We start from the raw sequence: 229104 nt of genomic DNA, 5'->3' as shown, positions 1-229104 counted from the left end.
GAACTCGACATCCTGCGGTACGAATTCCGGTTTCACCTTGAACGGCTTCTTGGCGTCCCTCTTGGCGAGAGCCTGGTCGAGAGCCCGCGTCTCGGGCAGATAGCTGATCGACGAGCCGGACGAGGTGCCGCCGAACAGGCCGGCGAATAGGCCGCCGCTTGGCTGATTCTGGCCGACGACCTCGCTGCGCAGTTCGCTATTGTTGCCGGTCAAGGCGACATTCATCGCCTCGGCCGGAAGCGGCTCGGCCGACTGGATCGGCGTCAGCGGTTCAATGATCTTGGTGGTCTTCTTGGCTGGCTTGGCCTCGGCCACTTCGGTTGCTGGAGCAGGCTTGCCCTTCTTGGCCAGGAAGGCCTGCCGTTCCGCGTCGGCCTTGGCCTTGGCCGCTTCACGCATCGCCAGCTTCCTGGCTTCGAGCGCCTTGGCCTTGGCGTCTTCCTTGTCGGCGACGATCTTGGCCTCGATCTTCTTGATCTGGGCGAGATCGTCCGGTGTCGGGTTTTTCTTCTTCTTGAGAAGCTTCAGTTGCGCCGCATCGCTTTTGACCGCTGCGACGGGGATGGCGTCGGTTTTGTCGACCGACTGATTGGCGGCCAGATTGGCCGGCACGCCGGCGAAAGCCGGGGAACTCAGGCCGAGTACGGCGCAAAGTCCCAAGAAAATGAAGCTGCGAAGCTGCATGGCGAAGATCCGATCGTTCAATGCTTGTTGCCCACGGCGTCGCCCGGCGTCCCCCAAGGACACCGAAAATGCCGCGTGCAATCTATAGTCGAATAAGCGCGGGCGCCTCAAGCGCGAGACCCCGCCGCTGCCCGTCGAATCTTCGTGAACGCGCAGCATTTGCCGCGACTGTGTTCAAACGATCACAGGTCGCGGTTTGGACCAGATGGAGCTTACTGGTTCGGGACCTGCGGTGCCGCTGGCGCCGTGTTGGTGGTGCCGTTGCTTGCCGGCGGCGTCGAACCAGAGGCCGGCGCGGTCGCCGGAGCTGCCGGCGCGGGCGTCGTCGCAGCGCCATTGCCCGACGGCGGTGTCGGGGTGGTGCTGCCGGCGGGCGCCGGGGTCGTCGTGCCAGGCAACTGGTTGAGCACGCCCTTGCCGTCCGAGGTCGCGGGCACGCGGTCGAGAATGTCGATCGGCTTCTCGCCATAGCGGGCAATGATCGACAAGGTCAGCGACGTGACAAAGAAAGCCGCCGCCAGGATCGCCGTCGCTCGCGTCAACGCATTGGCGGCGCCACGCGCCGTCATGAAGCCCGATCCGCCACCAATGCCAAGGCCGCCGCCTTCTGAGCGTTGCAGCAGCACCACGCCGACGAGGGCGAGCACGACCATGAGATGGATGACGATCAGTACGGTTTGCATAGTTTATCCTGGCAAGGCCTTGCCCGGCCGCGGACACGACCGGTGAATTGGAGGCGGCTCAATACAATGCTTTCACGGCATTTCCAAGCCCGTGGCCGGAATATGGGAAGCAACGCGCCCTTTGCAACGAATTTGGACGGGATGCGACCCGCCCATCGTCGTGATTATCAGCCTGAAATGCTGCGATAGGCTTCGGCGATACCCAGGAAATCAGCCGCTTTCAGGCTGGCGCCGCCCACCAGCGCGCCATCGACATTCCTGACGCCCAGCAGCTCCACCGCATTGGACGGCTTGACCGAGCCGCCATAGAGGATGCGCATCCTGGCGGCGGCGGCGCCGAGCTTCTCCGACAGTTTTTCGCGGATATGCGCATGCGCTTCGGCCACATCGGCGGCGGTTGGGGTCAGGCCGGTGCCGATCGCCCATACCGGCTCATAGGCAATGACGGTATTGGATGGCGTAGCACTCGGCGGCACCGAGCCGTCGACCTGGCGCGCCAGCACGTCGAGCGTGGCGCCGGCCTCGCGCTGCTGCTGCGTCTCGCCGATGCAGACGATGGCCACGAGCCCGGCGCGCCAGGCGGCGGAGGCCTTGGCCTGGACCGTCGCATCGTCCTCGCCGCGTTGTTCGCGGCATTCGGAATGGCCGACAATGACATGGCTCGCGCCGGCGTCCTTCAGCATCTCGGCCGAGATGCAGCCGGTGTAGGCGCCGCTTTCCTTGGTGTGGCAATCCTCGCCGCCGGCATGGACCGGCGTGCGCGACAGAATCTCCGCGGCATGCGAAAGCAGCGTCGCGGGAACGCAGACCAGGGCCTCGGTCTCCGCGTCGAGCCCGCTCATGAACCCATTGCCGATCATCCTGAGCTCGTTCAGCGAGGCGCTGGTGCCGTTCATTTTCCAGTTGCCGGCGACAAGCGGGCGAATTCCTGGCGTCATGGTCTGCTTCTCCGGGCGATATCAAGCTCTGGCCCTCACTACCAAAATCAGGCCACAAAGCAATCGACAGTGGGCCGGAAGGGCGCTATTGCGCTTGTTTCAAACTCGGCGCATGCGAAAATGCGCATAAATCGGAAGTAACGATGCTTGGTATATTGAGAAGCGCGGCGGGTACCTGGGTCGCGAAGACATTGCTTTCGCTGCTGGTGGTCAGTTTTGCCGCCTGGGGCATCTCCGGGAAGCTGATGGGCGGCTTTGCCGGCCACGATTCGGTGATTACGGCGGGTGGCACCAAGGTGTCGATCAACGAATACCGTCTCGCCTATGATCGCCAGCTTGCCGTCATGTCGCAGCAGTTCGGTCAGCGCCTCACCCATGAACAGGCAAAGGCGCTCGGCATCGACAATCAGGTGCTGGCGCAGCTCGTTTCCGGCGCCGTGCTTGACGAACAGGCCCGCAAGCTTGGCCTCGGCCTGTCCAAGGACCGGCTGGCCGAACTGACGCGCGAGGATCCGGCGTTCAAGGGCCCAGGCGGCCAGTTCGACAAGAGAACATTCGAGTACATGCTGCGCCAGGTCGGCATGCGGCCCGAAGACTACCTCAAGAACCGCGCCCAGGTGGCGGTGCGCCAGCAGATCGTCGAAGCGGTCTCGGACGGCCTCAAGGCGCCGGACACTTTCTTCAAGGCGCTGGCGCTCTATCGCGGTGAGGACCGCACCATCGACTATCTGGCCTTGCCAAAGACGCTCGTCGAGCCGATCGAGGCACCGAGCGACAGCGTGCTTCAGGCCTATTTCGAGACCAACAAGAAAACCTACGCTGCCCCCGAATACCGCAAATTCTCCTATGTCCGCCTCGAGCCGGTGGACATCATGGATCCGACCGCCGTCACCGACCAGCAGGTCAGCGACGATTACAACAAGAACAAGGCGCGCTACACCACGCCCGAAATGCGCACCATAGAGCAGCTTGTGTTCAAGACGCCGGATGCGGCCAAGGCAGCGTTCGATTCGCTCAAGGCCGGAGCCACCTTCGAAAAGCTGGTGACCGCCGAAGGCAAGACCCCGGCCGACACGCTGCTTGGCACATTGGCCAAGGACAAGATCGCCGACAAGGCGGTTGCCGATGCCGCTTTCGCGCTCAACGCCAATGAAGTCAGCCAGGTCGTTCAGGGCACCTTCGGTCCGGTGCTGCTGCGCGTCACCGAGATCAAGCCCGAGGTGGTGAAGCCGCTCGCCGAAGTCTCCGACCAGATCCGCAAGGACCTGGCGCTTGGCGAGGCAAGCCGCATCCTGCTGGACGTGCACGACAATTACGAAGACACCCGGGCTTCCGGCAGTTCGCTGGCCGAGGCGGCCGCCAAGCTGAAGCTGAAGGATATTACCATCGACGCAATCGACCGCAGTGGCCTCCGGCCGGATGGCTCCATCGTCAAGGACCTGCCGGAATCGCCGGAGCTGATCAAGGCGGTCTTCGACGCGGAACCCAACACCGAAAACGAAGCGCTGACCACGGCCGACAACGGCTTCGTCTTCTATGAGGTTGCTTCGATCACGCCGGCTCGCGACCGGACGCTGGACGAGGTCCGCAAGAAAGTTGTCGCCGACTGGACGGCGGCGGAGACCACCAAGCGGCTCGCCGCCAAGGCGGGCGAGCTCGACAAGCGGCTCAAGGCCGGCGCCACGCTCGACGTCATCGCCAGTGAGCTCAAGCTGGAGAAGCAGACCAAGCGCGGCCTGAAGCGCGAAGCCGACGATGCCGATTTCGGCAAGGAGGGCGCTGCCGTGATGTTCGGCGTCGGCGAAGGCGGCACTGGGTTGATCCCCTCGCCCACCGGTGACGGACAGATCCTGTTCAAGGTCGCCGAAGTGTTCGAGCCCGCCGGGGCCGATGCCAGCTCGGTGCCGGAGGACGCACAGAAATCCTTCACCTCCGGCATGTCGGACGATCTGCTCGACCAATTGGTGGCGCAGTTGCAGACGCAGTACGACGTCCGCATCGACCAGACCGCCGTTGCCCAAGCCGCGACAAGATGAGCGCGCTGAAAACCCATATCGCCAAGGTGGCGGCTGGCACCGCGCTTTCCTTCGAGGAAGCGCGCGAGGCCTTCGACATCATCATGTCGGGCGACGCGACCCCAGGCCAAATCGGCGGCTTCCTGATGGCGCTGCGCGTGCGCGGTGAGACGGTCAGCGAGATTTCAGGCGCTGTTGCCACCATGCGGGCCAAGATGCTCCGCGTCGAGGCGCCCGCGGGTGCCATCGATATCGTCGGCACCGGCGGCGACAATTCCCACAGCGTCAACATTTCGACGGGGTCGGCCTTCGTCATCGCCGCCGCCGGTGTTCCGGTCGCCAAGCACGGCAATCGCGGCCTGTCCTCGCTGACCGGTGCGGCCGATGTGCTGATCGCGCTCGGGGTCAAGATCGATCTCTCGCCCGAGTTCATCGGCCGTTGCATCCATGAGGCGGGCGTCGGCTTCATGTTCGCGCCGGCGCATCACCCGGCGATGAAACATGTCGGCCCGACCCGCGTCGAGCTCGGCACCCGCACCATCTTCAACCTGCTCGGCCCCCTCTCCAATCCGGCTGGGGTAAAGCGGCAGATGGTCGGCGTGTTCCTGCCGGAATGGATCATGCCGGTGGCCGAGACGTTGAAGGCGCTGGGCACAGAGCATGCCTGGGTCGCCCATGGCGATGGCTATGACGAGATCACCACCACAGGCGAGACCCATGTCGCCGAACTGGTTGGCGGCGAGATCCGCAGTTTCACGCTCACTCCGGAAGAATTTGGGCTGAAGCGCCACACCAAGGACGAGCTGCGTGGCGGCGACGCCGCCTACAATGCCAAGGCCTTGCGCGACATGCTGGGCGGCGCTGCCGGTGCCTATCGCGACACCGTGCTGATGAATGCCGGCGCTGGACTGGTGATCGCGGGCAAGGCGACGACGCTCGGCGACGGCATCGCGCTCGCCGCGCAAGCCATCGACAGCGGCCGGGCGCTGCAAGTGCTCGACCGGCTGGTCGAAATTTCAAACGGGTGAACCGTGTCTGACATTCTGCGCAAGATCGAGGCTTACAAGCGCGACGAGATCGCCGCGGCCAAGGCACGCGTGCCGCTGGCCGAGATCAAGGCGCGGGCAAAAGACGCCGACGCACCGCGCGGCTTTCTCGCCGCACTCGAGGCGAAGCGCAGATCGGGCAACTTCGCCCTGATCGCCGAAATCAAGAAGGCCAGCCCCTCCAAAGGGCTGATCCGGGCCGACTTCGATCCGCCGGCACTGGCGCAGGCCTATGAGAAGGGCGGCGCCGCCTGCCTTTCTGTCTTGACGGATGCGCCGTCCTTCCAGGGCGCTCCGGAATTTCTCACCAAGGCACGGGCAGCCGTCGCCCTGCCCGCGCTGCGCAAGGATTTCCTGTTCGATCCCTACCAGGTCTATGAGGCGCGCGCTTGGGGTGCCGACGCCATCCTGATCATCATGGCCAGCGTCGATGACGCCCTGGCGAGCGAATTGGAAGCGACCGCATTCGAACTCGGCATGGATGCGCTGATCGAGGTGCATGACGAGGCAGAAACGTTGCGCGCTGTAAAACTGTCGTCGCGGCTGATCGGCATCAACAACCGCAATCTGAGAACGTTCGAAACCAGCCTCAAAACCTCGGAGCGGCTGGCGCCGATGGTGCCGAGCGGCCGCCTGCTGGTTAGCGAGAGCGGCATTTTCACCCATGACGACTGCCTCAGGATGCAGAAGACCGGCATCGGCACCTTCCTCGTCGGCGAAAGCCTGATGCGGCAACAGGATGTCACCGCGGCAACGCGCCTGCTTTTGACGGGCAAGGCGCTGGCCGAGGCCGTCTGACGATGACAGCTGCCCTCACCCATCTCGGCGCGCAGGGCGAGGCCAACATGGTCGATGTCGGCGACAAGCAAGAAACGACGCGCACGGCGATCGCCGAAGGTTTCGTGTCGATGCAGCCCGAGACGCTGAAGACCATCCTCGCCGGCAACGCCAAGAAGGGCGACGTGCTCGGCACCGCGCGCATCGCCGGCATCATGGCGGCGAAGAAGACGCATGAGCTGATCCCGCTCTGTCATCCGCTGCTCCTCACCAAGGTTTCCATCGACATCGAGCCCGACCACGCGCTGCCCGGCCTGAAAGTCACCGCGCTGGCGCGCGTCACCGGCATGACGGGCGTCGAGATGGAGGCGCTGACCGCAGCATCGGTCGCCTGCCTGACCATTTACGACATGGCCAAGGCCGTGGACCGCGCCATGGTCATCTCCGGCATCCGCCTGGTGGAAAAGACCGGTGGCAAGTCCGGCGACTACAAGGCTGGCGCCTGATGGCGCTGGTTCCGGTCGCGGAGGCGCTCGAACGCCTGCTGGATGGCGCAGCGCCACTAGCCGGCGAAAGCGTTGCTCTCCTCGACGCGGTCGATCGTGTGCTGGCGGAGCCTGTCACAGCCCTGCGCACCCAGCCGCCCTTCAATGCCTCGGCCATGGATGGTTATGCCACTCGCGCAGTCGATGTCGCGTCGGCGCCGGCGCGACTTTCGGTGATCGGCATGGCGCCGGCCGGGCGTGGCTTTGGCGGCTCCGTTGGCGAGCGCCAGGCCGTGCGCATCTTCACCGGTGCCCCGCTGCCTGAGGGCGCCGACACCATCGTCATCCAGGAAAACGTCCGGGATCTCGGCGACGGCCATATCGAAGTGACCGAGCCGACGGCGGAGTGGCGCAACATCCGCCGCATCGGCCTCGACTTTTCCAAAGGCGACGTGCTGCTGGAAATAGGCCGCGTGCTCGACCCGGCGGCGCTGTCGCTGGCTGCATCGGCCAACCATCCCACAGTCACTGTCGTCAGGCGCCCGCTGGTCGCCATCATCGCCACCGGCGACGAGCTTTTGCCGCCCGGCAGCGAACTCGGGCCCGACCAGATCATCTCGTCCAATGCCTATGGCGTTGCTGCGGCGGCGCAATCGGTCGGCGCTCGCGCGCTCGATCTCGGCATTGCCGCCGACCGCAGGGACGCCATCGCAGCGCTGGTGCAAAAAGCGGTCGCGGCCGGTGCGGATGTTATCGTCACGCTTGGCGGCGCCTCGGTCGGCGACCACGATCTGATCCATGACGTGCTGACCGGCGAAGGCATGGAACTCGGCTTCTGGAAGATTGCCATGCGCCCCGGCAAGCCGCTGATGTTCGGCCGCCTCGGCGCCATCAAGTGCATCGGCCTGCCCGGCAACCCGGTGGCAAGCCTGGTCTGCTCGCAACTGTTCCTGAAGCCGCTGCTGGCAAGGCTCGGCGGCCGCAATCATCACCAGGACATCCGTCCGGTGCGGCTTGGCGCCGCAATGCCGGCCAATGATCTGCGCCAGGATTATGTGCGGGCGGTAGTCAGGGAAGACAAGGACGGGCTGGTGGCGACGCCGTTCAGCATCCAGGATTCCTCGATGCTGAGGATGCTGGCCGACGCCAACGGGCTGATCGTGCGGGCACCGTATGCCCCCGCATCCGCTGCCGGCGACACTTGTAGCGTGCTGATGCTGCGCTGAAGAACCGCCACATAAACCGCTGATAACGTGGAAAAATGATCTCGGTTATTCCGAGATCAAGGTTCGCGTCAGTGCGTGCGCCGGATCGGCGAGGCCGTCGACAATGTCGTAATGATGCCGGTCGGGCTCGACCACGGCACTGGTGGTGGCGCCAAGGCCGGTCCAGATGTTGGCCAGCAACGCAGTCTGGCGCAGGAACTCCGAGCGCTCGCCACCGCCGACCCAGCAAGTGATGCGAACGCCGTCCATCGGCCGCAGCAGCGCCGGGCTTTCGGCCAGTGCCTCCGGTTCATCGATCGCCAGTGTCGCATTGTGCCCGGTGAACATAAGCGGACGCAGATCATGCAGGCCTGAAATCGAGACGACGTGGCGAATGCGCTTCGCCACATCGGTGGCCAAGGGCGTTGACGTGGTCACCATGCGGCTGGCGAGATGTCCGCCGGCCGAATGCCCGGTCAGCATCAGCGGTCCCTCGACCATTGCCGCCGCCTTGTCGATCGCCGCGCCGATTTCGCGGACGATGCTGGCGATGCGTATGTCCGGGCACAGCGTGTAGGACGGCATCGCCACGGCAAAGCCGTTGCCGACCGCGCCCTTGGCCAGGTGCGACCAGTCGTTCTTGTCGGACTCCAGCCAATAACCACCATGGATGAACACGACGAGCCCCTTGGGCGAAACCTCGGGAAGGAAAAGATCGAACCGATTGCGCGGTCGCTCGCCATAGGCAATGTCAATGCGAGCCCGGCCCTCAGCCAATAGCCCGTCCCGAAACGCTTGCGCCGGTTCGGTCCATGCGGCCGGCCAACGGTCGCTGCCGGCGATATTCGCACCATTGGCGTAGGCATTGTCCCAATCGGCAATGCGGTGTTCGAGCATCGGCACCCTCCCCAAAGCGCATCCCTTTGGCGCTAGCAATGGCCGTCACCATGCCATGCGTCAATGCCTCGTGGCAAAAACATTTTAGGCTTGAAACAAATTTCGACTGGTGCGATCCTGCCCGAAGAACAGCCGACAATGGGAGGTCTGCTGTGCTGTCCAAACCTGCGGATGTTCACCCTTCAAGGTGGCATCGTCGAACAGGTGTAGCCAGCCGCACGAAGCCTCTCGCGAAAAGACGGGAACTTCATATCCACCACCTCGGACAGGTGCTTCGCGCATCTGACCAGGCAGCAGATGGGATGGCGGCGAGATGCTTGGGCCTTCAGCGCATATCGACACGTTCACGCGCGATCATCTGCCCCCGCCGGATCAATGGCCGGATTTCCTGCTCGACGGCTTCGACTATCCAGAACATCTCAACGCCGGCGTCGAATTGACCGACAGGCTGGTCGAGAAGGGGCTTGGCGATCATACCGCCCTGATCGGCAATGGCCGCCGCCGCACCTACAAGGAACTGTCCGACTGGACGAACAGGCTGGCGCACGCGCTGGTCGAGAATTACGGCGTCAAGCCGGGCAATCGGGTGCTGATCCGCTCAGCCAACAACCCGGCAATGGTCGCCTGCTGGCTGGCAGCCACCAAGGTCGGCGCCGTGGTCGTCAACACCATGCCGATGCTGCGCGCCGGCGAGCTCACCAAGATCGTCGACAAGGCGGAAATAACCACCGCGCTTTGCGACACCAGGCTGATGGACGAGATGACCGCCTGTGCCAAGGACAGCGCGTTCCTCAAGCAGGTGATCGGCTTCGACGGCACTGCCAACCATGACGCCGAACTCGACCGCATCGCACTCGACAAGCCGGTCACCTTCAGCGCCGTCAACACCGGCCGCGACGATGTCGCGCTGCTCGGCTTCACCTCGGGCACGACGGGCGTGCCGAAGGCAACGATGCATTTCCACCGTGACCTGCTGATCATCGCCGACGCCTATGCCCGTGAAATCCTCCAGGTCACACCGGACGATATCTTCGTCGGCTCGCCGCCGCTCGCCTTCACCTTCGGCCTTGGCGGGCTCGCCATCTTCCCCCTGCGCTTCGGAGCTGCGGCGACACTGCTGGAACAGGCGACGCCGCCCAACATGATCCACATCATCGAAACCTACAAAGCGACGATTTCCTTCACCGCGCCGACGGCCTACCGCGCCATGCTGAAGGCCATGGATGAAGGTGCCGATTTGTCGTCGCTGCGCGTCGCGGTTTCGGCCGGCGAGACCTTGCCGGCTCCGGTCTTCGAAGAGTGGACGCAGAAGACCGGCAAGCCGATCCTCGACGGCATCGGCGCCACGGAAATGCTGCACATCTTCATCTCCAACCGTTTTGACGACAGGAAGCCGGCATCGACCGGCAAGCCCGTCGGCGGCTACGAAGCGCGCATCGTCGACGACGCGATGCGTGAGGTGCCGCGCGGCGAGACCGGGCGGCTGGCGGTGCGTGGCCCAACCGGCTGCCGCTACATGGCCGATGAAAGGCAGAAAGAGTATGTGCGCGACGGCTGGAACCTCACCGGCGACACTTTTACCCAGGACGAGGACGGTTTCTTCCATTTTGCCGCGCGTTCCGACGACATGATCGTCAGCGCCGGCTACAACATTGCCGGGCCAGAGGTCGAGGCGGCCCTCCTGTCGCATCCCGATGTCGCCGAATGCGCTGTCATCGGCGCCGAGGATGGCGAACGCGGCCAGATCGTCGAGGCGCATGTCGTGCTGGTGCAAGGCGTGGCGCCCGATGCGTTGACCGTCAAGCGCCTGCAGGACCACGTCAAGGCAACGATCGCGCCATACAAATATCCGCGATCGGTCAAATTCATCGCCGCCTTGCCCAAGACCCAGACCGGCAAGATCCAGCGATTCCGGCTGCGCACGGAGAAAATCCATTGAGCGAACCCTACGATCCGGCGTCTGAAGGCGCGCAGATGTCGTTCAAGGAACGCATGTCCTACAGCGACTATCTGCACCTGGAGAAAGTGCTGGAGGCACAGACGCCACTGTCGTCGGCGCATGACGAAATGCTGTTCATCATCCAGCACCAGACCTCGGAACTCTGGATGAAACTCGCTCTGCACGAGATCGGCGCCGCGATCCGCTCGATTCGCGCCGACCGGCTCGAGCCGAGCTTCAAGATGCTGTCGCGCGTCGCCCGCATTTTCGAGCAGCTCAACAATGCCTGGGACGTGCTACGCACGATGACGCCGAGCGAATACACCGAGTTCCGCGACGCGCTCGGCCAGTCCTCCGGCTTCCAGTCCTGGCAATACCGCGCCATCGAATTCATGGCCGGCAACCGCAACCTTGCCATGCTCGGACCTCACAAGCACCGGCCGAACCTCATCGGCAAGCTGGAGGCGATCCTGGCCCAGCCGTCCCTCTACGATGAAGCGCTGCTGCTTCTGGCGCGCAACGGGTTCGACATCGGCGCCGATGCCAGGCGCACGGACTGGCGGGAGACGCGAACCGAGAATGAAGAAGTCCTGGTCGCCTGGCAGACCGTCTACCGCGATCCGCAGCGCTACTGGATGTTCTATGAACTGGCGGAGAAGCTGGTCGATTTCGAGGACTATTTCCGCCGCTGGCGCTTCAACCACGTCACCACGGTCGAGCGCATCATCGGCCTGAAGCGCGGCACCGGTGGCACCTCGGGGGCGTCCTATCTGAAGAAGATGCTCGAGGTCGTGCTGTTTCCCGAACTGTGGACGGTCCGCACCCGGCTTTGACTTTTTGCTTTGGCGCAATTCCGGACGGAAAACCGCTTCACACTTTTCCTGAAATTGCGCCGACGTCTCAAGTAACCGCGGTCTTGACCGCGAAGCGCGCCTCCTGCCAGGCGCCGGTGCGCAGGATGTCTTCAAGCACCTCAACCGCCTGCCAGACGTCCTTGTAGCCGACATAGAGCGGCGTGAAGCCGAAGCGGATGGTCGACGGCGCGCGGAAATCGCCAATCACGCCGCGCTCGATCAGGGCCCGCATCACCTGGTAGCCATGCGGGTGGAGGAACGACACCTGGCTGCCGCGCGCATTGCCGTCGCGCGGACCTTCGAGTTCGAGGCCGTAGGCGCCGCATCTGGCTTCGACGAGCTGGATGAACAGGTCGGTGAGTGCGATGCTCTTCTTGCGCACCGCCGCCATGTCGACATCGTCCCAGATATCCAGAGCCCCTTTCAGCGCCCGCATCGACAGCACAGGCTGCGTGCCGCACAGGAACCGGCGGATGCCGCTGCCGGCCGTGTAGCTTTGCTCGAAAGCGAAGGGTCGCGCATGGCCCCACCATCCGCTCAGCGGCTGGTGGACGTCGTCGTGATGGCGTTTCGCGGCATAGATGAAGGCCGGCGCACCCGGACCGCCATTGAGATATTTGTAGGTGCAGCCGATGGCGAAATCGGCATTCGCGGCATCGAGCTCGACCGGCAGCGCGCCGGCCGTATGGCAGAGGTCCCAGACGATCAGCGCGCCGACCTGATGGGCCTTGCATGTCAGGGCGGCCATGTCGCGCAATTGTCCGGTTTTGTAATTGACGTGGTTGACCAGGATGACCGCGACGCGCTCGTCGATCAGTTCCTCAATGGTTGGCGCGTCGACGCCTTCGAGCCGCAGCACCGTGCCCGGCCGCGTCGAGGCCACGCCTTCGGCCATGTAGAGATCGGTCGGGAAACTGTCGCCCTCGGCGACGATGACCGAGCGGTTCGGCCGCATGCCGAGGGCGGCATGCAGCACCTTGTAGATGTTGATCGAGGTCGTGTCGCAGACCACCGTCTGGCCGGAAGCGGCGCCGATCAGACGTCCCAGCTGATCGCCGAGCGCGACCGGCATATCGAACCAGCCGGCGGTGTTCCAGGCACGGATGAGGTCCTGCGCCCATTCCTGCGTCGCGGCCTTCTGCAGTTCGTTGAAGACGGCGGGCGCCGCGGCGCCCAGCGAATTGCCGTCGAGGTAGATCACACCTTCCGGCAGAATAAAGCGGTCGCGCATGGCACGCAGCGGGTCCGCCGCATCCATGGCTTCGACGGCGGCGAGATCGATCGTTGCACGCATGATTTGTGACATTCCCTGGTTATTCACGGATCGCTTCGCGCGCGGGCGCGGGTCCCCGGCTGCGCTTGAGGCTGGGCAGAGCAAGCATGGCCAGCACGAACAGGCCCGTGGCAAGCTTCAGGTCAGGCGGCGGCATGCCGGCGGCGAGGCAGAACGACACCAGCTGGTAGTAGATGATCGCGCCGGCAAAGGGCGCCAGCAGTTGACGCCAGACCGTCTGCTTGCCGACGACCGCCTCGCCGATCATCAGCGCGGCCAGGCCGTTGATGAGGATACCTAGCCCCATATTGACGTCGGCAAATCCCTGCGACTGCACCATCAGCGCGCCGCTCGAGGCTGAAAACGCGCTCGCCAGCCCGACGCCGCCAATGGTCGCTGCCCAGACATTGATTCCTTGCGCCTCGGCCATGTCGGGATTGGCGCCGACGGCGCGCACGGCGGTCCCCTTCTCGGTTCTGAAGAACATGTAGAGCGCGCCGAAGACGACGAGCGCGAGAAGGCCGGCGACAACGATCTTGCTGGCGGGGAAACCTGGCCGCGCGAATGGCACCCAGTCAAACACCATTGGCGAGCCGAAAACGGAGAGGTTGGACTTGCCCATGATGCGAAGGTTGATGCTGTAGAGCATCGTCATCATCAGGATGCCCGCGAGCAGCGTGTGGATGCGAAAGCGCAGATGGATGAAGGCGGTGCAGCAGCCCGCCGCGAAGCCCGCCACGAATGCGACCACGATGCAGGTCAGCGGCGATACGCCGGCAGCCAGCAGCACGCCGCAGACGCAGCCGCCCAGTGGAAAGGCGCCTTCGCTGGTGAGATCGGGAAAATTCAGCATGCGAAACGGGATCATGATGCCGAGCACGACAAAGGCCAGGATCAAGCTTTGCGCCAGGGTGACCGGCATGATCGCGACGAAGCTGGTGAGAACCTCCTGAATAAAACCCATGATGATCAGCTCGCCAGCAACATGCGGTCGGTCTTGACGGAAAAATGGCCAATCAGGTCGATCACCGTGACCCTGGCCTTCTCCTCGCCGGTAACTTCCAGCAGGACCCGACCTGCGTCGAGCATGATCACCCGGCTGCCATAGTCGACGGCGTGCTGCATGTTGTGGGTCACCATCAGCGTGGTCAGCTTCAGCGCGTTGACGGCGCGCACCGTCGCCTGCATGACGATCTCGGCCGTGCGCGGATCGAGCGCTGCGGTATGCTCGTCGAGCAGCAGCAGGTCCGGCGATCCGCCGACCGCCATGATCAGTGACAGCGACTGACGCTGCCCGCCCGAAAGCAGGTCGACGCGGGTGTCGAGACGATTTTCAAGGCCAAGGCCCAATATCGACAGGCGCTCCTTGTAGGACGCAAGCCGCGTGGCGTTCAGCCCTTGTCGCAGCGTGCGTTTCTGGCTGCGCAGATCGGCCAGCAGCATGTTCTCCGCCACGGTCATGCTGGCGGCGGTGCCGCGCATCGGATCCTGGAAGACACGCGCCAGTCTTGTGGCGCGCTTGTACACCGGCATAGCTGTCACATCGGCGCCGTTGATCAGGATCTTGCCGGTATCCAGGACAAGGGCTCCGGAAATGGCGTTGAGCATGCTGCTCTTGCCGGCGCCGTTGGAGCCGATGACGATGCCGAACTCACCTGTGGCCAGTGACAGGCTGAGGCCGTCCAGCGCGACCTTCTCGTCGCCCTGGCCCTTGTAGAATACTTTGCGCGCGGATCGGATATCGAGCATCGTTCCTCCCTGGCATGAACGGTGACGGCGCCAACGCCGTCACCGCCGCAGCCCGATATCAGTCGACGATGCAGCCGCAATCGGCCAACGAAGCCGGTATCTCGATGCCGAACGCGGCCATCGCCTTGCGGGAAATCGTTGCCATGTGGTCCTTGTAGGCCGGGCGCGACGGCGCGATCGTCTTGGGATCCTTGCCCTTGAGGATCTCGGCGGCGATGTTGCCGGCGTTCATGCCGACCTGCGTGTAATTGACCGCGAAGCTCGCCGGTACGGTGCCGTTGCGGACCGCGCTGTCATCGGAGTTAACGACCGGGATGCCGGCCTGGCGGGCAGCCGCGGAAACTGCGGCGATCGCCGGCTGGATCAGGTTCGAAGCCGGGCCGTAGATTACGTCGACCTTGCCGGCGAGCGAGGCGATACGTTGCTGGATGTCATTGACGTTGTCGACACCGACTTCCACTACTTCGAAGCCGGCCGCCGGTGCCGCCGCCTTGATCTTTTCGATCAGCGCAACGTCATTGGCCTCGCCTGGATTGTAAGGCACGCCGAAGCGCTTGGCGTTCGGCAGCAGCTTCTTGGTGAAGGCCATCACCGCGGCGACATCCTGCAGATCGCTGGCGCCGGTCATGCCGTCGTCGCCGGCGTCCCACGACGGCACCAGCTTGGCCGCGACCGGGTCGGTGACCGCGGCAAAGACGATCGGAATGCCGGAGCCCGCGAGCGCCTTCTTGGCGATCTGCGAGACCGGCGTGGTGATGGTGTAGATCAGCTTGGGCTGTTCCGCCTGCAGCTTGGCGATCATCTGCGGCACCAGCGATGCGTCGAAATTGGTATGGCTTTCCGTGTAGACGACGTCCTTGCCCTCGACAAAGCCATTGTCCGTCAGTGCCTTCTTGAAGCCGGCTATGGCAGCGTTGAGCTGCGGATGCTCGCCGAAATTGGCGATGCCGATGCGGATCTGATCGGCTGCGGCGCTCCCGGCGCTGAGCATCAATGCGCCCGCCAGGGCCAATCCCGACAGCCAAGCGGATTTCGACTTCAACATCATTTCCTCCCAGATTTGATCAGCGCCGCTCATAGGGCGGCAACTGCGGCGATCATGGTCAGTCCCTCGCCGCGTGTCAAACATTATATATAATTCTTGCCATGCCTCCACATCATATATAATTTTCGCAAGCCCGATGATGGACGGATCGCGATGCAGGATCAGAACAGCTCCACTAAGACCGAAGCGGCCTATCAGCTGCTGCGGCGCGATATCTTGACCACCCGCCTGATGCCGGGCGCGCCGCTCAAGCTGAGCGCGCTGCGCGCCACATACGGCGTCGGCTGGACGCCGCTGAGGGAAGCCTTGTCCCGACTTGAAGCCGAGCGCCTGGTCACCGCCATCAGCAATCGCGGCTTTGCCGTCGCTCCCGTGTCGCGCGCCGAGCTCGAGGATCTGGCGCGCGCAAGGATGGTTGTCGAAATGCCGCTGTTCCTGGAATCGATCGCGAATGGCGGCAGAGAATGGGAGGACGCGGTCGTCACCGCCCATTACCGGCTCTCGCGCTGCAAGACCGCGGTCGACGACCCTTCCGATGCGGCCGTCGACAAATGGGACGAGAGCCATGAGGCCTTCCATGCGGCGCTGCTGAGCGCGGCAACATCCAACTGGCTTTTGCGCTTCCGCTCGACGATCGCCGATCAGTTGCGGCGGCATCATCGTTTTCTCGGTCTGGCGCCGACATTGCGGGCGGCGGCCGGCCTCAAGGATGGCTATGGCGAGGCCATGGACGCCTTGCGCGAGGCGATCGCCATCGAGCATCACACCGAGATCATGGAAGCGGCGCTCGATCGCGATGTGGAGCGGGCAAAAGCGCTGATGACGGCGCATATCGGCTACACGCTGCACGTCTATGTGCACAGCGAAGACAATTGTGCCAATCCCTACACCGTACGCGCCGGCAGTCTGAAAGCGGTTTCCGGATGACCTTGCCGCGGCGCGTTATCTCCGGCGGCAATATCGATGCGGGCGCCTACGCCCAGGTTCTGGTCGGAGCGATGCCGGGAGCCTGAACGCGTTCTATCTCCGCATAGCCAGCGATTGTTGACGTTTTGATTTCGTTTCGTTCCGCCGAAAATGGATCCGTTCGCCATACAATCCACCCTGAGAATGCCTTTCAAACGCCTGATGCCAAACAGGATAAGAGGATAGGCCACAGGCTATTAACCATAATGATTTCAATGCACGTGCCGACGGTGGAGGTGGTCGGTTGACGCCTGCCACCTGGAGCGAAAATTTCTGAGGCTTTAACAAATTCACTAAACTTTAAACAGTTGCAGAACACAACTGGAACAGATAGTGTTTGTTCTGGGTTTGTTTTTCGATTCTGGTTCACACCCTTCGTTCAATGCCTTGGGGGCCGCCATGCTGACACGCAAGCAACATGAACTGCTGATGTTCATTCATGAACGGCTCAAGGAAAGCGGCATTCCGCCTTCCTTCGACGAGATGAAGGAAGCGCTCGATCTTGCCTCCAAGTCGGGGATCCATCGACTGATCACGGCACTGGAGGAACGTGGCTTCATTCGCCGGCTGCCGAACCGGGCACGCGCGCTGGAAGTGCTGCGGTTGCCGGATTCGATCGCGCCTGGCCTCAACGCGGCAAAGAAATTCTCGCCGAGCGTCATCCAGGGCAGTCTCGGTCAGGGCGGCCTTGGCCGCCAGATCAAGCCGGCACCATCGCGCCTGCCCTCAGCCGGCAATGATGACGACGCGGTCTCCGCCGTGTCGATCCCGGTGATGGGCCGTATCGCCGCCGGTGTGCCGATCGATGCCATCCAGCATCAGACGCATTCGATCTCGGTGCCCCCGGACATGATCATGGGTGGCGAGCACTATGCGCTGGAGGTCAAGGGCGACTCGATGATCGAGGCCGGCATCTTCGATGGCGACACGGTCATTATCCGCAACGCCGATACGGCAAGCCCGGGAGAGATCGTCGTCGCCCTGGTCGACGAGGAGGAAGCGACGCTGAAACGGTTCCGCCGCAAGGGCGCCTCGATTGCGCTCGAAGCCGCCAACCCGGCCTACGAGACGCGCATTTTCGGGCCCGACAGGGTCAAGGTGCAAGGCAAGCTGGTCGGGTTGATCCGGCGCTACTGAGCAGGAACGGCCGTCTTTTCAGGTTTTTGATAGGGCGCCAGCCCCCTCGCCTCGCGTGAAAATTTTCGCTGCGCATGCCAGGGCCGATACGGTCCATCCACCGCGAAACTGACGATTGGCGGACCGGTCGCCGATTGGCGGTCGAAGAAGACGGCGGCACTGCCCTTTCGGGCCAGTTGCCGTTTGGTAACGACAAGAACCAGCGGATTGTGGCAGGCATCATAGCCTGTCGCGTCATTGACGACGATCAGATCGGCAAAACCGCAGGCCTTCCAGGTGGCCTTGCGGTCTTCGACATGTGCGATGATCGCACCCGATGGGTGCCGGGCAAGACAGACACCATCCGTGCAATAGAATGGCGCTCCAGGCGGGAGGTTGACGGCATCGGCAATGCCGAATTGCCCGTCCGCCTTGTCGAACATCTCCGGCGCGACGATGGTTTCGGACACCAGCGCGCGTTTCCAATTGTCGACGGTGAACTCGTTCGGGCGAGCCCGGCTGACCGCGAGTTCGCCGCCGCCGATCGGTAGCGCGACCAGCCGCGCATCTTCCGAGATAAGCACATCTGGCGTGCGCGTATCCGACACCGTCAACAGTCCGGCAAGCGCGAAGGGCAGTGCCGCGAGCCGCAGCCATGTCGTCGCCATCGTCGCGATGACCAGGGCAATCGTCACTAGCAGGACGGAGTGCTGCGAAATCAGCCCGACCGCATCGACGGGAGAGCGTTCCGATATCCACGCCGATATGGCGATCATCGCCGTCAGGCCTTTGCCCATCAAGTGGAGAAAGGGCCCGTCCAAACCAAAGGGCATTGTCAAAGCACTGACAACCGCCAGAAACATGACGACTGAGACAATTGGCATGATAGCCAGATTTGCGAACAGGCTGAGCGGCGACACACGCTGGAAGTGCCATATTGCAAACAGCGCCGTGGCACTGCCGGCAATGATGGACGTCATCGCCACCCCTCCTGTGAGCGCGAGGAATTTTCGAGCGAGAAAGCCCGGTAGCGATCGCTTCGGCGGTGGCGGCCTTGCCTTTCCCGCGCGGTGATCAGCCCAGCCTGCATAGGCACCGACCAAAGCCGCAGTCGCAGCGAACGACATCTGGAAGCTTGGGCCGACGACTTCATGCGGCGACACCACGATGACGGCGATCGCTGAGATCGCCAAATTGCGCATCGTCAGCGCCGCGCGATCAAACAGCACGGCAATCAGCATCACCCCCAGCATGATGAAGCTGCGTTCGGCGGCGACGACAACACCGGAAATGACGAGATAGGCGGCGATCGAGAACAGGGCTGCAGCAGCGGCGTATTTCTTCACCGGCCGGCGCGCGGAAAAGTCCGGAAACAGCGCGAAAGCCCCGCGCAGCAGACCCATGATGGTGCCGGCGACCAGCGCCATATGCAGTCCGGAAATGGAGATGATGTGGTAGATGCCGGTGCGCCGCATCGCTTCGTTGATTTCATCGGGAATGCCGGCCCGCACGCCGACGATCAGCGCCGCCGCGATCTCGCCTTCGGCACCGCCGACCGTGGCCCGGATATGATCGGCAATGGCTTCACGGGCGTTTTCTATGCCGGAGAAAAGGCGGGCCGTGAGCGGCATCTCACCATCATCGGCTGCGACAAGCTTTGGATTGCCGAGAAAGAAGCCGCTGCCGCCAATGCCGGCGAAATAGCTGTCGAAGGAGAAATCGTAGCTGTCCGGCCGCACGGGACCGGTTGGCGGCAACAGTTTGGCATAGCCGGTGACCAGGGAGCCGGCAGTCATGTCCGCCGGGATATTGCGCGCTGAAAGCCGGACCCTTTCCGGCGCATAGCGCAGTGTCGGCCGCGCGGTCGACGTCACGTCGATGGTCAGCCGGATGCGGCCGGTCTCCATCCGGTCGAGCGAAACGACGCGGCCGGTCACTTGCGTAGAGATTTCCGAACCCAGCATCTGGGTGCCCGCCCGCCATGTCTCGACCTTGGCGGCAAGCAGGCCAAGCGCGCACAACAATGCCGCCATGAAGCCCAGGTGGGTTTTCGGCCAGGAGCGCGAGACAAGCGCGCAGATCGCCATCAGCACGACGAGCGCGACAGGTCTTGCGAAGTCGGGCTCCGCCGACAGCGAATAATAGCCGATCGCTCCAGCAGCCAGACAGACCGGCACCAGCAGGAAGGCGATGCCCCGGTCAAGCTCCAGTTCCGCTGCCATCGCCACGCTATGGCGCAGGCGAGGCAGGGAGACCTGGCCGAGTTGCCGCCGGACACGCACAATCCGGCCCAAGACAGGGGACGGAAGTGGCGCCGGAACATCCGCCTGCAGCGGTTGGCTGCCTGGCGCAGGCACAACGGGTGATGGCGGCAGTGAGGTTGGCGACGGGATCGCAAACAGGGATCGCTCGCTGACGCCAACACTAGCGTCCTCGCCCCGATCCAAGCCCCGCCCTCGTCCAGCCATCGGGTCTGCCCCTTGCACCCCTGACGCCCTATGCTACATGAACGCCGGGCGCGCGAAAGTCCGCGCAGCCGCACCCCGCTTCAGATGGTTTCCGAGAGTTTCATGTCCGACAAGGTCGTCACCCGTTTTGCCCCCTCGCCCACCGGCTATCTGCATATCGGTGGGGCGCGCACGGCGCTGTTCAACTGGCTGTACGCCAAGCACACCGGCGGCACGATGGTGCTGCGCATCGAGGATACCGACCGCGAACGCTTTAACGAGGCGGCTACCCAGGCCATTCTGGATGGACTGACCTGGCTTGGGCTTTCCTGGGACGGCGAGGCCATATCGCAGTTCGAGCGTGCGCCGCGCCATCGCGAGGTGGCTGAGGAACTCGTGCGTCTGGGTAAGGCCTATTACAGCTACGAGACACCGGCCGAGCTGGAGGCCATGCGCGAGGCAGCACGCGCCAAGGGCCTGCCGCCGCGCTACAACGGCCAGTGGCGCGATCGCGACCCCTCCGAGGCGCCTGCGGGCGTCAAGGGCGCCATCCGCATCAAGGCGCCAACCGAGGGCGAGACGGTCGTGCACGACCGCGTCCAGGGCGAGGTGCACTTCCCCAACAAGGATCTCGACGACTTCATCATCCTGCGCTCGGACGGCAACCCGACCTACATGCATGCCGTCGTCGTCGACGATCACGACATGGGTGTCACGCATATCATCCGCGGTGATGACCACCTGACCAATGCCGCCCGCCAGACCGTGATCTACAACGCCATGGGCTGGGACGTGCCGTCGATGTCGCACATCCCGCTGATCCATGGCGCCGACGGCGCCAAGCTGTCGAAGCGCCACGGCGCACTCGGCGTCGAGGCCTATCGCGCCATGGGCTACCTGCCGGAGGCGCTGCTCAACTATCTCGCGCGCCTGGGCTGGAGCCATGGCGACGACGAGATCATGTCGATCAAGGACATGATCTCCTGGTTCGACATCGGCGACGTCAACAAGGGCGCGGCCCGCTTCGACTTCGCCAAGCTGGAAGCGATCAACGGCGCGCATATGCGCCGCATGGCCGACGCGGAGCTGTTCGATATCTTGATCGCCACTTTGCCCTATCTCGAGGGTGGCCCGGCGATGGCCGCACGTCTCAACGACAAGAACAAAGCGCAGTTGCTGGCAGCCCTTCCAGGCCTGAAGGAGCGCGCCAAGACGCTGGTCGAGCTCGTCGATGGCGCGGCCTTTCTGTTTGCCACGCGCCCGCTGGCGCTCGACGAGAAAGCAGCGCTTCTGCTCAATGACGATGCCCGCAAGATCCTGCGTGGCGCTCACGAAGCTTTGAACGTGCTTTCCAGCGACTGGACGGCTGCCGCGGCGGAAGCCGCGATCCGCGACTATGCGCTGGCCGGTGGCCACAAGCTTGGCGCCGTGGCCCAACCGCTGCGGGCCGCGCTGACCGGCAAAAGCACCTCGCCGGGCGTGTTCGACGTGCTTGCCGTGCTTGGGCGCGAGGAGAGCCTTGCGCGCATAGCGGATCAAATCGATTAGGAGCAAACGGCCCAAGAAGATTGGCATTGAAAGGCGCGTTTCGCAGTGCAACATTAGGCCTTGGCCCAATCTGGCACGCACCTCCTAAAATGCGGTGGCGAATACGCGCATTGCGGTGATTTCGACGTGTCGCTCTGCAGAATTTGCCTTTGCCGGCATGAGGAAACAACAAGGAGTTTGCAATGACCGAAGCTGCGAAAAAACTGGATGTGGGCGGCGCGAACCAAGAGGCTACGGCAACGCTTCAATTCGCCGGCAAGACCCATGAATTCAAGGTGCGAAGCGGCTCCGTCGGACCCGACGTCATCGACATCGCCTCGCTCTACAGCACGACCGGCGCCTTCACCTATGACCCCGGCTTCACCTCGACGGCAAGCTGCGAGTCCGAGATAACCTTCATCGACGGCGATGCCGGTATTCTTCTCCACCGCGGCTATCCGATCGACCAGCTGGCCGAACACGGCGACTTCCTCGAAGTCTGCTATCTCCTGCTCTACGGCGAACTGCCGACCAAGGCGCAGAAGGACGATTTCGATTACCGCGTGACGCGCCACACAATGGTGCACGAGCAGATGTCGCGCTTCTTTACCGGCTTCCGCCGCGATGCGCATCCGATGGCGGTGATGTGCGGCGTGGTCGGCGCGCTCTCGGCCTTCTATCACGACTCCACTGACATCTCCGACCCGTACCAGCGCATGGTCGCTTCCATGCGGCTGATCGCCAAGATGCCGACGATCGCGGCCATGGCCTACAAGTACCACATCGGCCAACCCTTCATTTACCCGAAGAACGATCTCGGTTTCGCGGCAAACTTCCTGCACATGTGCTTTGCCGTGCCGTGCGAGGAGTACAAGATCAACCCGGTTCTGGCCCGCGCCATGGAGCGCATCTTCATCCTGCACGCCGATCACGAGCAGAATGCCTCGACCTCGACGGTTCGCCTCGCCGGCTCGTCGGGCGCCAACCCGTTCGCCTGCATCGCCGCCGGCATCGCTTGCCTGTGGGGCCCGGCGCATGGCGGCGCCAATGAAGCCGCGCTCAACATGCTGGGCGAGATCGGCCATGTCGATCACATCCCGGAGTTCATCGCCCGCGCCAAGGACAAGAACGACCCGTTCCGGCTGATGGGCTTTGGCCACCGCGTCTACAAGAACTATGATCCTCGTGCGAAAATCATGCAGAAGACGGCGCACGAGGTTCTGGGCGAACTCGGCATCAAGGACGATCCGCTGCTCGACATCGCCATGGAACTGGAAAAGATCGCGCTGACCGATCCTTATTTCATCGAGAAGAAGCTCTACCCGAATGTCGACTTCTATTCCGGCATCACGCTGAAGGCGCTGGGCTTCCCCACCACCATGTTCACCGTGCTGTTCGCGGTCGCCCGCACCGTCGGCTGGATCGCGCAGTGGAAGGAGATGATCGAGGATCCGCGCCAGAAGATCGGCCGGCCGCGCCAGCTCTATACCGGCGCGCCGGAGCGCGATTACGTGCCGATCGCCAAGCGCTGACCGAGTCTGCTTGAATCGAAAAAGGCGCCTCTCAGGGCGCCTTTTTCATATGACGAAGCACAACGCTCGCCGCGAGTTCGCCGGATGGCTTGTCGGTCGCCATGCGCCTGGCGATCTCGGCAAAGCCGTCCTTCTGCCAGGCGCGCATGCCGCTGTCGGCGAACAACGCTTCCAGTTGGCGAGCCAGATTGTTCGCCTTGACGTACTCGTTGTAGAACTCCGGGATAAGCGCACGATCCGCGATCAGATTGGGCAGCAGCGCCGACCAGACGGAAACGAAATAGGGTGCTACGGCACGGGCGATAGGATCGAGCCTGTAGCACGAGACCATCGGCACACCGGCCAACGCCAGTTCCAGCGACACGGTTCCCGATGCGATCAGCGCGGCATCGGCCTTGCCGAAAGCCTGCCATTTGCGTTGCGGATCCACGATGATTTCAGGTTTTTCATCCCAACGATTGACCGAGGCTTTGACGAGGTCGGCGACATGCGGAACCGTCGGCAGCAGCAGCCGCAGACGATGTCCGCGTCCGCGCAGCATCGATACGGTCTCACCGAACGTGTCGACCAGCCGCCGCACCTCGCCGCGCCGCGAGCCGGGCAGGACCAGCAATGTCTTGATGCGGTCCTGGGCAAGATCGCGCGGCAAGGCCTGCGCCTTCTGGGCGGCGAGCACACCCGCATCATGCGTGAGGCGATGCCCGACATAGGTTCCGGGCGGGCCGCCCAGCCGCTCGAGTTCCTTCACCTCGAACGGCAGGATGCAGAGGATATGGTCGACATAAGGCTTCATCGCCACCGCCCTGCCCGGCCGCCAGGCCCAGACGCTCGGACAGACGTAGTGGATGATCGGTATCGACGGATTGGCCGCGCGCACCTTCCTGGCGACGCGCAAGGAAAAGTCGGGGCTGTCGATGGTGACCAGGCAATCCGGCTTTTCCTCAGCGATGGTTTTGGCCAGTTGGCCGATCCGCCTGAAAAGGCGCGGCAGATCGCGCAGGACGGCACTGAAACCCATCAGCGCGATCTCGCCGGCGTCGAAGGGCGACACCAGGCCCAATTCCCCGAGATGGCGGCCGCCGAGGCCGACGAGTTGCACCTGGCGGCCTGTTGCCTGGCGAAGCGAACGCACAATATCGGCGCCAAGCAGATCGCCCGATTCTTCACCCGCAACGATCGCGATCTTCAGCGCCTTGTCAGCCATGCGCCGGCTCCGCTGCGGCCAGGCCAACGATGAACAGGCCGAGCTCATTGGCGCGCGACAGGGTTGCGGGACCTTCGAGGATCAGCGAGCGCCCTGCCTCGACGGCAATGCCGGCGAGCCTGGCCGCATGCGCTGCTTCGACCGTCTGTGGTCCTATGGACGGAAGATCAGCGCGCAGTTCCTGACCTGGCTTGGCGCATTTGACCAGCACACCGCGCGTCTTGCCGGCGATGCGGCCGTGGCCTCGCAAGAGTTTTGCGCGGTCGAGCAATCCGGCCGTGCCCTCGATACCCTCGAGCGCGATGGTCCGGCCGCCGACCGCGACCGCCGCCTGGCCGATATCCAGCGCGCCGATGGCCTTTGCCGCGGCAAAGCCCGCCTCAATGTCGCGCCAGTCGGACTTCTGAGGCTCCACCTTGGTCAAGGTCCCTTCGGCTGCGACAAGGTTCGGCACGATTTCGTGGGCACCCACGACCTTTATCCCCCGTGCTTCGAGGCCTCGCGCTACCACTTTCAACAGCCCATCGTCGCCGCGCGCCAGTGCCATCACGACAACCGGTATCACTGCCAGTAGGCTGAGGCTTGGGCGCAGGTGCGTCAGCCTTGGTCGGCGCTTGATCTCGCCGGCAAGCACAAGATGGGTGATCCGATGTCGTTTGAGCAAGGGAACAAGCGAGCCGATCGCCTCCAGGGCAAGGGTTTCATGCTCATACTGGCGCAATTCCGGCAGACGATCGGCCTCGCCTTCCATGAGGACGATGAAGGGTGGATAGCCCTGCCCGGCCGAGCCGGCCGCGACTTCGACCGGAAGACTGCCGCCGCCGGCGATGATGCCGACCCTGGCATCTGGCGGGAGACCAAGACCAGCAGCCGCCGTCTCAGTCTTCATCATCGGCATCGTCGCCATCGCTGCCCTTGAGCGACGGCACCGCATAATGGCGCTTGCCGCGACTGGTGATGAAATTGATGATCTTCATGGCGGTCGGCGAAGAGGCGAACTCGGCCTTGGCGAATTCGATGTTCTCGCCGACGGTGCGGGAGCGGTCGAAAATCGTCCTGTAGGCTTTGCGCAACAGATAGATTTCCGAACGCGGCAGACCGGCGCGCTTGAGCCCGATGATGTTCAAGCCGCGTAAGCTGGCGCGGTTGCCGACGGCAATGGCATAGGGAATGACATCGCCAACAAAAGCCGAGCATCCGCCAAGAAAGGCGTTGTCGCCGACACGCACGAATTGATGAACGGCGCTGAGGCCGCCGATATACACGTTGTCGCCGATCTCGCAGTGTCCGCCCAGCGTCGCGCCATTGGCGAAGGTGGCGTTCTTGCCAACAACGCAATCATGGGCGATGTGGGCATAGGCAAGGAAATTGCCGTTGCAACCCACTGTCGTCTCGCCGCGGCTGGTGTCGGTGCCGACATGCATGGTGACACCTTCGCGGATGGTGCAGTTGGCGCCGATGACCAGCGTCGTGCGACCGCCTTTGTGCTTGGTGTTCTGCGGCGGTGCGCCCAATGTCGCCATCGGATAGACCTTGGTCGAGGCGCCTATGGTGGTCGCGCCCATGACGGAGACATGGCTGACCAGTTCGACACCATCGCCGATCACGGCATCGCCGCTGATATGGCAGAACGGCCCTATACGCACACCCTGGCCGATTTGAGCGCCCTCTTCCACGACGGAGGAAGGATGGATTGAAGTCTCGATTTTCATAAGCACTCGATCGTCAGTCGCCGGTGACCATCATGGCTGAAATCTCGGCCTCGGCCGCCTTGGTGCCATCGACCAGGGCTTCGCAGGCGAATTTGAGCAGGTTGCCGCGCTTCTTGATTTTCTTGACGTGAATCTTCAACTGGTCGCCGGGAACGACCGGCTTGCGGAATTTGGCGTTGTCGATGGTCAGGAAATAGACCAGCGACGGCTTCGACGCCCCAAGGCTGCGGATGCAGATGGCGCCTGCCGTCTGCGCCATGGCCTCGACGATCAGCACGCCCGGCATCACCGGCTGCTCCGGGAAATGCCCCTGAAAATGCGGTTCATTGATGGTGACGTTCTTGATGCCGACGGCGGAATCATCACCATCGATATCGACGATGCGGTCGATCATCAGGAAGGGATAGCGATGCGGCAGGAGCTTCATCAGCCCCATTATGTCAACCGCTTCCAGCGTCGCCGCCGCCACCATATCAGCCATTGTCCTTGCCCTGCTTGCGTGCCCTGGCCATCGTGCGCAACATGGCTATCTCTCGCATGGCTTCCGCCATCGGCTGTGCCGGATAACCGCCCCAGATCTCGCCGGCGGGAACATTGCTCATAAACCCACTTCTGGCGGCAAGCTTGGCTCCTGAGCCGATGGTCAAATGATCGGCAAGCCCGACACCGCCGCCCATGGTGACATTGTCACCCACGACCACGGAACCGGAAATACCCGAAAGCCCGGCTACTATGCAATTGCGACCGATGCGGACGTTATGGGCGATCTGCACGAGATTGTCGATCTTGGTGCCCTGACCGATGATCGTATCCGACATGGCGCCGCGATCGACGGTGGAATTCGAGCCGATCTCGACATCGTCCTGGATGACAACCCGTCCGATCTGGGGAACGCGTTCCGGCCCCTTGGCACCGCCCACAAAGCCGAAACCGTCCTGGCCGATCCTGGCGCCGCCATGGATGATGACCCGGTTACCGATCAACGCATACTGGATACTGACACCCGGGCCGACATAGCCGTCACGGCCGATCTGGCAGGACTGTCCAATGACCGCGTTGGGCGCGATGACGGTGCCGCTGCCAATCGAAACGCCTGGTCCGATGACCACGCCGGCCTCGATGACCGCGCCGGCTTCGACACGCGCGGTCGGATGGATATGGGCATGCGGCGAAACACCGGTTTCACCCGTCATTGGTCCCGGGGTGGCGGCTGTGGGGAACAGCAGTCGACCGACCAGCGCGAATGCCTGTTGCGGACGCGGATGGATCAAAACGGCGATGTCGGCCGGCGCCTTGTTGGCAAATTCCGCCGGGCACAGGACAGCGGCCGCCCGCAGTGACGGCATCAAGGCGGAATTGCGCCGGCCGTCGACGAAGACGAGCGCATTGGCACCGCCTTCGCTGGCCGGTGCCAGCGCCTCGATAGAAACGTCGGATTGGCCGGAATCGACTAGCACCGAGCCGGTCAGATTCGCGACTTCGGCCGCCGTATACCGGCGTGATGGCGCGAAGAACACCGGATCGGTCATTCCAGAAGCTATATCCAGCTAAGTCGGAACATTTTCTCCCGGACCCAATAAATCCGGGAGCATCGTTGGCCTCCGCTCAGAAGCGGGTCGAAATGCCGAAGTTGAATTCCTGCACGTCGTCGCTCGCTTCCTTCTTGACCGGGATCGCATAGTCGATACGGATCGGACCGAACGGCGAAGCCCACATCAGGCCAAGACCGACGGAAGCGCGCAACTTCATGCCGGTCGACGACTGATCGACCAGTGTCTGATCAGCAATCTTGCTACCGTAGAGCGTCGCCGCGTCGGCGAACACCGCGCCACGTAAGCCGAAGCTCTCGGGAACGACCGGCAGCGGGAACTGGGCTTCGGCCGAAGCGTTGAAATAGGTCGTGCCACCCAGGTGATCGCCGCTGGTTCCAGAAGCAACCGGACCGATACCACCATAAGCAAAGCCGCGGATCATGCGATCGGTGCTCTGGAACTGGTCAAAAATGCGCAGATTGCCGTCATTGCCGTAACCCTCGACATGACCGGCGCCACCCGAAATGAGGCCGACAAGGTCAAGCTGCTCTGACAGCGTCTGATAGACGCTGCCGCGTCCAGTGATCTTCACGAACTTGGCATCGCCACCGAGACCGGCAACTTCCACCGTCGTGTTGGCAAAGATACCCTCATGCGGGTTCTTCATGTCGTCGATGGTGTTGTAGACCAGCCCCAGGCTGACCGACGACTTGATCCACGGGCTTTCCGCGATGCCATCCAGAACAGCCTGTGAAATGTTGCAGGTGCCTTGCGGAAGCACATCGGTGGGATTGCAACTGTTGTCGACCTTATACTTCTCCTGGGAGATATTATAAGCCAACTGCGTCGAGATGTTGTTGGTGATCGGCAGGCCGAAGCGCACCGTCGCACCCGTGGTGTCGCTGTCGTAATTGTTGTTGTATTGCCTCGTCGACTTGTAGATGTCGAAGCCGGCAGCGATGCGCCGCCCGAGGAAATAGGGCTCGGTGAAGGACAGGCTGTAGTCGCGCGAATTCTTGCCGCCGCCGGCCGACAGCTTGATGTACTGGCCACGACCGAGGAAGTTGCGCTCGGTGATCGACCCTTCGACGGACGGACCCGCAGTGTCCCCACCGGTCGAATAGCCGGCGCCAATCGAAAATTCACCCGTCGACTTCTCGACCACGTCGACCACCAGCACGACCTGGTCTGGCTGCGATCCTGGCACCGTCGAGATGTCGACTTTATCAAAATAATTCAGGGCTTCCAGGCGCTTCTTCGCGCGCTGGATCAGCACCTGGTTGAACGCATCGCCTTCGCTGACATCGAATTCGCGGCGGATGACATAGTCACGCGTACGATCGTTGCCGCGAATCTCGATGCGCTCAATATAGGCCTTGGTGCCCTGGTCGACGGTATAGACCACCGAAATCGTATGGTTCTCGAAGTTGCGGTCGCCGCGCGGCGTCACCTGCGCGAAGGCATAGCCGGAACCGGCCACCTTCTCGGTCAGGGCGATGATGGAGTCCTCGACATCCTTGGCGTTGTAGACGTCGCCCTTGCGGGTCTCGACCACCGATTCCAGCGATTTGGAGTCAACTTCCGGGATCGTGCTTTCGACGCTGATGTCGCCGAAATTGTAACGCTCACCTTCCTGGACGGTGATGGTGACCGTGTACTTGTTCGTCGCATTGTCGAGTTCGCCGACGGCCGACACCACCTGGAAATCAGCATAGCCGTGATTGTAGTAGAAGCGGCGCAGCAACTCCTGGTCGGCACGCAGCTTGTCCTCGTCATAGACGTCATCGCGCAGGATGAACGACACCCAGGACGAGCGCTTGGTGTTGATCACATCCGACAGACGACGGCTCGAATAAGCGCTGTTGCCGACGAAATTGATCGCCGCGATCTGCGTGCGGTCGCCTTCGGTGATCTTGAAAACCACATTCACGCGGTTGTCACCGAGATCCATGATCTGCGTGGTCACGCCGGCATCATCGCGGCCGATGCGCCTGTAGGCAGCCTTGACCGCCTCGACGTCGGAATCAAGCGTGGCCTGGGAGAACGTGCCGCGCGGCTTCAGCTGAACCGCTGCCTGAAGCGCATTGTCCTTGAGCTTCTTGTTGCCCTGGAACAGCACCTGGTTGACGACCTTGTACTCGGCAACCTTCACCACCAGTGTCGAGCCGACCTGATTGATCTGAACGTCCGAGAACAAACCGGTACCGAACAACGCCTTGACGGCCGCGTCGATATCGGAACTGGAGAAAGCCTTACCCGGCTTGATGGTGATGTAGTTGCGGATGGTTTCGGCGTCGACACGCTGGTTGCCGCTCACCTCCACCCTGCTGACGACAGCGGCTTCGGCCGCCGATGTGGCAACGAACTGCACTGCGAGCGCACCTGGCACGACCAGGGCGGCGGACAGTGCCGCCGCGGACGCGGCGCTCAGAAACTTGGATGCTGCCTTCATCGGGCTTAATAACCTTTTCTCGTAGTCCCCACGGCGAGAAAACCGGACGTGCGGTAATTTCCCCTACCGTATTAACCGGATTTTCCCTACACGCAAGGCTTCTGGTTAATTTGTATTTACTTAACCCTGGTGCGTGGCTTTCGCGTCACTCATATCCCCGCGCATGGTAAACGGCGTCTCAACATCGACCATGCCAAAGCCAAATTTCTTCATGATTTCAGCACCCAAACAGATCGTTCCAGAATACGAAACCCATGAAGCACAAGACCAGAAGCAGACCGGCCCGATAGGCCATTTCCATCATCCGTTCCGACACCGGCCGGCGAATGACGGCCTCCACCCCGTAGAACAAGAGATGGCCGCCGTCGAGGGGGGGAATCGGCAAAAGGTTTAGAATACCTATGCCGACGGACAGCAGCGCAACGAGCTGCACCAGCCATTCGAAACCGAGTTTGGCCGCCTTGCCGGCCATGTCGGCGATCTTGACGGGGCCGCCCAGCTGGCACTTGTCCTCGCGTCCGACGGCGAAACGCTGCAAGAACTGGCCGGTTCGCTCGATGACGTGGCCTGTTTCCTCAACTGCCGCCGCGACCGCCCCTATCGGGGTGTAGCTGATGAGACGGGGCTGGCCGAGTTCCTTGTTGTTGACGACACCGATGACGGCGACCTTGACCTTGTTGCCGAGCGCGTCTTCCTGCTCCATCAGCTGCGGAGTCGCGGTCACCGTGACTTCCTTGCCGTCGCGCAGCATGACGAAGGTAATGGTATCGCCGGCGCGGCCCGAGACCAGCCGCTGCACATCGCCAAAGGTTTCGACCTTGCTGCCGTCGACGCTGACGAATCGGTCACCTGGCTGGATGCCCGCCTTCGCCGCCGGACTGTCCGCCGTAACTTCCGCCACCATGGGCTCTGCGACATAACGCCCGTAGGAGGCAAACAGCACGGAAAAGACGACGATCGTCAGCAGGAAATTGAACAGAGGCCCGGCCGCCACCGTCGCCGCGCGCTTCCAGATCGCCTGAGTGTGGAAAGCGACCTTGCGTTCCGCGTCGGTCAGCGTTTCCAGCTCCTCCAAAGTTGGCTGGCTGGAGGTGGCGTTCATATCGCCGACAAATTTGACATAGCCGCCAAGCGGTATGGCGCAAAGCTTCCAGCGCGTGCCATGCCTGTCGTTGAAGCCGATGAGTTCGGGACCGAAGCCGATCGAGAAGGCCTTGACCCCGATGCCGCACCAGCGGCCGACGAGGTAGTGGCCCATTTCGTGGACAAACACCACCACGGTCAGCACAAAGAGAAACGGCACGAGCGTGCCGAGAAACAAGCCTTCGGTGCTGAAAATCGCGTGAAGAATCCCGTTCAACTCATGCCCTCAAATTCTTCCGCCGTTGCGCCGTGACTGTGACATCAATCCAGGCAAATCCAAGGCGCGCCCGCGCCAGATCGTGGAACGACATCCTTCAAATCGGAAACAGCCCCTGCGCCGGATGATCGGCGCCCGCCGAAATCCAGCCAATGACGTATAGGGCAAGAGCCGCCGCGACAAGCCCGTCGACACGGTCCATCACACCGCCATGGCCTGGAATGAGCACGCCCGAATCCTTGCGGCCATGCCGTCGCTTGACCCAGGATTCGAACAGGTCGCCGGCCTGGGCGACAACCGAAAGCGCAAGTGCCACAAGGCCGAGCAAGGCCAGGTTGCCGGCACCGGCCGCGGCGGCCAGCAGAACCCCGGCGACAACACCACCGACAGCGCCGCCGAGCGCACCGCTGCGCGTCTTGCCGGGCGAAATCGACGGCGCCAGTTTGGGACCGCCGACGGCGCGCCCGACGAAATAGGCAAAAATGTCGGTCGCCCAGACGACGGCGAACAGGAACAGGATGGCGATAAGGCCGGAATGGTCGCCGTCGCGCAGCAGGGCAAGCGACAGGCCGGACACGGTGGCATAGGCAAGACCGCTCGCCTCCCACTGCCCGGTCTTGCGAACCAAGGCGGCAATCGCGGTTGCGGCAATCAGAATCACCACAAGCAGCAGCAGCCAGGATGCGGCAAGCCCGGCAATCAAGGCGCCGATGAAAACGATGACCAGCGCCTCGGGCAGGAAGCTCAGCCCATTGGTGGCGGTTGGCCGCGACATGCGTGTCCACTCGTAAAAGATCATCGCCGACATGGCTGCGCACAGCAGCCGGAACGGCAGGCCGCCAAGCCAGGTCAGGCCAAGGGCGATGACGGCAAGCACGACCGCTGAAATGACGCGGAGTTGAAGGTTGCTCATCCCGCGGCCGGTCGCGAAGCGACGTCTTGCGGGCCCAATCCGCCGAAACGACGCTCGCGGCTGGCAAATTCGCGCAACGCCTCGGCCAGGTGCTCGCGGCTGAAGTCGGGCCAGTAGCAAGGCAGGAAGACGAGCTCGCTGTAGGCGGCCTGCCACAACAGGAAGTTGGACAGCCGAAGCTCGCCGCTGGTGCGTATGACCAGCTCGGGATCTGGAATGCCCTGCGTGTCGAGGGCGCCGGCAAAGCTTTCAGCTGATATCGCTTCGGCGTCGATTTCGCCGCGCGCCACGGCCGCGGCAAGCTTGCGCGCCGTGCGAACGATCTCGTCGCGCCCGCCATAGTTGAATGCGATCACCAGCGTCAACGCTTCGTTGCCGGCGGTCAGCGATTCGGCCTCGTCGAGCAGCCCTCTGATGTCGGGCTGCAGCCCTGCCCTGTCGCCGATGATCCTGACCCGCACGCCGCTCTGGTGCAGTTCGGCGAGGTCCCGGCGGATGAACAGCTTCAACAGCCCCATCAGGTCGCTGACTTCGGACTTCGGCCGCGACCAGTTCTCCGACGAGAAAGCGTAGACGGTCAGGAAGGAGATGCCGAGATCAGGCGCCGCGCGCACCGCCTTGCGCAGTGCCTCGACGCCGGCGCGATGGCCGGCGAGCCTCGGCATGCCGCGCGCCTTGGCCCAGCGTCCATTTCCATCCATGATGATCGCGACATGCGCGGGCGTAGTCATGATCTCGCTTTCGGGTCAGCCGGCGGCCAACCCTAAACCTGCATGATTTCAGCTTCCTTGTCGGAAAGCAGATGATCGATGGTGCTGATCGTTTCGTCGGTAAGCTTCTGAACCTGGTCGGAACGCTTGCGCTGGTCGTCTTCGCTGATCGCGCCGTCCTTCTCCGCCTTCTTCAGGAAGTCCATGCCGTCGCGGCGCACATGGCGCGCGGCGACGCGGGCGTTCTCGGCATAGCCATGCGAGATCTTGACCAGTTCCTTGCGGCGCTGTTCGTTGAGCTCCGGCAGCGGGATCCTGAGATTGGTGCCGTCGACGATCGGGTTGAAGCCCAGATTGGATTCGCGGATGGCGCGGTCGACGGCACCGACCATCGACTTGTCCCAGATCGACACCGAGATCATGCGCGGCTCCGGCACCGTGACGTTGGCAACCTGATTGATCGGCATGGTGGTGCCATAGGCCTGCACCTGGATGGCATCGAGCAGATTGCTGGAGGCGCGACCGGTCCGCAGCGAGGCCAGGTCATGCTTGAACGCGGCGATTGCCCCATCCATGCGCCGCTTGAGATCGTCGTACTCACCACTCATCTTAGTCTCCTCGACCCGTCTGCCGCGGGTTCACTGCTTCGGGGCAAGGCCCCGTTCGAGCCTGATTTTCGAAAGCCGGTTTCCCTTTCGAGGGATCAGGCCCCGGATCATTCGTCCGCAACGACCGTGCAGCGGCCGCCGCCCCTCAGAATATCGCCGAAACCACCTTTTTCGTGGATCGAATAGACGATTATCGGAATGTTGTTTTCGCGCGCAAGTGCAATCGCAGCCGTATCCATGATGGAAAGGCCACGATTTATGACTTCGGCATGGCTGATGCGCTCGAAACGGGTCGCGTTCGGGTCCTTCTTCGGGTCGGCCGAGTAGACACCGTCGACCTGCGTGCCCTTGAACAGCGCATCCGCGCCGATTTCAGCCGCGCGAAGCGCTGCGGCCGAATCAGTGGTGAAGAACGGATTGCCGGTGCCGCCGGCAAAGATCACCACCCTGCCCTGGTTCATGTAAGCATCTGCCTGGCGCTGCGAAAAACTCTCGCAGAGTTCGGGCATGGCGATCGCTGACAGCACCACGGCATCGACGCCGATTTTGTGCAGTGAGGTGCGCAGCGCCAGTGAGTTGATGACCGTGGCAAGCATGCCCATGTGGTCGCCGGTGACGCGGTCTCCGCCCTTGGAGGCGACGGCCACGCCGCGGAAGATATTGCCGCCGCCGATGACGACGCCGACCTCGATGCCCAGCGCGCGGGCCTCGGCGATGTCGGCGGCGATGCGATCTACGACTGAGACGTCGATGCCGAAATGCTGTTCGCCCATCAACGCTTCGCCCGACGCTTTCAGCAAGACACGTCGGTAGAGGGGCTTCACCGTCATCTGGTCCTCTTCATTTTGCATGTGGTCGCGCCCTGGGCTGGCCGCCCTCGCGCAGGCGCCGCGCCCCGAACGTTGGCACGATGCCGAGTTCCGATACACGAAGGGCGCCGCGATGTCACGTGGCGCCCGATCGGCAAATTTGTGGTAATCCCGCCCGATCGATCAGTTGGTGGACACGCTGGCCGGTAGGCCCTCGATAAGCACCGGCGACGCATAGCCGGAAGGCTTGTCGCCGGTCGCAGCACCGCCGGTGACGCGCGCCTGTATCAGCGGCCCGAAATAGGAATAGGGGAACGGCGCAGGGGTTCCGCTGACCAAATCCAGCCGGTCGCGAAGCCCTGCCGGAATCTCGAAGTCCAGCGCACCGAGATTGTCCTTGATCTGGCTGAGCGTCGTCGCACCGAGGATCACCGCGGCAATCCCCGGCTGCGTCGCCACCCAGTTGATCGCGACCTGCGGCATGCTGCGGCCGAGCTCGGACGCGACCTTCTCGAGTTCGGCCACGATGGCCCAGTTGCGCTCGGTGAATTTCTGGAAGCCCGGATGGGTCGAGTTGCGGAATCCGTCGAGCCGGCCCGCATTTCCGGCCTGAGCCGGCCGGTATTTGCCGCTGAGTAGCCCACTGGCCAGCGGGCTCCAGACCATGATGCCGGCGCCATGGCGCGTGCCGAACGGCACGAACTCGTTCTCGATCGCGCGTTCGGCCAGGGAATATTCGAGTTGCAAGGCCGAGACCGGCTCATATCCACGCAGCTCGGCGATTGCCTGTGCCCGCCCCGCATACCAGGCCGGCACATCGGACAGGCCGACATGGCGCACCTTGCCCATCCGCACCAGGTCGTCCAGCGTACGCATGACCTCTTCGGCCGGCGTCAGCCTGTCCCATATGTGCATGAGATAGAGGTCGATATAGTCGGTGCCCAACCGCTTCAGCGAGGCATCGACAGCCCGCATGATGTTCTTGCGGCCGTTGCCGCCGGCATTCGGATTGCCGGGCTGCATGTTCATGGCGAATTTGGTGGCGATCACCGCGCTATCGCGTAAGCCTCGCTCGGCGATGAATTCGCCAAGCCAGGCTTCAGCGGTGCCACCGGTGTAGAGGTCGGCCGTGTCGAAGAAATTACCGCCTGCCTCGACATAGGCGTCGAACATAGCGCGGGCCGTATCCCTATCGGCTCCCCAGCCCCATTCCTTGCCAAAGGTCATCGTGCCCAGCGTCAGCCGGCTCACCCTGAGGCCGCTGTTGCCGAGAGTGTAATAGGTCATGGTCATGATCGTCTTCCAATGCCTTGTTGATCAATGCCGTGGCGTCACTGGCCCAGAACATCACTGGCCAGGCGTCGTCTTGACCCAAAAATTGCCGCGCTCATGCGTCATGCGGAACGCGAAGCCGTCGACCTTCCAGCCGGCAGGGGACCGGGTCAGGTGGTGCTCATAGGTGCCCCATACTTCCCAGAGCGGGTCGCCATTGCCCTCCATCCGGTTCCAGGCATAGCCGTTCGAACGGACGGTCGCCGTGTCCGCCTCGAGAACGACCTGATGATTTGTGCGCAGATGCAGGCTCGTCTTGCTGCCCTTGAGGTTGCCGGCCCAGGCGCCAATCAGATCGTCGGAAGCAATGTTGGCCGCAGGTTGCCCGGACAGGCTGCTGAAATCGGCGGTCACTCGATCCGCGAAATAGCTGCGCGCCAGTTTCCAGTCCTGCGCGTCGACGGCGCGGTCGATGGCGTCGGCAATACGGACGACCGCGCGTTCGTCAGCAAGCGCCTGCCAGCCGGATGGCTCCGCTCCGCCGGCATCGATCGGCGCCAGCGCCATGCCTGCGGCGAATGTCACATGTCTCAATGCGTTCATTTTGGTTCTCCTTGTGTGGTGAAGTCCTCAAACGGAGGGATGATTGGTCGGTTTGGAAGCGTTGCCTTCAGACCTTCGACAGCGCGTCGACCACCACCTGGAACCGACGCGGATCGAAATAGTCGTGGTAGGCGCAGATCAAGCCGTCCTCGAACCGGAAGACGGCGATATTGCTGTTGGTGTATTCGGTGCCGCCCACAATGACGGCGCGATTTTTGTACTCGACGACCACGGCGTCTGAATCCGTCGCCGGATAGACAGCCGTGATTTCGGACTCAAAGGATTCAAAATTGCCGAAAAGTCCATTGAAGGCAGACAGGATCGCGGCCTTACCGTCGATGCTGTTTCCAAAGCCTGCCGGTGGATAGAAGACCAGGATGCGGCCATTCGCGGACCAAAGTTCGCCCCAGCGGTCAATGTCCTTGCGGTGCATCAGGTCGAAGAAACTCTGCACAGCCTCGAGATTGCGCGCTTGCCTGGAATGAAAGTCGGTCATCGGAAGGCCTCTCCTGCTGGCTGATGTCAGCCGTTTGGTGCCCCTTAGATGCGCCTTCTCTGCCACCCCGATAAGATTGCATGATCTGCATGGACTATGCGATATCATGCATGAATGGACCGGGATCTGCTTGCCCATCTGCCTGTTGTCATAGCCGTTGCCAAGCGCGGCGGCTTCGCGCTTGCCGCGGCTGAACTCGGTATGAGCCCATCCGCCGTCAGCCACGCGGTGCGCCTTGTCGAAGAGCGCATTGGTCAGCCGCTGTTTGCGCGCACGACGCGCAGCGTTTCGCTGACGGAAGCCGGCAAGGCGCTGGTAGAGACGGCGGCTCCTGCTCTGCAGGACATCGGCGAGCGGATGGATCGCATCCGCGCCATCAAAGGCCGGCCGTCGGGCCTGCTCAGGCTCAACGTTCCCAACATCGCCATTCCTCTCAGCGTGACGGCCGTGGTTGCGGCGATGGCCGAGCGTTATCCGGATGTGACCGTTGAATTGCTCACGGACCAGGGGCTGGTCGACATTGTCGGCGAGGGATTCGACGCCGGCATCAGGTTGGGCGAGATGATCGCTCAGGACATGATCACGGTCCGGCTGACGCCGCCCTTCCGAGCCGTGATCGTCGCCTCCCCCGCCTATATCGGACGGCATGGCCGTCCGCGCAGCGTGACCGATCTCGCCAACCACAATTGCATCGGTTACCGGCTGGTTCGCTCCGGTGCGCTCTATCGCTGGGATCTGACCGAAGACGGCAAGGATGTCGTTGTGGAGACCAAGGGCACGGTCATCGTCACGGATTCGCTGGCCGCGATTGACCTGGCGCTTGCGGGCGTCGGTCTTGCCTATGTCTTCGAACCGCTGGTGCGCGCGGATCTTGCCGCCGGCCGCCTGGTGCAGGTCCTGCCGCAATCGGCAATCGAGGAACCTGGCCTTTTCCTCTACTTCCCGCGCCGGGCGGCGATGGCGCCGAAACTGCGGGCCTTTATCGACACCGCGCAAGAAATCGGCCGGACATCCCTGCGGACGCCCGGCCGAAAAACGCTTTCGGAATAAAGCGGTAGGAAGTTTACTTCTTGACCGCCGCCGCGACTTCCGCCGCGAAATCGGTCTCTTCCTTCTCGATGCCTTCGCCCAGCGCGAAGCGCAGGTAGGCGGTGATCTTGGCCGGTGCGCCGATGTCCTTCTCGGCATCCTTCAGCGCCTTCTCGACAGTGATGTCGGGATTGAGCACGAAGGCCTGCTTCAAGAGCACGACTTCCTCGTAGAACTTGCGCAGGCGGCCTTCGACCATCTTTTCGATGATGGCTTCCGGCTTGCCGGTCTGACGAGCCTGGTCGGCGAAGATTGCCTTTTCACGCTCGACCGCGGCCGGATCGATCTGCTCCACCGTCAGCGCCAGCGGGTTGGTGGCGGCGACATGCATGGCGACCTGGCGGCCAAAAGCGTTGGCGGCATGTTCATTGCCCGTGGTTTCGATCGCAACCAGCACGCCGAGCTTGCCAAGGCCGTCGGCAACCGCGTTGTGGACATAGGTCGCAACTGCGCCGTGCGGAACGGTCAGCTTGGCCGACCGACGGAAGCCCAGATTCTCGCCGATGGTGCCGACAGCATCCTTGATGGTGTCGGTAACCGACTTGTCCGAACCCGGATACTTAGCAGCAGCCACGGCTTCCGTCGTGCCATAGGCGAGCGCCACCTTGGCAACGTTGGCGACGATTTCCTGGAACGCTGCGTTGCGGGCAACGAAGTCGGTCTCGGAATTGACCTCGACGACGGCAGCCTCGCGCACGCCGGCATCGACGCCGATCAGGCCTTCAGCCGCGGTGCGGCCGGCCTTCTTGTCCGCCTTGGAGATGCCCTTCTTGCGCAGCCAGTCGACGGCCTCTTCCATGTTGCCGTTGGTCTCGTTCAACGCCGCCTTGCAGTCCATCATGCCCGCGCCGGTCAAGTCGCGGAGTTCTTTGACCTGTGCAGCCGAAATGCTCATTGTCGCCTCTTTGTTTTAAATGCACCGACGCACCATCGGTATTCGATGGTGCGTCTGTTTAGCGTGCCAAAATATGAGAAAGATGAAGGCTGCGGACCGGCCTTCGATTATCAAGCCTCGGGGGCTTCCGAAGCCGGAGCCGGATCGAGCGCCGGTTCGACCGGGGCTTCAATCGAAGCGCCGATGTCGACGCCGAGTGCGCCCTGCTGACGGGCGATGCCGTCGATCGCAGCCTTGGCGATCAGGTCGCAATAGAGCTGGATGGCGCGGGCCGCGTCGTCATTGCCGGGGATCGGGAAGTCGATCTTGTCCGGGTCGCAGTTCGAATCGATGATGGCGACGACCGGGATGCCGAGGCGCTTGGCCTCGAGGATCGCGATCGCTTCCTTGTTGGTGTCGATCACGAACATCAGGTCGGGCGTCGAGCCCATGTCCTTGATGCCGCCCAGAGCCTTGTCGAGCTTCTCGCGTTCGCGGTCGAGGTTCAGGCGCTCCTTCTTGGTGAGGCCCTGGGCCTCGCCGGCCAGCATCTCGTCGAGCTTGCGCAGGCGCTGGATCGAATTCGAGATCGTCTTCCAGTTGGTCAGCATGCCGCCGAGCCAACGCGAATTGACGTAGTACTGAGCCGAACGCTGCGCCGCATCGGCGACGATGTCAGACGCCTGGCGCTTGGTGCCGACGAACAGCACGCGGCCGCCCTTGGCGACAGTGTCGGAAACCTGCTTCAGCGCCTGGTGCAGCAAAGGCACCGTCTGTGAGAGGTCGATGATGTGGATGTTGTTACGAGCGCCATAGATGTAGGGCGCCATCTTGGGGTTCCAGCGGTGGGTCTGGTGGCCGAAGTGAATGCCAGCTTCCAAAAGCTGGCGCATGCTGAAATCAGGCAGAGCCATTCTTATTTTCCTTTCCGGTTAGCCTCCACGGACACAGGCATTTTTGGACGAAGTCCTCGAACGCCACCGGAGGTTTCAGCCGGATTTCTCCCGGGCAGACACCAAAGTCCGTGTGTGGAATGAGCGCGCATATAGAGGGGAAGTGCGACAAACGCAAGCGGCGCAGCGTTTTACCGCTCAGCGTGCGGCAATCAGCGCCCCGGTGCCGATCATGGCGCTGCCGGCAAACCTGTTCATCAGCCGCATGCGCTTCGGTGTCCTGAACCAGCCCGAAGCCCGGCCGGCAAGCGCTGCATAGACACCCATTGTGATGATATTGACGCTGATGACGGCGGCCACCACCAGCAGGCCATCGACAAATGTCAGCGTATCGAGATTGAGAATCAGCGGCATGATCGAGGCGTGGAACAGGATCGCCTTCGGGTTCCCCAGCGCAATCGACGCGCCAAGGAAGAAGGAGTGGGACAACCTCGCCTCAACCGTCCGCGACTCATTCGATTGCGCGGTCGAGGCGCGCCACATCCTGATGCCGAGAAAGATCAGATAGGCGGCGCCGGCATATTTCAGCAGGAGAAAAATCCATTCGAACGTCTGGGCCAAGGCCACCAGCCCGAGCAGCGCCAGCGTGACCAGCACGGCATCGCCGGCGGCGACCCCGACGCCGGCCATGAAGGCACGAAGGAAACCGCGCGACACGCCATTGGTGATGACCGCGAACATCGCTGGCCCCGGTGTGGCGGCAGCAAGCGTGACGGCGGCGCAATAGGCGAGAAATGCCGTTGGTGTCATCGTTTGGCCTTTCCATTGGGCACCCGCACCCGCCGGAAGATCGTGACGATCTCCTCGCGGCTGCATTCGATGGCGCCGAGCCGCACCGCGCGGTCGCGCTCGAAACCGGTTATGTCATAATGCGGAGCGGATGTCTTGGGCGGGCCCTGGTAGGATGAACGCTTGACGCCAAGTGCTGCGGCGAAACGATGCAACTCGTCGGTGTCGTCGGCCATCAGGTGGCACCAGCGATGGCCGGCCCACTTCCAGATCGCCGCGTCGACGTAGACCGCCATCAAGCCCGCCGCGGCCAGCTCAATTGCGCAACCCTGCTACTTCGATACCGGGCACGGCTTTGTCTGGTCGAACAGCGACAGGTTGACCAGCTTGCCTCTCATCGAGAAGTCGCCATAGTCCATGATGAGGTCGCGGGTGATGCCGTTCTCATGCAGCTTGAAGCTGATCCGGTATTCCGGCACTTCTTCACCGTTCTGGGCACTGTCGTCGAAATAGGCGATGTCGACCGGCCAATACTTGTCTGTGGCGAGCTTGGCCAGCGCCGGAGCCTCCGGATCGGCCTTGTCGGCTTCGGTCTTCTTGCCGACGACGACCGTGGTCGTCATCACCTTGTTGGCATCCTCCGAGCCGTCGAACAGGTTTGTCTGGTAGAAATTCTCGCCTTTTTCGGCCTTGCCGATCATCTCGACCAGATGCTGGGTCGGAAACTGGGTGGCGGCGAGTTCCAGGCTGCTCTTCTCGGGCTTGTCGATATCGACCTTGAGCCCTTTTGGGTCTTTCGTGGCGATACCCCTGACCTCCTTGTCAAGGTTCTGGTCGACAAAGGATTTGGTCACGAACGAAAATGTCTTGCCTTCGGCGTCTTCGAAAGTTGTCGTCTGCTGGTCGGTCAGTCGCGTATTGTCGTTGGTGACGATCTGGGTCACGAAACGGAATTTCGCCGTATAGCCTTCGCAGGCCGAGCCGTTGAATTCATAGACCATGCGACCGGATATGCCTGTTATGCCGGAGCGGTCGGAGGCCTTGTTGAGGGTGACGTCATACACGGCGCGATGCGCCTGCAGTGCCGGCGCGGCGAAAGCGGGGACTATCGGGAAGACTGCCGACAACAGAACGGCGTGGAATGCAAGGCGCGCTGCGCGCATGAGGTACTCCGATCGTCGCGGCTGATGGCAGGCCGCAGGGAAAGATGGTCCAGCTTAAAAAAAGTCGTGGCGGAAGCGAGGCAAAAATAGCAATTTCGGCCCCGCCAGCGCGGCGCCTTCCAGCAATAGGGAAAAGCAATGAGTGAAACAATCGAAAAGCGGCTAAGTGATCTCGGCGTGACGCTTCCCGTCGCCGCCGCACCCGCCGCCAATTACGTGCCCTATTGCAGGACCGGCAATTTGCTGTTCACCGCCGGACAATTGCCGCTCAAGGACGGCAAACTGCAGGCGAGCGGCCTGCTTGGCCGCGACGTCGACACGGCAAGCGGCAAGGAGGCGGCAAAATACTGCGCGATCAACATTCTGGCGCAGGCCAAGGCGGCACTGGGCGACCTCGAGAAGATTAGCAGGCTTGTGAAGATCACCGTTTTCGTCGCCTCTGCAGCCGACTTTGTCGAGCAGCATCTCGTTGCCAACGGCGCCTCCGATTTCCTGGTCGCCGCCCTTGGCGAGCGCGGCAAGCACGCCCGCTCCGCCGTTGGCACCGCCTCCCTGCCGCTTAATGCCGCAGTGGAAATCGAAGCGATCTTCGAAGTCGAATAAGCGAAGGCCTGACATGACCGACCTCTCCTGGCTGACCGCCCGGCCCGTTGCCCATCGCGGCTTCCACGACATGAACAAGACGCGCTGGGAAAACACACTGTCCGCCTTCACTGCGGCCGCCGAACGGGGCTACGCCATCGAATGCGACGTGCATCTGTCATCGGACGGCGTTCCCATCATCATCCATGATGATGACCTGAAAAGGCTGACCGGACAGGACGGTTTCGTCTGGCAGCGCAGCGCGGCCGAACTGACCGCACTCAAGGTTGGCGGCACATCAGATCATGTCCCGACGCTGCAGGAAGCGCTCGACCTGGTCGACGGCCGCGTGCCCATGGTCGTCGAGCTGAAAGGGATTCCCGGCCGTGACGAAGGCCTGGTGGCGCGCGTCGGCAAGATGCTCAAGCGCTACAAGGGCAAGGCGGCGATCATGTCGTTCGATCACTGGCTGATCCGCGATTTCCCGAAACATGCGCCCGGTATTCCCGCTGGCTTGACCGCCTACGGCAAGGACCTCAAGCTGATCGAAGCGCATTTTTCCATGCTGGCGCACGAACTCTCCTTCACCTCCTACGCCGCCGGCGACCTGCCGAACCCGTTCGTCAGCTTCGTGCGTGAAAAGCTCAAAATGCCTGTCATCACCTGGACGGTGCATGATCAGCCCGCGATTGACCTGACCCTCAAATATGCCGATCAGATGACATTCGAAGGGTTCGAACCCGACCTCGTCAAAGTCGCCTGAGCGGAGTGTCTGAAACGTGACTTGTAGCGGCCCGGATGGAGCTTAAATAAGCCTCATGGATCAGGGTGATGATGGCGACGGGCAAACAGCAAATGCGGACTATTCGATCCGCATCGCCGCGGGCATCGGCGCATTCACCTGCGATGAATGGAACGGCTTTGCCGGCACCACGCGCGGCGATGCGGAAAATGGCTATAACCCGCTCGTTTCATTCGCTTTTTTGAGTGCCTTGGAAGATTCCGGCTGCGCCGCGCGGCGCACTGGCTGGCAGGGACATCATTTGCGGCTGGAGACCGCGCAAGGCAGGCTTCTGGGCGCCGTCCCCTGCTATCTCAAATCGCACAGCCAGGGCGAATATGTGTTCGATCATGGCTGGTCGGATGCCTTCGAGCGCGCCGGCGGCCGCTATTACCCGAAACTGCAATGTGCAGTGCCGTTCACGCCGGTCACCGGCCCTCGCCTGCTGGTCGGCAAGGGCGAGGATCCGGATGCGGTGAAGGCCGGGCTTGCCGCCGGCCTCAAGATGGTGACCGACAAGCTCGGCGTGTCCTCCGCGCACGTCACCTTCGCGCAGGAGAGCGATGTCGCGACGCTCGAGGCCGCCGGTTTCCTGCACCGCACCGACCAGCAGTTCCACTTCTTCAACGAAGGCTTTTCGACCTATGACGACTTCCTCGCCACGCTCGCCTCGCGCAAGCGCAAGGCGATGAAGAAGGAACGGCGCGAGGCGCTTGCCGACGGCATCACCATCGACTGGCTGACCGGCAAGGACCTGACGGAAAAAGCCTGGGACGACTTCTTCGCCTTCTACATGGATACGGGCAGCCGCAAATGGGGTCGCCCCTATCTGAACCGCCAGTTCTTCTCGCTGATCGGCGAGCGCATGGCGGACGATATCCTGCTGGTGATGGCCAGGCGCGACGGGCGCTACATTGCCGGCGCCATTAATTTCATTGGCTCCGACGCGCTCTATGGCCGCAACTGGGGCTGCATCGAGGATCACCCCTTCCTGCATTTCGAGGTCTGCTACCACCAGGCCATCGACTTCGCCATCGAACGCAAGCTGAAGGTGGTCGAGGCCGGTGCGCAGGGAGAGCACAAGCTGGCGCGCGGCTACCGGCCGGTGACCATGCATTCCGCCCACTACATTTCGCATCCTGGCCTGCGCAATGCCGTGGCCGACTATCTCAAGCGCGAGCGGCGCGAGGTGGAGCGGATGGGCGAATATCTGGAAGAGCATACCCCGTTCCGCAAGGATCTCGAGGAATAGCAGGCTTTTGGCACGGTCGATCTCGCCTGATCGCCCGCCGCATCGTCTTGCCGCTCCAGAAGAGCTTCGCTACACGGGACGCGAGGCACAATCCGGAGCGTTCGCCATGACTGCCGCCTATGACACCGACAACATCTTCGCCAAGATCCTGCGTGGAGAAATTCCCTCGCACCGCGTTTACGAAGACGACGCCGTCGTGGCCTTCATGGACGTGATGCCGCAAGGGCCGGGCCATACGCTGGTGGTGCCCAAAGCCCCGTCGCGCAATCTGCTCGACGCCAACCCGTCGACCTTCGGCCCGCTTTTCACCGTCGTCCAGAAAGTGGCGCTGGCCGCGAAGAAGGCGCTTAATGCCGACGGCGTCACCGTCCTGCAGTTCAACGAGCCGGCCTCCGGGCAGACCGTCTATCACCTGCATGTCCATGTCATCCCGCGCTTCGACGGCATTCCGTTGAAGCCGCACACGGGCGCGATGGAAAAGCCTGAAGTCTTGGCCGAGAACGCCGGGAAAATTCGCGCGGCGCTCGGAAGCTGACCCGCACCCGTTTCGCGGTAAAGTCTTAGTTGGCGGCTTGAGCCAGCCCTTCGATCGCACTCGGCTGGGCGCCATCTCGCAGCCGCTGGCGGATCGCTTGCGCGCACTGTTCGGGGCTGAGGACCGAGGTGTCGACCTCGAGATCGTATAGGCCCGGCCGGTGCACCGCGTCCTGCCACAGGCGTACCGGCAGAGGCACAGGATCGTCTGAAGAGCCGGTGACATAGCCCCTGCCCGCCTCGCTGGCGGCTCGCCTTGCCATGATGATTTCAATCGGACAGCGAACACCGACAAGCAGCGCCGGCAGGCCGGCGAGACGGCGCGCGCAATCGGCCAGGCAGCCGAGGGGCTTCGAATAGGCATCGTGATGGCCGACATCCGTCACGACGTTCAGCCCCAGCCGGCTGTGGGCCGCGATCGATTCGTAAAGAGCGGCGTACAGGCGCGGCACGAAGACTTCGAGATCGGGGCGCTCGCCGCCAGGGCGCAACCCTATTCCCGGGCGAAGTCGCGGCGGCGTGATCTGCTCATAGCTGTCGACGCCCAGGTTTATCCATGGACCATCGAAGCTTCCTTGAATGGCTCGGGCGATGCTCGATTTTCCAGACCGCGGCGCGCCGTTGAGGATGATGATCTGGCCTGGCATAGCCACCCCTGCTCAAAATGAAAAAGCCCCGTTTCCGGGGCTTTTTCGAGTGAGTGCCGATCAGCCCTTGCGGGGCAGTTGCGGGACCAGGCTGCGCTTGCCGCCGTCCTTGCCCTTGGGCTCCGGCTTCTGCGCCACGATCTTCTTCGCGGCAGGCTTCTTCGCCACAGCCTTGGGCGGCTTCGGCGCGTCTTCCGGCTCTTCCTTTTTCGGCTTCACCGGCGCCTCGTCGGCCAGCGATTCGAGCTTCAGGCCGGTCTCGCCGGTTTCCTTCTTCTCGACGGTGACCCGCACCGTGCCGCCCTTCTTGAGCTTGCCGAACAGCACCTCATCAGCCAGCGGCTTCTTGATGTGCTCCTGGATCACACGGCCGAGCGGCCGCGCGCCCATGCGCTCGTCATAGCCCTTGTCGGCCAGCCAGGCGATCGCATCCGGCGACAGGTCGAAGGTGACACCACGCTCGGAGAGCTGAGCCTCGAGCTGCATGACGAACTTCTGCACCACCTGATGGATGACCGGCACCGGCAGCGAGCCGAACGGGATGATCGCATCGAGACGGTTGCGGAACTCCGGCGTGAACAGCCGGTTGATCGCCTCGACATCGTCGCCTTCGCGCTTGGTCGAACCGAAGCCAATCGCCGCGCGCTGCGCGTCGGATGCGCCCGCATTGGTGGTCATGATCAGGATCACATTGCGGAAGTCGATCTGCTTGCCGTTGTGGTCGGTCAGCTTGCCGTGGTCCATGACCTGCAACAGGATGTTGAACAGATCCGGATGTGCCTTTTCGACCTCGTCCAGCAACAGCACGCAGTGCGGATGCTGGTCGACACCGTCGGTCAACAGGCCGCCCTGGTCGAAGCCGACATAGCCGGGAGGAGCGCCGATCAGCCGCGAAACGGTGTGGCGTTCCATGTATTCCGACATGTCGAAGCGGATCAACTCGACACCGAGCGAGGCGGCGAGTTGCTTGGCGACTTCGGTCTTGCCGACGCCGGTCGGACCCGAGAACAGATACGAGCCGATCGGCTTTTCCGGTTCGCGCAGGCCGGCACGTGCCAGCTTGATCGCCGAGGTCAGCGCGGTGATCGCGGTGTCCTGGCCGTAGACGACCCGCTTCAGCTCGATGTCAAGGCCTTGCAGCACCTTCTCGTCATCGGCCGAAACCGTCTTCGGCGGAATGCGCGCCATGGTGGCGATCGTTGCTTCGATCTCCTTGATGCCAATGGTCTTCTTGCGCTTGCCTTCCGGCACCAGCATCTGCGAGGCGCCGGTTTCGTCGATCACGTCGATCGCCTTGTCTGGCAGCTTGCGGTCGTTGATGTAGCGGGCCGACAGTTCCACCGATGCCTTGATCGCCTCGTTGGTGAACTTCACCTTGTGGAATTCCTCATAGTAGGGCTTGAGGCCCTTCATGATCTCGATGGCGTCCTCGATGGTCGGCTCGTTGACGTCGATCTTCTGGAAGCGCCGCACCAGAGCGCGGTCCTTCTCGAAGAACTGGCGGAATTCCTTGTAGGTGGTCGAGCCGATGCAGCGGATTGCACCCGACGACAACGCCGGCTTCAACAGGTTCGACGCGTCCATGGCGCCACCTGACGTGGCACCCGCACCAATCACGGTGTGGATCTCGTCGATGAACAGAACCGCGCCCGGATAGTCCTCGAGTTCCTTGACGACCTGCTTCAACCGTTCCTCGAAATCGCCGCGATAGCGCGTGCCGGCGAGCAGCGTGCCCATGTCGAGCGCGAAGATGGTGGCATTGTGCAGCACTTCGGGAACGTCGCCTTCGACGATGCGCTTGGCCAAGCCTTCGGCGATCGCCGTCTTGCCGACGCCGGGGTCACCGACATAGAGCGGGTTGTTCTTGGAGCGGCGGCACAGCACCTGGATGGTGCGGTTGATTTCCGACTCGCGGCCGATCAGCGGGTCGATCTTGCCGGCCTTGGCCTTGTTGTTGAGGTTGACGCAATAAGCCGTCAGCGCATCCTGCTGCTGCTTCTTCTTGCCGCCTTCCTCCTGCGGCTCGGCGCCGTTCTGGCCGCCCTGCTCGTCATCGGCGCCGCGCGGCGAGCGCGTCTCCGATGCACCGGGGCGCTTGGCGATGCCGTGCGAGATGTAGTTGACCGCATCGTAGCGGGTCATCTGCTGTTCCTGCAGGAAATAGGCTGCGTGGCTCTCGCGCTCGGCGAAGATGGCGACGAGCACGTTGGCGCCCGACACTTCCTCGCGGCCAGACGACTGCACATGGATCACCGCGCGCTGGATGACGCGCTGGAAGCCGGCGGTCGGCTTGGAATCCTCGTCGTAGCCGGTGACCAGATTGTCGAGTTCGGTGTCGATATAAGTGAGAACCGTGTGCTTCAGCTCATCAAGATCGACGTTGCAGGCGCGCATGACGGCGGCCGCCTCGGTGTCGTCGATCAACGCCAGCAGCAGATGTTCTAGGGTTGCGTATTCGTGGTGCCGCTCATTGGCGAGCGTCAGCGCCTGGTGAAGCGCCTTTTCCAGGCCTTGGGAGAAAGCCGGCATGTTACCTCACTTCTTCTCCATCACGCATTGCAGCGGATGCTGATTCTGTCGGGCGAAATCCATGACCTGAGACACTTTGGTCTCGGCCACCTCGAATGTATAGACCCCGCACTCGCCCACTCCATGATTGTGAACATGAAGCATGATGCGTGTGGCGGCTTCGCGGTCCTTCTGGAAAAAACGCTCCAGCACGTGAACCACGAACTCCATCGGAGTGTAGTCGTCGTTGAGGATGAGGACCCGGTAAAGGCTGGGCTTCTTGGTCTTGGTTTTGGTGCGCGTGATGACGGCCGTCCCGCGGCCGGCCTCATTGCCGTCGCCGCTGCCGTTTTGCATCCGCGCCACTTGTCTCGTGGCAGTCAAACCGATCGTCACGTAATCCTGCCTCTTTCGAATCCTCATGCGAGTTCGACATGTAGGTGTTCGATGGACGATTTTAAGCCCTTCTGGTTAGCTGACAATATGGCTAGGTGACCAAACTTGGCGGATTTTCGCAATCGTGAAGCGCTACGCGGCTCCAGATGGGAAATTGGCATGAAAAAACCCGGCCGCGTTTCCGCGACCGGGTTCTGTCCCGGGCCCAAAGGGCCGGATCTGAAACTGTCGGGCGAAATTACTTCGCCTTGGCAACGATCGATTCGAACGGCTTGTAGGCCTCCTTGGCGAGTTCGGCATAGAGGTCGCCGATCTTGGTGGCCTCGGCGACGAACGCCTCGTAGGACTGCTTGGCATAGTCTGTCTGGATCTCGATAGCCTTGTCCAGCGACTTGGCCGAAAACAGCTTCTCGACGGCGGCGCTGCCGGCTTCAAAGCTCTTCTTGGTGTACTCGCCGGCCTCGGTGGCGATCGCCTGGGCGCCCTTGGACAGCGAAGCGAAGCTCTTCAATCCGGTGTCGGCGAATTCCTTGCCGTATTTGCTGAAGTCCTCATAGGTCTGGGTCATTTCACGATTTCCCTTGACGGTTGAGGCGTCCTTCTTCGGGGCGCCCTTGTGCAATGCACTAGAATATATTGTGCGCCGCACAAAAGTCAACATTTCGCCGGTGTGCGGAGCACGCCTGCGCAGGCAATGGCTAAAAATCAAATAAAGTGCGTTTCAAGCCCGAAGAAAATGGTGAACGCGGCGGTTACCATAAACGGATTGGTAACGCTGCCCCGCTAGTTTGGCTGGAAGCGAGGCAGGACCCTTTGCCGCCTCCAACGCAACGAAGAATTCAAGGGAAATATCAGTGCGTAAGGCGTTGTTGGGCATCGTTTCCAAATCCATCTCCCCTCTCAAAGCGATCATGGTCTTCGCCCTGGCGATGACGTTCGTTTGCGTCGACGTTGCCTCCTCACTGGCAGCGCGGCAGGCGGCCATTGTCGTGGACGCCAAGACGGGCAAGGTGCTGTACTCCGCGGATGCCAACGGCAGGCGCTATCCGGCGTCGCTGACCAAGATGATGACGCTCTACCTGACCTTCGAAGCCATGGCGAAGGGCAGGATCAGCAAGAACACGCCAGTGGTGTTTTCCGCCAAGGCCTCGGGCGAGGCACCGACGAAACTCGGCGTGAAGGCGGGCGGTTCAGTCACCGTCGAGACCGCGATCCTGTCGATCGTCACCAAGTCCGCGAACGACTCGGCCACCGCACTCGGTGAAATGCTTGGCGGCGATGAAAGCACTTTTGCCCGCATGATGACCGCCAAGGCGCGGCAGCTCGGCATGAACGGCACCGTCTTCCGCAACGCCAACGGCCTGCCCGACCCCGGCCAGTTCACCACCGCGCGCGACATGGCGACGCTCGGCATCGCGCTCAGGGAGCATTTCCCGCAATATTACGGCTATTTCTCGCAGCGCTCCTTTCTCTACGGCCGCCAGCGCATCAACGGTCACAACCGCTTGCTTGGCCGCATCAAGGGCGTCGACGGCATCAAGACCGGTTACACCCGCGCCTCCGGCTTCAACCTCGTCTCATCGGTTAATGACGGCAACCGCCGTCTCGTCGCCGTTGTCATGGGCGGCACGTCGGGCGGCAGCCGCGACAACCAGATGGCATCCCTGATCAACACCTACATGCCCAGGGCCTCGACCCGCGGTGGCGGCGATCTGGTTGCCAAGGCTGACAGCGGCAACCCGATCAAGGCGCTTGCCAAGGTTCTCCTGCCCAAGCACGACGCGCCGACCCCGGACGACAAGCCGGTGGCTGTGGCCAGCGCCGACGACACATCCGTTGCCGAAGACGCGACTGTTGCGCAAGGTGATGACGAAGAGAGCGCCGAAGCCGAAGCACCCAAACTGGTTGTCCCGGCAAAGAAGGTGAAGACGGTCATCGTCGCGGCGCCCAAGGTCGCCACTGCTCAGGTCGTGGCTGCCTATGCCGAGCCGGCACCGGCTGCCGAGCCGACGCCGACCGTCGATCCGGTCAACACCGCTTCGGTGCCGTCGGGCTGGGCAATCCAGGTCGCTTCGTCACCGAAGCAGTCGGAAGCCCAGGCCTTCCTCGACAAGACCTCCAAGCAGGCGCCGAAGGTGCTGGCGGATGCCGCCGGCTTCACCGTCGCTTTCGACAAGGACGGCGTCACCTATTACCGCGCCCGTTTCGGCGGCTTTGGTTCGAAGGACGCCGCCTGGAAGGCCTGCACCGCTTTGAAGAAGAAGAAAATCGAGTGCTTCGCCGTCCAGCAGTAGGACGGCGTGGAAGCGATCTCCCGGAAAAATTCTGCGTCGAAGGAGACTAGTTGTGATTGGAGAGCAAGACGTCCTTGGCTTCATTGATTCGCGCCGCCAGGAAAGACGTGCCGCCGATATCGGGGTGCAGGCGCTGCATCAGGCGGCGGTGCGCCTTGCGGACATCCGCCGCGGCGGCCCCCGCTTCAAGACCAAGGACCTTGTAGGCCTCCTCCTTAGTCATGGCGCCCGGACCTGGCGTAACACCCAGCCCTTCGCCACCGTTCGTCTCAGTGTTTTTGCGCCAGACGGGAAATCTGCCGTCAAGATACGTCTCTAGCAACTGGCGGCTCTCCGCATCGCCGGAGAGTTCGCGGTAGAGATGCTGCAACTCGCCGAGGCCCATCGCGCCAAGCATCTTGCCGTCATGGCGGCCGGCCAGGACCAGCCCTTCGAGGCCGCCCGTATTGTGATCCAGCTCCATTTCGAGCGCTGCCGTCCGCACCGTCGAGCGTTTTCCCGGCGCCGGCCTGACATCGGGCCGGTTTGCGCGTGTGGCGGCATACCAGCCAATCGCCACGAACAGGATGATGCCGCCGATTCCGCTTCGGCCGACCAGAAGCACGGCGCCGCCCACCAGCGCCAGCAGGATAGGCCCCAGTGTTCTCATCCCGCTTGCCAGTTGGGCCGGATCAGCTCGCAGAAAGGCCGAGGCGACGCCCAGGAGCACCAGCAGCAATGCGACCAGACCGATAATTGCGCCTAACATTTCCCACCGCCCCGCAGATACCCTGTCCGTTTGGACAGCCGCGTGATGTCATCAAACATTTTTTCTGCGCCGGAATGATGGCCTTCACCCGGACAGGAAGAGGATCGCCATGCGGGATGGCTTTCCAACCCCACCGTCCTTGTCGGTTTCGACAGCTTTTCATTGCGCATGGATTTCAAGATGTGGCGTTGTCGAGCCGCTTGCAAGTCCAGCGCGGAGCAAGATGGAGGGCCAGAAAGCCCGCGTCAAAGCAGGCAACGCGTCCGCGCGATGGCCTACAGCAAGCCGAGATCGGCAAGCTCGCGCCTGAGTTTCGGCGGCATCTCGACCAGTCCGGCCTTGCCCTTGCCGAGGTCGAGTGGCGCATCCGACGGTTTCAGATAGCGCCAGCCCTGGAAAGCCCGGCGCGGCTGCCAGTCGGTGCGCACGACTTTCGGGTCGAGCATCAGATGGCAGCGGCCGATGCCCTCGTCGTCGGTGAACGGCCGGATCTCGGTGATCAGCTGGCGGCATTGCACATTGCCTTTGATCACCCAGTAGAGCGACCCGCCATCGGTGATCTCGGCGCCACGCGTCGGCACCATGCGGGTGGTGTGCCAGTGTTCGGCTGGTTCACCGGCCCGGTGCCGTTCGTCGAGACGGAACTCGATCCATTCCTCGAGATCCTCGACGCTGTCGCAGCCGACGCACAGTTTTAGGAGATTGAGAGCCATTCGCTAAGGTTAGTCCGGAGCGCCGGGACGTCAACGGCCTGACGAACTTCTCCACAGTGCCAAGCGTTGCTCAGCACTCCACGACATTGACCGCGAGACCGCCAAGGCTGGTTTCCTTGTACTTCTCGTTCATGTCGAGGCCGGTCTGGCGCATGGTCTCGATCGCCGCGTCGAGCGGGACGAAGTGGACGCCGTCGCCTTTGATCGCCAGGGAGGCGGCCGTCACCGCCTTGACCGCGCCGAGCGCATTGCGCTCGATGCACGGCACTTGCACCAGACCGCCGACCGGATCGCAGGTCATGCCGAGATGGTGTTCGAGGGCGATCTCGGCGGCATTCTCGACCTGCATGGGCGTGCCGCCCATGACGGCGCAGAGGCCGGCCGCGGCCATCGCCGAGGCGGAGCCGACCTCGCCCTGGCAGCCGACCTCGGCGCCCGAGATCGAGGCATTGGTCTTGATGATGCCGCCGACGGCCGCCGCCGTCAGCAGGAAGTCGCGGATGCTCGGCTGATCAGCCTCGGGGTGAAAATGCAGCCAGTAGCGCAGCACCGCCGGCAGTGTGCCGGCCGCGCCATTGGTCGGCGCGGTGACGACGCGACCGCCTGCGGCATTCTCCTCATTGACCGCCATGGCATAGATCGACAGCCAGTCATTGGCGAGCAGCGGATTCGGCCGGTTCTGCTGCCACTGTTCCTGCAGCTTGTCGTGGAGCTGCCGTGCCCGGCGCCGCACCTTCAAACCGCCCGGCATGATGCCGTCCTGCGACAGGCCACGGTCGATGCAACTCTTCATCGCACCCCAGATGGCGTCGAGGCCGGTGTCGAGCTCCTCGCGCGACATCTGCGTTTCCTCGTTGACGCGCTTCATCTCGGCAATGGAAAGGCCGCTCTTGTCCGCCATCTTCAGCATCTCAACGGCGTTCTTGAAGGGATACGGCACCTTCTTGCCTTCGGTCGTGACCGAGCCCTTGGCCTTCATCCGCTGCAGCTCTTCTTCCGAAACCACGAAGCCGCCGCCAATCGAATAGTAGATGCGCTTGAGCAACAGACGACCGCCGGCATCGTAGGCATGGAACGCCATGCCGTTGGCGTGACCGGTAAGCGGCGTCTTGCGGTCGAGTACGAGATCGGTAGCCGGGTCGAAATGGTAGGAGGTGTGACCGGGCGGTGAAATCATCTTGTCGCCGGTGATGCGGCTGATGATGCCGTCGGCCTGGTCGGGGTCGACCGTCTGCGGCGTCTGGCCGGCAAGACCGAGAATGACGGCGCGGTCGCTGCCATGGCCGATGCCGGTATACGCAAGCGAGCCATGCAGGCTGGCGCCGATGCGGGCGACCTTGGCGCCGGTGGGCCGCGGCCAGTCATCGCCCGCGACTTCGTCGAGAAACCGCCGCGCCGCCGTCATCGGCCCCATCGTGTGCGAGCTCGAGGGACCGATACCGATCTTGAACAGGTCGAAAACCGAAAGGAACACGCTGTCTCCTGAAGTCACGTCGAGGACTACATATAGGAATTCCCCAGATGTTTCCGCTCTTTTGACAATCGCGGCGCAGCACCTGCCGACCTTGTTTGCTCCGGCAGCGACATTGATTGCCGGACCGTCGGGGCGCGGCTATTCTTTGCGTGACGCACCAGCGCGGTTTGCGGTTGCCGAGGGGGACATGATGCTCGTGTTGAATGCCAGGCCGAAACCAGTGCATATCGCCCCTAAGAAGACCGCCGTGGTCGTCGTCGACATGCAGAACGCCTTTGTCTCGGCGGGTGGGATGTTCGACCTTGCAGGCATCGACATTTCCGGTGCCACCCCGGCCATTGAAGCCAACAGGCGCCTGCTTGGCGTGGCCCGCGAAAACGGCGTGCCGGTCGTCTACCTCCAGATGTCCTACCGGCCCGACCTCAGCGACGCGGGAGACCCCTCCTCGCCGAACTACCAAAAGGAATTGGGCATGGTGCTGATGCGCGAGCGCCCGGAGCTGCGCGGCAGGCTGCTGATCGACGACAGCTGGGATTGGCGGATCGTCGATGCATTGAAGCCCGAACCGGGCGACCAGGTCATCCGCAAGTCGCGCTACAGCGGCTTTTGCAACACCGGCCTGGAAGCCTATCTGCGCGCCCGGGAAATCCGCTATCTCCTGTTCACCGGGGTCGCCACCAACATCTGCGTCGACGCGACCGCGCGCGACGCCTACATGCTGGAATTCTGGCCCATCCTGGTCGAGGACGCGATCAACCATTCGGGTCCGGACTTCAATCGCCAGTCGACATTGTGGAATTTCGAGAACGCCCTGGGCTGGGTCACCAGGACAGACATGGTGGTCGAAGCCTTGCAAATGCAAGCCGCCGAACCCTTGCTGACGTAAGAAGCCAGGGTAAGAACAGAACATGGGCAATTCCTCCTATCTATCGACGGCCGATCTTGCGGCACTGGGCCTTTTCCTCCTCGCCTGGGTGCTGCACACGCTTGCTTCCGACGGCAGGCTGGTCAGCCGCGTGTCGTTGACGACGGCGATGAATGCGCAGCGCGAAGCCTGGATGCGCACCATGGCCGAGCGCGAAATCCGTATCGTCGACACCGCCATCATGAGCGGCCTGCAGCAGGGAACCGCCTTCTTCGCCTCGAGTTCGCTGATCGCGCTCGGCGGCTGCTTTGCTTTGCTCGGCGCGTCCGACCGTGTGCTTGAAGTGCTGAGCAACCTCCCCTTGGGTGGCGCGCCGTCGCGCCCGGCCTTTCAGATCAAGGTGCTGGGACTGGTGCTGATCCTGGCCTTTTCCTTCTTCAAATTCGGCTGGGCCTACCGGCTGTTCAACTATTGCTCGATCCTGATCGGCGCCGTGCCGATCCCGCATGGCGAAGCCTCGCGCAATCCGGTCACGCAAACGGCGGTGTGGCGCGCGACGCAAATGAACATGCTGGCCGGCAAGCATTTCAACTCCGGCCTGCGCGGCGTGTTCTTCTCGATCGGCTATCTCGGCTGGTTCGTCGATCCGATGGTGTTCGTGCTGTCGACGCTTCTACTGCTGGCCGTGCTGGTGCGGCGCCAGTTTTTCTCGGCGGCGCGGCGCGCCGTCATCGGTCAGCCGCCAGGTGCCGGAAAAGGTTGATCGATGCGGCCGGAAAGCCAATAGGCGAAAAGCCCGATCCATTCGCGAACCGCGATGGTCGTGTTCTGCACGGAATCAATCGCATTGTCGCGAAACAAGCCGACACCTTCCTTGCCCGAGGTTCGATAGTCGACCGGCCATGGAACGGTTGGAAAACCAGCCTTGTCGAACAGCGCCTTGGCCCGTGGCATGTGGAAGGCGGAGGTCACCAGCAGCCAGGTCTCGCCCGGCTTCGGTTCGACAAGTTTGCGGCTGAAGACTGCATTTTCATAGGTGTTGCGGGACTTGTCCTCGAGGACAAGACGATCGGCCGATACACCGAGCGGAACGAGCAGGCGGGACGCGGTGTCTGCGTCCCCCTCGGCGTCGATGAAAAAAGCGCCGTGTCCGCCTGATACAACCACCTTGGCCTGTGGGAAGCGCCGGGCGAGGATTGCGGTCTCGACCATGCGGTCACCGCTGCTGCTCAATTCATAGCCGCCACGCGCTAAGTTGATGGCGCCCTCGAAGCCGCCGCCCAGCACGATGATGCCGTCGACCTTTTGCGGCAGCGGCGGGCGCGGGAAACGCTCCTCGAGCGGGTTGAGCATCATCGCGCCAAGCGACGTCCAGGTCGAGAGCGCGAGGATCAGAAACGCCAGCACGCTGCCGCTGACAGCCAGCCGCCGCCGGCCGATCAGCCCGGCAATCAACCCTGCCAGAAGCAGGAAGATCGTCAGGTTGAGCGGCTGGATGAAGAACCAAAAGATCTTGGACACGTAGAAGAACATCGCTCACCCCTTCAGACGAGCGATACCCTTACCACCACTTCTCCGGCTGAAATGTGCCGGCGGCCTGCTCGATGACGGCGGCGGTCTGGAACAGCGTCTCTTCCTCGAACGGCCGGCCGATCAGCTGCAGGCCAAGCGGCAGGCCCTTGGGGTCGAGGCCGGCAGGCACGGCGATGCCCGGCAGGCCGGCCATGTTCACGGTGACCGTGAAAATGTCGTTGAGGTACATCTTGACCGGATCGGCGGCCATGTCCTCGTCGGCGATGCCGAAGGCGGCCGAGGGCGTTGCCGGGGTCAGGATGACGTCGACGCCGGCGGCGAAAACATTCTCGAAGTCGCGCTTGATCAGGTTGCGCACCTTCTGCGCCTGCAGATAGTAGGCGTCGTAATAGCCGGCCGACAGCACATAGGTGCCGATCATGATGCGGCGCTTGACCTCGCGGCCGAAACCGGCGGCGCGGGTCTTCTCATACATCTCGACAATGTCCTTGCCCGGCACGCGCAGGCCGTAGCGGACGCCGTCATAGCGCGCCAGGTTGGACGAAGCCTCGGCCGGCGCCACGATGTAATAGGCCGGCAGCGCGTATTTCGTGTGCGGCAGCGAAATGTCGACGATCTCGGCGCCGGCATCCCTCAGCCAGGCAATGCCCTTCTGCCACAGCGCCTCGATCTCTTCGGGCATGCCGTCGACACGATATTCCTTGGGAATGCCGACCTTCATGCCCCTGATCGGCTTGCCGATCGCCGCTTCATAATCCGGCACCGGCCGGTCGACCGAGGTCGTGTCCTTCGGATCGACCGAGGCCATGGATTTGAGCAGGATCGCGGCATCGCGCACGTCACGCGCGATCGGCCCGGCCTGGTCGAGCGACGAGGCGAAGGCGACGATGCCCCAGCGCGAACAGCGGCCATAGGTCGGCTTGATGCCGACCGTGCCGGTAAAGGCCGCCGGCTGGCGGATCGAGCCACCGGTATCGGTCGCTGTCGCGCCGGCGCACAGGAAGGCCGAGACAGCGGTCGCCGAACCACCGGACGAACCGCCCGGCACCAGCTGTGCATTGTCCAGGCTGCGCTGGGTTCTCGTGCCGCCGGCCGAGACGAAGCCGCCGTCGCCCTGATGCGTCGTCGGCATCACCACTGTGTCGAGGCGCGAGCGCCGCCACGGGTTGATGACCGGGCCGTAATAAGAGGTCTCGTTGGACGAGCCCATGGCGAACTCATCCATGTTGAGTTTGCCGAGCATCACCGCGCCGTCGGCCCACAGATTGGCGGTAACGGTCGATTCGTAGCGCGGCTTGAAGCCGTCGAGCACATGGCTGCAGGCCTGCGTGTGGACGCCTTCGGTGCCGAACAGGTCCTTGATTCCCAGCGGAATGCCTTCCAGCGCACCGCCCTCGCCCTTGACCAGCCTGGCGTCGGACGCCTTGGCCATGTCGCGTGCCTTGTCGCCGGTCACCGCGACATAGGCATTAAGCGCCGGATTGGCGCGATCGATCGCCGAGAGATAGGCCTCGGTGATCTCGGTCGCGGTGATTTCCTTGCCGCGCAGCTTGGCACGGGCCTGCGAAATCGTCAGTCGGGTCAGGTCGCTCATCAAAGGCTCTTTTCGTAAAACACCGACCACTCGGAATCGGGATAATCCAGCACCGGGCCGCAGCGCGAGAAGCCGGCACGTTCGTAGACGGTCCAGGCGGCAGGATGACGATCGCCCGTCTCCAGCACCAGCCGCTTCAGTCCTTCCTGCCTCGCCAGCGCTTCGACCCGCTCGACGATCTGGGCGCCGATCTTGCGGCCGCGATGCGAAGGCCGCGTATACATGCGCTTGACCTCGCCAATGGTGCCACCATGGCGCTTCAGCGCGCCACAGCCGATGGCGATGCCATCGTCGCGGGCGATGAAAACGGTGGTGTCCTGGCCTGCCATCTGCTCGACCGTCAGATGGTAGCAATGCTCCGGCGGCGTCAATTCGAGCAAGGTCTCGTTGAGTTCGTGGACCAGGCCACGCACGTCGTCCTGCAGCGGCGTCTCGATGGCGATCTCGATGGCCATCGTCGACCTACTCCACGACCTTCGGCACGAGGAAGAAATTCTCTTCGGTCGCCGGCGCATTGGCGACGATGTCGGCCGCCTTGTTGCCGTCGGTGACGACGTCCTGACGCTTCTTCATCTCCATCGGCGTCACCGAGGTCATCGGCTCGACGCCGGACACATCGACTTCGTTCAGCTGTTCGACGAAACCCAGTATGGCATTCAGCTCGCCGGTCATGCGTTCTGCATCTTCCTCGCTCACGGCGATGCGGGCGAGACGCGCGACGCGCTTCACTGTCTTGACATCAACGGACATACATTTTGCCTCGGGAAAACCAGTCCGGGCTATAGCGGCGCCGCGCGCGGCGCGCAACAGGCATCGAACTAGGCAGCCGTGCTGACCTGGTCCTTGGGGCGGCGCAGCGGGTTGGGCAACTCGAACAATCGCCTCTTTGACGAGCACATGCCGCATGCGTCTTCGTCTTCCAGCGCGGCGAAGGCTCGCAATTGCGCATTGGAACAGCCCGGCTCAAGCGGTCGATATGCCAGATAGGGATCCCACTTGTCGGAAAGGCGGTATTTTGCCTTCTGCATCGGCAGATAGGCGAGTGGCGCACACTTCCAGATTTGTCCGGCGTGGAGTTGTTTGCATTGGCGAGCCGGGCAGATTTCCCAACTGGCGCGAGGATCGCCATCCTCGAACGGCGCCATGGTGTCGCCGAAGCCTTCGTAGCGACGGGTCCAGTTTTTGTCTGATGGGCGGATCTGGATATGCAGTTCATGTTCCCGGCGCCATACCTCCAGGAGATCGAAGATCGGTTTCAATCTCTCCTGGTACTCCTCTGAGGCGTGATGAACCGAGACACTCAATTGGGTATTGCCGTCTGCGGCGAGAATCGCCGGCAATGTCGGATGACGGTGCAGGAAAAAGCCGTTGCTGACGATCTCTATGCGGGCGCTCGGCCAGTGCCGCCGGACCAGCCCGACGAAGGCAGGCAGTTCTGGATGGATGGTGGGCTCTCCGCCCAGGATGGAGAACCAGGTGACGTCTATGCGCCGGCTCCACAATCCCATCCAGCGATCCGCCTCCTCGAGCGAGACGGTGCCGGAATGGCCGTGATTGGAGTAGTGCGAACAGCTTTCGCAAGAGAGATTACAGCCATGCGCGACATGCAGTTCCAGTTTTGGGAACACCAGCCACTCACGGCGAAAAAGCGACTTGATGCGCTTCAGCATCGTCATGGCAGGGCAACGCCCTCGCACAGTTAGTAGCTGCCGCTGTTGCCGCTCGCCTCGCTTTCGTCATCAATCGGCCGGACCGACACGAGATCGAGCTGCGTCGGGCTGATCCGCGTCACCGACAGGACATCGGGAAAGACATAGCCCGGTTCCTGGCAGATGGCTGTCACCGCCCAGCTCGGCGAGCGCGTCGCCTTGCTGACCTGCACGAACTCGCAATTGTACTCGACGCCCTGCAGGCCATGCACGGAAAGCACTATGTTGCCGGCGTCGATCAACGTCTGCAGCGTGTCCTTCCTGGCCTGCGTGCAAAGCTCCTCGGACTGAAGGTAGACGCCTTCGATGAAGTCATCCGCGGCGAGCGCGGGCGATGCCGCGACAAACATCGACACACAAAGAGATCGCCCCAACGCCATGGATTTGTTCCGCTTTGGCTGTTTCTAGATCGTAATCGTCTGACCGATATCAGGCAATGCGACCTTCACACCGGATCCCTCCAGGCCGGTCTGGAATTTCTCCGGCGTCGGATCGATCATCGGGAACGTACCGAAATGGCAGGGGACGACGGTGTCGAACTTGAAAAAGCGGCGGCAGGCAAGTGCCGCGACCGCGCCGCCCATGGTGAAACGGTCGCCGATCGGCACGATGCCGATCTTCGGCTCATGCAATTCGTTGATTAGTGCCATGTCGGAAAAGATGTCGGTATCGCCCATATGGTAGAGCGTCCGGTCTTCCGGGAAATGCAGGACCAGCCCGCCCGGATTGCCGAGATAGACGTTCGTGCCGCCGTCTTCGCCAAACGAGGAGGAGTGCAGTGCCTGGACGAAAGTGGTGGTGAAGCCGCCGCAATCGACAGTGCCGCCGATGTTGCCCGGATTGATCTTGCTGCCGTCGGCGCCCTTGCCGACCAGATACATGCAGATCTCGAAATTGGCGACCAGCTGGGCGCCGCTTTTGCCAAGCACTTCCAGCACGCCGCTGATGTGGTCGTTGTGTCCGTGCGTCAGCAGCACATGCGTTATCCCTTCGGCCGGCCCTTCCCAGCCGCCCGTCCAGGACGGATTGCCGATCAGATAGGGGTCGATGAGAATCTTGGCGTCGCCGGTCTCGATACGGAAGGCCGAATGGCCATACCAGGTCAGTTTCATGAAATGCATTCCTCGATTTTTGTCAGGTCAAAGGATAGAACGCCGATGTCCCCGAGATCAAAGGGTATAGTGTCCGCCGCGCATCCGGAAGGATGCGTGCCGCTGAAAAAGACGAGGGAAAACCGTTGGCTGTCATCACGATTGAGCAATTGCCGGCACGGCTCACTGGTGGCAGGACGCTGGCGGGGCTCGATCTCGGCGACAAGACGATCGGCGTCGCGGTTTCCGACCGGGGATTCTCCTTCGCCCATCCGCGCCCGGTCATCATGCGCAGGAAATTCTCGCTCGACGCCGCCGTGCTCCTGGCCTTGCTGGAGAAGGAGAATGTCGGCGCTGTGGCGATCGGACTGCCAATCAACATGGATGGGTCGGAAGGTCCGCGCGCGCAGAAATCACGCGCCTTCGTGCGCAACATGGCGCAACTGAGCGACCTGCCCTTCGTCTTCTGGGATGAGCGGCTCTCGACGGTGGCCGCCGAAAGGACGCTGATCGAAATGGATTTCTCGCGCGCCAAGCGCGCCGGCAAGATCGATTCGGCGGCCGCAGCCTTTATTCTCCAGGGAGTTTTGGACCGGCTTCAGTCGCTCGCTGCATCCGATCGAACGGAACCGGACCCTCCCAGCGCTGCTTAAGCCAGCCGGCGATTTCGCGGCGACGGCGGAACGCCCACAGCGCCATCAGCAGAAATCCGTCGAAGATGCACGTCTTCGCCACCAGGCCTGGGATGATCGTCGGGTCGACGCCTAGCATCTGGCCATAGAGCTGGAAGAAGAAGTCATGCATCTGCCGGCTGAGCATCACATAACCGAAATTCATGTCATTGGCCGACAGATAGAACCAGCCCCAGAACAGCGCCATCGGAGCCGCCCAAAATGCGAAGATGTAGCGCATCAGCGGCCTCCCTTGCCGTTCGGACCGGCCCGGCCCGATATCAGGGAGAGCAGTGAATTATGGGCCGCCGCCTTCGCCATGTTGTGCGCGGTGGCGTGGAAATCGGCGTCATCGGACGCGGCTGCCGAGCGCCGCTCGGCGAGCATCGCGACATAGGAGGCCAGAAGTGCGGCCAATTGCACCGCGACGACCATGAACAGCCCGTTGATGCCTTGCGCGGCGCCACCGATCAGGATCATCGACAGCACACCGGAAGCGGAAATGAAGGCGATACGAACAACGCTGTCGGCGCCCGGGCTGGCCGCATCGTTGATCAAGGAATCGACAAAGGCCCAGAAGAACAGCACCGACACGACCAGCAAGGCGATCGCCAGCGGCGCGACGACGACGACATTCTCCAGATTGACGAACCGGGCGCTCTCGACGGTCACCCCAAGCACGCCGAGCGCTGCCGTCACACCGCGGTCTCCATCGATGCAGATCAGCGCCAGCAGGGCGAAGACAATCGCCCAGTGCACGGACAGAAAGGAGGTCAGTACGTGTCGCATCGTGGTTCCTGCTTCGGCAGGAATGACAGTGGGCTTTGCAGCCCGCCGCCGCAATGGAAACCATTTGTTAAGGTTAACGACGATCCACAGGACGCACCACGATGTCCTCGGAAGCGTTCAACTGATCAAAGAATCGAGCGGTGCGCCGTTCTCGGCTCAGTTCAACGGCGGATAGAGCGTGTCGATGATCATGCGCGCGTCGTGGCGCGAATCGATCATGCCATAGGTGTTGCGCCACTGGCCGGCCAGGCGGGTCTCGACGAAGGCATCGGCAATCCGCCCTGCCCCGAGCCGCCGCAGTTCCGCCGCGGCTGCCGACAACGCCAGCTGTTCGGTCAGCAGGCGTGCCGAGCCCTCATCGGTCGAAGCTACCTGCATCGCGGCCTTCAGCACACCGATCGTACCGCGCCCGCCGGCGCCGAGGTCACGGTCGATGCCGGCCAGCACCTCTTCGAACAGTCCGGGCGCGCGGCCGAGCACGCGCAGCACATCGAGCGCCATGACATTGCCCGACCCTTCCCAGATCGCGTTGACAGGGGCCTCGCGATAATAACGGGCGAGCGGCGCTTCCTCGACATAGCCATTACCGCCGAGACACTCCATCGCCTCGTAGAGCAGCGGCGGCGCGATCTTGCACACCCAGTATTTGACGACCGGCGTCATGGCGCGGGCAAACGCCGCCTCGCCGCGATCGCTCGCTGCCTCGTCGAAGGAGCGCGCTAGCCGGAACGACAGCGCGGTGGCGGCGGCAACATCGAGCGCCATGTCGGCCAGCACGCGCTGCATCAGCGGCTGTTCGATCAACGTCGAGCCGAAAACCTGGCGATGGCGGGCATGATGAACCGCTTCCGCCAGCCCCGCCCGCATGATTGCCGAGGACGCCACCGCGCAGTCGAGCCGGGTCAGAGTGACCATGTCCATGATCGTCTTCACGCCGGCGCCGGGTTCGCCGACCATCTCGCCGATGGCGTTGACGAATTCGACTTCGGAAGACGCGTTGGAACGGTTGCCGAGCTTGTCCTTCAGCCGCTGGAAGCGGAAGCCATTGCCCGTCCCGTCGCCGAGAACGCGTGGCACGAGGAAGCAGGACAGTCCTTCCGGCGCCTGCGCCAGAACCAGGAAGGCGTCCGACATCGGCGCCGACATGAACCATTTGTGCCCGGTCAGGCGATAAAACCCGCTGCCAGCGCGTTCGGCCCTGGTCACATTGGCGCGCACATCCGTGCCGCCCTGTTTCTCGGTCATGCCCATGCCGAGTGTCAGCCCGGTCTTCTCGACCGGCGGCTTCTGGCTCTGGTCGTATTTGCGCGTCGTCACCCGCGGCGCCCATTCACGAAACAGCTTTGGGCTGGCCATCAGCGCCGCCAGCGAGGCGCTGGTCATGGTGATGGGGCAAAGGTGCCCGGTCTCGAGCTCGGCGGTCAGATAGAAACGGGCGGCGCGCACCTGATGGCGGCGGCCGATCTCGGCATCGCCATTTTCCCAGACCGAGGAATGCAGCCCGTTGGCCACCGAGCGCCGCATCAAGGCATGGTAGGCGGGATGGAACTCGACCAGGTCGATGCGCCGTCCCTGACGATCATGCGTCCTGAGTTTCGGCGTCTCGACATTGGCCAGACGCGCCAGTTCCTGCGCTTCCTGCGTCAGCACGAAACGGCCGAGCCCGTCGAGATCCTTGCGCACCGGATCGGAAAACCGCTCGGCAAGCTGAATCAGCAACGGATCGCCTCGCCAGGCGTTGCCGCCCGTCAGCGGCGGCGGCTGGTTCGTTACGTCGTCGGTCACGCCCAATCCTTCAATCGGTAGAAAGGTCCCTATCGTGCCAAAGCCACGAATCCAAGGCCATCGGCTAGATATAGCCAAGCGCTGCCGCGCGCGCGACGAAAATACCGGGGAGAACGGCGCCAATCCAAAGCTGGCGCTTGCGGGCGCAAAATCCGCACCCTATAGCAGCGCCTTGAGATGACCGACGCTTCGTCCCTGCCACTCTACCCTCACCGCCATCTTTTGGGCATCAGCGACCTTTCGCCCGCCGACATCGAGCTGTTGCTCGACAGGGCGGATCGCGCCGTTGCGATTTCGCGGCAGTCCGAGAAGAAAACCTCGACGCTGCGCGGCCGCACCCAGATCAACCTGTTCTACGAGGCTTCGACCCGCACACAGTCTTCGTTCGAACTGGCCGGAAAGCGGCTTGGTGCCGACGTCATGAACATGTCGGTGGCAAGTTCCTCGGTGAAGAAGGGCGAGACGCTCATCGACACGGCGATGACGCTGAATGCCATGCGGCCCGACATATTGATCATCCGCCACCAATCGGCGGGCGCGGCCGCCCTTCTGGCCCAAAAGGTCGGCTGCTCCGTGGTCAATGCCGGCGACGGGGCGCATGAACACCCGACACAGGCGCTGCTCGACGCGCTGACCATCCGCCGCGCCAAGGGGCCGCTGTCGAAGCTGATCGTCGCGATCTGCGGTGACATCCTGCATTCACGCGTCGCGCGCTCCAACATCATGCTGCTCAACGCACTTGGCGCGCAGGTTCGGGTCGTCGCACCCTCGACACTGTTGCCCAGTGGCATCGAGAAAATGGGCGTCATCGTCACGCGGTCGATGGCCGAGGGCCTCAAGGGCGCCGACGTGGTGATGATGCTGCGCCTGCAGCGCGAACGGATGGAAGGCGCCTTCGTGCCTTCGGTGCGCGAATATTTCCGCTATTTCGGCCTCGATGCCGAAAAGCTGAAGGCCGCCAAGGACGACGCAATGGTGATGCATCCGGGCCCGATGAACCGCGGCGTCGAGATCGCCTCGGAAATCGCCGACGGCCCGCAAAGCGTCATCCAGGAACAGGTGGAGATGGGCGTTGCCGTGCGCATGGCGGTGATGGAAGCGCTGCTCGATCCGCGTCGTAATCAAGAGGGCCGCGGCGCATGAGCACGACGGTCTTTGAACGCGCCCGCATCGTCGACCCTTCACGCGGCATCGACGAAGTCGGCACTGTTGTCGTCGATGGCAGGAAAATCGTTGCCGCCGGCAAGGCGGCGCTGAACCAGGGCGCGCCCGATGGCGCCACCGTTATCGACTGTGCCGGCAAGGCGGTCATTCCCGGCCTGATCGACGGCCGCGTCTTCATCGGCGAGCCGGGCGGCGAGCATCGCGAAACCATCGCTTCGGCGAGTGTCGCCGCGGCCGCCGGCGGCGTCACCTCTGTCGTCATGATGCCGGACACCGATCCGGTGATCGACAATGTCGCGCTGGTCGAGTTCGTGCTGCGCACCGCCAAGGACACGGCGATCGTCAATGTCTTCCCGGCTGCGGCGATCACCAAGGGGCTCGATGGTCGCGAGATGACCGAGTTCGGCCTGCTGCGCGAAGCCGGCGCCGTCGCCTTCACCGATGGCCGCCACACTATAGCAAGCGCGCTGGTGATGCGCCGGGCGCTGACCTATGCGCGCGACTTCGGCGCCACCATCGTGCATGAAACGCAGGATGCCGACCTCGGTTCATCCGGCGTGATGAACGAAGGCCTGTACGCCAGCTGGCTCGGCCTCTCCGGCATTCCGCGTGAAGCTGAATCGATCCCACTCGAGCGCGACCTTGCGTTGGCGCGGCTGACGCGCGGTTCCTACCACGCGGCAAAGATCTCGACGGCGATGGCGGCAAACGCCGTGACGCGCGCCAAAGCTGACGGCGCTGCCGTCACCTCGGGCGTGTCGATCCACAATCTGTCGCTCAATGAAAACGATGTCGGCGAGTACCGCACCTTCTTCCGCCTGACGCCGCCGCTGCGCGCCGAGGAAGATCGGCTGGCGATGATCGAGGCGGTCAGGGACGGCACGGTCGACATCATCGTCTCCTCGCACGATCCGCAGGATGTCGACACCAAGCGCCTGCCCTTCGCCGATGCCGCCGCCGGTGCCATCGGCCTCGAAACGCTTCTGGGCGCCGCCTTGCGGCTCTACCACAATGGCGATGTGCCCTTGCTACGCCTGGTCGAAACGCTCTCCACCGCGCCGGCAAAGCTGTTCGGCCTGCCCGGCGGCACACTGAAGCCAGGCGCTGTCGCCGATCTTGCCCTTGTCGATCTCGATGAACCCTGGATCGTCAGTGAAAGCGGCATTCGCTCGCGCTCGAAAAACACCTGCTTCGAAGGTGCCCGCCTGCAAGGCAAGGTCTTGCAAACGCTGGTGGCGGGCCGCACAGTGTTTTCAGCTTAACCCTGCCGGCCAGCAGCTCTACGGCACTCTGGTTTCGCAGTACTGTGAACCGTCATCCACTGCTTTACCCAAGAGCCTGTGCATGAGATCGCATCACCCTTCCTGGTTGCAGTCGATCTGGCATCGCTTGCGTCCCCCGCCGAAGTTCATCGTCCCGCAGAAGTTCAACCGGAATTCCCAGAAGGTGAGTTCCCTGATGCCGCCGGAGGATAGCGGTGCCTGGCTGCTGGAGAGGATGCGGCAGCAGATAGGATTGAAGACACTGGCAGCCAGCCGGCTCCTCGATTTCGGCTGCGGCGTCCGGTTCACCCAGGCCATCCTGGACCACAGGATTCCGATCCGCTCCTACACCGGTGTCGACTGCTTCGCGGAGATGATCGGCTTCCTGCGCTCCACCGTGCGCGATCGCCGTTTCTCCTATGTGCTTCTGGACGCGCACCACTCGCTCTACAACCCGAAGGGGCGCCCACTCTCCAACGAGACGGAACTCCCGCTGCCCTTGCACGCCTTTGACATCGTCTCGCTATTTTCCGTGATCACCCACCAGAGCCCCGATGACGCCGTGTTCATCTTCACCCTGCTGCGCCGCCACACGGCGGCCCAGGGCCGCCTGCTTTTCACTTGCTTCCTGGATGCCGGGATCGCCGGGTTCGAGGACAGGAGCCCGGACAAGAACGGCGGCAGGTGCTTTTACAACCCCGACTTCCTTACCCGTCTGGTGGAAGACTGCGGCTGGCGAATCGTCCAAAGAGCGCCAGGCGATGGGCCCCTGATCGGCGACTCGTTCGTCTGCGCCTTGGCTTGAACGCAAGCCAAGGCGATGACATAAGAAAATACGGGGGGAACAATGAATTACGGCATCATTCCAGCACTTGTGTTCGGCTATTTGCTCGGCTCGATACCGTTCGGGCTGCTGCTAACCCGCGCCGCCGGGCTTGGCGATGTGCGCAAGATCGGTTCCGGCAATATCGGCGCGACAAATGTGCTGCGCACCGGCAACAAGGGCCTCGCCGCCGCGACCTTGCTGCTCGATGCGCTGAAAGGCACGGCCGCCGTGCTGATCGCTGGCCATTTCGCGCCGGAAACAGCCGTCTGGGCCGGTCTCGGCGCCTTTCTCGGCCATCTCTTCCCGGCATGGCTGGGTTTCAAGGGTGGCAAGGGCGTCGCCACCTATCTCGGCGTGCTGATCGGCCTTGCCTGGCAGGTAGCGCTGATTTTCGCCGTCGTCTGGCTGGTGGTGGCCTTCCTGTTTCGGTTCTCATCACTTGCGGCGCTGACCGCAGCAGTCGTCGTGCCGATCGCCCTGTATTTTATCAGCACGCCACAGATTGCCGTCCTGTTCGTGGTGATGAGCATTATCGTCTTCATCAAGCACAGGGCGAACATTTCGCGGCTGCTTGCCGGCACCGAGGGCAAGATCGGAGCCAAGGGGTGAGCGAGCACGCCACCGCGGTGAGCGAGCCGGCCGCCGGGCCGCGCCTCAGCGACCGGCAGCGGCTGAGCTGGCTGCGGCTGATCCGCACCCAGAATGTCGGCCCCGCTTCCTTTCGCGACCTGATCAATCGCTTCGGGTCCGCCGAAGTGGCGTTGGAAATCCTGCCGGAACTGATGATTTCCGGTGGCGCCAGCCGGATCGCCCGCATTCCGTCGATCGCCGAAGCCGAAGCAGAGTTGGAGGCAGCCCGCCGGGTTGGCGCACGTTTTGTCGGCATCGGCGAGCCCGACTATCCCCAGTTGCTGAGAAGCATGGACAATCCGCCGCCGCTGCTGGCGGTCAAGGGCAATGCCGCTGTCTTCCGGTTGCCGGGCGTCGCCATTGTCGGCGCCCGCAACGCATCGCTGGCCGGGATCAAGATGGCACGCATGCTGGCGGCCGATCTTGGCGGCGACGGCTATGGCATCGTCTCTGGCCTGGCGCGCGGCATCGACACGGCGGCGCATCAAGGGAGTCTCTCGACCGGCACGATCGGAGTGCTGGCCGGAGGGCTCGACCTGCCCTACCCGCCTGAAAATGCCGGCCTGTGCTCGGAGATCGCCGAGCGCGGCGCTGTCATCTCGGAAATGCCATTCGGCTGGCAGCCGCGCGCCCAGGATTTTCCACGCCGCAACCGTCTTGTCGCGGGCGCTGCTCTTGGGCTGGTGGTGGTCGAGGCAGCGCAGCGTTCGGGCTCGCTGATCAGCGCCAGGCTTGCCGGCGAAATGGGCCGGCTGGTCTTTGCCGTGCCAGGCTCGCCGCTGGACCCACGCGCGGCCGGCACCAACGGCCTGCTCAAGGACGGCGCCACTCTGGTCACCGAAGCCTCCGACATTTCCAGGGCGATCGCGCCGCTGACCGGCATGCGGGCGCCTGATGTGCCGCCATTCGACGACCCGCCGGATTTCTCGGCCACGCCGCCGCCCGGCGAGAGCGACCGCGCCAAGGTCATCGAGGCGCTCGGTCCGACTCCGGTGCCGGTCGACGAGATAATCCGCCACACCGGCCTGCACCCCGCCCAGGTCTTTATGGTTTTGCTGGAACTCGATCTCGCCGGCCGGCTCGAACGCCATGCCGGCGGCAATGTCTCGCTGGTTTTCGGGGAAGGCTAGCCGCAGCCGTCAATGGCGTCTGGGTTCCTTCTCCCCGGTCTCGGCGTAGTCCGGCGTGTTGGCTCCAAACAAATCCTTCTCGACAGCCTTGCGCCAGACCGCATCGGCGTCTTCGGGACGCAACGGCTCAACTGCCGTCTTGGTATCACCGCTTTGCGGCTCGGCGCGCCGTTGCAGCCAGGCGGGCAAGATTTCCCGGATGAAGCTGGTCAGTTGGGTCATTGGCAAACTCCTTCCACGCGCGTGAACGGTTTAGGTGCAATCCGGTTCACTTGGCCGTTGCGGCCAGCGTGGCCGCAGTCTCGCGTCTGCTCATCCCGTCCAGCCAGGCCAAGGCCGCGTCCACGCCGGCCAGCGCAAAAGGCGCCGCTGTCGATCCATGCGGCTTTATGCGAACCGAGACGCCGTCCAATTCGTTGACGGTCTCGAACCCGTTCTCGTCTGATGTATCGTCACCGAGGAATACCGGTCGGCGTCCCCTGAAAGCCGGAATTTGCATGAAGCGTCGGATGGCGGCTCCCTTCGCCGCCTCCAGCGGCATCAGTTCCACACCGGCATTTCCGGCCAAGACCCGATATCCCGCGGGTAATTTGTCCAGGGCCTGTTCGACCAGCTCCGTCGCGCGCTGCAGCAAATGCGGGGCCGCGCGTGTATGAATGGCCAGGATTGGTCCCTTGCGTTCGATATAGACGTCCGCATTGTCCAGTTCCGTCGCGATTTCATTGGCGAGCGCCGCAATGTCAGCCGGTTCGCCGGCCGCCTCGACCGGACCATCACGTGCCAGCCTGTGCTCAAGGCCATAGAGCCCCGCGGCGCGCAATCTGAGGGGTTGGAAGAGATGGTCGACGGCGACGATCGACCGTCCCGTGATGAACGCCAGCGCCCCATCCAATTGCGCTTCGAGCCGTACCAGCAGCGTGCGCAAGTCGTCACTTACGACCACCGCATCGGGATGCGCGGCATGTTCGAGAAGCGTACCATCGATATCGAGGAACAGGCTCCATGGCCCTTGCGGGACAACGGGTTCCGGCGGGTTTGGCAATATCGACATCACAGCGCCGCCACCCGTCTGCGATCAAGCAGCGATATCACATTGGCTGGGGCCGCTGGAGCAGCACCCACGGCACGATCGACTGCATCACGCTTGCGCAAGCGCGCAGCATCGAGAAGCATGCTGCCCGCCCACCGATAGACATTGTTTTCGCGCACGATCTCGCGCATGCGTCGCATGCGCTGGCGTTGCTCCTCCTCGGACATGGTCAAGGCCTGCAGCAAGGCGTCGCCCATCATCGCCGCGTCATAGGGATTGACGATCAGGGCTTCCAGCAGCTCCTTCGACGCGCCGGCGAACATGCTGAGCAGCAGCACACCCTGTTCATCCTCGCGCGCCGCGACAAATTCCTTGGCAACCAGGTTCATGCCGTCATGCAGGCTGGTGACCATGCAAACGTCGGCGGCGCGGTAGATTTCATAGACCTGCTGCTGCGAGTGATGCTCCGCCACCATCAGGACGGGCGTGTAGCCTTCGCGGCCATAGCGCTGGTTGAGATCCTCGGCGTGGCGCAGACACTCCTCGTACAATTGTTGATAGGCAGGCAGAGTGCCGCGGCTGGGCGCCGCGATCTGCAGGAACGCCACCTTGCCGATCCATTCCGGATGCAGCGTCAGCAGTTCATCGAGTGCGTTGAAGCGATCAAGGATGCCCTTGGTGTAGTCGAGACGTTCAACACCCACACACAGTTTGACATGTTCGGCCAGACCGAATTTCTCGCGAACCTGCCGGCGGCATTGGGCGACATCTGGCAGTTTGTCCAGGTGCGGCGGCGACCACTCGATTGAAATCGGATAGGCGTGCACCAAGCTGATCTCGCCGCCATAGGAAATGGCCGAATCCTCGCGCTCGATCCGGCTTTCCAGGAAACGGTCGACGCTGTCGATGAAGTTGTTGCAATGGAACTGGGTGTGAAAGCCGACTATTGAACTGCCGAGCAGGCCGTCGAGAATCTTCTCGCGCCACGGGCAGATACTGAACACTTCCGAATTCGGCCAGGGAATGTGCCAGAAGGTGATGATGATCGCCTCGGGCAGGCGCTCCCGGATCATCCGCGGCAACAGCGCGAAATGGTAATCCTGGACCAGCACGATCGGCCGCTTATTGCGGGCTTCCGCGACGACGGTGTCGGCGAATTTACGGTTGACCGCCTCATAGGCTTCCCAATCGGAGGCGCGGAATATCGGCCGGGTGAAGGCGATATGGCAAAGCGGCCAGAGACCTTCATTGGCAAAGCCGAGGTAATAGCCTTGCTGTTCCTCCTCGCTCAGCCAGACACGGCGCAGTGTGTAGGAAGGATTGTCAGGCGGCACCTCGATCCGGTCGTTCTTGTCGACCACCAGCTTGTCGGCCGAACCACCGCCATAGGCGATCCACGTGCCCGCACAGGCGCGCGTGATCGGCTCCATGGCGGAGACGAGCCCACTGGCGGGTACGACCAGCTGGATGTCGTCGCCCTCGCGGTTGTGGATATACGGCTCACGATTTGAAACGACGATCACCTGGGCATCAGGCAATTCCGTTGCCAGGATATGACGCAGCGTTTCAGGCGACCACTGCACCAGCGCGGCAACGGCCGACTGCCCATTCTTCTCGAATTCCGGCAATGGGCTGTGAGCAGGGCTGGCCCCCACGACGGCAATCCGTGCGCCTCTGCGCGCCCGCACCATCATCGTCACCAGCGCGATGACCAGGACGCCGACGGCTGCAAGGGTAAAGAGCCATAATGCGAATGAAGGAACAACCAGATACGAACTGTCGTCGGGCATTGAAACCGATTACCTTTCAATGGGATACCGTAACCACTTCCTTTGGCTGGGAGTTTCGGCGCCCATGGTGGTGATCCAACGCCCGTGGCGCGAGATGGTTCCGATTTTTCAGCTCCTGACCACCAGAGGCACCAGCCCCTCCTGCGGTTCCGCAAGGAAGGCGCCGACACGATCTCCGACACGCTGGAATGTCAGATCCACTGCCGCCTGCCCAACCGAAAGATGGCGAATGACGAGGCTGTCGATGCCGATCGGCAGGCGCGGCCGGGTCACATGGATCTCGCCTGTCCAGCCATCGATCTGAAGGCCGAGGCACGATTGCATGAGCATGAAGGCCGAGCCGGCGGACCAGGCTTGCGGCAGGCAGGCCACCGGATAGGCAATCGGTGCCTCGCCGGCCGCGCGCGTAAAGCCGCAAAACAGTTCGGGCAGCCGCATGTTGAAATGAACGGCGGATTCGAAGGTCCCGCTCATCAGCCGCACCACGCTGTCGCGGATGCCGTATCGCGCCAGTCCGGCCGCGCAGATCGCCGTGTCGTGCGGCCAGATGGACCCGTTGTGATAGGACATCGGATTGAAGAAGATCGCGTCGTCCGCCAGCGTCCGCAGTCCCCAGCCGGAATGGAACGAGGCCGACAGCAGCTGGTCGGCGACCATGCGCGCGCGATCCGAGCTGGGCAGGCCGACATAAAGCAGGTGGCCGGCATTGGACGTGCGCACCTTGCAGGGCTGGCCCTCACCGTCTAGCGCCAGCGCATAGTAGCCGAGGTCTTCGATCCAGAAATGACGTTCGACTTGCTGGCGAATGGTGTCGGCGCGTATTTCCCAAGTCTCCGCCCGCTCCGTTTCGCCACGCAGCCGTGCCAGTTTCGCCAACCCCTGGAACGCCGCGAAGACGTAGCCCTGCACCTCGACCAGCGCGATCGGTCCCTTCGGAATGCGGCCATCGGCGTGAAAGACGGAATCGAAACTATCTTTCCATCCCTGGTTGGCAAGGCCGGATTCTGCCGCGCGCTGGTAAGTGAGGAATCCCGTCGAGCGGCTCGCCGTTTCGATCCACTCGGCCGCGGCGCACAGCGATGGCCACAGAGTATCGATGAAGGCCGTGTCGCCCGTGCGGTCCGCATAGGCGCAGGCAAGATGGATATAGAGCGGCGTTGTGTCGACACCGCCATAATAGCGCCCGAACGGCAGTTCGCTCAGCGCCACCATCTCGCCCTTGCGGGTCTCGTGCATGATCTTGCCGGGTTCGGAATCGCTGAAAGGCGAGGTCTCGGTCGCCTGGTGCTGGGCGAGAAACGCCAGGACGCCGCGCGCCAAGCCAGGATTGAGCCAAAGCATCTGCAAGGCCGAGATCACGCCATCCCGGCCGAAGGCGGTGGAGAACCACGGTATACCAGCATAGGGATAGGGCCCGGTCGGCAGTTCCGTCGTGAGCAGCGCGACATCGGCGCGAGCCCGCGCCATCCAGTCGTTGAAAACGCGGCCCGAACTGTGCAGCGTCGCACCATGCCGGCGTTTGGCGCGCATGCCGAAACGGGCACGGGCAGCGGCCGCGCGAAACCGGTCGCTTTCGGGACGATCATCCGTCTCGTTGCCCACTTCCACGTAAAGCGTCTGGCTGCTGCGCTTGGTCACGGCGATGACGAAATCGGCCCGCTCGGAGGTCAGTTGGTCGGGCGTCTGCGAAAAAGAAATCGCCGATGTCCGCACCACCTTATCCAGGCCTTCGTAGCGGAGCACCACCGCGTTCCCTGCAATCTCCGCCGTATGGGCGGTTCCACGCTTGGAGCGGGTCGAGCCCCGGACCTCGAACATGTCGCGGAAATCGGCGGCAAAACGCAGCGACAGCAGGATCGTCGAATGCTCCTGGCTGTAGTTGGACAGCGTTATGCGCTCATACAGCCTTTCCTCCCACAGCAGCCTGACGCGCTCGATATGGACAGCGCCTTGCGGAATCTGACGACCCGCAGCGCTCTCGATCGGCAGATTGGTCAGATTGGTGGTGAACAGGACATTGTCCTGGCTGAGCGACGCGCCGAGCAACGACGTCGACCGCCCGCCGACGGTGAGGCGAAATTCGGAAAGCACGCGCGTGTCGTCGCGAAAAAACCCGTCCCCGACGCCGCGTATATCGCCATAGGCGTCGGCGACGACAAAGCAGTCGCCATGCTTGAGAGCGAACAGCCTGTGCGGCTCCCTGGGCGCGGTTTCGTCCAGGGAAGCCAGGGCTATGGCAGGATCAAGCTTGCGCTCGTCGAGTTGGGTGATGGTCAAGAAAATTGTCCCGTGCTGGTTTTTCGAACGGGTGAAGGCCTAAGAGGCTCTGCTTTGCTCGTGACTGCTGATCAGCCGGGAATAGGCCGCGACATAGTCCGTGGCCATTCTGTCGGCTGAAAACCGCCTTTCGAACACCGCTCTAACGCGCCGCCTGTCGAGCTGCAGGAGCGCCGGCATGGTGGCAACGGCATCTTCGATGGTTTCGACGACGAAGCCGGTAGCGCCATAGTCGATGATCTCCGGCATGGCGCCGCAACTCCAGGCCATGACCGGGGTTCCGCAGGCCATGGCCTCGATCACGGCAAGGCCGAAGGGTTCGGGCCAATCGATCGGGAACAGCAAGGCGGCTGCATTGCCGAGAAACCTGCTCTTCTGGTCCTCGCTGATCTCGCCAACATATTCGACCCGGTCGCCATCGATCATCGGCTGAACGACTTCCTCGAAATAGGCGCGATCGCCGTCGCCGACCTTGGCCGCGAGCTTGAGTTTAAGCCCGGTACGTCGCGCGATTTCGATCGCCCGATCCGGTCGCTTGTCGCGCGACATCCTGCCGAGAAAAGCAAGATAGCCGCCATCCGAACCGGCCTCGAAATCGGGTTCGTAGAGATCGACGGGCAGGCCGTGGTGAATCGTTGCCAGCCAGTTGGCGGCAGCGAACCGTGCCCGCTGGCTGCGCGATATGGAAATCATCGGGAAGCGCGGGAACCGGTCATAGGCTTGCGCGAGGTCCGCGTAGTCCAGCCTGCCATGCGGCGTCGTCACCGTGCGCTGCGGCATGTCGCGGAAAAACGGAAAATGCAGGAAATGACTGAGGTGGAAGTGAATGACGTCGAAATCGTCGGCGCGTTTCCTCACCTCGTCGAGCATCGACAGATGCGCCGCGATTTCGGATTTCAGCGGGCGTGGATCGAGACGAAGCGCCCGCTCGCGGCATGGCACGAGCGTGGCGGAGGTTTTCGTGTCGCCGCTGGCGAACAGCGTCACGTCGTGGCCAAGGTCGACGAGCGCCTCGGTAAGATAGGAAATGATGCGCTCGGTGCCGCCATAGAGCCTTGGCGGCACGGACTCGTACAGTGGCGCGACATGGGCGATCTTCATGGCCCGGCCTTCCCTCAATGAGCTGGTGATAGAAGCGAAATGCTTCAGTCGCAGGATCGTTCCTGCCTCATTGGAAGATGCGCCGAATGATCGGGAGTGTTTGATGTTCGATCGAGCCGCCCTATTTCCTTTTGGCTGCCGAATTTGCACTCAGCTTAAGGAGGCCTAGGTGCAGGAACCCAGGGATATTGCAGCGCGACGCCTGAGCATAATCATCGAACAATATGTCGGGGCCAGAAAACGGCGTTATGACTTTGTGTCGACGGATCAGGCCGCCAGGGTGATCCGCAGGATCCTGAAACCCGCGGACCCCGCTCTCTCCGACCGCAAGCTCGACGATATGGTCGCCGCCCTCGCCGTCAAGAATGGCCTGGCGGTCGTCTTCGATCGCGGCGTCAGAGCACCGACCGAGGGCACCGAGGCCGACCTGAACAGAAAGGAACCGACCATGCGAGCAGCAACGGAGACTCCCGATGTTGCCGGCGCGGTGGACGCCATTCTGGGCACCCAGACCGCTCCGCTTTCCCAAATCACTCCGCTTTCAATGAGCGCGGTGATCTCGCTGCTGCGCGAACGGACCGGCACCAAGCGGTCTGACGCGGATCTGGAAGGCCTGATCGCCAAGAAGGCCGCCGTTCAGGACGTGCATCTGTCGCGAGGGGACTAAACGGCCGCTGCGCGTGGCAAAGGCTGGCGGACTTTCAGCTTTTCGCTTGGGCATCGATTCGCTTAAAGGAAAAGCCCGCCACGGGAGCGACCCGCGGCGGGCTTTCGAAGTGGCTACATCCCGAAGGAATCGACCGCTGTGGTGGTATAGTGCACCGCGTGATCGCGTTAGCCTATGGTGTGATCGCGGAAGTCTAGCGGGCAGCGCAAGCACTACAACAGCCAGTGAGGCAAGTGCCCTTGCCGACCAAATGTCGCTTTGCCTGTAGCCCAAGCGCGATGGCACTGGCTGAGCGGGCTTCTCGACGGCCTTGTCGAGCAGTCGGCGCGCCGCTCGACCTCTTACGACCGTCCGGCCAATCTCTTCGTCGCCGGCTTCATCGGCTCGCCCGCCATGAACTTCATTTGCCGCCGCATCGAGGGCATTTCCGCAGCACCAGCGGACTGACCCTGCCGCTGCCAGAAGGGATTCATCCAGCGCATGCTCCAGGGGTGACCACCGGCTTGAAGTGGAACCCGGAGTTCCTGCCTTTTGATGCCGAAGGCGCACCAAAGCAATGTCGAAAGGGTCTCATCATCGATGGGTTTGTCGGCGAAGAGCCGTGTCGACTGCCTGAGTGAAAGCGCCTCGAGCAATGACATTCCTCCATTCTTGGCGGCGTCCGGCAGGCTGGAAGACGTGTCGGCTAGTGCAATCCGGTTGGCGAAAGCTGCCACCATGGCCGCAATTGACAGAAAAACACGTCTGGCAGCTCCGATCGGCTCGTGGATCAAACCGCTGTCGATACGCTGTCCGTTGACGGGCAGGCTTTCTCGCGTCCTTTTTGCCCTGAACCAATTTGCCGGCCTTCCACCTTATGCGTCCTTGTTCTCGAGCGCCCTACGCATGCGCCTGATAACCGCTGCGCGGCCCCTCTCGTCGGCCGCGGCGCTCACCGCCTCATTAATGTCCAGGAGGAGTTTTGAGAGATCGTTGTGCCAGTCAAGACGGGCGATCTTTTCCGGTCTCAGACGGCGCGGCTCATTGAGTTCGACAGGCACACTGCCGCCCGGTGTCAATCGGAAGGCGTCATCCAGCCCTGGCATGAGAATCCTGTCGCCAGGGATCAACCCTCGGAGCCGTTGGCTGAGGCCGCCGAGCCCCTCTTCCTCCCCATGCGTCAGGAAGACCCCTTGCTGCACCGGACGTCTTGCTTCGACCCAGGCGACCAGCTCGCCCGCGTCGGCATGTCCGGAATACAGGTCGAACTGACTGATGCGTGCCTTGACCTCGACTTCCTCACCTTGGATGCGCACACGCCGCGCGCCATCAAGCAGGATCCTCCCAAGCGAGCCCTGGGCCTGATATCCGGCCATCATCACTGTCGCGTTCCGGCGCCAGAGATTGGCCTTCAGATGATGGCGGATACGCCCCGCATCGCACATGCCGCTGGCGGCGATCACCACGAAGAATCCTGTCAGGCGATTGATCGCCTTGCTCTGCTCCACCGTCTCGGTGAAGCGCAGCTCTTTGGATTTGAGGGCCTCACGCAGCACGTTAGCCTGTTCGATCTCATCGGCATGCCGTTCGAAAATAGCGCTCGCGCGTGTCGCCAGCGGTGAGTCGACGAAGACCGGAGCTGTCGGCACCTCCCCCGCTTGCATGAGCAAATAAAGATCGACCAACAGTTCTTGCGTCCTCTCGACTGCGAAGGACGGAATGATGAGGGGGCCGCCGGCCTCGGCGGCGCCGCGCACGATATCACCGAGCTGGGATCGCCGCTGTTGGGGCGAAACGTCCGGCCGGTCGCGGTCGCCATAGGTCGATTCGCAGATCAGATAGTCAACGCCTGCCGGGCCCTCGGGATCGGTCTGAAGCAGCTTATGGCCTGGCCCAACGTCACCCGAGAACATGATGCGCAACGGCGCATCATGCCGGTCGATCTCAAGCTCGACTGATGCCGAACCAAGCAGATGACCTGCATTCCAGAAGCGTGCGCGAAGGCCTTGAGCAACCTCGGTCCATTCGCCGTATTCCAGGGCTCGGAACAAGGCCATGCACGCGGCGGCATCCTTCTGAATGTAGATCGGCTCGACCGGTGGGCGCCCGCGCCGCGCATTGCGACGATTCAGCTGCTCGACCTCCATTTCCTGGATATGCGCCGCGTCGGGCAGCATGACCGAGCAGAGATCGATGGTGGCGCGGGTCGTGTGGATCGGGCCAGAAAAGCCCTGTTTGACCAGTTTCGGCAGAAGGCCGCTGTGATCGATATGCGCGTGCGTCAGAATGACGGCATCAATCGCTTCAGGTGGAAACGGGAATGCCCCATAGTTTAATTCCCGCTCGGACTTCGACCCCTGGAACAGGCCACAGTCGATGAGGATACGCGAATACGGCGTCTCGATCTCATAACAAGAGCCGGTGACGCCATGGGCCGCGCCGTGGAAACGCAGGATAGGATCCGTGTCGCGAGCGCCGCTCATGTCCACTGCCTGATGCAACAACAGGACGATGCCGCAAACTTCATCTGATTTCGCCTCCGGTGCTGCTCCAGGTGACCGGCCGCCGGACCAACCATCGAACATCCCTAGCGGCAATGGAAGGTATCAGCTTTGATCCACAGCAAAGAGCCGAGGCATAGCCATTGGCCATGGTGGCCGAGAGGCTCCAAACCGATAGCATTATGATTGGCAGGCGGCGGAACTGGCATTTCCAGTTCGCCAACTGGCCGCGCCTCGACCGCAGCGCCTAACTATTTCGGGGCGGAGCGCATCCGATCAGCCTGGACGCCTGGGACACGGGAACGCCATCGGGCGCAGCCCAGTCGGGCTCGTGCGCCCTCCCTCCTCAACGAATGCATTGGCGTGGTCTTCAGTCGACCGAAGTCCTGTCCTTCGCCAGGGACACTTTTGGCTTTGGCGCCCCGTCTCCACCGATCATTCCGATGCCCCGCACGATCAGCTCGTACTTCACGGCCGCAACCGAGAAATTCCGCGCCCAGTCGACCACGTCGTTCCACGGATCGACGACCTTTCCCGTCGCCGAGAGAAAGGTGATCACCGTCGCGATCTCGGCTTGTCCTCGAATGACGAGCAGGCTGCCAATGCCGAGAACAAGGATGCTGCCGAATGAATAGGTAAGATTCATCAGGAAGTTCAGCGAGAATTTGAGTTTGATGACGCCCATGTCCAGTGCGAAGACCTCGTCGAGGCGCTCGACATTGCGGCCGTTGCCGATGAAAGGCACGGCAGCGAGCATGTCGTTGCCGAACTGCCGCAGCGTCTGCGTCCGGCGCGCGACGCGTCGGTTGATCGCGCGCTGCATCAACGGGACGAAGACGAATTGCGGTGCCAGCACGGCGAGGCTCAGCAGCGCCATGCGGCTTTCCAGCGCCGCGAGATAAGCGAAGACGCTGATCAGGAAGCCGGCCTCGACGATGGGCTCGCTGATGCTCGACCCCACGAAGGCTCCGACATCGTCGGCCTCGGCGAAGATCATCGCCAGCCCCGTGCCGCTGTTCGGCTGGTCCTCAGGTACGTCGTTTCGCGCGAGTCGCTCCTCGACGAGCACGCGCAGCGCCCGTGTGGCGGACTCTCCGAGCCAGGCTCGATACACGTTCATGACCAGCTTGCTGAGGCCGAAGGCGACGATCAGGGCGCACTGGGCCGCGATCAGGGTCAGGATCGTCGAGGCTGTTCCGCCCTTGACCGCGGCGTCGATGATCCGGCGCTGCGTTTCGATCGGCGCTGCATCCAACAGGAAGACGGCGACGGAAATAGCCGAGACGGCGAGTTGATGCCATCCGCTCACGGCGAAGATGAACCTCACGAAAGAGCAAGGCAGCGCCTCCCCCTCGACCAGATTCTGCGATTGCTGCGATTGGGTGGAAAAGAGCATGGCGTCCAACTAGCGCGCTGACGGCGCAGCATCCTTGATCTCGCGCAATCTCCCATACATCACCGTGTCCATCAGATATGCTCCACGGTATCGATTTCGCAATTTGCGCCAGGAGAACGGTCTTGATCTCCATGGGTGCGTGCCATTCAGAGGCCGCTGCAACCGTTCCCGAATGCGTAGCAAAACCGATCAATGCAACCTCGGAGCCATAGGCCTGCCGGCACAACTGGCCGATGTTGACCTCGCCCCGCTCGGTATGCAGCCCCGTCAAGGAAGCGAATTGGTCGGGTTCGGCATTGACTATCGTCAATTCGTTCAGCCGGCACAGCGGCCAGCCACCGCATTGCACTTCGCCGCTGACGTCTGCTTTGGGCTACGACGCGGGCTCCATCAATGACAGCAATGCGGCGGTGAGTTCAATAGGTCATTGCAACACCCTCTGTAGCCTATCGGCCGGCGTTTCGAAGTCCAGGATTTTTCGGGGGCGCTGATTGAGCCGCAGGGCGACGGCGTTGAGTTGGTCCTGCGAGACGTGGGAGAAGTTGGTTGCTCTGGGGAAGTACTGCCTGAGCAGACCGTTGGTATTTTCGTTGCTGCCGCGCTGCCAGGGACTGCGCGGATCGCAGAAGTAGACCTGTAGGTCGGTGGCAACGGTGAAGCTCTTGTGACGAGCCATCTCCTTGCCCTGGTCCCATGTCAACGAGCGCCGCAACTCTTCGGGCAATGTGCCGATCTTCTCGGCGATGGCCCTCACGACGGTCGCCGAGTCCCTTCTCGCCAACTTCACAAGCATAGTGAACCGGCTGTGTCGCTCGACGAGGGTGGCGATGTTCGTGTCGTTAGCACCGGTGAGCAGATCACCCTCCCAATGACCTGGGATGGCACGATCCTCCGCCTCGGCGGGGCGGTCGCGGATGGAGATCATATCGAGTATTTGTCCTTGCCCCGTCCGGCTCTGTGCGCCTTTGGCGAGGCGCATCTGTCGTTTGGTACGCAGGTGCGCTGTCAGTTCCTTCTTGAGCACCCCTCGCGACTGGATGAATAGACTGCGATAGATCGCTTCATGAGATATCCGCATGCTTGGATCGCCCGGGTACTCTCGCCTCAACCAGCCCGCTATCTGCTCCGGCGACCATTGCAGCGCCAGCTTTTGCGCCACCCGCCATCGTAGCCGTCCAGAGCATGCCAGGCGACACTGCTTCGGGCGCAGCGCTCGCTCCCAAGCATGCTTGTCAGCCCGGGTTGCACGATACGTTTGTGCACCGCCATTGCGCGAGATCTCGCGACATATTGTCGATGGGGATCGCCCGAGACTTCGTGCAATAGCGCGTATTGCGAGACCCGCCGCGATCCCGCGAGAGATCTCTTCGCGCTCCGCCAGCCCGAGCGCCGAGGCCGCTCTACGCCTTGCTGACGGAGCAATGCCGCCGTGTAAGGATACGATCCGCTGAACGCCGGTCTTGTTCCGGCGGTCCAGTGCCCGCGAGATCGACGAAATGCTCTGACCTTGCTTCCATCGCTCCCAAAGCTCGGCCTTCTGCGCTGACGTAAACCAGATCCGTGACGTCACCATGCAACACCTCCTCATCCTCTCAGATTAAGAGTGTTGCGGCGACCTATTGAACCCACCGGCGCATTGCAGACATTCCCGGGTCTGACCGTTTACGCGCCGGTCCTATCATGCCTTTCAGAACGGAGAAGAGCCTGCAAATGTTCTGGCAGGTCGAGTTCGCCGCCCTCCTCGATCTCCAAAAAATAACGGGCGTTGGCCAGCCGATCGACTTTCCCGCAGGACAGGCACAGATGGCCAGTAGTGCCCTCTCCTCCTTTGGGCCGGCCTTGATGTTGTCGCAGCTGCGGTTGCCCTTTTCGTGGACGGCCCTTGCCGAGGTCGTTGGATGGCTACAGATCTCGGCTCGGCGGCTTCTGCCGAGAGCGTTTTTCTGCAACGGTCGAGCCGGCGACTGCGCAGCCGGAATGGAAGAGTAAAGCGCGGCGACTGATCCCGCGCAAGCTTTCTGGCCCTCATTTTTGCGGACACCGAGCGGACACAGATTTGTGGGATGAACGAAATTGCCACCTCACCTGCTGCATCTATTTGATTTTCGTGGTGTTTTGGTGAGCGCGATGGGATTCGAACCCATGACCTACTGATTAAAAGTCAGTTGCTCTACCGGCTGAGCTACGCGCTCCCGCGGGCGCGAAAAGGCGGCCCTCGAAATTGCGCGGAACATAGGGAGAGTGCCTCGACCGGTCAACCGGAAAAAGCGCGTGCGCAGGCCATACTTCTCAAGCACCGCCACCATGCCTGCCTACCCGCGTCGGTTGCGAGCGGTGTGCTCCCGGCAAAGCAATATGGCACTGCCTCCCGTCGACACCTGTCACAGGCCGGAGAAATATTACAAATCAGCAACTTGAGATTTGGCGAGGAACCTTCCCCCACATCGCCCGTTGTCTCGCCACAAGGGACGTCAATCACCCTTTCGAAGGAGAAGATAATGAACAAGATCGTATCGGGTATACTGGCGACCACTTTGTCAGTTTCGTTCGCTGCAGCGGCCATGCCGGCCAATGCTGCTCAGATGTTCGTGCCCCAGGCATCGGGGACTTCGTCAGATATCGTGAATGTCGGGGAGACTCGCTATGACCAGTGGCGTCATGGCAATCGTCATTTCAATGGCAACCGCAATTTCGGCAACCGCAATTTCAACGGCAATCGTAGCTTTGCGCGAAACAATGACGGCGGTGGCTACTGGAACGGCCATCGCGGCTATCGCGACTATCATCGCGGCTATCGTCGTCACGGCGACTATTGGTTCCCACTCGCGGCATTTGCGACTGGTGCGCTGATAACCGGTGCGATCATCAACAACGAGAACAATCGCGTCTACGAAGGCAACTCGCACGTGCAGTGGTGCTATGACCACTACCGCAGCTACCGCTCTTCGGACAACACGTTCCAGCCGAACTACGGCCCGCGCCAGGAATGCCGTTCGCCCTACTGATCCAAGGATGGGTACCAGTAGCAAGTGTGAGTACAAGACCCGCGTCGGAAACGGCGCGGGTCTTTTGCGTGGGACTTTCAGCATCCCGATCAGCGGTGTCAGTTGGCCCAGTTTGCGCTTTTGAGGATCAGATAAAGACCGCCCCCTTCCCCGCGCGGCGAGCGGTAAGCCCCGAGTGAGTCGCAGATCCGCACCATCGCTGCCGTCAGTTCCCAGCCCAGTGCCTCCAGATCGTCTTTCGTGTCGGTCACATAGGCCTGCTGAAGTTCGGCGATATCGTTCTCCTCACCGAAGGAACGAACCCGTCTTGCGTCGCCGAGAAGTTCGCTGGGCAGGTTTGAATTTGACCAGGCCCAAAGCCAGTTGCCCGCTTTGGCGCTCGTCGAGCCTGCAATCTGAATCTCGGCGATGACCTTGACGGTACCATTGTCCGAAAACAGAAGCCTGCCAGTCGTCAGGTCGTAGTCATAGCGCGGCCAGTGACCGAGGCGGAACTCCTTCTCCAAACGAGCATTCTTGGCGGTTAGCAGTTCAAAAGCCTCGTCGCGCCAAGCAGGATACCAATCTGGCTGCATGTCCCCCACCTTCAGCTCGTTCTATGGCGACCGCTATGGCACGCTCAGCGTCCTGCGCACAGCATCGCGCCAACCTGCCAGCTTGGCGGATCGTGTGGCGATATCCATCTCCGGCTTGAACCGCCGCTCGAGCGCCCAGCTCTTGGCGAATTCCTTCGCCTTCGGCCAAACGCCGGCTTTCGACCCCGCGAGCCAGGCCGCACCCAGCGCGGTCGTCTCAAGGATGGTCGGACGGTCGACCGGCGCGTCGAGAATGTCGGCCAGGCGTTGCATGGTCCAGTCCGACGCCACCATGCCGCCATCGACCCTGAGAACCGTTTTGGCCGAAGTGCCCTTCCAGTCCTTGCGCATGGCGTCGAGCAGGTCGCGGGTCTGGTAGGCGACGGATTCGAGTGCGGCGCGCGCAAATTCCGCCGGACCGGAATTGCGGGTCAGCCCGAAAATGGCGCCGCGCGCTTCGGCATCCCAATGCGGCGCGCCAAGCCCGACGAAGGCCGGCACCAGATAGACATTCTGCGTCGGGTCGGCCTCGGCAGCCAGTTGCCCGCTGTGCTCGGCCTTGCCGATGACCTTGATGCCATCGCGCAGCCATTGCACGGCAGCGCCTGCGATGAAGATCGAGCCTTCCAGCGCATAGGTGGTCTTGCCGTTCAGCCGGTAGGCGATGGTGGTCAACAGCCGGTTCTTCGAACGCACCAGATCGCTGCCGGTGTTGAGCAGCGCAAAGCAGCCGGTGCCATAGGTGGATTTCATCATGCCCGGCTCGAAGCAGGCCTGGCCGATGGTCGCAGCATGCTGGTCGCCGGCAACGCCAAGGATCCTGATCTCGGCGCCAAACAGATTTTTCTCGGTCACTCCATAATCATCGGCGCAGTCCTTGACCTGCGGCAGCATTTTCGCCGGAATGTTGAGAATGGCCAAAAGCTCGTCGTCCCAGGCGTTGTCCGCGATGTTGTAGACCAGCGTGCGCGAGGCGTTGGTGGCATCGGTGGCGTGAACCTTGCCGCCGGTCAGCCGCCAGATCAGAAAACTGTCGATGGTGCCGGCCAGCAATTCGCCTTTCTCGGCGCGTTTCCTGGCGCCCTTCACCTTGTCGAGCATCCAGGCGATCTTGGTGCCGGAGAAATAGGGATCGAGCAGCAAGCCGGTCTTGCGCGTGAACTTCTTCTCCAGGCTCTGCTTCTTCAGTTTCTGGCAGAGCGGCGCGGTGCGGCGGTCCTGCCAGACAATGGCGTTGTGGATCGGCTTACCGGACGCCTTGTCCCAGATGACGACGGTCTCGCGCTGGTTGGTGATGCCGATGGCGGCGACATCAGACGCCTCGCGGCCAGCATTCTTCAACGCGGCCTTCACGGTCGTCACGACGCTTGCCCAGATCTCTTCGGGATCGTGCTCGACCCAGCCAGAGGCCGGATAGTGCTGGGTGAATTCCTTCTGGCCGCTGCCGGCGACTTTCATCTCACCGTCAAACAGGATCGCTCGGGTCGATGTCGTTCCCTGGTCGATTGCCAGCACAAAACCATTCATTCCCGCGTCCTCCACCTGGATACAAAGAAGGGAGACGGCAACGCGCCGCCTCCCCCAATTTCACACGGGCGCGAACGCCCGCATAGACAGTCTTACTTCTGCCAGCTCTTCACCAGTTCGTCGTAGTTGATGGTGATCGGCTTATCCTTCTCCTGCTCGAGCTTCAGCTGAGGCGCCAGATTGCCGCCCTTGACCGCGTCGGCGTTCCAGTAGGCAAGGTCATGCTCTTCGGCCATCTTCGGTCCGATGTCGCCCTGGACACCGGATTTCTCGATACGTGCCATGACTTTTTCCTGATCGGCGCAGAGCGAATCCATGGCTTCCTGCGGTGTCTTGGCACCCGAGGATGCGTCACCGATGTTCTGCCACCAGAGCTGCGCCAGCTTCGGATAGTCCGGCACGTTGGTACCGGTCGGCGTCCACTGCACACGGGCCGGCGAGCGATAGAACTCGATCAGACCGCCGAGCTTCGGCGCACGTTCGGTGAAGCTCTTGTCGTGGATGGTGGAGTCGCGGATGAAGGTCAGGCCAACCTGGCTCTTCTTCACATCGACGGTCTTCGAGGTGACGAACTGGGCATAAAGCCAGGCCGCCTTGGCGCGGTCGGTCGGCGTCGACTTCATCAGAGTCCAGGAACCGACGTCCTGATAGCCGAGCTTCATGCCGTCCTTCCAGTAGGAGCCGTGCGGAGACGGCGCCATGCGCCATTTCGGCGTGCCGTCGTCGTTCATGACCGGCAGGCCGGGCTTGACCATGTCGGCGGTGAACGCGGTGTACCAGAAGATCTGCTGGGCAACATTGCCTTGCGACGGCACGGGGCCGGATTCGGAGAAGGTCATGCCCTGGGCTTCCGGCGGCGCATAGGCCTTCAGCCAATCAAGATACTTCTGGATGGCATAGACCGATGCCGGTCCATTGGTGTCGCCGCCGCGCGCGGTGCACGAGCCGACAGGCCGCGAATTCGCATCGACCTTGATGCCCCATTCGTCGACCGGCACACCGTTCGGCAGGCCCTTGTCGCCATTGCCGGCCATCGACAGCCAGGCGTCCGTGAACCGCCAGCCGAGCGACGGATCCTTCTTGCCGTAGTCCATGTGGCCATAGACCTTCTTGCCGTTGACGTCGCGGCCGGTGAAGAATTCAGCGATGTCCTCATAGGCCGACCAGTTGACCGGCACGCCGAGATCGTAACCGTACTTGGCCTTGAAGTCGGCCTTGTTCTTCTCATCGTTGAACCAGTCGTAACGGAACCAGTAGAGGTTGGCGAACTGCTGGTCGGGCAGCTGGTAGAGCTTCTTGTCCGGCGCGGTGGTGAACTTCGTGCCGATGAAGTCGTCGACGTCGAGCATCGGATCGGTAACGTCCTTGCCTTCGCCCGCCATCCAGTCGGTCAAATTGCGCACCTGCTGGTAACGCCAGTGCGTGCCGATCAGATCGGAATCGTTGACCCAGCCGTCATAGATGTTCTGGCCGGTCTGCATCTGGGTCTGGATCTTCTCGACGACGTCGCCTTCCTGGATGACGTCATGCGTGACCTTGATGCCGGTGATGGCGGTAAAGGCTGGTGCCAGCACCTCTGACTCATACTTGTGGGTCGTCAGGGTTTCCGAGACCACCTTGATGTCCATGCCGGCGAAGGGCTTGGCCGCGTCGATAAACCACTGCATTTGCTTTTCCTGGTCGGCACGGGAAAGCGTCGACACGCCGCCTATCTCTTTGTCCAGAAAGGCTTTTGCCTCATCCATCCCGGCATAGGCATTGCCTACGCCGAGCAACAGGACAAGGGCAGTTGTTGATGTTAAAAATTGCCGTCGCATGTGTTTCCTCCACTGTTTCAGGTTTCAAGTGCGATCTGGAGCGGTGGCCGGCACGCTGCCGCTCCAACAGTTTCCCCCTCTATACGTAGCGGAACACGCCAATAGCGTAGACCACGGAGAGAGCGAGAGCCCACCACAGGTTGGATCCGACAAGACCCAGCCAAGCGAGATGGATAAAGGCGCTGCCGAGCAGCGATAGGAACAGGCGGTCGCCGCGCGTTGTCTCAAAGCGCAGCACGCCGACGCGCGGATTGCCGCCCGGCGAGGCGTATTCCCAGGCGCCCATGCCAACCAGCAGCAGGGCGATGACGCCAAAAAAAGCGGCCGTCGGCCAGGTCCATGCCATCCAGGAGAAGTCGAAGTTCATGATCATACCCTCCCTAGGGCGAAGCCCTTGGCGATGTAGTTGCGCACGAACCAGATGACGAGCGCGCCGGGGATCAGCGTCAAGACGCCGGCAGCGGCGAGAAGTCCCCAATCCATGCCCGACGCCGAAACCGTTCGGGTCATCGTCGCCGCGATCGGCTTGGCGTCGGTGGTGGTCAGCGTGCGGGCGATCAGCAGCTCGACCCAGGAGAACATGAAGCAGAAGAAGCAGGCGACGCCGATGCCGCTAGCGATCAGCGGCATGAAGATCTTTACGAAGAAGCGCGGGAAGGAATAGCCGTCAATGTAGGCGGTCTCGTCGATTTCCTTCGGCACGCCCGACATGAAGCCCTCGAGAATCCACACCGCCAGCGGAACGTTGAACAGGCAATGCGCCAGCGCCACCGCTATGTGCGTGTCGATCAACCCGAAGGCCGAGTAGAGTTGGAAGAACGGCAGCGCGAACACCGCCGGCGGCGCCATGCGGTTGGTCAAAAGCCAGAAGAACAGATGCTTGTCGCCTAGGAAGCGGTAGCGCGAGAAGGCGTAAGCCGCCGGCAGCGCCACCGACACCGAAATCACCATGTTCATGACGACATAGGTGATCGAATTGATGTAGCCGGAGTACCAGACCTTCTCGGTAAAGATCGTATAGTAGTTGGCCAGCGTCGGCGCATGCGGATAGAGCGTCAGCGAGTTGACGATCTCCGCATTGGTCTTGAAGCTCATGTTGATGAGCCAGTAGATCGGCAGCAGAAGGACAATGATGTAGAGCGTCGGCACGATCCACCACCAGCGCGATTCCTCGCCACGTCGGCGCATGCGCCTGTCGAGTTCGCTCTGCGACAGCGAACTGGCCAGGCCTTCCGCTGCGGAGGTCCCGTTCATCGCATTGCGCTCGGTTCGTTCATTGGCGCCAGCCATCTCAGCGCTCCGCGTCGTAATTGGTCATCACGGTGTAGAACACCCACGACAACAACAGGATGATGAGGAAGTAGACCAGCGACATCGCGGCCGCCGGGCCAAGGTCGAACTGGCCGAGCGCCGTCTTGACGAGGTCGATCGACAGGAACGTCGTCGAATTGCCCGGACCGCCGCCGGTGACGACGAAGGGCTCGGTGTAGATCATGAAACTGTCCATGAAGCGCAGCAGAATGGCGATCAAAAGCACACGCTGCATCTTCGGCAGCTGGATGTAGCGGAACACCGCCCAGCGCGAGGCGCCGTCGATCTTGGCCGCCTGGTAGAAGGCATCGGGGATCGAGACCAGTCCGGCATAGCAGAGCAGCACGACGAGGCTGGTCCAGTGCCAGACATCCATTATGATGATCGTCACCCAGGCGTCGAACGGATCCTGCACGTAATTGTAGTCGATGCCGATCGCGTTGAGGTAATAGCCCAGCAAGCCGATGTCGTTGCGTCCGAACACTTGCCAGATGGTGCCGACGACGTTCCACGGGATCAGCAGCGGCAGCGACATCAGCACCAGGCAGACCGGCACGCCCCAGCCCTTCTTCGGCATGTTAAGCGCGATGAAGATGCCGAGCGGCACCTCGATCGCCAGGATGATGAAGGAAAAGATCAGGTTGCGGACCATCGCTTCCCAGAAGCGGCTGGACGACAGCAGGTCCTCGAACCATTCGGTCCCGGCCCAGGTGAAGACATTGTTGCCGAACGTGTCCTGCACCGAATAGTTGACGACCGTCATCAGCGGGATGACGGCGGTGAAGGCCACCAGCACCAGCACCGGCAGCACGAGGAACCAAGCCTTGTTGTTCCAGGTCTTGTCCATCTATGCCCCCATCTCGACGCGCCAGGAATTGGCATAGATGTTGATGCCGGCCGGATCGAACCGCACCTTTGGTTCGGCCGGCACGGTCTCGTCCTCGCCGATCACCGCGGCGATGTCCCGACCTTCCAGCTTGGCGCGCACCACCTTGTGGCGGCCGACATCCTCGACCTTGCTGATCGAAACGGCCATGCCGTCGCGGCCGAGCCGCACATATTCGGGACGGATACCGAGTTCGACGGCGCCGCCGGCGGCCTTGGGGGCGCCCGGCAATTCGATCCGCTGCGAGCCGAGCGTCGCCGTCTTGCCATCGATCGCCACCGGCATGACGTTCATGCCGGGCGAGCCGATGAAATAGCCAACAAAAGTATGGCGCGGACGCTCGAACAGCTCCGCCGGCGTGCCGATCTGCACGATGCCGCCATCATACATGACCACGACCTGGTCGGCGAAAGTCAGCGCCTCGGTCTGGTCGTGGGTGACATAGACCATGGTATAGCCGAAGCGCCGGTGAAGCTGCTTCAACTGCGAACGCAGCACCCATTTCATGTGCGGGTCGATGACGGTCAGCGGCTCGTCGAACAGGATGGCGTTGACATCGGAGCGCACCAGGCCGCGGCCGAGCGAGATCTTCTGCTTCTGGTCGGCGGTCAGGCCCCTCGCCTTCTTCCTGGCCCAGGACGCGAGATCGATCATCTCCAGCGTCTCGCGCACCTTGCGGTCGACATCCGCCTCCGGCACGCCGCGATTGCGCAGCGGGAAGGCCAGATTGTCGTAGACGGTCATGGTGTCGTAGATGACCGGGAACTGGAACACCTGCGCGATGTTGCGTTCCTGCGTCGACAGATTGGTCACGTCCCTCCCGTTGAACAGCAACTGGCCGTGCGAGGGATGCAGCAGTCCCGAAATGATGTTGAGCAGCGTGGTCTTGCCGCAGCCAGACGGCCCGAGCAACGCATAGGCGCCGCCATCCTCGAACGTGTGATGCACTTCGCGCAGTGCGAAATCGGCATCCTTCTGCGGATTCGGCAGGTAGGAATGCCTGACATGGTTGACGTCGATGCGCGCCATATCGCCCTCCTCAAGCCGCCAGCTTCGGCGCGGTCACGGCACGGCCGTGCTGGTCGAAAACCATGATGTGACGCGGATCGATGAACACCTCGACCACTTCGTCGGTTTCGAAATCCCTGATTCCATGGGTCAGCATGACCCAGCGCACATCGGCGAAATCGAGGTGGATGAAGCTCTCGGACCCGGTGATCTCGGTGATGGTCACCTTTGCCCGCACCGGCACGGCGCCGGTGTTGGGCCGCTCGAGCGACAGATGGTGCGGCTGAAAGCCGATCGTATAGTTGCCGTCGGCAATGCCGACGAGTTCGGACGGCACCGGCAGCTTCACCCCGCCTTCGAGCAGGAAGTCGGCGCCCTTCTTGGCCAGCACGATGGTGTTGAGCGGCGGATCGGCGAAGGTCCTGGCCGTCACCAGGTCGACCGGCTTGCGGAAGACATCAATGGTCGGCCCGAACTGGGTGATGCGGCCTTCCGACAGCGTTGCCGTGTTGCCGCCGAGCAGCAGCGCCTCATGCGGTTCGGTCGTGGCATAGACGAAGATGGTGCCGGCGGCGGCGAAAATCCTCGGCAATTCGGCGCGCAGTTCCTCGCGCAATTTATAGTCGAGATTGGCGAGCGGCTCGTCGAGCAGCACAAGGCTGGCATTCTTGACGATGGCGCGCGCCAGTGCGGTGCGCTGCTGCTGGCCGCCGGACAGGCTGAGCGGCGTGCGGTCGAGATAGGGGGTCAGCTTGAGCAGCGCCGCGGCTTCGCGCACCTGGCTGTCGATCTTGGCCTGCTCGACCCCGGCGACCCTGAGCGGCGAAGCGATGTTCTCATAGACGGTCATCGCCGGATAGTTGATGAACTGCTGGTAGACCATGGCGATCTTGCGCTTCTGCACCGGCATGCCGGTCACATCATGGCCGTCGAACCAGACCGAGCCGGAGGTCGGCACATCGAGGCCGGCCATCAGCCTCATCAAGCTGGTCTTGCCGGAAAGCGTCGGCCCGAGCAGAACGTTGAGCGAGCCATGCTGAAGTGTCAGTGACACATCGTGTATGTGTTCGACCGCACCGACCGTCTTGGTGACGTTCCTCAGTTCCAGCATGACGCCTCCTCCCAGGCTTGCAGCATCAGCTCAAGACCTCTTCATTCGGCGGCCGCGACGTGCCGCCGGCTTATGCCGTGCATGAATTCATCGAGTGCCGCGACCTGCTCGCGGCTGAGATGCAGGCCGCGTTTGGTGCGGCGCCACAGCACGTCTTCCGCCGTGAGAGCCCATTCGTTTTCAACGAGATAGCGCACTTCGGCCTCATACAGATCGCCGCCGAAATTACGGCCGAGCTCGGCATTCGACTTGGCAAGGCCAAGCAGAAGCTGAGCGCGCGTCCCGTAGAGCCGGGTCAGCCGGCGGGCGAGGCGCGCGTCGAGGAACGGATAGGCCGCCTTCAGCTTCGCCACCTGAGCATCGAACCCAGTCGCCGGGAAATCGCCGCCCGGCAGCGGCGCATCCGACGTCCACGGCTTGCCGCGCTTGCCGAGAAAACCTTCGATCTTCTCCAGCATCGATTCCGACAGCCGACGATAGGTGGTGATCTTGCCGCCGAAGGCATTGACGATCGGGGCAGCACCCTCACCGCCATCGGCCTTCAGCACATAGTCGCGTGTCGCTTCCTGCGCCTTGGAGGCGCCGTCATCATAGAGCGGACGCACCGCCGAATAGGTCCAGACGATGTCGGAACGCTTGACGGGTTGCGCGAAATACTCGCTGGCCGCGGCGCAGAGATAATCGATCTCGGTGTCGCTGATCTTCACCTCGTGCGGATCGCCGGGATAATCCTGGTCGGTGGTGCCGATCAGCGTGAACTCGTCCTCATATGGAATGGCGAAGATGATGCGGCCATCCTTGTTCTGGAAGAAATAGGCGCGCGGATCGTCGAATTTCTTGGCGATGACGATATGGCTGCCCTGCACCAGGCGGACATTGTGCACATCGTTCAGGCCGACGACGCCGGAGAGCACGTGGTCGACCCACGGCCCGGCGGCATTGACCAGCAGGCGCGCCTTGACCTCTTCGGTTTCGCCGCTCCGCAGGTTCTCGATCTTGATTGTCCAGAGGCCGTTTTCGCGGCGTGCGCCGACCACCTTCGTGCGCGTCCGGATCGTTGCGCCGCGGTCGGCGGCATCGCGTGCATTGAGCGCCACAAGGCGCGCATCGTTGACCCAGCCGTCGGAATATTCGAACGCCTTTTTGAACAACGGCTTCAAAGGCTTGCCCGCCGGGTCGCTTGCCATGTCGAGCGTCCTGGTCGCCGGCAGCAATTTGCGCCCGCCAATGTGGTCGTAAAGGAACAGGCCGAGCCTGATCAGCCAGGCCGGACGCAGGCCCTTGGCATAGGGCAGCACGAAGCGCATCGGCCAGATGATATGCGGCGCGTTCTTCCACAGAACCTCGCGCTCCATCAGCGCCTCGCGCACCAGGCGGAATTCGTAGAACTCAAGATAGCGCAGGCCGCCATGGATCAGCTTGGTCGATCCGGAGGAGGTTCCGCTGGCGAGATCGTTCATCTCGGCGAGAAAAACCGAAAACCCGCGCCCAACGGCATCGCGGGCGATGCCGCAACCGTTGATACCGCCACCTATGACGAAAATGTCCCGGACTGAAGACGTGTCCACTTAACTCCTCCACGATTTCGCATTGCACCATTTTTGGTCTTTTGCGAAACCGTGTCGGAATTATTTCGAACTCATAACGAATGTCAAACGAAATATCGCAGGCCCGTGAGACGATCGTGAAAAGGCCTCATCCCAGCGAGGTCTCGATCAGCTGAACCTCGGCCTCCTGGCAGATCTTGCGCACCGAGGGGATGTCGCAGCGGTCGGTGATAAAGGTGTTGACCTGCGACAGGTGACCGATGCGCACCGGCGCCGTGCGCTCGAACTTGGTCTGATCGGAGACCAGAATCACATGCCTGGCATTGGCGATGATCGCCTGCGCCACCTTGACCTCGCGAAAATCGAAGTCGAGCAAGGCGCCGTCATGGTCGATGGCCGAAGCGCCGATAACGGCGTAGTCGACCTTGAACTGCCTGATGAAATCGACCGCCGCCTCGCCGACGACGCCGCCGTCCGAACCTCGCACCACCCCGCCCGCGATCACCACCTCGATCGATGGATAGATGCGCATCCTATTGGCAACATTGATATTATTGGTGATGACCATCAGGCCGTTGTGGTCGAGCAGCGCCTTGCTGACCGCCTCCGTCGTGGTGCCGATGTTGATGAACAGCGAGGCGTTGTCCGGGATCAGCCTGGCCGCCGCGCGGCCAATCGCTTCCTTCTCGTCCGCGGCGATCTTGCGCCTGGCCTCATACTCCATGTTCTCGATACCGGACGGGAACAATGCTCCGCCATGGATGCGCGAAAGCAGCCGCTGGTCGCAGAGATCGTTGAGATCCTTGCGGATGGTCTGCGGCGTCACGTTGAAATGTGTGGCCAGATCGTCGACCAGCACGCGGCCATGGTCCTTGGCCATCTGGATGATCTCGGCATGGCGCGGCGACAGATACATTGCAAGCTCCCGTTTTTCGTTTTTCTTGTCTATAGCTGAAAACGAAAGCAATGAAAAGGTATAAGCCGGCTAAGGGAAATCACCTGATTGCAAAGGAAAACTCCTGCGCAATCCAATATTGGCCTTTCAGACCATGCTGCGCGCGATTTCGGTGATGACCGCAAAAGCCGTATCAACATCGCTTGCCGTCGCTTCGAACTGGCCGACCTGGAAGCGGATGGCCGCCTGCCCGTCGACCCTCGTCTGCGTCAGGTAAATGCGGCCATCGTCGTTGATCGCATTGACCAGCCGCAGATTGTGAGCGTCGGCATCAGCGCTTGAGGCCGACTTGTGCCGGAACGAAAACAGCGACAGCATCGGTTCGCTGACGATCTCGAAATCGGGCTCCTCGGCCAGTCGCGCGGCAAGGCCTTCGCTCCAGGCGACATGGTTGCGGATCATCGCCCGCAGGTTCTCCAGCCCGTGGGCGCGCAGAAGGAACCACAGTTTCAGGGCGCGGAAGCGGCGGCCGAGCGGCACCGACCATTCGGAATAGTTGATGATGCCGTCATGGCCGTGGGTCTTCAAATAGTCCGGCTTGATCGCAAGCGTCCTGACATGGCTTTCGGGGTCGCGCAGGAACTGGATCGAGCAATCGAACTGCGCGCCCAGCCATTTGTGCGGATTGAAGACGATCGAATCGGCGCCTTCGACGCCAGTCCAGAAATGCCGGTATTCCGGGCAGATCATCGCCGACCCGGCCCACGCCGCATCGACATGGAGGTAGAGCCCATGCCGCTTGGCGACCGCGGCGACCGCCGCGATGTCATCCGTGCCGCCCGTGCTGGTGCCACCGACGCAAGCGATGATGCCCGCCGGCATCAGGCCGGCTTGCCGGTCGGCCATGATGGCTGCTTCCAGGGCAGCGGTGTCCATGGCACGAAAGCGGCCGGAGACCGGAATGCGCACCAGATTGTCCTCGCCGATGCCCGAGACCCAGATCGCCCGGTCGATCGACGTGTGCACCTGATCCGAGGAATAGATGCGCAACCGCCCCTGCCCGGCCATGCCCTTTTTGTTGCCTTGCCAGTCCAGCGCACGCTCGCGCATGGTCAGCACGGCGTTGAGAGTCGCCGATGATGCCGAATCCTGGATCACGCCGGAAAACCCGTCAGGCAGGCCGAGCGCCTGCCGCATCCAGTCGACGGTGCGCGTCTCAAGTTCGGTCGCCGCCGGCGACGTTTGCCAAAGCATGCATTGCGCGGCCATTGCCGAGACCAGATACTCTGCCACCACGGAGACCGGCGCCGCATTGGCCGGGAAATAGGCGAAGAAGCGTGGGTGCTGCCAATGCGTCATCCCCGGCACGATCTTCTCTTCGAAGTCGGCAAAGATCCTGTCCATCGGTTCGGCGTCTTCGGGCGGCGAGGCCTCTATGCTTCTGAAAATGTCACCCGGTTCGACCAGCGGCCGCACCGGCCGCTCGCGCAAAGTGTCGCGATAGTCAGCGCCCCAGTCGGCGGCACGCTGCGACCATTGCCGGAACTCGTTGTTGTCCATCCTGTCCTCCCGACACGATCGCAATGCCGGCGCGCTTCGCCCGGCTCTCAAATTCCATAAATAATTAACATGTGAAATATATGCAAGCGCCAGCAGCTGCCGCCCGCGCCCTACCCCGGAAAATCCGGCAGGCTGGCAAAAGCCGCCTTCAGCGCATTCGACCAGCCATCGGAGATCGTGCGGTAATACTGGTCGTCCTGGCCGATGCGCTTCTTCAGGCCGACCTTGAAAGAATCCTTTTCCATGAACAGCAGATCGAGCGGTAGGCCGACCGACAGGTTCGACTTGAGCGTCGAATCGAACGACACCAGCAGCAGCTTCACCGTCTCGGCCAGGCTCATCGTGCGCTCATAGGCGCGGATGATGATCGGCTTGCCGTATTTGGTCTCGCCGATCTGGAAGAATGGGGTGTCGTCGGTCGATTCGATGAAATTGCCCTCGGGATAGATCATGAACAGCCGCGGCGGACTGCCCTTGATCTGCCCGCCCAGGATGAAGGAGGCGTTGAAATAGGAATCGGCCTTCTCGCCGGCGGGAGACGCCTGTGCGATCACCTCTTTCACCGTATCGCCGACCAGCCGCACCGTCTGGTACATGGATGGCGTTTCGAGCAGCTTCTCGTGGCGGTCGGTCACTGCCTTGGTGCGTTCGTCAAGCAGGCTGACCACGGCCTGCGTGGTCGCCAGATTGCCGGCCGACATCAAGACGATAACGCGCTCGCCGGGCTGCTCCCAGACATGCATCTTCTTGAAGGTCGAGATCGAATCCATGCCGGCATTGGTGCGCGTGTCCGACATGAACACGAGCCCGCGATCGATCTTCAAGCCGACGCAATAGGTCATGGAATCTCTTTTGGCACTAATCCTTGCGGATTACTGCTCTACCGTGACGGTGACCGCAAGCCGTTCTTCCGCCTGTCCCAGTCGAATTCCCGACACCGGCGAGGCGTCGCGGTAGTCGCGGCCGGTGGCCACCTTCACATAGCGTTCGTCGGGAGAAATACCGTTGGCTGGATCAAAGGCAACCCAGCCGAGGCCCGGAACATGCGATTCGGCCCACGCATGGCTTGCCGCCTGCTCGACGGCATCCATCATCAGATAGCCGCTGATGTAGCGCGACGGAAATCCCATGGCGCGCGCAGCGGCGGCAAAGATATGGCTATGGTCCTGGCAAACCCCGGTTTTCAACGCCAGAGCCTCTTCGGCCGGGGTCGTCGCATTGGTGGTGCCCGGCGTATAGGCGACGCGTTCGCCGATCATGGCCATCAGCCGGTGCAGCCTTTCGATATCGGTGCCCGTGCCCACCGCCTCGGCAAGATCACGGATGCCGCTGCCTATGGTGGTCAGCTGTGTCTCCTGCGCGAACAACCACAGCGGCGCGAAGCCCTGATGTGGCCCGCAAACGCCTGTTGTGTCGCGCGTCACCACTTCGCCCGATGCCTCGACCGTGATGAAGTCGTGGTCGCCCTCGACGCTCAGCAGTCTTGTGTCGTTGCCGTAATGGTCGGTAAACCGCACTTCCTCGCGCGCGCCTTCGACCTTCAGCGCCCAGGACAGCACCGTCTGTGTCTGCCCGCTCACCGGCAACAGCCGTAGCCGCTGCAGCAGATATTGCACCGGTGCGTCGTAGCGATATTCGGTCCGGTGCGTGATCTTGAGTCGCATGGAGCCCTCAATAGAACCTGTAGTCCTGCGCGATTTCATCGCCGAGCCTGGTGTTGTCGCGAATGAAACCGGCGAGGAACTCGTGCAGACCCGCGTCGAATATATCCTTGATCGACCCGGCCCTCAGCATGGCTTGCGTTTTTTCCGCCGTCGCGTGGCAGGCATGGCGTTCGCCGTAATCGTCGCTGAGGAATTTCAGGTGTTCGGACAGGAAGCGATAGCAAAAGGTCAGCGAACGCGGCATGCGCACATTGAGGATCAGGTAGTCGGCGATGTTGGTCGGTTTGTAATCGGCATCATAGACCCAACGATAGGAGCGATGCGCCGAAACCGAGCGCAGGATCGATTCCCACTGATAGTTGTCGAGTGTCGAGCCGACCCAGGAGATCGACGGCAACAGAACGTAATATTTCACGTCGAGGATACGCGCCGTGTTGTCGGCACGCTCGACGTAGGTGCCGAGCTGCGAGAAGTCGAAAATCTCGTTGCGCAGCATGGTGCCGTAGAACGAGCCGCGGATCAGCGCCGTTTCGCGCTTGATGGCATCGAGCACGCTTGGCAGGTCGCGCTCGTCGATCGGCCTCGCCAGCATCCGCTTCAGCGACATCCAGGCTTCGTTGATGCTTTCCCAGGTCTCGCGGGTCAGCGCGGTGCGCACCATGCGGGCATTGTTACGGGCCGTCTCGATCGACGACATCGTGCTCGACGGGTTCGAGGTGTCGCGCAGCAGGAAATCGGCGACATCAGCCGCCGTATAGTCCTGGTATTTCTGTTTGAAGGCGACATCGGAGCCGGCGCTGAGCAGCACCGAATTCCACTCTTCCGAGGCACTCTGGGTGCGGGTCAGCGCCATACGCAGCCCCGCATCGACCAACCGCGCCATGTTTTCAGCCCGCTCAATGTAGCGGTTCATCCAGTACAGTCCGTTGGCGGTCCGGCCTAAAAGCATCCAAAAACCTTCACATGAAAATCAATCATCCAGCACCCAGGTATCCTTGGTACCGCCGCCTTGCGAGGAATTGACGACCAGCGAGCCTTCCTTCAGCGCAACGCGCGTCAGGCCACCGGGCACGATCTGGATGCGATCGGACACCAGCACGTAGGGTCGGAGATCGACGTGGCGCGGCGCCAGTCCCTTGTCGGTCAGGATCGGACAGGTCGACAGCGCCAGTGTCGGCTGGGCGATATAGTTCGAAGGCTTCGCCGCCAGCTTCTTGGCGAAGGCCTCGCACTCCTTCTTGGTCGCCGCCGGGCCGACCAGCATGCCGTAGCCGCCGGAGCCGTGCACTTCCTTGATCACCAGTTCATGGATGTGCTCGAGCACATATTTCAGGCTGTCCGGCTCCGAACAGCGCCAGGTCGGGATGTTGCCGAGGATGGCCTTGCGGCCGGTGTAGAATTCGACGATCTCGGGCATGTAGGAATAGATCGCCTTGTCGTCGGCGATACCGGTGCCCGGCGCATTGGCGATAGTGATGTTGCCGGCGCGGTAGACATCCATGATGCCGGGTATGCCAAGGGCCGAATCCGGCCGGAAGGTCAGCGGGTCGAGGAAGGAATCATCGACGCGGCGGTAGAGCACGTCGATTTGCTTGTAGCCTTCGGTCGTGCGCATCGCGACATGGCCGTCGACGACGCGCAGATCCTGGCCCTCGACCAATTGCACGCCCATCTGGTCGGCAAGGAAGGCGTGCTCGAAATAGGCGGAATTGAAACTGCCTGGCGTCAGCACGGCGATGGTCGGCGCGCCCTTGGTGCTCTGCGGACGAACCGCTGCCAGCGACTGGCGCAGCAGCTGCGGGTAGTTCTCCACCGGCCGCACCTTGATCTTCTGGAACAGCTCGGGGAACAGCTGCATCATCGTCTCGCGGTTCTCCAGCATGTAGGAGACGCCCGACGGCGTGCGTGCATTGTCTTCCAATACGTAGAACTCGTCCTCGCTGATGCGCACGATATCGACGCCGATGATGTGGGTGTAAACGCCCGCCGGCGGCCGCACCCCGATCATCTCCGGCAGGAACGCCTCGTTTTTGGCGATCAGGTCCCTGGGAACCCGGCCCGCGCGCAGAATCTCCTGGCGGTGATAGATATCGTCGAGGAAGGCGTTCAGCGCCTGCACACGCTGCTCGATGCCTTGCGTCAGGCGCCGCCACTCATTGCCTGAAATGATGCGCGGAACGATATCGAACGGGATCAGCCGTTCGGACGCCTCCTGCTCGCCATAGACGGCGAAGGTGATGCCGGTCTTGCGGAAGACGCGTTCGGCGTCCTGCATCTTCTCGGTAAGTCTGGCTGGATCCTGCTCCTTCAGCCAGCGGTCATAAGCCGAATACGGTCTTCTCAATCCGGAGACTTCCGGAAGCATTTCATCGAACGCTGCCAATCGCATACTCCCCTGTGACACCATTTCACTGGCGTCGCCGGAGAAAATCAAGCGCAATCGGTGATTTGGGGGATCCGGACGATCAGTATGTTGCAGCTGCCTAAAATTGAGGCAGCTGAAATATGACCTTGATCAGGCTTTGCCTCGTGCCCGGGCAGATGCCTTCCCGCCTAGAAGGCGCGGAAGGTGACGACCGTAAACGTGTCCTTGATGCCGGGGAGAATCTGCACCTTCTCGTTGACGAAATGGCCGACGTCTTCCTCGTCATCGACATAGAATTTGGCGAGCAGGTCGTAATTGCCGGCGGTGGAGTAGATCTCCGAGGCGATCTCGGCATCGGCAAGCGCGCTGGCAACCTCATAGGATTTGCCGAGCTCGCATTTGATCTGCACGAAAAACGCCTTCATGGCTTCGTCCCGCTAAACGTCCAAGTCCAAGCGGCCCTTCTGGCAGACTGGAGGCGGCCTTTCAAGCACTGGAATGCGCACTTAGCCGGCGCGGGCCCCGGCCACGGCCTCGCGCAGCTCGGCAAACGGCATGCCGCGATTGAACCGCCGGCCGCCGACGAGCACCTCACCTTGAAGGACGCTTGAGCATCGGAATCAGCCACAACGAGACGAATATTCACGGCCGCTGAAACCGTGAAGCGTCGTCACGCGTATGTTAGGATGTCTCCTGGCACAGCTTTCCGGAGGCATCTTTCGAGGGACAATGGAGACAGGCCATGCGCCGCGCCTTTTTCGCATTCGCGTTTGTCATGCTGACGTCCTCGGCCTTTGCCGGCGATGCCGAAATCAAGGCAGGCCAAGCCGTCATCGATGGCCAGTTGAAGGCGCTGCTGGCCGATGACGGCGCCAAGGCCTACAGCTTCGCCGCTCCCAACGTGAAGCAGGTGTTCCCGACCGTCGACGCTTTCATGAACATGGTGACCAATGGCTACCCGCCGGTGCGCAAGCCGCAGTCCTATGCCTTCGGCAAGGTCGAGCAGACAGGTCCAGGATCGATCATCCAGCAGGTGCTGATCGTCGGCCCCGACGGCAAGGATTATGAGGCGGTCTACACGCTGCAGCAGCAGCCCGACGGCACCTTCCAGATCACGGGCTGCAGCCTGCGGGCGTCGAACTCGCTGAGCACCTGAGGTTTTACAGGACGGGAATGTCGCCCCTCGCCCAGCCTTCTGATATCTCAGCCGCACGCGCGTCGAAGCTACCGATTTCGATCGCCGCGCGGATGTCCTGCATCAGCTTTTGATAATAGGAAAGATTGTTCCAGGTGAGCAGCATCGCGCCGAGCGCCTCCTGCGAGCGCACCAGATGGTGCAGATAGGCGCGCGAATAATCCCGCGCTGCCGGGCAGTCGCTTTCCTCGTCGAGCGGGCGCGGATCATCGGCGTGGCGGGCGTTGCGCAGATTGACCTTGCCGCGCCTTGTGTAGGCAAGACCGTGCCGACCGGCCCGCGTCGGCATCACGCAATCGAACATGTCGATGCCGCGCGCCACCGATTTCAGGATATCGTCGGGCGTGCCGACGCCCATGAGATAGCGCGGCTTGTCAGCAGGCAGTTCCGGACAGGTGATCTCGAGCATCTCTAGCATTACCGCTTGCGGTTCGCCGACGGCCAGCCCACCGACGGCGTAGCCCTTCAGGCCCATCGCGCTCAGCGCCTGCGCCGAGCGCACCCTGAGCGCTGAATTGTCACCGCCCTGCACGATGCCGAACATCGCCTTGCCCGGCTGGTCCCCAAACGCCGTCTTGCAGCGCTCGGCCCAGCGCAGCGACAGTTCCATGGCGCGCTCGATCTCTTTCAGCTCGGCTGGCAGCGCCGTGCATTCGTCGAGCTGCATCTGGATGTCGGAATCGAGCAGGCCCTGGATCTCGATAGAGCGCTCCGGCGACATCTCGTAGGCGGCGCCATCAATGTGCGAACGGAAGGTCACGCCCTTTTCGGTCAACTTCCTCAGCTTCGACAGCGACATCACCTGAAAACCGCCACTGTCGGTCAGGATCGGATGCGGCCAGCGGGCGAATTCATGCAAACCGCCAAGCCGCGCCACGCGCTCGGCGCCTGGCCGCAGCATCAGATGGTAGGTGTTGCCCAGGATGATGTCGGCACCGACGCCGCGCACCTGATCCATATACATCGTCTTGACGGTGCCGCCGGTGCCGACCGGCATGAAGGCGGGCGTACGGATCTCGCCGCGCGGCATGTCGATCACACCGCGCCGCGCCTTGCCGTCGGTGGCGAGGACCTTGAAGCTGAACGGCTTAGCCATTGAATTCCTTGTCGTGGATCGGCGCGTCAGGCGCCTGTCTGTCGAGCGACTGGCGGTATTGCACGCAGCCGCGCATGAATTTGGGCCAGGGCGGCACGGCGATCGACGGCTCGGTCTTCTCCGGCAGCAGCTCCCACAGATCGGGGTGGTGCCAGCACAGATCATGGCCCGACGTATCGCGATGCGCGCGAATGCCGGCGCGCAGTTTCTTCACCTCGGCGATCAGGGCATCGCGATCAAGGGTTTGCAGGTCATCGTCCATCGCTGATCTCCGCTCGATACAGCAGGCTTGCGTCTCCATAGGAGTAGAACCTGTAGCGGTTCGCAATGGCATGCGCATAGGCGGCACGCATCGTGCCGAGGCCGCTGAAGGCCGAAACCAGCATGAACAGCGTCGAACGCGGCAGATGGAAATTGGTCATCAGCATGTCGGCCGTGCGAAAGCGGTAGCCGGGCGTGATGAAGATATCGGTCGGCCCAGACCACGCAGGCACCGTACCGTCTTCACGCGCGGCACTCTCCAGCAGCCGCAGCGAGGTCGTGCCGACGGCGATGATGCGCCCGCCCCTCGCTTTGGCCGCGTTCAGCGCGTCGGCTGTTTCCCGGCCGACCGAACCGGTCTCGGCATGCATCTTGTGGTCGGCTGTGTCGTCCGCCTTGACCGGCAGGAACGTGCCTGCGCCGACATGCAAGGTGACGAAGTGGCGTTCGACACCCTTGGCGTCGAGCGCTGCAAACAGCTCCGGCGTGAAATGCAGGCCGGCAGTGGGCGCAGCAACGGCGCCTTCCTCCCTTGCATAAATGGTCTGGTAGTCGGCCCGGTCGCGCTCGTCGTCATCGCGCTTCGAAGCGATGTAGGGCGGCAGCGGAATGTGACCGACCGCGTGCAGCGCCTCATCGAGGAACGGCCCCGACAGGTCGAAGCCAAGCAGCGCCTCGCCGCCCTCGCCCTTCTCGATCACCGTGGCATCGAGCTGGCCCAGGAAGCAGGAATTGCCGTCATGGCCGAAATGGATGCGGTCGCCGGCGGCAATGCGCTTGCCCGGCCGCATGAACGCCAGCCACCGGTCCGGCGCCACGCGCATGTGCAGTGTCGCCTCGACTTGCGCCTGCGCTTCGCCCCGCCGCCTTATGCCTTTCAATTGCGCCGGAATGACCTTGGTATCGTTGAAAACCAGCACATCGCCGGCTCTGAGCAAGGATGGCAGGTCGCCAACCCTGCGGTCGTCGAGTGCCTCGCCTGGCTTGACCACGAGCATTTTGGCGCTGTCGCGCGGCTCCGCCGGGCGAAGCGCGATGCGCTCCTCCGGCAGGTCGAAGTCAAAGAGATCGACGCGCATCAGTAGAGCCGGATAAGCAGCGCTCCGGCCAAGAGCAGCACCGCGCCGGCGACGCGGCCGAGCGAGATTTCACGCACCGCGACGCCAAGGAAGCCGACGCGGTCGACGAGCATGCCGGCCAGCAGCTGGCCGGCCACCAGGAACGCCATCAGCGCCGCGGCCCCGATGCGGGGCGTCAGGATTGTCGAGAGCGTGACGTAGAAGCCGCCAAGCATGCCGCCGGCGACGAACAGCCAGGGCGCCGGCGCCTTCCAGTCAAGCGAAAGGTCCTGCAGCCTGACCACCGCGAAGGCGATGATACCGAGCACGACAGCGCCCGACAGGAACGAAAACGCAGCCGCCGCGACCGGGAGACCCAGGCCGCGCGCGAGTTGCGAATTGATCGGGGCCTGAATGGCAATGAAGGCGCCGGACAGGATGCCGAGAAGCGACCAGACGACGCCCATCATTGTCGTTTTGCCTTACTTGACGTCGGCCGCGACCTTCAGCGACACGATCTTGTCGGGATCGACCACCGGCTCGCCGCGCTTGATCTTGTCGACATTGTCCATGCCTTCGATGACCTGGCCCCAGACCGTGTACTGGCGGTTGAGGAAGGCGGCATCGTCGAAGCAGATGAAGAACTGCGAATTGGCCGAGTTCGGGTTCTGCGCACGCGCCATCGAGCAGGTGCCGCGGCCATGGTTGGCGTTGGAGAACTCAGCCTTCAGATCCGGCTTGTCGGAACCGCCCATGCCGGCGCGGGAAGGCGCAAAGGTCGGCTTGTTCGAATTGCCGAACTTCACATCGCCGGTCTGCGCCATGAAGCCGTCGATGACACGGTGGAAGACCACGCCGTCATAGGCGCCTTCCCTGGCCAGTTCCTTGATGCGGGCGACATGGCCGGGCGCCAGGTCGGGGAAAAGTTCGATGACGACCTTGCCCTTGGTCGTTTCCAGGATGAGCGCGTTTTCGCGGTCCTTGATCTCAGCCATGTCAGATATCCTTTTGTTCAAAAACAGAAATTATTTGTCGGCGGCTATGCGCACCTTGATCATCCGGTCAGGGTCGGAGACCGTGCCGTTGTCCGCCTCGTCACCCTTCTTGATGTGGTCCACCAGCTCCATGCCGCTGACGACATTGCCGACGATGGTGTACTGGCCGTCGAGCGGCGGTGCCGGTGCGAACATGATGAAGAACTGCGAATTGGCGGAGTTCGGATCTTGCGAGCGGGCCATGCCGACCACGCCGCGCTTATAATGCTCGGTCTGCGAGAATTCGGCAGGCAGGTCAGGCAGGTCCGAACCGCCGGTGCCGACGGCCTGGGCGTTAAAACCCTTGTTCATGTTGCCGAACTTGACGTCGCCGGTCTGCGCCATGAAGCCGTCGATGACGCGGTGGAAAGCGACATTGTCATAGGCATGGTCACGCACGAGCTTCTTGATCTGCGCGACATGCTTGGGCGCCAGATCAGGCCGCAGCGCGATGGTGACGTCACCATCCTTCAGCGTGATGATCATGGTGTTTTCCGGGTCGGCGGCATAGGCCGAGACAGACGCGGTCACGAGACCGGCAAGCACGACAAAGAACGAGGCGAGCCTTTTGAGCTGCATGAGGATTTTCTCCGAGCTTATTTCGCGAATTTGGCGGTGAGCGCGCCGGCAACAGCGGCCGGCACGAAGGGGCGGATGTCGCCTCCCATCGAAGCTATCTGGCGCACAAGTGTGGCGGTAATGGTGCGCACGGAAGGGCTGGCGGGCAGAAAAACCGTCTGCAGCTCGGGCGCCATGGTTTCGTTCATGCCGGCCATCTGCATCTCGTAGTCGAGATCGGTGCCGTCGCGCAGGCCGCGGATCATGATCGAAGCGCCCTGTTTCCTGGCGGCATCGATGACCAATCCGTCGAACGCAACGACCTTGATGCGGGCCCCGTCGCGGCCGAACTCGGCCTTGGTCGCGGCCTCGATCAGCGCTACCCGCTCCTCGAAGGAAAACAGCGGCTTCTTGCCCGGATGAATGCCGATCGCGGCATAGACGATGTCGGCAACGGCCAGCGACGCCTTCAGCACATCGAGATGGCCGTTGGTCAGCGGGTCGAAGGAGCCGGCGTAAAGGGCGGTGCGTTCAGTCATGGCAGGTGCTTCTAGCGAGCCTCTGTCGCAAAGGCAAATCCGATCGGCGCGAAGGCCGTGAACCTTTTCCGGCACATGAACGACAGATGAACACGCTGATCACGAAGCCTTCACGCAGCGTTCACTAGGTTGCACCTTAATAAGGTGAAACCAAAATCCCATCTATCCGTTGTAAGGCGCAGGAGAACACGCAAATGCTGATCTACATGCTCGCCACCGCAATGACAGTCGCCATGCTGATCGCCACCGTATTTGGGCTGCATCAGGAGGCACAACGCATCCGCGTCAAGGCAACCACCAAGCGCTTCGAAGGCTTCGGCCCTCGCAAGCCATATCGTCACTACTAAATCAGTCCAGACTTGCTGCCGCGCCGGCCAAGGGGCCGGCGTTGCTATATCAAAGCTTTCTCCAGGGCTTACTCAGCGCCGTCCGGACCAGCATTGCTCTCTGGAGCCGGCTCAGCGCCCCCTTCGACGATCTCTTCGCTTTCCTCGTCAGCTTGCGGCTCCGAGATGCGCTCGACCGAAACCACCTTCTCACCTTCAGCCGTATTGAAGATGGTCACGCCCTTGGTGGCGCGGCTGGCGAAGCGGATGCCGTTGACCGGCACCCGGATGACGGTGCCGCCGTCCGAAACCAGCATGATCTGATCGTCATTGCCGACCGGGAAGGTTGCCACCAGCCGGCCGATCTCCGCCACTTTCGACACATCGGTAGCGCGAATACCCTTGCCGCCGCGGCCGGTCAGGCGGAAATCGTAGGATGACGAGCGCTTGCCGTAGCCATACTCCGTTACCGTCAGCACGTACTGCTCATGGGCCTTGAGTTCTTCGTAACGGCTGTCGGAAAGCTCCGTCTCCTCGCCAATCTCCTCATTGGTGAGCGCGATCTCTTCCTCTTCCCCGGTCGTATCGGCGGCAAGCCGCCGCTCCGCCGCGGCGCGCTTGAGGTAAGCAGCGCGCTCCGCCGGTGAAGCATTCACATGCTCGATCACTGACATGGAGATAATGCGGTCGGTCTCAGCCATGGTGATGCCGCGTACGCCAACGGAATTGCGGCTCTGGAAGACGCGGACGTCACCAACCGAGAAGCGGATGCACTGACCGGAGCTCGCGGTCAAAAGCACGTCGTCATCGTCGGTGCAGGTCTCGACGCCGAGGATCTCGTCGCCTTCCTCCTCCAGCTTCATGGCGATCTTGCCATTGCGGTTGACCTGGACGAAGTCCGACAGCTTGTTGCGGCGCACGGTGCCGCGCGTGGTGGCAAACATGACGTCGAGCTCGCCCCAGCTGGTCTCGTCCTCGGGCAGCGGCATGATGGTGGTGATGCGCTCGCCCTGCTCCAGCGGCAGCATGTTGATCAGCGCCTTGCCGCGTGACTGCGGATTGCCGATCGGCAGCCGCCAGACCTTTTCCTTGTAGACGATGCCGCGCGATGAGAAGAACAGCACCGGCGTGTGCGTGTTGGCCACGAACAGCCGGGTAACAAAATCCTCTTCCTTGGTCGACATGCCGGAGCGGCCCTTGCCGCCGCGACGCTGCGCCCGGTAGAGCGACAGCGGCACGCGCTTGATGTAGCCGGAATGGCTCACCGTCACGACCATGTCCTCGCGCTGGATCAGGTCCTCGTCTTCCATATCCGCGCCACCGTCGGTGAGCTCGGTGCGGCGTGGCGTGCCGAACTCGTCGCGCACGGCTGCAAGCTCGTCCTTGACGATCTGTTGGACGCGAGCCCGGGACGACAGGATATCAAGGTAGTCCTTGATCTCGTCGCCGATCGTGTTCAACTCATCGGCGATTTCGTCGCGACCGAGCGCGGTCAGGCGCTGCAGACGCAGTTCGAGGATGGCGCGCGCTTGTTCCTCGGACAGATTGTAGGTGCCGTCCTCATTGATGCGATGGCGCGGATCGTCGATCAGAAGGATCAGCGATTCGACATCGCCGGCCGGCCAACGCCGCTCCATCAACTGCTCGCGCGCCGTCTGCGGGTCCGGCGCCGTGCGGATCAGCTTGATGACCTCGTCGATATTGGCGACGGCGATGGCCAGACCCACCAGCACATGGGCGCGGTCGCGCGCCTTGCGCAGCAGGAATTTCGTCCGCCTTGTGATGACCTCTTCGCGGAAGGTGACGAACGCCTTCAGCATGTCCGTCAGGGTCAGCAGTTCCGGCTTGCCGCCATTCAGCGCCACCATATTGGCGCCGAAAGAGGTCTGCAGCGGCGTGAAGCGGTAGAGCTGGTTGAGGATGACGTCGGCGACGGCATCGCGCTTCAGCTCGATGACGACGCGATAGCCCTGGCGGTCGCTTTCGTCACGGATGTCGGAAATGCCTTCTATGCGCTTGTCGCGCACCAATTCGGCCATCTTCTCGATCATCGAGGCCTTGTTCACCTGATAGGGAACCTCGGTGATGATGATCGATTCACGGTCGTTGCCGCGCTGCTCGATGTTGACCTTGCCGCGCATGACAATGGAGCCACGGCCGGTCGAATAGGCGCTATAGATGCCGGAACGGCCAAGCACGATGCCGCCGGTCGGGAAATCAGGGCCTGGAATGATCTCCATCAATGCCGGCAGGTCGATCGCCGGATTGTCGATGACGGCGATGGCGCCGTTGCAGACTTCGCCGAGATTGTGCGGCGGGATGTTGGTGGCCATGCCGACGGCGATGCCGCCGGAGCCATTGACCAGCAGATTGGGAAAGCGCGCCGGCAGAACCTTCGGTTCGGTGTCCGAGGCATCATAAGTGTCCTGGAAATCGACGGTGTCCTTGTCGATATCCTCCAGAAGCTCATGCGCGACCTTGGTCAGCCGCGATTCGGTATAGCGCATCGCCGCCGGCGGATCGCCGTCGATCGAGCCGAAATTGCCCTGCCCGTCGATCAGCGGCACGCGCAGCGACCAGTCCTGCGCCATGCGCACCAAGGCGTCGTAGATCGAGGCGTCGCCATGCGGATGGTATTTACCCATCACGTCGGCGACCGGGCGGGCCGACTTCACATATTTGCGGTTCCAGTGGTAGCCGCTCTCATGCGCCGCATAGAGAATGCGCCGATGCACCGGCTTCAGGCCGTCGCGCACATCGGGCAGCGCACGGCTGACGATCACGCTCATGGCGTAAGAAAGATAGGAGCTCTGCATCTCCTCGATGATGGAGATGGGCTCGATGCCGGTGGGGCCGCCGTCGGCGCCGCGCGGTGTCTTTTGGTCGGTCAAATTGGATCACAATCTAATCAGGAATCACTGACCGCTTATATAGGAAGCGAGGCCGAAACTCCAATATTCGCGGCACTTTTCCAGTGTCATTTTCGGTGGTAATTTCAAAAGGATACCGCAGATTGCGACGATATGGCCATCACGCTTTTCGCCGCCACCAAGGCAAAAGCCGGCAATGGACCAAATTCCCCAGGCAAAAGCCGCGAGCACCGTGAATTGGCGGTCGTGGCTGCCTTTGCGGGCGCTGAGCGGTTGGCAGGCCCGGGATCTCAATGGCGATCTGATCGCCGGCCTGACATTGGCCGCGATCGCCATTCCCGAGCAGATGGCAACCGCCCGGCTCGGCGGCTTTGCTCCCGAGATCGGCTTCTTCGCTTTTGTCGCCGGTTCGGTGGCCTTTGCCCTGTTCGGCGCCAATCGTCATCTCTCGGTGGGCGCGGATTCGACCATCACGCCGCTGTTCGCCGGCGGCCTGGCGCTGCTCGCCACATCAGGCTCGCCGCATTATTTGGCCCTGGCGGCCATGCTGGCATTGATGGTCGGCTTGATCGTGAGCTTGAGCGGCGTCTTTCGCCTCGGCTGGATTGCCGATCTCCTGTCAGTGCCGGTCACGACAGGGTTTCTGGCCGGCATCGCCGTCCACATTATCGTCTCGCAGATGCCAGGGCTGCTCGGCCTGCATTCCGAGAGCGGCGAAACCTTGCACCGTATCGGCGAGATTGCCGGCAGTCTCCATCTCACCAATCCCTGGAGCCTCGGGCTCGGCCTTGGCGTGTTCGCGATCGTGCTTGGCGCCGAGCGCATCAGCGCTCGCATCCCCGGCGCCTTGATCGGCATGGTGCTTGCCACGCTTGCGGTCATCGTTTTCGACCTCAGGAATCGCGGCGTCGAGGTGCTGGGCGCCTTGCCAAATGGCCTGCCGCGGGCCGGCCTGCCCCTTGTCAGCCTTAACGATGTGCAGGCGCTGGTGCCGCTGGCACTGCTGATCGCCATCGTCGTCATGGTGCAGACGGCGGCGACCTCGCGTTCCTTCGTGCCGCAACAAGGCGAGCCCGACGTCAATCGCGATTTCGTCGGCGTCGGCGCCGGCAGCATCGCGTCCGGCCTGTTCGGCGCCTTTGCCGTCAATGCCAGCCCGCCACGCACGGCAATCGTCTCCCAGTCGGGCGGCCGCTCGCAACTGTCCGGCCTCATTGCCGCGGCCATCGTGCTGGCGCTCGGCGCCTTTGGCGGCGGCCTGCTCGCCAATGTTCCGCAGGCCGCACTCGCCGGTGTCCTGATGTTCGTTGCCCAGCACATACTGCGCTGGAAGGTGTTCGCCGGCGTCTATCGGCAGGCTCCAGTCGAATTCCTGTTGATCCTGGTCACCATGGCCGCCATCGTCGTGCTGCCGATCGCAACCGGCGTGGCAGTCGGCATCGGCCTGTCGCTGCTGCACGGCATCTGGAGCGCAACGCGCACCGAGCCGATCGAACTGGAACACGTGCCGGGCACGTCCGTCTGGTGGCCGCCGGCCAAGCCGAGTGCCGGCGAGCAGCTCCCAGGCGTGCTGGTCGCGGCCTTCCAGGCACCGCTGTCCTTCGTCAATGCCGACCGCTTCAAGCGCGGCGTTTGCGACCTTGTCGATACCAGGCGCGAAACCGTGAAACTGGTCGTACTGGAGGCCAGCAACATCGTCGAAATCGACTACACCGCCGCGCAAGCCCTGATCGACACCATCCTTCACTGCCGCAAGGCGGGCGCGGTCTTTGCCATAGCGCGGCTGGAATCGCTGCGCGCCCAGGCCGCGCTGGCCCGGTTCGGTATTGCCGAAATGGTCGGCACGCAGCGCATATTCCACAGCGTCGACGCGGCGATCAAATCACTTGGTCCGGGGAAACAGCAACAGCAAGAACAGGATGGAGTGCCATGATTGACCCGCGAGAACCCATTGTCACCCCGGTTCCCGTCGAGGAATTGAGGCCGACGCAGATAACGGTCGGCATGCGGGAAGTTGCGTTGAAGCGCCAGATGATCCGGGAACAGGACGCAAAGAAGAAAACCGGCGCCTTTCTCGGCAAACACATGGTGCCGGTCGTATTAGGTCCCAAGAATCGCAACTACGTCACCGATCACCATCACCTTGCTCGCGCTTTGCTCGATGAGGGCGTCAAGGACGTGCTGGTGACCGTGATCAGCGACCTGTCCGCGCTCGACAAGGACGCGTTTCTTGTCGTGCTCGACAGCAGAGGCTGGATGCATCCGTTCGATGAGAACGGCCGGCGCCGCGATTACTCGGCAATTCCAAAGACGATCGGTGCACTGATCGATGATCCCTACAGGAGCATGGCCGGCGAGTTGCGTCGGCAAGGCGGCTTCGCCAAGGACACGACGCCGTTCAGCGAATTCATCTGGGCGGATTTCCTGCGTCGGCGCATCGACCGCAACGCGGTTGCGAAGAACTTCGACAAGGCGATGAAGGAGGCGTTGACGCTCGCCAAGGGCAAGGACGCTGACTATCTGCCCGGCTGGTGCGGCCCGACCTCCGATTGACCACGTCTCGGCCGAGGCGCGTGCATAGCGGTGCCGCCTGACCGGCGATAATCGCCTGGCGTCTCGCCCATGACGCGCCGGAACCGGCGGTTGAACGTCGACAGATCGTTGAAGCCGGCGTCGAAGGCGATCGCCGAGATCGCATCGTCCGACAGGCGCAGCCGCACCGCCGCCCGGTGCAGCCTGGTCTTGAGCAGGAACTGGTAAGGCGTCATCCCGGCGACCTGCCGGAAAATGCGCAGGAAATGATAGGGGCTGGTTGCCGTCTCATCCGCCAGCGCCGATAGCGAAACCGGCCCGTCGGCATCCAGTTCGATGCGTCTCACCGCTTCCGCCACGCGTTTCTGATCGCGGCGGCTCGGCGTGCGCAGGACAGGCGTGGCGCCGCAAGCAGTGGTCACAGCCGCGCCCGCAATGCGCAGGGAAAGCTCCTCGAAGGCGCCCCTGTCGGCCGTTTCGCGGGCGGCTTCCGCCTCCGCAAGCAGCGGCGCCAGGGCCGGCAAGGGCGGCAAGCGCGGCGCCTCGAAGCTGAGTGTTCGGGCGCCCGGCACGCCGGCGACGATCCGTTCCATGTAGGCCGGCTTGAAATGGAACGAGAGGCAGCGGTCGCCGCTGCCATGCTCGTGTCCGCATTCATAGCACGTGCCGGAATTGCCGAGCAGGAGTGCGCCCGGCGCCAGCATCGCGGTGCCTTGCTGCGCGCGGTAGCGGAACGTGCCGCTGGTGACCGCTGCAACACAGAAATCCTGATGGGCTTCCTCGAACGGCCGGTCGCCCACGCCGGCGGTGCAGATCACATCGGTGACGTGCCAGCCGGGACCGAATGCCAGAGTGCGGGTCGTCGCTGTCATGCCTGAAATATAGCAATTTTTCCCAAGCCCAGAACCCCGCCGGCGCCTACTCCTCTCGGTCTCATGACAGAAAGAGACCGCAGCCATGTTCGACCCTTTTGCCGAAGCCCTACACAGTCCCGGTCCGATCGACGGGCTTGCCGAGAAACTGAACCTTTACGGCCGCTTCGTCGGCGCCTGGACGTTCGACGCCTCACGCCACCTCGAGGACGGCACCGTGCTCACCGGGCGTGGCGAGGTGCATTTCGGCTGGGTGCTGGAAGGCCGCGCCGTCCAGGACGTCTGGATCCTGCCCGCGCGGGACGCCGTCCCCTCGCCGTCCCTTGGCAAATGGACGTTCTACGGCACGACGCTGCGGGTCTATGATCCCAGCGCGGATGCCTGGCACATTTTCTGGAGCGATCCTCGCAACCAGTATTTCAGCCGCCAGCTCGGCCGCGCCGAGGCCGACAGGATCGTGCAGGTCGGCGCCGACGGTACTGGCGCATCGGTGCGCTGGAGTTTCTCGCGGATCACCGAAAATTCCTTCCGCTGGCTCGGCGAGCGCTCGCACGACGGCGCGGACTGGCACCTCGAAGTCGAGTTCCTGGCGCGCCGTCAATCTGCAAGATGACGTCACAACCCTTTGTAACAATGGAGAAAACCATGTTCGATCATATCTCGATCGGCGTCCACGACGCCAACGCCTCGAAGCGCTTCTATGACGCAGCGCTGAAGCCAATCGGCTATATCTGTCTCAGCCAGTCGCCGGGCTCACTGGGTTACGGCGCCCAGAGTCCCGTGCTGTGGGTCAATGAGGCTCCGAGGCCTGTACCGGCGGACGAAAAATCCGGCCTGCATTTCTGCTTCGCCGCCCCGACTCGGGACAGCGTCGATGCTTTTCATGCCGGCGCGCTCCGCGAAGGCGGCAGCGATAATGGCCCGCCCGGCCTGCGCGCCGCCTATGGCGACAGCTACTATGCCGCCTTCGTCATCGACCCGGACGGCTACCGGCTCGAAGCTTATTGCGGCGCTGCCGGCTGACCCGTCGAGAGCCGTAGTTTCGCGGTTTCCGACTGTTCCCACCGACCGGGCTTTGCTCTACCACTATCGGAGCGCGGGCCTGGCCCGGCGGGAGGGGTCAGCGATGCCGAGTTTCGACAGCCTGTTCAATGCCTTCGTCACCATTCTCGTGACCATCGATCCGCCCGGGCTGGCGCCGCTGTTCCTCGCCGTGACACGCGGCATGAACCGCGAGGAGCGCCAGCAGGTTTCGGTGCGCGCCTCGATCATCGGCTTCCTGGTGATGGCGTTGTTCGCGGTGGCCGGTGCCTCGATCCTGTCGGTGTTCGGCATCACCCTGCCGGCTTTCCGCGTCGCCGGCGGCTTTCTGCTGTTCTTCATCGCCTTCGAAATGGTGTTCGAGAGGCGCCAGGACCGCAAGGAGAAGATCGGCGACGTCGCCATCACCAAGGACATGATTCACAACATCGCCGCCTTCCCGCTGGCGATCCCGCTGATCGCCGGTCCCGGCGCGATTTCAGCGACAGTGCTGCTTTCCGGCTCGTTTCAGGGTTTTGCTGCGCAGGCCGCACTGGTCGGCATCATCTTCGTCTGCCTCGCCATCACCTATCTGGTCTTCGTGCTGTCGGAACGCATCGACCGCATCCTCGGCCAGACCGGCCGCTCGATACTGACCCGCCTGCTGGGCGTCATCCTGGCGGCTCTGGCGGTACAGTTCGTCGCCGACGGCATCAAGGCGCTGATGGCCGGGTGAACGGCAGTCCCTACTGCCCTACTGCCCTACTGCCCTACTGCCCTACTGCCCTACTGCGCTGCCGTATCGATCACTTCAAAATCATGCGTGATCGTGGCCGTCTTGGCCATCATGGCGGAGGCCGAGCAATATTTTTCGATCGACAGGTCGATCGCCCGCTTGACCTTGTCGGGCGACAGCGCCCTACCTTTGACGATGAAATGCATATGGATGCGCGTGAACACCTTTGGCTCAGTCTCGGCCCGGTCGGCATCAAGCTCAACCACGCAGTCCTCGACCGCCTCGCGGCCTTTCTCCAGGATATGCACGACATCATAGGCCGAACAGCCGCCAGTGCCGATCAGCACCAGTTCCATCGGGCTCGGCCCAGGCGTCTTGCCTTCCGGCTTGGCCGCGGTTCCAAGCACCAGTTTATGGCCGCTGCCGGACTCGCCGATGAACGTCCGTTCCTCGACCCATTTTACGCGTGCCTTCACTGCTTTGTCCTTTCAGTCCCAGATCGCGCCTGTTATCAGGCCATATCAACAACGCAAAACCCCGAAAGTCCATGCAGGACCCTCGGGGTGTATCGATCACGCAACGTCAGTCATCTGGCGACGTCAGCCGTTTGGATGTTGCTCTCGATCAGAACGGGATTTCGTCGTCCAGCTCGCGCGACGAACCGCCGCCACCGCCGCCCCTGGGAGCGCCGCCGCCACGATTGAAGCTCTCGTTCGGGCTGGACTGGCCGAAATCGGAACCGCGGCTGCTGCCGCCGGAATAACCGCCGACCTGGCCGCCCTCGCCCTGGCCGCGAGCGTCGAGCATCTGCAGCTCGCCGCGGAATTTCTGCAGCACGACTTCCGTCGTGTACTTGTCGGCGCCGGTCTGGTCCTGCCATTTGCGCGTCTGCAGCTGGCCCTCGACATAAACCTTCATGCCCTTCTTCAGGTACTGCTCGGCCACCTTGGCGATGCCTTCATTGAAGATGACGACATTGTGCCATTCGGTCTTCTCCTTGCGCTCGCCGGAATTCTTGTCGCGCCAGCTTTCCGACGTGGCGATACGGATGTTGACGACCGGCTCGCCCGAGTTCAAGCGGCGGATTTCCGGATCCGCGCCGAGATTGCCGACCAGAATGACCTTGTTGACGCTACCCGCCATGATTTTTCTCCGCGCTCATCCGAAAACAAATTTTTGTCGCAGCACCTTACAGGCTGCGCACGTCTGCCGCCTGCTAAGGCTGGCTTTTCCCACAAGGTTTTTGTTCCCTTTTCGTTCCTATATGCACTGCTGCTGATTGTCAAGGAATGGCAGCAATGCCCGAGCCCATCATATGGGTCTCAAAACGGCGCTTGCCAAATCAATAAGTATCGACTTATGCTTTTGTCATGATCGAAGCAGAGATTTTCCGCGCCCTGGCCGACCCGACGCGCCGCGCCGTCTTCGAGCGTCTCGCCGCAGCTGAGATGAGCGTGTCGGAACTGCGCAGCGGCCTGACGGTATCGCAGCCTGCCGTGTCGCAGCATCTGGCGGTGCTGCGTGGCGCCGGCCTGGTGGTCGAGCGGCGGGCCGGCCGCAACGCCTATTACCGCGCCGATCCGCAGGGGCTTGCCCCCCTGCTCTCCTGGATCGAACGCTACCGGACCTTCTGGCCCGAGCGCATCGAGAGGCTGAAGACGGTTTTGAAGGACATGGATCAATGAAGGATTTGAGATCAATGAGCACCCAAAGCGAAGCTGCTCCGGATGCGCTGGAGTTCGAATACGATCTCGCCGAACCACCGGAAAAGGTGTGGCGGGCGCTGACCGTGCCGGAATTGCTCGCCGCCTGGATGATGCCGAACGACATCAGGCCGGAAATCGGCAGCCGTTTTGCCTTCGCGAGACCGGAGGCCCCGATCGAATGCGAAATCCTAGACGCCGAGCCCGAGCGCTTGCTGCGCTATTCCTGGCGCGAACAGCCACGCGATGCCACGCGGCAGGAGCCGCTCGACAGCGTCGTCACCTTCACACTCGCCCGCACCGTTTCCGGCGGCACGCATCTGCGCATTGTCCATGACGGTTTTGCTGGGAAAGCGATGCCTGCCGTCGCCATGGCGGGCGCCGGCTGCCGGCTTTCGCTCGGATTGCGCGGGGCCGGAACACCCATCGCCGCGAACACACCGCGCCTTCTGCTGCGCGCAGCCTGAACCTGGAAATCGGAGACGAAAAATGAGCGGTCTTGCCAGTCTGGTGCCGATGGTGATCGAGCAATCGAGCCGCGGCGAACGCGCCTTCGACATTTTCTCGCGGCTGCTGCGCGAGCGCATCGTCTTCATCAATGGCGAGATCAACGACGACGTCTCGGCGCTGGTCTGTGCGCAGCTCCTGTCGCTGGAATCGGACAATCCCGACAAGGAGATCTCGCTCTACATCAACTCGCCGGGCGGCGTGGTGACCAGCGGCTTCGCCATCTACGACACGATGCAATATGTCAGCTGCCCGGTATCGACCGTCTGCATGGGATTTGCCGCCTCGATGGGCTCATTCCTGCTGATGGCGGGCACGCCGGGGCGCCGCATCGCGCTGCCCAACGCCACCGTCCTCTTGCACCAGCCGCTCGGCGGCTTTCAGGGCCAGGCTTCCGATATCCAGCGCCATGCCGAACGGATCGGCAAGACCAAACAGCGCATGGCCGAACTCTATGCCCAGCATTGCGGCCGCAGCTATGAGGAGGTCGAACGCACGCTGGACCGAGACCATTTCATGACCGCCCGGGAAGCACAGGCATGGGGCATTGTCGATCACGTCTTCGACACGCGCAAGAAAGCGGCATAGGCAGATTTTGGTCGGCATCCACACACATCAATTAAATGCAGATGTACCAAATGAAGAAAATGATTTTCATCACCTATCAATAAATTCGGCGTCAATTGAATCCATTGAATTATGAACAGAGGCATAAATGCCGAAGCCTACCGATCCAAACAAACGAGCATTCCGCGCTATATTAGCTATAACAGGAATATGCCTGGCATTTTTATTGCTAGTTAATGTTCCCGGCGGGTTTGAATGTCTGGCGCGTGGCGGCGACGTGCGAATGCAAGGTATATCCATTCGCTGCTACATGGATTTTAGCAACTGGCAACCAGGCGAGCCAGCACGTCCTGCGTTAGACTAATATGGAAATTTGAAGAACTTGAAGCCTGATCACCACATTGGAGGCTGACGGCGTCGCGCCCATTTCGCCGCCGCCGTCTGGCTTCGTATTGAGCGCGGCACTATAGTCGTGCCATGCGCCACCGCCTGAACAGACTGATGACAGCCATTGCGATTACCGCCGCGACGTCCGGCGGGGCTTTTGCCGGGGACAGTACCTCCCAGTCGCCGAAAGGCGCCCTGCCCGGCGTGAGCGGCGATTATCGCATCGCCAAGCCGGCACCCCAGCCCGAACCCGACAACGCATTCCCCAGCGACGGGAACGGCACGTTCAAGATCGGCGATACCGATGTCAGGATTTCCGGTAGCATCACCGTCGATATGGCCACGGGCGGGATCAAGCCGCCGAGATAACCAGCGCCATTTCTGGCGACGCTTCGCTGCAAAAGAACAGCCCCGCCGTGCCTAGCGCAAACGGACGGGGCTTTTCTGGATCTCAAATCCATATTTTGCCGGGAGTGTACTGCCGGCGTTTGATTTCGGATGCCACGCGGCGTCAGCCGACGATCCGACTAGCAGTCTCTGATTGTTGGGGGATACGGCAAGTCACGGTTTGTCGGGTGGCGCAAACGCTAAACCCTGGCACTTATGCCTGCCGCGGCTCCAACGAGGCGTGGAGCCCTTGGGGACTGTCCGGTGGCGTCATGCTCCGCTCCTGTGTCCGTTGCGACATTGCCGTCGCGAAGCGCAAATCGCAAATGCCTGCGGCGTCTCGCAGGCCGCCTTTGGGCGGCGAGGCCATCGAAAGACGGCCGGCTTCGCTGACTTTTGGAGACTGCTCCCGTGAGCCGGCCGCGTCAACCATCAATAGCCGGTTACCGAAAAACGTGATCGCTGGGAGGTTACGTACAAGTCAGGTTTTTACACAGCTTTGTCAGGAGCGTGTTCGGCCTTTGTTCTTTCTGCTTGCCCCTTCGCGCGAAAGGCGGTTAAACGACTTCTGTCGGGAATTGTGGCGTCTCTCGACGTGGCGGCAAAAACACCTACATAGGGGATGGCCGGGACAATCCCGCCAATCCCACGAATTCCAGATCTGAGGCGGCGACCGGCGATGGCCGACCATAAATTCCTTTCCATTCGCGGGGCGCGCGAACACAATCTGAAGAATGTCGATCTCGACCTGCCGCGTGACAGTTTGATCGTCATGACCGGCCTGTCCGGTTCCGGCAAATCCTCGCTCGCCTTCGACACCATCTATGCCGAAGGCCAGCGTCGCTATGTCGAGAGCCTGTCGGCCTATGCCCGGCAATTCCTCGAAATGATGCAGAAGCCCGACGTCGACCAGATCGACGGCCTGTCGCCTGCCATCTCGATCGAGCAGAAGACCACGTCGAAGAATCCGCGTTCGACGGTCGGCACCGTCACCGAGATCTATGACTATATGCGCCTGCTGTTTGCCCGTGTCGGCGTGCCCTATTCGCCGGCCACCGGCCTGCCGATCGAGAGCCAGACGGTCAGCCAGATGGTCGACCGCGTGCTGGCGCTGGAGGAAGGCACGCGCCTGTTCCTGCTGGCGCCGATCGTGCGCGGCCGCAAGGGCGAGTACCGCAAGGAACTGCTGGAACTGCAGAAGAAGGGTTTTCAGCGCGTCAAGGTCGATGGCGTCTTCTATGAGATCGCCGATGTTCCGGCGCTCGACAAGAAGTACAAGCACGACATCGACGTCGTCGTCGACCGCATCGTCGTGCGCGGCGATCTTGCCACGCGTCTCGCCGACTCCATCGAAACCGCGCTGAAGCTCGCCGAGGGCCTGGCGGTGGCCGAGTTCGCCGACAGACCGCTCGATTCCAGCCAGACCGGCGAGGATTCGGTCAACAAGTCGAAGAACGAGACACATGAGCGCATCCTGTTCTCCGAAAAATTCGCCTGCCCGGTCTCTGGCTTCACCATTCCCGAAATCGAGCCGCGGCTGTTCTCGTTCAACAACCCGTTCGGCGCCTGCCCGACCTGCGACGGTCTCGGCAGTCAGCGCGCCATCGATCCCAATCTCGTCGTGCCCGACGAGAACGTGTCGTTGCGCGACGGCGCCGTCAGCCCGTGGGCGAAATCGACCTCGCCCTATTACGTGCAGACACTCGAGGCACTGGGTAAGGCCTACAACTTCAAGCTCGGCGACAAGTTCAAGGATTTGAGCACCGAGGCCCAGGACGCGATCCTGCGCGGCACCGGCGAGCGCGAAGTCACCTTCCAGTATGATGACGGGCTGCGCTCCTACAAGACGACCAAGACTTTTGAGGGCGTCATCCCCAATCTCGAACGGCGCTGGAAGGAAACCGAATCCGCCTGGATGCGCGAGGAGATCGAGCGCTTCATGTCGGCGACGCCCTGCCCGGTCTGCAAAGGCTACCGGTTGAAGCCTGAGGCGCTGGCGGTGAAGATCGGCGGCAAACACATCGGCGAAGTGACCGAACAGTCGATCCGCAAGGCCGACCAGTGGTTCACCGACCTGCCCGCCCAGCTCAACGACAAGCAGAACGAGATCGCGGTCAGGGTGCTGAAGGAAATCCGCGAGCGCCTGCGCTTCCTCAACGATGTCGGCCTCGACTACCTGACCCTGTCGCGCAATTCCGGCACGCTGTCGGGCGGCGAAAGCCAGCGCATTCGGCTGGCGTCGCAGATCGGCTCCGGCCTGACCGGCGTGCTCTACGTGCTGGACGAGCCGTCGATCGGTCTCCATCAGCGCGACAATGCGCGCCTGCTCGATACGCTGAAGCACCTGCGCGACATCGGCAACACGGTGATCGTCGTCGAACATGACGAGGACGCCATCCTGCATGCCGACTATGTCGTCGACATGGGTCCGGCCGCCGGCATCCATGGCGGCGAGATCATCGCCCAGGGCACGCCGCAGCAGGTGATGGCCAACCCCAATTCGATCACCGGCAAATATCTGTCGGGCGCGCTTGAAGTGGCGACACCAGGCGTGCGGCGTGAGGCAAAAAAGAACCGGCGCCTGAAGATCGTCGGCGCGCGCGGCAACAATCTGAAGAACGTCACCGCCGAAATCCCGCTCGGCACCTTCACAGCCGTCACCGGCGTGTCGGGCGGCGGCAAGTCGACCTTCCTGATCGAGACGCTGTTCAAGGCGGCCTCGCGCCGCATTATGGGGTCGCGCGAACATCCGGCCGAACATGACCGCATCGAGGGCCTGGAATTCCTCGACAAGGTCATCGACATCGACCAGTCGCCGATCGGCCGCACACCGCGTTCGAACCCCGCCACCTACACCGGCGCCTTCACGCCGATCCGCGACTGGTTCGCCGGCTTGCCCGAAGCCAAGGCGCGCGGCTACCAGCCGGGGCGTTTCTCCTTCAACGTCAAGGGCGGCCGCTGCGAGGCCTGCCAGGGCGACGGCGTCATCAAGATCGAGATGCACTTCCTGCCCGACGTCTACGTCACTTGCGACGTCTGCCACGGCAAGCGTTACAACCGCGAAACACTTGACGTGCTGTTCAAGGGCAAGTCGATCGCCGACGTGCTCGACATGACGGTCGAGGAAGGCGTCGATTTCTTCGCCGCCGTGCCTGGCGTGCGCGACAAGCTCGACACGCTGAAACAGGTCGGCCTCGGCTACATCCATATCGGCCAGCAGGCGACGACGCTGTCCGGCGGCGAGGCACAGCGCATCAAACTCGCCAAGGAACTGTCGCGCAAGGCGACCGGCAAGACGCTCTACATCCTCGACGAGCCGACCACCGGCCTGCATTTCCACGACGTCGCCAAGCTGTTGGAAGTGCTGCATGAACTGGTCGACCAGGGCAACACGGTGGTGGTCATCGAGCACAATCTTGAAGTGATCAAGACCGCCGACTGGGTGCTCGACCTCGGCCCCGAAGGCGGTGACGGCGGCGGCGAACTGGTCGCCCAAGGCACGCCGGAAGCGATCGTGCGCGAAAAGCGCAGCTACACCGGCCAGTTCCTCAAGGAGCTGCTGGAGCGGCGCCCCGGAGGCAAGCGCGAAGCGGCGGAGTGATGGTCGGACCCGCTTGGCGTCCGCCGGAGGGCTTTGAATGACCATTAGAAAAGCGGTGGTCGGTGACCTCCAGGCTGTCGTCTCGCTGACCACGGCTGCTTATGCGCCCTACAACGCCATACTCGACGCGCCGCCGATTCCGGTGACCGATGACTATGCGCCGCGCATCGCGGGCGGCGAGGTCTGGCTGCTGGAGAGCGGCGGCGAACTTGCCGGCGTGCTGACGCTGGAGCGACATGTGGATCACGCGATGATCTTCTCCGTTGCGGTGTCGCCCGCCTTCCAGGGCAAGGGTTTCGGCATAAAGCTGCTCAATCACGCGGATCAACAGACACGCCTGTGGGGCCTGCCGGAGACACGGCTCTACACCAATGCGAAAATGGAACGAAACATCGCGCTCTATCTCGCTTACGGCTATCGCGAAACGGGTCGTCGGCCCAATCCCTACCGGCCAGGCTGGACGCTCGTCGACATGGCGAAGGCGGTCGACAAAAACCCTGCTTCGTGATCGCTTGTTGACAATTGGGAGGGCGACAATGAGCAATCATAGGAATATCCGCTCCGGCATGGGTGGCTGGACGTTCGATCGTTGGATCGTGCTCCCAGAGGGAACCGCGTGACCGCACGGATTCTCATGATCGCGCTCGACGGGGCGGATGGAGCCTTGCTCGACAGGGCGAGTCGGGACGGTATGCTGCCCAGTCTCGCCGCGTTGCGGGCACGAGGCAGGGTCAAATATCTCACCGCACATGCGGGCGCGACGGACGACGCGCTGTGGGCCTCGTTCCAATACGCGGCCGGCATGGGTGAACACGGTCGCTATCACTATGAGCAACGGCTGCGCAGCGGCCAGTTCGGCATGGTTTGCACCGATGAAATCGACCGCGAAACCTTCTGGGAAACGGCGCCGGAACTCAGGATAGGCGTCTTCGACATTCCAAAATGCCGCCTCCCGCGACAGTTCAATGGCATCCATCTTGCAGACTGGCTTGTCCATGGGCGCTATTTCCGCGAGCCCAAAAGCTATCCGGCAGCGCTTGCCGGTGACGTGGTCACGCGCTTCGGCGCCGCGCCGCCGAGCAGATGTGACCATGAAGGCCGATTGAACGACACCGAGGCTACAGCGGTTGTGGCCAATCTGCGCCTTGCAGTCGCCAGCAAACATGCCGCCGCCCTGCACTATCTCGGCAGCGAGTCCTGGGATCTGTTCATCGTCGGGTTCAAGGAGGCGCACTGCGCCAGCCATGCGCTTTGGGATCTCGTCGACGGGGCGGACCCGAAGTTCGACCCGGCCCGCAACAGTCGGCTCGGCGCCCCGATCGACATGATTCTTGGCGACATTGATCGCGCGATTGGCGATCTCGTGGCCTCAACCGGCCCAGACACTGAGATCGTAGTGTTCTCGACGACGGAAATGCGGCCGAACGCTACGCTTGCTCACCTGATGCCGGAAATTGTCGACCGTATGAACCGCATCCTCGGTGAGTCGCATTGGACGCGGTTTGTGCGCCATGTCGTGAAAGCCAGGGACCGGCGCTGGTGGCCGCTTTGCGAAATGCTGCCTTACAACGAGAACTGCGCAGCTCTTCGCATCAATCCATCCGTGGTCTTCAAGGATGGTGGCATTGAGGTCGAGCGATCAAGACTGCTCGATCAGGTTGAATCCCTCCTGATGGAACTGAGGGCAGACCAGACCGGCCAGCCGGTGATCACGATGATCGACAGGGCGGCTCGACAGCATGCCGGCGCGCGCGCGGCCGAATTGCCTGATCTCCTGGTGCATTATCGCGCTGGCCTGTGCCCAGGCGCGGTGTGCTCATCCAGACTTGGACGCGTTGAAGCCAAGCCGCCGGGATTAAGACCTGGCAATCACGCCCCGGGCGGTTTCCTCATTGTCGTCGGGGACAAGCTCGATGCCTCGAAGGTCACCGGCATGCAGAACCTGGGGCCGATGGCAATGCGTGTACTGAATGGTTCTAGTGGTTTGCCAACGGATAAGAGCGGGTTTGCCCGGTTTTCTTGATCCTCATGATATGACCGCACACATCAAAGCGACAGGGAGAAAGACAGTGAGCAAATCGGGAACAATCCGCTCAGGCATGGGCGGCTGGACCTTCGAGCCCTGGGACACGTCCTTCTATCCGGACAAGCTGTCCAAGGCCAAGCAGCTGCAATATGCCAGCCGGCAGGTGCCGAGCATCGAGGTCAACGGCACCTATTACTCCAGCTTCAAGGAGCCGACCTTCGTCAAATGGGCAAGCGAAGCGCCGGACGGTTTCGTCTATTCGCTCAAGGGCAACCGCTTCGTCACCAACCGCCGTGTGCTGGGCGAGGCCGGTGAATCGATGATGCGCTTCCTCGGTTCCGGCGTTGCCGCGCTCGGCGACAAGCTCGGCCCGATCCTGTGGCAGTTCGCGCCGACAAAGAAATTCGACCCGGACGATTTCGAAGCCTTTTTGAAACTGCTGCCGGAAAAGCAGGATGGGGTCGCGCTGCGCCACGCGCTTGAAGTGCGCAACGACAGTTTCATCGTGCCGGAATTCGCGGCACTTGCCCGCAAATACAAGGCGGCGATCGTCTATGCCGACCATGCCAAATATCCTGATATCGCCGATGTCACCGCCGATTTCATTTACGCCCGCTTGCAGACCGGCTCGGACGACAATCCCGACTGCTATACGCCGAAGGGGCTCGATGAATGGGCGGCGCGGGTAAAGACCTGGGCGGAAGGCAAGCAGCCGGCCGATTTGCGGCGCGCCGATCCCGCCACCGACGCACCGGTGCAGCCGCGCGACGTCTTCGTCTACTTCATCACCGAGGGCAAGGTGCGCGCGCCCTTCGGGGCGATGGCGCTGATGAAACGGGTAGCCGGCTGACGAGCCCGTAAGCGCATCATCTAAGCGTTTTGCGCGTAGCAAAGCGCCTATTCGCGGCATCTTCGCCGCGATCGTAACCTTATCGACACTTCCTTGCTGCATGAATGCGACGACGCCAAGCCGCAGAACTGGAGCCGCCGCCGGCAGGGAAAGAGGGGCATGTCGCTCGACTATACTTCACTTCTGCTGGCTGTTGGTTTCTCCGCCGCTTGCCTGAGCCTGACATTGTTCGGCATGTGGCTGACCGCCCGCACGGAAAAATTCCTGCTGACATGGGCGATCAGCCTGGTGTTCGTGGTCGGCGACATCTTCGTCTATGACGCCTATATCGACATGCCCGGGCGCCTGCTCGGCATCGCCACCCTTGCCCTGTTGCTGCTCGGTTTCTCGACCATGCTGGGTGCCGCCTACCAGTTCAGAACCGGTGGCTCGCCGTTGCCGCGGGCGCTCTGGGGTTGCGCCTCGCTGGCGGTGGCGCTGCCTGCCATGGCTCTCGGCTACGACGGCCTCGGCTTCATGTTTGAGAACCTGTTCGCCGCCTTGCTGCTGTTCGCGACGGCGATTGAATATTGGAGAGGCCGCGACGAAGCCCCTGCCCTGACGATCGGCATCACCACGCTCTACTCGGCCACCGCCATTTCCTTCATGCTATGCGCGGGGGTTTTGGCATGGGACGGCAAGCTGGTTCTCGGACATGCACCAAGCAACTGGGCCGAAGAACTGAGCCTCATCATCGTTATAGCCAGCATGACGGGTATTGGCGCCCTGTCGCTTGCTCTCAATCAGGGGCGTCTGGCCAGGCACCACCGACGCAATGCGCTGACCGATCCCTTGACCGGCTTGCTCAACCGGCGCGCACTGTTTGACATGCACGGCAATGTCCCGGTCGGCGCCTTCACCGCGGTGGTTGTCTTCGACCTCGACAATTTCAAAGCCATCAACGACGAATTCGGCCACGCGGCGGGCGACGAGGTGCTGAAGGTGTTTGCCAGCGAACTCGCCGGCAACCTTCGCCAGACCGATGTTGCCGCACGCATGGGCGGCGAGGAATTCGCACTGGTGTTGAAGCGCACCCTGCCGGAGACGGTCGAGGACGCTGCAGAGCGCATCCGCACCGCCTTCGCGACGCGCCTGATAGAAACCGAGGCGGGATCCCTGAGGTGCACGGTCAGTGCCGGCTTTGCGTTTGGCAGCAAAGAGGGCCTCAGCTTCGACAAGGTGCTCAGCGCCGCCGACAAGGCGCTCTACGACGCCAAGCGCGGCGGCCGCAACCGCGTCACCGCCTCTCCGTTCCGGCGCGCGAGCTGATTCCGAGCCTATGACGCTGGATAGGCGAAAGCGGCTCTAATGCATGTCGCCGAAAAATTGGCCCCGGTTTGGGAGAACGACATGCATGAAACAAGGACCTAAAGCGCGTCGCATGAAGCCGTTCAGATGCGACGCGCTTTAGGCCGCCATGACGATTTCATTGAAGGTATCGAGATCGACATAGAAGACCTTGGTGATCTCCTCGATCAGATCGTCGTATTCGCAGCCCTGTGACCGCAAGATGTTGATGGCGGCGATGATGTCGACGCGTTCGGTAAGCCGCCGCTTCTGATAATCCTCGACGTAACGTTCCATGGCTGTCCCTTAGCCTGTGTGCCCAAACGCGTTTGAACGACAGATCGCAGGAGGGAAGCTAGGAAGCCTTGCTTGCGTGGAACTTGCCCGGCCTTCGCCGCGCCCTCGATCTGCGATAACCAGACTGATACGGAAGCGGCCGACTCACAAAGCCAACAAAAGACTAGCATGCAGCCTCTGGCGCGCCAGAGATGCAGATCGCGGGATGGAAGAAATATTGGACTTGCCAGGGACTTTGGATCGTCAGCCGAAGTTCAATACCGATTCTAGACGGTAAGGAACTTGCGTACATCGGCCCGGTCTAAATCTTCCGCCGGGCCAGTATGGACGATCTGGCCCCTGTCCATGATGTTGACCTCGTCGGCGAGTTCGCGGCAGAAGTCGAGATATTGTTCGACCAGCAGCACCGCAATGCCGGCCTGGTCGCGCAGGTAACGGATGGCACGGCCTATATCCTTGATAATCGATGGCTGGATGCCTTCCGTCGGCTCGTCGAGCACCAACAGCTTCGGCCGCATCACCAGCGCCCGGCCGATGGCCAGTTGCTGCTGCTGGCCACCGGAAAGATCGCCGCCTCGACGGCCGAGCATCTGCTTCAGCACCGGGAACAATTCGAAGACATGCGTCGGCACATTGCGGTCGGCACGCTTCAACGGCGCAAAGCCGGATTCCAGGTTTTCGCGCACCGTGAGCAGGGGAAAGATCTCCCTGCCCTGCGGTACGAATGCGATGCCCGACCGGGCGCGGTCATACGCCGCGCTCCGGTCGAGCGCCTTCCCCTCGAAGGCAACGCTTCCGCTCGTCAGCCGGTGGTGGCCAACGATCGATCTCATCAAACTGGTCTTGCCGACGCCGTTGCGGCCGAGCACGCAGGTGATCTTGCCGGCGCCCGCCTTCAGCGAAACGCCGCGCAGCGCCTGGGCGGCGCCGTAATGGAGCGTGGCGTTTGAAACTTCGAGCATGTCAGCGCCTTCTCCAGAACCGCAGGAAGGCCAGATCGAAGTGATGGAAATGCACCCGCCAGACCATGCTCATCTCCCCAGATAGACTTCGACGACGCGCTCGTCGGCCGAGACGAAATCGAGCGTGCCTTCCGACAGCACCGAGCCCTCGTGCAGGCAAGTGACCTTGACGCCGAGTTCGCGCACGAAATGCATGTCGTGCTCGACGACGATGACCGAATGGTCGCGCGCAATGTCCTTGAGCAGCCGCGCGGTCTCCTCGGTCTCGGCATCGGTCATGCCGGCCACCGGCTCGTCGACCAGAAGCAGCTTCGGGTCCTGCGCCAACAGCATGCCGATCTCCAGCCACTGTTTTTGGCCGTGGCTGAGATTGGCCGCGAGCTCATGGCGCTTGTCGCCCAGCCGGATGATACCGAGAATGTCGTCGATCTGCCGCGCCTCGGCCGCCGAGCGGCGGTGGAACAGCGCCGGGAAGATCGAACGCGGCCCCTTCAGCGCCAGCATCAGGTTTTCCTCGATCGTGTGACTTTCGAAGACCGTCGGCTTCTGGAATTTGCGGCCGATTCCCATCATCGCGATCTCGGCCTCGTCATGCCTGGTGAGATCGACCTGGCCGTCGAAGAACACTTCGCCCTCGTCGGGCCGCGTCTTGCCGGTGACGATGTCCATCATCGTCGTCTTGCCGGCGCCGTTGGGCCCGATGATGGCGCGCATCTCGCCCTTGTCGAGCACCAGCGACAGATTATTGATGGCGCGAAAGCCGTCGAAGGAGACCGAGACGCCGTCGAGATAGAGGATGGTGTTCGACTTGCTCATGGCCCTTACTCCGCCGCCTGCGGTTCGGGCTCGGACCACGACCACTCGCCTGGATTTCTAGCCGGGGAGCGAGCAGGCTTCGAGGTCGCGGACGCCACGGCAACCTTGGTACCGGCCTCTTCAGCGACGGAGGCCGCACGCAGCGCCTTCGCATTGCCGCGCCAGCTGTCCCACATGCCGATGATGCCCTTCGGCAGAAGCAGCGTGACCGCCACGAACAGGCCGCCCAGCGCAAACAGCCACAATTCCGGCAGCACGCCGGTGAACCAGGATTTGCCTGCGTTGACCAGCAGCGCACCGATGATCGGCCCGACAATGGTGCCGCGCCCGCCGACGGCCGCCCAGATCACCACCTCGATCGAATTGGACGGCTCGAACTCGCCGGGATTGATGATGCCGACCTGCGGCACGTAGAGCGCGCCGGCAATGCCGGCCATCACGGCCGACACGGTGAAGGCGAACAGTTTTACGTTCTCCGCTCGCCAGCCGAGGAAGCGCGTGCGGCTCTCGGCATCCCGCACCGCCATCAAGAGCTTGCCGTATTTGGAGCCAACGATCGCCCAGGTGATGAACACGGCAAGCGCCAGCATCACCGCGCTCGCCGCAAACAGGGCCGAACGGGTTGCGTCGGCCTGCACGTTGAAGCCCAGAATATCCTTGAAATCGGTCAGGCCGTTGTTGCCGCCGAAGCCCATGTCGTTGCGGAAGAAGGCGAGCAGCAGTGCATAGGTCATCGCCTGGGTGATGATCGAGAGATAGACGCCGGTGACGCGGCTGCGGAAGGCGAACCAGCCGAAGACGAAAGCGAGCAGGCCGGGCACGGCGAGCACCATGATCGCGGCAAACCAGAAATGGTCGAAGCCGTACCAGAACCAGGGCAATTCCTTGTAGTTCAGGAACACCATGAAGTCCGGCAGGATCGGGTTGCCATAGACGCCGCGCGAGCCGATCTGGCGCATCAGGTACATGCCCATCGCATAGCCGCCGAGCGCGAAGAAGGCGCCATGGCCGAGCGAGAGGATGCCGCAATAGCCCCAGACCAGGTCGAGCGAAAGCGCCAGCAGCGCATAGCAGAGATACTTGCCGGTCAGCGCGACGATATAGGCCGGGACGTAGAAAGCGCTGGTCGGCGATACCGCCAGATTGAGCAGCGGCACGAGGATGGCCACCGCCAGCAGGATGAAGATGGTGATGGCGATGCGGCGGTCCGCGCCGGCAGCGAAGAAGCGTCCCGTGATCATGCTTCCACCGCCCTGCCCTTGAGCGCGAACAGGCCGCGCGGGCGCTTCTGGATGAACAGGATGATCAGCACCAGCACGACGATCTTGCCGAGCACGGCGCCAGCATAGGGCTCGAGGAACTTGTTGACGATGCCCAACGAAAAGGCGCCGACCAGCGTGCCCCAGAGATTGCCGACGCCGCCGAAGACGACGACCATGAAACTGTCGATGATGTAGCCCCGGCCGAGATTGGGCGAGACATTGTCGATCTGACTGAGCGCGACGCCGGCAATGCCGGCAATGCCGGATCCGAGCGCGAAGGTCAGCGCGTCAACCCACGGTGTCCTGATGCCCATTGATGCGGCCATCCGGCGGTTGGCGGTGACGGCGCGCATCTGCAGGCCCCAAGGCGTCCGTTTCATAACGTAGAGCAGCACGCCGAACACTGTGAGCGCGAAGACCAGGATCCACAGACGGTTCCAGGTGATGGCCAGTTGGCCGATATCGAACGAACCCGACATCCAGGAGGGGTTGCCGACCTCCTGGTTGGTCGGCCCGAAGATCGAGCGCACGGCCTGCTGCAGGATCAGCGAGACGCCCCAGGTCGCCAGCAGCGTCTCCAGCGGCCGGCCGTAGAGGAAGCGGATGACGCCGCGCTCTATGGCCAGACCGACGAGCGCGGCGACCAGAAAGGCCAGCGGCAGCGCGATCACCAGCGACCAGTCGAACAGGCCGGGAAAGGACGTGCGGATCACCTGCTGGACGACGAAGGTGGTGTAGGCGCCGAGCATGACCATCTCGCCATGCGCCATGTTGATGACGCCCATGACGCCGAAGGTGATGGCAAGCCCGATCGCGGCGAGCAGCAGCACCGAGCCCAGTGAAATGCCGTACCAGATGTTCTGTCCGGCATCCCAGAACGCGAGCGTCGAATTGATGTTGGCGATCGCGGCCGTCGCGGCGTCCTTCACCGCGCCCGAAGCGTTGGCCTCGACCGAGGTGAGCAGCGAAACCGCGTCACGGTCGCCGCGCGCGCCGATCAGCGCGACGGCCACCAACTTGTCTGCATCGGGCTTGTCTGACACAAGTATGGACGCGGCACGCGCCTGCTCCAGCAAGGCTTTGACGCTCGCCACGGTTTCACCGGCGATCGCTGCGTCGAGCGGCTCGATATTGGCGGCATCAGGTGTCTTGAACATAGTGTCGGCGGCGGCGATGCGGACGGTCGGATCCTTGGACCCAAGCGTCAACGTGCCCAATGCATCACGGATGGCGCGGCGCAGCGTGTTGTTGACAGTGATCTTGGTTATGTCGTCTTCGGAGGCCTCGCCCGCTGCCTCGCCGCTCAGCGGGTCAAAAAGCTGCACGTTTTCGTCGCCTTCCTTACCGACAAACACCATCGAGTCGGCCGTGCGGATGTAAAGATTGCCGTCCGCCAATGCAGCAAGCGGCCGTTCGACAGCCGGATCGCCCGTGGCTGTCAACTCTTGAACGACAGCTCCCGTCTCGGAAAAGTCGGTCACTGTCGCGAATTTGGCGATGATGGCACGCAGATCGGCTTCCGCAGCGCCCGAAGACGACAGCGTCGCCAGCAGGAACAACAGCATCAGGCCAATCGTGCGGAGCAGACTCATGGGCTTTAGGCGACCCTTTAAGGTTGAATTGAGCGTCCGGACAGCGGAGGAAACCGTCCGGACGCGCGCGGTCTGACTAAGTCAGCCCTGGGAGGATCAGTTCGTTCCCTTGCCGCCGCACTTGCCGGTGGCAACGTTGAAGTTGCCGCAGGACAAAGGCTTGCGCCAATCGGAGATCAGGTCCTTGGAATCCGGCAGGTAGTCGGACCATTCGTCGCCCATCACCAGGCCAGGTGTCTTCGAAACCGTTTCGAACTGGCCATTGGCCTGGATTTCACCGATCAGAACCGGCTTGGTGATGTGGTGGTTCGGCATCATCGTCGAATAGCCGCCGGTCAGGTTCGGCACCGAAACGCCAATCATGGCATCGATGACCTTGTCCGGATCGGTGGTGCCGGCCTTCTGGACCGCCTTCACCCACATATTGAAGCCGATATAATGGGCTTCCATCGGATCGTTGGTGGTGCGCTTGTTGTTCTTGATGAACTTGTGCCAGTCGGCGATGAACTTCTTGTTCTCAGGCGTGTTGACGCTCTCGAAATAGTTCCAGGCGGCGAGATGGCCGACCAGCGGCTTGGTGTCGAGACCGGCAAGCTCTTCCTCGCCGACCGAGAATGCCATGACCGGGATGTCCTCGGCCTTGATGCCCTGGTTGCCGAGTTCCTTGTAGAACGGCACGTTGGCGTCGCCGTTGACGGTCGAGACGACGGCGGTCTTCTTGCCAGCTGAGCCGAACTTCTTGATCGCCGAGACTTCGGTCTGCCAGTCGGAGAAACCGAATGGCGTGTAGTTGGTCATGATGTCTTCAGCCGCGACGCCCTTGGACTTCAGATAGGCTTCCAGGATCTTGTTGGTGGTGCGCGGATAGACGTAGTCGGTGCCTTCCAGCACCCAGCGCTTCACCGAGCCGCCATCCTTGCTCATCAGATAGTCGACGGCCGGAATCGCCTGCTGGTTGGGCGCGGCACCGGTGTAGAACACGTTGCGTTCGCTTTCCTCGCCCTCATACTGGACGGGATAGAACAGGATGTTGTCGAGTTCGGAGAACACCGGCAGCACCGATTTGCGCGACACCGAGGTCCAGCAGCCGAACACAGCCGCGACCTTATCCTTCGAAATCAGCTCGCGTGCCTTTTCGGCGAACAGCGGCCAGTTGGAGGCTGGGTCGACGACGACGGCTTCGAGCTTCTTGCCGAGCAGGCCGCCCTTGGCGTTCTGCTCATCGATGAGCATCAGCATGGCGTCCTTCAGCGTCGTCTCCGAAATCGCCATGGTCCCCGACAGCGAATGGAGGATGCCGACCTTGATCGTGTCGTCGGCCGCCCTGGCGGGAGCCGACATCAGCAGGCCGGCGGCAACCACGCTCGCCGAAAACATTTTTGTTATTGTCGAGAAATTACCCCTCATGCGGAAGACTCCCAAGCTGGTTGATTGCACCGCAACAATACAATGCAACCCGCATGCCAACCGCCGCCGGGATATTGAAAATCGGCAAATAGACAAACATTATCAGCGTGTTATTATATTAGACTGAACAAACGAAAGAGAGCTGGTTAAAAATTGGTTGAGGGAAATTTGCGCAGCGGAGAAGGCATCTGCCTAATTTTCGCCCAATTTCGCCAAATGCCTATATTTTGACCCGCGAGCGCATGCCGCGGACAACAAATATTGCGGCACAGCGCAAAAATGGGGCAAGCTCGCTGCTCAACCGAGCGACGTCATGGCATCCCTGATTTCACGCATTTTTGTCGGCATAGTGCTTCTGGCGGCGGCGACCGGCGGCGCCCGGGCCGACTTCAGCGACGGCAAGATGCCCGACGGCACGTATCACTGCGAAGTCTACCTGCTCGGCATGTTCCTCAATCTTGGCGACATCACCATCAAGGGTAACGTCTATACAGGCCCTGTCACCTTCGGATCCGCCCAGCAGGCCTACAACTATCAGATGAATGCAAACGGCGAGATCTCCTGGCTGGGACCGCTCGGCGGCTACACCGCCGGCGGCAACTCGCTGTCGATGACCCAGGCGACGCTGGATGGCCAGAGCCCGCCCTCCTTCGACATCATCATGAAGCAACCTGACGGCGCCTTCACCGCCTCGACCTGCACGCGCGGAGGCAATCCGTAGGCCTTCCCCGGCAACGGTGCGGCCTCCACACGGCCCGCAAGCCGTGTCCGCCTTCCCATGTCATCTGGATGTTGCCGAAGCTGGGTAGGCAGCGGTGCGCCGTCACCCATCCACATCGAGAGGCAGACACATGGCCGACTTCCCGTCTTCATCCTCCCCTGTCATTCGCGACATCATCGCCGAGCGCGTTTCGCGCCGGTCCCTGCTGAAGGGCAGCCTCGCTTCCGGTGCGTTGATCGCCGGCGGCAGCTTTGTCGGCTCGTTGTTTGCCGGCGAAACACATGCGGCTGCGGCACTTTCCACACTCGGCTTTCCCGAGCTGAAGCGCGTCTACGACAAGACCCACGCCGCCGCCGAGGGCTATGAGACAACGATCGTCGCACGCTGGGGTGATCCGCTTGTCGCCGGCCTGCCGGACTTCGACGGCAACAAAGTCTCGGCCGACGAACAGGACAAGCGCTTCGGCTATAATTGCGACTACATCGCCTTCCTGCCGCTGCCCAAGGGTTCGGTGAACTCCGACCATGGCCTGCTCTGCGTCAACAACGAGTACATCTCACCCAATGTGATGTTCCCCGGCATGACCGAGGACAACGCCGGCAAGACGATGAACAAGGAACAGGTCGATCTCGGCCTGGCGGCGATGGGCCATTCGATCGTCGAAATCATGCTCAAGGACGGCAAGTGGCAAACCGTAGAGGACAGCCCGCTCAACCGCCGCATCACCGCCAACACCGAGATGACTGTTTCCGGACCGGTGGCCGGCCATGCGCTGCTCAAGACGTCCGCTGACGCGACCGGCACGAAGGTGCTCGGCACCAGCTACAATTGCAGCGGCGGTTTTACGCCCTGGGGCACCGTTCTGACCTGCGAGGAAGGCGTTTCCGACCTGTTCGGTGGCGACCCGAAAAAGGCGCCGACCGCGGACATTCTCGAGCGCTACGGCTTTGATGGCTCCGACATCTATGGCCGTGGCCGTTTCCATGACCGCTTCAACATCGACAAAGAGCCGAACGAACCGAACCGCTTCGACTGGGTGGTCGAGATCGACCCTTACGACCCCAAGTCGAAGCCGGTGAAGCGCACGGCCCTTGGCCGCATGTCGCATGAGGCGTCGACCGTCGTCCTCAACAAGGACGGCCGCGTCGTCGTCTAACATGGGCGACGACGATTATTTCGAATACATGTACCGCTACGTCTCGAACAAGGCTTACGACAAGGCGAACCCGGCTTCCAGCAACGGCCTCCTGGACGACGGCGTGCTCTCGGTTGCCCGTTACGACGCCGATGGTTCCATGACCTGGCTGCCGCTGGTTCACGGCCAGGGCAAGCTCACCGCCGAGAACGGCTTTGCCGATCAGGCTGAGGTACTGCTGAAAACGCGCCTCGCCGCCGACGCGCTGGGCGCAACCCCGATGGACCGGCCGGAGGACATCGAGACCAATCCGGTCACCGGCCGCGTCTACGCCGTCATGACCAAGAACAAGAAGCGCGACGAATCCAAGGTCAATCCGGCCAACACGCGGCCCGAAAACCTCTGGGGCCACATTGTCGAGCTGATCCCGCCGGGTGGCCGCGGCAGCGACGCCGACCACACCGCCGACAAATACGCCTGGGACCTGTTCGTGCTCTGCGGCAATCCCAAGGATGCGAAAGTCGGTGCAACCTTCCACCCCGACACGTCGGACAATGGCTGGTTCGTCTGCCCCGACAACATCACCTTCGATCCGGCCGGACGGCTATGGGTGGCGACCGACGGCGCCAATGATTTCGACCTGCCGGACGGCGTCTATGGCGTCGACACGGAAGGCGCAGCGCGCGGCCTGCCGAAGCTGCTGTTCACCTGCCCGCATGGCGCGGAGGCGACCGGCCCTTGCTTCACGCCGGATGGCACGACGCTGTTCCTCTCGGTCCAGCATCCCTCCGAGGATGCCGAAACGCTCGACAAGGCACAGTCGCTGTGGCCCGATTTCAAGGACGGCCAGCCGCCGCGGCCGTCGGTCGTCGCCATCCGCCGCAGGGATGGACAGCCGGTAGGCGCCTGAGGCGGCCAGCATAAAAAAGGCGCGGAACCCGTTTGGGTCCCGCGCCAGCAGGCAGCCGGGAGGTCAGATGGTTTTGGCCGACATCTGCGCGGCGATGTAGTCGGCCTGGCGGATCGCCAGCGACACGATGGTCAAGGTCGGGTTTTCGGCGGCGCCCGTCGTGAACTGGCTGCCATCCGACACGAACAGGTTCTTGATGTCGTGCGTCTGGCCATGCTTGTTGACGACGCCGTCCTCCGCCTTCTCGCTCATCCGGTTGGTGCCGAGATTGTGGGTCGAGGGATAGGGCGGCGTCGGGAAGGTGCGCGTCGCGCCGACCGCGTCGTAAAGTGCTGTGGCCTGCTTGTAGGCATGGTTGCGCATCGCCGTGTCGTTCGGATGGTCGTCGAAATGCACGTCGGCGATCGGCATGCCGTGCTCGTCCTTCTCGTCGGCATGCAGCGTGATGCAGTTCTCCTCGCGCGGCATGTCCTCGCCGACGATCCACAGGCCGGCCATGTGGTCGTAATGGTCGAGCGCGGTGGTGAAGGAGCGCCCCCAACCGCCCGGATTGAGGAAAGCGGCCATGAACGGCAGGCCAAGCGACAGCGTCTCGAACTCATAGCCACCGACGAAGCCGCGCGACGGGTCATGCCGCGCCTCGTCGCGAATGATGCCGGCCATGGTGGTGCCGCGATACATATGCACAGGCTTGTCGAAGATCGCGTAGACCGAACCGGTGGTATGCCGCATGTAGTTCTTGCCCACCTGCCCCGACGAATTCGCGAGGCCATGCGGGAACTTGGCTGATTGCGAATTGAGCAGCAGGCGCGGGCTCTCGATCGAATTGCCGGCCACCGCGACGATGCGGGCCTTCTGCTCCTGCAGCTTGCCGTCCTTGTCGGCATAGACGACGCCGGTCACCTTGCCGCTGGCGTCGTGGTTGATCTTGATCACCATGGCGTCCGGCCGGACTTCGAGATGGCCTGTCGCCTCGCCCTTCGGGATCTCGGTGTAGAGCGTCGACCATTTGGCGCCCCATTTGCAGCCCTGGAAGCAGAATCCGGTCTGCTGGCAGGAATTGCGGTCGTCGCGCTCGACCGAGTTGATGGCCATGTTGCCGGTGTGACATTCCTTGTAGCCGAGCTTGTCGGCGCCGGCCTTCAACACCTTGAAATTGTTGTTGCCGGGCAATCTCGGCCAGTCATTGGTGCCGGTCACGCCCATCTTGGCTTCCGCCTTTGCGTAATAGGGCTCCATTTCGGCAAGTGTCACTGGCCAGTCGAGAAGGTTTGCGCCCTTCACCTTACCGTAGGTCGTTGCCGCCTTGAACTCGTGCTCCTGGAAACGCAGCGAAGCGCCGGCCCAGTGCGTGGTCGAGCCGCCAACCGACTTGACGATCCAGGCCGGCAGATTCGGGAAATCCTTGGCGACCCGCCAGTCGCCGGATGTGGTGCGCTTGTCCTTCCAGGCGAGCTGGGCGAACGAATCCCACTCGTCATTGATGAAGTCCTCATATTCGTGGCGGGCGCCCGCCTCGAGTATGACGACGTCTATACCCTTCTGCGCCAGTTCGTTGCCGAGCGTGCCGCCGCCGGCACCGGAGCCGATGATGACGACCACGCCATCGTTCTTGAGATCAAATTGTGCTGCCATGGTTTCCTCCCATGAGATCGGTCGAAAAGCGGTTGCGGACAGAGCGGCTCAGAGCCACTCGATGTCGTTGAAACCGCGCGCGATGTAGCCGCCCTTGGAATAGGACTCGCCCTCGTAACCGAAGATCGGCCACACCTCTTTCTGGTTGTAGAGGCTGACGACGAGGCCGCCGCGCACCGCCTGGAAGAAAGGCGTCTTCTCGATCTCGGTGAGCAACGCCACACGCTGCTCTTCCCAGCCGAGCCCGCGATAACCACTCTTGCCGGCCTTCTTGTCGAGTTCGGCAATGCCCTTCTCGATCAGCTCCTTGTGGGCAGGATCCTTGGCGGCTGTCTCGTCATGGCTTTTGACGGCGATGGCGTAATATTTGTCCGGCACCTGGTCGTGCGGATAGATGTCGCGCGCCAGTTGGATCAGCGTCGCCATCGTCTCAGGCTTCAGCGCCGAGGTCTCCAGCCCCCAGGCGTGCTCTGGGCTGATGATGGCGCTGCCCGAAATGACGAGCAATGCGCCCGCTCCACCGCGTTTGAGAAGCTCGCGCCGTGACAGGCCGGGCTTCCTCTCATAGATCGTGACCATTTGTTCCTCCCTGCTTGCTGTTCGCACCCTTGGGGTGCCGTTGCTGGCGCCGCGCTGGTCCGCGCGGCCGGTTGTCCCCTATTGAAAACGTCCCCCACGCTGCAGAACCTCGATCTTGTAGCCGTCAGGATCCTCGATGAAGAAAAAGCGGGCGATGAGCGAACCGTCGCGGTTGAACTCGACGATCTTCTTCGGATTGAGGCCGAGCGCGCCGAGGCGATCGTGTTCGCTGTCGAGATCGGCGACCGAGACCGCGAGATGGCCATAGCCGTCGCCAAGCGCATAAGGCTCCTGCCGACCCTTGTTGACGGTCAACTCGACTTCGAAAGGTGTGTCGGCATTGCTGAGATAGATCAGCGTAAAAGTCTCGAAATCCAGCCTTTGGGCGATCTCCAGGCTGAACGCCTTGCTGTAGAAATCGATGGACCGGGCCTCGTCGAGAACCCGGATCATGGTGTGGATCGCCTTTGCCAAATCAAACTCCGCAGGTCTCGCGCTATGGAGGATGATTATGCGCGCCAGCGAAGAAAGGTGGTGGCAGCCGATTACCACGTATAAGATCGGAAATGGTCGTCCCATCTAAGGACGAAAGTCCGATTGCCGTCGTCGACCGTCCGGTCGAAGATGAAATCGCAGGCAGTGATCAAAGGCGCCGATGGCCCCGTCGACGCCCAAGACCAACAAAAACGGGAGGTTACGATGTGCAGAGTGTTTGCCGCACAGGATCCGGAAGGCTATCGCCAGATCAACCGGTCGATTCGCATCGACGGACATTCGACCAGCATCCAGCTCGAGGCGACGTTCTGGGCCTTGCTGGACGAAATCGCCGAAAGCCAGAACTTGACGACGCCGAAATTCATCTCGAAGCTGTACGATGAAGCCATCGAGATCAACGGCGAAATCCCCAATTTCGCCTCCATGCTGCGCACCACCTGCGCGCTCTATCTGCGCGGCCACCGACCCAGCATGGACGAGCGGATGGCGCTGAAGCAGGAAGCCGCCTAGAGCAATTGCGGGAAAAGTGTGAGCGGTTTTCCCTAGGGAATTGCGTCAAAACAAAGAGATAGAGCGGTTCGCCGTTTCCGTGAAACGGTGAAACGCTCTAGCGCCCTTCCGCCGCGATTTCGAGTGCCAGCCGGCTCATATCGGCGAAAAGCGCCTGGCGTTCGGAATAATCGGCCTGTTCGCCGGTAACCAGACTGTCGACGACGGTCAGCAGCGACAGGGCCCTCGCGCCGAAATGTGCCGCGATGCGGTAGAGCGCACTGGTTTCCATATCCACGGCCAGGGCTCCGAGCGCCCTTGCTTCGGCGTAGCGAGCGCGCACCTCAGGATGGTAGAATATGTCGGTGCAGACTGTCAGGCCGGCGTGGTGGTCGATGCCGAGTTCGGCTGCCTTGGCCAGTGCACAAGCGAGCAGGCCCGGATCCGGGCCGGCATCGGCTTGGTAAAGGCCAAAGACCTGACCGCTGTCGGTGTTTTCCGGCCGTGCCGATTGCGAGATCACCAGGCCGCGCAGCTTGGCCTCGGCGCTCAGGCCGCCGCAGGTACCGGTTCGGATCAATGTTCGGGCGCCATAATAGTCAAGCAATTCATGAGCATAGATCAGGAACGATGAAACACCGATGCCCGTCGCCTGAATGCTGATGGGCTGACCGCGATAAAGGCCGGTAAAGCCGAGCGCGCCGCGCCGGCGATTGACGCAGCGTGGCGCCTCCAGAAATGTCCGCGCCATCCATTCGGCGCGCTGCGGGTCACCCGGCAACAGCACCGTATCGGCGTAGTCACCCTTGGCTGCTTCGATATGTGGCGTCAACCGCTGCTCCCCCAAGCCCGCTTGCCGTTTCACCCGCAATCATGGCGTTGTCGGGGCGCTGCGCAAGGCGGACCATCGAAGAAAGCTAAATTAGGACTCCAGCATATCCTTGACGATCGTCGCCAATTGCTTGAGCGAAAACGGCTTCGGCAGGAAGCCGAAATGCGCGTCGGCCGGCAGGTTCCTGGCGAAGGCGTCCTCGGCATAGCCGGAGACGAACACGAACTTGATATCCGGCTGGCGCTTGCGCAACTCGCCAAGCAGGGTCGGCCCGTCCATCTCAGGCATCACCACGTCCGAAACGACGATGTCGACCTTGCCGCCCAGGGCTTCGAAGACTTCCAGCGCCTCGACGCCCGAGGACGCCTCATGCACCGTATAGCCACGCGAGGTCAGCGCCCGCATGCCACCCATGCGCACGGCATCCTCGTCCTCGACCAGCAGCACCGTGGCTGACCCCGACAGGTCCTTGGTGCTGTCGACCGGTTTGACCGGCACAGCGCTCGGCGCGTCCCCGGGTTCGGCTGCCTTCTTCGCTTCCGCGATGTGACGCGGCAGGAAGATGCGGAAGGTCGATCCCTTGCCGACTTCGGAATCGCAGAAAATGAAGCCGCCGGTCTGCTTGATGATGCCGTAGACCATGGACAGGCCAAGGCCCGTGCCCTTGCCGACCTCCTTGGTGGTGAAGAACGGCTCGAAGATCTTCTTCAGTACATCAGGCGCGATGCCGCTGCCGGTGTCCTCGACCTCGACCACGACATAGTCGGCCACGGCGAGTTCGCGATAGGGGAAGGTCTTGCACTCCTCGGCGGTGACGTTGCGGGTGCGCACGGTGAGATCACCGCCGGCAGGCATCGCGTCGCGCGCGTTGACCGCCAGATTGACCACCACCTGCTCGAACTGGCCGATATCGACCTTGACCGGCCACAGGTCGCGGCCGTGGTCGATCTTCAGCTTGATGTCGTTGCCGACCAGGCGGGCAAGCAGCATCCTGAGATCGGCGAGCACGTCGGTGAGGTTCAGCACTTCCGGCCGCAGCGTCTGCTTGCGCGAAAAGGCCAGCAACTGCCTGACCAGCGAAGCCGCGCGGTTGGCATTCTGCTTGATGTTCATGATGTCGGGGAAGGACGGATCCGACGGCCGGTGATTGGTCAAAAGCAGGTCCGACGCCATGATGATGGCGGTCAGCACATTGTTGAAGTCGTGGGCGATGCCGCCGGCGAGTTGGCCGACCGCCTGCATCTTCTGGCTTTGCGCCATCTGCCCTTCGAGCGCCTTCTGCTCGGTCGTCTCGACGGCGTAGACGATGGCCGATTCCTCGGCACCCTCGCCGCCGGTACCGTCGGCGACGGCGTTGACGTAGAAACGGATGTGCCGGTCTTCGTTGCCGGGCAATACGGTGTCGATCGGCTCGATGTCGGCCTGCCGCTGCCGGGCCTTCTCGAATGCTGCGGCAAAGGCCGGCCGCTCACGCTCATGGATCACCGTGTCGAGCCGCACGCGGCGATCCACGGCGTCCCGGTCGACGACCGAGGCAAACAGCGACAGGAAGGGCGCGTTGGTGCGCAGGATGCGCCCGCTGGCATCGACGCCGGCGATCGCCATCGGCGTCGAATTGAAGAAGCGGGTGAAGCGCACTTCCGAGGCGCGCAGATCGGCCGACGCATCCTCGCCCTGCGTGCGGTTGAGCACGATCGTGCGCGTCGGGCCGCCGATACCTTCTCGGCTGGCCGAAACGCGATGCATGAAGCGCACTGGCAACGCTTGCCCCGACATCGTCGTCAGGTCGAGATCGATGACCGCGTTGCGCGTTGTGCCAGGGTCGGCCTTGACCGAGCGCACCAGCGCCATGCCGTCACCGGCAACGATATCCGGCAAGGTCACGGCGCCGGGCGTGAAACTAGCGAGATCGATGCCCAGCCATTCCGCGAGCGTGGCGTTGATGTAGGTGACGCGGCCGTCCTGGTCGGCGGAAAAGAAGCCGGCCGGGGCGTGGTCGAGGTGATCGATGGCTTTCTGCAGATCGAGGAAGAAACGCTCCTGCTCGGCCCGTTCCTGCGAAATGTCGGCGAGTTGCCAGGCCAGCATCGGCAGCCGCTGCCCCGGAACGCTGAAGGTGCGGGCGCGCGCCCTGTACCAGCGGGCGCCGGGTTCGGCGCCGGGCCGGATCGATTGCGCCAGCCTAAACTCGCCGTCGCCCGGCTGGCCATCACGCAGGCCGGAGGCCAGCCGGTAAATGGTCACCGAGGCCTCGGGAACATCCGAAAGCAGCCCCTCGACCGTCTTGAGGTCGGCGGCCGAGGACGCTCCGGTCATATCGGCATAGGCCCGGTTGGCGTAGACGACACGGCCCTTGGTGTCGGTGACGAGCAGGCCTTGCGCCATCGAATCGACGAAAGCCTTCGACAATTCATCCCCCGTCGAACGCGGCGTGACCTGGACGAAGCCGATCGCGGTCGCGAACAGGAAGCCGACGCCGATCATCGCCAGCACGCCCAGCATGCCGAGCAGGAACGGGTCGCCGAGGCGCTCTCGGAACAGGCCGAAGACGATGGCCGCGCCCGTCAGAACGACGATGAAGATGATGAGCCGGGTGACCGCGCCCGGTCGCGTGTTCTGGTCGACGATCGGTACCGGATAGAAATCGCCGCGCGCTTCCTTGGCCATATGCCCCCTGCTCGTGAAGTCCGACGTTCCGACACCCGCCCCTAGTGCATGTCGCCCAAATGTGACTTCGGTTTTGGCAAAGCGACATGCATGAAAACAAGGACCTGAAGCGTATCGCATGAATCCGCTTCAGTGCGACCCGCTCTAGCCGGTTGAATCACATTCTCCCAGTCCGGAAAAGGCCCGGGCGGCAAATGTCAGATAAAAATGATGCCGGCCGTGTTTCAAGCTGTTCACGATGCGTGAAAGGCAACTTGCGGTGGCCAGCCGCAACGGTCTAGTGTCGCGTCACTTTCCAAACCGATCAGGGGAAACCAATGCAGTGGCTGGATAGCGTGGCGGGCCCTGGTTATGCGGCGGCACTCCTGTGGACCTTCGCGGCGCTGATCCTGCTGGTCATCGTGCTCGTTATCATCAGGCTCGTGCGCAACCTGACATTCGGAACGTTTGTCGCGGGTGGCCGGAACCGCAAGACCCGGCTCGCCGTCATGGACGCCACCGCCGTCGACAGCCATCGCCGGCTGGTGCTGGTGCGCCGCGACGACATCGAGCATCTGCTTCTCATCGGCGGCCCGACCGACGTCGTCGTCGAACGCGACATCCGCCTTGCCGCGCCGCGCCGTCCGGCGCTGACCGGAGATGGCGGGCTGCAGCCTGTCCCGGCCACCGCGGCCCCGGCGGTAAAACCGCGGCCGCCTCAGCCGGCTCCCGCACCGGCACGACCGGCACCGCAGCCGGTGACCGCGGCGGTGCCGCCTGCCCGCCCGCGCCCGGCAGCGCCGCCACCGGCCCCTCCGCCCGCACCGAAACCGGTGGCGCACACCTATCAGTCGGCCAACGTCACGCCGCTGCCTGCCTACGGCTCCGCCAACGCCAACGCCATCAGGCACGCGCCACCGCCGCCACGGCAGGAGAGCATCGACGACGCGCTGATGAAGGACCTGGAGGTTTCGCTCGATCAGCCGCGCTCTGGCGGCCCGGTCGGCAAACCGGCAGCCAAGGCACCGCAGTCGCTGGACGATGAAATGACCAAGCTTCTGGGCGAACTTTCAAGCCAGAAGAGATGATTGGCGCGCCTGCGCCGCTCCGCCAGTCGGCGACCTGCCCGCCCGAGGTTTGAGTATACCTCAGCGTGATGCAACGAATCTGCCAACAAAAATGGCCGGAAAAACCGGCCATTTTTGATAATAATCTCACTGCAACTAGCCTGAGACACAGCCCAGAAGCAATGCGTCAGTCGTCGCGATAGACTTTTTCGCGGCGCTCATGCCGTTCCTGCGCTTCGATCGACAAGGTGGCGATCGGGCGGGCGTCGAGCCGCTTCAGCGCGATCGGCTCGCCGGTTTCCTCGCAATAGCCGTAAGTGCCTTCATCGATGCGCTGCAGCGCCGAATCGATCTTTGAGATGAGCTTTCGCTGGCGGTCGCGGGCCCTGAGCTCGATGGCGCGGTCCGTTTCCGAAGAGGCGCGGTCGGCGAGGTCAGGGTGGTTGGCGTTTTCCTGCTGCAGGATTTCGAGAGTTTCGCGCGCTTCGCGCAGTATGTCGTTTTTCCAGGTGACGAGCTTTAGGCGGAAGTAGGATTTCTGCCGTTCGTTCATGAACGGCTCGTCTTCGGAGGGTACGTAATCGGCGGTAACGATGTCGTTCATTCGACTCACCCAAACTGCCCCAAATTTGGCGCCTATATATTCGCCACCAGACGCCTGCACAAGCGCAATCGGCCACCGACTCACGCAATTGTTAAAGTGCCCGGGCGGCGCTCGTTGGAGCGGGATGCCTCTGATTCGATGGAGAAAGTGCCTCGACCCTTTGCCAACTTGTCTCGTGCGTGATTCATTGCGCGGAGAAACAAGGGCCATTGTGCGCCGCGCCCTTCTCGTGGCTAATCGCGCTGCGGCTTCGGCTTCGGCATCCTCGGAGGTTGGGTGAGCAGGCTCTATCTGTTGCGACACGCCAAGGCTGGCTGGGCGCTGCCCGGCATGCGCGATTTCGACCGACCGCTTGACGCATCCGGTCGCGCCGATGCCGAGATGATGGGCGCCGCCATGCGCTCACGTGGCTATGTCCCCGACCTGACATTGTGCTCCAACGCCAAGCGCGCCAAGGAAACGCTCGAAGGCCTGGCCGGCCAGACCGATACCGGCAAGGTGTTGTTTTTCGACACGCTCTACAGCGAAGACGCGGCCGGTTATCTCCGTCTTATCCGGGAGCATGGCGGGCCGGGTTCACTGCTGGTCATCGGCCACAACCCGATGACGGAGGATCTTGCCATGGCGGTTTCGGGTGACGGCGACGAGACTGCACGTGCCACACTCAATCATGGCTTCCCGACCTCGGGCCTGGCGGTCGTACGTTTCCTGGACGATCTGGCCAAAGCGGCCCAGGAAGCAGGTTATCTCGAAGCGTTTCTGACACCGGCAGATCTCTAGCATCGATTTGGATGTCGATATCTGACGCCATTTCAAAGCCGGGTTGCAGCGCCTATATCGGACGGACCGAAGCCCGAGAGATCACATTTTGGCATCATCGCTGACCACCTTCACCGACGAGGCAAGAATTGCCCTCGATACGCTGTCGGGACGCGCCACCGGGCTTTTTTCTCCGTCGCTGCGATTGGGCGTTACAGGCCTTTCGCGCGCGGGCAAGACGGTGTTCATCTCAGCGCTCGTCCACAATCTGATCCATGGCGGGCGCCTGCCGCTGTTCGAGGCGCAGAAATCCGGGCGCATCTCGCGCGCCTTCCTCGAAGAGCAGCCTGACGACGCGGTGCCGCGTTTCCAGTACGAGGACCACATCGCCGCCTTGGTCAACGACCGCGCCTGGCCCGATTCGACGCGCGCCATCTCGGAACTGCGGTTGACTATCGAATATGAATCGGCCTCCGGCTGGAGCCGCATGTTCTCGTCAGGCAAGTTGTCGGTCGACATCGTCGACTACCCCGGCGAATGGCTGCTCGACCTGCCGCTGCTCGGCAAATCCTTCGCCGATTTTTCGCGCGAGGCCTTCGAGATGGCCGCTCTGCCGGTGCGCGAGGATCTTTCGCGGGCCTGGCGGGCGATTTCGGCGGAAATCGACCCGAATGCCGATGCCGACGAGATGACGGCACGCCGCCTGGCCGAAAGCTTCGCCGCCTATCTCAAGGCCTGCAAGCTCGATGAACGCGCGCTTTCGACCTTGCCGCCCGGCCGTTTCCTGATGCCTGGCGATCTCGAGGGCTCCCCCGCGCTGACCTTCGCGCCGCTGGCCGGCCTCGACAGGCGTCCGCGCCCGGGATCGCTGCACGCCATGATGGAGAGGCGCTACGAGGCCTACAAGACGCATGTCGTCAAACCCTTCTTCCGCGAACACATCACCCGCCTGGACCGCCAGATCGTGCTGATCGATGCCATGCAGGCGCTGAACGCCGGCCCTGGCGCCATGGCCGACCTCGAGCGCGCCGTAACCGAGATCCTCAGCTGTTTCCGCCCCGGCCGGGGCAGCTTCCTCACCGACCTGTTTTCGCGGCGCATCGACCGCATCCTGGTCGCCGCGACCAAGGCCGACCACCTGCACCACGAAAGCCATGACCGGTTGCAGGCGATCGTGCGGCGGCTGGCAGACCGTGCCGTGGCGCGGGCGAATTTCACCGGCGCCGACGTCGACGTGGTCGCCATGGCGGCGGTACGCGCGACCCGCGAAGGCACGGTCAAGCAGAGCCGCGAGACATTGCCTGTCATCATCGGCACGCCGATCGCCGGCGAGACGATCAACGGCGAAACCTTCGATGGAAAGACCGAAACGGCTGTATTTCCCGGCGACTTACCGGAAAAGATTGATGCGGTGTTCGACATCTCCGGACCCGACCACAGGCAGGATTCGACGGACCCGGCAATCCGCTTTGTCCGGTTCCGTCCGCCAAAACTCGAACGCACGGCCGAAGGCGTCACGCTGTCCTTGCCGCATATCAGGCTCGACCGTGCCCTGCAGTTCCTGATCGGAGACCATCTGGCATGATCGCGCCCCGCAAGCCGGCGGCCTTCCGCATCGAGCCGGAAGCCGCGTCAACACCAGAAGCGCCAAAGGCGCGCCAGACCGAGCTCTCGCGCAAACCCCGTGTGATGAAGGCCGATGTCGCGCTGGTCATACCGGCGGAGCTCGACGTTTTCGACGAGCCCGACATCGTAGCCGCAGAACCGCCGCCGGCAATCGCCCCCAGGAAGCGCTCGCTGTTCGGCAGCATCTTCTTCGGCGCCGTTGGCGTGCTGGTTTCGCTGGCCATCGGCCTGTGGACCGACCAGCTGATCCGCGACCTCTTCACCCGCGCCGAATGGCTTGGCTGGCTGGCCGCCGGCATGGCCGCGATCGCATTGCTGGCGCTTCTGGTCATCCTGATCCGTGAATTCCTGGCGATTGCCCGGCTGGCCGAGGTCGAAAAACTGCAAAAACGTGCGCGCGACGCCATCGCGCGCGACGATCCCAAGGCGGCACGATCGGTGGTCGACGAGCTTTCGGCTTTCGTCGCCGCCAAGCCGGAAACCGCGGGCGGCCGGCGCGCTTTGGCCGAACTGCGCGGCGAAATCATCGACGGCGGCAATCTGGTGCGCCTGGCCGAAGCGGAAATTCTCGGCCCCCTCGATGCCAGGGCCAAGGTGATGATTCTCGAGGCCGCCAAACGCGTCTCGCTGGTAACGGCGGTGAGCCCGCGTGCGCTCGTCGATGTCGCCTATGTCGTGTTCGAGGCCGGACGCCTCATTCGCCGTCTCTCGGAACTCTATGGCGGACGCCCGGGAACGCTGGGTTTCTTCCGCCTGGCGCGCAGCGTGCTGGCGCATCTGGCGGTCACCGGTTCCATCGCCGTCGGCGACAGTTTCGTCCAGCAGATCGTCGGACACGGCCTGGCGGCAAGGCTATCGGCAAAACTTGGCGAGGGCGTCGTCAACGGCATGATGACGGCGCGCATCGGCATCGCGGCGATGGAAACGGCGCGCCCCCTGCCCTTCAGCGCCGCGAAGCGCCCGGGACTGGGCGATTTCCTCTCGGCATTGACGTCGTTTGCCGCGAAGAAGGACACCGAAACGGCCGGCCCGGGCAATTAGCGTTTTACGCTTCCAGACAGTGAACGGATTGCGGTTTCAAGGCCCTGCAGTGACGAAGCATTAACCAATCTTCTTCATGGTCGAAGAGGTTCCAAACAGCCTCTTTGTTGCCGGGTGTCGTCGATGAAAAGCGTAATTCTGTCCAGCGTCCTGCCCCTGGCCGTTGCGATCACAGCGGTCGTCGGTGTCGCCTCGGGAGCTTCCGCTACAGAGCCGGACAAGCAATTCTTCCAGTCGGCCGAAGGCAAATGGGTTGGCCCGGGCGAGATCGTCGCCGGCAAGTACAAGGGCACGAAATTCAACTGCAGTTTCACCGGCTCGACGCCGGACGGCAAGATGGGCATGACGCTCGACGGCGGCTGCCGGGTCGGCATGTTCACCCAGCCGATGTCGGCCAAGATCGAGCGCAAGGGCCGCGACTACAAAGGTTCCTTCATGGGTGGCGCTGACGGCGCTGGCCTCGACATCATCGGCGGCAACGTCGTCGATGCCCGCAAAGTGGTCTTCACCATCAACCGCAACCAGTTGCGCGGCGTCATGCAGGCCCGTATTCCCGACGACAATTCGATGACCGTGACGGTTGCCGTGCGTGTCCAGGACCAGCTGGTGCCGGTCATCGGCATGAGCTTGAAGCGCGTCGATGCCGTCGAAGTCGGCTCCATCACGCCGAACTGAGCGCCTGTCGCGCCCTATCCCGTTTTACGCAATTCCCAAGGGAAAGCGCTATGCGCTTTTCCCGCGACACTTTTCCTGGAATTGCTCGAACACATCCCCAAAAGCAAAGAGGCGGCAGCCCATCGCCACCGCCTCCTTGAACCAGTCGAATCAGGCGCTTAGCCCTTGATGGCGGCCGTCACCTCGTCATACGCCTTGCAGGCGTCGGCGAGCGTCGTGGCGCCCTGGTACTTGGTTGTGACCGCCTGGACCTTGGCGGTCAGGTCGGCTGCCTTGGACGGATCCTTGGTGATCGCTTCCTGCAGCGCGGCAGCCATGTCCTGCGCCTTCTTGGTCGCGATCTCGGCCGTGCATTCAGGTGCCTTCGAACAGGCCGAACCAGCAAGCACCGCCAGGCCGACGGCAACAAGCAAAAACTTCTTCATGTCAGTCATCTCCTCAAAAGGGCGCGACTTGATCGTCGCTCACCCTCCAATGGCCGAAGCCGTGCGTCCTTAGCCTTCGATTGTGGCAACACGCAACGCGCGCATGGCGTAAACTTGTGTAACGCGCCTGCAATATTGGTCCGGACCGGATTCGGGCTACTGTGTCAGCGGCGGCAAAGTTTGGTTGCGCGGCTGCAGCAGCGCCAAGACGGCTGTCGATGCGGCAAGGATAGCAGTCACGGTCAAAGGCGCTGTAGGGCCATAGGTGTCCACAGCATAGCCGCCGACAACCGCGCCGATGGTGATGGCGACCTGAAAAGAGGCGACCATCAGGCTGCCCGCCGCTTCCAGCGCGTCCGGCGCTGCGCGAGACAAATTTGTCGGCAGCACCACCGGCGCCATGCCGAAGGCGAAGCCCCACAACGTAGCGAAGCCAAAGGCAACGCCAATGTGCACGCCCCAAAGCACCAATGCCAGCGCCGCAAACGCCATCAATGCGGCGGTAACCACGAGAGCCACGTGGATATTGGCGTCGGCCATGCGGCCACCGGCAATATTGCCGATCACTGCGGCGATGCCAAATCCGAGCAACGCCAGGGCAATTGGCCCGGTTGCAAGGAGCGTCACATGTTCGAGAAAGGGACGCACATAGACCGAGCCGGCAAAATGCCCCGTCATCAGCAAAAGAATGGCAAGCATACCAAGTTGAATGCCACGCCGCTGTGTCAGCCGAAGGACGTCTGCAAGACTATTGCTCGCTGTTGCAGGCAAAGACGGCAGGCTAAGCAACTGCAGCAACATGGCAACCACGGCCAGCCCCGCTGTCATGGCCATGGCGCTGCGCCATCCCAGCCAGTCGCTGATCAGCGCACCCATCGACGGTGCGGCAATGGTGGCGAGCGAGACGCCAAGGGTGACGATAGCCATGCCCCGACCTGTCGCATTGGCGCCAACCAGCCTCGCGACGACGGCGACCGAAAGCGCCCAGAAAGCGCTGAGAGCGATTCCCAGCCCGGCCCGGCCTAGCAACAGCAGCCAGAAATTGGGTGCCAGCGCCGCAAGAATATTGGAAGCGACCGCTAGGGCCATGAGCCCAACCAGCACCGTCTTGCGGTTCAATCGGCCGATGAGAACATTGCTCAACATGGCCGTCACGGCACCGATGGAAGCGGTGGCGGTGACGACCTGTCCGGCCGTTCCCTCGCTGATCCCGAGATCGCGCGCCATTGGCGTCAGCAGACCTGCCGGCAGAAATTCGGCTGAGACCAGGGCAAAGCTGGTGGCCGCCAATGAAACGACTGCGAACCAGGTGGTTGCGCTCCACACGGCCGGCGCAGTGCCGTCAACGTCTATCGTCGCGTCTTCAAGCTGTAATGTTGTGTCAGTCACGGGAAAATCTCCAAAGTTTGGAGATCTTCATAAACGAGTCTTTTCGGATGATATGTATCTCAAAATCCGAAATCCATGTCTATTCGTCCGGGAATTGTGCGACGCACAACGCCTGGCGAGACATTGGTGATGCGCTTGAAGGCACGAGCGAAGGATGCCTCGGAATCATAGCCCAAGCGGGTAGCAACCTCGGCCACCGACAAGCCGTTTTGCCCCAACAACTCACGGGCAAGCTGCATGCGCAAACGGGCGAGATAGCGTGCAGCACCCTCTCCCAATATAGCGCTGAAGCGCTCAGCGAAAATCGAGCGCGATTGGCCTGCCAGGCTGGCGAGGCTTTCGAGAGTCCAGTTATGGCCGGGGTCTCTGTGCATGGCTGCCAGGGCGCGGCCAATATGGGGGTCGCGGATGGCCGCGAGCCAACCGGTGGTCGAAGCTCCCGTACAATTGACCCAGCAGCGAATGAGCCGGGCTGTCAGCAAGTCCGCCATACGCGACAAGATGGTGGCGCTGCCCATCTGCGGTTGCGCGGCCTCCGCGGTCATGGCCGCCAGCAACGGACCAACCACCGGGTCATTGGCGGCCACGTCGCAACCCTTGATGATAGGCGGCATCAGTGTGATCAATGGGTTTAACGCACAGGCGCCTAAGGTCATCGAGCCGCAGAAAAGGGTGCTTGTCGCGCCCGTGCCTTCCCGTACGACTTCGCAGACGTTACTCCCCAATTTGGTTACCCGGCAATCATCGAGCGAACCGCCTGCAACGTCCGGCGCGCTGGCCAGCCGATGGGCGATGCCTTGCGGCAGCAGCGCCAGATCGCCATCGCGCAACTCCTGCCAGCCTTGCGCTTCGGTATGGATCCAGCAAGGACCCTGACCGACGAAGTGAAAACGAAGCAGCGATTGTTGCGGAAACTCTATGCTCCAAGGATGTCGGAGTTCGCAGCGGCCATAACTGACGCCGCTCAAGCGAAAGTCTTGCAGGACTTCGCTGAGCGCATCCATCGGAATATGGGGCGGCGGAGACGGCCGGGACGAATGGATAGTCATCCCGCCGATATAGGAACCAATCGTCCGGCGGGCAAGCGGAGACGGTTGTTCCACCAGGGGAAACGCTTCAAAGGCACCTACCCGTCCTGGCAGGCTCCCCGCCCTTGCCTCCCGCTCCAACTGCATGCAAGGAGTGCTGTCGGACATAAGGAACAAGAGGCATGGCAGCGGAAGCGTCGGGCAGCGATCTCATTCAGGTGGTGGCGCTGCTTGCCGCGGGTGTCGTCGCCGTTCCGATCTTCAAACGCATGGGCCTCGGCTCGATCCTGGGCTATCTCGCCGCCGGCGTGGTGATCGGCCCGTTTGGTCTCCGTATCTTTTCCGAATCAGGGGCCATCCTCCATGTCGCCGAACTCGGCGTCGTCATGTTCCTGTTCATCATCGGGCTGGAAATGCAGCCATCGCGGCTTTGGGGCTTGCGGCGCGAAATCTTCGGGCTCGGGGCGCTGCAGGTAGGCGTCTGCGCGGTTCTGCTGACCGGTGTCGGTGTGGCCGGAGGCTTTCCCATCTCGCAATCCTTCGTCGCCGGCGCCGGTTTCGTGCTGACCTCGACCGCCATCGTCATGCAGCTTCTCGAGGAACGCGGCGAAATCGCCTCGCCGAAAGGCCAGCGCATCGTCTCCATCCTGCTGCTGGAAGATCTTGCCATCGTGCCGCTGCTGGCCCTGATCGCGTTCCTGGCGCCGGGCGGCGCCGACACCAGCCTGTCGGAAAGGCTGACCGAGGTCGGCATCGGCCTTGCCGCGATCGTCGGGCTGGTGCTGGCCGGACGCTATCTGCTCAACCCCTTCTTCCGCATCCTGGCGGATGCCCGTGCCCGTGAGGTGATGACGGCTGCAGCGCTTCTGGTCGTGCTTGGATCGGCGCTCGCCATGCAACTCAGTGGCCTGTCGATGGCGATGGGCGCGTTCCTGGCCGGCGTTCTTCTGTCCGAATCGACCTTCCGCCATCAGTTGGAAGCCGACATCGAGCCGTTCCGCGGCATCCTGCTCGGCCTGTTCTTCCTTGCGGTCGGCATGTCGCTCGACCTGCATGTAGTGGCCGCGAACTGGAAGCTGGTCGCCATCTATGTCGTCGCCTACATGGTGATGAAGGCAGTCGGCATCTACATCGTCGCCCGCATCCTCAAAACAGGCCATCGCGAAGCGCTGGAACGCGCTGTCTTCATGGCGCAGGGCGGTGAATTCGCCTTTGTCCTCTACTCCGCCGCCGCTGCCGTCGGCATCATCGACAGTCAGGCCAATGCGACGCTGACGGCAATCGTCATCATTTCGATGGTGCTGACGCCATTGGCGATCATCGCCTTGCGCTATGTCACCCCGCGCGACGAGCAGTCGCTCGACGGCGTCGATGTCGCCGACGGCCTCACCGGCAGCGTGCTGGTCATCGGCTTCGGGCGCTTCGGTCAGATCGCCAGCCAGCCGCTGCTGCTGCGCGGCATCGACGTGTCGATCATCGACAACGATGTCGAGATGATCCAGGCGGCCGCCGATTTCGGCTTCAAGGTCTATTATGGCGACGGCACGCGGCTCGACATCCTGCGCGCCGCGGGCGCGGGCCAGGCGCGCGCCGTACTGATCTGCGTCGACAAGGCCGATGCCGCCGTTCGCATCGCCGAGCTCGTCAAGGCTGAATTTCCCTTGCTTACCGTGCTGGCGCGCGCCTTCGATCGCGGCACCGCTCTGCAACTCATCCGTGTCGGCGTCGATTATCAGCTGCGCGAGACTTTCGAATCGGCATTGGTTTTCGGTGGCTCGGCGCTGGAATCGCTTGGTGTCGATCCTGAAGACGTCGCTGAAACGATCGAGGACGTCAGGCGCCGCGACACCGACCGTTTTGAAACCCAGCTCGCCGAAGGCATCCGCGCCGGCCAGCGCTTCTTGCGGGGCAATATCGGCACGCCTATTCCGACACCGCTCTCTACGCCGCGCCGCCCCGGTAAGGCCCTCAATGAAGAGACGGCCGGCGTTCTGCAGAAATCCGAAACTGCCGATTGAACTAAGGATTCATGCATGGAATTGGACAGCAGAGCCCTGTCGGTCACCAAATTCTGGCGTGACGCCGGCGAGGATGCATGGTTCGAGAAGAACGAGGCTTTCGATGCCGATTTTCGGGACCGCTTTCTCGATCTGCACTACGCCGCCGCGCGGCGCGAATGCGACGCCTGGTCGGAGCACGCCGAAGGCTCGCTAGCGCTGATGATCCTGCTCGACCAGTTTCCGCGCAATTGCTTTCGCGGCACTGGCCATATGTGCGCCACCGACCCGCTGGCGAAGCATTTCGCTCAAAAGGCGGTCACATCAGGGCATGATCTGGCGCTGGAACCGGAACTCCGCGTCTTCCTGTACCTGCCGTTCGAACATTCGGAAAACCTTGCCGACCAGGACATTTCGGTCGAACTGCACACCGCCAGGGCCGAATTCAACCTGAAATACGCGGTGGAGCATCGCGACATCATCCAGCGCTTCGGAAGGTTTCCGCACCGAAACAGGTTTCTTGGCCGCGAGACGACACCGGAGGAACAGGCATTTCTCGACGGCGGTGGGTTTTCCGGCTGATCGCTATGACGGTCGGCGACCTCCTGGCGGAGAGCTCAGGTCAGCCACCAGTCACGGCCGGACGGCAGGCGTTCGATGCCTGATGCATCGACCGCAGCCAATCGCACCGATACGCTTCGCCCGCCGACGGCAAGATCCGGCGCGATTTCGGCCAGCGGCGCCAGCACGAAGGCGCGCTCCAGCATGCGCGGATGCGGCACTTCCAGCCCGGTCTCGTGGATGACACGGTCGCCGAACACCAGGATGTCGATATCGATCAGGCGGGGCCCCCAGCGCTCCTCGCGCACGCGCTTCAGCTTCCGCTCCGCATCGAGGCAGAGGTCAAGCAGTGCCCGCGGCGAAAGCCGGGTCGACAATTCGGCCGCGGCGTTGAGGAAATCGGGCTGATCGAGCTTGCCCCAGGGCGGTGTGCGGTAGAGCGAGGAGACGGCGGCGACGCGTGTGTCCGCATCGGCATCGAGAATGCGCAGCGCCGAGGCCATCGAGGCAGCCGGATCGCCCAGATTGCCGCCGAGGCTAAGGTAGACGGTGTTACTCGGGCCAGACAACGGTCACCTCGACATAATCGAGCACACCAGGCACCGGCGCGTTCGGCTTGCGCACGGTGATTTCGGCCCTCCTGATCTGCGGAAACCGCTCCGTCAGCGCCTTTGCCACTTCCATGGCCAGGGCCTCGATCAGGAAGCGCCGCTCGCCGGTGATGATCTTCTCGATCACCGTGAAGGCAATGCCGTAATTGACGGTTTCCTCGATGGCATCGTCGACAAGCGCGCGTCCGGGTTCGACCGACAGCACCGCGTCGACATAGAAACGCTGTCCGAGCGCCTCCTCCTCGTCAAGCACGCCATGCCGGGCAAAGAAGGCACAGTTCTTCAGGCGGATGACATACATGGCTCAGCGTCCCGATCCTTAGAGCGACGTGCGTCCACTTGGACGCACAAAGTACGCTCTAACACTTTGAATCTACGCATCGTGCTTTCCGAAAATCGATTCCGATTTTCGGGCCGATGCGGCGTTTTCAAGAGCCAGCATAGCATCCGCCACGGCCAGCGCGTCCACGTTGATTGCGACATCATGGACGCGAAACAGATGCGCGCCCTTGAGCCTGAGAATGACGCTGGTCGCCGCCGTCCCGGCGGCCCGGTCGGCGGCATCGCGGCCGGTGACGGTGCCGATGAAGCGTTTTCGCGAGGTGCCGGCCATCAATGGAAAGCCGAGCGCATGGAGCTCGGAAAACCTCGCCATCAGGTCGAGATTTTCCTCAGCCGTCTCCTTGGCGAAGCCGAAACCGGGATCCAGCACGATGCGATCGTCCGCAATGCCGTTGCGGCGGGCGATCTCCAGCGACTTTTCCAGGAACGCAAACTGGTCGGCGATGACGTCGGGCAGCTTCTCGCGATCCCGCCCGGTATGCATGATGATGAGCCCGGCGCCGGTTTCGGCGGCGACCCGTGCAATATCGGGCTCGCGCTGGAGGCCCCACACATCGTTGACGATATGCGCGCCGGCAGCCACCGCCAGCCGCGCGGTCTCGGCACGATAGGTGTCGACCGAAACCAACACCTCATTGGCGTTCGCCAGCGCCTCGATCACGGGCAAAATACGCGCCTGTTCCTCGCTGGCCGATACAGCAGCGGCGCCCGGACGGGTCGATTCTCCGCCGACGTCGATAATCTCTGCCCCTTCCCCGATCATGCGGCGCGCCTGGGCCAGCGCCGCTTCGGGCGCATCAAACAGGCCGCCGTCGGAAAAACTGTCGGGGGTGACGTTGAGGATGCCGACGACCACGGCCTTGCCGCCAAGGTCGAGATTGCGCCCATGCGCCAGCTGCCATCGCCTCGCCGTCATTGTTCATCAACCATGGGGCTCATCAACCAAGGGCTCATCAACGATGTGTGATCCGCAAAGGATCAATTCCGTTGCGTCGGCAACGGCCGTAAAGCAAGGTGGGTAAAGAGGCAATATGATGAAACGATCCCTGCTTTGCGCACTGCTGTTTGCCGTGACCGCCGTCCCGGCGGGCGCGGCCAATCTGGTGAAAACATACAGCTATTTTTCCATTGGCGGCAGCACGCTCGAAGATATCGAGAAGCAGCTCTCCATACATGGGCCGCAGGTCAAAAGCACGGGCTCGCGCCACCCCGGCGCCACCCAGATGGCCTTCACCACCCGTATCAGCTACGCCAAGCAGGCCGGCTCCTGCCGGATCGCTGACGCGGTCGTGACCGTCAAGGTCAAGGTGATCCTTCCGGAATGGCGACGCCCGCGCAAGGCGGACCCTGACGTGAAGCTGTTCTGGGACACGCTGGCCGCCGACATCAAGCGCCACGAAGAACGCCATGTCGAGATCGCCAAGAACCATGCCCGCGCGCTTGAAGACGCGCTGAAGGCGACCTATCCGCAGAAGGATTGCGGTGCGGCCAAGGCCAAGGCGGCCGAGATCACCGCCGCCATCCTCGCCAGGCACGACCGCGCCCAGGTGCAGTTCGATCGCGTCGAAAGCGTCAATTTCGAAAACCGTATCCTGCGGCTCATGCGCTATCGCATCCAGCGCATCGAGAGTGGCCAGTTGCCGCCGCCGGCCTGAATTTCGTCGGTACCCTCGACGGCGCCGATGCAAGCCAACCCGGCCGAAGCGTAGTGCCAGCTTCGAAAAATTTCGAACGGCAGTCGAAATCGGCCTATACGAGGCGACATATCACGGGTTGGCGGGCACAACCCTCGAGGTACGAGCACCACGACCGATCGCGCGCGGGCACACCAGGCAAACCCAATCGGTGACCGGACAGCGCGCAAAGCACATGGACAAAGACTATGGACCAGGCTGCCGGCAAGCAGACCATGGCGGCTGCCGCCACACCGCTGACCGAAAGCGAGAAGAACGCCATCATCGGCGGCGTTCTCCTGTCCATGCTGCTGGCGGCGCTCGACCAGACCATCATCGCGCCGGCCATGCCGACGATCGCGCGGGCGCTCGGCCACGCCGAGTATCTGCCCTGGATGGTCACCGGCTATCTCCTGACCGCCACCGCCGTGGCACCGCTCTATGGCAAGATTTCCGACGTTTATGGCCGCCGCCCGACCGTTTACGCGGCGATCCTCATCTTCCTCGTCGGATCGGTGGTGAGCGCTATGGCCCCCAACATGTTCGTGCTGGTGATAGGGCGCGCGATCCAGGGGGCCGGCGGCGGCGGTCTGTTTGCGCTGGCGCAAACCGTCATCGGTGACCTCGTGCCGCCGCGCGAACGCGCACGTTATGCGGCCTGGGTCTCCGGCACTTGGGCCGTCGCCAGCATTGCCGGGCCACTGCTGGGCGGCACCTTCGCCCAGCATCTGCACTGGTCGCTGATCTTCTGGATCAACATTCCGCTTGGGCTTCTGGCCATGGCGATCATCAACAAGCCGCTGAAGAAGCTGCCGATTGCAGCCAAACATCACCGCATCGACGGGTTGGGCGCCGTGCTTCTGGTCATCGCCACCGCGCTTCTGCTTCTGGCGCTCAACTGGGGCGGCAGCACCTATCCCTGGTTTTCGCGCGAAATCCTCGGGCTGGTGGCCTGTTCCGCCGTGTTCTGGGCCCTGTTCGCCCTCAGACTGCTAAGGGCCACCGAGCCGTTGATCTCGCTTGAGGTGTTGAGCAACCCGATCGTACTCGCCGGTGCGCTGTCGATGTTCCTGCTGCAGGCGGCGAATATCGGCGCCTCGGTCTACTTGCCGGTCTATCTGCAGACCGTCATCGGGCTCTCCGTCAGTGAATCGGGAATGGCCATGCTCGGTCTTTTGCTCGGCACGGTCGCCGGTGCCGCTTCCAGCGGCCGCCTGATCCCCCGCTTCGTGCACTACAAGCGTATCGCCATGTTCGGCATCACTCTGGCCATTGCCAGCATCGGCGTGCTCAGTGCCATTGCGGAACACGCCTCGCTGCTCGAGGTCGAGATCCTGACCACCCTCATCGGCTTGGGTGGCGGAACGACATTCCCGGTCGCGACCGTCTCTGTCCAGAACGCCGTCGACCGGGCCCATCTCGGGGTTGCGACCGGCGTGCTGACCTTCCTGCGCACGCTGGGTGGCGCGCTGGGCGTCGCCCTGCTCGGAGCCGTCGCGCTCGGCTACGGCCTGCCGCTCTCCGCCGAGGGCTCGCAGACGCATATTCAGCTGACATCGGCGTTGCCGTTCGTGATGATCTTCATCACCGCCGGCATCACGCTGGTGCTGGGGCTTGTCGCAATGATGCTGATGCCGGAAAAGCCGCTGCGTGGCCGCGACGAGGCGGCCGCGCCCGTTCTCGCGGAATAGAAGCGCCTTCTTACCCCACCACGCCGAGCTTCTTCTGCAGGCTGGTCGACGAGGTCGTGTACTGGAACACGATCCGCTCGCCAGGGCTGATGATGCGCTTGGCGGCCTGCGCCATCAGCGCCACCTCGTGGAAGCCCGACAGGATCAGCTTCAGCTTGCCCGGATACCAGTTGATGTCGCCGACCGCGAAAATGCCGGGCACCGATGTCTGGAACTTCTCGGTGTCGACCGGGATCAGGTTTTCGTGGAGATTGAGCCCCCATTCCGCGATCGGCCCGAGCTTCATGGTCAGGCCGAAGAAGGGCAGCATGCGCGTGCATGGCACTTCGATATCGCCATCCGGACCGCCCTTGATGGTGGCCGATGACAGCTGGCCGTCGGCCCCAGTGAGGCCGGTTACCTGGCCGACCCTGAATTCCAGCTGCTTCATCTCCTGCATGGCATACATCTTGTTGACGCTGTCGGGCGCCGCGCGGAATTCAGCGCGCCGATGGACCAGCGTCACGCTCTTTGCCACCGGCTGCAGGTTCAGCGTCCAATCGAGCGCCGAGTCGCCGCCGCCGACAATGACAAGGTCATGGCCGCGAAAATCCTCCATCCGGCGCACCGAATAGAACACGCTCTTGCCCTCATAGGGCTCGATGCCAGGGATCGGCGGGCGTTTGGGCTGGAACGAGCCGCCGCCGGCGGCGATCACCACCACCTTGGCCTCGAACACCTCGTTCTCGTCGGTGGTGACGCGAAAGCTGCCGTCCTCCAGTTTTTCGAGGCTGGAGACCATGCGGTTGTAGGTGAAGTCAGGCTTGAACGGATGGATCTGCTCGAGCAGCTTGTCGACCAGCCCTTGCGCTGAGATCGAAGGCCAGCCGGGAATGTCGTAGATCGGCTTTTCCGGATAGAGTTCCGCGCACTGGCCGCCGGGTTTGTCGAGAATGTCGATCAGGTGGCACTTCATGTCGAACAGGCCGAGCTCGAACACGGCGAACAGGCCGACCGGCCCTGCCCCGACGATGAGAACGTCCGTCTTGATTGTTTCGGTCATGCGATGTGTCCCCTTGGGAATGGGGCGAGACTGCATGAGCTGTGGCCCGCTGCCAAGCGGCCAATGCCAAAGAAATTGGAACGTGGGCCGAAGGCCCCTTAGCCCTGGCGCTCCGGCACCCGCACCACCAGGCCGTCGAGCGCATCGCGCACCTTGATCTGGCAGGACAGCCGCGAGTTCGGCTGGACGTCGTAGGCGAAGTCCAGCATGTCCTCTTCCATCGCCTCCGGCTCGCCGACTTCCGCCGTCCAGGCTTCGTCGACATAGACATGGCAGGTGGCGCAAGCGCAGGCGCCGCCGCACTCCGCCTCGATCCCCGGCACGGCGTTGCGGATGGCGTTTTCCATGACCGTCGAGCCGTTTTCGGCGTCCACGTCGAATTGTGTGCCGTCATGGGCGATGAAGGTCAGCTTGGTCATTTGTCACCTGAAGGGAGTTACCGCCGAGATAATCACTCCGGCAGACAAGTCAACTGCCGCGCGAAAGCGCCGCTCCGTGACGTTTTTCCACAAACCTGGGTCAGCGATTGATGGCGGCGATGAAATCGCGCACTTCGTCGATCAGCTTGCCAAGCCGCTTGAGCGTCTGGCCGTCTTCCGGGCTCCGCTCGATCTCGGTGGCGCAATCGGCGATGGCGAAGGCGCCGACGCCGCGAGCCGACCCCTTCAGACCATGCGCCAGCAGGAGCCGATCCTTGAGATCGGCATCGACTATTTTGTCGCGTACCGACAGCGCCTGCTGTACAAACAGCGCCAGCACCTCCTGCTCGAGGGCGCGGTCGCCCATCGTCTGCCGGGCAAGGTGTGCCAAATCGACCGGTCGGGACTGTCTGGTTCCCGATACGTCGCCCCCGGGCATTGAGAAGGCAATGCCGCTTTCGCCACGCATGAACTCGAACTCCGTTTCTTCGGTCGCCTGAAAAACTAGGCGAATCCAATGGACAACGGGTTAATGAATGGCCGGGAAAAATGTTGCGAAAGCGGCGCCCAAATCACGCTTCCGTTAACCTTATATTTAAAGTTTTACGTATCCCGCGGAATGCATGTTTTCTTTACCCCCCTGTGTCATTACGATACGAGGGTCCATTTTCAGCCTCCTGCGCGGGGTACGACAAAGACAATTATAAGCCCGCGGCAGCTAGTACAGGGTAGCGAAGGCATGGCAAAGAAACCAACGACGACGACGACGAGAAATCTCGACAGCGACGTGGCCAGGGAACTGGAAAAAGCGCTCGATCTCGACCTCAGCGGCGATATCGGCAGCGGCGATCTCGATATCGCGGCTTCGATGGAAGATCTAGAAGCACAGATATCTCAAGCCGCCGACGAACTGGCCCGCGAGGGACGCAACCAGAAGCCCGCCCCCGCCGCCAATCAGGCCCCCATTGCCAATCAGCAGGCGAATCCCACGCCGAAGGCCAAGCCCGCCGAACTGCGCCCCGTCGAGACACGCAATGGCAATGGCACGCAGCCCGCGGGCTTTGCGCCGGCCAATGATGATCGTCAGAAAGATTACAAGACACTCCTGCACAGCCTCAACAGGCGCGCCTCCAACACCGTCTACTGGATCGTTGCCTTTGTCTCGCTGGCCTGGATCGCGGGCGCCGGCGGGCTGGCCAACCTGCTGTTCGGACCGAGCATCTGGCGGATCCGCACACTCGACCAGTTCCTTGCCCGTCCCGAGCTGATTGGCCTCGCCATCGCGGCGATCGTGCCGATCATCCTGTTCTGGGCCTTCGCCGCCATGATTCGCCGCGCCCAGGACATGCGCATTGCCGCCCAGTCGATGACGGAAGTGGCCTTCCGCCTGACCGAGCCGGAAAACATGGCGCAGGATCGTGTCATGATGATCGGCCAGGCCGTTCGCCGCGAGGTCGCGGCCATGGGCGAAGGCATCGAACGCACGCTGGCCCGCGCCGTCGAACTGGAAACGCTGGTCCACAGCGAAGTCAACCAGATCGAGCGCTCCTATTCGGAAAACGAAACCCGCATCCGTTCGCTGGTCGACGGGCTCGGCAGCGAGCGCGAGGCGGTCGTCACCCATGCCGAACGCGTCCGCGCCTCGATCGCCGGCGCGCATGAGACGCTCAAGGATGAAATCGGCGCCGCCAGCGACATCATCCGCGACTCGATCCTCAATGCGTCGACCAAGCTGTCGATGACGATCACCAATTCCGGCGACACGCTCATCGATCGCATCAATGAAAGCTCGATGTCGATCTTCGATTCGGTGGAAGGCCGGCTCGAGAACATCACCGACAGGCTGTCGACCTCCGGCGAGGCCTTCGCCAGCCTTCTCGACACGCGCATTGCCAAGCTGACGGATACGACGGACGGCCTGACTAGGTCGTTGACCGATCTGCTCGACGATCGCACGACCGGCATGGTTTCGCTGCTTGGCGGCGCCGCGCGCACCCTCAATTCGGAATTCGAAGCCAGCCTCAATGGCATCGAGCGCACGCTCGCCGAACGCGGTCAGGCGCTGATCAGCGAGTTCCAGACCCGCGCCGAGGCGCTCGACACCGGCACGCAGAAGCTCAACGCCGCACTCGAGGCCCGCGCCCGCCAGATCAACGAGACGCTGGTCGAGCGCGCCCGCGAAATCGCCCACACCTTCGCCGAGAGCAAGGATACGCTGGCCGCGATGATCGATCAGGGCAAGACCCAGATCGGCGCCGACATGGCCGACATCGTCACCTCGACATCGAGCATGCTGGAGGCCCGCGCCAGCGACTTTGCCGGTCGCATGGAAGCGGCACGTCATGTCGTCTCGCGTTCCTTCGACAGCGATATCCAGCGGCTTGCCGACGCCCGCGTCGGCATCGAGGAAGCCGTCGAAAACCACAGCCGCAAGCTGTCCGAAAGCCGCGAACGCATGGCCGCCGCCATGGAGGCGGATCTGGAGAAATTCGCCGAAGGCCGCGCCGGCATCGATGCCGCGGTGACCAACCAGGTGCAGAAGCTGGCCGAAGGCCGCAGCCTGATCGCGCGCGCCCTCGAAGAGGATCTGCGCAAGGTCAATGAATCGCGTGCGGCCATCGACGCGTCGCTGGGCAGCCATCTCGAAAGGCTGGAAGAAGGCCGCAACCGGCTCTCGCTCGCTCTCAATGAAGACTCCGGGAAACTCGTGCAAGCCCGTACGATCATTGATGAAATGGTCGCCGGACACGTCGGAAAACTCGCTGAAGGCCGCAACATTCTGTCGCGCGCCCTGGAAGCCGACCTCGGCAAACTGTCCGACAGCCGCGCCAGCATTGACGGGCTGGTCGCCGGTCAGGTCGAGAAGATCGCCGAGGGCCGTGCGGTGCTCGCCAAGGCCCTGGAAAACGATATCGCCGGCATCAAGAGCCTGATCGAGGCGCATTCGGCAAAGCTGGTGGAAGACCGCAGCCAGCTCGGCCGTTCGCTCGAGAGCGACCTCTCCGGCATCAGGGGCCTGCTCGACGATCATTCAGGACGGCTTGCCAACGACCGCAGCCTGCTGTCGCAGACGCTCGAAGCCGACCTTGCCAAGCTCGCCGAAAGCCGCTCGAGCATCGACGGCCTCGTCGCCGGCCAGGTCGAGAAGCTGGCCGAGGGCCGCGACATTCTCAAGCGCGCCCTGGAATCGGACCTCAACACCATCAAGGGCGTCATATCGAGCCAGTCGGAAAAACTGGCGGAGGACCGCGGACAGCTTTCGCGCGTCCTGGAAGCCGACCTGCAGAATGTGAACAGCGTCATCGCCGACCACATGAACAGGCTGGTTCAGGATCGTTCCACCCTGTCGAAAGCTCTCGAGGACGATCTCGCCAAGCTGGCCGACAGCCGCTCCAGCATCGACGGCCTCGTCGCCGGCCAGGTGGAAAAACTGGCCGAGGGCCGCGACATCCTCAAGCGCGCCCTGGAAGCCGACCTCAACACGATCAGGAACACCGTTGCCGACCAGTCGCAGAAGCTGGTCGACGACCGCGCGCAGTTCGCCCGGGCGCTAGAAGCCGATCTCGAAACGGTCAACGGATTGGTCAACAGCCACTCTGAGCGACTCGTTCAAGACCGTTCGACGCTGTCGAAAGCGTTGGAAGCCGACCTCGGAAACGTCAGCGGGTTGGTGAACAGTCACGCCGAAAGACTCGTCCAGGATCGCTCGACACTTTCCAAGGCATTGGAAGACGACCTCGCCAAACTGGCCGAAAGCCGGTCGAGCATTGACGGGCTGGTTTCCGGCCAGGTCGAGAAGCTCGCCGAAGGCCGAGATATCCTCAAGCGGGCTTTGGAAGCCGACCTCAACACGATCAGAGGTGCAGTTGCCGACCAGTCGCAAAAGCTTGTCGACGACCGCGCGCAGTTCGCACAAGCTCTGGAAGCCGACCTTGAGAGCGTCAGCGGCCTGGTGAACAGCCACGCGGAAAGGCTCGTCCAGGATCGTTCTACTCTGTCGAGAGCCCTAGAGGACGATCTTGCCAAGCTGGCCGAGAGCCGTTCGAGCATCGACGGTCTGGTAGCTGGCCAGGTGGAGAAGCTGGCCGAAGGCCGCGACGTCCTCAAACGCGCCCTGGAAGCCGATCTCGCCAAACTGGCCGAAAGCCGCTCCAGCATCGACGGCCTGGTTGCCGGCCAGGTCGAGAAGCTGGCCGAAGGCCGCGACATTCTCAAGCGCGCCCTCGAAGCCGACCTGCAGAAGCTGACCGAAAGCCGCGGTGATATCGACGGCATCATCGCCGGCCACGTCGGCAAGCTCGCCGAAGGCCGCAACATGCTGAGCCGCGCGCTGGAAGACGATCTCGGCAAGCTCGCCGAGACCCGCAAGGACGTCGACCGCTCGCTGTCCGGCCACATCGATCAGATCGCTGCCCGGAGCACCGACATTTCGGCCGCGATCGCCGCCGATGTGGACAAGATCGAGCAGGCGTTCAGCCGTCAGACCGGTATCATCGAGGAACGCGCCGGAACCATGGAGCGCGCGCTCTCGACCGGCGTCGACAATGTCCGCAGCGTGCTCGAGAAGAGCGCGGTCTTCGTCGCCGGCGCCCTACGCGAAAAGGTCCTGGAAGTCACCAGCACGCTGCATGAGCAGGCTGGCGCGGCGTTCAGTGACGCCGATCGCAAGATTGCCGAGCGCGCCGAGCAGACCTCCGCCGCCCTTTTGGCGCGTGCCGAAGACATCGCCCGCACCTTCGAGGAGGCCGATCGTCGCCTCCACGCCCGTGCGGAAGATACGTCGAACGCCTTGCTCGCCCGTGCCGACGACACCTCCAGCTCGCTGCTGGCCCGTGCCCATGAAACCGCCGATCAGCTGGCCGCCCGCGCCGGCGAGATCGCCGGCACCTTCGACATGGCGGACCAGAAGCTCGCCGCCCGCGCCCAGGCAACGACCGACCAGTTGGCCGCCCGGGCTCAGGATACCGCGGATCATCTCGCCGCCCGTGCAAACGAGATCGCCGGGGCCTTTGACGCGGCCGACCAGAAACTGGTTGCCCGCGCCGTCGAGACCGCACAGTCGCTGGCCGCCCGCGCCGGCGACATCCTGCGCAACTTCGAAAGCGCCGACCAGCGGCTCGGCATGCGCATCGGCGAATCGGCCGAGGCGCTCGCCGCCCGCGCGTCGGACCTTGGCCGCATCTTCGATGCCGCCGACCAGCAACTGGTCTCGCGCATCGCGGAAGGTTCGGACGCGCTGTCCAGCCGTGCGTCGGAAATCGGCCGCATCTTCGACGAGGCCGACCAGCGCCTGGTCGCGCGCATCGCCGACAGCTCTTCGACGATCGGCGAGCACGCGCAGACCATCGTCGGCGCTTTCGCCAGCACCGAGCAGAGGGTCGCCGATCGTGCGCGCCAGACCGGCCAGGAGATGGCCGTGCATGCCCGCGAAATCGAGCAGGCACTTGCCGGCGCCGACGAGCGTCTTGCATCGAGCGCAGCGGCTGCAGCCGCCCGTGTCGAGGAGCAGATCGCCAGCGTCGAGAACCGGCTCGCCCACACCACCGAGACGATGGGCCAGAGGCTCAACGAGCAGGTGTCGAGCGCCGAGGCGCAACTCGTTTCGCGCGCCAATGTGATCGCCGAGACCTTCACCGCGGTTGGCCAGCATATCGGCCAGAGCACCAACGATGCCGCCAAGACGATCGGCGCCAACACACGCGAACTCAACACCATGCTCGCGGCGCGCTCCGCCGAAATGTCGAAAATCCTCGACGAAACCGCACGGCCTCTAGTCGAGCGCTTCGCCCAGGGCGGCTCGGAACTGCAGAAGAGCATGGAAGAGGTCACCGAACGCGCCACCGAGAAGCTGCGCAGCGAAAATGCAGCCCTGGTCAATGCACTCGCCAGCCGCACCGCCGAGACCTTGTCGGCGGTCGAGGGCGCTCGCTCGTCGCTGTCGGACAGCGTTGCCGATCTCATCGGCCGCATGACCAAGTCCAGCTCGCAGCTCGGTCAACTGATCGAGCAGGCCGCGGTCAATCTCGGCCAGGTCGACGAACGTCTGACCGGCAGCACGCAGAGCTTCGCGGCCACCACCGAAAAGGCCGCGCAGACCTTCGCCAGCTCGGCGCGTCTGGTCGATTCGAACACCACAAGGCTGACGGAACTGTCCTCGTCGACCTTGCGCGAAGTGGCCTCGATAGCCACCAAGTTCGATGAACACAGCCGTCTGCTGGCCAGCGCCTCGGACCTGTTGAGCTCGGCCCAGAGCAACCTCGAGCACACGCTGGAGAGGCAGTCGTCGCTCGAAGACCTCGCCGTCGGCCTGGTCAAGAAGTCGGAAGATCTCGAAAGGGTCATGCGCTCGTTCGAAAACCTCGTCGGCCAGACGCTGCAGAACGCCGAAGGCAAGACGATGGAGTCGGCCGACAAGATCCGCAACGCCATCACCGACGTCGTCGATTCGGCGACCAAGCGCTTCGCCGATGCCACCGATGAGATGCGGCGCACCGCGAGCTCGATCAAGAGCGAGCTCGACCTCACCCGCGCCGAGCTCAAGAAAGGCGTCATCGAGATGCCGGAAGAGGCAAAGGAATCGACCTCCGCCATCCGCCGCGCCGTTTCCGAGCAGATCAACGCCCTGAAGGAACTTTCGGACATCGTCGCGAAGTCCGGTCGCGGCGGCGGCGATGCCGCTGAGCCACGCCCGCTGCGCCCGGCGCCGCAAGCGCCGGCGGCACGTCCTGCCGAGCCGCCGCGTCGTGCGCCGGCACCACAGCCGGAGCTTCGCACGCCTCAGGCGCCGCTGGGTGGCGCAGCACTGCGCGGCACGCTCGATCTCGAGCGTCCGGCCGAGGCGGCACCGCGCCAGCAGCGTCCTGACGCCGGCGCCCGCACGCCGCAGGGCGGTTGGGTGCGCGATCTCCTGACCGCGGCGTCGAACGATGCCGATCTCAGGCCGGCAGCACCACCCTCGGCGCCGGCGGAAGCGCCACGCGCGGCCCCTGCCCAGCGCTCGCCGCTGCATGTCGTGGAATCACTGAACTCACTGTCCGTCGATATTGCGCGGGCGATCGACCACGATGCTTCGATCGAGCTGTGGAACCGCTATCGGCGCGGCGAGCGGGACGTGTTCACGCGCCGGCTTTACACGCTGAAGGGTCAGCAGACCTTCGACGAAATCCGCCGCAAGTATCAGGGAGAGGCCGAGTTCCGCGCCGCTGTCGACCGTTACTGCGACGACTTCGAAAAGCTGCTCAAGGATGTCTCGCGCAACGACCGCGACAACATCATGGCGCAGACCTACCTGACGTCGGACACCGGCAAGGTTTACACCATGCTGGCCCACGCCAGCGGACGGTTGCACTAAGCCGAAATTAACAGGCGGGGCCATCGCCCCGCCTGTTTCTGCCTAAATCTCCGTTGCACGTAGAGCCCATCCCAACTGGCTGTTGCGGCCCGGATGCGCTCGAAAATATCCCAAAGCCAAAGCCCGACAGCGCGAAGGCGAAACCACTGCCCTAACCCTCAACGCAAGGGGTTCTGACCGTGAAGACGGCCATCATATTCGACTGCGAGTTTCTCTGCCTCGAGGGTTCACAACGCAGATTCTGGTGCGCGGCCCACGATCCCGACCCGGTCATCGCGCAGGTCGGCGCGATCAGGCTTGGGCTCGAAGACGACTTTCCCCTGCTCGGGACACACAAGGCCTATATCAGGCCGATCGACCGGTTTGGCCAGAGATACGCACTCGACCCGTTCTTCACCAAACTGACCGGCATCACCGAGGAAAACATCGAGACCGAGGGGGTCGCGCTGGGAGACGCCCTTGCCGAGGTCGATCGGTTTTCCGGCGGCGCGCGGCTCTGGTCCTGGGGCAAGGACGAGCTGAACATGATCGCCATCAGCTGCTATGTCGCGGGCATTCAGCCTTCCATCCCGGCCACCCGGTTCGACAATGCCGTCAAGCTGCTGATCGCGGCCGGGATGCCGATCGAGGATCTGGCGAGGACGCCGAGCCACAAGCTTGCGGAGTATTATGGCGTCGACCACCCGCCATTGCAGGGCCACGACGCGCTCGACGATGCGCTCTCCGTAACCTACACCTTGCGGCACCTGTTAAAGACCGGAAAGCTGCGGCCGGATGTCTTCGATCGCCTTTAGCCTGGAAGCGTCGGTGCATCCGGCGCGCCTGGCGTTCAGATCACCGAATCGGTCCAGCGAACGATCTGCTTGGCGGCGTCCCCAAACGCGCTGTCGAGCGCTCTGACATAGGCAGGATTGCCGCTGCCCGAAACGGGCGCGGACGCGGTGAAGCTCTTGGAAGCACGCACCTCGCCGTTGCGATCGTTGAGCAGGCGCACGAACAGGTCGACTTCGGCATGCTCACCGCCGTCGACACTCACCTCGAAGGAACGGATCTCGACGATCACCTGGTAGTCGATCGCCAGGCCCTCGCCCGGCTTGCCGACGCCGGCAAAGCTGCCCGAGCGCTGGAACGTCTCGGCCAGCCGCGCCTGCACAATCAGCGGCAGGCGGTCGGCCCACTGCGCCCCCTTCAGATACTGGATCGAGCGGTCGGAGGGCTTGATGACGATGTTCTGGCTGTCCAGCGCCTTGAGCGCCGAGGGCTGGGCGATCAGGATTTGCTTGCGGCTGTGACCATGCGCGTCGACCGAAGGCGCCGACAGCTCAAACGTGTCGAGCGGCGCAGGCTTGCCGCCCAGTACCGCGCAGCCGGCAAGCGATAGCGCAAGCAGCGCCGCAGCCGGTGTCAATCCAACCGTTCTCACCCACACCGACTTCACGCGCGATCCCCGTTGTCCCCGGATCGTAAGATCAACCCGCATCCGCAGATCATGTTCTTGGGGCGCGCCGACGCCGAAGTCAACGCCGCGCCCTGCCATCGAATTGCCGAACCTCGCCGTCGCCACCCGAAAGAATGCGCTGCGGGTTGCGGCTGAGATCGGTGACCGCCTCCTCGATCCGGCTGATCGAGCGGCGGCTGTCCTGCACCAGCGCCTCGACATTCGACAGGCCCTGGCCCGAGAAGCGCGCCAGATTGTCGGTGATGACGCCAAGCCGCGCATTGAGCGTATCGGCAACCTGCTTGAACGACTTCAGCGTATCCCTGGCATCGGCCATCACGCCATCGGCCTGCCCCGATCCAAGCAAGGTATCGACCTTGGCGAGGATACCGTCGACGCGCACCGAGGCATCGTTGAGCCGCTGCGCCAGCTGTTTGGCGTCCTTGATCGTCTGGTCGATGTCGTCGGCGCGGTTGGCGAATTTTTCGGTCACCACGGCGATGTCGGCGGCGGCCTTGTTGGCGTTTTCGCTGGCCTTCTGGATATTGGCCAGAGCGGCACGCACCTGCGCCGGATCGACACCGTCGAGCACGCCATCGACCTTGGCCAGCGTTCCCTGCGTCTGCTTGGCGAAATCATTGACAGACCCGACCGCAGTGTCGACATTCTTGATCACGCCGTCGAGCTGCTGCGATGTCTCCTTGAGGTTCGCGGTCACCGTGTCAACATTGGCCACGATGCTCTTGATCTTGTCCTTGTCGACGGCATTGAGAATCCCTTCAGCCGCCTTCAGCGTGCCGTCGAGCTTCCCGGAAACACCCTTCAGTTCATCGGACAGAGCACTGACGCTGGACAGAAACTTGTCGATGCCGTCGGAATTCTTGGCCAGCGCATCGGAGAATGTCTGCGCGTTCTGCACGGTCTGCGTCAGCGGTCCGCGAACGTCCTTGGTGAAGCCTTCGAGTTCCGAAAGCACCTTGTCGGCGCGGGTGAAGATGTTCTGCGCCGTCTGCAGCAGGTTGGTCACGGCTGAGGGATTGGCGACGATCTCTGCCACCTTGCCTTCCTTCTCGGCCTGGTCGAGGAGTTTCACTTCCTTGGGGTCGGCGCCCTTGAGTTCGATGTTGGCCTGGCCGGTGAGGCCGGCAAGGCCGATGTCGGCCTGCGTCGACTTGGTGATCGGCGTCAGCCGGTCGATCTCGGTGTCGGCGATGGCGACGGTCGGATTGTCGACGTCGATATAGACGCGCTTGACGTCACCGACCTTGACGCCGTTGAACAGCACGAAGCTGCCGCGGCCAAGGCCGGAAGCCGAACCAGGGATACGCACGCGCAGCAGCGTCGTCTCGCCCCTGTCGCCGATCGCCGCCGTCCAATAGACGAAGCCGAACGCCGCCAGGATCGCAACCAGCGTGAAGATGCCGACAATGACGTAGTTGGCTCTGGTTTCCATTGCTTCACTTATGGCTATGCACGCGCGGCAAGATCAAGTTGCCGGGCGCGTTTTCCGCGGAAATACGATTTTACCCACGGTTCTTCGCTCTTCAGCATGTCGTCGATGGTGCCTTCGACCAATACTTTCTTCTTGCCCAGCACCGCCACGTGGTCGCAAGCGGTAAACAGCGTGTCGAGGTCGTGGGTGACCATATAGACGGTCAGATCCATGGTGTCGCGCAGCTTGACGACCAGTTCGTCGAACTCAGCCGCGCTGATGGGATCGAGGCCGGACGTCGGTTCGTCGAGAAAGACGATGTCCGGGTCGAGCGCCAGGGCCCGCGCAAGTGCGGCGCGCTTGATCATGCCGCCGGAGAGTTCGGAAGGGAATTTCTGCGCCGCGTCGGGCGGCAGACCGACCAGCTCGATCTTGAGCAGCGCCAGCTCGTCCATCAGCTTCCTTGGCAGGTCGAGATATTCGCGCATCGGCACCTGCACGTTCTCCTGCACGGTCAGCGCCGAAAACAGCGCGCCATGCTGGAACAGCACGCCAAGGCGCATGTCGATGCGCAGGCGCTCTATATCGCTTGCCTTGTCGACGTCGACGCCAAACAGCTTGATCGTTCCCGACTGCTTGGGCATCAGCCCGAGAATGGTTCGCAAGAGGACGGACTTGCCGGCGCCCGAAGCGCCGACGAACCCCAGGATCTCGCCACGACTGATGTCGAGCGAAAGCTTGTCGAGGATCAGCTTGTCCTCGATGGCAACGGTGACGTCGCGCACCGAAAGGACGATCTCGTTCTCGTCCTTTTCCTCCATCTTGATGCCATTGCTCTTCGCCATCTTTTCAGAACTCGATCGCTGCGTAGAACATGGCGAAAAGCCCATCGAGGATGATGACGACGAAGATCGACTTCACCACCGAGGCGGTTACGTGCTGACCGAGCGATTCGGCGCTGCCGCCGACCTTCATGCCTTCGACGGAAGCGATCGTGCCGATGATCATGGCCATGAACGGCGCCTTGATCAGGCCGGCGAAAATCGTGCTGAGATCGATGGCGACACGCAAGCGGTCGATGAACGCGGCAGGTGGGATATCGGAGTAGAGCCAGGCCGCGACGATGCCGCCGCCGAGTGCGGCGAAATTGGCGATGATCGTCAGGCACGGCAAGGCAATCACCAGCGCGACCAGGCGCGGAAAAACCAGGACGCCGATCGGATTGAGACCGATGACCTTCAGCGCGTCGACCTCCTCGCGCATCTTCATCGAGCCGATCTCGGCGGTGATCGCGCTGCCGGAGCGGCCGGCGATCATGATTGCCGTCATCAGCACGCCGAGTTCGCGCAGGATCAGCACGCCGACGAGGTCGACGACGAAGATATCGGCGCCGAAATAGCTGAGCTGGTATGCGCCTTGCTGGGCGACGATGGCGCCGACGATCGCCGACATCAGCACCACCACCGGAATGGCGCCGACGCCCATGCGGTCGATCTGGTTGAAGATTGCCGCCGGGTTGACGGCATGACCACGGCCGAGCTTCATCTGCGCGCCGCGGATGGTGGCGCCCAGAATATTCATCGAGGCGAGGAAATCGTCGCGCATCTCGTAGACGCGCCGGCCAACCGCCTCCAGCGCCCGGATAATGATGTTTGGCGGCCGCGCCGGGCCGGATTCGGGCTCGCGCCGGACAGCCTCGCCGACGGCGTCGAGCAGGATGGACGCGATCTCGCTTTGGCCTTGCAGCCGGACCTCGACGTTCTTCTTCTCGAAGGCGCTGACCAGCCGGTCGATCAGCCAGGCGCCGGCGGTATCGATCTTTTCGATTTTCGAAAGATCCAGCGCCAAAATCTTGAAACCGCTTCGTTTCTCGATTTTGCGCATGTCGGCGTCGATCAGCGCCACCGTCCGTGTCGTCCAGATTCCGGAAAACGCGCAGCCGAGCACGCCGCCTTCCTCGCGGACCGCCACGCGTGGTTGGTGGTCAGCCTCCGAGGCGGTCGTGCCGCTTGCGTCGCGCTTGCCGATGGTCAACATGGCGTCCTGTTTAGCCTGATGGGTCCGACCTTGTCGATTTGCCGACACCCCTTCTCGCATAGCCGGAGCAGAAAAATATGGCGCGTGTCATTTCGGTTGAGGCCGAACGTTTTCCGATCGCCGGCACCTTCACCATTTCGCGCGGCTCCAAGACCGAGGCCGAGGTCATCACCTGCACGATCAGCCAGGATGCTCATCGCGGTCGCGGTGAATGCGTTCCCTACAAGCGCTATGGCGAGACCATGGACGGCGTGCATGGCGCGATCGAGGCCATGCGTGAGCGGATCGCCGGCGGTATCGACCGCACCGCTTTGCTCGACGCAATGCCGGCGGGAGCCGCGCGCAACGCCGTCGACTGCGCGCTGTGGGATCTTGAAGCCAAGATCAGCGGCAAGCCGGTGGCAAGCGCGATCTGGCCGGCTCCGCTGCGTCCGCTGGAAACCGCCTACACGCTGTCGCTTGGCGAACCCGAGTCGATGGCGGCGCAGGCCCGCGCCAACGCCGGCCGCCCGCTGCTGAAGGTCAAGATCGGCGGCGACAACGACATCGCCCGCATCCAGGCGGTGAGACAGGCCGCGCCTCAGAGCCGAATCATCCTTGATGCCAACGAGGGCTGGACCGACGACAACATCGTGGCAAACCTCGTTTTTGCCGCGGAGCAAGGCATTGCCCTCGTCGAACAGCCCCTGCCCGCCGGCCGGGACGAAATCCTGCGCCACATCGCGCATCCGCTGCCGATCTGCGCCGACGAAAGCGTGCATGAGGCGAAGAACCTGGAAACGCTGGTCGGTCTCTACGATGCCGTCAACATCAAGCTCGACAAGTCCGGCGGGCTGACGGCGGCGCTCATGCTGCGCGATCGCGCCCGGGAACTCGGTTTCGGCATCATGGTCGGCTGCATGGTCGGCACATCGCTGGCGATGGCGCCGGCGGTGCTACTCGCCCAGGACGCCGATTTCGTCGACCTTGACGGTCCGCTGCTACTTGCCCGCGACCGTGTGCCGGGTCTCGTCTACCAGGGTTCGCTCGTCTCCCCTCCGGACCGGGCGCTTTGGGGCTGAGCGCGCGGCGAGCCCGATCAGCACGAGGCCGACGATCGCGATCGGGATCATCACCAGGAAACCATCGACGCCGAGACGGTCATAGAGCGGGCCGGAAGCCAGTGTAACGGCGGCCATGAAGAAGCCGTTGAAGAAATAGGCGATGCCTTGCGCGGCGCCCGTGCGCTCTTCGGAGACGGTCTCGGCGATCATTCTTTGCAGGCCGATGAGCACCATCGCGACAGACACCGAATGCAGCGACTGCACGGCGAAGAAACCGGCGACACCCAGGCCGAGCGGCCATACCAGTGGGAAGATGATCCAGCGCACGATAGAGCCGATGCCGGCGATCACCATCACCTTGACGACCGACACGGAGGCAAAAATACGATTGAAAAACACAAACATGCAGACTTCGGACACGACGCCCCAGGCCCACAGCAGGCCGACGACGGAATCGCTGATGCCGATCGATTTCCAATAGATGGAAACGAAGCCGTAGAGGAAGGCGTGGCTGGCGGTGATGATGCCGACGCCAAAGGTGAAGTAGAGGAAATAGGCATTGAACAGGCTCGGCGCCGCATGCTGGATTTCCGTCGCCGACAGCGGCGAGGCCTTGCGCGGCCGCCCCATGCGCGGCGCCAGCAGGCCTGCGACGAGCGCCGCGCCAAGGGCAAGGAATATGATCACCGGAACGGCCTGGGGACCGGTGGCCGCCAGGATGAAGCCGCCCGCGACATTGGCGCAGAGATAGCAGATCGAACCCCATTTTCGCATGCTTGCGTAGTTTGAGCCGAAACGGCGCACGCCCGAAAGCGCCAGCGAATCGGCGATCGGCGAATGCGGCGTCCAGACAATGGTCAGCGCCAGCGATACCGCCAGCACCATCGCGTAGGTCGGCGTGAGAAAATAACCCGCCGAGAGCAAAAGGGAGGCTGCCACCAGCGCGACATAGACATTGGCGCGGTCCCTCGCCCGATCGGCGAGCGTCGTCAGCAGCGGCGTCGTCACCACGCGCAGGAACATCGGCGCCGCCAGGATGACGGCGATCTGCTCGGCGTGAAACCCCTTGGCCTGCAGCCAGAGCGGGAAATAGGGCAGATGCGTGCCGAGCGATATGAACAGCGTGCCGAAGATCAGGCTCATGCGCAGTTCGAAATGGCGCGGCTTGACGAGTTGTTCTGGCGAAAGCGGCGGCAGGGACATGAATCGATCCAATTACGCCGCGTACGATCGGCCGGCGACGTAGATCGATCCCTTAACATGGCGGAAAACCAGACGAAACCGGCTGGACTAACCGATTAACGCTTAAAGTCGTCGCGCGTCAGGCCGCCTGCCCGACCCGATCTTCGATAAGCATCGGAATGAAGGGCTCGTCAGGCGCTTCGGGCAGGACTTGCGCCCAGGTCAGGATTTCCATCCGGCCATCGAAGTGCTCGACCACGGCCGTGCAGCTTTCCACCCAGTCGCCGGTGTTGATGTACTGGACATCGCCGAAATTCTCGATGGCGGCATGGTGGATATGGCCGCAGATGATGCCGTCGACATGCGAGCGGCGCGCTTCTTCCGCAAGCATGGTCTGGAACGAGCCGATGAAGTTCACTGCTTTCTTGACGTTGACCTTGGCCCAGGACGAGAACGACCAGTAAGGCAGGCCGAGCAATTGGCGCAGCCGCGTCACCACGCGGTTGACGATCATCGCGGCGTCATAGGCGTGGTCGCCGAGATAGGCGAGCCAGCGCGCGTTGTGCACCACCGTGTCGAACTGGTCGCCATGGATGACGAGCAGGCGCTTGCCGTCGGCTGTTTCATGGATGGCGCGGTCGGCAACGACGATGCCGCCGAAATGCACGCCCTGGAACTGGCGGGCGAATTCGTCGTGGTTGCCGGCGATATAGGTGATCGAGGCGCCCTTGCGTGCCTTGCGCAGCAATTTCTGCACGACGTCATTGTGGCTTTGCGGCCAGTGCCAGCTCCGCCGCAGCCGCCAGCCATCGACGATGTCACCGACCAGATAGATGATGTCGGCGTCGTGATAGCGCAGGAAATCGATCAGGAAGTCGGCCTTCGCCGCCTTCGAGCCGAGATGGACGTCGGAAATGAACATGCTGCGGAAAGTGCGGGGCTCTTGGCCTGACATCGCGATTTCACCCTTGCTTTCGAGCAGCCTATGCCCCGATTCATGCAACAACCGTATGACGGTTGCGATTGGTCCAGCCTAAGGACTAGCTTGCCGGGCAAATCACAGGAGAAATCGTCATGGATCTCGGTATCCGCGGGAAGAAGGCCATCGTCTGCGCTTCGAGCAAGGGACTTGGAAAAGGCTGCGCCATGGCGCTGGCCGAGGCCGGTTGCGACATCGTCGTCAACGGCCGCAATGCCGAACTGGTGGCGAAAACCGCTGCCGAGCTGCGCCAGCGTTACGGCGTGACGGTGACGGAAGTCGTCGGCGACGTTTCGAAGCCGGAAGTGCAGAAGGCGCTGCTCGCCGCCTGTCCCGAACCGGATATCCTGGTCAACAACAATGGCGGTCCGCCGCTGCGCGATTTCCGCGAACTCGATCGCGCAAAAATCCTCGAAGGCGTCACCCAGAACATGGTGACGCCGATCGAACTGGTGCAGGCCGTGCTCGACGGCATGGCCAAGCGCGGTTTCGGCCGCATCGTCAACATCACCTCGCTGTCGGTTTATGTCCCCATCCCCGGCCTCGACCTGTCGTCGGGCGCGCGCGCCGGCCTGACCTCGTTCCTCGCCGGCGTGGCGCGAACAGTGGTCGACCGCAACGTCACCATCAACAGTCTTCTGCCGGGCAAACTCGACACCGACCGGCTGCGCGGCTCGCATGAGGCCGGCACCGTCGAGGACCCGGCTGCTGCCGCGGCGCGCAAGACCCGCATCAGCGCCGATGTGCCGGCAAAGCGCCTCGGCACGCCGGAGGAGTTCGGCCAGATCTGCGCCTTCCTCTGCTCGGTCCATGCCGGCTATCTGACCGGGCAGAACATACCGGTCGACGGCGGTCTCTATGTCAGCGCCTTCTGATCGAAAGGTCGGTGAAACGGCAGGACTCATCTGGCATGAAACAGCCGTAAGCATCTGACATTTCGTGATTTTTGACGCGCCGGCACTTAAAGCTGTCGGCGCGTCAATTAGCGTCGCGAAAAACCTCTACCGCATGCTAAAAGGTCTCTCGAAGCAGGTTTCGAGGGAGCGGCCGCATGGAAGGCGAGAACAAGAAAACGGCACGTTCGGACCTCGACGAAGCCGCCCTTTACTTCCACAAGCACCCGACGCCGGGAAAGCTCGAGATCCAGGCGACCAAGCCGCTCGGCAACCAGCGCGACCTGGCGCTCGCCTACTCGCCCGGCGTGGCGGCTCCCTGCCTCGAGATCCGCGACAATCCGGCAACCGCTGCCGACTACACCGCGCGCGCCAACCTCGTCGGCGTCGTCTCCAACGGCTCGGCTGTGCTCGGCCTTGGCAATATCGGCCCGCTGGCCTCCAAACCGGTCATGGAAGGCAAGGCGGTCCTGTTCAAGAAGTTCGCCGGGATCGATGTTTTCGACATCGAGATCGACGCCCCCGAGATCGAGCGCATGGTGGAGACCGTCGCCGCTCTCGAACCCACTTTCGGCGGCATCAACCTTGAGGACATCAAGGCGCCGGAGTGTTTTGAGGTCGAGGAGCGGCTGAAGGCTCGCATGAGCATACCGGTCTTCCACGACGACCAGCACGGCACCGCCATCATCGTCGCCGCCGCCGTACTCAACGGACTGGAATTCGCCGGCAAGACCATTTCGGACATCAAGGTCGTCACCTCCGGCGCCGGCGCGGCCGCCCTTGCCTGCCTCAACCTCCTGGTCTCGCTCGGCGTGCGTATCGAAAACATCTGGGTCACCGACCGTTTCGGCGTCGCCTACAAAGGCCGCACCGAAGAGATGGATCGCTGGAAAGACCCTTATGTGAAGGACACCGAGGCGCGCACGCTGGCCGATGTCATCCCGGGCGCCGACGTTTTCCTCGGCCTCTCGGCGGCGGGCGTGCTGAAGCCGGAACTGCTGCAGCACATGGCGCCGAAGCCGCTGATCCTGGCGCTGGCCAACCCCAATCCCGAGATCATGCCGGAAGTGGCGCGCGCGGCGCGCCCTGATGCCATGATCTGCACGGGCCGGTCGGATTTCCCCAATCAGGTCAACAACGTCCTGTGCTTCCCCTACATCTTCCGGGGCGCGCTTGATTGCGGCGCCAGCGCCATCAACGAAGAGATGAAGATGGCCGCCGTGCGGGCCATCGCCGCCCTTGCCCGCGAAGAGCCTTCGGACGTCGCCGCACGCGCCTATTCGGGCGAGACGCCAATCTTCGGACCCGAATTCCTGATCCCCTCGCCCTTCGATCCCAGGCTCATCCTGCGCATCGCGCCGGCCGTCGCCAAGGCGGCCTGCGACACCGGTGTAGCGACACGGCCGATCACCGATTTCGCCGCCTATATCGACAAGCTCAACCGTTTCGTCTTCCGCTCCGGCCTGGTGATGAAGCCGGTGTTCTCGTCCGCCAAGGCATCGAGCGCCAAGCGCGTCATCTATGCCGACGGCGAGGATGAGCGCGTGCTACGCGCCGCCCAAGTGGTGCTCGAGGAAGGCATCGCCGAGCCGATCCTGATCGGCCGCCCGCACGTCATCGAGGTCAGGCTGAAGCGCTATGGCCTGCGCATCAAGCCGGGCGTCGATTTCGGCCTGATCAACCCGGAGGACGATCCGCGCTACCGCCACTATGTCGACCTTTTGATCGAACTCGCCGGCCGGCGCGGCGTGACGACGGAAGCGGCGCGCACCATGGTGCGCACCGACAACACGGTGATCGCGGCGCTTGCCCTGAAGCGCGGCGACGCCGATGCCATGGTCTGCGGCCTCGAAGGCCGCTTTGAGCGGCACCTGCGCAACGTGACCCTCATCATTGGCCCTCGCGCGGGCATCAAGGACTATGACCTGTCGACGCTGTCCATGCTGATTTCGCAGCGTGGCATCATCTTCCTCACCGACACGCACGTCTCCGTCGACCCGACGGCCGAGGAGATCGCCGAGATGACCGTGCTGGCGGCCGAGGAAATCCAGCGCTTCGGCATCGAGCCCAAGGCGGCCCTTCTGTCGCATTCGGATTTCGGTTCGCGCGATTCGCCAAGCGCGCTGAAGATGCGCCAGGCGGCGGCGATCCTGGCACGCATCGCGCCGGAGCTGCAGTGCGACGGCGAAATGCATGCCGATTCCGCTTTGTCGGAGCATCTGCGCCAACGCGTCTACCCGCATTCGCGCCTGAAGGGCGAAGCCAATCTGCTGGTGTTCCCGAACCTCGATTCGGCCAACATCACGCTGACGGCCCTGCGCGCCATGATGGATGCGCTGCATGTCGGGCCGATCCTGCTCGGCACGGACAAGCCGGCGCACATACTGACGCCCTCGGTCACGTCGCGCGGTGTGGTCAACATGACGGCGCTCGCCGTGGTCGAGGCCGCGCACAAGGCGCAGGCGATCGCCAATCTGGACTAGGCGAAGCCGGCCTCAGCGGCTCGGCTTGGTCTTTCGGGCAGCACCCTCATATGCCGCAGCACCTCGTTGCAAACCAGGTGTTGCGAACCGGCAACTTGCGATTGCGGAAATTCGGCGTTGGCCGGAAGCGGATTTCGCGGGGGAAGCCGACCTGCTATGGTTGCGCATCTGATTTGACGGCGAGGACGTCATGAAGAGCCTGTTGCTCGCATCCGCATTGCTGTCGCTGGTCGGCGGACAAGCTCTGGCCGCGGACGCCATCAGTGTCGAGCCCACAACCGCCCATGATTGGTCCGGCGTCTATGTCGGCGGGCAAATTGGCTACGGTTTCGGCAGGACCGACGCGACTTACAATTTGCCGAACACCCCGACAATCCGAGGTTCGCAGGACTACGATACCGATGGTTTCCTGGGCGGCGTGCAGATTGGCTACAACTACCAGATCAATTCCGCCGTTCTCGGCGTCGAAGCCGATTTTTCCGGAGCTGACATCAAGGGACACTCCGACGAGATCCACGTCGGTGCAGGCGACACCTACGACACCAAGGTGGACTGGTTCGGAACGCTGCGCGCCAGGGCGGGCTATGCATTCGATCGTACCCTGATCTACGGCACCGGTGGCCTCGCTTACGGAAGCGTCGAAAACCGGTATCTCGACGGTCCCCTGGACAGCTTTTCCGAGAAGAACACCAAGGTCGGCTGGACCGTTGGCGCCGGACTCGAGCAAGCGATCACGGACCATTGGTCGGCAAAGTTCGAATACCAGTATGTCGATCTGCGGGACCAGACCATCGACTATGCCCCGAACTCCAACACCACGTTCGACAACACGTTCAACGCGGTCAAGATCGGCATGAACTACAAGTTCTGACGATCGGCTGCGGCAGGCCGGTCCTGATCCACTGTCGCTGGACGATCGAACCCTGCGCGTTGCCACGATTTGAGGCATCAATCCGATGGTGGCGGCTTTCCGGCCAACCACCGGACCGCATCCGAAATAGACGATTAACCGCGAACGGGGTAGCTTGGCGACCACAGGTAAGCGGGATTTGAGGCGAATGACAAGCGGAGGGTTGAAGCGGGCGCATGCTGCCATGCTGCTTGGCTTGCTGCTGTCCGGCGCCACCATCACCGAGCCACAGGCAGCCTCGCGGGTTTGTCGTCAGTTGGAGGCCGATCTTGCCGCCGCTTCGCGCGGCGGTGGCGGTGGCCCGGCAATAATCCGGAGATACGATGCCGCGATCGACCGGCAGCGCGAACAGATCGAGAAGGCCCGCGACCAAGCAAGCGGGGCCGGTTGCGGGTTTTCGCTGTTCTCCCGCAACATCAATCGATGCGCCGGGCTCAACGCCACCATCGACCGCATGAACGCCAATCTCGACAGTCTGCAGGCCAAGCGTGCCCGGCTCGCCGACGGCGGCTCGCGTCACGACCGTGGCCGCATCCTGGCCGCGCTCGACGCCAATGGCTGCCGCGACGACACAGTCGCGCCACGCCACGCGCCGCTGCAGGAAGCCGACCGTGGAGAAGACGGCAACGCCAACCTGTTCGACCAGCTTTTCGGCGGCGGTGGCCAGCAGAGCGACACGCTCGATCAGCCAGAGGATTCCGGCGAGGAGCGCAATGTCCGTCGCGTCCTGAACCTGCCCGGCATTCCGGACTTTCCAGATACCGGCGGCGAGTTCCACACCACCTGCGTGCGCACCTGCGACGGCTATTTTTTCCCGATGTCGAACGCTGCGTCGGTCGGCGATTTCGAGCGCGACCAGAAGAATTGCGAATCGAGCTGCCCCGGCACCGAAATGCAGGTCTTCTATTCGCGCGGCATGGACGACGATTCCGCCTCGATGACGTCATCCGTCACTGGCAGGCCTTACAGCGAATTGCCGACCGCCTATCTCTACAAGCAGTCCAACAAGTCGCAGCCGCCGGCTTGCGGCTGCAACGCCGCGCAGAATTTCCAGATCATTGGCGGCAACCCGCCGCCCCCGCAGCAGTCCCAGCCGGAAACGGACGCGGCACCGTTCGTTCCAATGCCGGCCTCCAAGCCCGATCCGGGCGCCGACCCTGAGACGCTGGCCAACAGGGAGGGCGGGCTCGACCGCGAAGCCATCAAGCGGCTTTCCGCCAAGCCGGTGACGTCGCCGGTGTCCGCTTTGCCGCCGGAGCAGCGCAAGGTCAGGGTCGTCGGGCCAACGTTCCTTCCCGACCCATCAGCGGCAATAAATCTGCAAGCTCCGGCCCCGAAGGCAGTCCAGTAAGGGCAAGCCTCAGCGGCATGAACAGCCCCTTGCCCTTGCGCCCGGTTGCTTCCCTGATCTTGCCGGTCCAATCCTTCCAGACCGTACCGTTCCAGGGCTCTTCAGGCAGGATATCGAAGGCCTGATTAAGAAAATCGCGGTCGTCGGCCGAAAATTCGGACCGCTCCTGCGGTCCCTCGCGCAGGATGCGCCACCAGCCCGCAGCATCGGCAAGCCTATCGAGATTGCCGCGCACCGCCAGCCAGAACGGCTCCGCCTGTTCGCCGGAGATGCCAAGCACCATCAGCCTGTCCCGCGCCTCGTCGAACGGCATATGGTGCAGCAGCACACGGTTGAGCACGAACAATTCGTCAGGATCGAACTTGGCCGATGATTTCGAGGTCGCGGCCGGGTCGAAATGGCCGGCAAGTTCGGTTAGATCATGCGCGGCCGCGACATTCTCCGAGGTGCCGACCAACACCGCGAGCGACGCGACGGCCATCGGCTCGATGCCGTCCCCGCGCAGGCTTTCGATGGAAAGCGCCCCGGTGCGCTTCGACAGCCCCTCGCCCGAGACGGTGGTCAAGAGATTGTGGTGGCCGAAGACAGGCGGCTCGGCGCCCAGCGCCTTGAACAGGGCGATCTGCACGCCGGTATTGGTGACATGGTCGTCACCCCTGATGACATGGCTGACGCCCATCTCGATGTCGTCGACGACGGAGGGCAGCGTGTAGAGATAGGTGCCGTCCTCGCGCACCAGCACCGGGTCGGACAGCGAGGCCAGATCGACCGTTTCCTCGCCGCGCACCAGATCGTTCCAATGCACCTCGGTGCGCTCCGGCTGTAGCGGATCGCCCGAGAAATTGGGCAGCAGGAAGCGCCAGTGCGGCCGGCGCCCGTCAGACTGGTATTCGGCCACCTGCTCTCGCGTCAGCGCCAAGGCCTCGCGGCCATAGACCGGCGGCAGGCCGCGCGTGCGGCGCACTTTTCGCCGGAGATCGAGTTCTTCCGGCGTTTCGTAGCACGCGTAGAGAACGCCCGCCGCCTTCAACCGCTCGACTGCCGCGTCATAGACCTCGAAGCGTCGCGACTGATATTCGGTGGCATCAGGGAAAATACCCAGCCAATGTAGGTCATAGAGGATGGCGTCGGCGAATTCCTGCTTCGATCGGGCGATATCGGTGTCGTCGAAGCGCTGAATGAAGCGGCCCTTGGTGTTCAGGGCGAACAACCAGTTGAACAGAGCGGTGCGCGCATTGCCGATATGGATGCGGCCGGTCGGTGACGGGGCGAAACGAACGGTAACTGTCATGAAAGGGGCGTACCGGATGCATTTGTGATTGACAAGACGCGCCCCCGCGCCGGTCGGCACACATAGAACATGACGCGGGCAATGAAAAGACTAAGGGCCATGCGGCACGCGTGGCCAGTGTTCGATGAGATCATCGAAGGCGATCAGCGGCCGAAGTCGTCGGAACTGAGGCGGGTCCAGCGGTCGCCCATCAACCCGCCGATGAAGATGTCGCCGGAACGCACCGCTTGCGCAACCTCGGGAATGCGCGAGCGTACCATCGTTCCGCCGGCATAGCGGAAGAAAACATTCTTGTAGCTGAAGAGTTGCGGCATGAACCTGGTCTGCGTCTGCCCGATAATGCCTGCGCAGCCCATATTCCACGCGTCCGCGACCAGACTATCGAGGGTCGCGCCCCAGTGCGATCCGGAGGCCTGGATTTGCAACAGGTTCGCCATGCCGCCGGCTTGACCGTAGAAAGCGTAGCAACCGAGCATTTTACCGGCTTCGTCGTAGGTCCCACTGAAATGAAGCGGGCCGTCGGCCCGCTTCTCGGCCGCCAGCGCGAGCAGCCGTGGCAGTTCGCCATCCTGCCAACGCGGCCGAAGCGCGTAATCGGACACAAGGGTCGGCAACCGCTCCGCAAATTGCGCGGCATCCATCGGCTCGCGATGGACCCGGTGTGACGATGAATGCTGGACGGACGGCTCGAATCTTTTTCTCGTAAAAGGGTCGAATGCCCTGGCGCAAGGATCGAATACGAAGCGAGACACGCCCGGCCATTTGCCGCGCACCACGGCGGAGGCCACCGCGGCCGGGCGGAAAATGCGGGTCCATCCCAGACAATGCACCGGCAGGAGCTGGTATTTCAACGGACGCGCGAAGGCCAGGGATACCCGGTTGGCCGAATCGGTCAGATGCAGATCGAATTCGCCTTGATGCACGGCACGCAGCAATTGCGGTCCGGCCGATCCGTGATCGGTGCCGGTGTCGGCCATGAGCGGACCGATGATCGCCGCATTCAATGCCGTTCCGTTGAGCTCGTAGCGGGCTTTCAGGACACCGAGGAAGCCACCCAGATCGCCCTGCGGGTTGATCTGGACAAGCGCGTTGCTCTCACCAGGCTGGCCGGCAGGATCAAGATAGATCTTCTTCATATACTCGGCCGTCTCCGCGATCGCGCGATCGCGGAGATGACGCCGACGCCGGCGAAACTTCGTCAGGAAGAGTGCGGCGACGCGCTCGAGATCTTCGGCAACTAGCGGCCGAACCGAGCCGTGGTGGGTCGCCAGCACCGACGGCGCGGCCACCTTTTCCACACCGGTATCTTCGGAAGCAAGATGCATCGTGAAGCCGAAATCCTGCGCTGACCAATCTGATCCCAGAGCACGGGCTTACGCCCCCTGGGTTGCTTTTGAGTAAATATGCAGCAACCAGTGGTAGAAAAGACGTGTTGTGCCCTGGCATTATAAACTACGTCTAAACTGCCGGGATGCCGCAAGATGCCGCGTAGGTCACTCTGGCTGACAGCGCCTGATGGAGTTGGCCTCCGGCCGAAGCCGGAGGCCAACTCAGTTCAGACGACCAGTCCCTTGGTCAGCTCGAGCGCCTGGCGCTCGAACAGGCGGCGGTAGATGCCGCCCTTCAGCCTGATCAGCTCGTCATGCGAGCCTTCCTCGACGATGTTGCCGCTGTCGAAGACAAGCAGCCGGTCGAGCGCCCGCACCGTCGACAGCCGATGTGCGATGACCAGCGTGGTGCGGCCGACCATCAGCCGTTCCATCGCCTGCTGGATCAACACTTCCGATTCCGAATCGAGGCTCGACGTCGCCTCGTCCAGGATCAGGATGCGCGCATCGGCCAGGAAAGCACGCGCGATCGCCACGCGCTGACGCTCGCCGCCCGACAATTTAACGCCGCGTTCGCCGACCAGCGTGCCGTAGCCTTTCGGCAGGCTGGTGATGAAGTCATGCGCACTCGCAAGCATGGCGGCATGCTCGATCTCCTCCTGCGTTGCGCTTGGCCTGGCATAGGCGATGTTCTCGGCCAGCGAGCGATGGAACAGGATCGGCTCCTGCTGGACGATGGCGATCTGCCCGCGCAGCGATGCTTGCGCCACCTGCGAAATATCCTGGCCGTCGATCAGGATCTTGCCCGCATTCACGTCATAGAGCCGCTGGATGAGCTTGACGAAGGTCGTCTTGCCCGAACCGGAGTGACCGACGAGCCCGACCCGCTCACCCGGCGCGATATCGACCGAAAAGTCTCGATAGAGCGGCGACCGGTGATTGCCGTAGTGGAAGGTGACGTTGTCGAAGCTGATGGCCCCTTGCGTGATCCGGATCGGCCTGGCGCCGTGCCGGTCCTCGATGCCGAGCGGTTCGGACTGGAAATCGACCAGTTCCTCCATGTCGTTGATCGACCGCTGCAGATTGCGGATATGCGTGCCGATATCGCGCAAATAACCTTGCAGCACGAAGAACGAGGTGAGCACGAAGGCGACGTCGCCGGCGCTCGCCTGCCCCCACGACCACAGCAGCAGCGACAGGCCGATCACGGCCGCGCGCATGACCAGCAGCAGCGCCCCTTGCGTGGTGCCGTTGATGGTGCCGCGCACCCAGGTGCGCCGCGTGCGCGCCCGCCATTTGGCGACCACCTTGGCGAGGCGGCGCTCTTCGCGCTCCTCGGCGCCAAAGCCCTTGACCACAGCGTTGCAGCTCACCGCGTCGGCGAGCGAACCGCCGAGGCGCGTGTCCCAGGTGTTGGCGAGCCTTGCCGCCGGCGCGACATAGCCAAGCGACAGCATCGCCGTCACCATGATGAACAGCACCGAGCCCACGGCAACGACCACACCCATCAGCGGCCAGAACCAGCCAAGCAGCAGTGTCGAGCCGACGAGCATGACGACGGACGGCAGCAGCGCGATCAGGATGGTGTCGTTGAGCAGGTCGAGCGCCCACATGCCGCGCGTCACCTTGCGCACGGTCGATCCAGCAAAGCTGTTGGCGTGCCAGTCGGTGGAAAAGCGCTGGACGCGATGGAAGGCATCGGCGGCGATGTCGGCCATCATCTTCAGCGTCAGTTCGACAATGCCCATGAACGCCAGGTTGCGCAGCACGACGCCGGTCAAGGCGAGCGCCATCAAAATAGAAAACGCCGTCATCGCGGCATTCCAGGCAATGGCGTCCGCGCCGGCGCTGCTGGCGACAGCATCGACCAGCCGGCCGGAATAGAGCGGCGTCAAGACGTCGGCCAGCGTCGACAGCAGGAAACCACCCATGATCAGCGAAAGCCGCCAGGGCTGGCGCCGCCAATGGGTGAGCGTGAAACCAAGAACGCTGCGAAAGGCGCTCGCGCGCAAATCGATCTTGAAACGAGCCATGATGTCATTCGGGCGCAAACGAGCCCGATCCCAGTAAGGTCGAAAATTGAAGAAGCCGCGCAAGGGGCAAATGATTGCCCAGAAGCGGAGTGGCATATCTTGGCGTCACGCCCGTAATCGGGCGGCGACCGGCATCGGCATAAGCCTGTGCTCAATCCGGCTACGATGCGAAGGATGGACCTTCGCCGAGCGCCGGATGAGACCTAGGCTTCGCGGCCTCGCATTACCATGTGAAATACTGCCATTCGGACCTCCCGCAAATGAATCGCGGAACGGTCCTTATAGAGACGCCCCGACGCATCGCCAAGACTGGCTCGCGCCAAAAGCCTATCTGGTCCAACCACTGCGGTTATTTTGCAACAACGGGCGAAACGCGCTTACCCGCGATCCCTGAAACGGTTGGTGATGGGGTAGCGGCGGTCGCGGCCGAAATTCTTCCGGGTGATCTTCACGCCGGGTGCGGCCTGCCGGCGCTTGTATTCGGCGATATAGAGCAGATGCTCGATGCGCGTCACCGTTGCCCGGTCATGGCCGCGCGCGACGATGTCGTCGACGCCCATCTCGTTTTCGACCAGGCATTCGAGGATATCGTCCAGCACCGGATAGGGAGGCAGCGAATCCTGGTCAGTCTGGTTCTCACGCAATTCCGCCGACGGCGCCTTGTCGATGATGTTCTTCGGGATTACTTCGCCCGAGGGCCCGAGCGCGCCCGGCGGCACGTGGCTGTTGCGCCAGCGCGACAGCGCGTAGACCTGCATCTTGTAGAGATCCTTGATCGGATTGAAGCCGCCATTCATGTCGCCATAGAGCGTGGCGTAGCCGACCGACATCTCACTCTTGTTGCCTGTCGTGACGACCATCGAGCCGAACTTGTTGGAGATCGCCATCAGGATGGTGCCGCGCGCGCGGCTCTGCAAATTTTCCTCGGTGATGCCTTCCTTGGTGCCCTCGAAGAGCTGCGTCAGCGCGTGCAGAAAACCTTCGACCGGTTCGAAGATCGGCACGATGTCATAGCGGCAGCCGAGCGCCCGGGCGCAATCCTCGGCATCCTTGAGCGAATCCTTCGACGTATAGCGGTAAGGCATCATCACCGCGCGCAGCCGCTCCTCGCCGAGCGCGTCGACGGCAAGGGCAGCGCAGATCGCCGAATCGATGCCGCCGGACAGGCCAAGCACCACATTCTTGAAGCCGTTCTTGTTGACGTAGTCGCGCAGGCCCAGCATGCAGGCGCGATAGTCGGCCTCTTCCCGCTCGGGAATCTTCGACATCGGCCCTTCCGAGCAGACCCAGCCGTCCTCCCCGCGCTTCCATGTGATGACGTCGACCGCTTCCTCGAACTGGCTCATCTGGAAAGCCAATGTCTTGTCGGCGCCGATGGCAAACGACGCGCCGTCGAAGATCAGCTCGTCCTGGCCGCCGAGCTGGTTGGCATAGGTGATCGGCAGCCCGCATTCGATCACCTGGCGGATGACCACCTGGTGACGGACATCGATCTTGGCGCGATAATAGGGCGAGCCGTTCGGCACCAGCAGGATTTCCGCCCCGCTTTCCGCCAGCGATTCGCAGATGCCGACATCGCCCCAGATGTCCTCACAAATCGGAATTCCGATGCGAACACCACGGAAATTGACCGGGCCTTGGATCTCGAGCCCTGCCTGGAAGACGCGCTTCTCGTCGAACTCGCCATAGTTCGGCAGGTCGAGCTTGTAGCGTTCGGCCAAGATCTTGCCGCCATCGGCGACGATGATCGAATTGTGCGTGCCGCTCTTGCGCTTCAGCGGCGTGCCGATGATGACACCAGGGCCACCATCGGATGTATCGGCGGCAAACTCCTGCGCCGCCTTTTCGCAAGCCTTCAGGAAGGCCGGCTTCAGCACCAGATCTTCCGGGGGGTAACCGGCAAGGAAAAGCTCGGTATAGAGCACGAGATCGGCGCCCTGGCGCGCGGCATCCGCCCTCGCCTCGCGGGCTTTGGCGAGGTTGCCGGCGACATCGCCGACGGTCGGGTTGAGCTGGGCGATCGCGATACGCAGTATGTCGGGCTTCTTGGTCATGCCTGCTGACTTAGCGCGGCAAAATTCGCCCCGCAATGGCGTTCGCTTGGACCACCCCAGACCGATTGATATGGTCAATCGTGTCGATGCGAATGACAGTCGTCATTCGCATCGGACCGATCAGTCGTCGCCCATATATTCGCGCAACGACTGCGGCGAATGGTTCTCGCCGATCGACATCGCCAGGATGCGCGAAATGTGCCGGCGCGGCAGGCCGGTGTCGGCCACCCATCGGTTGATCTGGGCCTGGATCTTGTCGAGGTCCCTCTTCGAGGTCGGGCTTTCGGAGATGTCGAGGCCAGAATCGCGAAGGGCTAACGCCATGTCAGCCGAAATGACGAAAGCATCCCAGCCCAGCCAACGCAGGAAATACTGGCCGGTGTTGCCGCCCAGCCGGCTGCCATGCTTGCCGAGATAGGCCATCAGCCCGACTTGGTCGTCGGCAGGCCAGTTGGCGAGGAACTCGCCGAAGCCGCCATGCTCCTTGGAGACGCGTTCGACGAAGGCGGCGTTGTCGCGCACGGATCTGATTTTCTGCGGGTTGCGCACGATGCGCTGGTCGGAAGCCAGATCGTGCCAGAAATCGTCTGGCTGGAACAACAGCCGCTTCGGCTCGAAGCGCAGAAACGCTTCCTCGAAACCGGACCATTTCTGTTCGATGACGCGCCAGACAAAACCGGCGGCGAACACGCGCTCGGCCATGGTCGACAGAATGCGGTCGTCCGGGATGTCAGCCACCGCTGCATTGTCGGGCGCCGGCCCCAGCAGCGTTGAAAGCTCCGCTTCCCCACCCTTGCGTTTGGCTGCACGGGCGCGGATTTTGGCGAAATCTGGCATTTTTGCTTCCATCTCCATGCCGCGCTTTTGAAGGGACGGCATCTTCCTATATGGAGACGAGACTGCCAAGCCGACGCTTTGGTGTGGAGACGTCCATGAACAAGACAGTGCCCGAACTGGCCAATCGATGGCTGAGGCGAAACCCAGAGAATTTGAGCGAGCTCGAGAGGCGGGTGCTGCAAAGCACTGTCGACCGCAAACCCATATCACAGGACATCAACGACAATCTTAGCGGCCTTCAGGGCGCGGGCGATCGTATCGCCGATGCCATCGCGCGTGTCGGTGGTTCGTGGACGTTCATTCTGTCATTCATCGCCTTCCTGGTCCTGTGGATCGGTGCCAACTGGTGGCTGCTGGGGCAAGAGTCGTTCGACCCCTACCCCTTCATTTTCCTCAACCTGGTGCTGTCGATGATCGCTGCCCTGCAGGCGCCGGTGATCATGATGTCTCAGAATCGCCAGGCGGCGCGCGACCGCATCGACGCTGCCCATGACTACGAGGTCAACCTCAAGGCCGAAATCGAGATCATGGCGCTGCACGAAAAGCTGGACGAATTGCGCCACAGCCAGATCATCGGCATGCGCGACGAGATCGCGCAGATAGCCGAACAGCTGAAGCGGATCGAGGAACGGCTCGCTCCCGAGACCCAGCCCTCATGACCGAAGCGATCCATCATTTCATCGAACAATATGGGCTGCTTGCCGTCTTTCTCGGCTGCGTGGCCGAGGGGGAAAGTGCCGCCATCCTCGGCGGCTTCTTCGCCCACCAGCATATTTTCGTGCTGTGGCATGCCTTTGTCGCGGCCGCCCTCGGCGCTTTCCTCGGCGATACGGGCTTCTTCATGCTCGGTAGAAGTTTCGCCGATCATCGCTATGTCGTCAGGTTGCGCAGGCGGCCCGGCTTCCGCCGCGCCTATCGCCTGCTCAACACCCATCCCAACATCTTCGTGCTGTCGAACCGCTATGTCTACGGCATGCGCCTGGTCGGCGGCATCGCCGCCGGCCTGTCGACCATAGCAGCACCCCGCTTCGTCATCCTCAACGCCATCTCATCGGTGATCTGGGCGGTGCTGTTCAGCTCAATCGGCTATGTTTTCGGGCTGGGCGCCGAGCACTTCGTCGGCCAGGCGTTCCTGCGCCACGAAAGGCTGCTGATCGGGCTTGGCATCGGCCTGACGGTGGCGATCCTTGCCTGGCTCATCGCACGACACATCGCCAAGCGGGAGCGCGCCAAGGAGTTTTGACCCGTTAGTCTATACCGAGCGCCTGATCACCTCGATCGAGGATCAGAGGGATGATCAGGTCTTCCTCATCGGCAAGATGCCGGGTCAGCATGGCGATCAGCCGGCTGTTTTCGTCAGCATAGGCATCCGCCGCGAAGCGCTGTTTGTCCTCGCTCTCATGAAGCGTCTTGATGAAGGCATTGGCCGCCTCGGCATTGCGCTCCAATCCTTCATGGATGGTGTGGTGGTCTGTGTCGAGAATCTCGAAACCGCGCTTCAGCCGCGCCTCCGCTTTGGCGAAGACCGGAAAATAATGATGATCCTCGACATTGTGGTGACCGTCGAGATTACCGAGAAAATGGTTGAGGCGCGGCGCGAACCAGCGCGCAAAGTCAGGCGTCGTCAGCCTGCCCTCGCGATAATCGCCAATACCATTGGTCAGCATGCCGCCGAGTTCGCGGAACATGTCGTGCCGCTGCAGCCACATATTGGCGATACCGTGGATGTTGGCGTGGCCCTGCCATTCTTCACGCGGGTATTTTTCGACCAGCCAGCGCAAATCGTCCGGCAGGCCTTTGCGTTCGAGAAGCAGAAGATTTGTGGCTACGGACATGACGGTTTCCTTTAGTTACCGTCATATAAGAATGGCAACGCTAGATCGGTAGTCCGGTGATCCGCTCGATGAGCGCGATGCCCCAGACGCCGGCGACGATGACCACCGAAATCAGCACCGCCAGCGAACCGCAGTCCTTGGCCAACTGGATGTCGACATTGAACTCGCGGCTGAACGCATCACAGGCGGCCTCGATGCCGGTGTTCAGCACCTCGACCATGATCAGCAACAGCACCGCGCCGATCAGCAAGGCATAACCACGCCAGGAGACCGAAACGAACCACGCCGCCGGCAGGGCGAGCACCAGCAGCATCAGTTCCTGCTGGAAAGCCTTCTCACTGGCGGCCAGCTTGCGAAACGCCCGCACCGAATTGAAAAAAGCGTCGATCAGCCGCTGCATGCCCAAACCTCTTTCCGGATCACCGGCACGGGATAAAGCAACGGCCCGATCAAGGGAATAAGCCATCTCGTCCAAAATTCATTCAGCGACCGCGATCGAAGGCGTCGACTTTTCAAACTGCGGCAGCCCGTCAACGATCGAATAATAGTCGCCCTTGTCGCCAACGAAGATATGGCAGTCGCCCTTGAGGCCTGTCGGCTTGTCGAACGCTCCCGCCATCACCGAAATATAGTCTTGAGCCCTTGGCTTCCAGAAAAGCACAGACCCGCATGTCTTGCAGAAGCCGCGCCCGGCGAAAGCGGACGCCTCATACCAGGTGATGCTTTCCGTGCCTTCGATCACGATGTCGGCGTCGGCGACATTGGTCGCGGCATAGAAATGCCCGCTTTGCTTCCTGCATTGCGAGCAATGGCAGTAGACGACGCCGCGCAGCGCTCCCCTTGTCCGGAAGCGGACCGCTCCGCACAGGCATGATCCCTGGTGACTATCGCTCATTTCGGCACCCCTTGAAGAAACCTCGTCCAGCATCGTTGCCAGGATTCCAGCTTTGCGGTGGTTCCGCGCAAGCAAATGCGACATCGATTGGCGTGACAAAATTCGAAATTCAAGTCTCATTTCCATCAGCACAACACACGGATTTCGAAGTCAAAGCCGCCAAACCGGGTGTTATCGCGCTACGGTGGTACAAAAATTACGCTTATACAGCCACAGGTAGAGAAAAACCTGTGGAAGTCGTGCGAATTAAGGAAACTTTAGCGCCACCGCATTTATGGTCCCATCAAGCGAAGGTCGCGGGTGGGGACGCGCCTCTTCGCAAGATGTTCTGGACTATCGGGTCGCGCTCCCCAGGTCGGCGATCAATGGAACCCGCCAATTCCGCGCCGGGAGCTGAGGGGAAGAGTGGATCAGACATGCAGCCGGCAGTAGCCACAACCGAACGAAGCACCGACATCGCAGCCACGGTTGTCGCGACCATGCGCCAGCTTGGCGTCCTCGGCCTGCCGCGCAACTATGAGATCTTCTACGAGGCATTGAGCGGCACCAATCGCGAGCTCAGCCTGGCCGTCGTATCGCTGAGCAGCCGGCCGACGCAAGATGAGCTGGATCAGATCGGACGCGCCTTCTTTGCCCAGAACCATGGCCCCGGCATCGTCGAGCATGCCAGGGACGTCATTGCCAGGGAACTCGAGGAGGTCGCGGCGCTGTTGCGAAGCGAGCGCAGCCACATCGAGAAATACGGCAGGATTCTCGACGAGACATCAAACGGCCTGAGTGGCCGCAGCCTGCTCTCCCAGGATCTTCTGCAGAAAATCGCCAACGCCATGGCCGTTGCCACCAATTCGACGATCGATCACGGCAAGCAGATTGCTTCGACGCTCAGCGACAAGACGGCCGAGCTCGAAAGCGTGAAGTCGAAGCTCGAGGAATACAAGCGGCTGGCCGATACGGATCCGCTGACCCAGATCTGGAACCGCCGCGCCTTCGACAAGGAAATCACCAGGATCTACAACAGCAACAAGGGCATCCTGTTCAATGCCTTGGTCCTTGCCGACATCGATCGGTTCAAGGATATCAACGATCGCTACGGCCATCCTGTCGGCGACAAGATCATCCAGATCATCGCCGAGATCTTCCAGACCAGCATTCGCGGCGACATGTTCGTTGCCCGCACCGGCGGCGAGGAGTTCGCGCTGATCATCGAGGGCGCCAGCGAAGATGCCACTTACGAGATCGCCGAGCGCATTCGCGCCCTGATCGAGCAGACGCCGTTCACCAGCAGCCAGACTGGCATGAACTACGGCACGGTGACCGTCTCGATGGGCATCTGCATGGCATCCGAGGCCGAAGGACCCGAAGATCTCTACACCAAGGCCGACCGGGCGCTCTACCGTTCGAAGGTGAGCGGCCGTAACCGCGTCACCAAGCATTCGACGATGGCCGGCCGCGCCGGCAAGAGCTGGCTGCTCTACAGGAAGGACTAAGGCTGATCGCGCAACATCGGCCGAGAACACAAACGTGAGCTGAAATGAAAAAGGCGCCGGGTTACCAGGCGCCTTTTTCTTTATCGGTCCAAATGGCCGGGATCAGCCGTTGGCAACCTGCTTGTGCTGAACCGGATGGCTCTTCTTCAAGAGATCCGACACCAGGAAGGCCAGTTCGATCGCCTGGTCGGCATTGAGGCGCGGGTCGCAATGGGTGTGGTAGCGGTCCTGCAATTCCTCGGCCGTGATGGCGCGCGCGCCGCCCGTGCATTCGGTGACGTTCTTGCCGGTCATCTCGACATGGATGCCGCCGGGGTGCGTGCCTTCGGCGCGGTGCACTTCGAAGAAGGTCTGCACTTCTTTCAGGATGCGGTCGAACGGCCGCGTCTTGTAGCCGGCAGCCTCGATCGTGTTGCCATGCATCGGATCCGACGACCAGACCACGCTGCGGCCTTCCTTCTGCACCGCGCGCACCAGCTTCGGCAGATGGTCGGCGACCTTGTCCGAACCAAAGCGGGCGATCAGCGTCAGCCGGCCCGGCTCATTCTCGGGGTTGAGCAGGTCTATCAGTTCCAGCAAGCCATCCGGCGTCAGAGACGGGCCGCATTTCAGGCCAAGCGGGTTCTTGATGCCGCGGCAATATTCGACATGCGCATGGTCGGGCTGGCGCGTGCGGTCACCGATCCAGATCATGTGGCCCGAGGTGGCGTACCAGTCGCCCGAGGTCGAATCGACGCGGGTCAGCGCCTCCTCGTAGCCGAGCAGCAGCGCCTCGTGGCTGGTGTAGAAATCGGTCTCGCGCAGCGCGTAATTGGTTTCCGAGGTGATGCCGACGGCCTTCATGAAGTCCATCGTCTCTGTGATGCGGTTGGCGAGCGACTCGTACTTCTCACCCTGCGGGCTGTCGGAGACGAAACCGAGCATCCAGCGATGCACATTCTCCAGGCTGGCATAGCCGCCCTGGGCGAAGGCACGCAGAAGGTTGAGCGTCGCCGCCGACTGGCGGTAGGCCATTTCCTGGCGTGCGGGATCGGGAATGCGCGACTTCTGGTCGAATTCGATGCCATTGATGATGTCGCCGCGATAGCTCGGCAGCGTCACCTCGCCCTTGGTTTCGTTGTCGGACGAGCGCGGCTTGGCGAACTGGCCGGCAACGCGGCCAACCTTCACCACCGGCTGTGCACCGGCGAAGGTCAGCACGACCGACATCTGCAGGAAGACGCGGAAGAAGTCGCGGATGTTGTCGGCACCATGTTCGGCGAAGCTTTCGGCACAGTCGCCGCCCTGGAGCAGGAAAGCGTCGCCGTTTGCGACAGCCGCGAGCTGCTTCGTCAGCTTGCGGGCCTCGCCGGCAAAAACCAGCGGCGGAAAGGTGGCAAGCTGGGCTTCGGTGTTCTTCAGCGCGGCAAGGTCCGGATAGGCAGGAACCTGCTTGATCGGCTTTGCTCTCCACGAATTCGGCGACCATTTCGTCATCGCTGCACCCAACACTCTTTCCTGCGAGCACCCTCGCCCGCTATTTCCGCCCCTATATGGGTTGGCGGCTCCATACACGAAGCCGATTTCCTATTCTAGACCGGAATTTCAGCGCTGGCGAATGGGTCGGGTGGGCTACGCTGCCTTCTCGACCAGCCTCGCGAGCTGTGTCATGACCACCGCCGAGCCGGCCAGGCGCTTGTCCGGCGTCGGCCAATCGCGCACGAAGACGACGCTGTGATCCGGCCGGATCTTGGCCAGCGAGCCCTGCTCGCCGATGAATTTGACCAGCCCAACCGGATTGGAGAATTCGCGCTTGCGGAAATGGATGACGACGCCCTTCGGGCCGGCGTCGAGCTTCTCGACATTGGCCTTGCGGCAGAGCGCCTTGATGAAGACGATCTTCAGGAGATGCTTGACCTCGTCCGGCAGCGGGCCGAAACGGTCGATCAGCTCGGCACCGAACGCGTCGATCTCCTCGGTGTTCTCGAGATCGCCGAGGCGACGGTAGAGCGCCAGCCTGAGCTGCAGGTCCGGCACATAGCTTTCCGGGATCATCACCGCCGTGCCGACAGCGATCTGCGGCGACCAGCCGCCATCCTGGACCTCGCCGGAATCCTTCACCTCGGCCACGGCCTCCTCCAGCATCTGCTGGTAAAGCTCGAAGCCGACCTCCTTGATGTGGCCGGATTGTTCTTCGCCCAGAAGATTGCCGGCGCCACGGATGTCGAGATCGTGGCTGGCCAGTTGGAAACCCGCGCCCAGCGTGTCGAGCGACTGCAGCACTTTCAGCCGGCGCTCGGCGGTTTCGGTCAGCTTGCGGTTGGCCGGCAGGGTGAACAGCGCATAGGCGCGCACTTTCGAGCGGCCGACGCGGCCGCGCAGCTGGTAGAGCTGCGACAGGCCGAACATGTCGGCGCGATGGATGATCAGCGTGTTCGCCGTCGGGATGTCGAGGCCCGATTCGACGATGGTGGTCGACAAAAGCACGTCGTACTGGCCGTCATAGAAGGCATTCATGATGTCGTCGAGCTCGCCGGGCGGCATCTGGCCATGGGCCACCGCCACTTTCAGCTCCGGCACGGATTCTCGCAGGAAATCATGGATTTCGGCGAGATCGCTGATGCGCGGAACGACATAGAAGGAGTGCCCGCCGCGATAGCGTTCGCGCAGCAGGGTCTCGCGAATGACCAGCGGATCGAAGGGCGAGATGAAGGTGCGCACCGCCATGCGGTCGACCGGCGGCGTGGCGATCAGCGACAGTTCGCGCACGCCGGTCAGCGCCAGCTGCAGCGTGCGCGGGATCGGCGTCGCCGACAGCGTCAGCACATGGACATCGGTCTTCAGATCCTTCAGCCGCTCCTTGTGCTTGACGCCAAAGTGCTGCTCCTCGTCGATGATCAGCAGGCCGAGATTCTTGAACGAGATCGACGAGCCGAGCAGCGCATGAGTGCCGACGACAATGTCGACCTGACCTTCGGCCAGAGCCTTCTTCGTCTCCGCGAGTTCCTTGGCGCCGACCAGCCGCGAGGCCTGGGCAACGCGGATCGGCAGGCCGGAAAAACGCTGCGAAAACGTCTTGAAATGCTGGCGCGACAACAGCGTCGTCGGCACCACCACCGCGACCTGGAACCCTTCCATCGCCGCGATGAAGGCGGCGCGTAGCGCCACTTCGGTCTTGCCGAAGCCGACATCGCCGCAGATCAGCCGGTCCATCGGCTTGCCGGCGCCGAGGTCGTCACGCACCGAGTCGATCGCCGTCTGCTGGTCGTCAGTCTCCTCATAGGGGAAACGAGCCGAGAATTCGTCATAAAGGCCTTCGGCCGGCACCAGCGCTGGTGCCGCCCGCATCTGCCGTTCGGCGGCGATGCGGATCAGCTGCCCGGCCATGTCGAGCAGGCGCCGCTTCAGCTTTGCCTTGCGCGACTGCCAGGCACCGCCGCCAAGCTTGTCCAGCGTCGCCTCGGCTGTATCAGAACCGTAGCGCGATAGAAGCTCGATGTTTTCCACCGGCAGGAACAGCCGGTCATCGCCGGCATAGTGGATTTCCAGGCAATCATGCGGCGCGCCGACCGCCTCAATGGTGCGCAGGCCGATGAAGCGGCCAATGCCGTGGTCGGCATGGACGACAATATCGCCGGCCGACAGTGCTGAGGCCTCGGCAATGAAATCGGAAGCGCGCTTCTTGCGCTTCGAGCGCCGGATCAGCCGGTCGCCCAAAATATCCTGTTCGGCGACGACGACCAGTTTTTCGGTCTCGAAGCCGGATTCGAGCGGCAACACGGCCAATGCCGCCTGCCCCGGCTCGAGCTGCTCGGCTTCAGCCAGGGTTTCGACCTGCTTGAGATTGCCGAGATGGTGCTCCGCGAGGATCTGGCCAAGCCGGTCAAGCGAGCCTTCGGTCCAGCCGGCGATGACGACACGGCGGCGTGCCGAGCGCTCGTCGGCGATGTGCTTCACCACGACATCGAAGACGTTGATATTGGGGTTGGCGCGTTCTTCCGCGAAGCTGCGGCCATGGCGTGAGCCGGCGTGGTAGACCTTTTTCGCGCCGGCATCCGGCGCATCGAAGGGCGTGAAGTCGATCGCTTCGCGCGGCCCGAGCGAGGCGATCAGGTTTTCCGGGGAGAGATAAAGCAGGTCTGGCGCCACCGGCTTGTAGGGCACCGCATCTTTCAGCGCGGCGTCGGCTTGCTTTTTGCGCGCTTCATAATGGTCGAGGATCAGCGTGTGGCGTTCGGCCAGCGCCTCATGCGCCAGATGGTCGAATATGACGGGCGTGTCCGGCAGATAATCGAACACCGTCTCCAGCCGCTCGTAGAAGAACGGCAGCCAGTGCTCCATGCCGGCGAAACGCCGGCCCTCGCTGACCGCCGCGTAAAGCCCATCGTCGCGCTGGGGTGCGCCGAACGCTTCGATATAGGACCGGCGGAAACGGCTGATGGTTTCGGGCGTCAGCGCCACTTCGCTCATCGCCTGCAGCGCCATCGACTTGCGCTGGCCGGTGGTGCGCTGCGTGGCGGCGTCGAAGACACGGATCGATTCCAGTGTGTCGCCGAAGAAATCGAGCCTGAGCGCCTCGGTCCAGCCGGGGGCGAACAGGTCGAGAATGCCGCCGCGCACCGCGAATTCGCCGATCCCGCGCACCGTCGGCACACGCTCAAAACCTGATGTTTCCAGCCGCGCCACCAGCGCGTTCATGTCGATCTGGTTGCCGGGCCTGGCATGAAAGGTCTGCGCCTCGACAAGGTCGGCCGGCGGAATGCGCTGCAGCAGCGCATTGGCGGTTGTGAGGATGACGGCGCGGTGCGGCTTCTTCGCCAGCGCGATCATGGCGGTGAGCGCATCGAGACGCTTGGCGGCGGCGTCCGAGCCGGGCGAGACGCGGTCGTAAGGCAGACAGTCCCAGGCCGGCAACTCCAGCACCGGCAGGCCGGGGGCAGCAAAGGACAGCGCCTCGATGATCGCCGGCAAGCGCTGGCCGTCGCGCGCCACGAACAGCACCGGCTTGTCGGGTGCGATTTCCAGGGCGGCCTGCACCAGCGCGAAGGCTTCATAGCCATCGGCGACGCCGTCGACGATGAACTGGCCGGCACGGCCTTTCGGCAGGCCAATGGTGGGAATGAGGCTCATCAAATCACGTTTTTCAGAAAGTCATGGTTCGGCGGGACGCCAGAATCTTTTGCAGGACGGCACAATCGATATCAGCCGGCACCGGGCGTTCACCGGTGATCAGCGGCAGGAAGTCGGTGTCGGGAATGTCGAGGAGCCTCTCATATTGGTCGATTTCCTCAGCCGTCAAGGCGCCGATCTCGGCGTCGGCAAAGGTGCCGAGGATGAGGTCCATCTCGCGCATGCCGCGATGCCAGGAGCGGAACAACAACTTGCGGCGGTGGGCGTCCAGCCCCTCGCTTGATCGTCTCGTTCCGGTCATCGTGCGGCATCCTCACTTGCTGCGGCGCATATAGCGTGGATAGAAGGGGCTGTCAGCCTTGCGCTGAGGCCGTCGCGACATAAGCTGACATCATGCGTCCTTCCATCCTCGATCCGCTGTTTGTTCCGATCACTTCGCTTGCCGGCGTCGGGCCGAAGGTCGGCGCGCTGATCGAGAAGATCGTCGCGGCTGATCTTGGCGATCGCGCGGCCCGCGCGGGCGACCTTCTGTTCGTGCTGCCGCACACCGTCATCGACCGCCGCAGCCGGCCGGGCATCGCAGGGTCCGCCGAAGGCCAGATCGTCACGCTCGACGTGCGCATCGACCGCCACCAGCCGCCGCCGCGCGGCAACAAATCGGTGCCCTACAGGGTCTACGCTCATGATGATACCGGTGAAATCGGCCTGACCTTTTTCCATGCGCACGCCGCCTATCTCGAAAAGGCAATGCCCGTGGGCGAGCATGTCGTGGTCTCGGGCCGCATGGAATGGTTCAACGGCCGCCCGACCATGGTCCACCCCGACCACATCGCGCTGGCCAGCGAGGCGGAAAACCTGCCGCTGGTCGAACCGGTCTATCCGCTCACCGCCGGTCTCTCGGGCAAGGTGCTGCGCCGGGCGATCGGCCAAGCGCTGGCGCGGCTGCCCGAATTGCCGGAATGGCAGGACGGCGCCTTCATGCGCCGGCACACTTTTCCCACCTTTGCCGACGCACTCACCCGCATCCACAATCCAGCCGACCCGATCGACGTCTCCGTCGACGGCGCCGCCTGGCGGCGCCTTGCCTATGACGAGTTGCTGGCGGGCCAGGTCTCGCTGGCGCTGGTGCGGTCAAAGATCCGCCGCCTCTCCGGCCGTCCCCTGGTCGGCGACGGCCGCATCGTGGAGAGGCTGCGCGCCGCCCTTCCCTATTCGCTGACCGCGAGCCAGGAATTCGCGCTCGCCGAAATCAATGCCGACCTTGCCGACCCCGAGCGCATGCTACGGCTGCTGCAGGGCGATGTCGGTTCGGGCAAGACGGTGGTCGCGCTGCTTGCCATGGCGCGCGCCGTCGAGGCCGGCGGCCAGGCGGCGCTGATGGCGCCGACCGAAATCCTGGCGCGCCAGCATCTGGCGACGATCACGCCACTTGCCGCCAAGGTCGGGCTGCGCATCGCCATCCTGACCGGCCGCGAGAAAGGCCGCGAGCGTACCGAAACGCTGGCCGGCCTGGCCAGCGGCGAGATCGACATCGTCGTCGGCACCCACGCACTGTTCCAGGAGACGGTCACCTTCCACGATCTGGTGCTGGCCGTCATCGACGAGCAGCATCGTTTCGGCGTCCATCAAAGGCTCGCCATCACCGCCAAGGGCGACGCGCCCGATATGCTGGTGATGACGGCCACACCCATCCCGCGCACGCTGGTGCTGACCGCTTTCGGCGACATGGACGTCTCCAAACTGACGGAAAAACCGGCCGGCCGCCAGCCGATCCGCACCGTCACTCTGCCGCTTGAGCGTCTCGACGAACTGGTCGCCCGCATGGAGGATGCCGTCGCCGGCGGCCAGAAAATCTACTGGATCTGCCCGCTGGTCGAGGAATCCGAAGAGATCAAGCTGATGTCGGCCGAGGATCGCTTCGCCTCGCTGAAACCGCTGTTCGGCGACCGCATCGGCCTCGTCCACGGCCGCATGAAGGGCGCCGAGAAGGACGAGGCGATGCGCGCCTTCAAGGAGGGCGAAACCCGCATCCTGATCGCCACCACCGTCATCGAGGTCGGCGTCGACGTGCCCGACGCCACCGTCATGGTCATCGAGCATGCCGAGCGTTTTGGCTTAGCCCAGTTGCACCAGCTGCGCGGGCGCGTCGGGCGCGGCGACAAGCCCTCCTCTTGCGTGCTGCTCTACAAGGATCCGCTCGGCGAGACGGCAAAACGCCGGCTGTCGGTGATGCGCGAGACCGAGGACGGCTTCCTGATCGCCGAGGAAGACCTGAAATTGCGAGGCGAAGGCGAGCTTCTGGGCACCCGCCAGTCCGGCACACCGGGTTTCCAGGTGGCGCGCATCGGGGCGCACGCCGATCTCCTGGAGGCCGCCCGCGACGATGCCAGGCTGATTCTGTCGCGCGACCCGGAGCTGCAATCCGACCGCGGCGAAGCGTTGCGCCTGCTGCTCTATTTGTTCGGCCGCGACGAAGCCGTGCGGCTCCTGCGCGCCGGATGAGGCCCTAGCGGCGGATTGGCGACCGCTCCGTTGATCGGCTCACCGTTCAGCGTCACCAACTTGGTCTTCACCTCGGGCGCCACGAGCCCGGCCGAAACGATCAGCTTGGCACCGTCCTCGATCGTCATGTCGAGCAACACAATGTCCGACTTCGGCACATACATGAGAAAGCCGGTGGTCGGGTTCGGCGTGCAGGGCATGAACACCGCGATCAACGGATCGCCTTCCTGATCGAGCTTCTCATTGATCTCGGTTTCCTTCTCGCTGGCCACGAACACCAGCGACCAGACACCCTTGCGCGGATATTCGACCAGCCCGACCTGGCGGAACATGTCGCCCTTGTTCGACAGCACGGTCTCGAAAATCTGCTTCAGCGAACCATAGATGCCGCGCACCAGTGGCATGCGGCCAAGCAGGCGCTCGCCGAAACCGACAATGGCGCGGCCGACAATGTTGGCGGTGAGAAAACCAATCAGCGTGATCAGGATCAGCGCGACGATCAGCCCGAAACCCGGAACCGGAAACGGCAGATAGGTGTCGGGGCTGTAACGGGCCGGAATATACGGTTTTACCCAGGAATCGACCCAGCCGATGAACGACCAGGCGATATAGGCGGTGATCGCCAGCGGCGCGCAGACGACGAAGCCCGTGAGGAAATAGTTCCTCAGCCGGGTCATGCCGGAGGTCTTGGGAGCATCGGACATGGTTCACCGGAGCGCGGGTTGCAGCGCAACATTAGTGAACCGGAAGGCCGTTTGGAACTGCGAAGTTTTTAAAGAGCGCCTGTTGAGGTCCCTACTCCACCGTCACGGATTTCGCCAGATTGCGCGGCTGGTCGACGTCGGTGCCCATGAACACGGCGGCGAAATAGGCCAGCATCTGGATCGGCAGCGCGTAGATGATCGGCGAGATGATTTCCGGCACGTCCGGCAGGATGATCGTCTCCATCGTCTTCACGCTTGAGTGTGCCGCGCCCTTGGCGTCGGTGATCAGGATGATCTTGCCGCCGCGTGCCGCCACTTCCTGCATGTTCGACACGGTCTTCTCGAAAATGCGGTCATGCGGCGCAATCACGATCACCGGCATGTTCTCGTCGATCAGCGCGATCGGCCCGTGCTTCAATTCGCCGGCGGCATAGCCCTCGGCGTGGATGTAGGAGATTTCCTTGAGTTTCAGCGCGCCTTCCATGGCCAGCGGGAAATTCGTGTCGCGGCCGAGATAGAGCACATCCTTGTAACGCGACAGTTCGCGCGCGATGCGCTCGATCTGCTCTTCGAGCTTGAGCACCTGGTTGGCATAGCGCGGCGCTTCCGAAAGCGCGCGCACCAGGGTCTTTTCCTCATCCTTCGAAATCGTACCGCGCGCCACGCCGGCGCGCACGGCGAGTGACGCCAGCACCGAGAGCTGGCAGGTAAAAGCCTTGGTCGAGGCGACGCCGATCTCGGGGCCGGCCAGTGTCGGCAGCACGACGTCGGATTCGCGCGCCATGGTCGATTCCCGCACATTGACGACGGCGCCGATCTTCATGCCGGCCTTGCGGCAATAACGCAGCGAGGCCAGCGTGTCGGCGGTCTCGCCCGATTGCGAGATGAAGAAAGCGGCGTCGTTGGCCGACAGCGGCATCTCGCGATAGCGGAACTCCGAGGCGACATCGATGTCGACCGGCAGCCTTGCATAGCGCTCGAACCAGTATTTGCCGATCAGGCCGGCCAGATAGGCGGTGCCGCAAGCCGAGATCGCCAGCCGGCCAATCTTGGCAAAGTCGAATGGCAGGTCGAGCGGCTTCGAGACGCCGGAGACGAAGTCGACATAATGCGCCAGCGTGTGCGAGATCACCTCGGGCTGTTCATGGATTTCCTTCTCCATGAAATGGCGCCGGTTGCCCTTGTCGACCATGAAGGAGGTCGACAGCGACTGCTGGCGCTTGCGCTCGACCTTCTTGCCGTCAATGTCGAAGATGGCGACGCTGTCGCGGCGCACCACCGCCCAGTCGCCGTCTTCGAGATAGGTGATCGAATTGGTGAATGGCGCCAGCGCGATGGCGTCCGATCCCAAGAACATCTCGCCATCGCCATGGCCGACAGCCAGCGGCGGGCCATTGCGGGCGCCGACGATCAGGTCTTCGTCACCCTTGAACATGATGGCCAGCGCAAAGGCGCCTTCCAGCCGCTTCAGCGCCTGGTGCGCGGCCTCGACCGGCTTCAGCCCCCTGGCGAGTTCGCGCGCCACCAGATGCGCGACGACTTCGGTGTCGGTCTGCGACGAGAAGGAATAGCCGTCGCGGACCAGCTCGTCGCGCAGTTCGGCAAAGTTCTCGATAATGCCGTTGTGGACGATGGCGACCCCATCGGAAAAATGCGGATGCGCATTGGTCTCATTGGGCACGCCATGGGTGGCCCAGCGGGTGTGGCCGATGCCGATCGTGCCATCGAGCGGCTCGTCCTTGAGCCGGCGCTCGAGGTTGATCAGCTTGCCTTCGGCGCGGCGGCGGGCGAGCTGGCCGTGCTCGATGGTGGCGACGCCGGCCGAGTCATAGCCGCGATATTCGAGCCGCTTCAGCGCATCGACGATGAGAGGCGCTACCTGCGAGTGGCCGACGATTCCAACGATACCGCACATGCAGACAGTCCCCGATTCCCCATGGAAAACCAGCGCTATTTAGGGATGGCCGGCCTGCCGTGAAAGTCACATTGCATTTCGTCCGCTGTAACGGACGCTTGCAGAGGCATGCACCATGCCAGACCGCTCTTGCAATCCGGTTACTGCAATTGTTCGGTTTTCAGGCATCCGGTTTTCGTTCCGGCAATATTTGGCTAAGCTTCAGCCATGAATGAAACCCAGCCCACCATTACACTCTGGCGTCCTGTCGGACCTCAGGAACTGAAACTCATCGAGGCGTCCGAGATGCAGGCATTTCCGCCACGTCTGCCTGAACAGCCGATCTTCTATCCGGTTCTGTCGGAAGCCTATGCCGTGCAGATCGCGCGCGACTGGAATGTTCCGGCCAGCGGCGCGGGTTTCGTCACCCGGTTTGCCGTGCTGAAAAGCTTTCTAGACCGCTACCGGGTCGAGCATGCTGGCAGCAAAGCGCATCTGGAATACTGGATCCCCGCCGAGGACCTCGATGACTTCAACAAGGCCATCGTCGGCAGGATCGAGGTGACCGCCACTTTCGGTGGGGACACTGCGCCGGTCGGCTGACCGTTAGTGGTCGGCGCCGGCCGCCTTCTTCTTCGCCGCCGCGGCCGAAGCAAAGCGCTCGCGCAATTCCTTGCCCTTGCCGGGGATCGTCTTCTGGCGGGCGCGGCCGAAGGCCAGCGCGTCGTCGGGCACGCTTTCGGTGATGACGCTGCCCGACGCAATGTAGCCGCCCTTGCCGATCGTCACCGGCGCCACCAGCGAGGAATTCGAGCCGACAAAGGCGCCCTCGCCGATATCGGTGAAGAATTTCGAATAGCCGTCATAGTTGCAGGTGATGGTGCCGGCGCCGATATTGGCGCCCGCGCCGACGCGGGCATCGCCGATATAGGTCAGATGGTTGACCTTGGCGCCTTCCTCGACAACCGCCTGCTTGACCTCGCAGAAATTGCCGACCTTGGCCTTGTTCCGGAGATCGGCGCCTGGCCGCAGCCGCGCGAACGGCCCGACATCGCAATTCGATGCAATGGTAGCGCCTTCGATATGGCTGAAGGCATGGATCTTGGCGCCGCCGGCGATCTTCACGCCCGGGCCGAACCAGACATTCGGCTCGACGATGGTGTCGGCGCCGATCTCGGTGTCATGCGAGAAATACACGGTCTCCGGCGCGATCAGCGTCACGCCCGATAGCATCGCCTCCTGGCGGCGGCGTGCCTGCCAGATGCCTTCGGCCTGCGCCAGTTCGGCGCGGTTGTTGATGCCGAGCGCATTCTCGAAACTGGCCTCGGTGGCGACGACATCGAGACCTTGCCCGCCGGCGATCTCGACGATGTCGGTGAGATAATACTCGCCCTTGGCATTCTTGTTGCCGACCGCGTCGAGCAGCTTCAGCGCGTGGGCGCCGGCCACCGCCATCATGCCGGCATTGCAGAAGCCGATCTTCTTCTCCGCCTCGGAGCAGTCCTTTTCCTCGCGGATGGCAATCAGCTTGCCGCCCTTTTCGACCAGCCGGCCATAGCCGTTTGGAAGAGGCGGACGGAAGCCGATCACCACGACAGCCGCACCTTCGGCGAGTTTCGACCGCGCCACGGTCAGCGCCTCCGCATCGATCAGCGGCGTGTCGCCGAACATCACCAAGATGTCGTCATAACCCCTTGATATCGCTTCACGCGCGGCAAGAACAGCATGCGCCGTACCCAGACGCTCTTCTTGCACAAAGGTCTCTGCCTTCGGTGCGAACTTCGCCACCGCCTTGCGCATCTCTTCCGCGCCATGACCGATGACGATCGCCTCGCTGCTGGCACCGGCGGCTTCTGCGGTCTTCGCCACATGAGCGACCATCGGCAGCCCGGCGATCTGGTGCAGCACCTTCGGCAACACGCTCTTCATGCGCGTGCCTTCGCCGGCGGCGAGGATGACGGACAGGCAGGATCTCTGGCTCATGGAAGGCAACCATCTGAAAAGGGTTGGGAATCAAATCATGCTAGCAGCGGCGCCATGCTGCACCAATGCGGTTAAATTCCGGTGAGATGGTCGGGCAAGTGACTATCAATCAGGAAGTCCACTGTGAGATCCTTTGCCGAAAAGCAGTGGTGAACTTACCCCAGCCGCCCCAGCACCGGGAAATTCTCCAGCAGCCAGTAAGACACCGTCTGCACGCCTCCGGTCAGGAAAAACACGCCGGCCACGACCAGCAGCGCGCCGATGGCCTTTTCGACGCGGCCGAGATGGACGCGGAATTTGCCGAGGAAGCGCATGAAGGCGCCGGAGAACAGGGCGGCGATCAGGAAGGGGATACCGAGGCCGAGCGAATAGGCGGCGAGCAGCAACGCGCCCTCGCCCACGGTTTCGCGCCCGCCGGCCAGCGTCAGGATCGGCCCCAGCACCGGACCGATACAGGGCGTCCAGCCGAAGGCGAAGGCGAGCCCCATGACATAGGCGGCGACGGCACTCGCCGGCTTGCCCTGCGACTGGAAGCGGGCCTCGCGCGACAACAGCGGGATGCGCAGGATGCCGAGGAAATTCAGGCCCATCAAGATAATCAGCACGCCGGCGCCCATCGCCAGCGGTTCCTGCCAGACGCGCAGCAGCCGCCCGATGGTCGAGGCGCCGGCGCCAAGCGCCACGAACACCGTCGAGAAGCCAAGCACGAAGGCGATCGAGGAATAAAGCAGCGCGCCGCGCGTACCTTCGCGGGCTGTCACGCCCGCATTGCCGCGAAAATCGTCGACCGAGACGCCGGCCATATAGCAGAGATAGGGCGGCACCAGCGGCAGCACGCAAGGCGACAGGAACGAGATCGCCCCCGCCCCGACCGCGCTGACATAGCCGATATCCAATGCCATCCCAAAGCTCCGACTGTTTGGCGACGATATAGCGACGCTCTGACCTGTGCGCCAATCACCAATGTGTGGCAACCGGTCGCTGTTCGGGCAATCGCACTGGCCCTGAATTCAGCCGCGCCACCCGTCTAAGTACGACCGAACCGAGTGAATTGTTACTGGCAACTACGCCGGCCAGCTACCGACATCGGGAAGAAACCCCGGCCGGTAGGCGTTGATACAAAGAGGCCGCGATTTCCCGCGCGCCTCCAGATATCAGCCAGGGAGATTTCCATGAAAACCATAGCCACAGGGCTGGCCGCACTGCTTCTCAGCACCGCCGCATCCTTCGCCGCCGAGGCGTGGAAGGAAGCCAATGTCGGAGGCACCAAGATCTACACTGATGCCAAAGGTATGACGCTCTATACCTATGACAAGGATGAGAAGGGCAAGTCGAACTGCTACGACAAATGCGCCGCCAACTGGCCACCGCTGAAGGCCGAGGCCGGCGCGAAGACTTCCGAAGGATGGACAATCGTCGACCGTACCGACGGCACCAAGATGTGGGCCTATGACGGAAAGCCGCTTTACACATTCATCAAGGACAAGAAAGCCGGAGATGTGAGCGGCGATGGCGTCGCCGGCGTCTGGCATACTGCCAAAGCCGACTGAACCCTCAGTGCCATATCCCGCTCGCTGGCGGGATATGGCGTTGGTCGCCGGACATCCTTCCTCGATCCGGCGGCCAGCCTGTTTCTGAACCATAGCGCCAACGCCTCAGTGCGGCATTGCAACGGATTCTTCCTCGACTCGATGCAGATATGAACCGAGCCATTTCAGCCGACTTGGGACAGCCATCTTCTCCAAGCGAAAATCTGTGATTTTCTCCATACACTCTAAGAGTGTATTGCTGCCGGCAGCCTCGCAATTTGGGCTCTTCCCCTTGACCGGATGCAAAAGCGCGGCCATGTGAGCGGCAAATAGAACGAGATTTCGTCGCGCGCAGCGGAATTCTTCTGCCGCACCACAGCTGATATGAGACCTCATGGACGTCGTCGTCGTCGAATCGCCGGCCAAGGCGAAGACAATCAACAAATATCTCGGCAAGAACTATAAGGTTCTGGCCTCGTTCGGGCATGTCCGCGATCTGCCGGCCAAGGACGGTTCGGTGCGCCCGGATGAAGACTTCGCCATGTCCTGGGCGGTCGACACCGCATCGGGCAAGCGGCTCGCCGACATCGCCAAGGCGGTCAAGGATGCCGACGGCCTGATCCTCGCCACCGACCCGGATCGCGAGGGCGAGGCCATCTCCTGGCATGTGCTGGAAGTGCTGAAGCAGAAGCGCGCGCTGAAGGACAAGCCGGTCAGCCGCGTCGTCTTCAACGCCATCACCAAGTCCTCGGTGCTGGAAGCCATGGCCAATCCGCGCCAGATCGATGGACCGCTGGTCGATGCCTATCTCGCCCGCCGGGCGTTGGACTATCTCGTCGGCTTCACACTGTCGCCGGTGCTGTGGCGCAAATTGCCGGGCGCCCGTTCCGCCGGCCGTGTCCAGTCGGTGGCGCTGCGCCTGGTCTGCGACCGCGAATCCGAAATCGAACGCTTTATCCGCGAGGAATATTGGCAGATCGCTGCCATCCTCGGCACGCCGCGCAACGAGACTTTCGAGGCGCGGCTGACCGCCTTCGAGCGCAAGAAGCTGCAAAAGCTCGACATCGCCAACAAGGCGCAGGCCGACGACATCAAGGCGATGCTCGAGGGCGCGACCTTCAAGGCGCTGTCCGTCGAAGCCAAACCGACCAAGCGCAATCCCGGCCCGCCCTTCACCACCTCGACGCTGCAGCAGGCCGCCTCCTCGGGCCTCGGTTTTTCCGCCACCCGCACCATGCAGGTGGCGCAGCGGCTCTATGAAGGCATGGAGATCGGCGGCGAAACCACCGGCCTGATCACCTATATGCGAACCGACGGTGTGCAGATGGCGCCGGAGGCGATCGACGCCGCCCGCGACGCCATTGCCAAGGAATTCGGTCCAAAATACCTGCCGGAAAAGCCGCGTTTCTACACGACCAAGGCCAAGAACGCCCAGGAAGCGCACGAGGCGATCCGCCCGACGGATTTCATGCGCACCCCGGCATCGGTCCGGCAATATCTCGATTCCGACCAGCTGCGGCTTTATGAGCTGATCTGGAAACGCGCCATCGCCAGCCAGATGCAGCCGGCCGAGATCGAACGCACCACCGTCGAGATCGAGGCAGTCAACGGCGCCCGTACCGCCGAGCTTCGCGCCGTCGGTTCGGTCGTTCGCTTCGACGGCTTCATCGCCGCCTATACCGACCAGAAGGACGACGACGCGGAAGACGAGGAAAACCGCCGTCTGCCCGAAATCCGGGCCGGCGAGCAGCTTGCCCGCCAGGCGATCAACGCCACCCAACACACCACCGAGCCGCCGCCACGCTATTCAGAAGCGACACTGATCAAGAAGCTGGAAGAACTCGGCATCGGTCGCCCGTCGACCTATACGGCGATCCTGAAGACGCTGGAAGACCGCGACTATGTCACGATCGACAAGCGCCGGCTGGTGCCGCAGGCCAAGGGCCGCCTGCTGTCGGCCTTCCTCGAAAGCTTCTTCGAACGTTACGTCGAATATGATTTCACCGCATCGCTGGAGGAAAAGCTCGACGAGATTTCCGACGGTAAGCTCGCCTGGAAAGATGTGCTGCGCGACTTCTGGAAGGATTTTTCCGGCGCCGTCGCCGACATCAAGGAACTGCGCGTCACCGACGTCCTCGATGCGCTGAACGAGGAACTGGCGCCGCTGGTGTTCCCGACGCGGGAAGACGGCTCCAACCCGCGCATCTGCCCGAAATGCGGCACCGGCAATCTGTCGCTGAAGCTCGGCAAGTTCGGCGCTTTCGTCGGCTGCTCGAACTATCCGGAATGCTCGTTCACCCGCCAGCTCGGCGACGCCGCCAACCCCAATGGCGAGAATGGCGGCGGCGAGGAGGGCACCAAGGTGCTCGGCAATGATCCTTATACAGCCGAGGAAATCACGTTGCGCTCGGGCCGCTTCGGCCCCTATCTCCAGCGCGGCGACGGCAAGGAAGCCAAGCGCTCAAGCTTGCCCAAGGGCTGGACGCCCGAATCCATCGACCATGAGAAGGCGCTCGCTTTGCTGGCGCTGCCGCGCGATATCGGCAAACATCCTGAAACGTCCAAGATGATCTCGGCCGGGCTCGGCCGCTACGGCCCGTTCGTGCTGCACGACGGCACCTACGCCAATCTCGACAGCATCGAGGATGTGTTCTCCATCGGCCTCAACCGCGCCGTCACCGTGATTGCCGAGAAGCAGTCGAAGGGCAAGGGTGGCCGTAACGGCGGCACTGCAGCCGCCCTCAAGGAACTTGGCGACCATCCGGACGGCGGCGGCAAGATCGTCGTGCGCGACGGCAAATACGGACCTTACGTGAATTTCGGCAAGGTCAACGCCACGCTGCCCAAGGGCAAGGATCCGCAATCGGTGACGATTGAAGATGCGCTGGCGCTGATTGCCGAGAAGGAAGCCAAGGGCGGCGGCGGCAAGAAGCCGTTCCGCAAAGCAGCAGCAGCCAAAGCGCCGGCAGCCAAGAAAACAGCGGCCAAAAAGCCGGCCGCGAAGAAAAAAGGGTAGGACGGCGTGGCGCGCAGGATCACCGGACGAAGCCACGGCGATCCGCGCACCGCCGACACGAGAGCCAAGGTCAAGGACGACTACAGGCCTTCGCGCGACGAAATCCTGCGCTACATCGCCGAAAATCCCGATCGTGCCGGGAAGCGCGACATCGCCAAGGCCTTCGCGCTGCGCGGCGACGATCGCATCTGGCTGAAGGACATCCTGCGCGACCTGCAGGATGAAGGCGTGCTCACCAAGGAGCGCAAGCGGCTGGCCCGCGTCGGCGCCCTGCCCCATGTCGCCGTGCTCGACATTTTCGGCCGCGACGGCGACGGTGTCCTGCTGGCGCATCCGGCCGAGTCCGTGGGCACGGGCGAGCCACCCGTCGTCTCGATCCGTGTGTCGCGCAGCGGCAACGGTCCAGCACCGGGCATCGGCGACCGCGTGCTGGCCAAGACCTTTCCGACCGACGATCCGTCCGGTCCCGCCTACACCGGCCGGGTGATGAAGATCTTCGAGAAGCGCACCGATGCCGTTCTCGGCGTTTTCCGCGTACTGAAGGACGGCACATTCCGCATCGAGCCGGTGGAACGCCGCCAGCCTGAACTGATCGTCGACAAGGAATTCCAGAACGGCGCTGAGAATGGCGACCTGGTCGAGGTCGAGCCGGCGCGTGCCTCCCGCTATGGGTTGCCGCGCGCCAAGGTTCTCAACGTGCTGGGCTCGCTGACCAGCGAAAAGGCGGTCTCGATGATCGCCATCCACGCCCACGACATTCCGCACATCTTCCCGGCCGATGTCATCGCCGAATCCGAAGCGGTCAAGCTGGCAACGATGGATCATCGCGAGGACTGGCGCGACCTGCCGCTGGTCACCATCGATCCGGCCGACGCCAAGGACCACGACGACGCGGTCTTTGCCACGCCCGATCTCGACGAAAAGAACCCGGGCGGTGTGATCGCCACCGTCGCCATCGCCGATGTCGCCGCCTATGTCCGCTACGGCACGGCCCTCGACCGCGAAGCCTTGAAGCGCGGCAATTCGGTCTATTTCCCGGACCGCGTCGTGCCGATGCTGCCCGAGCGCATTTCCAACGATCTCTGCTCGCTGCGCGAAGGCCAGGATCGCCCGGCGTTGGCCGTGCGCATGACCTTCTCCGCCGATGGCCACAAGATCAGGCACTCCTTCCACCGCGTCATGATGAAATCCGCGGCGAAGCTCGCCTACCCGCAGGCGCAGGCGGCGATCGACGGTGCGCCGGACGACAAGACCGGCCCGATCCTCGACACGGTGCTGAAGCCGCTGTGGGATGCCTATGCGATCCTGAAACGTGGTCGCGACGGCCGCCAGCCACTCGAACTCGACCTGCCGGAGCGCAAGATCATGCTCAAGCCGGATGGCACGGTCGACCGCGTCATCGTGCCGGAACGGCTCGATGCTCATAAGCTCATCGAAGAATTCATGATTCAGGCCAATGTTGCCGCCGCCGAGTCGCTGGAAGCGAAGAAGCAGGCGCTGGTTTACCGCGTCCATGACGCGCCGTCGCTCGCCAAGCAGGAATCGTTGCGCGAGTTTCTGCAGACGCTGGGCCTGTCGCTGGCGCGCGGCGCGCAGATGCGGCCCAGCCAGTTCAACGGCATTCTGGAGCGCGTGCGCGGCGCCGACAATGAGGCGCTGGTCAACGAGGTGGTGCTGCGCTCGCAGAGCCAGGCCGAATATTCACCCGGGAATATTGGCCATTTCGGCCTCAACCTCAGGCGCTACGCGCATTTCACCTCGCCGATCCGTCGTTACGCCGACCTGATCGTGCATCGCGGGCTTATCGCCGCACTCGGCCTCGGTCCAGGAGGGCTGACGCAGGATGAGGCAGCCCGCCTCGAAGACGTTGCGATATTGATCTCTGGCACCGAGCGGCGCGCCATGGCGGCCGAGCGTGACACAGTCGACCGGCTGATCGCGGCCTATCTCGCCGAGCGCATCGACGACCGGTTTGACGCCCGCATCTCCGGCGTCACCAAATCAGGACTATTTGTCCAATTGCCGCAGTTTGGCGCAGATGGCTTCATCCCGGTGTCAACTCTGGGCGGCGATTACTATATATACGACGAAACGGCTCGCTCCCTGTTTGGAGAACGCTCGGGCAAAGGCTACCAGCTCGCGGACCGCGTCGAGGTCAGGCTCGTCGAGGTGGCGCCAATGGCCGGCGCGATGCGCTTCGAGATGCTGACCGACCCAAAGCCCCTGCCAGGCTCTACCAGGTCGTTTCACAAGGCTAAGGGCCGCGCCCGTGCGTCGCAATCGCGGCCGGGTTCGCGCGGCAGGAGACGATGATGCCAAAAGAATTAGGGATACAGGAACAGGTTTTCGGCGGCGAACATCACACGGGCCGGGTTGCCCGCCCCTTGTGGACGGCGATGAAGCGCGGCCTCCTGGGCCGCTGCCCGAACTGCGGCGAAGGCAAGCTGTTTCGCGGTTTCACCAAGACCGTCGAGACCTGCAGCGTCTGCGGCGAGGAAATCCACCACCATCGCGCCGACGACCTGCCTGCCTATCTGGTCATCGTCATCGTCGGCCACATCGTTCTCGGTGCCTTCATGGGCGTCGAAGCGACGTCGACCTTGTCCACCTGGCAGCACATCCTCATCTGGGTGCCCTTGACCATCATTTTGTCGGTTGCCCTGCTGCAGCCTGTCAAAGGCGCCGTCATCGGACTGCAATGGGCGTTCTATATGCACGGATTCGGTGGCGAGAAGGATGGGGCGGAGTCTCACCACGGCGCCTGAAGCGCTACTGGCGCAATATACCGACCGTGAAAGGCCACTTTCGTTTGCAAGAAGTTTCCGCTAGGTCCAGCGCATGGAAGCAATGACCAAGGCGGATGTCGACAAGCTCGACAAGGGTCTTGCCGCGCATAGCGGCCGGCCCCTGCGTCCGCGTGATGCCGCGACCTTGATCCTGCTCGACCGCAAGGACGATGTGGTGCTGGTGCTGATGGGCCGCCGTCACGCCGGCCACGCCTTCATGCCTGGAAAATTCGTGTTTCCCGGCGGCCGCACCGATCCGGCCGACAGCCGCATCGCGACGGCCACCGCACTGCATCGCGACGAGGAAGCAAAGCTGCTCGCAGGTCCCGGTCGCACCAGTGCCGCGCGAGCCCGCGCTGTCGCCTTGTCAGCAATCCGCGAGACCTATGAGGAAGCCGGTCTGCTGATCGGCAAGAAGGCCGCCTTTGCGACCGACAAGCGCGACTGGCAAGGTTTTGTCGAACACGGCGTAAGACCTTCGCTCGAAACGCTTCGCTTCATCGCGCGCGCCATCACGCCGCCCAACCGGGTGCGCCGCTTCGACACGCGTTTCTTCAGCGCCTGGCGCAGCGACGTGGCCGTCGAACTGCCGGGCGGCGGTCCGACCAACGAACTCGAGGAACTGGTCTGGCTGCCGCTTGCCAAGGCCAGGGAAGCCGACATACCCGACATCACCCGAATGATCCTGGACGAGCTGGAAAGGCGCCTCGCCCATGATCCGCTGCTGCGTCCGGGCGGTCCCGTGCCCTTCTACCGGCTTGTCCGCAACCGCTTCACCCGCGAACTTCTGTAGAGCAATTCCAGGAAGAGTGTGACGCGGTTTTCCGTCCGGAATTGCGTAAGATCAACGAGACAGAGTATTCAGCATCCCATGACGGTCGATACCCAACCACAGGGCGACGAACGCGTACACTGGCTGCCGATGGTGGCGGCGATTTCGTCTATCAGCGTCGTCGGCATCGCTATTGGCCTCGGCATGCCACTGCTCAGCGTCATCTTGGAAACGCGCGGCCACTCGGCTTCGATGATCGGCCTCAACACGGCCGTCGCCGGTCTGGCCTCGATTGCCGGTGCGCCGCTGGCGACACCGCTCGCCATGCGCTTTGGCGTCGCCTGGACCATGATCGCGATGATCGCCACAGGCGCGCTGGCATTCGTCGGCTTCCATTTCGCGCCCGACTTCTGGATGTGGTTCCCGCTGCGCATCGTGCTGCATATCGCCTTGACGGTTCTGTTCATCCTGTCGGAATTCTGGATCAGCACCTCGGCACCGCCACATCGCCGCGGCCTTGTCCTAGGCATCTACGCCACCGTCCTGTCGCTTGGTTTTGCCGCCGGGCCGTGGCTGTTCGCGCATCTCGGCAGCTCAGGCTTCAGGCCGTTCGGCGTCATCATTGGATTGGTGACGCTGGCCGCGATACCGGTGCTGGCGGCGCGCAACGAAAGCCCGAGCATTGTAGCCGACGGCGAAACCAGCAATTTTCTGCGCTACATCTGGCTGGTGCCCACCGCGACTTTTGCCGTGCTGGTGTTCGGCGCGGTCGAGACAGGCGGCTTCGCGCTGTTCCCGGTCTATGGCAACCGCATCGGCTATTCCGAAGCCGACGCCGCATTGCTGCTGACCATGATCGGCCTTGGCAATGTGCTCTTGCAAATCCCGATCGGCATGATCAGCGACCGTGTTTCGGACCGGCGCTATCTGCTGCTCGCCTGCGCCACGGTTGGCCTTGCAGGCACGCTGTTCATGCCCTTCTTTGCCGCGAACTGGCACTTGATGGCAGCGCTTCTGTTCGTCTGGGGCGGTGTCGTCGCGGCCATGTACACGATCGGCCTCGCCCATCTCGGTTCGCAGCTCTCCGGTCACGAACTGGCGTCGGCCAATGCCGCCTTCGTGCTGTGTTACGGCGTCGGCATGGTGCTTGGCCCACAGGCCATCGGCATCGGCATGGACAGTTTCGGGCCTTCAGGCTTCGGCTGGTCGCTCGGCCTGTTCTTCGCCGCCTACATGGCGCTGGTTGGCGTCAGGCTCGTCCGCAAGATTCTCCTTTGACCCTTTGACAAGCGACCGCTGCTGACAGAACCGTGTCAGGAGCCCCAGGGTAAAAGAGTGTCCCAAAACATCGGACGTTGAGGACACTCCCATGATCGACAGCGGCTTTGAAACCACATCCCTGCGCATGACGCTCCTGCTGCTTGTGACCTTCCAGGCTCCGGCGGCGGATGTCGACCGCATCATGGACGCGGTGGTTGCGATCGCCCCGCTGGTCATGGGCAAGTATGACCGCAACGCCTATCAGTCGGCGCACGGTATCGAGCGCTACAGGCCGCTCGAAGGTGCCGCGGCCGGCACCGAAACCGAATTGCGGCGCCGCCCGGGCACGGTCGAGGTCTCCTTCGAACTGCCCGACGACCAGGCGCTGGCTGCCCGAGTCGTCGAGGCGATTTTCCAGGCCCATTCCTATCAGGAGCCGGTGATCCGTATCCAGCCGATCCTCGCCAGCCGCTCCAAGGGGCTCGACGACCGCGCCAATCCGAATCGCTGGTGGAACACGACCGGAGACTGGAAGAAGGTTGCGGCGGTTAAAGAAGAAGCCTAGACCGGCCTTCCCTTCTCCCCCTGTGGGAGAAGGTGGCCGAGCGAAGCTCGGTCGGATGAGGGGTGCTCCAGCTTGGCAATGACGGCACTCCGTCACACACCCATCAACCGTCTCGGCGCTGCGCGCCGATCCACCTTCTCCCACAAGAGGAGAAGGAAGAGAGAGGCTCCGCCGGGCTTGACTTTCCGGGCACGTTCTTTATGTGTCGCGCCAAGTTTCCCGCGTCCGGGTGTTTTCCCGTGCTCCAGCGGCCAAAACCCCACGAACATAACGGACTGATATCATGGCCAAAGCCGCAAACATCAAGATCAAGCTTCTGTCGACCGCCGACACCGGTTTCTTCTACGTCACCAGCAAGAACAGCCGCACCAAGACCGACAAGCTGTCGTTCCGCAAGTACGACCCGGTCGCCAAGAAGCACGTCGAATTCAAGGAAACCAAGATCAAGTAATCTGGGTTTTCCCCTTGCAAACAAAAACGCCGCCCATCGGGCGGCGTTTTTGTTTGCAAGGCGGAGCCTGCGGCTGAGTTCCCTCAGCCCGGCTGAATTTCCCTCAGCCGATGCGATCGCCGCTTTTCGGATCGAACAGATGCAGCGACACCGGATCGGCGGCCAGCCGCACCGTATCGCCAGGCTTCACGCCAGCGCGGCCCATGGCGAAGACGCAGAGCTGCTGGTTGGCCAGTTTGACGTAGAACTGCGTCGACAGCCCGAGCGGCTCCACCACCACCACCTCGCTCTGCAGCGCGCCGTCATCGGCCAGCCTTATATGTTCGGGCCGCAGGCCGATGGTGATCGCGTCGCCGTCCTTGAGCGGCAAGCCATCCGGCAGCCGCAGCTTCTGGCCATCGGAAAGCACGGCGTCCACCTTGCCGCCCTTCGCCACCGTTGCCGGCAGGAAATTCATGCCCGGAGAGCCGATGAAACCCGCAACGAACATGTTGGCCGGGCGGTCATAGAGATCGAGCGGCGCGCCGACCTGCTGGATCAGCCCGTCATGCATGACGACGATCCGGTCGGCCATGGTCATCGCCTCGATCTGGTCGTGGGTGACATAGACAGAGGTGGTCTTCAATTGCTGGTGCAGCGCCTTGATCTCGGCGCGCATATGGACACGCAGCTTGGCATCGAGGTTGGACAGCGGCTCGTCGAAGAGAAAGACCTTGGGATCGCGCACGATGGCGCGGCCCATGGCCACGCGCTGGCGCTGGCCGCCGGACAGCTGCCGCGGCAGGCGCTGCAGATAGGTGTCCAGGCCCAGCCGCTTGGCCGCACCATCGACCCTGGCGTCGATCGTGGACTTCTGCGCCTTCTTCAACAGCAGGCTGAAGCCCATGTTCTTCGACACGTCCATATGCGGATAGAGCGCGTAGGACTGGAACACCATGGCGATGTCGCGGTCCTTCGGTGCGACGTCATTGACCAGCCGATCGCCGATGCGGATCTCGCCACCGGAGGCTTCCTCCAGCCCGGCGATCATGCGCAAAAGCGTGGACTTGCCGCAGCCGGACGGGCCGACCAGGACGACGAACTCGCCATCGGCGATTTCAAGGTCGACCGCATGCAGGACGCGGACGGCGCCATAATCCTTGCGGATCTTGTCGAGCGTAACAGAAGCCATCGATCTATCCTTTGACGGCGCCGGCGGTCAGGCCGGTGACGAGATAGCGTTGCAGGAAAGCGAAGAAGATGCAGACCGGGACCAGCGCCAGGATCGACGCCGCCATCATCTGCCCCCAGTCGACGGCGAACTTGCCGATGAAGGTGAGCAGGCCGACGGCAAAAGTCTTCTGGTCGTCGCTGGAAATCAGCATCAATGCGAACAGAAGCTCGCTCCAGGCGGCGGTGAAGACGAAGCCGAGCGTCGCGCCCATGCCGGGCAGCGTCAGCGGCACGATCACCTTGCGCATCGCCTGCGCGCGGGTGCAGCCGTCGATCATCGCGGCCTCCTCCAGATCTTTGGGGATACCGTCGAAGAAGGACTGCATCAGGAAGGTGGCGAAGGCGGTGTTGAAGGCGGTGTAGATGATGATCAGCCCGGTCAGGCTGTTGATCAGGCCGATCTGACCCATCACGCGGTAGATCGGCGGAATGACCATCACCAGCGGAAACGTCTGGGTCAGGAGCAGCATCAGCGCGAGAGCCGCCTTGCCCCGAAACGTGAAGCGCGACATGGCGTAGCCGGCAAGCGTGGCGATGACCGTCACCAGTGCCGCGGTCGACACCGAAACGATGACGCTGTTGAGGAAATAGCGTGGGAAATCGGTGGCCTCGAGCACGGTGACGAAATTCTGCAGCGTCATGTGCGATGGCCAGAAGGTGATGCCTTCGGAATAGAGCAGCCGCTCCGGCGTCACTGAGATCTTCAGCGTCCAGTAGATCGGGAACAGGGCGAAGACCACATAGGCCGCGATCGCCGCGTAGAGGCCAACGCCGCCGAAGAACCGTTGTGAGGTTGAGCGTCCCGCGATCATCAGACGTGCCTCACCAGCGAGCGGCGGATAGCGATCAGCGCGATTGCATAGGCGATGAGCAGCACAAGCAGCAGCACGGCCACCGCCGAGGCATAGCCCTTGTCCAGCGATTTGAAGGCGCTGACATAGATGTAGACCGGCACCGTGTTGGTCGAGCCGGCCGGTCCGCCCTCGGTCATGACAAAGATCAGGTCGGCGAAGGTGGCGATCCAGATCGTGCGCAGCATCACGGTGATGGCGATCGTCGGCGCCAGGAACGGCAGCGTCACCTTGGTGAAGCGCTGCCAGGGCGAAGCGCCGTCGATCGCCGCCGCCTCATGCAGTTCCGACGGAATCGATTTCAACGCCGCCAAAAGCGTGATGGCGAAGAACGGAATGCCGAACCAGACATTGGCAATGATCGGCCCCCACATGGCCGTGGCAGGATCGGAGAGCACATTGGTCGGCTCTGCCTTCAGCCCTAGCGCGAACAACCAGTGCGGCAGCGGCCCGACGATCGGGTTGAACAGCCAGGCCCAGGTCAGGCCCGACAGGAAGGACGGCACCGCCCATGGCAGGAACACCAGCGCCTGCACCACCTTGCGGCCCCGGAACGGCTTGTCGAGCAGCAGCGCCAGGCCAAGGCCGAGGAAGAACTGGAAGAACAGGCTGGCGACCGTCCACCACAGCGTGTTGACCAGCGCCTGCCCCAGCACCTGGTCCGACAGCATGGCCTGATACTGGCCGAGCCCGACATATTCGGATTTGAAGGCCGAGAATTTGCGGAAGGAATAGCTGATGCCGATGACCAGCGGCACCAAAAGCACCACGACCAGCAGGATGATCGCCGGGCTGAGATAGAGCCAAGGCTCGAAATTTGCGTAGGAAAGCCGCCTCTTTCGCGGCTGGCCTGCGGATCGGATTTCGGACACGGCATAGGTCATTGGCTGTGGAACGGCTCCAAGAAGCGTCAGGATTGGTGACGAGCGTCCTTCTCCCCGTTCACGGGGAAAAGATGCCAGCAGATGAGGGGCAGCGTGAGCCTTGGGGGTGCTGGCGCCGCCCCTCATCCGGCCCTTTCGGGCCACCTTCTCCCCATGAACGGGGAGAAGGGAAGAAAAAACTACTTCTTGTTCTTCGCCAGCCAGTCCTGTTGCTCCTTGGTCAGGAAAGCAGCCCATGCGTCGGCTGCCTCCTTGGCCGTCTTCTGGCCAAGCAGCACTTCCTGGAAATTCTTGATCGCCACCTGGTCGACGAAATTGCCGAGGTTTTCCAGATGCGTCGGCGGCGTCACCATTTCATATTTGGAGGTGTCGCTGAGCTCGGTGAACCAGCCCTTGAACTGCTCGGTCTTGAAATGGGGATCCTGGTCGGCACCTTTATGGATCGGCACGACGCCGACTTCCTTGGCCCATTCGAGATTATCCTTGGGCGAGAGCAGCGTCGCCATCAGCTTCCAGGCATCATCCTTGTGCTGGGAGTTGGCGAACATCGCCCAACCGGCATAGCCGAGCGTCGGATAGGATTTTCCGCTTGGCCCGACAGGCAGCGGCGCCACGGCGAAGTCGTCGGCGCTCATCTTGTCGGCGATGCCGAGCAGCGCATCCGGGTCCTGGTTGAGCATGGCGCAGGTGCCGGAATAGAAGCCGGTGACGGTTTCGTTGAAGCCCCAGCTCACCGCATCCTTCGGCGCCAGTCCGTCCTTGTACATGTCGGCCAGCATCTGCAGGCCCTTGACCGAGCCCTCGTCGTTGATGGTCGAGGTGCCATCCTCGTTGAAGTAGCCGCCCTTGCCCTGAGCGATGTTCATGAACATATGCATGCCGTTGAAGGCGCCGGGGCCGCCGCGCAGGCAGTAGCCGTACTTGCCCGGAATGGCCGAGATCTTCTTGGAGTCGGCGACGAACTCGTCGAGCGTGGCCGGCGGGCCGTCGAGGCCGGCTTGCTTGAACAGCTTCTTGTTCCAGAACAGCGCGTTCACATAGTAGCCGTACGGGATCATGTACTGGGTGTTGTTGACCGTCGAGCCGAACTGCTTGGCGCGGTCGCCGAGCGTCTTGGCGTCATCCCATTTGGCCATATAGGGGCCGAGGTCCTCGAGCTGGGCATTGTTGGCATAGAGGCCCATCCAGCGCTCCGGCATCTCAACCACGTCGGGCGTGTCGCCAGCCTGAACCATGGTGAGGAATTTTTCAAAGGCCTGGCCCCAGGGCAGCGAGACCAGCTCGACCTTGACGCCGGGGTTAGCGGCTTCGAACTCGGCGATCTGCTTTTTCAGGAATTCGGTGCGCGGCGGGCTGGTGATGACTTCGACCATTTTCAGGGTCGAATCGGCCAGCGCGCCTCCGGCGGAAATCGCCAGCCCCGCGACGGTGGCAAGCATGACGGTCAGTTTTTTCATGTTCAAGACTCCCATTTTGAACCCGCTTGTTATTTTCTGGCTTTTTCGAAGGCCTGGGCGACATCGGCCCAGAGGTCTTCGACACTTTCCAATCCGACATTGAAGCGGATGGTTCGGGGGCTGACGCCGAAGCGCGCCATCGAATTCAGTCCCGGCGTCTGCTCCAGCGACGCCTTGGCCGGCACGACCAGGCTTTCATGCCCGCCCCAGCTGACGCCGATGCGGAAATATTTCAGCGCGTCGACGAAGACGGGGATGTCGATATCGTCCGTCACCTCGAAGGAGAACAGTCCGGCATAACCGGCCAACGTCGCCTTGCCGGGATGGTTCGAATAGACGGGATGGTTGACGCGCTCGACATTGGCATGCGCCTTCAGCCGTTCGGCTATGGTCAGCCCGCTCTTCATGTGGTGCGGCAGGCGCAGCGGCAGCGTGCGCAGCCCGCGCAACAGCAGCCAGGCCTCGAACGGCGACAGCTTGCCGCCGAGATAGGAATAGGTCTGCTCGTTGATGTGCTTGATGTGCGCGGCCGAGCCCGCCACCACACCGGCGACCGTGTCGCTGTGGCCACCGAGATATTTCGAGGCCGAATGCAGCACCAGGTCGACGCCATGGCTGATCGGCTTCTGGAACACCGGCGAGGCCCAGGAATTGTCGATGGTGGTTATGATGCCTTGCTCTTTCGCCAGCCGAGCTAGATGCGCGATGTCCTGCAGCTCGAACATCATCGAGGTCGGGCTTTCCAGGTAAAGCAGCTTGGCACCGGGAAGTGCCGCCGCCACCGCATCCGGATCGCAGCCGTCGACATAGTCGACCTTGATGTTGAGGCGCGGCAGGAGCCGCTCGAACAGCCGGTAGGCATCGCCATAGCAGTTGCGCACCGCCACGATACGTTCGCCCGCCCCGACAAAGGCAAGCACGGTGGCGCTGATCGCCGCCATGCCGCTGGAAAAGCCGCGCGCGGCCTCCGCACCCTCGAGTGCGGCCACGCGCGCCTCGAACTCCATCACCGTCGGATTGTCGCCGCGCGAATAGATCGGCTGCTTTCGTTTGCCGGCAAAGGTGTCAGCCATTTCGGCATAATTGGCGAAGGTGAACAGCGACGTTTGGTAGATCGGCGGCACCACCGCGCCACCCGGAAACGGTTCGTCATGCGCCAAAAGCGTCGCCGCCTCGGCAAGATAATCATGGTCGAAACCTGAGGGATGCTCGTTCATGTATGGCTCGAAAGTTTGAGTTTGGCAGCACCGCGCTTCAGATCGTCCTCGACGGTGGCGATCAGCTTGAGCGCTTCGGCGCGGGCGCCTTGCGGGTCGCGCGCGGCGATGCATTCGTAGATGGTGCGGTGATAGGGAAAGCTGGCGTGGCCGAAATCACGCACGCCGAGCGGATGTTCCCAGAAGCGATGGAACAGCTCATGCATGGCGGCGATGATCTGTTCGAACAGCGGATTGCCGGAGACCCGGTAGATCGCCTGGTGGAACTCCCAGTCCTCTTCCGAAGACATGCCGTCACGGGTGCGGAACGCCTGCTCCATGATGTCGAGCTTGCGCTCGATCTCGGCAATGTCGGCCGGGCTGGCGCGTTCGGCGCAAAGGGCCGCCGCCTCCGCCTCCAGCGCGCGGCGGATTTCAAGCGTATGCATCAGGCTGGTGAAGTCGTTGCCGCCGGCCAGCGTCAGCGGCATGTGCAGCATATCGGGTGACACGGCCGCCTTGAGATAGGTGCCGCTTCCTTGCCGGCGCTCGACGAGACCTAGCCCCTCCCAACGCGTCAGCGCCTCGCGCACCGTGTTGCGGCTGACCTTCAGCCGCTCGGCCAGGATGCGTTCGGTCGGCAGCCGATCGCCGGGCTGCAGCGCCTCGGCGCGAACAAAGCCCACCAACGCCTTCAGAACGGCGTCGTCACGCGCCGTCGTCTGAATGGGTGGCAGGCTGTTCTGGTCCACGCTCTCTCCAAGTGGTCCAATGGTCCAACCAATTTCTGCACGGACGGAGAGACGTGTCAACAGCTGAAAACGAAGACGGGCCGAACGGCGCCCCATGGCGCTGTTCGGCCCGTCGGTTCAAGCGTGGCTTCACGCTGGCGTGGCGGCTGAGGCGCGCCAGCGTGCGAACATGTCCTCACGAACCCGCCTCGAACCCGCGAGCCGCTTCTTCGCTTCCGTCAGCACGGATGGCGAAGCCTGTGCGGGCGTGCCCGATTGGAACGGAGGAGCCGGGGCATATTCGAGCGAGAGCTGCACCGTTTCGGCCTCGGCCTGACCGAGAAGCCTGGCGACCAAAGCGAGACCGAAATCGATCCCCGAGGTGACGCCGCCGGCGGTTATCAGGTTTCCGTCCTCGACAATTCGCTCGTCGACGGGAATGGCGCCGAATTCGGCCAGGAAATCATGCGCGTACCAATGCGTCGTCGCCCGCTTGCCCTTGAGCAGGCCGGCGGCACCAAGCACCAGGGCGCCGCTGCATACCGAGGTGACATAGCGTGCCTGCGCAGCGCGCCCCCGCACGAAATCGAGGACGGCCTGGTCCTCCAGCAGCGGGTTAACGCCACCTCCACCCGGAATGCACAGCACATCGAGAGGCGGGCAATCGTCGAAGGTCGCCGTTGGGTTGAGCGACAATCGCGTCGACGACATCACCGGATTACGATCCTTCCAGATCAATTCCACCTCGGCGCCCTTTGCCGATGCTAGGACTTCATAAGGGCCGGTGAGGTCGAGTTGCTGGACATTTGGGAAGACGAGGATGCCGAAACGAAGGCTCATGGAACTCTCCATAGGTTGACTTCAGCCAATCTAAGGCATCATGTTTTGGCACGATCGCCAATCACCCCTCATTTCAAGCCAAATCGCCATGCGCCATGTCGAAATCCTTGCCTATCCCGACATCCAGCTCCTCGATGTCAGCGGGCCGCTTCAGGTTTTCGCCAGCGCCAACGACTTCAGGATGCAGGCCGGCGAACCAGCGCCCTACGAGGTCGCGGTCGTCGCCGCCTCCCCGCGGATCAGGACATCGGCCGGCCTCGTGCTCGAGACAGCGGCGCTGCCGGTGCACGGGCTGGAGATCAACACGCTGATCGTGCCTGGCGGATGGGGCGTCAACGCGGCCTGCGAGGATCCCGAACTCGTCCAATGGATAGTCGCCCGCTCGCGCGACGCCAGGCGAACCGCTTCGGTGTGCAGTGGCGCCATGCTTCTGGCGACGGCAGGACTGCTTGACGGCCGGCGTGCAGTTACCCACTGGGGACGCTGCGCCGAGTTCGCGCGGCGCTTTCCGGCGGTTCGCCTCGAACCCGACCCGATCTTCATCCGTGACGGCAATGTCTGGACGTCGGCGGGTGTGACGGCGGGCATAGATCTCGCGCTTTCCTTCGTCGAGGCCGACCTTGGCCGGCGCGTGGCGCTTGCGGTGGCGCGCGAGCTGGTGGTCTTCCTGAAACGACCCGGTGGCCAGGCGCAGTTCAGCCAGACGCTCAAGCTGCAGCAAAGCGACGAACGCTTCGACCGGCTGCATGGCTGGATCCAGGATAATCTGGACGGCGATCTTTCGCTGCCGAACCTCGCCGCGCGCGCCAACATGAGCCCGCGCAGTTTCTCCAGGCACTATCGGGAGGCAACGGGCCGCACACCTGCGCGCGCGATCGAGGAGATCCGGATCGAGGCGGCGCGACGGATGCTGGAGCAGGGCAAGGCCGTCAACCAGACGGCCCGCCGCTGCGGCTTCGGATCGGAAGAGACGATGCGGCGCGGCTTTCTACGCGTCCTCGGCACCAACCCGCGCGATTATCGCGAACGCTTCTGACCTGCGGCACCCGCGCCAGTCCGCTTTGATCGTGTCGCTAACGCGCGAGGGGCGGCCCGAACCAGGTGGTCAGCGCGTCGGCCAGTCCCTGTTGGGTTCCGCTACCGACCCAGGCCACGTAGCCATCGGGCCGGATCATAACGGCGGCGGGTGCGGCGACCGTCCCGAGGACCGGCAGTTCCCAGGTGCCGTCATACCCAGCTTCAATCTGCCGGACCCGATCCGCCCAGGGCGCGATGTCCAGTCCGCCTGGTTCGCCGAGGTTGAGAAGCACCGGCCGGGCGTCATGCAGCAAGCTGAAGACCCGTACTGGACCGTCGGCCGTGGCCAGGTCGAGGTCGGGCATTCGCCGGCCAAGCAGTGGATGTCCCTCGCCGAGATCGTAATGGATGCCCAGACCGGACATCTCCGCGGCAATCCGCTTGCGCGGCTCATCCATGCCGAGCAGTTCGGTAAAGATGTCGCCCAGGGCCTTGGTGCTGGCATCCATGCGCCGAAGCGCAACCTGCGCCTTCGCGTTGCGCAGGACGCGAGCGGCGATCGGATGACGTTCGGCGTGATAGCTGTCAAGCAGGCTCTCCGGTGAGGTCCGCTTGACCACCTGGGCCAGCTTCCACCCCAGATTGACCGCGTCCTGCACGCCGATATTGAGCCCCTGCCCGCCCATCGGCGGATGGATGTGCGCGGCGTCGCCGGCCAGCAGGACACGTCTGTCGCGGTAGGCGGCGGCCTGCCGTGTCATGTCGGTGAAGCGGGAGAGCCAGGTCGGACTGTGGACCCCGAAATCGGTGCCATAGACAGCGACAAGCGCCTCCCTGAGATCGTCCAGCGTCGGTTCACCGCCGATGGTCAGTTGCCTCTCGGTCAGCACGACACCCACCCGGTCGCTGTCCTCGATTTTGCCTATCGCATGAATACCGTAAGCGTCGCTGCGAAAGCCCAATGCCGGTTCCCCGGACATTTCGACCTCGGCGATCATCCAGCTCATCGTCGCATCCCATCCGGGGAATTCAATGCCCGCCGCCTTGCGGATCATGCTGCGCCCTCCGTCGCAGCCGACGAGGTATTGCGCCTGCAGCCGTTGGCCACCGGGCAGTTCCACATCGACGCGGGCATCATCCTGCGCGAAGTCAGTGACGTCCTGTCCACGATAGATCGGCACCCCCAACTCGTTGATCCAGTCGGCCAGTATCCGTTCGATATGGTTTTGCCGCAGCGCCAAGAGACAGCTGTGCCGGCCGGGAAAGTCGCTGATATCCAAACGGATCATGTGGAAGCCGACGGTCGAGAAGCTTTGCCCCTGCGAGACAAACCGGTCGGCAATTCCGCGCTGATCGAGAACCTCGATGGTGCGCGCGTGCAGGCCACCCGCGCGCAAGCCGACCAGCTGATGGTCCGGGCGGCGCTCGACGATGGCGACATCGACGTCTGCCAGCGCGAGTTCCCCCGCCAGCATCAATCCTGTCGGACCTCCCCCGGCGATCACCACCGCATGCTCTGAAATCATCAATCGTCACTCCCGTTTCGCGCCTGATCTGCGCCGCTTTTTACGGGAGGAGCCGGGTCTTGCCGCAAGCCCCTTGTACGCCATATGTACGAAATGGAAGGGGTACTCTCCTGCGCGGATCGCTTGGGACAGCCGACAGCCGTGGATCGAAGACGGGAGCCCGGATTGCCTGCAGGCAAAAAATCAGAGTCCTTCGTGCCTTGGCACGAAGTTCTGATGTTGTGTTTGGAAGAAGGGGGCCGGTCGGCGTTTGGCAGCGGTACGAGGAGGCCACTATGTGCCAGCGCCGGCCGGCCGACCCCACGGACCCAGGAGATGCGGCGGACCTGAGCATCATGGGGTATTTCTAGCGATCGAGCCGGCTATGTATCCTCGTGCCGGCTTCGTCTTGGCCTGCACATTTGCGCAAGAGCTTATGAAAATCAACAGTTTCTTAACCAAGGCTCGCGAATCGCTTGGATTAAGGTAAATAGCTAACCTTATTGGATTGACCGTAGAATCGGTCGCGATCGCTCACGCCGCCTTGGCAACCACGCGGTTGCGACCGCCGCTCTTGGCTTCGTAAAGCGCGAGATCGGCGCGCTTCATCAGCGCCGCTACCGTATCCACGCCTTTCAGCACCGACGACACGCCAACGCTGACGGTGACCTCGATCGTCTTGCCGTCGGCGCCGATGGCGAAAGGCTTCTGGGCTATTTCGGCGCGGATGCGTTCGGCCACTTTCTCGGCCACGGCGCCATCGGTGTCCGGCATCACCACCACGAACTCCTCGCCGCCGAACCGGCAGGCAAGGTCGATGCCCCTGACATTCTTGCGCAGCCGCCGTGCGAACTCCCGCAGCACCTCGTCGCCGCCATCATGGCCGTGCGCGTCATTGATCGACTTGAAGCGGTCGAGATCGGTGATCATCACCGACAGCGGCCTGCGCCGCGCCACGGCGCGGTCGAATAGCGTCTGCAAATGGCTATCGAGATAACGGCGGTTGTGCAGCCCGGTCAGGCCGTCGGTGACCGCCATCTCGATGGTCTGGGTCACACTGGCGCGCAATTGGTCGTTGTAGCGCTTGCGGCGCACCTGGGTGCGCAGCCGCGCCGTCAATTCCTCCTGGTCGATCGGCCGCATCAGATAGTCGTTGATGCCAAGTTCGAGGCCGCGGATGATGCGTTCCTCCTCGCCCTCTTCCGCCAAAAGGATGATCGGCACGAAACGGGTGCGGTCGAGCGAACGCAATTGCGAGCAGAGTCTCAGCGGATCGAAATCGGCGAAGGCCGTCGAGATCATCACGCATTCATAAGACGTCTCGGCCGCCTGGAAGAAGCCGGCATGCGGATCGCCGACAACATCGAGGTCGGCGCGGTCGCGCAGCATCTTCTGGACACGCTCCACCGACGATTTGCGCTCATCGATCAAAAGCACTTTCGGAACCGTGTCCTCGGACGCAAAATTGCGGCTAAGCAGCTCTTCGATGCCGATGTTGCGCGTCGTCGAGGCGCGCAGCCTAAGCTCGTCGGTGAGGGACTTCAGCCGGACCAGGCTCTTGACGCGCGTCATCAGCTGCAGGTCGTTGACCGGCTTGGTCAGGAAATCGTCCGCGCCGGCTTCCAGCCCGCGCACGCGGTCGGACACCTGGTCGAGCGCGGTGATCATCACCACCGGAATATGCGACGTCGCCGGATCGCTCTTCAGCCGCCGGCAGACCTCGAACCCGTCCATGTCGGGCATCATCACGTCGAGCAGCACGACATCGACCTTGCCGTTCTCGCAGGTCTCGATCGCATCGGGCCCGTTGGTGGCGGTCAGCACCTCGAAATATTCGGCCAGCAGCCGGACCTCCAGCAGCCTCACATTGGCAGGGATGTCGTCGACGACGAGGATCCGCGCGGTCATTTCACAAGGCTCCGGCTCGGCTGGAAAGGCACATCAGGCATCGCCCAGGTAAGATTTGATGGTTTCGATGAAACGCGGCACCGAGATCGGCTTCGAAATATAGGCCTCGCAGCCGCCCTGGCGGATGCGCTCCTCGTCACCCTTCATGGCGAAGGCGGTCACCGCGATGACCGGGATGACGTGCAGATCATCGTCCTCCTTCAGCCATTTGGTCACCTCCAGCCCCGACACTTCGGGCAGTTGGATATCCATCAGGATGAGATCGGGCCGATGCTGGCGCGCCAGATCGAGCGCCTCGAGACCATTGCGGGTTCGCACCGTCTCGTAACCACTCGCTTCGATGAGGTCCCGAAAGAGCTTCATGTTGAGCTCATTGTCCTCGACGATCATGACCTTCTTAGGCATCGACATCCCGTCCCGGCCGTCCCTCCGCTCGAAGGCGGCCGTCATGCGCTCGTCCTGAACGCACCAAACCCTGCTCCACTATACGGCAATATGATTGACGAAACGGAAACCCTCGGACTGCAAAGCAGCGCGAATTCCACCTCGCCTGCCTGCGCGTCCAAACGGCGCGCCACGCTGTAAAAGCTTGCCGCAAGCAATTCTTGCCATTACTGCGGAAGAGACTCATTCCACATACCGAAGGTAGTGATGGCAAACGCGGCGTCAATGCGCGAAGAGGCGGAAACCATTGCCGTGAAGGCGCTGGGCTTCGTCGCCTCCGATCCGGAGCTGTTGCCGCGCTTTCTGGCGATCACCGGAATAGAGGCGCATTCGATCCGCAAGGCCGCCGGCGAGCCGGGTTTCCTGGCCGGCGTGCTGCAGTTCATTCTTGCCCATGAGCCGACCCTGCTGCGTTTTGCCGAGGAGACCGGCACGCCACCGGCCGCCGTCGGCAAGGCGTTGCGCGCCCTGCCGCTCGGCGACGACAACCATGAGCATTCCATATGAGCGATGATCCGGAAACCGCGCGCCAGATCGAGGAACTTTCGGCCGACGACCGGCCGCTGCTGGTGCTCGACGTCGATGACGTCGTGCTCGAATTCATCCGCCCCTTCCCGCATTTCCTGAAGTCGCGCGGCTACGGCCTGACGCTGGCCTCCTTCCGGCTGACCGGCAATATTGCCGAAACGGCCAGCGGCCGGCTGATCGAACAGCCCGAGGTCACGGCGCTGCTGGGCGACTTCTTCGACGCGCAAGCCGATTGGCAGAGCATCACCGACGGCGCCGCGGAAGCCCTGGCGAGGCTTGGCAACCGCGCGGAAATCATATTGCTGACAGCCATGCCGCACCGGCATCGCGCCGTGCGCCGCGCCCATCTCGATGCGCTGGGGCTGAGCTATCCGCTGCTGACCACCGAGATGGCCAAGGGACCGGCAGTGGCCAGGCTGCGCGGCAATAACGGCAGGCCTGTGGTCTTCGTCGACGATCAGCCGCACAATCTGGCGTCGGTGCGGGAGAAGGTCAGTGATGCCAATCTTTTCCACCTGATGGCCGACAATTCGCTGCGCGCCTTCCTGCCGCCGGTCGCGGACGATGTCATCGTCGTCCAGGACTGGCACGAAGCCGGGCCGAAGATCGCGGGCGCGCTTGGGCTGTAGAGCAATTCCAGGAAAAGTGTGAAACGGTTTTCCCCGGAAAAGCGCGTAGCGCTTTCCCTTGGGAATTGCGTCAAAACTTAGAGCCGACCCCTCAAGGGTTCAGCTTCGCACCGGCCCCGCCATTATCGCCGCTGCCGCCATTATCGCCACCGCCATTGTTGGCGCCACCAGCATTGTCACCGCCACTGCTGTCGTCAGCGCCGTCACCATCATCGACGCTGTCGTCCACCGCCGGATCAGCGGGCTTCAGCATGACACCATTGACGGTGACCGAGCCATCGGCCTTGGTGCTGACAGCCCATTCCAGCCGGCCGTCCGGCAGTGTCTTGGCAAACCCCTTCACCATCAGGGCTGCAGGCACATACTGCCCCAGCTCCGGCTCCGTCTTTGCCGCTTCCTGCAGATGCGCCATGATCTTGTCGAAGCCTGCGACATCGACAGTGAGACTTGCGTCGGGCTTCTGGCCGAAGCTCGTCATCTCACCTTCCAGCGCGATCTCCATGTCCTTGTTCTTGACGGTGCTGTGGCCGATGACAACCTTCGGCGCCTTGGCCAGGAAGTCTGCCTTGAGCTGGTCGCCGAACTCGGCCGACAGCGGCGGATCCTGATTGAGATCAAAGGCTTCGATCGCCTTCTTCGCCATGCTGTCGAGATCGATATTGGCGCCGCCGAAATTCAGGTCGATATCGGTGGGCAGCAGCGCCACGCTCCAGCTCGGCAAGAGCTGCTGCGGCACGGTCAGCCCCGACGCCTTGATGCCATAGGTGATCTTGCCGCTCTGGGAAACGCCGTCGCTGCCGAACGCGGTGCTGAGCTGCGTCGCCCCGAACGTGCCGATCGGGCTGTCGACCGCGAAATCCTTGAAGCCATAGGTGCCGTCAATGCGCTCCCACACCGGAAGCGCGGCGCGCAGAAGCGACTTCAGCTGCGCCTGGTTTGCCTTCAGCGTCTTCTCGTCCTCATTGGCCACGGCAAATGCCAGGAGGTCAAGCAGCGGCCTCGTTTGCACGCCCTTGCCGCTGGCTTCCACCGACAACTCAGGCGACTTGATGGTGACCGGGAAATTCAACCCGCTCTCGGGATCGTCCAGTTTGACCGCCTCGACGAAATTCGAAATTTTTTGCGACATCGTGAAGTCGACGCCGCCATTGGCAGCCTTGGTGGCGGCAATGGTCGCGGTGCCGGCACCAGTGCTGGCCTCCATCTGCTGCTTGGCATCCTTCGACGCCATCGTCATGCCGGCCAACGAACTGGTGCCGCTGATGAAGGCGGCCAGACTGGGATCGTAGACGCCGGAACCCCTGCCGTCCTTGATCGAAAACTGCGTGCTTTGCAGCCCCTCGGGTCCGTTGAACTCGAAGGATCCGCTTTGCGAAAAATCCATCGAGACATCCCAGGTCCCATCGCTGCGCGGCTTCACCAGCAGAGCGTAGGGCGCGAAGTCTAGTTTCACCTGTCCCTGTGCGGGAAACGTCGCGGCAAGCGCCTTGAGATCGAACGCGACCTTGTAGGCGTCGCCTTCGACCGAGACCTTCAGAATGCCCTTGTCGAGCGCCTGTTTGCCGACATAGCGGGATAGCTCATCGGACAATTGCTTGGCGCCCTTGCTGTCGACGGTCTGGCCGAAGGCGGGCGCGCTGATGAGAAGCGCGGCAAAGGCAATTGGCAACATACGGTTCACGGGAATTCTCCGTTGGGTCGAAAGGCAAAAATCGTTTCGTACTTCTGGTAGGGAAATACCATCACAACTGCAAGACGATGACAGTCACGCAATCGGCCACAGCACCAGCCGCATCAGTGGCCGACCCGCCTTGCGTTCGACAAGCCTCTCGAAACCGGCCTTCTCGAACACACCCGAAGAACCGACGAACAGGCCGATCGAGCGCGAATCGCGCGACAGGTCGATCGGGCAGGCCTCGACGAGCCGTGCTCCGTTGCTGCGGGCGAAATCGATGCCGCCTTCGACGAGGCGATGCGTGATGCCGCGACCCCGCGCCTTGGCGCGGATGAAAAAGCAGGAGATCGCCCAGACGGCCGGGTCGGAAGCGTCGGCGGGATCGATGGGCGCCGAGCCCCTGCCCTTGTTGTTCCATTCGGGCACGTCGGCGCGCGGCCCGATCTGCATCCAGCCGACGGCCTTGCCGTCCTCGAAGGCCAGCAGGCCGGGCGGCGGGCCGGCTTCGATGCGCGCCTTGATATGGTCCTTGTTGCGTTCGCGGCTGCTCTCGCGCCGCGCCGCCGGCGCCAGCCGGAAATGCGTGCACCAGCAGCCGTAACAGGCGCCCTGCTTGCCGAAAAGGTCCTCGAAATCAGGCCAGAGCTCAGGTGCCAGCGGCACTATGGTCGTGCTCATGCGGTTCTCCCCAGGCCAAGCTTGTCGCTGGCCTTGCACTGTCGTACCATTGCTTCTGTTCTCTTTATGTTCGCAGTGATGGCGGCCCCTGTCAACAATCCCGATCACGGTTTTTGCCGAGACTGCCTGACGTTTCAGCGCAGTGAAACGCGCCGCTGCGAGCGTTGCGGCAGCCCTCGCCTTGCCCGCCATCCCGAACTTTACCGGCTGCATCTGGCCCATATCGATTGCGACGCCTTCTACGCGGCGATCGAAAAGCGCGACAATCCGGCGCTCAAGGACAAGCCGCTGATCATCGGCGGCGGCAAGCGCGGGGTCGTCTCCACCGCGTGCTACATCGCCCGAATCCGGGGCGTGCGCTCCGCCATGCCGATGTTCAAGGCGCTCGAGGCCTGCCCCGAGGCGGTCGTTATCCCGCCCAACATGGAAAAATATGTGCGTGTCGGCCGCGAGGTGCGCGCCATGATGCAGGCGCTGACGCCATTGGTCGAGCCGCTGTCGATCGACGAGGCATTTCTCGACCTTGCCGGCACCGAGCGGCTGCACGGCCTGCCGCCGGCCGTGGTGCTGGCGCGCTTCGCCCAGGCCATCGAAAAAGAGATCGGCATCACCGTTTCGGCGGGTCTCTCCTACTGCAAATTCCTCGCCAAGATCGCATCCGATTTCCGCAAACCGCGCGGCTTTTCAGTGATTGGCGAGGCCGAGGCGGTCGGCTTCCTGGCGACGCAGCCGGTGACCATGATCTGGGGCGTCGGCAAGGCGTTCAACGCCACGCTGGAACGCGACGGCATCCGCACCATCGGCCAGCTTCAGACGATGGAGCGTGGCGACCTGATGCGCCGCTACGGCGTGATGGGCGACCGGCTATACCGGCTTTCGCGTGGCGAGGATGTCCGCCGCGTGGACCCTGACCAGGACGCCAAGAGCGTATCGGCCGAAACCACCTTCGACACCGATATCGCGTCGCTGGACGAACTGGTCTCGGTGCTGCGAGGGCTTTCGGAAAAGGTCTCGGCGCGGCTGAAAAAGTCAGGCATTGCCGGGCGCACCGTGGTGTTGAAGCTGAAGACCCAGGATTTCAAGCTGCGCACGCGCAACCGCCAGCTCGGCGACCCGACAAGGCTCGCGGACCGTATCTTTTCGACCGGCGTGGAGCTCCTTCGCAAGGAAACCGACGGAACGAAGTTTCGATTGCTCGGAATCGGCGTCAGCGACCTCTCCGACGACGACAAGGCCGACCCGCCGGACCTGGTCGACGTCCAGTCACGCAAACGCGCCATGGCAGAAGGCGCC

General features: G+C 62.7%; 215 protein-coding genes, 1 tRNA gene and 2 pseudogenes (2 of these 218 only partly in view). 82 read left to right on the top strand and 136 right to left on the bottom strand.

Going from position 1 to position 229104, the window contains the following annotated elements; all coding sequences use genetic code 11:
* The 3 genes from JN279_RS22375 to tpiA all read right to left on the bottom strand — a co-directional run.
* Positions 1 to 684, bottom strand: the 5' portion of a protein-coding gene (locus tag JN279_RS22375) for a L,D-transpeptidase (protein WP_096457318.1). It extends 432 nt beyond the left edge of the window; the window shows 684 of its 1116 coding nt (coding positions 1-684); its start codon is at positions 682 to 684; its stop codon lies off the left edge, out of view.
* A 212-nt stretch (positions 685 to 896) separates the two neighbouring features.
* Entirely contained in the window at positions 897 to 1367 is a 471-nt protein-coding gene (gene secG, locus JN279_RS22370) for a preprotein translocase subunit SecG (RefSeq protein WP_096446211.1), read from the bottom strand.
* Positions 1368 to 1534: 167 nt separating this feature from the next.
* Positions 1535 to 2305: a triose-phosphate isomerase gene (gene tpiA, locus JN279_RS22365; RefSeq protein WP_096446213.1), complete on the bottom strand. Its 771-nt coding sequence runs from the start codon at positions 2303 to 2305 to the stop codon at positions 1535 to 1537.
* A 143-nt stretch (positions 2306 to 2448) separates the two neighbouring features.
* On the opposite strand from tpiA, the gene JN279_RS22360 reads away from it, so the two are divergent.
* Genes JN279_RS22360 through JN279_RS22340 form a run of 5 tightly spaced genes read left to right on the top strand, consistent with a single transcriptional unit; the run spans position 2449 to position 7854 of the window.
* A complete protein-coding gene (locus JN279_RS22360) occupies positions 2449 to 4341 on the top strand; it encodes a SurA N-terminal domain-containing protein (protein ID WP_202350248.1) in 1893 nt (630 codons plus the stop codon).
* On the top strand, positions 4338 to 5348 hold the full coding sequence (gene trpD / locus JN279_RS22355; protein ID WP_096446217.1) for an anthranilate phosphoribosyltransferase: 1011 nt from the start codon (positions 4338 to 4340) through the stop codon (positions 5346 to 5348). Before JN279_RS22360 ends, trpD begins: the two co-directional genes overlap by 4 nt.
* A 3-nt stretch (positions 5349 to 5351) precedes the next feature.
* The gene (gene trpC / locus JN279_RS22350; protein WP_202350247.1) at positions 5352 to 6164 is read left to right on the top strand and encodes an indole-3-glycerol phosphate synthase TrpC; all 813 of its coding nucleotides are present in this window, start codon (positions 5352 to 5354) and stop codon (positions 6162 to 6164) included.
* A gap of 2 nt (positions 6165 to 6166) precedes the next feature.
* Positions 6167 to 6649 carry a cyclic pyranopterin monophosphate synthase MoaC gene (gene moaC, locus JN279_RS22345; RefSeq protein ID WP_202350246.1) on the top strand — a complete coding sequence of 161 codons (483 nt, stop codon included), beginning with the start codon at positions 6167 to 6169 and terminating at the stop codon, positions 6647 to 6649.
* The gene (locus JN279_RS22340) at positions 6649 to 7854 is read left to right on the top strand and encodes a molybdopterin molybdotransferase MoeA (RefSeq protein WP_202350245.1); all 1206 of its coding nucleotides are present in this window, start codon (positions 6649 to 6651) and stop codon (positions 7852 to 7854) included. Before moaC ends, JN279_RS22340 begins: the two co-directional genes overlap by 1 nt.
* A 45-nt stretch (positions 7855 to 7899) precedes the next feature.
* On the opposite strand, the gene JN279_RS22335 is transcribed toward JN279_RS22340, so the two are convergent.
* Positions 7900 to 8730 (bottom strand): alpha/beta hydrolase, encoded by an 831-nt coding sequence (locus JN279_RS22335; RefSeq protein ID WP_202350244.1) that lies wholly within the window; start codon positions 8728 to 8730, stop codon positions 7900 to 7902.
* A 313-nt stretch (positions 8731 to 9043) separates the two neighbouring features.
* Here JN279_RS22335 and JN279_RS22330 point away from each other — a divergent pair, with 313 nt between their 5' ends.
* The gene (locus JN279_RS22330; RefSeq protein ID WP_096446227.1) at positions 9044 to 10669 is read left to right on the top strand and encodes an AMP-binding protein; all 1626 of its coding nucleotides are present in this window, start codon (positions 9044 to 9046) and stop codon (positions 10667 to 10669) included.
* The gene (kynA, locus tag JN279_RS22325) at positions 10666 to 11502 is read left to right on the top strand and encodes a tryptophan 2,3-dioxygenase (RefSeq protein ID WP_244734081.1); all 837 of its coding nucleotides are present in this window, start codon (positions 10666 to 10668) and stop codon (positions 11500 to 11502) included. Before JN279_RS22330 ends, kynA begins: the two co-directional genes overlap by 4 nt.
* Positions 11503 to 11569: 67 nt before the next feature.
* Here kynA and kynU read toward each other — a convergent pair whose 3' ends face one another.
* From kynU to JN279_RS22305, 4 genes are read right to left on the bottom strand one after another with little or no spacing between them, the layout of a single operon-like run.
* Positions 11570 to 12817 carry a kynureninase gene (kynU, locus tag JN279_RS22320; protein ID WP_202350243.1) on the bottom strand — a complete coding sequence of 416 codons (1248 nt, stop codon included), beginning with the start codon at positions 12815 to 12817 and terminating at the stop codon, positions 11570 to 11572.
* Positions 12818 to 12836: 19 nt separating this feature from the next.
* A complete protein-coding gene (locus tag JN279_RS22315) occupies positions 12837 to 13760 on the bottom strand; it encodes an ABC transporter permease (protein WP_096446233.1) in 924 nt (307 codons plus the stop codon).
* Between the two features lie 5 nt (positions 13761 to 13765).
* On the bottom strand, positions 13766 to 14545 hold the full coding sequence (locus JN279_RS22310) for an ABC transporter ATP-binding protein (protein ID WP_202350242.1): 780 nt from the start codon (positions 14543 to 14545) through the stop codon (positions 13766 to 13768).
* 58 nt (positions 14546 to 14603) lie between these two features.
* Positions 14604 to 15590 (bottom strand): ABC transporter substrate-binding protein, encoded by a 987-nt coding sequence (locus tag JN279_RS22305; protein WP_202350241.1) that lies wholly within the window; start codon positions 15588 to 15590, stop codon positions 14604 to 14606.
* 153 nt (positions 15591 to 15743) lie between these two features.
* On the opposite strand from JN279_RS22305, the gene JN279_RS22300 reads away from it, so the two are divergent.
* Together JN279_RS22300 and lexA are read left to right on the top strand one after the other, a co-directional pair.
* Entirely contained in the window at positions 15744 to 16517 is a 774-nt protein-coding gene (locus JN279_RS22300; protein WP_202350240.1) for a GntR family transcriptional regulator, read from the top strand.
* A gap of 438 nt (positions 16518 to 16955) precedes the next feature.
* On the top strand, positions 16956 to 17693 hold the full coding sequence (gene lexA, locus JN279_RS22295; RefSeq protein WP_096446241.1) for a transcriptional repressor LexA: 738 nt from the start codon (positions 16956 to 16958) through the stop codon (positions 17691 to 17693).
* Here the strand turns inward: lexA and JN279_RS22290 are convergent.
* Complete coding sequence (locus JN279_RS22290; RefSeq protein ID WP_202350239.1) at positions 17687 to 20140, bottom strand: ComEC/Rec2 family competence protein; 2454 nt, start codon at positions 20138 to 20140, stop codon at positions 17687 to 17689. The genes lexA and JN279_RS22290 overlap by 7 nt on opposite strands.
* 102 nt (positions 20141 to 20242) lie before the next feature.
* On the opposite strand from JN279_RS22290, the gene gltX (JN279_RS22285) reads away from it, so the two are divergent.
* Positions 20243 to 21667 (top strand): glutamate--tRNA ligase, encoded by a 1425-nt coding sequence (gene gltX, locus JN279_RS22285; protein ID WP_202350238.1) that lies wholly within the window; start codon positions 20243 to 20245, stop codon positions 21665 to 21667.
* A gap of 182 nt (positions 21668 to 21849) precedes the next feature.
* The gene (gene gltA, locus JN279_RS22280) at positions 21850 to 23178 is read left to right on the top strand and encodes a citrate synthase (protein WP_019858188.1); all 1329 of its coding nucleotides are present in this window, start codon (positions 21850 to 21852) and stop codon (positions 23176 to 23178) included.
* 31 nt (positions 23179 to 23209) lie between these two features.
* Here gltA and lpxB read toward each other — a convergent pair whose 3' ends face one another.
* The 14 genes from lpxB to JN279_RS22210 all read right to left on the bottom strand — a co-directional run bounded on the left by lpxB (position 23210) and on the right by JN279_RS22210 (position 36849).
* Positions 23210 to 24382, bottom strand: a complete 1173-nt coding sequence (lpxB, locus tag JN279_RS22275; RefSeq protein WP_202350237.1) for a lipid-A-disaccharide synthase — start codon at positions 24380 to 24382, stop codon at positions 23210 to 23212.
* The gene (locus JN279_RS22270) at positions 24375 to 25289 is read right to left on the bottom strand and encodes an LpxI family protein (protein WP_183459810.1); all 915 of its coding nucleotides are present in this window, start codon (positions 25287 to 25289) and stop codon (positions 24375 to 24377) included. Before JN279_RS22270 ends, lpxB begins: the two co-directional genes overlap by 8 nt.
* Positions 25261 to 26094 carry an acyl-ACP--UDP-N-acetylglucosamine O-acyltransferase gene (gene lpxA / locus JN279_RS22265; protein WP_202350236.1) on the bottom strand — a complete coding sequence of 278 codons (834 nt, stop codon included), beginning with the start codon at positions 26092 to 26094 and terminating at the stop codon, positions 25261 to 25263. Before lpxA ends, JN279_RS22270 begins: the two co-directional genes overlap by 29 nt.
* A 13-nt stretch (positions 26095 to 26107) precedes the next feature.
* Positions 26108 to 26575: a 3-hydroxyacyl-ACP dehydratase FabZ gene (gene fabZ, locus JN279_RS22260; RefSeq protein WP_095200163.1), complete on the bottom strand. Its 468-nt coding sequence runs from the start codon at positions 26573 to 26575 to the stop codon at positions 26108 to 26110.
* A complete protein-coding gene (gene lpxD, locus JN279_RS22255; RefSeq protein WP_202350235.1) occupies positions 26568 to 27623 on the bottom strand; it encodes a UDP-3-O-(3-hydroxymyristoyl)glucosamine N-acyltransferase in 1056 nt (351 codons plus the stop codon). The genes fabZ and lpxD overlap by 8 nt, the downstream gene beginning before the upstream one ends.
* Positions 27624 to 27699: 76 nt before the next feature.
* The gene (bamA, locus tag JN279_RS22250) at positions 27700 to 30078 is read right to left on the bottom strand and encodes an outer membrane protein assembly factor BamA (protein WP_202350234.1); all 2379 of its coding nucleotides are present in this window, start codon (positions 30076 to 30078) and stop codon (positions 27700 to 27702) included.
* A gap of 217 nt (positions 30079 to 30295) precedes the next feature.
* The gene (gene rseP, locus JN279_RS22245) at positions 30296 to 31438 is read right to left on the bottom strand and encodes an RIP metalloprotease RseP (protein ID WP_096446255.1); all 1143 of its coding nucleotides are present in this window, start codon (positions 31436 to 31438) and stop codon (positions 30296 to 30298) included.
* Between the two features lie 97 nt (positions 31439 to 31535).
* Positions 31536 to 32351 (bottom strand): phosphatidate cytidylyltransferase, encoded by an 816-nt coding sequence (locus tag JN279_RS22240; RefSeq protein WP_202350233.1) that lies wholly within the window; start codon positions 32349 to 32351, stop codon positions 31536 to 31538.
* On the bottom strand, positions 32348 to 33082 hold the full coding sequence (locus tag JN279_RS22235; RefSeq protein ID WP_096446259.1) for an isoprenyl transferase: 735 nt from the start codon (positions 33080 to 33082) through the stop codon (positions 32348 to 32350). Before JN279_RS22235 ends, JN279_RS22240 begins: the two co-directional genes overlap by 4 nt.
* A 32-nt stretch (positions 33083 to 33114) precedes the next feature.
* Positions 33115 to 33669, bottom strand: a complete 555-nt coding sequence (gene frr, locus JN279_RS22230; protein ID WP_095200157.1) for a ribosome recycling factor — start codon at positions 33667 to 33669, stop codon at positions 33115 to 33117.
* Between the two features lie 107 nt (positions 33670 to 33776).
* Complete coding sequence (gene pyrH / locus JN279_RS22225) at positions 33777 to 34499, bottom strand: UMP kinase (RefSeq protein ID WP_095200317.1); 723 nt, start codon at positions 34497 to 34499, stop codon at positions 33777 to 33779.
* Between the two features lie 162 nt (positions 34500 to 34661).
* Entirely contained in the window at positions 34662 to 35771 is a 1110-nt protein-coding gene (locus tag JN279_RS22220; RefSeq protein ID WP_202350232.1) for an aldo/keto reductase, read from the bottom strand.
* A 54-nt stretch (positions 35772 to 35825) separates the two neighbouring features.
* Entirely contained in the window at positions 35826 to 36353 is a 528-nt protein-coding gene (locus JN279_RS22215; protein ID WP_202350231.1) for a nuclear transport factor 2 family protein, read from the bottom strand.
* A 67-nt stretch (positions 36354 to 36420) separates the two neighbouring features.
* Positions 36421 to 36849 carry a nuclear transport factor 2 family protein gene (locus JN279_RS22210; protein WP_202350230.1) on the bottom strand — a complete coding sequence of 143 codons (429 nt, stop codon included), beginning with the start codon at positions 36847 to 36849 and terminating at the stop codon, positions 36421 to 36423.
* A 114-nt stretch (positions 36850 to 36963) separates the two neighbouring features.
* On the opposite strand from JN279_RS22210, the gene JN279_RS22205 reads away from it, so the two are divergent.
* A complete protein-coding gene (locus JN279_RS22205) occupies positions 36964 to 37899 on the top strand; it encodes a LysR family transcriptional regulator (RefSeq protein WP_202350229.1) in 936 nt (311 codons plus the stop codon).
* Positions 37900 to 37912: 13 nt separating this feature from the next.
* Here the strand turns inward: JN279_RS22205 and tsf are convergent, their stop codons facing one another.
* The 5 genes from tsf to JN279_RS22180 form a co-directional block, all read right to left on the bottom strand.
* Entirely contained in the window at positions 37913 to 38833 is a 921-nt protein-coding gene (gene tsf, locus JN279_RS22200) for a translation elongation factor Ts (protein WP_096446269.1), read from the bottom strand.
* Between the two features lie 110 nt (positions 38834 to 38943).
* Positions 38944 to 39726, bottom strand: coding sequence for a 30S ribosomal protein S2 (gene rpsB, locus JN279_RS22195; RefSeq protein ID WP_096446271.1), 783 nt, complete (start codon positions 39724 to 39726; stop codon positions 38944 to 38946).
* A gap of 177 nt (positions 39727 to 39903) precedes the next feature.
* Entirely contained in the window at positions 39904 to 40515 is a 612-nt protein-coding gene (locus tag JN279_RS22190; RefSeq protein WP_096446273.1) for a LysE family translocator, read from the bottom strand.
* On the bottom strand, positions 40512 to 40790 hold the full coding sequence (locus tag JN279_RS22185) for a DUF4031 domain-containing protein (RefSeq protein ID WP_202350228.1): 279 nt from the start codon (positions 40788 to 40790) through the stop codon (positions 40512 to 40514). Before JN279_RS22185 ends, JN279_RS22190 begins: the two co-directional genes overlap by 4 nt.
* A 36-nt stretch (positions 40791 to 40826) precedes the next feature.
* Complete coding sequence (locus JN279_RS22180) at positions 40827 to 41657, bottom strand: cell envelope integrity EipB family protein (RefSeq protein ID WP_096446277.1); 831 nt, start codon at positions 41655 to 41657, stop codon at positions 40827 to 40829.
* A 138-nt stretch (positions 41658 to 41795) separates the two neighbouring features.
* Here JN279_RS22180 and JN279_RS22175 point away from each other — a divergent pair, with 138 nt between their 5' ends.
* From JN279_RS22175 to JN279_RS22160, 4 genes are all read left to right on the top strand, one after another.
* Positions 41796 to 42260, top strand: a complete 465-nt coding sequence (locus JN279_RS22175; RefSeq protein WP_095200150.1) for a RidA family protein — start codon at positions 41796 to 41798, stop codon at positions 42258 to 42260.
* A gap of 13 nt (positions 42261 to 42273) precedes the next feature.
* Positions 42274 to 43002 carry a glycerophosphodiester phosphodiesterase gene (locus JN279_RS22170; RefSeq protein ID WP_096446279.1) on the top strand — a complete coding sequence of 243 codons (729 nt, stop codon included), beginning with the start codon at positions 42274 to 42276 and terminating at the stop codon, positions 43000 to 43002.
* 55 nt (positions 43003 to 43057) lie between these two features.
* Entirely contained in the window at positions 43058 to 44272 is a 1215-nt protein-coding gene (locus JN279_RS22165) for a GNAT family N-acetyltransferase (protein ID WP_202350227.1), read from the top strand.
* Positions 44273 to 44378: 106 nt separating this feature from the next.
* Positions 44379 to 44807, top strand: coding sequence for an HIT family protein (locus tag JN279_RS22160; RefSeq protein ID WP_096446283.1), 429 nt, complete (start codon positions 44379 to 44381; stop codon positions 44805 to 44807).
* Between the two features lie 25 nt (positions 44808 to 44832).
* Here JN279_RS22160 and JN279_RS22155 read toward each other — a convergent pair whose 3' ends face one another.
* From JN279_RS22155 to JN279_RS22140, 4 genes are all read right to left on the bottom strand, one after another.
* Positions 44833 to 45453, bottom strand: coding sequence for a chloramphenicol phosphotransferase CPT family protein (locus tag JN279_RS22155; RefSeq protein ID WP_202350226.1), 621 nt, complete (start codon positions 45451 to 45453; stop codon positions 44833 to 44835).
* A gap of 60 nt (positions 45454 to 45513) precedes the next feature.
* Positions 45514 to 47982 carry an ATP-dependent Clp protease ATP-binding subunit ClpA gene (gene clpA, locus JN279_RS22150; RefSeq protein WP_096446287.1) on the bottom strand — a complete coding sequence of 823 codons (2469 nt, stop codon included), beginning with the start codon at positions 47980 to 47982 and terminating at the stop codon, positions 45514 to 45516.
* Between the two features lie 6 nt (positions 47983 to 47988).
* Positions 47989 to 48318: an ATP-dependent Clp protease adapter ClpS gene (gene clpS, locus JN279_RS22145; RefSeq protein WP_027051901.1), complete on the bottom strand. Its 330-nt coding sequence runs from the start codon at positions 48316 to 48318 to the stop codon at positions 47989 to 47991.
* A gap of 277 nt (positions 48319 to 48595) precedes the next feature.
* Complete coding sequence (locus JN279_RS22140; protein ID WP_010909566.1) at positions 48596 to 48925, bottom strand: phasin family protein; 330 nt, start codon at positions 48923 to 48925, stop codon at positions 48596 to 48598.
* Between the two features lie 286 nt (positions 48926 to 49211).
* On the opposite strand from JN279_RS22140, the gene JN279_RS22135 reads away from it, so the two are divergent.
* Positions 49212 to 50651 carry a D-alanyl-D-alanine carboxypeptidase gene (locus JN279_RS22135; protein ID WP_202350225.1) on the top strand — a complete coding sequence of 480 codons (1440 nt, stop codon included), beginning with the start codon at positions 49212 to 49214 and terminating at the stop codon, positions 50649 to 50651.
* Between the two features lie 46 nt (positions 50652 to 50697).
* Here JN279_RS22135 and JN279_RS22130 read toward each other — a convergent pair whose 3' ends face one another.
* The 3 genes from JN279_RS22130 to JN279_RS22120 all read right to left on the bottom strand — a co-directional run bounded on the left by JN279_RS22130 (position 50698) and on the right by JN279_RS22120 (position 53586).
* Positions 50698 to 51399, bottom strand: a complete 702-nt coding sequence (locus tag JN279_RS22130; protein ID WP_096446291.1) for a DnaJ domain-containing protein — start codon at positions 51397 to 51399, stop codon at positions 50698 to 50700.
* A gap of 275 nt (positions 51400 to 51674) precedes the next feature.
* Positions 51675 to 52112 (bottom strand): DUF1489 family protein, encoded by a 438-nt coding sequence (locus JN279_RS22125; protein ID WP_096446293.1) that lies wholly within the window; start codon positions 52110 to 52112, stop codon positions 51675 to 51677.
* A 70-nt stretch (positions 52113 to 52182) separates the two neighbouring features.
* The gene (locus tag JN279_RS22120; RefSeq protein WP_096446294.1) at positions 52183 to 53586 is read right to left on the bottom strand and encodes an L-serine ammonia-lyase; all 1404 of its coding nucleotides are present in this window, start codon (positions 53584 to 53586) and stop codon (positions 52183 to 52185) included.
* Positions 53587 to 53773: 187 nt separating this feature from the next.
* Between JN279_RS22120 and JN279_RS22115 the strand changes: the two genes are divergently transcribed.
* Both JN279_RS22115 and JN279_RS22110 read left to right on the top strand, forming a co-directional pair.
* On the top strand, positions 53774 to 54472 hold the full coding sequence (locus tag JN279_RS22115; RefSeq protein WP_342216261.1) for a cysteine hydrolase family protein: 699 nt from the start codon (positions 53774 to 53776) through the stop codon (positions 54470 to 54472).
* 22 nt (positions 54473 to 54494) lie between these two features.
* Positions 54495 to 55214, top strand: a complete 720-nt coding sequence (locus JN279_RS22110) for a DUF599 domain-containing protein (RefSeq protein WP_096446296.1) — start codon at positions 54495 to 54497, stop codon at positions 55212 to 55214.
* On the opposite strand, the gene JN279_RS22105 is transcribed toward JN279_RS22110, so the two are convergent.
* The 7 genes from JN279_RS22105 to JN279_RS22075 all read right to left on the bottom strand — a co-directional run bounded on the left by JN279_RS22105 (position 55187) and on the right by JN279_RS22075 (position 60399).
* A complete protein-coding gene (locus JN279_RS22105; protein ID WP_096446298.1) occupies positions 55187 to 55984 on the bottom strand; it encodes a YdcF family protein in 798 nt (265 codons plus the stop codon). The genes JN279_RS22110 and JN279_RS22105 overlap by 28 nt on opposite strands.
* A gap of 28 nt (positions 55985 to 56012) precedes the next feature.
* Positions 56013 to 57578, bottom strand: coding sequence for an amidase (locus JN279_RS22100; RefSeq protein WP_096446300.1), 1566 nt, complete (start codon positions 57576 to 57578; stop codon positions 56013 to 56015).
* On the bottom strand, positions 57578 to 58033 hold the full coding sequence (locus JN279_RS22095) for a GNAT family N-acetyltransferase (protein ID WP_096446302.1): 456 nt from the start codon (positions 58031 to 58033) through the stop codon (positions 57578 to 57580). Before JN279_RS22095 ends, JN279_RS22100 begins: the two co-directional genes overlap by 1 nt.
* A 7-nt stretch (positions 58034 to 58040) precedes the next feature.
* Positions 58041 to 58328: an Asp-tRNA(Asn)/Glu-tRNA(Gln) amidotransferase subunit GatC gene (gene gatC, locus JN279_RS22090; RefSeq protein ID WP_027044576.1), complete on the bottom strand. Its 288-nt coding sequence runs from the start codon at positions 58326 to 58328 to the stop codon at positions 58041 to 58043.
* 68 nt (positions 58329 to 58396) lie between these two features.
* Positions 58397 to 59254, bottom strand: a complete 858-nt coding sequence (locus JN279_RS22085; protein WP_244734078.1) for a radical SAM protein — start codon at positions 59252 to 59254, stop codon at positions 58397 to 58399.
* A 23-nt stretch (positions 59255 to 59277) separates the two neighbouring features.
* Entirely contained in the window at positions 59278 to 59667 is a 390-nt protein-coding gene (locus JN279_RS22080) for a hypothetical protein (RefSeq protein WP_096446304.1), read from the bottom strand.
* 24 nt (positions 59668 to 59691) lie between these two features.
* The gene (locus JN279_RS22075; RefSeq protein ID WP_096446306.1) at positions 59692 to 60399 is read right to left on the bottom strand and encodes a metal-dependent hydrolase; all 708 of its coding nucleotides are present in this window, start codon (positions 60397 to 60399) and stop codon (positions 59692 to 59694) included.
* A gap of 125 nt (positions 60400 to 60524) precedes the next feature.
* Here JN279_RS22075 and ruvX point away from each other — a divergent pair, with 125 nt between their 5' ends.
* Positions 60525 to 61031 (top strand): Holliday junction resolvase RuvX, encoded by a 507-nt coding sequence (gene ruvX / locus JN279_RS22070; RefSeq protein ID WP_096446308.1) that lies wholly within the window; start codon positions 60525 to 60527, stop codon positions 61029 to 61031.
* On the opposite strand, the gene JN279_RS22065 is transcribed toward ruvX, so the two are convergent.
* From JN279_RS22065 to JN279_RS22055, 3 genes are all read right to left on the bottom strand, one after another.
* Positions 60949 to 61290, bottom strand: coding sequence for a DUF6105 family protein (locus tag JN279_RS22065; protein WP_096446310.1), 342 nt, complete (start codon positions 61288 to 61290; stop codon positions 60949 to 60951). The two genes, ruvX and JN279_RS22065, sit on opposite strands and share 83 nt — an antisense overlap.
* Positions 61290 to 61838 carry a hypothetical protein gene (locus JN279_RS22060; RefSeq protein ID WP_096446312.1) on the bottom strand — a complete coding sequence of 183 codons (549 nt, stop codon included), beginning with the start codon at positions 61836 to 61838 and terminating at the stop codon, positions 61290 to 61292. The genes JN279_RS22065 and JN279_RS22060 overlap by 1 nt, the downstream gene beginning before the upstream one ends.
* Before the next feature lie 156 nt (positions 61839 to 61994).
* Complete coding sequence (locus JN279_RS22055) at positions 61995 to 63623, bottom strand: DNA alkylation response protein (RefSeq protein ID WP_096457330.1); 1629 nt, start codon at positions 63621 to 63623, stop codon at positions 61995 to 61997.
* A 177-nt stretch (positions 63624 to 63800) separates the two neighbouring features.
* On the opposite strand from JN279_RS22055, the gene JN279_RS22050 reads away from it, so the two are divergent.
* The 5 genes from JN279_RS22050 to dprA all read left to right on the top strand — a co-directional run bounded on the left by JN279_RS22050 (position 63801) and on the right by dprA (position 68635).
* Positions 63801 to 64766, top strand: a complete 966-nt coding sequence (locus tag JN279_RS22050) for an aspartate carbamoyltransferase catalytic subunit (protein WP_096446314.1) — start codon at positions 63801 to 63803, stop codon at positions 64764 to 64766.
* Complete coding sequence (locus tag JN279_RS22045) at positions 64763 to 66049, top strand: dihydroorotase (protein WP_096446316.1); 1287 nt, start codon at positions 64763 to 64765, stop codon at positions 66047 to 66049. Before JN279_RS22050 ends, JN279_RS22045 begins: the two co-directional genes overlap by 4 nt.
* 82 nt (positions 66050 to 66131) lie before the next feature.
* Positions 66132 to 66854, top strand: coding sequence for a class I SAM-dependent methyltransferase (locus JN279_RS22040; RefSeq protein ID WP_096446318.1), 723 nt, complete (start codon positions 66132 to 66134; stop codon positions 66852 to 66854).
* A 42-nt stretch (positions 66855 to 66896) separates the two neighbouring features.
* The gene (gene plsY, locus JN279_RS22035) at positions 66897 to 67484 is read left to right on the top strand and encodes a glycerol-3-phosphate 1-O-acyltransferase PlsY (protein ID WP_096446320.1); all 588 of its coding nucleotides are present in this window, start codon (positions 66897 to 66899) and stop codon (positions 67482 to 67484) included.
* Between the two features lie 17 nt (positions 67485 to 67501).
* Positions 67502 to 68635 carry a DNA-processing protein DprA gene (gene dprA, locus JN279_RS22030; RefSeq protein WP_096457333.1) on the top strand — a complete coding sequence of 378 codons (1134 nt, stop codon included), beginning with the start codon at positions 67502 to 67504 and terminating at the stop codon, positions 68633 to 68635.
* Positions 68636 to 68644: 9 nt separating this feature from the next.
* Here the strand turns inward: dprA and JN279_RS22025 are convergent, their stop codons facing one another.
* The 5 genes from JN279_RS22025 to JN279_RS22005 all read right to left on the bottom strand — a co-directional run bounded on the left by JN279_RS22025 (position 68645) and on the right by JN279_RS22005 (position 74833).
* On the bottom strand, positions 68645 to 68857 hold the full coding sequence (locus tag JN279_RS22025) for a hypothetical protein (protein WP_096446322.1): 213 nt from the start codon (positions 68855 to 68857) through the stop codon (positions 68645 to 68647).
* Positions 68858 to 68903: 46 nt separating this feature from the next.
* Positions 68904 to 69686: a trehalose-phosphatase gene (gene otsB, locus JN279_RS22020; protein ID WP_096446324.1), complete on the bottom strand. Its 783-nt coding sequence runs from the start codon at positions 69684 to 69686 to the stop codon at positions 68904 to 68906.
* Positions 69686 to 71455, bottom strand: a complete 1770-nt coding sequence (locus JN279_RS22015) for an alpha,alpha-trehalose-phosphate synthase (UDP-forming) (protein ID WP_096446326.1) — start codon at positions 71453 to 71455, stop codon at positions 69686 to 69688. The genes otsB and JN279_RS22015 overlap by 1 nt, the downstream gene beginning before the upstream one ends.
* A 108-nt stretch (positions 71456 to 71563) precedes the next feature.
* A complete protein-coding gene (locus tag JN279_RS22010) occupies positions 71564 to 73726 on the bottom strand; it encodes an amylo-alpha-1,6-glucosidase (RefSeq protein WP_202353776.1) in 2163 nt (720 codons plus the stop codon).
* Positions 73727 to 73771: 45 nt separating this feature from the next.
* Positions 73772 to 74833: a glycosyltransferase family 4 protein gene (locus JN279_RS22005; protein WP_096446328.1), complete on the bottom strand. Its 1062-nt coding sequence runs from the start codon at positions 74831 to 74833 to the stop codon at positions 73772 to 73774.
* 169 nt (positions 74834 to 75002) lie between these two features.
* Between JN279_RS22005 and JN279_RS22000 the strand changes: the two genes are divergently transcribed.
* Entirely contained in the window at positions 75003 to 75500 is a 498-nt protein-coding gene (locus JN279_RS22000) for a hypothetical protein (protein WP_096446330.1), read from the top strand.
* A gap of 303 nt (positions 75501 to 75803) precedes the next feature.
* Positions 75804 to 75923, top strand: a pseudogene (locus tag JN279_RS38945) (sugar ABC transporter ATP-binding protein); the annotation flags it as partial.
* Between the two features lie 431 nt (positions 75924 to 76354).
* On the opposite strand, the gene JN279_RS21990 reads toward JN279_RS38945, so the two are convergent.
* The 4 genes and pseudogenes from JN279_RS21990 to JN279_RS21975 form a co-directional block, all read right to left on the bottom strand.
* Entirely contained in the window at positions 76355 to 77962 is a 1608-nt protein-coding gene (locus tag JN279_RS21990) for an MBL fold metallo-hydrolase RNA specificity domain-containing protein (RefSeq protein ID WP_202350223.1), read from the bottom strand.
* Between the two features lie 388 nt (positions 77963 to 78350).
* Positions 78351 to 79376 (bottom strand): ABC transporter ATP-binding protein, encoded by a 1026-nt coding sequence (locus JN279_RS21985; protein ID WP_244734821.1) that lies wholly within the window; start codon positions 79374 to 79376, stop codon positions 78351 to 78353.
* 115 nt (positions 79377 to 79491) lie between these two features.
* Positions 79492 to 79635 (bottom strand): annotated as a pseudogene (locus JN279_RS38275) (erythromycin esterase family protein); the annotation flags it as partial.
* Positions 79636 to 79800: 165 nt separating this feature from the next.
* Positions 79801 to 80949 (bottom strand): IS30 family transposase, encoded by a 1149-nt coding sequence (locus JN279_RS21975; RefSeq protein WP_096449641.1) that lies wholly within the window; start codon positions 80947 to 80949, stop codon positions 79801 to 79803.
* 137 nt (positions 80950 to 81086) lie between these two features.
* Between JN279_RS21975 and JN279_RS21970 the strand changes: the two genes are divergently transcribed.
* Complete coding sequence (locus JN279_RS21970; RefSeq protein WP_202350220.1) at positions 81087 to 81365, top strand: hypothetical protein; 279 nt, start codon at positions 81087 to 81089, stop codon at positions 81363 to 81365.
* A 127-nt stretch (positions 81366 to 81492) separates the two neighbouring features.
* Here the strand turns inward: JN279_RS21970 and JN279_RS21965 are convergent.
* Positions 81493 to 81568, bottom strand: a tRNA-Lys gene (locus JN279_RS21965).
* A 306-nt stretch (positions 81569 to 81874) separates the two neighbouring features.
* Between JN279_RS21965 and JN279_RS21960 the strand changes: the two genes are divergently transcribed.
* Positions 81875 to 82381 carry a BA14K family protein gene (locus JN279_RS21960; protein ID WP_096446336.1) on the top strand — a complete coding sequence of 169 codons (507 nt, stop codon included), beginning with the start codon at positions 81875 to 81877 and terminating at the stop codon, positions 82379 to 82381.
* A gap of 98 nt (positions 82382 to 82479) precedes the next feature.
* On the opposite strand, the gene JN279_RS21955 is transcribed toward JN279_RS21960, so the two are convergent.
* From JN279_RS21955 to JN279_RS21880, 16 genes are all read right to left on the bottom strand, one after another.
* Positions 82480 to 82956, bottom strand: a complete 477-nt coding sequence (locus tag JN279_RS21955) for a DUF6882 domain-containing protein (RefSeq protein ID WP_096446338.1) — start codon at positions 82954 to 82956, stop codon at positions 82480 to 82482.
* A 33-nt stretch (positions 82957 to 82989) separates the two neighbouring features.
* Positions 82990 to 84483 (bottom strand): glycerol kinase GlpK, encoded by a 1494-nt coding sequence (glpK, locus tag JN279_RS21950; RefSeq protein ID WP_096446340.1) that lies wholly within the window; start codon positions 84481 to 84483, stop codon positions 82990 to 82992.
* Between the two features lie 92 nt (positions 84484 to 84575).
* Positions 84576 to 86300 carry an ABC transporter substrate-binding protein gene (locus JN279_RS21945; protein ID WP_096446342.1) on the bottom strand — a complete coding sequence of 575 codons (1725 nt, stop codon included), beginning with the start codon at positions 86298 to 86300 and terminating at the stop codon, positions 84576 to 84578.
* A gap of 79 nt (positions 86301 to 86379) precedes the next feature.
* Entirely contained in the window at positions 86380 to 86667 is a 288-nt protein-coding gene (locus tag JN279_RS21940; RefSeq protein ID WP_096457338.1) for a DUF2160 domain-containing protein, read from the bottom strand.
* A gap of 2 nt (positions 86668 to 86669) precedes the next feature.
* On the bottom strand, positions 86670 to 87590 hold the full coding sequence (locus tag JN279_RS21935; RefSeq protein ID WP_096446344.1) for a carbohydrate ABC transporter permease: 921 nt from the start codon (positions 87588 to 87590) through the stop codon (positions 86670 to 86672).
* Position 87591: 1 nt separating this feature from the next.
* Positions 87592 to 88458, bottom strand: a complete 867-nt coding sequence (locus JN279_RS21930) for a carbohydrate ABC transporter permease (RefSeq protein WP_096446346.1) — start codon at positions 88456 to 88458, stop codon at positions 87592 to 87594.
* On the bottom strand, positions 88459 to 89526 hold the full coding sequence (locus tag JN279_RS21925; protein ID WP_096446348.1) for an ABC transporter ATP-binding protein: 1068 nt from the start codon (positions 89524 to 89526) through the stop codon (positions 88459 to 88461).
* Positions 89527 to 89536: 10 nt separating this feature from the next.
* A complete protein-coding gene (locus tag JN279_RS21920; RefSeq protein WP_096446350.1) occupies positions 89537 to 90616 on the bottom strand; it encodes an ABC transporter ATP-binding protein in 1080 nt (359 codons plus the stop codon).
* Positions 90617 to 90657: 41 nt separating this feature from the next.
* Entirely contained in the window at positions 90658 to 92184 is a 1527-nt protein-coding gene (glpD, locus tag JN279_RS21915; protein ID WP_096446352.1) for a glycerol-3-phosphate dehydrogenase, read from the bottom strand.
* A 127-nt stretch (positions 92185 to 92311) separates the two neighbouring features.
* Positions 92312 to 93079, bottom strand: coding sequence for a DeoR/GlpR family DNA-binding transcription regulator (locus tag JN279_RS21910; protein ID WP_010909603.1), 768 nt, complete (start codon positions 93077 to 93079; stop codon positions 92312 to 92314).
* A gap of 126 nt (positions 93080 to 93205) precedes the next feature.
* Positions 93206 to 94618 (bottom strand): pyridoxal phosphate-dependent decarboxylase family protein, encoded by a 1413-nt coding sequence (locus JN279_RS21905; protein WP_202350218.1) that lies wholly within the window; start codon positions 94616 to 94618, stop codon positions 93206 to 93208.
* A gap of 110 nt (positions 94619 to 94728) precedes the next feature.
* Positions 94729 to 95460 (bottom strand): peptidase, encoded by a 732-nt coding sequence (locus tag JN279_RS21900; RefSeq protein ID WP_095200110.1) that lies wholly within the window; start codon positions 95458 to 95460, stop codon positions 94729 to 94731.
* A gap of 30 nt (positions 95461 to 95490) precedes the next feature.
* Entirely contained in the window at positions 95491 to 96282 is a 792-nt protein-coding gene (locus tag JN279_RS21895; RefSeq protein ID WP_202350217.1) for a transglutaminase family protein, read from the bottom strand.
* A gap of 7 nt (positions 96283 to 96289) precedes the next feature.
* Positions 96290 to 97231 carry an alpha-E domain-containing protein gene (locus JN279_RS21890; RefSeq protein WP_202350216.1) on the bottom strand — a complete coding sequence of 314 codons (942 nt, stop codon included), beginning with the start codon at positions 97229 to 97231 and terminating at the stop codon, positions 96290 to 96292.
* A gap of 21 nt (positions 97232 to 97252) precedes the next feature.
* Positions 97253 to 98665 carry a circularly permuted type 2 ATP-grasp protein gene (locus tag JN279_RS21885; RefSeq protein WP_032933458.1) on the bottom strand — a complete coding sequence of 471 codons (1413 nt, stop codon included), beginning with the start codon at positions 98663 to 98665 and terminating at the stop codon, positions 97253 to 97255.
* A gap of 170 nt (positions 98666 to 98835) precedes the next feature.
* Complete coding sequence (locus tag JN279_RS21880; protein WP_010909609.1) at positions 98836 to 99072, bottom strand: Lrp/AsnC family transcriptional regulator; 237 nt, start codon at positions 99070 to 99072, stop codon at positions 98836 to 98838.
* A 317-nt stretch (positions 99073 to 99389) separates the two neighbouring features.
* On the opposite strand from JN279_RS21880, the gene JN279_RS21875 reads away from it, so the two are divergent.
* Positions 99390 to 99803: a DUF4864 domain-containing protein gene (locus tag JN279_RS21875; RefSeq protein WP_202350215.1), complete on the top strand. Its 414-nt coding sequence runs from the start codon at positions 99390 to 99392 to the stop codon at positions 99801 to 99803.
* 4 nt (positions 99804 to 99807) lie between these two features.
* On the opposite strand, the gene tgt is transcribed toward JN279_RS21875, so the two are convergent.
* Genes tgt through coaD form a run of 7 tightly spaced genes read right to left on the bottom strand, consistent with a single transcriptional unit; the run spans position 99808 to position 104388 of the window.
* Entirely contained in the window at positions 99808 to 100938 is a 1131-nt protein-coding gene (gene tgt / locus JN279_RS21870) for a tRNA guanosine(34) transglycosylase Tgt (protein ID WP_202350214.1), read from the bottom strand.
* Positions 100931 to 101200: a hypothetical protein gene (locus JN279_RS21865; RefSeq protein WP_202350213.1), complete on the bottom strand. Its 270-nt coding sequence runs from the start codon at positions 101198 to 101200 to the stop codon at positions 100931 to 100933. The genes tgt and JN279_RS21865 overlap by 8 nt, the downstream gene beginning before the upstream one ends.
* Positions 101190 to 102278 (bottom strand): tRNA preQ1(34) S-adenosylmethionine ribosyltransferase-isomerase QueA, encoded by a 1089-nt coding sequence (gene queA, locus JN279_RS21860; RefSeq protein ID WP_202350212.1) that lies wholly within the window; start codon positions 102276 to 102278, stop codon positions 101190 to 101192. The genes JN279_RS21865 and queA overlap by 11 nt, the downstream gene beginning before the upstream one ends.
* Complete coding sequence (locus tag JN279_RS21855) at positions 102278 to 102727, bottom strand: DMT family transporter (protein ID WP_096446365.1); 450 nt, start codon at positions 102725 to 102727, stop codon at positions 102278 to 102280. Before JN279_RS21855 ends, queA begins: the two co-directional genes overlap by 1 nt.
* Positions 102728 to 102739: 12 nt before the next feature.
* A complete protein-coding gene (locus JN279_RS21850) occupies positions 102740 to 103252 on the bottom strand; it encodes a peptidylprolyl isomerase (protein ID WP_056576829.1) in 513 nt (170 codons plus the stop codon).
* Positions 103253 to 103282: 30 nt separating this feature from the next.
* The gene (locus tag JN279_RS21845) at positions 103283 to 103870 is read right to left on the bottom strand and encodes a peptidylprolyl isomerase (RefSeq protein ID WP_096446367.1); all 588 of its coding nucleotides are present in this window, start codon (positions 103868 to 103870) and stop codon (positions 103283 to 103285) included.
* A 17-nt stretch (positions 103871 to 103887) separates the two neighbouring features.
* Positions 103888 to 104388, bottom strand: coding sequence for a pantetheine-phosphate adenylyltransferase (gene coaD, locus JN279_RS21840; protein ID WP_096446369.1), 501 nt, complete (start codon positions 104386 to 104388; stop codon positions 103888 to 103890).
* A gap of 194 nt (positions 104389 to 104582) precedes the next feature.
* On the opposite strand from coaD, the gene JN279_RS21835 reads away from it, so the two are divergent.
* Complete coding sequence (locus tag JN279_RS21835) at positions 104583 to 104735, top strand: hypothetical protein (RefSeq protein ID WP_019858284.1); 153 nt, start codon at positions 104583 to 104585, stop codon at positions 104733 to 104735.
* A 68-nt stretch (positions 104736 to 104803) separates the two neighbouring features.
* Here the strand turns inward: JN279_RS21835 and gyrA are convergent, their stop codons facing one another.
* A complete protein-coding gene (gene gyrA, locus JN279_RS21830) occupies positions 104804 to 107605 on the bottom strand; it encodes a DNA gyrase subunit A (protein ID WP_202350211.1) in 2802 nt (933 codons plus the stop codon).
* Between the two features lie 175 nt (positions 107606 to 107780).
* Here gyrA and JN279_RS21825 point away from each other — a divergent pair, with 175 nt between their 5' ends.
* Together JN279_RS21825 and JN279_RS21820 are read left to right on the top strand one after the other, a co-directional pair.
* On the top strand, positions 107781 to 109517 hold the full coding sequence (locus tag JN279_RS21825) for a SulP family inorganic anion transporter (RefSeq protein ID WP_202350210.1): 1737 nt from the start codon (positions 107781 to 107783) through the stop codon (positions 109515 to 109517).
* The gene (locus JN279_RS21820) at positions 109514 to 110137 is read left to right on the top strand and encodes a ParB-like protein (RefSeq protein WP_096446373.1); all 624 of its coding nucleotides are present in this window, start codon (positions 109514 to 109516) and stop codon (positions 110135 to 110137) included. Before JN279_RS21825 ends, JN279_RS21820 begins: the two co-directional genes overlap by 4 nt.
* Here the strand turns inward: JN279_RS21820 and JN279_RS21815 are convergent.
* Entirely contained in the window at positions 110101 to 110988 is an 888-nt protein-coding gene (locus JN279_RS21815) for a helix-turn-helix transcriptional regulator (RefSeq protein ID WP_202350209.1), read from the bottom strand. The genes JN279_RS21820 and JN279_RS21815 overlap by 37 nt on opposite strands.
* 85 nt (positions 110989 to 111073) lie before the next feature.
* On the opposite strand from JN279_RS21815, the gene JN279_RS21810 reads away from it, so the two are divergent.
* From JN279_RS21810 to JN279_RS21800, 3 genes are all read left to right on the top strand, one after another.
* Positions 111074 to 111601: a hypothetical protein gene (locus JN279_RS21810; RefSeq protein WP_202350208.1), complete on the top strand. Its 528-nt coding sequence runs from the start codon at positions 111074 to 111076 to the stop codon at positions 111599 to 111601.
* Positions 111602 to 111633: 32 nt separating this feature from the next.
* Positions 111634 to 112011 (top strand): VOC family protein, encoded by a 378-nt coding sequence (locus JN279_RS21805; protein ID WP_202350207.1) that lies wholly within the window; start codon positions 111634 to 111636, stop codon positions 112009 to 112011.
* Between the two features lie 103 nt (positions 112012 to 112114).
* Positions 112115 to 112744, top strand: coding sequence for a MarC family protein (locus JN279_RS21800; RefSeq protein ID WP_023670949.1), 630 nt, complete (start codon positions 112115 to 112117; stop codon positions 112742 to 112744).
* A 50-nt stretch (positions 112745 to 112794) separates the two neighbouring features.
* Here the strand turns inward: JN279_RS21800 and JN279_RS21795 are convergent, their stop codons facing one another.
* Together JN279_RS21795 and JN279_RS21790 are read right to left on the bottom strand one after the other, a co-directional pair.
* Positions 112795 to 113220, bottom strand: coding sequence for an OsmC family protein (locus tag JN279_RS21795; RefSeq protein WP_202350206.1), 426 nt, complete (start codon positions 113218 to 113220; stop codon positions 112795 to 112797).
* Between the two features lie 148 nt (positions 113221 to 113368).
* Positions 113369 to 113887, bottom strand: coding sequence for a single-stranded DNA-binding protein (locus JN279_RS21790; RefSeq protein WP_096446383.1), 519 nt, complete (start codon positions 113885 to 113887; stop codon positions 113369 to 113371).
* Positions 113888 to 114114: 227 nt separating this feature from the next.
* On the opposite strand from JN279_RS21790, the gene JN279_RS21785 reads away from it, so the two are divergent.
* The 9 genes from JN279_RS21785 (at position 114115) to JN279_RS21745 (ending at position 124080) form a co-directional block, all read left to right on the top strand.
* Complete coding sequence (locus JN279_RS21785; RefSeq protein WP_010909628.1) at positions 114115 to 114429, top strand: ArsR/SmtB family transcription factor; 315 nt, start codon at positions 114115 to 114117, stop codon at positions 114427 to 114429.
* A 14-nt stretch (positions 114430 to 114443) separates the two neighbouring features.
* Entirely contained in the window at positions 114444 to 114914 is a 471-nt protein-coding gene (locus JN279_RS21780) for an SRPBCC family protein (RefSeq protein WP_244734075.1), read from the top strand.
* Between the two features lie 22 nt (positions 114915 to 114936).
* Positions 114937 to 115542 (top strand): ATP-dependent Clp protease proteolytic subunit, encoded by a 606-nt coding sequence (locus JN279_RS21775; RefSeq protein ID WP_202350204.1) that lies wholly within the window; start codon positions 114937 to 114939, stop codon positions 115540 to 115542.
* Positions 115543 to 116022: 480 nt separating this feature from the next.
* Positions 116023 to 116277, top strand: coding sequence for a hypothetical protein (locus JN279_RS21770; protein WP_202353892.1), 255 nt, complete (start codon positions 116023 to 116025; stop codon positions 116275 to 116277).
* A 697-nt stretch (positions 116278 to 116974) separates the two neighbouring features.
* Positions 116975 to 119896 (top strand): excinuclease ABC subunit UvrA, encoded by a 2922-nt coding sequence (uvrA, locus tag JN279_RS21765; protein WP_096446391.1) that lies wholly within the window; start codon positions 116975 to 116977, stop codon positions 119894 to 119896.
* Between the two features lie 37 nt (positions 119897 to 119933).
* Positions 119934 to 120404: a GNAT family N-acetyltransferase gene (locus JN279_RS21760; RefSeq protein ID WP_202350203.1), complete on the top strand. Its 471-nt coding sequence runs from the start codon at positions 119934 to 119936 to the stop codon at positions 120402 to 120404.
* A 108-nt stretch (positions 120405 to 120512) separates the two neighbouring features.
* The gene (locus tag JN279_RS21755) at positions 120513 to 121919 is read left to right on the top strand and encodes a hypothetical protein (RefSeq protein ID WP_202350202.1); all 1407 of its coding nucleotides are present in this window, start codon (positions 120513 to 120515) and stop codon (positions 121917 to 121919) included.
* A 46-nt stretch (positions 121920 to 121965) separates the two neighbouring features.
* Positions 121966 to 122772, top strand: a complete 807-nt coding sequence (locus tag JN279_RS21750; RefSeq protein ID WP_202350201.1) for a DUF72 domain-containing protein — start codon at positions 121966 to 121968, stop codon at positions 122770 to 122772.
* A 159-nt stretch (positions 122773 to 122931) separates the two neighbouring features.
* On the top strand, positions 122932 to 124080 hold the full coding sequence (locus JN279_RS21745; protein ID WP_096446399.1) for a GGDEF domain-containing protein: 1149 nt from the start codon (positions 122932 to 122934) through the stop codon (positions 124078 to 124080).
* A 138-nt stretch (positions 124081 to 124218) separates the two neighbouring features.
* Here the strand turns inward: JN279_RS21745 and JN279_RS21740 are convergent, their stop codons facing one another.
* From JN279_RS21740 to urtA, 6 genes are all read right to left on the bottom strand, one after another.
* A complete protein-coding gene (locus tag JN279_RS21740; protein ID WP_010909636.1) occupies positions 124219 to 124395 on the bottom strand; it encodes a hypothetical protein in 177 nt (58 codons plus the stop codon).
* Positions 124396 to 124661: 266 nt separating this feature from the next.
* Complete coding sequence (gene urtE / locus JN279_RS21735) at positions 124662 to 125357, bottom strand: urea ABC transporter ATP-binding subunit UrtE (RefSeq protein WP_096446401.1); 696 nt, start codon at positions 125355 to 125357, stop codon at positions 124662 to 124664.
* A gap of 69 nt (positions 125358 to 125426) precedes the next feature.
* Positions 125427 to 126173, bottom strand: coding sequence for an urea ABC transporter ATP-binding protein UrtD (urtD, locus tag JN279_RS21730; protein WP_095200084.1), 747 nt, complete (start codon positions 126171 to 126173; stop codon positions 125427 to 125429).
* A gap of 5 nt (positions 126174 to 126178) precedes the next feature.
* Positions 126179 to 127414 (bottom strand): urea ABC transporter permease subunit UrtC, encoded by a 1236-nt coding sequence (urtC, locus tag JN279_RS21725; protein WP_202350200.1) that lies wholly within the window; start codon positions 127412 to 127414, stop codon positions 126179 to 126181.
* Positions 127411 to 129027: an urea ABC transporter permease subunit UrtB gene (gene urtB / locus JN279_RS21720; protein ID WP_096446405.1), complete on the bottom strand. Its 1617-nt coding sequence runs from the start codon at positions 129025 to 129027 to the stop codon at positions 127411 to 127413. Before urtB ends, urtC begins: the two co-directional genes overlap by 4 nt.
* Before the next feature lie 96 nt (positions 129028 to 129123).
* Complete coding sequence (gene urtA / locus JN279_RS21715) at positions 129124 to 130404, bottom strand: urea ABC transporter substrate-binding protein (protein ID WP_244734746.1); 1281 nt, start codon at positions 130402 to 130404, stop codon at positions 129124 to 129126.
* A gap of 343 nt (positions 130405 to 130747) precedes the next feature.
* On the opposite strand from urtA, the gene JN279_RS21710 reads away from it, so the two are divergent.
* The 3 genes from JN279_RS21710 (at position 130748) to JN279_RS38720 (ending at position 133200) form a co-directional block, all read left to right on the top strand.
* Positions 130748 to 131155, top strand: a complete 408-nt coding sequence (locus tag JN279_RS21710; protein WP_096446409.1) for a hypothetical protein — start codon at positions 130748 to 130750, stop codon at positions 131153 to 131155.
* A gap of 130 nt (positions 131156 to 131285) precedes the next feature.
* Positions 131286 to 132311, top strand: coding sequence for a PhoX family protein (locus JN279_RS38725; protein WP_274608577.1), 1026 nt, complete (start codon positions 131286 to 131288; stop codon positions 132309 to 132311).
* 1 nt (position 132312) lies between these two features.
* Positions 132313 to 133200 carry a PhoX family protein gene (locus JN279_RS38720; RefSeq protein WP_274608576.1) on the top strand — a complete coding sequence of 296 codons (888 nt, stop codon included), beginning with the start codon at positions 132313 to 132315 and terminating at the stop codon, positions 133198 to 133200.
* A gap of 63 nt (positions 133201 to 133263) precedes the next feature.
* Here the strand turns inward: JN279_RS38720 and JN279_RS21700 are convergent, their stop codons facing one another.
* From JN279_RS21700 to JN279_RS21690, 3 genes are all read right to left on the bottom strand, one after another.
* Positions 133264 to 134835 (bottom strand): GMC family oxidoreductase, encoded by a 1572-nt coding sequence (locus JN279_RS21700; protein ID WP_096446411.1) that lies wholly within the window; start codon positions 134833 to 134835, stop codon positions 133264 to 133266.
* 48 nt (positions 134836 to 134883) lie between these two features.
* A complete protein-coding gene (locus JN279_RS21695; protein ID WP_096446413.1) occupies positions 134884 to 135414 on the bottom strand; it encodes a Twin-arginine translocation pathway signal in 531 nt (176 codons plus the stop codon).
* Positions 135415 to 135492: 78 nt separating this feature from the next.
* The gene (locus JN279_RS21690; protein ID WP_095200076.1) at positions 135493 to 135888 is read right to left on the bottom strand and encodes a VOC family protein; all 396 of its coding nucleotides are present in this window, start codon (positions 135886 to 135888) and stop codon (positions 135493 to 135495) included.
* Positions 135889 to 136113: 225 nt separating this feature from the next.
* Between JN279_RS21690 and JN279_RS21685 the strand changes: the two genes are divergently transcribed.
* Positions 136114 to 136419 (top strand): ribbon-helix-helix domain-containing protein, encoded by a 306-nt coding sequence (locus JN279_RS21685; RefSeq protein WP_096457344.1) that lies wholly within the window; start codon positions 136114 to 136116, stop codon positions 136417 to 136419.
* A gap of 97 nt (positions 136420 to 136516) precedes the next feature.
* Here the strand turns inward: JN279_RS21685 and JN279_RS21680 are convergent, their stop codons facing one another.
* Together JN279_RS21680 and cckA are read right to left on the bottom strand one after the other, a co-directional pair.
* A complete protein-coding gene (locus JN279_RS21680; protein ID WP_096446415.1) occupies positions 136517 to 137230 on the bottom strand; it encodes a purine-nucleoside phosphorylase in 714 nt (237 codons plus the stop codon).
* A 90-nt stretch (positions 137231 to 137320) separates the two neighbouring features.
* Positions 137321 to 139897, bottom strand: a complete 2577-nt coding sequence (gene cckA / locus JN279_RS21675; RefSeq protein WP_096446417.1) for a cell cycle histidine kinase CckA — start codon at positions 139895 to 139897, stop codon at positions 137321 to 137323.
* A 317-nt stretch (positions 139898 to 140214) separates the two neighbouring features.
* On the opposite strand from cckA, the gene JN279_RS21670 reads away from it, so the two are divergent.
* Positions 140215 to 140964, top strand: coding sequence for a flagellar biosynthetic protein FliO (locus JN279_RS21670; RefSeq protein WP_096446419.1), 750 nt, complete (start codon positions 140215 to 140217; stop codon positions 140962 to 140964).
* 166 nt (positions 140965 to 141130) lie between these two features.
* Here JN279_RS21670 and dksA read toward each other — a convergent pair whose 3' ends face one another.
* Entirely contained in the window at positions 141131 to 141547 is a 417-nt protein-coding gene (dksA, locus tag JN279_RS21665) for an RNA polymerase-binding protein DksA (RefSeq protein ID WP_006202025.1), read from the bottom strand.
* A gap of 276 nt (positions 141548 to 141823) precedes the next feature.
* Between dksA and JN279_RS21660 the strand changes: the two genes are divergently transcribed.
* The 4 genes from JN279_RS21660 (at position 141824) to JN279_RS21645 (ending at position 145648) form a co-directional block, all read left to right on the top strand.
* Entirely contained in the window at positions 141824 to 142327 is a 504-nt protein-coding gene (locus tag JN279_RS21660; RefSeq protein WP_096446421.1) for a SixA phosphatase family protein, read from the top strand.
* An 88-nt stretch (positions 142328 to 142415) separates the two neighbouring features.
* Positions 142416 to 143891 carry a YcjX family protein gene (locus JN279_RS21655; RefSeq protein ID WP_096446423.1) on the top strand — a complete coding sequence of 492 codons (1476 nt, stop codon included), beginning with the start codon at positions 142416 to 142418 and terminating at the stop codon, positions 143889 to 143891.
* The gene (locus JN279_RS21650; RefSeq protein ID WP_096446425.1) at positions 143888 to 144973 is read left to right on the top strand and encodes a YcjF family protein; all 1086 of its coding nucleotides are present in this window, start codon (positions 143888 to 143890) and stop codon (positions 144971 to 144973) included. The genes JN279_RS21655 and JN279_RS21650 overlap by 4 nt, the downstream gene beginning before the upstream one ends.
* A gap of 123 nt (positions 144974 to 145096) precedes the next feature.
* Positions 145097 to 145648 (top strand): hypothetical protein, encoded by a 552-nt coding sequence (locus JN279_RS21645; RefSeq protein WP_096446426.1) that lies wholly within the window; start codon positions 145097 to 145099, stop codon positions 145646 to 145648.
* 158 nt (positions 145649 to 145806) lie between these two features.
* On the opposite strand, the gene JN279_RS21640 is transcribed toward JN279_RS21645, so the two are convergent.
* The 3 genes from JN279_RS21640 to JN279_RS21630 form a co-directional block, all read right to left on the bottom strand.
* Positions 145807 to 146073: a hypothetical protein gene (locus tag JN279_RS21640; RefSeq protein WP_095200069.1), complete on the bottom strand. Its 267-nt coding sequence runs from the start codon at positions 146071 to 146073 to the stop codon at positions 145807 to 145809.
* A gap of 156 nt (positions 146074 to 146229) precedes the next feature.
* A complete protein-coding gene (locus JN279_RS21635) occupies positions 146230 to 147462 on the bottom strand; it encodes an MFS transporter (RefSeq protein WP_202350199.1) in 1233 nt (410 codons plus the stop codon).
* A 59-nt stretch (positions 147463 to 147521) separates the two neighbouring features.
* A complete protein-coding gene (locus JN279_RS21630) occupies positions 147522 to 148511 on the bottom strand; it encodes an AraC family transcriptional regulator (protein ID WP_202353775.1) in 990 nt (329 codons plus the stop codon).
* Between the two features lie 161 nt (positions 148512 to 148672).
* Between JN279_RS21630 and JN279_RS21625 the strand changes: the two genes are divergently transcribed.
* Positions 148673 to 150508, top strand: coding sequence for a monovalent cation:proton antiporter-2 (CPA2) family protein (locus JN279_RS21625; RefSeq protein WP_202350198.1), 1836 nt, complete (start codon positions 148673 to 148675; stop codon positions 150506 to 150508).
* Positions 150509 to 150523: 15 nt separating this feature from the next.
* The gene (locus JN279_RS21620) at positions 150524 to 151069 is read left to right on the top strand and encodes a DUF924 family protein (protein ID WP_202350197.1); all 546 of its coding nucleotides are present in this window, start codon (positions 150524 to 150526) and stop codon (positions 151067 to 151069) included.
* Positions 151070 to 151104: 35 nt separating this feature from the next.
* Here the strand turns inward: JN279_RS21620 and folK are convergent, their stop codons facing one another.
* From folK to folP, 3 genes are all read right to left on the bottom strand, one after another.
* Positions 151105 to 151617: a 2-amino-4-hydroxy-6-hydroxymethyldihydropteridine diphosphokinase gene (folK, locus tag JN279_RS21615; protein WP_202350196.1), complete on the bottom strand. Its 513-nt coding sequence runs from the start codon at positions 151615 to 151617 to the stop codon at positions 151105 to 151107.
* Positions 151601 to 151960: a dihydroneopterin aldolase gene (gene folB, locus JN279_RS21610; RefSeq protein ID WP_010909658.1), complete on the bottom strand. Its 360-nt coding sequence runs from the start codon at positions 151958 to 151960 to the stop codon at positions 151601 to 151603. The genes folK and folB overlap by 17 nt, the downstream gene beginning before the upstream one ends.
* A gap of 72 nt (positions 151961 to 152032) precedes the next feature.
* Positions 152033 to 152917, bottom strand: coding sequence for a dihydropteroate synthase (gene folP / locus JN279_RS21605; protein ID WP_202350195.1), 885 nt, complete (start codon positions 152915 to 152917; stop codon positions 152033 to 152035).
* A gap of 115 nt (positions 152918 to 153032) precedes the next feature.
* On the opposite strand from folP, the gene JN279_RS21600 reads away from it, so the two are divergent.
* Both JN279_RS21600 and JN279_RS21595 read left to right on the top strand, forming a co-directional pair.
* Positions 153033 to 153656, top strand: coding sequence for a DUF922 domain-containing Zn-dependent protease (locus tag JN279_RS21600; RefSeq protein ID WP_202350194.1), 624 nt, complete (start codon positions 153033 to 153035; stop codon positions 153654 to 153656).
* Positions 153657 to 153883: 227 nt separating this feature from the next.
* Positions 153884 to 155365 carry an MDR family MFS transporter gene (locus tag JN279_RS21595; RefSeq protein WP_202350193.1) on the top strand — a complete coding sequence of 494 codons (1482 nt, stop codon included), beginning with the start codon at positions 153884 to 153886 and terminating at the stop codon, positions 155363 to 155365.
* Between the two features lie 10 nt (positions 155366 to 155375).
* On the opposite strand, the gene JN279_RS21590 is transcribed toward JN279_RS21595, so the two are convergent.
* The 3 genes from JN279_RS21590 to JN279_RS21580 all read right to left on the bottom strand — a co-directional run bounded on the left by JN279_RS21590 (position 155376) and on the right by JN279_RS21580 (position 157295).
* Complete coding sequence (locus JN279_RS21590) at positions 155376 to 156407, bottom strand: NAD(P)/FAD-dependent oxidoreductase (RefSeq protein ID WP_096446442.1); 1032 nt, start codon at positions 156405 to 156407, stop codon at positions 155376 to 155378.
* 98 nt (positions 156408 to 156505) lie between these two features.
* Positions 156506 to 156826: a 2Fe-2S iron-sulfur cluster-binding protein gene (locus tag JN279_RS21585; RefSeq protein WP_010909663.1), complete on the bottom strand. Its 321-nt coding sequence runs from the start codon at positions 156824 to 156826 to the stop codon at positions 156506 to 156508.
* Positions 156827 to 156926: 100 nt separating this feature from the next.
* Complete coding sequence (locus tag JN279_RS21580; protein ID WP_095200060.1) at positions 156927 to 157295, bottom strand: Hpt domain-containing protein; 369 nt, start codon at positions 157293 to 157295, stop codon at positions 156927 to 156929.
* Between the two features lie 270 nt (positions 157296 to 157565).
* On the opposite strand from JN279_RS21580, the gene JN279_RS21575 reads away from it, so the two are divergent.
* On the top strand, positions 157566 to 164177 hold the full coding sequence (locus tag JN279_RS21575; protein WP_202350192.1) for a kinesin: 6612 nt from the start codon (positions 157566 to 157568) through the stop codon (positions 164175 to 164177).
* A 179-nt stretch (positions 164178 to 164356) separates the two neighbouring features.
* On the top strand, positions 164357 to 164971 hold the full coding sequence (locus tag JN279_RS21570) for an exonuclease domain-containing protein (protein ID WP_202350191.1): 615 nt from the start codon (positions 164357 to 164359) through the stop codon (positions 164969 to 164971).
* A gap of 35 nt (positions 164972 to 165006) precedes the next feature.
* On the opposite strand, the gene JN279_RS21565 is transcribed toward JN279_RS21570, so the two are convergent.
* Genes JN279_RS21565 through JN279_RS21550 form a run of 4 tightly spaced genes read right to left on the bottom strand, consistent with a single transcriptional unit; the run spans position 165007 to position 169084 of the window.
* On the bottom strand, positions 165007 to 165657 hold the full coding sequence (locus JN279_RS21565; RefSeq protein ID WP_202350190.1) for an ABC-type transport auxiliary lipoprotein family protein: 651 nt from the start codon (positions 165655 to 165657) through the stop codon (positions 165007 to 165009).
* 37 nt (positions 165658 to 165694) lie between these two features.
* A complete protein-coding gene (locus JN279_RS21560) occupies positions 165695 to 167068 on the bottom strand; it encodes an MlaD family protein (RefSeq protein WP_096446452.1) in 1374 nt (457 codons plus the stop codon).
* 14 nt (positions 167069 to 167082) lie between these two features.
* Positions 167083 to 167892 (bottom strand): ABC transporter ATP-binding protein, encoded by an 810-nt coding sequence (locus JN279_RS21555; protein WP_096446454.1) that lies wholly within the window; start codon positions 167890 to 167892, stop codon positions 167083 to 167085.
* Between the two features lie 4 nt (positions 167893 to 167896).
* Positions 167897 to 169084 carry an ABC transporter permease gene (locus tag JN279_RS21550; RefSeq protein WP_202350189.1) on the bottom strand — a complete coding sequence of 396 codons (1188 nt, stop codon included), beginning with the start codon at positions 169082 to 169084 and terminating at the stop codon, positions 167897 to 167899.
* A gap of 77 nt (positions 169085 to 169161) precedes the next feature.
* Here JN279_RS21550 and dgcA point away from each other — a divergent pair, with 77 nt between their 5' ends.
* Entirely contained in the window at positions 169162 to 170145 is a 984-nt protein-coding gene (gene dgcA / locus JN279_RS21545) for an N-acetyl-D-Glu racemase DgcA (protein ID WP_202350188.1), read from the top strand.
* On the opposite strand, the gene JN279_RS21540 is transcribed toward dgcA, so the two are convergent.
* Both JN279_RS21540 and JN279_RS21535 read right to left on the bottom strand, forming a co-directional pair.
* Positions 170065 to 171330: an MFS transporter gene (locus JN279_RS21540; protein ID WP_096446460.1), complete on the bottom strand. Its 1266-nt coding sequence runs from the start codon at positions 171328 to 171330 to the stop codon at positions 170065 to 170067. The two genes, dgcA and JN279_RS21540, sit on opposite strands and share 81 nt — an antisense overlap.
* A gap of 118 nt (positions 171331 to 171448) precedes the next feature.
* On the bottom strand, positions 171449 to 172264 hold the full coding sequence (locus JN279_RS21535; protein ID WP_096457350.1) for a UDP-2,3-diacylglucosamine diphosphatase: 816 nt from the start codon (positions 172262 to 172264) through the stop codon (positions 171449 to 171451).
* Positions 172265 to 172383: 119 nt separating this feature from the next.
* Between JN279_RS21535 and JN279_RS21530 the strand changes: the two genes are divergently transcribed.
* From JN279_RS21530 to JN279_RS21515, 4 genes are all read left to right on the top strand, one after another.
* Positions 172384 to 173163 carry an SDR family oxidoreductase gene (locus JN279_RS21530; protein ID WP_096446462.1) on the top strand — a complete coding sequence of 260 codons (780 nt, stop codon included), beginning with the start codon at positions 172384 to 172386 and terminating at the stop codon, positions 173161 to 173163.
* Positions 173164 to 173339: 176 nt separating this feature from the next.
* Positions 173340 to 175664, top strand: a complete 2325-nt coding sequence (locus tag JN279_RS21525; RefSeq protein ID WP_096446464.1) for an NADP-dependent malic enzyme — start codon at positions 173340 to 173342, stop codon at positions 175662 to 175664.
* Positions 175665 to 175854: 190 nt separating this feature from the next.
* Positions 175855 to 176535, top strand: a complete 681-nt coding sequence (locus tag JN279_RS21520; protein WP_096446466.1) for an outer membrane protein — start codon at positions 175855 to 175857, stop codon at positions 176533 to 176535.
* A gap of 187 nt (positions 176536 to 176722) precedes the next feature.
* The gene (locus tag JN279_RS21515) at positions 176723 to 177925 is read left to right on the top strand and encodes a DUF2865 domain-containing protein (RefSeq protein WP_096446468.1); all 1203 of its coding nucleotides are present in this window, start codon (positions 176723 to 176725) and stop codon (positions 177923 to 177925) included.
* Here JN279_RS21515 and gltX (JN279_RS21510) read toward each other — a convergent pair.
* From gltX (JN279_RS21510) to JN279_RS21490, 5 genes are all read right to left on the bottom strand, one after another.
* Positions 177843 to 179216, bottom strand: coding sequence for a glutamate--tRNA ligase (gltX, locus tag JN279_RS21510; RefSeq protein ID WP_202350187.1), 1374 nt, complete (start codon positions 179214 to 179216; stop codon positions 177843 to 177845). The genes JN279_RS21515 and gltX (JN279_RS21510) overlap by 83 nt on opposite strands.
* A gap of 143 nt (positions 179217 to 179359) precedes the next feature.
* On the bottom strand, positions 179360 to 180541 hold the full coding sequence (locus JN279_RS21505) for a hypothetical protein (protein WP_202350186.1): 1182 nt from the start codon (positions 180539 to 180541) through the stop codon (positions 179360 to 179362).
* A 230-nt stretch (positions 180542 to 180771) separates the two neighbouring features.
* The gene (locus tag JN279_RS21500; RefSeq protein ID WP_096457353.1) at positions 180772 to 182577 is read right to left on the bottom strand and encodes an ABC transporter ATP-binding protein; all 1806 of its coding nucleotides are present in this window, start codon (positions 182575 to 182577) and stop codon (positions 180772 to 180774) included.
* Between the two features lie 377 nt (positions 182578 to 182954).
* Complete coding sequence (locus tag JN279_RS21495; protein ID WP_096446474.1) at positions 182955 to 184631, bottom strand: NAD+ synthase; 1677 nt, start codon at positions 184629 to 184631, stop codon at positions 182955 to 182957.
* A 120-nt stretch (positions 184632 to 184751) separates the two neighbouring features.
* Positions 184752 to 185468 carry a DNA-3-methyladenine glycosylase I gene (locus JN279_RS21490; RefSeq protein WP_096457356.1) on the bottom strand — a complete coding sequence of 239 codons (717 nt, stop codon included), beginning with the start codon at positions 185466 to 185468 and terminating at the stop codon, positions 184752 to 184754.
* A gap of 95 nt (positions 185469 to 185563) precedes the next feature.
* Between JN279_RS21490 and JN279_RS21485 the strand changes: the two genes are divergently transcribed.
* A complete protein-coding gene (locus JN279_RS21485; protein WP_096446476.1) occupies positions 185564 to 186127 on the top strand; it encodes a DUF1003 domain-containing protein in 564 nt (187 codons plus the stop codon).
* Positions 186124 to 186711: a DedA family protein gene (locus JN279_RS21480; RefSeq protein WP_096446478.1), complete on the top strand. Its 588-nt coding sequence runs from the start codon at positions 186124 to 186126 to the stop codon at positions 186709 to 186711. The genes JN279_RS21485 and JN279_RS21480 overlap by 4 nt, the downstream gene beginning before the upstream one ends.
* Before the next feature lie 4 nt (positions 186712 to 186715).
* On the opposite strand, the gene JN279_RS21475 is transcribed toward JN279_RS21480, so the two are convergent.
* The 3 genes from JN279_RS21475 to JN279_RS21465 all read right to left on the bottom strand — a co-directional run bounded on the left by JN279_RS21475 (position 186716) and on the right by JN279_RS21465 (position 188198).
* Positions 186716 to 187303, bottom strand: coding sequence for a hemerythrin domain-containing protein (locus JN279_RS21475; protein WP_202350185.1), 588 nt, complete (start codon positions 187301 to 187303; stop codon positions 186716 to 186718).
* 40 nt (positions 187304 to 187343) lie between these two features.
* Positions 187344 to 187703, bottom strand: a complete 360-nt coding sequence (locus JN279_RS21470; protein WP_096446482.1) for a diacylglycerol kinase — start codon at positions 187701 to 187703, stop codon at positions 187344 to 187346.
* Positions 187704 to 187781: 78 nt separating this feature from the next.
* Positions 187782 to 188198, bottom strand: coding sequence for a GFA family protein (locus tag JN279_RS21465; protein ID WP_096457359.1), 417 nt, complete (start codon positions 188196 to 188198; stop codon positions 187782 to 187784).
* Between the two features lie 416 nt (positions 188199 to 188614).
* Between JN279_RS21465 and JN279_RS21460 the strand changes: the two genes are divergently transcribed.
* Complete coding sequence (locus JN279_RS21460; RefSeq protein WP_096446484.1) at positions 188615 to 189685, top strand: GGDEF domain-containing protein; 1071 nt, start codon at positions 188615 to 188617, stop codon at positions 189683 to 189685.
* A 102-nt stretch (positions 189686 to 189787) separates the two neighbouring features.
* Here the strand turns inward: JN279_RS21460 and JN279_RS21455 are convergent, their stop codons facing one another.
* The 3 genes from JN279_RS21455 to JN279_RS21445 all read right to left on the bottom strand — a co-directional run bounded on the left by JN279_RS21455 (position 189788) and on the right by JN279_RS21445 (position 195095).
* Positions 189788 to 191161 (bottom strand): class II 3-deoxy-7-phosphoheptulonate synthase, encoded by a 1374-nt coding sequence (locus tag JN279_RS21455; protein ID WP_096446486.1) that lies wholly within the window; start codon positions 191159 to 191161, stop codon positions 189788 to 189790.
* Between the two features lie 135 nt (positions 191162 to 191296).
* Positions 191297 to 194794, bottom strand: a complete 3498-nt coding sequence (mfd, locus tag JN279_RS21450) for a transcription-repair coupling factor (RefSeq protein ID WP_202350184.1) — start codon at positions 194792 to 194794, stop codon at positions 191297 to 191299.
* A gap of 13 nt (positions 194795 to 194807) precedes the next feature.
* Entirely contained in the window at positions 194808 to 195095 is a 288-nt protein-coding gene (locus JN279_RS21445; protein WP_096446490.1) for a succinate dehydrogenase assembly factor 2, read from the bottom strand.
* A gap of 92 nt (positions 195096 to 195187) precedes the next feature.
* On the opposite strand from JN279_RS21445, the gene recG reads away from it, so the two are divergent.
* Complete coding sequence (gene recG / locus JN279_RS21440; RefSeq protein ID WP_202350183.1) at positions 195188 to 197296, top strand: ATP-dependent DNA helicase RecG; 2109 nt, start codon at positions 195188 to 195190, stop codon at positions 197294 to 197296.
* Here the strand turns inward: recG and JN279_RS21435 are convergent.
* Positions 197248 to 198000, bottom strand: coding sequence for a DUF502 domain-containing protein (locus tag JN279_RS21435; protein ID WP_096446494.1), 753 nt, complete (start codon positions 197998 to 198000; stop codon positions 197248 to 197250). The two genes, recG and JN279_RS21435, sit on opposite strands and share 49 nt — an antisense overlap.
* A gap of 91 nt (positions 198001 to 198091) precedes the next feature.
* Positions 198092 to 199915 carry a glutamine--fructose-6-phosphate transaminase (isomerizing) gene (gene glmS / locus JN279_RS21430; RefSeq protein ID WP_096446496.1) on the bottom strand — a complete coding sequence of 608 codons (1824 nt, stop codon included), beginning with the start codon at positions 199913 to 199915 and terminating at the stop codon, positions 198092 to 198094.
* Between the two features lie 207 nt (positions 199916 to 200122).
* Between glmS and JN279_RS21425 the strand changes: the two genes are divergently transcribed.
* Positions 200123 to 200497 carry an ADP-ribosylation/crystallin J1 gene (locus JN279_RS21425; protein ID WP_096446498.1) on the top strand — a complete coding sequence of 125 codons (375 nt, stop codon included), beginning with the start codon at positions 200123 to 200125 and terminating at the stop codon, positions 200495 to 200497.
* A 3-nt stretch (positions 200498 to 200500) separates the two neighbouring features.
* Here the strand turns inward: JN279_RS21425 and glmU are convergent, their stop codons facing one another.
* Positions 200501 to 201877 carry a bifunctional UDP-N-acetylglucosamine diphosphorylase/glucosamine-1-phosphate N-acetyltransferase GlmU gene (gene glmU, locus JN279_RS21420; RefSeq protein WP_096446500.1) on the bottom strand — a complete coding sequence of 459 codons (1377 nt, stop codon included), beginning with the start codon at positions 201875 to 201877 and terminating at the stop codon, positions 200501 to 200503.
* A 155-nt stretch (positions 201878 to 202032) separates the two neighbouring features.
* Entirely contained in the window at positions 202033 to 202779 is a 747-nt protein-coding gene (locus JN279_RS21415) for a cytochrome c biogenesis CcdA family protein (protein WP_019858381.1), read from the bottom strand.
* Positions 202780 to 203049: 270 nt separating this feature from the next.
* Between JN279_RS21415 and JN279_RS21410 the strand changes: the two genes are divergently transcribed.
* The 8 genes from JN279_RS21410 (at position 203050) to rpmG (ending at position 212256) form a co-directional block, all read left to right on the top strand.
* On the top strand, positions 203050 to 203427 hold the full coding sequence (locus JN279_RS21410; protein WP_096446502.1) for a COG4315 family predicted lipoprotein: 378 nt from the start codon (positions 203050 to 203052) through the stop codon (positions 203425 to 203427).
* A gap of 373 nt (positions 203428 to 203800) precedes the next feature.
* Positions 203801 to 206422 (top strand): type I DNA topoisomerase, encoded by a 2622-nt coding sequence (gene topA / locus JN279_RS21405; RefSeq protein ID WP_096446504.1) that lies wholly within the window; start codon positions 203801 to 203803, stop codon positions 206420 to 206422.
* A gap of 6 nt (positions 206423 to 206428) precedes the next feature.
* On the top strand, positions 206429 to 208735 hold the full coding sequence (gene rnr, locus JN279_RS21400) for a ribonuclease R (RefSeq protein ID WP_096446506.1): 2307 nt from the start codon (positions 206429 to 206431) through the stop codon (positions 208733 to 208735).
* On the top strand, positions 208735 to 209187 hold the full coding sequence (locus JN279_RS21395) for a DUF983 domain-containing protein (protein WP_096446508.1): 453 nt from the start codon (positions 208735 to 208737) through the stop codon (positions 209185 to 209187). Before rnr ends, JN279_RS21395 begins: the two co-directional genes overlap by 1 nt.
* Before the next feature lie 73 nt (positions 209188 to 209260).
* The gene (locus tag JN279_RS21390) at positions 209261 to 210001 is read left to right on the top strand and encodes an NUDIX hydrolase (RefSeq protein ID WP_096446510.1); all 741 of its coding nucleotides are present in this window, start codon (positions 209261 to 209263) and stop codon (positions 209999 to 210001) included.
* Positions 210002 to 210079: 78 nt separating this feature from the next.
* Positions 210080 to 211258: an MFS transporter gene (locus JN279_RS21385; protein ID WP_095200024.1), complete on the top strand. Its 1179-nt coding sequence runs from the start codon at positions 210080 to 210082 to the stop codon at positions 211256 to 211258.
* 91 nt (positions 211259 to 211349) lie between these two features.
* Entirely contained in the window at positions 211350 to 211805 is a 456-nt protein-coding gene (locus tag JN279_RS21380) for a hypothetical protein (RefSeq protein ID WP_202350182.1), read from the top strand.
* Between the two features lie 283 nt (positions 211806 to 212088).
* Positions 212089 to 212256 carry a 50S ribosomal protein L33 gene (rpmG, locus tag JN279_RS21375; protein WP_006201775.1) on the top strand — a complete coding sequence of 56 codons (168 nt, stop codon included), beginning with the start codon at positions 212089 to 212091 and terminating at the stop codon, positions 212254 to 212256.
* A gap of 103 nt (positions 212257 to 212359) precedes the next feature.
* On the opposite strand, the gene JN279_RS21370 is transcribed toward rpmG, so the two are convergent.
* From JN279_RS21370 to JN279_RS21340, 7 genes are all read right to left on the bottom strand, one after another.
* Positions 212360 to 213427 (bottom strand): ABC transporter ATP-binding protein, encoded by a 1068-nt coding sequence (locus tag JN279_RS21370; protein WP_202350181.1) that lies wholly within the window; start codon positions 213425 to 213427, stop codon positions 212360 to 212362.
* Between the two features lie 4 nt (positions 213428 to 213431).
* Positions 213432 to 214280, bottom strand: a complete 849-nt coding sequence (locus JN279_RS21365; RefSeq protein ID WP_202350180.1) for a carbohydrate ABC transporter permease — start codon at positions 214278 to 214280, stop codon at positions 213432 to 213434.
* Positions 214280 to 215203, bottom strand: coding sequence for a carbohydrate ABC transporter permease (locus JN279_RS21360; protein WP_096446518.1), 924 nt, complete (start codon positions 215201 to 215203; stop codon positions 214280 to 214282). Before JN279_RS21360 ends, JN279_RS21365 begins: the two co-directional genes overlap by 1 nt.
* Before the next feature lie 179 nt (positions 215204 to 215382).
* Positions 215383 to 216660 (bottom strand): ABC transporter substrate-binding protein, encoded by a 1278-nt coding sequence (locus tag JN279_RS21355; RefSeq protein WP_202350179.1) that lies wholly within the window; start codon positions 216658 to 216660, stop codon positions 215383 to 215385.
* Between the two features lie 29 nt (positions 216661 to 216689).
* On the bottom strand, positions 216690 to 217877 hold the full coding sequence (locus JN279_RS21350; protein WP_202350178.1) for a PLP-dependent transferase: 1188 nt from the start codon (positions 217875 to 217877) through the stop codon (positions 216690 to 216692).
* Entirely contained in the window at positions 217874 to 218608 is a 735-nt protein-coding gene (locus JN279_RS21345) for a FadR/GntR family transcriptional regulator (protein ID WP_202350177.1), read from the bottom strand. Before JN279_RS21345 ends, JN279_RS21350 begins: the two co-directional genes overlap by 4 nt.
* A gap of 129 nt (positions 218609 to 218737) precedes the next feature.
* Positions 218738 to 219427: a DJ-1/PfpI family protein gene (locus JN279_RS21340; protein WP_202350176.1), complete on the bottom strand. Its 690-nt coding sequence runs from the start codon at positions 219425 to 219427 to the stop codon at positions 218738 to 218740.
* 88 nt (positions 219428 to 219515) lie between these two features.
* Between JN279_RS21340 and JN279_RS21335 the strand changes: the two genes are divergently transcribed.
* Positions 219516 to 220463, top strand: coding sequence for a GlxA family transcriptional regulator (locus JN279_RS21335; protein ID WP_202350175.1), 948 nt, complete (start codon positions 219516 to 219518; stop codon positions 220461 to 220463).
* A 37-nt stretch (positions 220464 to 220500) separates the two neighbouring features.
* On the opposite strand, the gene JN279_RS21330 is transcribed toward JN279_RS21335, so the two are convergent.
* The 3 genes from JN279_RS21330 to JN279_RS21320 all read right to left on the bottom strand — a co-directional run bounded on the left by JN279_RS21330 (position 220501) and on the right by JN279_RS21320 (position 224307).
* Positions 220501 to 221970, bottom strand: a complete 1470-nt coding sequence (locus tag JN279_RS21330) for an FAD-dependent monooxygenase (protein ID WP_202353773.1) — start codon at positions 221968 to 221970, stop codon at positions 220501 to 220503.
* A 513-nt stretch (positions 221971 to 222483) separates the two neighbouring features.
* Complete coding sequence (locus JN279_RS21325) at positions 222484 to 223857, bottom strand: PleD family two-component system response regulator (protein WP_096446532.1); 1374 nt, start codon at positions 223855 to 223857, stop codon at positions 222484 to 222486.
* Positions 223858 to 223890: 33 nt separating this feature from the next.
* On the bottom strand, positions 223891 to 224307 hold the full coding sequence (locus JN279_RS21320) for a response regulator (protein WP_274608575.1): 417 nt from the start codon (positions 224305 to 224307) through the stop codon (positions 223891 to 223893).
* A 201-nt stretch (positions 224308 to 224508) separates the two neighbouring features.
* Here JN279_RS21320 and JN279_RS21315 point away from each other — a divergent pair, with 201 nt between their 5' ends.
* Both JN279_RS21315 and JN279_RS21310 read left to right on the top strand, forming a co-directional pair.
* Positions 224509 to 224808 (top strand): DUF3572 domain-containing protein, encoded by a 300-nt coding sequence (locus JN279_RS21315; RefSeq protein WP_202350174.1) that lies wholly within the window; start codon positions 224509 to 224511, stop codon positions 224806 to 224808.
* Positions 224805 to 225458 carry a hypothetical protein gene (locus JN279_RS21310; protein WP_202350173.1) on the top strand — a complete coding sequence of 218 codons (654 nt, stop codon included), beginning with the start codon at positions 224805 to 224807 and terminating at the stop codon, positions 225456 to 225458. The genes JN279_RS21315 and JN279_RS21310 overlap by 4 nt, the downstream gene beginning before the upstream one ends.
* A gap of 91 nt (positions 225459 to 225549) precedes the next feature.
* On the opposite strand, the gene JN279_RS21305 is transcribed toward JN279_RS21310, so the two are convergent.
* On the bottom strand, positions 225550 to 227130 hold the full coding sequence (locus JN279_RS21305) for a hypothetical protein (RefSeq protein ID WP_244734744.1): 1581 nt from the start codon (positions 227128 to 227130) through the stop codon (positions 225550 to 225552).
* Between the two features lie 93 nt (positions 227131 to 227223).
* Positions 227224 to 227811 carry a GNAT family N-acetyltransferase gene (locus JN279_RS21300; protein ID WP_202350171.1) on the bottom strand — a complete coding sequence of 196 codons (588 nt, stop codon included), beginning with the start codon at positions 227809 to 227811 and terminating at the stop codon, positions 227224 to 227226.
* Positions 227812 to 227877: 66 nt separating this feature from the next.
* Between JN279_RS21300 and JN279_RS21295 the strand changes: the two genes are divergently transcribed.
* Positions 227878 to 229104 carry the 5' portion of a DNA polymerase IV gene (locus JN279_RS21295; protein ID WP_202350170.1) on the top strand. 102 nt of this gene lie beyond the right edge of the window, so 1227 of the gene's 1329 nt are visible here — the first part of the coding sequence; it begins with the start codon at positions 227878 to 227880; its stop codon lies beyond the right edge, outside the window.

The organism is Mesorhizobium sp. 113-1-2 (assembly GCF_016756475.1).
In the GTDB taxonomy this organism is placed as follows: Bacteria; Pseudomonadota; Alphaproteobacteria; order Rhizobiales; family Rhizobiaceae; genus Mesorhizobium; species Mesorhizobium loti_C.
This window is presented reverse-complemented; position numbering and strand designations above follow the sequence as displayed.

Coding starts and splice junctions, on each gene's coding strand:
- secG (WP_096446211.1), bottom strand. CDS start 1,367: ATGCAAACCGTACTGATCGTCATCCATCTCATGGTCGTGCTCGCCCTC.
- tpiA (WP_096446213.1), bottom strand. CDS start 2,305: ATGACGCCAGGAATTCGCCCGCTTGTCGCCGGCAACTGGAAAATGAAC.
- JN279_RS22360 (WP_202350248.1), top strand. CDS start 2,449: ATGCTTGGTATATTGAGAAGCGCGGCGGGTACCTGGGTCGCGAAGACA.
- trpD (WP_096446217.1), top strand. CDS start 4,338: ATGAGCGCGCTGAAAACCCATATCGCCAAGGTGGCGGCTGGCACCGCG.
- moaC (WP_202350246.1), top strand. CDS start 6,167: ATGACAGCTGCCCTCACCCATCTCGGCGCGCAGGGCGAGGCCAACATG.
- JN279_RS22340 (WP_202350245.1), top strand. CDS start 6,649: ATGGCGCTGGTTCCGGTCGCGGAGGCGCTCGAACGCCTGCTGGATGGC.
- JN279_RS22335 (WP_202350244.1), bottom strand. CDS start 8,730: ATGCTCGAACACCGCATTGCCGATTGGGACAATGCCTACGCCAATGGT.
- JN279_RS22330 (WP_096446227.1), top strand. CDS start 9,044: ATGCTTGGGCCTTCAGCGCATATCGACACGTTCACGCGCGATCATCTG.
- kynU (WP_202350243.1), bottom strand. CDS start 12,817: ATGCGTGCAACGATCGATCTCGCCGCCGTCGAAGCCATGGATGCGGCG.
- JN279_RS22315 (WP_096446233.1), bottom strand. CDS start 13,760: ATGGGTTTTATTCAGGAGGTTCTCACCAGCTTCGTCGCGATCATGCCG.
- JN279_RS22310 (WP_202350242.1), bottom strand. CDS start 14,545: ATGCTCGATATCCGATCCGCGCGCAAAGTATTCTACAAGGGCCAGGGC.
- JN279_RS22305 (WP_202350241.1), bottom strand. CDS start 15,590: ATGTTGAAGTCGAAATCCGCTTGGCTGTCGGGATTGGCCCTGGCGGGC.
- JN279_RS22300 (WP_202350240.1), top strand. CDS start 15,744: ATGCAGGATCAGAACAGCTCCACTAAGACCGAAGCGGCCTATCAGCTG.
- lexA (WP_096446241.1), top strand. CDS start 16,956: ATGCTGACACGCAAGCAACATGAACTGCTGATGTTCATTCATGAACGG.
- JN279_RS22290 (WP_202350239.1), bottom strand. CDS start 20,140: ATGGCTGGACGAGGGCGGGGCTTGGATCGGGGCGAGGACGCTAGTGTT.
- gltX (WP_202350238.1), top strand. CDS start 20,243: ATGTCCGACAAGGTCGTCACCCGTTTTGCCCCCTCGCCCACCGGCTAT.
- gltA (WP_019858188.1), top strand. CDS start 21,850: ATGACCGAAGCTGCGAAAAAACTGGATGTGGGCGGCGCGAACCAAGAG.
- lpxB (WP_202350237.1), bottom strand. CDS start 24,382: ATGGCTGACAAGGCGCTGAAGATCGCGATCGTTGCGGGTGAAGAATCG.
- JN279_RS22270 (WP_183459810.1), bottom strand. CDS start 25,289: ATGGCGACGATGCCGATGATGAAGACTGAGACGGCGGCTGCTGGTCTT.
- lpxA (WP_202350236.1), bottom strand. CDS start 26,094: ATGAAAATCGAGACTTCAATCCATCCTTCCTCCGTCGTGGAAGAGGGC.
- fabZ (WP_095200163.1), bottom strand. CDS start 26,575: ATGGCTGATATGGTGGCGGCGGCGACGCTGGAAGCGGTTGACATAATG.
- lpxD (WP_202350235.1), bottom strand. CDS start 27,623: ATGACCGATCCGGTGTTCTTCGCGCCATCACGCCGGTATACGGCGGCC.
- bamA (WP_202350234.1), bottom strand. CDS start 30,078: ATGAAGGCAGCATCCAAGTTTCTGAGCGCCGCGTCCGCGGCGGCACTG.
- JN279_RS22240 (WP_202350233.1), bottom strand. CDS start 32,351: ATGAGCAACCTTCAACTCCGCGTCATTTCAGCGGTCGTGCTTGCCGTC.
- JN279_RS22235 (WP_096446259.1), bottom strand. CDS start 33,082: ATGACTACGCCCGCGCATGTCGCGATCATCATGGATGGAAATGGACGC.
- frr (WP_095200157.1), bottom strand. CDS start 33,669: ATGAGTGGTGAGTACGACGATCTCAAGCGGCGCATGGATGGGGCAATC.
- pyrH (WP_095200317.1), bottom strand. CDS start 34,499: ATGACGGTGAAGCCCCTCTACCGACGTGTCTTGCTGAAAGCGTCGGGC.
- JN279_RS22220 (WP_202350232.1), bottom strand. CDS start 35,771: ATGACCATGACCTATTACACTCTCGGCAACAGCGGCCTCAGGGTGAGC.
- JN279_RS22215 (WP_202350231.1), bottom strand. CDS start 36,353: ATGAACGCATTGAGACATGTGACATTCGCCGCAGGCATGGCGCTGGCG.
- JN279_RS22210 (WP_202350230.1), bottom strand. CDS start 36,849: ATGACCGACTTTCATTCCAGGCAAGCGCGCAATCTCGAGGCTGTGCAG.
- JN279_RS22205 (WP_202350229.1), top strand. CDS start 36,964: ATGGACCGGGATCTGCTTGCCCATCTGCCTGTTGTCATAGCCGTTGCC.
- tsf (WP_096446269.1), bottom strand. CDS start 38,833: ATGAGCATTTCGGCTGCACAGGTCAAAGAACTCCGCGACTTGACCGGC.
- rpsB (WP_096446271.1), bottom strand. CDS start 39,726: ATGGCTCTGCCTGATTTCAGCATGCGCCAGCTTTTGGAAGCTGGCATT.
- JN279_RS22190 (WP_096446273.1), bottom strand. CDS start 40,515: ATGACACCAACGGCATTTCTCGCCTATTGCGCCGCCGTCACGCTTGCT.
- JN279_RS22185 (WP_202350228.1), bottom strand. CDS start 40,790: ATGGCGGTCTACGTCGACGCGGCGATCTGGAAGTGGGCCGGCCATCGC.
- JN279_RS22180 (WP_096446277.1), bottom strand. CDS start 41,657: ATGCGCGCAGCGCGCCTTGCATTCCACGCCGTTCTGTTGTCGGCAGTC.
- JN279_RS22175 (WP_095200150.1), top strand. CDS start 41,796: ATGAGTGAAACAATCGAAAAGCGGCTAAGTGATCTCGGCGTGACGCTT.
- JN279_RS22170 (WP_096446279.1), top strand. CDS start 42,274: ATGACCGACCTCTCCTGGCTGACCGCCCGGCCCGTTGCCCATCGCGGC.
- JN279_RS22165 (WP_202350227.1), top strand. CDS start 43,058: ATGGATCAGGGTGATGATGGCGACGGGCAAACAGCAAATGCGGACTAT.
- JN279_RS22160 (WP_096446283.1), top strand. CDS start 44,379: ATGACTGCCGCCTATGACACCGACAACATCTTCGCCAAGATCCTGCGT.
- JN279_RS22155 (WP_202350226.1), bottom strand. CDS start 45,453: ATGCCAGGCCAGATCATCATCCTCAACGGCGCGCCGCGGTCTGGAAAA.
- clpA (WP_096446287.1), bottom strand. CDS start 47,982: ATGCCGGCTTTCTCCCAAGGCCTGGAAAAGGCGCTTCACCAGGCGCTG.
- clpS (WP_027051901.1), bottom strand. CDS start 48,318: ATGCAAAACGGCAGCGGCGACGGCAATGAGGCCGGCCGCGGGACGGCC.
- JN279_RS22140 (WP_010909566.1), bottom strand. CDS start 48,925: ATGACCCAGACCTATGAGGACTTCAGCAAATACGGCAAGGAATTCGCC.
- JN279_RS22130 (WP_096446291.1), bottom strand. CDS start 51,399: ATGTTAGGCGCAATTATCGGTCTGGTCGCATTGCTGCTGGTGCTCCTG.
- JN279_RS22125 (WP_096446293.1), bottom strand. CDS start 52,112: ATGGCTCTCAATCTCCTAAAACTGTGCGTCGGCTGCGACAGCGTCGAG.
- JN279_RS22115 (WP_342216261.1), top strand. CDS start 53,774: ATGATGCTCGTGTTGAATGCCAGGCCGAAACCAGTGCATATCGCCCCT.
- JN279_RS22110 (WP_096446296.1), top strand. CDS start 54,495: ATGGGCAATTCCTCCTATCTATCGACGGCCGATCTTGCGGCACTGGGC.
- JN279_RS22105 (WP_096446298.1), bottom strand. CDS start 55,984: ATGTTCTTCTACGTGTCCAAGATCTTTTGGTTCTTCATCCAGCCGCTC.
- JN279_RS22100 (WP_096446300.1), bottom strand. CDS start 57,578: ATGAGCGACCTGACCCGACTGACGATTTCGCAGGCCCGTGCCAAGCTG.
- JN279_RS22095 (WP_096446302.1), bottom strand. CDS start 58,033: ATGGCCATCGAGATCGCCATCGAGACGCCGCTGCAGGACGACGTGCGT.
- gatC (WP_027044576.1), bottom strand. CDS start 58,328: ATGTCCGTTGATGTCAAGACAGTGAAGCGCGTCGCGCGTCTCGCCCGC.
- JN279_RS22085 (WP_244734078.1), bottom strand. CDS start 59,254: ATGACGATGCTGAAGCGCATCAAGTCGCTTTTTCGCCGTGAGTGGCTG.
- JN279_RS22080 (WP_096446304.1), bottom strand. CDS start 59,667: ATGGCGTTGGGGCGATCTCTTTGTGTGTCGATGTTTGTCGCGGCATCG.
- JN279_RS22075 (WP_096446306.1), bottom strand. CDS start 60,399: ATGAAACTGACCTGGTATGGCCATTCGGCCTTCCGTATCGAGACCGGC.
- JN279_RS22065 (WP_096446310.1), bottom strand. CDS start 61,290: ATGCGCTACATCTTCGCATTTTGGGCGGCTCCGATGGCGCTGTTCTGG.
- JN279_RS22060 (WP_096446312.1), bottom strand. CDS start 61,838: ATGCGACACGTACTGACCTCCTTTCTGTCCGTGCACTGGGCGATTGTC.
- JN279_RS22050 (WP_096446314.1), top strand. CDS start 63,801: ATGACCGACGCTTCGTCCCTGCCACTCTACCCTCACCGCCATCTTTTG.
- JN279_RS22045 (WP_096446316.1), top strand. CDS start 64,763: ATGAGCACGACGGTCTTTGAACGCGCCCGCATCGTCGACCCTTCACGC.
- JN279_RS22040 (WP_096446318.1), top strand. CDS start 66,132: ATGAGATCGCATCACCCTTCCTGGTTGCAGTCGATCTGGCATCGCTTG.
- plsY (WP_096446320.1), top strand. CDS start 66,897: ATGAATTACGGCATCATTCCAGCACTTGTGTTCGGCTATTTGCTCGGC.
- JN279_RS22025 (WP_096446322.1), bottom strand. CDS start 68,857: ATGACCCAACTGACCAGCTTCATCCGGGAAATCTTGCCCGCCTGGCTG.
- otsB (WP_096446324.1), bottom strand. CDS start 69,686: ATGTCGATATTGCCAAACCCGCCGGAACCCGTTGTCCCGCAAGGGCCA.
- JN279_RS22015 (WP_096446326.1), bottom strand. CDS start 71,455: ATGCCCGACGACAGTTCGTATCTGGTTGTTCCTTCATTCGCATTATGG.
- JN279_RS22005 (WP_096446328.1), bottom strand. CDS start 74,833: ATGAAGATCGCCCATGTCGCGCCACTGTACGAGTCCGTGCCGCCAAGG.
- JN279_RS21990 (WP_202350223.1), bottom strand. CDS start 77,962: ATGAGCGGCGCTCGCGACACGGATCCTATCCTGCGTTTCCACGGCGCG.
- JN279_RS21985 (WP_244734821.1), bottom strand. CDS start 79,376: ATGCTCTTTTCCACCCAATCGCAGCAATCGCAGAATCTGGTCGAGGGG.
- JN279_RS21975 (WP_096449641.1), bottom strand. CDS start 80,949: ATGGTGACGTCACGGATCTGGTTTACGTCAGCGCAGAAGGCCGAGCTT.
- JN279_RS21970 (WP_202350220.1), top strand. CDS start 81,087: ATGTTCTGGCAGGTCGAGTTCGCCGCCCTCCTCGATCTCCAAAAAATA.
- JN279_RS21960 (WP_096446336.1), top strand. CDS start 81,875: ATGAACAAGATCGTATCGGGTATACTGGCGACCACTTTGTCAGTTTCG.
- JN279_RS21955 (WP_096446338.1), bottom strand. CDS start 82,956: ATGCAGCCAGATTGGTATCCTGCTTGGCGCGACGAGGCTTTTGAACTG.
- glpK (WP_096446340.1), bottom strand. CDS start 84,483: ATGAATGGTTTTGTGCTGGCAATCGACCAGGGAACGACATCGACCCGA.
- JN279_RS21945 (WP_096446342.1), bottom strand. CDS start 86,300: ATGCGACGGCAATTTTTAACATCAACAACTGCCCTTGTCCTGTTGCTC.
- JN279_RS21940 (WP_096457338.1), bottom strand. CDS start 86,667: ATGAACTTCGACTTCTCCTGGATGGCATGGACCTGGCCGACGGCCGCT.
- JN279_RS21935 (WP_096446344.1), bottom strand. CDS start 87,590: ATGGCTGGCGCCAATGAACGAACCGAGCGCAATGCGATGAACGGGACC.
- JN279_RS21930 (WP_096446346.1), bottom strand. CDS start 88,458: ATGGACAAGACCTGGAACAACAAGGCTTGGTTCCTCGTGCTGCCGGTG.
- JN279_RS21925 (WP_096446348.1), bottom strand. CDS start 89,526: ATGGCGCGCATCGACGTCAACCATGTCAGGCATTCCTACCTGCCGAAT.
- JN279_RS21920 (WP_096446350.1), bottom strand. CDS start 90,616: ATGCTGGAACTGAGGAACGTCACCAAGACGGTCGGTGCGGTCGAACAC.
- JN279_RS21910 (WP_010909603.1), bottom strand. CDS start 93,079: ATGTATCTGTCGCCGCGCCATGCCGAGATCATCCAGATGGCCAAGGAC.
- JN279_RS21905 (WP_202350218.1), bottom strand. CDS start 94,618: ATGGACAACAACGAGTTCCGGCAATGGTCGCAGCGTGCCGCCGACTGG.
- JN279_RS21900 (WP_095200110.1), bottom strand. CDS start 95,460: ATGACCTATTGCGTCGGCTTGAAGATCGATCGCGGGCTCGTGTTCATG.
- JN279_RS21895 (WP_202350217.1), bottom strand. CDS start 96,282: ATGCGACTCAAGATCACGCACCGGACCGAATATCGCTACGACGCACCG.
- JN279_RS21890 (WP_202350216.1), bottom strand. CDS start 97,231: ATGCTTTTAGGCCGGACCGCCAACGGACTGTACTGGATGAACCGCTAC.
- JN279_RS21880 (WP_010909609.1), bottom strand. CDS start 99,072: ATGAAGGCGTTTTTCGTGCAGATCAAATGCGAGCTCGGCAAATCCTAT.
- JN279_RS21875 (WP_202350215.1), top strand. CDS start 99,390: ATGCGCCGCGCCTTTTTCGCATTCGCGTTTGTCATGCTGACGTCCTCG.
- tgt (WP_202350214.1), bottom strand. CDS start 100,938: ATGGCTAAGCCGTTCAGCTTCAAGGTCCTCGCCACCGACGGCAAGGCG.
- JN279_RS21865 (WP_202350213.1), bottom strand. CDS start 101,200: ATGGACGATGACCTGCAAACCCTTGATCGCGATGCCCTGATCGCCGAG.
- queA (WP_202350212.1), bottom strand. CDS start 102,278: ATGCGCGTCGATCTCTTTGACTTCGACCTGCCGGAGGAGCGCATCGCG.
- JN279_RS21855 (WP_096446365.1), bottom strand. CDS start 102,727: ATGATGGGCGTCGTCTGGTCGCTTCTCGGCATCCTGTCCGGCGCCTTC.
- JN279_RS21850 (WP_056576829.1), bottom strand. CDS start 103,252: ATGGCTGAGATCAAGGACCGCGAAAACGCGCTCATCCTGGAAACGACC.
- JN279_RS21845 (WP_096446367.1), bottom strand. CDS start 103,870: ATGCAGCTCAAAAGGCTCGCCTCGTTCTTTGTCGTGCTTGCCGGTCTC.
- coaD (WP_096446369.1), bottom strand. CDS start 104,388: ATGACTGAACGCACCGCCCTTTACGCCGGCTCCTTCGACCCGCTGACC.
- JN279_RS21835 (WP_019858284.1), top strand. CDS start 104,583: ATGCTGATCTACATGCTCGCCACCGCAATGACAGTCGCCATGCTGATC.
- JN279_RS21825 (WP_202350210.1), top strand. CDS start 107,781: ATGGACCAAATTCCCCAGGCAAAAGCCGCGAGCACCGTGAATTGGCGG.
- JN279_RS21820 (WP_096446373.1), top strand. CDS start 109,514: ATGATTGACCCGCGAGAACCCATTGTCACCCCGGTTCCCGTCGAGGAA.
- JN279_RS21815 (WP_202350209.1), bottom strand. CDS start 110,988: ATGACAGCGACGACCCGCACTCTGGCATTCGGTCCCGGCTGGCACGTC.
- JN279_RS21810 (WP_202350208.1), top strand. CDS start 111,074: ATGTTCGACCCTTTTGCCGAAGCCCTACACAGTCCCGGTCCGATCGAC.
- JN279_RS21805 (WP_202350207.1), top strand. CDS start 111,634: ATGTTCGATCATATCTCGATCGGCGTCCACGACGCCAACGCCTCGAAG.
- JN279_RS21800 (WP_023670949.1), top strand. CDS start 112,115: ATGCCGAGTTTCGACAGCCTGTTCAATGCCTTCGTCACCATTCTCGTG.
- JN279_RS21790 (WP_096446383.1), bottom strand. CDS start 113,887: ATGGCGGGTAGCGTCAACAAGGTCATTCTGGTCGGCAATCTCGGCGCG.
- JN279_RS21785 (WP_010909628.1), top strand. CDS start 114,115: ATGATCGAAGCAGAGATTTTCCGCGCCCTGGCCGACCCGACGCGCCGC.
- JN279_RS21780 (WP_244734075.1), top strand. CDS start 114,444: ATGAGCACCCAAAGCGAAGCTGCTCCGGATGCGCTGGAGTTCGAATAC.
- JN279_RS21775 (WP_202350204.1), top strand. CDS start 114,937: ATGAGCGGTCTTGCCAGTCTGGTGCCGATGGTGATCGAGCAATCGAGC.
- JN279_RS21770 (WP_202353892.1), top strand. CDS start 116,023: ATGACAGCCATTGCGATTACCGCCGCGACGTCCGGCGGGGCTTTTGCC.
- uvrA (WP_096446391.1), top strand. CDS start 116,975: ATGGCCGACCATAAATTCCTTTCCATTCGCGGGGCGCGCGAACACAAT.
- JN279_RS21760 (WP_202350203.1), top strand. CDS start 119,934: ATGACCATTAGAAAAGCGGTGGTCGGTGACCTCCAGGCTGTCGTCTCG.
- JN279_RS21745 (WP_096446399.1), top strand. CDS start 122,932: ATGTCGCTCGACTATACTTCACTTCTGCTGGCTGTTGGTTTCTCCGCC.
- JN279_RS21740 (WP_010909636.1), bottom strand. CDS start 124,395: ATGGAACGTTACGTCGAGGATTATCAGAAGCGGCGGCTTACCGAACGC.
- urtE (WP_096446401.1), bottom strand. CDS start 125,357: ATGCTCGAAGTTTCAAACGCCACGCTCCATTACGGCGCCGCCCAGGCG.
- urtD (WP_095200084.1), bottom strand. CDS start 126,173: ATGAGCAAGTCGAACACCATCCTCTATCTCGACGGCGTCTCGGTCTCC.
- urtC (WP_202350200.1), bottom strand. CDS start 127,414: ATGATCACGGGACGCTTCTTCGCTGCCGGCGCGGACCGCCGCATCGCC.
- urtB (WP_096446405.1), bottom strand. CDS start 129,027: ATGAGTCTGCTCCGCACGATTGGCCTGATGCTGTTGTTCCTGCTGGCG.
- urtA (WP_244734746.1), bottom strand. CDS start 130,404: ATGTTTTCGGCGAGCGTGGTTGCCGCCGGCCTGCTGATGTCGGCTCCC.
- JN279_RS21710 (WP_096446409.1), top strand. CDS start 130,748: ATGGCATCCCTGATTTCACGCATTTTTGTCGGCATAGTGCTTCTGGCG.
- JN279_RS38725 (WP_274608577.1), top strand. CDS start 131,286: ATGGCCGACTTCCCGTCTTCATCCTCCCCTGTCATTCGCGACATCATC.
- JN279_RS38720 (WP_274608576.1), top strand. CDS start 132,313: ATGGGCGACGACGATTATTTCGAATACATGTACCGCTACGTCTCGAAC.
- JN279_RS21700 (WP_096446411.1), bottom strand. CDS start 134,835: ATGGCAGCACAATTTGATCTCAAGAACGATGGCGTGGTCGTCATCATC.
- JN279_RS21695 (WP_096446413.1), bottom strand. CDS start 135,414: ATGGTCACGATCTATGAGAGGAAGCCCGGCCTGTCACGGCGCGAGCTT.
- JN279_RS21685 (WP_096457344.1), top strand. CDS start 136,114: ATGTGCAGAGTGTTTGCCGCACAGGATCCGGAAGGCTATCGCCAGATC.
- cckA (WP_096446417.1), bottom strand. CDS start 139,897: ATGGCCAAGGAAGCGCGCGGCGATTTCTATCCGGTACCGATCGTCGAC.
- JN279_RS21670 (WP_096446419.1), top strand. CDS start 140,215: ATGCAGTGGCTGGATAGCGTGGCGGGCCCTGGTTATGCGGCGGCACTC.
- dksA (WP_006202025.1), bottom strand. CDS start 141,547: ATGAACGACATCGTTACCGCCGATTACGTACCCTCCGAAGACGAGCCG.
- JN279_RS21650 (WP_096446425.1), top strand. CDS start 143,888: ATGATCGCGCCCCGCAAGCCGGCGGCCTTCCGCATCGAGCCGGAAGCC.
- JN279_RS21645 (WP_096446426.1), top strand. CDS start 145,097: ATGAAAAGCGTAATTCTGTCCAGCGTCCTGCCCCTGGCCGTTGCGATC.
- JN279_RS21640 (WP_095200069.1), bottom strand. CDS start 146,073: ATGAAGAAGTTTTTGCTTGTTGCCGTCGGCCTGGCGGTGCTTGCTGGT.
- JN279_RS21630 (WP_202353775.1), bottom strand. CDS start 148,511: ATGACTATCCATTCGTCCCGGCCGTCTCCGCCGCCCCATATTCCGATG.
- JN279_RS21625 (WP_202350198.1), top strand. CDS start 148,673: ATGGCAGCGGAAGCGTCGGGCAGCGATCTCATTCAGGTGGTGGCGCTG.
- JN279_RS21620 (WP_202350197.1), top strand. CDS start 150,524: ATGGAATTGGACAGCAGAGCCCTGTCGGTCACCAAATTCTGGCGTGAC.
- folB (WP_010909658.1), bottom strand. CDS start 151,960: ATGTATGTCATCCGCCTGAAGAACTGTGCCTTCTTTGCCCGGCATGGC.
- folP (WP_202350195.1), bottom strand. CDS start 152,917: ATGACGGCGAGGCGATGGCAGCTGGCGCATGGGCGCAATCTCGACCTT.
- JN279_RS21600 (WP_202350194.1), top strand. CDS start 153,033: ATGATGAAACGATCCCTGCTTTGCGCACTGCTGTTTGCCGTGACCGCC.
- JN279_RS21595 (WP_202350193.1), top strand. CDS start 153,884: ATGGACCAGGCTGCCGGCAAGCAGACCATGGCGGCTGCCGCCACACCG.
- JN279_RS21590 (WP_096446442.1), bottom strand. CDS start 156,407: ATGACCGAAACAATCAAGACGGACGTTCTCATCGTCGGGGCAGGGCCG.
- JN279_RS21585 (WP_010909663.1), bottom strand. CDS start 156,826: ATGACCAAGCTGACCTTCATCGCCCATGACGGCACACAATTCGACGTG.
- JN279_RS21580 (WP_095200060.1), bottom strand. CDS start 157,295: ATGCGTGGCGAAAGCGGCATTGCCTTCTCAATGCCCGGGGGCGACGTA.
- JN279_RS21575 (WP_202350192.1), top strand. CDS start 157,566: ATGGCAAAGAAACCAACGACGACGACGACGAGAAATCTCGACAGCGAC.
- JN279_RS21565 (WP_202350190.1), bottom strand. CDS start 165,657: ATGCGGGTTGATCTTACGATCCGGGGACAACGGGGATCGCGCGTGAAG.
- JN279_RS21560 (WP_096446452.1), bottom strand. CDS start 167,068: ATGGAAACCAGAGCCAACTACGTCATTGTCGGCATCTTCACGCTGGTT.
- JN279_RS21555 (WP_096446454.1), bottom strand. CDS start 167,892: ATGGCGAAGAGCAATGGCATCAAGATGGAGGAAAAGGACGAGAACGAG.
- JN279_RS21550 (WP_202350189.1), bottom strand. CDS start 169,084: ATGTTGACCATCGGCAAGCGCGACGCAAGCGGCACGACCGCCTCGGAG.
- dgcA (WP_202350188.1), top strand. CDS start 169,162: ATGGCGCGTGTCATTTCGGTTGAGGCCGAACGTTTTCCGATCGCCGGC.
- JN279_RS21540 (WP_096446460.1), bottom strand. CDS start 171,330: ATGTCCCTGCCGCCGCTTTCGCCAGAACAACTCGTCAAGCCGCGCCAT.
- JN279_RS21535 (WP_096457350.1), bottom strand. CDS start 172,264: ATGTCAGGCCAAGAGCCCCGCACTTTCCGCAGCATGTTCATTTCCGAC.
- JN279_RS21530 (WP_096446462.1), top strand. CDS start 172,384: ATGGATCTCGGTATCCGCGGGAAGAAGGCCATCGTCTGCGCTTCGAGC.
- JN279_RS21525 (WP_096446464.1), top strand. CDS start 173,340: ATGGAAGGCGAGAACAAGAAAACGGCACGTTCGGACCTCGACGAAGCC.
- JN279_RS21520 (WP_096446466.1), top strand. CDS start 175,855: ATGAAGAGCCTGTTGCTCGCATCCGCATTGCTGTCGCTGGTCGGCGGA.
- JN279_RS21515 (WP_096446468.1), top strand. CDS start 176,723: ATGACAAGCGGAGGGTTGAAGCGGGCGCATGCTGCCATGCTGCTTGGC.
- gltX (WP_202350187.1), bottom strand. CDS start 179,216: ATGACAGTTACCGTTCGTTTCGCCCCGTCACCGACCGGCCGCATCCAT.
- JN279_RS21505 (WP_202350186.1), bottom strand. CDS start 180,541: ATGCATCTTGCTTCCGAAGATACCGGTGTGGAAAAGGTGGCCGCGCCG.
- JN279_RS21500 (WP_096457353.1), bottom strand. CDS start 182,577: ATGGCTCGTTTCAAGATCGATTTGCGCGCGAGCGCCTTTCGCAGCGTT.
- JN279_RS21495 (WP_096446474.1), bottom strand. CDS start 184,631: ATGACCAAGAAGCCCGACATACTGCGTATCGCGATCGCCCAGCTCAAC.
- JN279_RS21490 (WP_096457356.1), bottom strand. CDS start 185,468: ATGCCAGATTTCGCCAAAATCCGCGCCCGTGCAGCCAAACGCAAGGGT.
- JN279_RS21485 (WP_096446476.1), top strand. CDS start 185,564: ATGAACAAGACAGTGCCCGAACTGGCCAATCGATGGCTGAGGCGAAAC.
- JN279_RS21480 (WP_096446478.1), top strand. CDS start 186,124: ATGACCGAAGCGATCCATCATTTCATCGAACAATATGGGCTGCTTGCC.
- JN279_RS21475 (WP_202350185.1), bottom strand. CDS start 187,303: ATGTCCGTAGCCACAAATCTTCTGCTTCTCGAACGCAAAGGCCTGCCG.
- JN279_RS21470 (WP_096446482.1), bottom strand. CDS start 187,703: ATGCAGCGGCTGATCGACGCTTTTTTCAATTCGGTGCGGGCGTTTCGC.
- JN279_RS21465 (WP_096457359.1), bottom strand. CDS start 188,198: ATGAGCGATAGTCACCAGGGATCATGCCTGTGCGGAGCGGTCCGCTTC.
- JN279_RS21460 (WP_096446484.1), top strand. CDS start 188,615: ATGCAGCCGGCAGTAGCCACAACCGAACGAAGCACCGACATCGCAGCC.
- JN279_RS21455 (WP_096446486.1), bottom strand. CDS start 191,161: ATGACGAAATGGTCGCCGAATTCGTGGAGAGCAAAGCCGATCAAGCAG.
- mfd (WP_202350184.1), bottom strand. CDS start 194,794: ATGAGCCTCATTCCCACCATTGGCCTGCCGAAAGGCCGTGCCGGCCAG.
- JN279_RS21445 (WP_096446490.1), bottom strand. CDS start 195,095: ATGACCGGAACGAGACGATCAAGCGAGGGGCTGGACGCCCACCGCCGC.
- recG (WP_202350183.1), top strand. CDS start 195,188: ATGCGTCCTTCCATCCTCGATCCGCTGTTTGTTCCGATCACTTCGCTT.
- JN279_RS21435 (WP_096446494.1), bottom strand. CDS start 198,000: ATGTCCGATGCTCCCAAGACCTCCGGCATGACCCGGCTGAGGAACTAT.
- glmS (WP_096446496.1), bottom strand. CDS start 199,915: ATGTGCGGTATCGTTGGAATCGTCGGCCACTCGCAGGTAGCGCCTCTC.
- JN279_RS21425 (WP_096446498.1), top strand. CDS start 200,123: ATGAATGAAACCCAGCCCACCATTACACTCTGGCGTCCTGTCGGACCT.
- glmU (WP_096446500.1), bottom strand. CDS start 201,877: ATGAGCCAGAGATCCTGCCTGTCCGTCATCCTCGCCGCCGGCGAAGGC.
- JN279_RS21415 (WP_019858381.1), bottom strand. CDS start 202,779: ATGGCATTGGATATCGGCTATGTCAGCGCGGTCGGGGCGGGGGCGATC.
- JN279_RS21410 (WP_096446502.1), top strand. CDS start 203,050: ATGAAAACCATAGCCACAGGGCTGGCCGCACTGCTTCTCAGCACCGCC.
- topA (WP_096446504.1), top strand. CDS start 203,801: ATGGACGTCGTCGTCGTCGAATCGCCGGCCAAGGCGAAGACAATCAAC.
- JN279_RS21395 (WP_096446508.1), top strand. CDS start 208,735: ATGCCAAAAGAATTAGGGATACAGGAACAGGTTTTCGGCGGCGAACAT.
- JN279_RS21390 (WP_096446510.1), top strand. CDS start 209,261: ATGGAAGCAATGACCAAGGCGGATGTCGACAAGCTCGACAAGGGTCTT.
- JN279_RS21385 (WP_095200024.1), top strand. CDS start 210,080: ATGACGGTCGATACCCAACCACAGGGCGACGAACGCGTACACTGGCTG.
- JN279_RS21380 (WP_202350182.1), top strand. CDS start 211,350: ATGATCGACAGCGGCTTTGAAACCACATCCCTGCGCATGACGCTCCTG.
- rpmG (WP_006201775.1), top strand. CDS start 212,089: ATGGCCAAAGCCGCAAACATCAAGATCAAGCTTCTGTCGACCGCCGAC.
- JN279_RS21370 (WP_202350181.1), bottom strand. CDS start 213,427: ATGGCTTCTGTTACGCTCGACAAGATCCGCAAGGATTATGGCGCCGTC.
- JN279_RS21365 (WP_202350180.1), bottom strand. CDS start 214,280: ATGATCGCGGGACGCTCAACCTCACAACGGTTCTTCGGCGGCGTTGGC.
- JN279_RS21360 (WP_096446518.1), bottom strand. CDS start 215,203: ATGACCTATGCCGTGTCCGAAATCCGATCCGCAGGCCAGCCGCGAAAG.
- JN279_RS21355 (WP_202350179.1), bottom strand. CDS start 216,660: ATGAAAAAACTGACCGTCATGCTTGCCACCGTCGCGGGGCTGGCGATT.
- JN279_RS21350 (WP_202350178.1), bottom strand. CDS start 217,877: ATGAACGAGCATCCCTCAGGTTTCGACCATGATTATCTTGCCGAGGCG.
- JN279_RS21340 (WP_202350176.1), bottom strand. CDS start 219,427: ATGAGCCTTCGTTTCGGCATCCTCGTCTTCCCAAATGTCCAGCAACTC.
- JN279_RS21335 (WP_202350175.1), top strand. CDS start 219,516: ATGCGCCATGTCGAAATCCTTGCCTATCCCGACATCCAGCTCCTCGAT.
- JN279_RS21330 (WP_202353773.1), bottom strand. CDS start 221,970: ATGATTTCAGAGCATGCGGTGGTGATCGCCGGGGGAGGTCCGACAGGA.
- JN279_RS21325 (WP_096446532.1), bottom strand. CDS start 223,857: ATGACCGCGCGGATCCTCGTCGTCGACGACATCCCTGCCAATGTGAGG.
- JN279_RS21320 (WP_274608575.1), bottom strand. CDS start 224,307: ATGACGGCCGCCTTCGAGCGGAGGGACGGCCGGGACGGGATGTCGATG.
- JN279_RS21315 (WP_202350174.1), top strand. CDS start 224,509: ATGGCAAACGCGGCGTCAATGCGCGAAGAGGCGGAAACCATTGCCGTG.
- JN279_RS21310 (WP_202350173.1), top strand. CDS start 224,805: ATGAGCGATGATCCGGAAACCGCGCGCCAGATCGAGGAACTTTCGGCC.
- JN279_RS21305 (WP_244734744.1), bottom strand. CDS start 227,130: ATGTTGCCAATTGCCTTTGCCGCGCTTCTCATCAGCGCGCCCGCCTTC.
- JN279_RS21300 (WP_202350171.1), bottom strand. CDS start 227,811: ATGAGCACGACCATAGTGCCGCTGGCACCTGAGCTCTGGCCTGATTTC.